At 45.9% G+C, this 195,218-nt stretch carries 186 protein-coding genes and 1 tRNA gene; 42 read left to right on the top strand and 145 right to left on the bottom strand.

What is annotated here, in order from left to right; all coding sequences use genetic code 11:
* Positions 1-23: 23 nt before the first annotated feature.
* The 26 genes from KJS52_RS19395 to KJS52_RS19525 form a co-directional block, all read right to left on the bottom strand.
* Positions 24-617, bottom strand: coding sequence for a TetR/AcrR family transcriptional regulator (locus tag KJS52_RS19395; protein WP_213518502.1), 594 nt, complete (start codon positions 615-617; stop codon positions 24-26).
* 28 nt (positions 618-645) lie between these two features.
* A complete protein-coding gene (locus tag KJS52_RS19400; RefSeq protein ID WP_213518504.1) occupies positions 646-1,431 on the bottom strand; it encodes a DNA alkylation repair protein in 786 nt (261 codons plus the stop codon).
* A gap of 2 nt (positions 1,432-1,433) precedes the next feature.
* Positions 1,434-1,871 carry a VOC family protein gene (locus KJS52_RS19405; RefSeq protein ID WP_213518506.1) on the bottom strand — a complete coding sequence of 146 codons (438 nt, stop codon included), beginning with the start codon at positions 1,869-1,871 and terminating at the stop codon, positions 1,434-1,436.
* 177 nt (positions 1,872-2,048) lie between these two features.
* Complete coding sequence (locus KJS52_RS19410) at positions 2,049-2,915, bottom strand: AraC family transcriptional regulator (protein WP_213518507.1); 867 nt, start codon at positions 2,913-2,915, stop codon at positions 2,049-2,051.
* Positions 2,916-3,129: 214 nt separating this feature from the next.
* Positions 3,130-3,552 (bottom strand): VOC family protein, encoded by a 423-nt coding sequence (locus tag KJS52_RS19420; RefSeq protein WP_213518509.1) that lies wholly within the window; start codon positions 3,550-3,552, stop codon positions 3,130-3,132.
* 84 nt (positions 3,553-3,636) lie between these two features.
* Positions 3,637-4,443 (bottom strand): AraC family transcriptional regulator, encoded by an 807-nt coding sequence (locus KJS52_RS19425; protein ID WP_213518511.1) that lies wholly within the window; start codon positions 4,441-4,443, stop codon positions 3,637-3,639.
* 81 nt (positions 4,444-4,524) lie between these two features.
* The gene (locus tag KJS52_RS19430; RefSeq protein ID WP_246563769.1) at positions 4,525-5,466 is read right to left on the bottom strand and encodes an alpha/beta fold hydrolase; all 942 of its coding nucleotides are present in this window, start codon (positions 5,464-5,466) and stop codon (positions 4,525-4,527) included.
* A gap of 108 nt (positions 5,467-5,574) precedes the next feature.
* Positions 5,575-6,360 (bottom strand): TetR/AcrR family transcriptional regulator, encoded by a 786-nt coding sequence (locus KJS52_RS19435; RefSeq protein ID WP_281425655.1) that lies wholly within the window; start codon positions 6,358-6,360, stop codon positions 5,575-5,577.
* Between the two features lie 180 nt (positions 6,361-6,540).
* A complete protein-coding gene (locus tag KJS52_RS19440) occupies positions 6,541-8,271 on the bottom strand; it encodes a copper amine oxidase N-terminal domain-containing protein (RefSeq protein ID WP_213518517.1) in 1,731 nt (576 codons plus the stop codon).
* A gap of 288 nt (positions 8,272-8,559) precedes the next feature.
* Complete coding sequence (uidA, locus tag KJS52_RS19445) at positions 8,560-10,365, bottom strand: beta-glucuronidase (RefSeq protein ID WP_213518519.1); 1,806 nt, start codon at positions 10,363-10,365, stop codon at positions 8,560-8,562.
* A gap of 49 nt (positions 10,366-10,414) precedes the next feature.
* Positions 10,415-12,022 (bottom strand): response regulator transcription factor, encoded by a 1,608-nt coding sequence (locus KJS52_RS19450; RefSeq protein WP_213518521.1) that lies wholly within the window; start codon positions 12,020-12,022, stop codon positions 10,415-10,417.
* A gap of 3 nt (positions 12,023-12,025) precedes the next feature.
* On the bottom strand, positions 12,026-13,723 hold the full coding sequence (locus KJS52_RS19455; protein ID WP_213518523.1) for a sensor histidine kinase: 1,698 nt from the start codon (positions 13,721-13,723) through the stop codon (positions 12,026-12,028).
* A gap of 185 nt (positions 13,724-13,908) precedes the next feature.
* Positions 13,909-15,237 (bottom strand): ABC transporter substrate-binding protein, encoded by a 1,329-nt coding sequence (locus tag KJS52_RS19460; protein ID WP_213518525.1) that lies wholly within the window; start codon positions 15,235-15,237, stop codon positions 13,909-13,911.
* Between the two features lie 513 nt (positions 15,238-15,750).
* Positions 15,751-16,593, bottom strand: a complete 843-nt coding sequence (locus KJS52_RS19465) for a carbohydrate ABC transporter permease (RefSeq protein WP_246563771.1) — start codon at positions 16,591-16,593, stop codon at positions 15,751-15,753.
* A gap of 15 nt (positions 16,594-16,608) precedes the next feature.
* Complete coding sequence (locus tag KJS52_RS19470; protein WP_213518527.1) at positions 16,609-17,499, bottom strand: carbohydrate ABC transporter permease; 891 nt, start codon at positions 17,497-17,499, stop codon at positions 16,609-16,611.
* Between the two features lie 201 nt (positions 17,500-17,700).
* Positions 17,701-18,537, bottom strand: coding sequence for a sugar phosphate isomerase/epimerase family protein (locus KJS52_RS19475; protein WP_213518529.1), 837 nt, complete (start codon positions 18,535-18,537; stop codon positions 17,701-17,703).
* A 57-nt stretch (positions 18,538-18,594) separates the two neighbouring features.
* Entirely contained in the window at positions 18,595-19,611 is a 1,017-nt protein-coding gene (locus KJS52_RS19480; RefSeq protein WP_213518531.1) for a zinc-dependent alcohol dehydrogenase, read from the bottom strand.
* Positions 19,612-19,655: 44 nt separating this feature from the next.
* Positions 19,656-22,187, bottom strand: coding sequence for a beta-mannosidase (locus KJS52_RS19485; RefSeq protein ID WP_213518533.1), 2,532 nt, complete (start codon positions 22,185-22,187; stop codon positions 19,656-19,658).
* Between the two features lie 17 nt (positions 22,188-22,204).
* Positions 22,205-23,524 carry an ABC transporter substrate-binding protein gene (locus tag KJS52_RS19490; RefSeq protein WP_213518535.1) on the bottom strand — a complete coding sequence of 440 codons (1,320 nt, stop codon included), beginning with the start codon at positions 23,522-23,524 and terminating at the stop codon, positions 22,205-22,207.
* Positions 23,525-23,554: 30 nt separating this feature from the next.
* Positions 23,555-24,388 carry a carbohydrate ABC transporter permease gene (locus KJS52_RS19495; RefSeq protein WP_213518537.1) on the bottom strand — a complete coding sequence of 278 codons (834 nt, stop codon included), beginning with the start codon at positions 24,386-24,388 and terminating at the stop codon, positions 23,555-23,557.
* A gap of 2 nt (positions 24,389-24,390) precedes the next feature.
* Positions 24,391-25,296, bottom strand: a complete 906-nt coding sequence (locus KJS52_RS19500; protein WP_213518539.1) for a carbohydrate ABC transporter permease — start codon at positions 25,294-25,296, stop codon at positions 24,391-24,393.
* Between the two features lie 247 nt (positions 25,297-25,543).
* Entirely contained in the window at positions 25,544-26,620 is a 1,077-nt protein-coding gene (locus KJS52_RS19505) for a substrate-binding domain-containing protein (RefSeq protein ID WP_213518541.1), read from the bottom strand.
* A 147-nt stretch (positions 26,621-26,767) separates the two neighbouring features.
* Positions 26,768-27,859 carry a serine hydrolase domain-containing protein gene (locus tag KJS52_RS19510; protein ID WP_213518543.1) on the bottom strand — a complete coding sequence of 364 codons (1,092 nt, stop codon included), beginning with the start codon at positions 27,857-27,859 and terminating at the stop codon, positions 26,768-26,770.
* 53 nt (positions 27,860-27,912) lie between these two features.
* Entirely contained in the window at positions 27,913-28,497 is a 585-nt protein-coding gene (locus tag KJS52_RS19515; RefSeq protein ID WP_213518545.1) for a TetR/AcrR family transcriptional regulator, read from the bottom strand.
* A 203-nt stretch (positions 28,498-28,700) separates the two neighbouring features.
* Positions 28,701-29,351, bottom strand: coding sequence for a FusB/FusC family EF-G-binding protein (locus tag KJS52_RS19520; protein WP_213518547.1), 651 nt, complete (start codon positions 29,349-29,351; stop codon positions 28,701-28,703).
* Positions 29,352-29,596: 245 nt separating this feature from the next.
* Positions 29,597-31,156, bottom strand: a complete 1,560-nt coding sequence (locus KJS52_RS19525) for an ATP-binding protein (RefSeq protein ID WP_213518549.1) — start codon at positions 31,154-31,156, stop codon at positions 29,597-29,599.
* Between the two features lie 264 nt (positions 31,157-31,420).
* On the opposite strand from KJS52_RS19525, the gene KJS52_RS19530 reads away from it, so the two are divergent.
* Both KJS52_RS19530 and KJS52_RS19535 read left to right on the top strand, forming a co-directional pair.
* A complete protein-coding gene (locus KJS52_RS19530) occupies positions 31,421-31,795 on the top strand; it encodes a PilZ domain-containing protein (RefSeq protein ID WP_246563773.1) in 375 nt (124 codons plus the stop codon).
* Positions 31,796-32,015: 220 nt separating this feature from the next.
* The gene (locus KJS52_RS19535; protein ID WP_213518553.1) at positions 32,016-33,233 is read left to right on the top strand and encodes a copper amine oxidase N-terminal domain-containing protein; all 1,218 of its coding nucleotides are present in this window, start codon (positions 32,016-32,018) and stop codon (positions 33,231-33,233) included.
* A gap of 79 nt (positions 33,234-33,312) precedes the next feature.
* Here the strand turns inward: KJS52_RS19535 and KJS52_RS19540 are convergent, their stop codons facing one another.
* The 10 genes from KJS52_RS19540 to KJS52_RS19585 form a co-directional block, all read right to left on the bottom strand.
* Positions 33,313-33,792, bottom strand: a complete 480-nt coding sequence (locus tag KJS52_RS19540; RefSeq protein WP_213518555.1) for an SRPBCC family protein — start codon at positions 33,790-33,792, stop codon at positions 33,313-33,315.
* A gap of 14 nt (positions 33,793-33,806) precedes the next feature.
* A complete protein-coding gene (locus KJS52_RS19545) occupies positions 33,807-34,232 on the bottom strand; it encodes an SRPBCC family protein (RefSeq protein WP_213518557.1) in 426 nt (141 codons plus the stop codon).
* A 72-nt stretch (positions 34,233-34,304) separates the two neighbouring features.
* Entirely contained in the window at positions 34,305-35,288 is a 984-nt protein-coding gene (locus tag KJS52_RS19550) for a sigma-70 family RNA polymerase sigma factor (protein ID WP_373871374.1), read from the bottom strand.
* Between the two features lie 144 nt (positions 35,289-35,432).
* Positions 35,433-36,191 (bottom strand): hypothetical protein, encoded by a 759-nt coding sequence (locus tag KJS52_RS19555; protein WP_213518561.1) that lies wholly within the window; start codon positions 36,189-36,191, stop codon positions 35,433-35,435.
* A 361-nt stretch (positions 36,192-36,552) separates the two neighbouring features.
* The gene (locus KJS52_RS19560; protein ID WP_213518563.1) at positions 36,553-37,260 is read right to left on the bottom strand and encodes a hypothetical protein; all 708 of its coding nucleotides are present in this window, start codon (positions 37,258-37,260) and stop codon (positions 36,553-36,555) included.
* A gap of 504 nt (positions 37,261-37,764) precedes the next feature.
* Positions 37,765-38,340, bottom strand: coding sequence for a hypothetical protein (locus tag KJS52_RS27805; protein WP_213518926.1), 576 nt, complete (start codon positions 38,338-38,340; stop codon positions 37,765-37,767).
* 127 nt (positions 38,341-38,467) lie between these two features.
* Positions 38,468-39,268 carry a collagen-like protein gene (locus KJS52_RS27535; protein WP_246563804.1) on the bottom strand — a complete coding sequence of 267 codons (801 nt, stop codon included), beginning with the start codon at positions 39,266-39,268 and terminating at the stop codon, positions 38,468-38,470.
* Positions 39,269-39,418: 150 nt separating this feature from the next.
* Positions 39,419-40,429: a Gfo/Idh/MocA family protein gene (locus KJS52_RS19575; RefSeq protein ID WP_213518564.1), complete on the bottom strand. Its 1,011-nt coding sequence runs from the start codon at positions 40,427-40,429 to the stop codon at positions 39,419-39,421.
* 27 nt (positions 40,430-40,456) lie between these two features.
* Positions 40,457-41,305 (bottom strand): sugar phosphate isomerase/epimerase family protein, encoded by an 849-nt coding sequence (locus KJS52_RS19580; protein WP_213518566.1) that lies wholly within the window; start codon positions 41,303-41,305, stop codon positions 40,457-40,459.
* 398 nt (positions 41,306-41,703) lie between these two features.
* Positions 41,704-42,324 carry a carbohydrate-binding family 9-like protein gene (locus KJS52_RS19585; protein WP_246563806.1) on the bottom strand — a complete coding sequence of 207 codons (621 nt, stop codon included), beginning with the start codon at positions 42,322-42,324 and terminating at the stop codon, positions 41,704-41,706.
* 191 nt (positions 42,325-42,515) lie between these two features.
* On the opposite strand from KJS52_RS19585, the gene KJS52_RS19590 reads away from it, so the two are divergent.
* Positions 42,516-43,421 (top strand): helix-turn-helix transcriptional regulator, encoded by a 906-nt coding sequence (locus KJS52_RS19590; RefSeq protein WP_213518570.1) that lies wholly within the window; start codon positions 42,516-42,518, stop codon positions 43,419-43,421.
* A gap of 268 nt (positions 43,422-43,689) precedes the next feature.
* Here the strand turns inward: KJS52_RS19590 and KJS52_RS19595 are convergent, their stop codons facing one another.
* The 7 genes from KJS52_RS19595 to KJS52_RS19625 form a co-directional block, all read right to left on the bottom strand.
* Positions 43,690-45,162 carry an extracellular solute-binding protein gene (locus tag KJS52_RS19595; RefSeq protein ID WP_213518579.1) on the bottom strand — a complete coding sequence of 491 codons (1,473 nt, stop codon included), beginning with the start codon at positions 45,160-45,162 and terminating at the stop codon, positions 43,690-43,692.
* Positions 45,163-45,262: 100 nt separating this feature from the next.
* Positions 45,263-46,156, bottom strand: coding sequence for a carbohydrate ABC transporter permease (locus tag KJS52_RS19600; protein ID WP_213518581.1), 894 nt, complete (start codon positions 46,154-46,156; stop codon positions 45,263-45,265).
* The gene (locus KJS52_RS19605) at positions 46,156-47,118 is read right to left on the bottom strand and encodes an ABC transporter permease (protein WP_213518583.1); all 963 of its coding nucleotides are present in this window, start codon (positions 47,116-47,118) and stop codon (positions 46,156-46,158) included. The genes KJS52_RS19600 and KJS52_RS19605 overlap by 1 nt, the downstream gene beginning before the upstream one ends.
* 15 nt (positions 47,119-47,133) lie before the next feature.
* A complete protein-coding gene (locus tag KJS52_RS19610; protein ID WP_213518585.1) occupies positions 47,134-48,423 on the bottom strand; it encodes a Gfo/Idh/MocA family protein in 1,290 nt (429 codons plus the stop codon).
* A gap of 57 nt (positions 48,424-48,480) precedes the next feature.
* Positions 48,481-49,575, bottom strand: coding sequence for a DUF4832 domain-containing protein (locus tag KJS52_RS19615; RefSeq protein WP_213518587.1), 1,095 nt, complete (start codon positions 49,573-49,575; stop codon positions 48,481-48,483).
* A gap of 15 nt (positions 49,576-49,590) precedes the next feature.
* Positions 49,591-50,877 (bottom strand): acyltransferase domain-containing protein, encoded by a 1,287-nt coding sequence (locus KJS52_RS19620; RefSeq protein WP_213518589.1) that lies wholly within the window; start codon positions 50,875-50,877, stop codon positions 49,591-49,593.
* Positions 50,878-52,218 carry a DUF4832 domain-containing protein gene (locus KJS52_RS19625; protein WP_213518591.1) on the bottom strand — a complete coding sequence of 447 codons (1,341 nt, stop codon included), beginning with the start codon at positions 52,216-52,218 and terminating at the stop codon, positions 50,878-50,880. It abuts the gene before it with no gap.
* A gap of 385 nt (positions 52,219-52,603) precedes the next feature.
* Between KJS52_RS19625 and KJS52_RS19630 the strand changes: the two genes are divergently transcribed.
* Positions 52,604-53,617, top strand: a complete 1,014-nt coding sequence (locus KJS52_RS19630; RefSeq protein ID WP_213518599.1) for a LacI family DNA-binding transcriptional regulator — start codon at positions 52,604-52,606, stop codon at positions 53,615-53,617.
* 247 nt (positions 53,618-53,864) lie between these two features.
* Here the strand turns inward: KJS52_RS19630 and KJS52_RS19635 are convergent, their stop codons facing one another.
* Positions 53,865-54,788, bottom strand: coding sequence for an alpha/beta hydrolase family protein (locus KJS52_RS19635; RefSeq protein ID WP_213518601.1), 924 nt, complete (start codon positions 54,786-54,788; stop codon positions 53,865-53,867).
* Positions 54,789-54,955: 167 nt separating this feature from the next.
* Here KJS52_RS19635 and KJS52_RS19640 point away from each other — a divergent pair, with 167 nt between their 5' ends.
* Positions 54,956-55,369, top strand: coding sequence for a MarR family winged helix-turn-helix transcriptional regulator (locus KJS52_RS19640; protein WP_246563775.1), 414 nt, complete (start codon positions 54,956-54,958; stop codon positions 55,367-55,369).
* A gap of 4 nt (positions 55,370-55,373) precedes the next feature.
* Positions 55,374-56,252, top strand: a complete 879-nt coding sequence (locus tag KJS52_RS19645; RefSeq protein ID WP_213518604.1) for an aminoglycoside phosphotransferase family protein — start codon at positions 55,374-55,376, stop codon at positions 56,250-56,252.
* Positions 56,253-56,967: 715 nt separating this feature from the next.
* Here KJS52_RS19645 and KJS52_RS19650 read toward each other — a convergent pair.
* From KJS52_RS19650 to KJS52_RS19685, 8 genes are all read right to left on the bottom strand, one after another.
* Positions 56,968-58,083 carry a YhgE/Pip domain-containing protein gene (locus tag KJS52_RS19650; protein ID WP_213518606.1) on the bottom strand — a complete coding sequence of 372 codons (1,116 nt, stop codon included), beginning with the start codon at positions 58,081-58,083 and terminating at the stop codon, positions 56,968-56,970.
* 60 nt (positions 58,084-58,143) lie between these two features.
* Positions 58,144-58,719 (bottom strand): TetR/AcrR family transcriptional regulator, encoded by a 576-nt coding sequence (locus KJS52_RS19655; protein WP_213518608.1) that lies wholly within the window; start codon positions 58,717-58,719, stop codon positions 58,144-58,146.
* Positions 58,720-58,813: 94 nt separating this feature from the next.
* Entirely contained in the window at positions 58,814-59,470 is a 657-nt protein-coding gene (locus KJS52_RS19660; RefSeq protein WP_213518610.1) for a CPBP family intramembrane glutamic endopeptidase, read from the bottom strand.
* Positions 59,471-59,491: 21 nt separating this feature from the next.
* Positions 59,492-60,088 carry a TetR/AcrR family transcriptional regulator gene (locus tag KJS52_RS19665; RefSeq protein ID WP_213518612.1) on the bottom strand — a complete coding sequence of 199 codons (597 nt, stop codon included), beginning with the start codon at positions 60,086-60,088 and terminating at the stop codon, positions 59,492-59,494.
* A 184-nt stretch (positions 60,089-60,272) separates the two neighbouring features.
* Positions 60,273-61,049, bottom strand: a complete 777-nt coding sequence (locus tag KJS52_RS27540; RefSeq protein WP_246563777.1) for a collagen-like domain-containing protein — start codon at positions 61,047-61,049, stop codon at positions 60,273-60,275.
* Positions 61,050-61,312: 263 nt separating this feature from the next.
* Positions 61,313-62,734: an L-arabinose isomerase gene (gene araA, locus KJS52_RS19675; RefSeq protein ID WP_213518614.1), complete on the bottom strand. Its 1,422-nt coding sequence runs from the start codon at positions 62,732-62,734 to the stop codon at positions 61,313-61,315.
* A 41-nt stretch (positions 62,735-62,775) separates the two neighbouring features.
* The gene (locus KJS52_RS19680) at positions 62,776-63,471 is read right to left on the bottom strand and encodes an L-ribulose-5-phosphate 4-epimerase (RefSeq protein WP_213518616.1); all 696 of its coding nucleotides are present in this window, start codon (positions 63,469-63,471) and stop codon (positions 62,776-62,778) included.
* A 2-nt stretch (positions 63,472-63,473) separates the two neighbouring features.
* Positions 63,474-65,090, bottom strand: a complete 1,617-nt coding sequence (locus tag KJS52_RS19685; RefSeq protein ID WP_213518618.1) for a xylulokinase — start codon at positions 65,088-65,090, stop codon at positions 63,474-63,476.
* A gap of 309 nt (positions 65,091-65,399) precedes the next feature.
* On the opposite strand from KJS52_RS19685, the gene KJS52_RS19690 reads away from it, so the two are divergent.
* Positions 65,400-66,491, top strand: a complete 1,092-nt coding sequence (locus KJS52_RS19690; protein WP_213518897.1) for a GntR family transcriptional regulator — start codon at positions 65,400-65,402, stop codon at positions 66,489-66,491.
* A gap of 40 nt (positions 66,492-66,531) precedes the next feature.
* Positions 66,532-67,317, top strand: coding sequence for a nucleotidyltransferase domain-containing protein (locus KJS52_RS19695; protein WP_213518620.1), 786 nt, complete (start codon positions 66,532-66,534; stop codon positions 67,315-67,317).
* Positions 67,318-67,338: 21 nt separating this feature from the next.
* Here the strand turns inward: KJS52_RS19695 and KJS52_RS19700 are convergent, their stop codons facing one another.
* The gene (locus tag KJS52_RS19700; protein ID WP_213518621.1) at positions 67,339-67,785 is read right to left on the bottom strand and encodes a MerR family transcriptional regulator; all 447 of its coding nucleotides are present in this window, start codon (positions 67,783-67,785) and stop codon (positions 67,339-67,341) included.
* A 175-nt stretch (positions 67,786-67,960) separates the two neighbouring features.
* On the opposite strand from KJS52_RS19700, the gene KJS52_RS19705 reads away from it, so the two are divergent.
* The gene (locus KJS52_RS19705; RefSeq protein ID WP_213518623.1) at positions 67,961-68,809 is read left to right on the top strand and encodes an SDR family NAD(P)-dependent oxidoreductase; all 849 of its coding nucleotides are present in this window, start codon (positions 67,961-67,963) and stop codon (positions 68,807-68,809) included.
* A gap of 5 nt (positions 68,810-68,814) precedes the next feature.
* On the opposite strand, the gene KJS52_RS19710 is transcribed toward KJS52_RS19705, so the two are convergent.
* Complete coding sequence (locus KJS52_RS19710; RefSeq protein ID WP_246563779.1) at positions 68,815-69,063, bottom strand: hypothetical protein; 249 nt, start codon at positions 69,061-69,063, stop codon at positions 68,815-68,817.
* 88 nt (positions 69,064-69,151) lie between these two features.
* Between KJS52_RS19710 and KJS52_RS19715 the strand changes: the two genes are divergently transcribed.
* The gene (locus KJS52_RS19715; RefSeq protein WP_213518626.1) at positions 69,152-69,757 is read left to right on the top strand and encodes a TetR/AcrR family transcriptional regulator; all 606 of its coding nucleotides are present in this window, start codon (positions 69,152-69,154) and stop codon (positions 69,755-69,757) included.
* A gap of 110 nt (positions 69,758-69,867) precedes the next feature.
* Here the strand turns inward: KJS52_RS19715 and KJS52_RS19720 are convergent, their stop codons facing one another.
* From KJS52_RS19720 to KJS52_RS19730, 3 genes are all read right to left on the bottom strand, one after another.
* On the bottom strand, positions 69,868-73,080 hold the full coding sequence (locus KJS52_RS19720) for an amidase family protein (protein WP_246563781.1): 3,213 nt from the start codon (positions 73,078-73,080) through the stop codon (positions 69,868-69,870).
* 499 nt (positions 73,081-73,579) lie between these two features.
* Complete coding sequence (locus KJS52_RS19725; RefSeq protein WP_213518628.1) at positions 73,580-74,350, bottom strand: TerC family protein; 771 nt, start codon at positions 74,348-74,350, stop codon at positions 73,580-73,582.
* Between the two features lie 816 nt (positions 74,351-75,166).
* Complete coding sequence (locus tag KJS52_RS19730; protein ID WP_213518630.1) at positions 75,167-75,535, bottom strand: VOC family protein; 369 nt, start codon at positions 75,533-75,535, stop codon at positions 75,167-75,169.
* Positions 75,536-75,709: 174 nt separating this feature from the next.
* Between KJS52_RS19730 and KJS52_RS19735 the strand changes: the two genes are divergently transcribed.
* The 5 genes from KJS52_RS19735 to KJS52_RS19755 all read left to right on the top strand — a co-directional run bounded on the left by KJS52_RS19735 (position 75,710) and on the right by KJS52_RS19755 (position 80,441).
* A complete protein-coding gene (locus tag KJS52_RS19735; protein WP_213518632.1) occupies positions 75,710-76,288 on the top strand; it encodes a TetR/AcrR family transcriptional regulator in 579 nt (192 codons plus the stop codon).
* A gap of 76 nt (positions 76,289-76,364) precedes the next feature.
* Positions 76,365-77,075 (top strand): SDR family oxidoreductase, encoded by a 711-nt coding sequence (locus KJS52_RS19740; protein WP_213518634.1) that lies wholly within the window; start codon positions 76,365-76,367, stop codon positions 77,073-77,075.
* Between the two features lie 41 nt (positions 77,076-77,116).
* Entirely contained in the window at positions 77,117-78,151 is a 1,035-nt protein-coding gene (locus KJS52_RS19745) for a zinc-binding alcohol dehydrogenase family protein (RefSeq protein WP_213518636.1), read from the top strand.
* A 152-nt stretch (positions 78,152-78,303) separates the two neighbouring features.
* Positions 78,304-79,923, top strand: a complete 1,620-nt coding sequence (locus tag KJS52_RS19750) for an RNA polymerase sigma factor (RefSeq protein ID WP_213518637.1) — start codon at positions 78,304-78,306, stop codon at positions 79,921-79,923.
* Positions 79,924-80,036: 113 nt separating this feature from the next.
* On the top strand, positions 80,037-80,441 hold the full coding sequence (locus tag KJS52_RS19755) for a VOC family protein (protein ID WP_213518639.1): 405 nt from the start codon (positions 80,037-80,039) through the stop codon (positions 80,439-80,441).
* A 119-nt stretch (positions 80,442-80,560) separates the two neighbouring features.
* On the opposite strand, the gene KJS52_RS19760 is transcribed toward KJS52_RS19755, so the two are convergent.
* The 3 genes from KJS52_RS19760 to KJS52_RS19770 all read right to left on the bottom strand — a co-directional run bounded on the left by KJS52_RS19760 (position 80,561) and on the right by KJS52_RS19770 (position 83,756).
* Positions 80,561-81,016, bottom strand: a complete 456-nt coding sequence (locus KJS52_RS19760) for a DinB family protein (RefSeq protein WP_213518641.1) — start codon at positions 81,014-81,016, stop codon at positions 80,561-80,563.
* A 52-nt stretch (positions 81,017-81,068) separates the two neighbouring features.
* Positions 81,069-81,929: a DUF4261 domain-containing protein gene (locus KJS52_RS19765; protein ID WP_213518648.1), complete on the bottom strand. Its 861-nt coding sequence runs from the start codon at positions 81,927-81,929 to the stop codon at positions 81,069-81,071.
* Between the two features lie 147 nt (positions 81,930-82,076).
* Positions 82,077-83,756, bottom strand: a complete 1,680-nt coding sequence (locus tag KJS52_RS19770) for a DUF6138 family protein (RefSeq protein WP_213518650.1) — start codon at positions 83,754-83,756, stop codon at positions 82,077-82,079.
* Positions 83,757-83,957: 201 nt separating this feature from the next.
* Between KJS52_RS19770 and KJS52_RS19775 the strand changes: the two genes are divergently transcribed.
* Together KJS52_RS19775 and KJS52_RS19780 are read left to right on the top strand one after the other, a co-directional pair.
* Positions 83,958-84,701: an SDR family NAD(P)-dependent oxidoreductase gene (locus KJS52_RS19775; protein ID WP_213518652.1), complete on the top strand. Its 744-nt coding sequence runs from the start codon at positions 83,958-83,960 to the stop codon at positions 84,699-84,701.
* 33 nt (positions 84,702-84,734) lie between these two features.
* Entirely contained in the window at positions 84,735-84,884 is a 150-nt protein-coding gene (locus tag KJS52_RS19780) for a YfhD family protein (protein WP_213518654.1), read from the top strand.
* Positions 84,885-84,967: 83 nt separating this feature from the next.
* Here KJS52_RS19780 and KJS52_RS19785 read toward each other — a convergent pair whose 3' ends face one another.
* On the bottom strand, positions 84,968-85,411 hold the full coding sequence (locus tag KJS52_RS19785; RefSeq protein WP_213518656.1) for a cell wall hydrolase: 444 nt from the start codon (positions 85,409-85,411) through the stop codon (positions 84,968-84,970).
* A 69-nt stretch (positions 85,412-85,480) separates the two neighbouring features.
* Positions 85,481-86,380, bottom strand: a complete 900-nt coding sequence (locus tag KJS52_RS19790) for an AraC family transcriptional regulator (RefSeq protein WP_213518658.1) — start codon at positions 86,378-86,380, stop codon at positions 85,481-85,483.
* Positions 86,381-86,790: 410 nt separating this feature from the next.
* Between KJS52_RS19790 and KJS52_RS19795 the strand changes: the two genes are divergently transcribed.
* Entirely contained in the window at positions 86,791-88,083 is a 1,293-nt protein-coding gene (locus KJS52_RS19795) for a histidine--tRNA ligase (RefSeq protein WP_246563782.1), read from the top strand.
* 63 nt (positions 88,084-88,146) lie between these two features.
* Here KJS52_RS19795 and KJS52_RS19800 read toward each other — a convergent pair whose 3' ends face one another.
* Entirely contained in the window at positions 88,147-88,833 is a 687-nt protein-coding gene (locus tag KJS52_RS19800; protein ID WP_213518660.1) for a TetR/AcrR family transcriptional regulator C-terminal domain-containing protein, read from the bottom strand.
* 139 nt (positions 88,834-88,972) lie between these two features.
* Between KJS52_RS19800 and KJS52_RS19805 the strand changes: the two genes are divergently transcribed.
* Complete coding sequence (locus KJS52_RS19805; RefSeq protein WP_213518662.1) at positions 88,973-90,325, top strand: MATE family efflux transporter; 1,353 nt, start codon at positions 88,973-88,975, stop codon at positions 90,323-90,325.
* 79 nt (positions 90,326-90,404) lie between these two features.
* On the opposite strand, the gene KJS52_RS19810 is transcribed toward KJS52_RS19805, so the two are convergent.
* The 4 genes from KJS52_RS19810 to KJS52_RS19825 all read right to left on the bottom strand — a co-directional run bounded on the left by KJS52_RS19810 (position 90,405) and on the right by KJS52_RS19825 (position 93,496).
* Entirely contained in the window at positions 90,405-90,818 is a 414-nt protein-coding gene (locus KJS52_RS19810; RefSeq protein ID WP_213518664.1) for a hypothetical protein, read from the bottom strand.
* A 221-nt stretch (positions 90,819-91,039) separates the two neighbouring features.
* Positions 91,040-91,903: a S1 family peptidase gene (locus tag KJS52_RS19815; RefSeq protein ID WP_213518666.1), complete on the bottom strand. Its 864-nt coding sequence runs from the start codon at positions 91,901-91,903 to the stop codon at positions 91,040-91,042.
* Positions 91,904-92,015: 112 nt separating this feature from the next.
* Positions 92,016-92,420 (bottom strand): VOC family protein, encoded by a 405-nt coding sequence (locus tag KJS52_RS19820; RefSeq protein ID WP_213518668.1) that lies wholly within the window; start codon positions 92,418-92,420, stop codon positions 92,016-92,018.
* A gap of 128 nt (positions 92,421-92,548) precedes the next feature.
* A complete protein-coding gene (locus KJS52_RS19825) occupies positions 92,549-93,496 on the bottom strand; it encodes a helix-turn-helix transcriptional regulator (RefSeq protein ID WP_213518670.1) in 948 nt (315 codons plus the stop codon).
* Positions 93,497-93,772: 276 nt separating this feature from the next.
* On the opposite strand from KJS52_RS19825, the gene KJS52_RS19830 reads away from it, so the two are divergent.
* On the top strand, positions 93,773-95,218 hold the full coding sequence (locus KJS52_RS19830) for an insecticidal delta-endotoxin domain-containing protein (protein ID WP_213518672.1): 1,446 nt from the start codon (positions 93,773-93,775) through the stop codon (positions 95,216-95,218).
* A gap of 99 nt (positions 95,219-95,317) precedes the next feature.
* On the opposite strand, the gene KJS52_RS19835 is transcribed toward KJS52_RS19830, so the two are convergent.
* From KJS52_RS19835 to KJS52_RS19850, 4 genes are all read right to left on the bottom strand, one after another.
* A complete protein-coding gene (locus tag KJS52_RS19835) occupies positions 95,318-96,007 on the bottom strand; it encodes a hypothetical protein (protein ID WP_213518674.1) in 690 nt (229 codons plus the stop codon).
* Between the two features lie 102 nt (positions 96,008-96,109).
* Positions 96,110-97,435, bottom strand: coding sequence for a sensor histidine kinase (locus tag KJS52_RS19840; RefSeq protein ID WP_246563785.1), 1,326 nt, complete (start codon positions 97,433-97,435; stop codon positions 96,110-96,112).
* A gap of 71 nt (positions 97,436-97,506) precedes the next feature.
* The gene (locus tag KJS52_RS19845) at positions 97,507-98,202 is read right to left on the bottom strand and encodes a response regulator transcription factor (protein WP_213518675.1); all 696 of its coding nucleotides are present in this window, start codon (positions 98,200-98,202) and stop codon (positions 97,507-97,509) included.
* Positions 98,203-98,531: 329 nt separating this feature from the next.
* Complete coding sequence (locus KJS52_RS19850) at positions 98,532-99,104, bottom strand: TetR/AcrR family transcriptional regulator (RefSeq protein WP_213518677.1); 573 nt, start codon at positions 99,102-99,104, stop codon at positions 98,532-98,534.
* Positions 99,105-99,303: 199 nt separating this feature from the next.
* On the opposite strand from KJS52_RS19850, the gene KJS52_RS19855 reads away from it, so the two are divergent.
* Positions 99,304-100,239, top strand: coding sequence for a ketopantoate reductase family protein (locus KJS52_RS19855; protein WP_213518679.1), 936 nt, complete (start codon positions 99,304-99,306; stop codon positions 100,237-100,239).
* 323 nt (positions 100,240-100,562) lie between these two features.
* On the opposite strand, the gene rlmH is transcribed toward KJS52_RS19855, so the two are convergent.
* The 3 genes from rlmH to KJS52_RS19870 all read right to left on the bottom strand — a co-directional run bounded on the left by rlmH (position 100,563) and on the right by KJS52_RS19870 (position 102,745).
* The gene (rlmH, locus tag KJS52_RS19860) at positions 100,563-101,042 is read right to left on the bottom strand and encodes a 23S rRNA (pseudouridine(1915)-N(3))-methyltransferase RlmH (RefSeq protein WP_213518681.1); all 480 of its coding nucleotides are present in this window, start codon (positions 101,040-101,042) and stop codon (positions 100,563-100,565) included.
* A complete protein-coding gene (locus KJS52_RS19865) occupies positions 101,043-101,210 on the bottom strand; it encodes a CxxH/CxxC protein (RefSeq protein WP_213518683.1) in 168 nt (55 codons plus the stop codon).
* Between the two features lie 272 nt (positions 101,211-101,482).
* Positions 101,483-102,745, bottom strand: coding sequence for a S1C family serine protease (locus KJS52_RS19870; RefSeq protein ID WP_213518685.1), 1,263 nt, complete (start codon positions 102,743-102,745; stop codon positions 101,483-101,485).
* Positions 102,746-102,894: 149 nt separating this feature from the next.
* Here KJS52_RS19870 and KJS52_RS19875 point away from each other — a divergent pair, with 149 nt between their 5' ends.
* A complete protein-coding gene (locus tag KJS52_RS19875; RefSeq protein ID WP_213518687.1) occupies positions 102,895-103,128 on the top strand; it encodes a hypothetical protein in 234 nt (77 codons plus the stop codon).
* Here KJS52_RS19875 and KJS52_RS19880 read toward each other — a convergent pair.
* From KJS52_RS19880 to KJS52_RS19905, 6 genes are all read right to left on the bottom strand, one after another.
* Complete coding sequence (locus KJS52_RS19880; protein ID WP_213518907.1) at positions 103,079-103,885, bottom strand: MBL fold metallo-hydrolase; 807 nt, start codon at positions 103,883-103,885, stop codon at positions 103,079-103,081. The genes KJS52_RS19875 and KJS52_RS19880 overlap by 50 nt on opposite strands.
* 38 nt (positions 103,886-103,923) lie before the next feature.
* Positions 103,924-104,661 (bottom strand): two-component system regulatory protein YycI, encoded by a 738-nt coding sequence (gene yycI / locus KJS52_RS19885; RefSeq protein ID WP_213518689.1) that lies wholly within the window; start codon positions 104,659-104,661, stop codon positions 103,924-103,926.
* 101 nt (positions 104,662-104,762) lie between these two features.
* Complete coding sequence (locus KJS52_RS19890; RefSeq protein ID WP_213518692.1) at positions 104,763-106,094, bottom strand: YycH family regulatory protein; 1,332 nt, start codon at positions 106,092-106,094, stop codon at positions 104,763-104,765.
* The gene (walK, locus tag KJS52_RS19895; protein WP_213518693.1) at positions 106,091-107,953 is read right to left on the bottom strand and encodes a cell wall metabolism sensor histidine kinase WalK; all 1,863 of its coding nucleotides are present in this window, start codon (positions 107,951-107,953) and stop codon (positions 106,091-106,093) included. Before walK ends, KJS52_RS19890 begins: the two co-directional genes overlap by 4 nt.
* On the bottom strand, positions 107,950-108,693 hold the full coding sequence (gene yycF / locus KJS52_RS19900) for a response regulator YycF (RefSeq protein ID WP_213518696.1): 744 nt from the start codon (positions 108,691-108,693) through the stop codon (positions 107,950-107,952). Before yycF ends, walK begins: the two co-directional genes overlap by 4 nt.
* Before the next feature lie 183 nt (positions 108,694-108,876).
* Complete coding sequence (locus tag KJS52_RS19905; protein ID WP_213518698.1) at positions 108,877-110,487, bottom strand: M23 family metallopeptidase; 1,611 nt, start codon at positions 110,485-110,487, stop codon at positions 108,877-108,879.
* A gap of 796 nt (positions 110,488-111,283) precedes the next feature.
* Here KJS52_RS19905 and KJS52_RS19910 point away from each other — a divergent pair.
* On the top strand, positions 111,284-112,315 hold the full coding sequence (locus KJS52_RS19910; RefSeq protein ID WP_213518700.1) for a Cfr family 23S rRNA (adenine(2503)-C(8))-methyltransferase: 1,032 nt from the start codon (positions 111,284-111,286) through the stop codon (positions 112,313-112,315).
* 659 nt (positions 112,316-112,974) lie between these two features.
* Here the strand turns inward: KJS52_RS19910 and KJS52_RS19915 are convergent.
* From KJS52_RS19915 to KJS52_RS20015, 21 genes are all read right to left on the bottom strand, one after another.
* Positions 112,975-113,694: an N-acetylmuramoyl-L-alanine amidase gene (locus KJS52_RS19915; RefSeq protein ID WP_213518706.1), complete on the bottom strand. Its 720-nt coding sequence runs from the start codon at positions 113,692-113,694 to the stop codon at positions 112,975-112,977.
* Positions 113,681-113,956: a phage holin family protein gene (locus tag KJS52_RS19920; protein WP_213518708.1), complete on the bottom strand. Its 276-nt coding sequence runs from the start codon at positions 113,954-113,956 to the stop codon at positions 113,681-113,683. Before KJS52_RS19920 ends, KJS52_RS19915 begins: the two co-directional genes overlap by 14 nt.
* Positions 113,957-113,970: 14 nt before the next feature.
* Positions 113,971-114,255, bottom strand: coding sequence for a hypothetical protein (locus KJS52_RS19925; RefSeq protein WP_213518710.1), 285 nt, complete (start codon positions 114,253-114,255; stop codon positions 113,971-113,973).
* A 33-nt stretch (positions 114,256-114,288) separates the two neighbouring features.
* The gene (locus KJS52_RS19930) at positions 114,289-114,558 is read right to left on the bottom strand and encodes a hypothetical protein (protein ID WP_213518712.1); all 270 of its coding nucleotides are present in this window, start codon (positions 114,556-114,558) and stop codon (positions 114,289-114,291) included.
* A 12-nt stretch (positions 114,559-114,570) separates the two neighbouring features.
* On the bottom strand, positions 114,571-115,947 hold the full coding sequence (locus tag KJS52_RS19935) for a hypothetical protein (RefSeq protein WP_213518714.1): 1,377 nt from the start codon (positions 115,945-115,947) through the stop codon (positions 114,571-114,573).
* A 1-nt stretch (position 115,948) separates the two neighbouring features.
* Positions 115,949-116,233, bottom strand: a complete 285-nt coding sequence (locus tag KJS52_RS19940; RefSeq protein ID WP_213518716.1) for a ketopantoate hydroxymethyltransferase — start codon at positions 116,231-116,233, stop codon at positions 115,949-115,951.
* Entirely contained in the window at positions 116,230-116,817 is a 588-nt protein-coding gene (locus KJS52_RS19945) for a putative phage tail protein (RefSeq protein WP_213518718.1), read from the bottom strand. Before KJS52_RS19945 ends, KJS52_RS19940 begins: the two co-directional genes overlap by 4 nt.
* Positions 116,810-117,889, bottom strand: a complete 1,080-nt coding sequence (locus tag KJS52_RS19950; protein WP_213518720.1) for a baseplate J/gp47 family protein — start codon at positions 117,887-117,889, stop codon at positions 116,810-116,812. The genes KJS52_RS19945 and KJS52_RS19950 overlap by 8 nt, the downstream gene beginning before the upstream one ends.
* Positions 117,882-118,283, bottom strand: coding sequence for a DUF2634 domain-containing protein (locus tag KJS52_RS19955; protein ID WP_213518722.1), 402 nt, complete (start codon positions 118,281-118,283; stop codon positions 117,882-117,884). Before KJS52_RS19955 ends, KJS52_RS19950 begins: the two co-directional genes overlap by 8 nt.
* A gap of 4 nt (positions 118,284-118,287) precedes the next feature.
* On the bottom strand, positions 118,288-118,581 hold the full coding sequence (locus tag KJS52_RS19960; RefSeq protein ID WP_213518723.1) for a DUF2577 domain-containing protein: 294 nt from the start codon (positions 118,579-118,581) through the stop codon (positions 118,288-118,290).
* A complete protein-coding gene (locus KJS52_RS19965; RefSeq protein WP_213518725.1) occupies positions 118,581-119,552 on the bottom strand; it encodes an XkdQ/YqbQ family protein in 972 nt (323 codons plus the stop codon). The genes KJS52_RS19960 and KJS52_RS19965 overlap by 1 nt, the downstream gene beginning before the upstream one ends.
* Positions 119,549-120,226 carry a LysM peptidoglycan-binding domain-containing protein gene (locus KJS52_RS19970; RefSeq protein ID WP_246563787.1) on the bottom strand — a complete coding sequence of 226 codons (678 nt, stop codon included), beginning with the start codon at positions 120,224-120,226 and terminating at the stop codon, positions 119,549-119,551. Before KJS52_RS19970 ends, KJS52_RS19965 begins: the two co-directional genes overlap by 4 nt.
* Positions 120,227-120,237: 11 nt before the next feature.
* A complete protein-coding gene (locus KJS52_RS19975) occupies positions 120,238-124,434 on the bottom strand; it encodes a tape measure protein (protein WP_213518727.1) in 4,197 nt (1,398 codons plus the stop codon).
* A gap of 307 nt (positions 124,435-124,741) precedes the next feature.
* A complete protein-coding gene (locus KJS52_RS19980; RefSeq protein ID WP_213518729.1) occupies positions 124,742-125,161 on the bottom strand; it encodes a phage tail assembly chaperone in 420 nt (139 codons plus the stop codon).
* 160 nt (positions 125,162-125,321) lie between these two features.
* Positions 125,322-125,789, bottom strand: a complete 468-nt coding sequence (locus KJS52_RS19985) for a phage tail tube protein (RefSeq protein WP_213518731.1) — start codon at positions 125,787-125,789, stop codon at positions 125,322-125,324.
* A 1-nt stretch (position 125,790) separates the two neighbouring features.
* Complete coding sequence (locus KJS52_RS19990; protein WP_213518739.1) at positions 125,791-127,122, bottom strand: phage tail sheath family protein; 1,332 nt, start codon at positions 127,120-127,122, stop codon at positions 125,791-125,793.
* A gap of 1 nt (position 127,123) precedes the next feature.
* The gene (locus KJS52_RS19995; RefSeq protein WP_246563788.1) at positions 127,124-127,297 is read right to left on the bottom strand and encodes a YqzN/YkzM domain-containing protein; all 174 of its coding nucleotides are present in this window, start codon (positions 127,295-127,297) and stop codon (positions 127,124-127,126) included.
* Entirely contained in the window at positions 127,290-127,715 is a 426-nt protein-coding gene (locus KJS52_RS20000) for a phage tail terminator family protein (RefSeq protein WP_213518743.1), read from the bottom strand. Before KJS52_RS20000 ends, KJS52_RS19995 begins: the two co-directional genes overlap by 8 nt.
* 626 nt (positions 127,716-128,341) lie before the next feature.
* Positions 128,342-128,950: an RNA polymerase subunit sigma-24 gene (locus tag KJS52_RS20005; protein ID WP_213518745.1), complete on the bottom strand. Its 609-nt coding sequence runs from the start codon at positions 128,948-128,950 to the stop codon at positions 128,342-128,344.
* Between the two features lie 58 nt (positions 128,951-129,008).
* On the bottom strand, positions 129,009-129,158 hold the full coding sequence (locus KJS52_RS20010; protein WP_213518747.1) for a hypothetical protein: 150 nt from the start codon (positions 129,156-129,158) through the stop codon (positions 129,009-129,011).
* 26 nt (positions 129,159-129,184) lie between these two features.
* Positions 129,185-129,442, bottom strand: coding sequence for an AbrB/MazE/SpoVT family DNA-binding domain-containing protein (locus KJS52_RS20015; protein ID WP_246563789.1), 258 nt, complete (start codon positions 129,440-129,442; stop codon positions 129,185-129,187).
* Positions 129,443-129,762: 320 nt separating this feature from the next.
* On the opposite strand from KJS52_RS20015, the gene KJS52_RS20020 reads away from it, so the two are divergent.
* Positions 129,763-130,101 carry a helix-turn-helix domain-containing protein gene (locus KJS52_RS20020; protein WP_213518749.1) on the top strand — a complete coding sequence of 113 codons (339 nt, stop codon included), beginning with the start codon at positions 129,763-129,765 and terminating at the stop codon, positions 130,099-130,101.
* A gap of 90 nt (positions 130,102-130,191) precedes the next feature.
* Positions 130,192-130,650: an ImmA/IrrE family metallo-endopeptidase gene (locus KJS52_RS20025; protein WP_246563791.1), complete on the top strand. Its 459-nt coding sequence runs from the start codon at positions 130,192-130,194 to the stop codon at positions 130,648-130,650.
* 111 nt (positions 130,651-130,761) lie between these two features.
* Here KJS52_RS20025 and KJS52_RS20030 read toward each other — a convergent pair whose 3' ends face one another.
* The 8 genes from KJS52_RS20030 to KJS52_RS20065 form a co-directional block, all read right to left on the bottom strand.
* Positions 130,762-132,189 (bottom strand): VanZ family protein, encoded by a 1,428-nt coding sequence (locus KJS52_RS20030; RefSeq protein ID WP_213518751.1) that lies wholly within the window; start codon positions 132,187-132,189, stop codon positions 130,762-130,764.
* A gap of 95 nt (positions 132,190-132,284) precedes the next feature.
* Positions 132,285-133,076, bottom strand: coding sequence for a hypothetical protein (locus KJS52_RS20035; RefSeq protein ID WP_213518753.1), 792 nt, complete (start codon positions 133,074-133,076; stop codon positions 132,285-132,287).
* Between the two features lie 147 nt (positions 133,077-133,223).
* The gene (locus tag KJS52_RS20040) at positions 133,224-133,937 is read right to left on the bottom strand and encodes a hypothetical protein (protein ID WP_213518755.1); all 714 of its coding nucleotides are present in this window, start codon (positions 133,935-133,937) and stop codon (positions 133,224-133,226) included.
* 212 nt (positions 133,938-134,149) lie between these two features.
* Positions 134,150-135,436: an adenylosuccinate synthase gene (locus KJS52_RS20045; RefSeq protein ID WP_213518757.1), complete on the bottom strand. Its 1,287-nt coding sequence runs from the start codon at positions 135,434-135,436 to the stop codon at positions 134,150-134,152.
* A 181-nt stretch (positions 135,437-135,617) separates the two neighbouring features.
* On the bottom strand, positions 135,618-136,979 hold the full coding sequence (gene dnaB / locus KJS52_RS20050; protein WP_213518759.1) for a replicative DNA helicase: 1,362 nt from the start codon (positions 136,977-136,979) through the stop codon (positions 135,618-135,620).
* A gap of 36 nt (positions 136,980-137,015) precedes the next feature.
* Positions 137,016-137,459, bottom strand: coding sequence for a 50S ribosomal protein L9 (rplI, locus tag KJS52_RS20055; protein WP_213518760.1), 444 nt, complete (start codon positions 137,457-137,459; stop codon positions 137,016-137,018).
* Entirely contained in the window at positions 137,456-139,417 is a 1,962-nt protein-coding gene (locus KJS52_RS20060) for a DHH family phosphoesterase (protein ID WP_213518769.1), read from the bottom strand. The genes rplI and KJS52_RS20060 overlap by 4 nt, the downstream gene beginning before the upstream one ends.
* A 25-nt stretch (positions 139,418-139,442) precedes the next feature.
* Complete coding sequence (locus tag KJS52_RS20065) at positions 139,443-140,342, bottom strand: DUF2232 domain-containing protein (RefSeq protein ID WP_213518771.1); 900 nt, start codon at positions 140,340-140,342, stop codon at positions 139,443-139,445.
* 231 nt (positions 140,343-140,573) lie between these two features.
* Here KJS52_RS20065 and KJS52_RS20070 point away from each other — a divergent pair, with 231 nt between their 5' ends.
* From KJS52_RS20070 to KJS52_RS20085, 4 genes are all read left to right on the top strand, one after another.
* Positions 140,574-141,239, top strand: a complete 666-nt coding sequence (locus KJS52_RS20070) for a potassium channel family protein (RefSeq protein WP_213518773.1) — start codon at positions 140,574-140,576, stop codon at positions 141,237-141,239.
* On the top strand, positions 141,223-142,608 hold the full coding sequence (locus KJS52_RS20075; RefSeq protein ID WP_213518775.1) for a TrkH family potassium uptake protein: 1,386 nt from the start codon (positions 141,223-141,225) through the stop codon (positions 142,606-142,608). The genes KJS52_RS20070 and KJS52_RS20075 overlap by 17 nt, the downstream gene beginning before the upstream one ends.
* Positions 142,609-142,799: 191 nt before the next feature.
* The gene (locus KJS52_RS20080; RefSeq protein WP_213518777.1) at positions 142,800-143,285 is read left to right on the top strand and encodes an RrF2 family transcriptional regulator; all 486 of its coding nucleotides are present in this window, start codon (positions 142,800-142,802) and stop codon (positions 143,283-143,285) included.
* A 63-nt stretch (positions 143,286-143,348) separates the two neighbouring features.
* Positions 143,349-144,236 (top strand): class I SAM-dependent methyltransferase, encoded by an 888-nt coding sequence (locus KJS52_RS20085; protein WP_213518779.1) that lies wholly within the window; start codon positions 143,349-143,351, stop codon positions 144,234-144,236.
* A 95-nt stretch (positions 144,237-144,331) separates the two neighbouring features.
* Here KJS52_RS20085 and menC read toward each other — a convergent pair whose 3' ends face one another.
* The 6 genes from menC to KJS52_RS20115 all read right to left on the bottom strand — a co-directional run bounded on the left by menC (position 144,332) and on the right by KJS52_RS20115 (position 151,978).
* Positions 144,332-145,459, bottom strand: coding sequence for an o-succinylbenzoate synthase (gene menC, locus KJS52_RS20090; protein WP_281425657.1), 1,128 nt, complete (start codon positions 145,457-145,459; stop codon positions 144,332-144,334).
* Positions 145,460-145,490: 31 nt separating this feature from the next.
* Positions 145,491-146,963: an o-succinylbenzoate--CoA ligase gene (locus tag KJS52_RS20095; RefSeq protein ID WP_246563793.1), complete on the bottom strand. Its 1,473-nt coding sequence runs from the start codon at positions 146,961-146,963 to the stop codon at positions 145,491-145,493.
* A gap of 73 nt (positions 146,964-147,036) precedes the next feature.
* Positions 147,037-147,858, bottom strand: coding sequence for a 1,4-dihydroxy-2-naphthoyl-CoA synthase (gene menB, locus KJS52_RS20100; protein ID WP_213518788.1), 822 nt, complete (start codon positions 147,856-147,858; stop codon positions 147,037-147,039).
* A 2-nt stretch (positions 147,859-147,860) separates the two neighbouring features.
* Entirely contained in the window at positions 147,861-148,685 is an 825-nt protein-coding gene (gene menH, locus KJS52_RS20105; protein ID WP_213518790.1) for a 2-succinyl-6-hydroxy-2,4-cyclohexadiene-1-carboxylate synthase, read from the bottom strand.
* Positions 148,686-148,697: 12 nt separating this feature from the next.
* Entirely contained in the window at positions 148,698-150,464 is a 1,767-nt protein-coding gene (menD, locus tag KJS52_RS20110) for a 2-succinyl-5-enolpyruvyl-6-hydroxy-3-cyclohexene-1-carboxylic-acid synthase (RefSeq protein ID WP_213518792.1), read from the bottom strand.
* A gap of 110 nt (positions 150,465-150,574) precedes the next feature.
* Entirely contained in the window at positions 150,575-151,978 is a 1,404-nt protein-coding gene (locus tag KJS52_RS20115; protein WP_213518794.1) for an isochorismate synthase, read from the bottom strand.
* 195 nt (positions 151,979-152,173) lie between these two features.
* On the opposite strand from KJS52_RS20115, the gene KJS52_RS20120 reads away from it, so the two are divergent.
* Positions 152,174-153,097, top strand: coding sequence for a 1,4-dihydroxy-2-naphthoate polyprenyltransferase (locus KJS52_RS20120; RefSeq protein WP_213518796.1), 924 nt, complete (start codon positions 152,174-152,176; stop codon positions 153,095-153,097).
* A gap of 24 nt (positions 153,098-153,121) precedes the next feature.
* Complete coding sequence (locus tag KJS52_RS20125; RefSeq protein ID WP_373871375.1) at positions 153,122-153,514, top strand: hotdog fold thioesterase; 393 nt, start codon at positions 153,122-153,124, stop codon at positions 153,512-153,514.
* 100 nt (positions 153,515-153,614) lie between these two features.
* Here KJS52_RS20125 and KJS52_RS20130 read toward each other — a convergent pair whose 3' ends face one another.
* The 4 genes from KJS52_RS20130 to rpsF form a co-directional block, all read right to left on the bottom strand.
* Positions 153,615-154,787, bottom strand: coding sequence for a cation:proton antiporter (locus tag KJS52_RS20130; RefSeq protein WP_213518798.1), 1,173 nt, complete (start codon positions 154,785-154,787; stop codon positions 153,615-153,617).
* A 189-nt stretch (positions 154,788-154,976) separates the two neighbouring features.
* A complete protein-coding gene (gene rpsR, locus KJS52_RS20135) occupies positions 154,977-155,252 on the bottom strand; it encodes a 30S ribosomal protein S18 (protein WP_213518800.1) in 276 nt (91 codons plus the stop codon).
* A gap of 42 nt (positions 155,253-155,294) precedes the next feature.
* Positions 155,295-155,789 (bottom strand): single-stranded DNA-binding protein, encoded by a 495-nt coding sequence (ssb, locus tag KJS52_RS20140; RefSeq protein WP_213518802.1) that lies wholly within the window; start codon positions 155,787-155,789, stop codon positions 155,295-155,297.
* A gap of 33 nt (positions 155,790-155,822) precedes the next feature.
* Positions 155,823-156,107, bottom strand: a complete 285-nt coding sequence (gene rpsF / locus KJS52_RS20145; RefSeq protein ID WP_213518804.1) for a 30S ribosomal protein S6 — start codon at positions 156,105-156,107, stop codon at positions 155,823-155,825.
* A 221-nt stretch (positions 156,108-156,328) separates the two neighbouring features.
* On the opposite strand from rpsF, the gene KJS52_RS20150 reads away from it, so the two are divergent.
* Positions 156,329-157,036 carry a class I SAM-dependent methyltransferase gene (locus KJS52_RS20150; protein WP_213518806.1) on the top strand — a complete coding sequence of 236 codons (708 nt, stop codon included), beginning with the start codon at positions 156,329-156,331 and terminating at the stop codon, positions 157,034-157,036.
* Positions 157,037-157,417: 381 nt separating this feature from the next.
* Here the strand turns inward: KJS52_RS20150 and KJS52_RS20155 are convergent, their stop codons facing one another.
* The 14 genes from KJS52_RS20155 to KJS52_RS20220 form a co-directional block, all read right to left on the bottom strand.
* Positions 157,418-159,058 carry a PucR family transcriptional regulator gene (locus KJS52_RS20155; RefSeq protein WP_213518808.1) on the bottom strand — a complete coding sequence of 547 codons (1,641 nt, stop codon included), beginning with the start codon at positions 159,056-159,058 and terminating at the stop codon, positions 157,418-157,420.
* A 45-nt stretch (positions 159,059-159,103) separates the two neighbouring features.
* A complete protein-coding gene (locus KJS52_RS20160; protein ID WP_246563796.1) occupies positions 159,104-159,796 on the bottom strand; it encodes a cysteine hydrolase family protein in 693 nt (230 codons plus the stop codon).
* 27 nt (positions 159,797-159,823) lie between these two features.
* A complete protein-coding gene (locus KJS52_RS20165) occupies positions 159,824-160,273 on the bottom strand; it encodes a cupin domain-containing protein (protein ID WP_213518810.1) in 450 nt (149 codons plus the stop codon).
* 26 nt (positions 160,274-160,299) lie between these two features.
* On the bottom strand, positions 160,300-161,493 hold the full coding sequence (locus KJS52_RS20170; protein WP_213518812.1) for a BMP family ABC transporter substrate-binding protein: 1,194 nt from the start codon (positions 161,491-161,493) through the stop codon (positions 160,300-160,302).
* Positions 161,494-161,657: 164 nt separating this feature from the next.
* Positions 161,658-162,563, bottom strand: a complete 906-nt coding sequence (locus KJS52_RS20175) for an ABC transporter permease (RefSeq protein WP_213518814.1) — start codon at positions 162,561-162,563, stop codon at positions 161,658-161,660.
* Positions 162,560-163,615, bottom strand: coding sequence for an ABC transporter permease (locus tag KJS52_RS20180; RefSeq protein WP_213518816.1), 1,056 nt, complete (start codon positions 163,613-163,615; stop codon positions 162,560-162,562). The genes KJS52_RS20175 and KJS52_RS20180 overlap by 4 nt, the downstream gene beginning before the upstream one ends.
* Entirely contained in the window at positions 163,612-165,135 is a 1,524-nt protein-coding gene (locus KJS52_RS20185; protein ID WP_213518818.1) for an ABC transporter ATP-binding protein, read from the bottom strand. Before KJS52_RS20185 ends, KJS52_RS20180 begins: the two co-directional genes overlap by 4 nt.
* A gap of 373 nt (positions 165,136-165,508) precedes the next feature.
* Positions 165,509-167,281: an allophanate hydrolase gene (gene atzF / locus KJS52_RS20190; RefSeq protein WP_213518820.1), complete on the bottom strand. Its 1,773-nt coding sequence runs from the start codon at positions 167,279-167,281 to the stop codon at positions 165,509-165,511.
* 20 nt (positions 167,282-167,301) lie between these two features.
* Complete coding sequence (biuH, locus tag KJS52_RS20195) at positions 167,302-167,994, bottom strand: biuret amidohydrolase (protein ID WP_213518822.1); 693 nt, start codon at positions 167,992-167,994, stop codon at positions 167,302-167,304.
* A 509-nt stretch (positions 167,995-168,503) separates the two neighbouring features.
* Positions 168,504-169,289: a class I SAM-dependent methyltransferase gene (locus KJS52_RS20200; RefSeq protein ID WP_213518824.1), complete on the bottom strand. Its 786-nt coding sequence runs from the start codon at positions 169,287-169,289 to the stop codon at positions 168,504-168,506.
* A 109-nt stretch (positions 169,290-169,398) separates the two neighbouring features.
* Positions 169,399-169,489: transfer RNA gene (locus KJS52_RS20205), tRNA-Ser, on the bottom strand.
* Between the two features lie 53 nt (positions 169,490-169,542).
* Positions 169,543-169,761 carry a DUF951 domain-containing protein gene (locus KJS52_RS20210; protein ID WP_213518826.1) on the bottom strand — a complete coding sequence of 73 codons (219 nt, stop codon included), beginning with the start codon at positions 169,759-169,761 and terminating at the stop codon, positions 169,543-169,545.
* Positions 169,762-169,781: 20 nt separating this feature from the next.
* Positions 169,782-170,606: a mechanosensitive ion channel family protein gene (locus KJS52_RS20215; protein WP_213518828.1), complete on the bottom strand. Its 825-nt coding sequence runs from the start codon at positions 170,604-170,606 to the stop codon at positions 169,782-169,784.
* Positions 170,607-170,631: 25 nt separating this feature from the next.
* Positions 170,632-170,880: a putative Se/S carrier protein gene (locus tag KJS52_RS20220; protein ID WP_213518830.1), complete on the bottom strand. Its 249-nt coding sequence runs from the start codon at positions 170,878-170,880 to the stop codon at positions 170,632-170,634.
* Positions 170,881-171,353: 473 nt separating this feature from the next.
* Here KJS52_RS20220 and yyaC point away from each other — a divergent pair, with 473 nt between their 5' ends.
* Positions 171,354-171,953: a spore protease YyaC gene (gene yyaC / locus KJS52_RS20225; protein ID WP_213518832.1), complete on the top strand. Its 600-nt coding sequence runs from the start codon at positions 171,354-171,356 to the stop codon at positions 171,951-171,953.
* A gap of 6 nt (positions 171,954-171,959) precedes the next feature.
* Here yyaC and KJS52_RS20230 read toward each other — a convergent pair whose 3' ends face one another.
* The 12 genes from KJS52_RS20230 to rpmH form a co-directional block, all read right to left on the bottom strand.
* The gene (locus KJS52_RS20230) at positions 171,960-172,439 is read right to left on the bottom strand and encodes a DUF4446 family protein (RefSeq protein ID WP_213518834.1); all 480 of its coding nucleotides are present in this window, start codon (positions 172,437-172,439) and stop codon (positions 171,960-171,962) included.
* A gap of 268 nt (positions 172,440-172,707) precedes the next feature.
* Positions 172,708-173,841 carry an aminotransferase class V-fold PLP-dependent enzyme gene (locus KJS52_RS20235; protein WP_213518920.1) on the bottom strand — a complete coding sequence of 378 codons (1,134 nt, stop codon included), beginning with the start codon at positions 173,839-173,841 and terminating at the stop codon, positions 172,708-172,710.
* Between the two features lie 311 nt (positions 173,842-174,152).
* On the bottom strand, positions 174,153-174,992 hold the full coding sequence (locus KJS52_RS20240) for a ParB/RepB/Spo0J family partition protein (RefSeq protein WP_213518835.1): 840 nt from the start codon (positions 174,990-174,992) through the stop codon (positions 174,153-174,155).
* Positions 174,973-175,746 carry a ParA family protein gene (locus KJS52_RS20245; protein WP_213518842.1) on the bottom strand — a complete coding sequence of 258 codons (774 nt, stop codon included), beginning with the start codon at positions 175,744-175,746 and terminating at the stop codon, positions 174,973-174,975. The genes KJS52_RS20240 and KJS52_RS20245 overlap by 20 nt, the downstream gene beginning before the upstream one ends.
* Positions 175,747-176,092: 346 nt before the next feature.
* A complete protein-coding gene (gene noc / locus KJS52_RS20250) occupies positions 176,093-176,917 on the bottom strand; it encodes a nucleoid occlusion protein (RefSeq protein WP_213518844.1) in 825 nt (274 codons plus the stop codon).
* 420 nt (positions 176,918-177,337) lie between these two features.
* Positions 177,338-178,063 (bottom strand): 16S rRNA (guanine(527)-N(7))-methyltransferase RsmG, encoded by a 726-nt coding sequence (gene rsmG, locus KJS52_RS20255; protein ID WP_213518846.1) that lies wholly within the window; start codon positions 178,061-178,063, stop codon positions 177,338-177,340.
* Complete coding sequence (mnmG, locus tag KJS52_RS20260; protein WP_213518848.1) at positions 178,063-179,952, bottom strand: tRNA uridine-5-carboxymethylaminomethyl(34) synthesis enzyme MnmG; 1,890 nt, start codon at positions 179,950-179,952, stop codon at positions 178,063-178,065. Before mnmG ends, rsmG begins: the two co-directional genes overlap by 1 nt.
* A 13-nt stretch (positions 179,953-179,965) precedes the next feature.
* The gene (gene mnmE / locus KJS52_RS20265; protein ID WP_213518922.1) at positions 179,966-181,345 is read right to left on the bottom strand and encodes a tRNA uridine-5-carboxymethylaminomethyl(34) synthesis GTPase MnmE; all 1,380 of its coding nucleotides are present in this window, start codon (positions 181,343-181,345) and stop codon (positions 179,966-179,968) included.
* 102 nt (positions 181,346-181,447) lie between these two features.
* Positions 181,448-182,068 carry an RNA-binding cell elongation regulator Jag/EloR gene (gene jag, locus KJS52_RS20270; RefSeq protein ID WP_213518850.1) on the bottom strand — a complete coding sequence of 207 codons (621 nt, stop codon included), beginning with the start codon at positions 182,066-182,068 and terminating at the stop codon, positions 181,448-181,450.
* Positions 182,065-182,850: a YidC/Oxa1 family membrane protein insertase gene (locus KJS52_RS20275; RefSeq protein ID WP_213518851.1), complete on the bottom strand. Its 786-nt coding sequence runs from the start codon at positions 182,848-182,850 to the stop codon at positions 182,065-182,067. The genes jag and KJS52_RS20275 overlap by 4 nt, the downstream gene beginning before the upstream one ends.
* Positions 182,851-182,980: 130 nt before the next feature.
* Entirely contained in the window at positions 182,981-183,367 is a 387-nt protein-coding gene (gene rnpA, locus KJS52_RS20280; RefSeq protein WP_213518853.1) for a ribonuclease P protein component, read from the bottom strand.
* A 68-nt stretch (positions 183,368-183,435) separates the two neighbouring features.
* Positions 183,436-183,570, bottom strand: coding sequence for a 50S ribosomal protein L34 (gene rpmH, locus KJS52_RS20285; RefSeq protein WP_213518855.1), 135 nt, complete (start codon positions 183,568-183,570; stop codon positions 183,436-183,438).
* A gap of 670 nt (positions 183,571-184,240) precedes the next feature.
* Between rpmH and dnaA the strand changes: the two genes are divergently transcribed.
* The 9 genes from dnaA (at position 184,241) to KJS52_RS20330 (ending at position 194,930) form a co-directional block, all read left to right on the top strand.
* On the top strand, positions 184,241-185,587 hold the full coding sequence (dnaA, locus tag KJS52_RS20290; protein WP_213518857.1) for a chromosomal replication initiator protein DnaA: 1,347 nt from the start codon (positions 184,241-184,243) through the stop codon (positions 185,585-185,587).
* A gap of 156 nt (positions 185,588-185,743) precedes the next feature.
* Complete coding sequence (gene dnaN / locus KJS52_RS20295) at positions 185,744-186,886, top strand: DNA polymerase III subunit beta (RefSeq protein ID WP_213518859.1); 1,143 nt, start codon at positions 185,744-185,746, stop codon at positions 186,884-186,886.
* An 11-nt stretch (positions 186,887-186,897) separates the two neighbouring features.
* Positions 186,898-187,113 (top strand): S4 domain-containing protein YaaA, encoded by a 216-nt coding sequence (gene yaaA / locus KJS52_RS20300; protein ID WP_213518861.1) that lies wholly within the window; start codon positions 186,898-186,900, stop codon positions 187,111-187,113.
* 27 nt (positions 187,114-187,140) lie between these two features.
* The gene (recF, locus tag KJS52_RS20305) at positions 187,141-188,256 is read left to right on the top strand and encodes a DNA replication/repair protein RecF (protein WP_213518862.1); all 1,116 of its coding nucleotides are present in this window, start codon (positions 187,141-187,143) and stop codon (positions 188,254-188,256) included.
* Between the two features lie 9 nt (positions 188,257-188,265).
* Positions 188,266-188,514, top strand: a complete 249-nt coding sequence (remB, locus tag KJS52_RS20310) for an extracellular matrix regulator RemB (RefSeq protein ID WP_213518864.1) — start codon at positions 188,266-188,268, stop codon at positions 188,512-188,514.
* Between the two features lie 53 nt (positions 188,515-188,567).
* On the top strand, positions 188,568-190,478 hold the full coding sequence (gene gyrB / locus KJS52_RS20315; RefSeq protein WP_213518866.1) for a DNA topoisomerase (ATP-hydrolyzing) subunit B: 1,911 nt from the start codon (positions 188,568-188,570) through the stop codon (positions 190,476-190,478).
* A gap of 305 nt (positions 190,479-190,783) precedes the next feature.
* Positions 190,784-193,270, top strand: coding sequence for a DNA gyrase subunit A (gyrA, locus tag KJS52_RS20320; protein ID WP_213518868.1), 2,487 nt, complete (start codon positions 190,784-190,786; stop codon positions 193,268-193,270).
* Between the two features lie 79 nt (positions 193,271-193,349).
* Positions 193,350-194,420: an HD-GYP domain-containing protein gene (locus tag KJS52_RS20325; protein ID WP_213518869.1), complete on the top strand. Its 1,071-nt coding sequence runs from the start codon at positions 193,350-193,352 to the stop codon at positions 194,418-194,420.
* Between the two features lie 81 nt (positions 194,421-194,501).
* Entirely contained in the window at positions 194,502-194,930 is a 429-nt protein-coding gene (locus tag KJS52_RS20330; RefSeq protein ID WP_246563799.1) for a DUF1284 domain-containing protein, read from the top strand.
* Positions 194,931-195,218 lie beyond the last annotated feature (288 nt).

Here is a 195,218-nt window from a genome sequence, read left to right on the forward strand (position 1 = left end):
CTGCAGGATGCCACTGTTAAGCACTACGCCGAGCTTTGCTTGAAGCCCTCGAGAAACATGCTCAACGCGTTCATCGCTTCGTCCAGCGCATGTTCGTTCAGCGATTCCCTGGCTAGCCAAAGCGCCATTTCATTTAAGCCGCCAGAAATAAAGTAGGTCGTTACCTCAAGTGGAGCTTGGCGCAAGCAGCCCTGCTCCTGCATCGTTTGCAGCTGAGCGCGCAAAAGCCGCATCGAGTGCCGCTGGTCCATTGCTCTCCACTCCTCCCAGCCTAAAATCGCTGGGCCGTCTACGAGCATAATCCGTTTATTGCGCTCCTCAACTGCCGCCATCACAAATGCGCGACAGCCCAAATAGAGCTGCTGCCATACATCTTCGCTAGTCGAGGCCGCTTGCTCAACTTTGTCAGCAACCTCCCTCTGCACGCCCTCCAGCACGCTACGAAACAATTCCTTCTTATTTCGAAAATGATGGTACAGCGCGCCGCGGGTTAGATTCGCTGCTTGCACGATCGACTCCAATGCCGTATCCGCATAACCGTATTCCGTAAAATGTGTTCTGGCGATATCGACTAGCTGGCGAATCGTTTCGGTTGTCTCTTCCTTGCCTCTTCTCATAACCGATATGCTTCTCCATTCGTATTTTCTACTTCATCATTCTGTCTATTAAATCCAGCGCAGCTGGATCATTGGATTTGACCAGCGTCCTTAGCGCTCGTCGCACTAGCCCTGCATCCTGAAGCCTTCCAGACTCCAGCTGCTTGTCCATCCATTCTATTGTGACGTCTTTGAAATCCTTCGTCAAATCGTTCAAATGGTTAGCGACAGACTTGCGCACATAGGCCGACCGATCAGTTAGCAAACGCTCCAGCAAAGCAAGATTGACAAGCGGATCGCCGCAAATGGCATCGATTCGCTTGGCCCATGGCAGGCGCGGACGAGTTCCTTCGCTAACAAGCCGCCGCACATGAGCATTAGCATCGCTGGTCCAAGCATTTAATTGCTCAATGCTTTCTGCTGGATAGCGAAGCAGGTAGGGACGAATCGCATATTCCGAGGTATGGCGCTTCGTAATTTCATACAATGCTGCCATTGAAAGCTCAAAATGCTCCAGCCCATAATGCTCCACGAAATAGGCGATTGGCATTAGGAAATACCCCTCGGTAAACATCCCCTCCTCCTTCTCCATCTCCGGCCCTATGATGCTTAGCAGAATGCGCAGCTGTTCAGGATACTCTTGATGAATCGCCTGACATAAATGCTCAGCTATAAGCTGAACGCGCCCCTTTAGCTCCAGCGGCCGAGCCCTCTCTGCAACTGCTTGTACAAAGCTGTGCGTCGGGAAGTCAGGATAGACTGGCTCAATTAGCTTAGCAAGCCGCTCTGCCAACTCGCCTGCGAAATAATGCTTTAATGGCGTATACGTTCCCATTCTCAGCTCTCCTGCTTCCAAATTTCCTCAGCATACTGATTGCTGTACTCCTGTGACGGCGGAATGACCGTAATTACATCAATAAGTACGCCGTTAGGGTCCGATACAATAAAATGCCGCTGCCCAAAATCCTCACTGCGAATGTCGAGCTGCAAAGGCAGCTTGCTGCGACGAACCAGCCGTTCATACTCGGCATCGACATCCTCCACCTCGAAATTAAGGATTAGCCCCTGCACGTTCCTGTTGTAGCCATTGGGAATTGTAGCGTGTGTGGCATCGAGCACGGCTAGCTCAAACGATTGTTCCGCACCAGCTAATTTAAGACTGACATACCAATCCGCTTCAAATACTTTTTCAAATCTGAAATGCTCCACGTAAAATGCGGCAGTCTCTGCTACTCGCTCCGTTAAAATAACTGGATAAAAACTGGATGGCTTCATGACCAAAACCCCTCTCATTTGAATGACTCAAATTTAACATACATACAGTATGTATGTAAACTGTTTTTTTATTATTCGCCTGGCATGCTGCATCAAATGGCTGAAGTTACAGCAACAGCTTGCTATCATAACGAAAAAAACACGCCTGTTCAGCGTGCTTTTTGAGCTTCTATGCCGTTATTTCTTTTTAACGGGAATCCAGATTTCGGAGTAATAGTTCGGGCTGTACGGATTATCGTTGGGGTAAACCTCCAGCTCTGGCGTTCCTGCATACTCGTAGCCGCTTGAAGGAAACCATTCTGAAAATATTTGCTTCCATACCTTCGGCATCGCATCAGGCATGGCGCCATGCACCTCAAATATCGCCCAGGTTGACGCTGGAATTTCCACGCTGAGCAATCCTTCCGGCACTTCACCTTGATGAGCCGTGGCAATCCAATAATCCATCATTTTCGGCTTAGCTTTCCCGCTGTCAATACAAATGCCTAAAACTCCTTTAAGCTCACCGTCATTCAATGCACATAGTCGATCATTGGTACCATCGGCATGAACATCGCGCCAAAACAGAGCAATTCCTTGATGCTGCTCCTCGTTCTCATAGGAAAATTCCCGCTTTACTCCCACGACCTGAAATGCTTCCTTCTGCATAATACTGTACTTCATCGGTTCGACTCCTTTCAGACTCACCTGAATAGCCAGGCGGTTATAGGATTGCAGCCTGCCTGTGCAGCTTCGCGCTTCGCTAGGCGTAATGCCGTGCTGCTTGCGAAATGCTTTCGTGAAGGCTTCGGGAGTGTCGTAGCCATATTTGAGCGCGATATCGATAATTTTGCAGTCCGAGTGAGACAGCTCTTGAGCAGCCAGCGTCAAGCGCCGATTGCGAATATATTCCCCAACCGTCATATCTGTAAGTATGGCAAACGTTCGCTGGAAATGAAACGGCGATGAATTGGCTTGCTGGGCAATTTGTTCAATCGATATCTCCTCCAGCAAATGCTGCTCAATATAGTCAATCGCCTTCTGTAAAGACTCAACCCATGACATTCTGATCACTCCTCCTATCTGTATTGTAGTCACCGATAACCGTATCTTCCTGTCTTTAAATGCTTAGTGAGGACAGATCACTTTCGCCAATACATGAGGTGCCATAACGACTGCCGAATGATCCTGTCCTGGCAGCAGCTGATGCTCAGCATGAGGCAGCAGATCCACCAGCGCTTTAGCCGCGTCATGGAACAACAGCTCGCACTGCCCAAGCTTAAACCTCGAATTCCCATGCCGGGTTCCAGACGACTTCCCATAAGTGACCATCCGGATCGAGGAAATGACCTGAATAGCCGCCCCAAAACGTATCATGCGGCGGATCCGTAATAACCGCCCCTGCCTTGCGTGCTTGCTCGATGACCTCGTCCACTTCTGCTTTACTTGCTACATTGTGGCCGATTGTCATTTCGGTAGAGCTTGGCGCTACTAACGGAACCTTGGCCTCATGAGCCAAATCCCGACGACTCCAAATCGCCAGCTTTACACCAGCCTGCAAATCGAAAAAAGCAACAGCCCCATGCTCAAACTCTTGACCGATTATTCCTTCGGTTGGCAGCCCCAATCCATCGCGATAAAATGTGAGCGACCGCTGCAAATCATCGACTCCCAATGTGAGTACGGTAATACGTGGCTTCATTGTTCATTCCTCCTGCCGTTTACTAGCGTTACATCTGCATTCTACCGCAAGTCTCATTATCATGATTGTAAAAATCGGACAGCTTTATCCAAACACTTGGCTGGGCGCCAAGCCGTAATAGCGCTTGAAATGCTTATTAAAATGGGATTGATCATAATAACCGTATTGGGCGGCAATGTGAGCAAGCGCAGCTCGCTCGCCTTGCTGCAGCTCTCTTAACAAATATTGAAAGCGAATGATGCTGGAAATTTCCTTCGGGCTTGCACCAATTTCGCTTATAAATACCCTTCGCAAATTTCGTTCACTATAACAAAGCTGCTCCGCAAGCGCGCGAATTGACAGCATGCCGCAACTGTCGTAAATATATTGCATGCCAGTATGCAGGACTGGATTCAAAGCAGCCTCATTGCTGCTTAGTATCGCCATTAATATTGCTTCAATCTGTGCAATTTGTTCAACGATTCCGCTGCAGCCAGCAAGCTGCTCTAAAAAATGTCCAGCTTCCCGCCCCCAAATATGATCAAGCGATACTTGATCCTTAAGCTGAGAAACATGAGACCCCAAAAAGATATGCGCATGCTCCACATAAAGCCGTATCCCTAAAAACGAGCTTTGCCGTGAAACCTGAGTCGTTGCGCAGGAAGTCATTAACCCGGCAGCAAACGCATGATTGGGTGTGCCGTCAGCTTTCCATTCAATAATAATATCTACACAGCCATCCGGTATAATGCGGTTGTCGGATAAAGCTGAATGACAGCTGGATATTGTCCAGTAGCAGGAGACATAGGGTGCAAGCAAGCTGCGGGGCGAATATTCCCGATAGTGAAAGCCGAACTCAAATGGCTTCTGATGTCGAATGACTGGAGGCTGCAAAGGACGGTAATGCTGCATGTTCACCACATCCCAACTTCGTTAAACTTCTGGTACAGGCGTATATTCTTCAATCATTGTAGCACATCAAATTGCAGCATATCACCGTTCAGAAGGTTCTTTCAGCACCAAAGCTTCGATCGCTTGCAAGACCGCTTGCGGATGCAGCTGCGGCAGCATATGGGCGGCATTCTCCAGCTCGATAAGCGTTGAATCCGGTACCTCCTTATGCAAACGATAGCTGTGCTGCTTCGTTTCAAATGGATCATTTACACCTACAACAATAGCTAGCGGCTGCTTAATTGTATGATATTGATCCATCATTTCCTTTGCAGCAGGGACAAAAGCCAGCACATCCTCTCTGTTTGCCTTAAATTGAGAAGGTCGCAGCCAGTAGCTGTGCGTGGCCAGACGGTAAGCCTCCGAAGCCTGTTCAGGCTTGAAGGTTTCGTCTAACGTGCGATCTGCCATTACCGGCCCCACGACGCCAAGCAGCAAATTCATCACAGCATCTCCTACGATTGGCGTTGTGACCAGTGTAGAAATCGGATCGCCTTTTTCCGCAGGATATCCCTCCGGGTACATGCCGCCGCCTAATGTTACAACCCCAGAAATATGCTCGGGATATTCCAGCGCATAGGTAAGCACAAGCAAACCGCTCCAGGAATGGCCGACTAATATCGGCTTTTCAATCTCCAGTGCATGTAACGCTTGATGCAGCAGTCTTGCTTGCGTTTTTGGGGTAACGTCCTCATCTGCAGGCCGTTCGCTGTATCCATAGCCAGGCCGATCAAAAGCAATCGCCTGATAGCCCTCAGCAGCTGCCAGCTCCATCACTTCAGCAAAATCATTTGCGCTTAGTACGCCACCGTGCAGAAATACAACAGGCTGCCCTGTTCCTTTGCTTATATAATGCAGCTTAACCCCTTCCACCGTTACAAACTGTCCAGCAGGCGGATACTTCTTCTCGAACTGCCAAAATTTAAACTGATTGTACCAGAAAAGCATAACTAGCAGTGTGGCAATCCCCATAAAAACGATCATTTTAATATTCCTCCTCAGCAAGCGCTCCATCCCCAATCCTTATACATCAGTTATGCGAATCACATACTAATCAGTATGTTAGAAGCAAATGAAAGCAGCAGTCCTCCTTCACTTGACTGCTACTCCTTTCCACAACGTTCTGGAAACCGTCTCAATCAGCATTCGCAAGGCTTGCGGATCAGGGTCGATCAGCCATTCAATAAGAACTCCCTTTAACAACGAATCAAGCATCGCCGCTAATGCACGCGGACGGATGTCATCCGAGAGAAACCCTCGCTGCTGCAGTTGCTGTAAAAAGCCCCCGACCTTATCTAAAAATGCTGTATGCAGCAGCTGAAGCTTCTGCTGTATTTCAGGCTCCTGCCCAGACACTAAAAATTGCAGAAACAGCTTGGAGCGCTCATCTCCATCCTCGAGGCACAGAAATTGCTGCTCTAGCCATACAACGAGCTCAGCCATTGGATCGGCTGCCGCCAGTATGTGTTCCATCTGTGCCGGCAGCATGCGAATTTGCCGTTCATAGGCTCTTTCCAGCACATTCAAAAATAAATCCTGCTTGCTTGAAAAATGCCAGTAGACAGCGCCTTTGCTTAAACCTGCATGCTCGGCCACCTTATCCAAGGATGAATTGGCATAGCCCTGCACTGCAAAAACAGCTTCGGCAGCCAGGATGACTCGCGATCTTGTATCGGCTTGGTCAAACGCATGCTGATCCGCTTGCTTCTCTTTAAACCATTGCCGCATCGCTTCCTTGCTGCCAAAATGTCTGCGAACAGCAGTCCAATGAACGCCAGCTGCTTGCGCTACCTCAGCAAATGTAATTTGATCAAAAGCTTTCGACATTGCCAGCTGCTCTGCCGCTGCGAAAACTTTCTCCTTAACTGACAACTGCATCACCTCGCTTCAACCTTAATGCTATTTCATCACAAAAACATACCACGTAGTATGTGAATATCATAATCGGTAAATCAACCGCTGTCAATATTGTGCTTGCACAGCTGTTGAGCGGTACAAAAAAGAGAGGCAGATGGATGCCTCCCTCTTCACCTTAAATATTAGCACGATGCTGCAGACTTATTTGGTCGTGATACGTACCGTGCTTGTCGCTGAATCCCACTTCACATCAGCTCCAAGCGCTTCACTAACAAAGCGGATCGGAACCATCGTCGCTTGATTGATCACTTTAGGCGCAGTGTTCAGCTCGGTCTTTTTCCCGCCAATAGTAGCGATTTTGGAATCTATCGTCAATTTGATGACCACACCATTCTTCTCGGAGGTGACGGTGCGCGTGGAGCCATTCCACTTGACCTCACTGCCAAGCGCTTCAAAAATGCCGCGCATCGGGACGAGAACACTGCCGTTCACCATTACTGGCGGCTGTTCATACGACTGCGGCACACCATCGATTTCAACATCAATACCTGATACATTTGGCATGCTGATCACATTGCCGCTCCCATCGTATACGGTCATTTTGGCAGAAGCTGTGCCCGAGTCCAGTGTCAGCTGGAACGAAGCGGTCGAGCCGCTAGCGACATACTGCTGGGACGTCTTTACAGACATCGACTTGCCTGCCGAATTATAAGGAGTAACCTTAACAGTGAACGTTTGTCCTTTGCTGCCGTTCGTAACAGCTCCGGTAATGTAGCTTTTGCCGTTAAGCTGGTACATCCCGTAGCCCCAGCCTTTAGGGTTTTGATAGCCTCCAGCGGCCAGCGCCCTCACCTTTTTGACGCTAGAGCCTGCCTGCAGCGTCGTTTCAAAGGTGCCGACATGTTGATGCGCCGAATATTGACTGCTTGCTCTAACCTCTATTAATTTCCCTCCCGCATCAAAGCCATAAACGACAACTCCAGCAGTTTTGCTTGAGCCGCCGTTCTCAAGCGCAGAGGTAACTAGCCATTTGCCGTCCGTCAAGCGAGAACCAGTAGAAAGCAGCTCCAGATCTGTAGCCTTGCCGGTAGCAAACGCCTTAACGCTTGCAACCTGAGCGCCGGCTTTAAACGTGACATCAAAATTCCCAACATTCTGTCTCGCCAAATAGCCTTGCGCAGTCCTTGTCTCGATCAGCTTCCCATTTTTGTCGTAGCCCTCAAAGACTACTCCGATCGTACGGCTCGAGCCACCGTTTTCAACGCTTGCCGTTGCGGTTACTTTGCCAGCGGCAGATGCGACTCCGTGCCCGAGCAGCGTAATGACTTTGGCTTCTCCTGTCGTCTCCACCTTAACCGAATCAATCAAATCCTTATGCTTCAATTGAATATTGAAGCTGCCGCTTGAATGGTTTGCAAGGTAGGCGTTCGCAGCCTTCACTTCTACCGTGCGACCAGCCTTATCAAGTCCGTAAGCCACCATACCGGCAACCTGACTGGAGCCGCCGTTTTCAACAACGCCCGTCACTTCCAAATAATCACCATTTGCGCGGCTGCCTGATGCCAGCAGTGCAAGGTAGGATTTGTTGCCGATCGGCTGCACCTCAACCGATTTAATGCTTGAACCGCTGTCCAACATAATTTCTAATACTGCGGTTTTGTCGCGCATGATAAATTCCGTCTTGCCTTTTACTTCAATCCTGTTCCCCTGTCCATCCAAACCAATCGCAACGGCGCCGCCGACCTGACTGGCGCCATCATTGCGCACATCGACTGTCACCTTCATTTTCGAGTCGACCAGCTCGTAATTTGAGTTCAAAATTTGAAATTGTCCCGCAGCCTCTGCCTGGCTAACGCCCAGCCCTAGCAGCGGCAGCGCCAACAACGCCAGCATGACGGTGTAAAGCGTCAACCTTTTCACAAAAATTTGCAATTCTAACACTCCTTATCAACATATAAACATCACAGCAATGAAATCTGAACGAGCGACCTGCTTCTCGTTCATCAGTGACCATTATAGTATTGATAGGTAGTTGATAAAATAGGAATAATTTACTGAATTCTGGAAATTCGAGATCGGCTTACGAATTTCTATCGCTCCTGCAACTACAACTGGGCAATGTTTTTATATAATTTAATAGCTACTGCGAAGATGGCGTGGGACTTCCGTATCAGGCTAGAAAGTTCTAGGGTAAAAGCTGACGAGTCCTGTTCCCCTTACCTACTGCAACGGTTTATAGCCGTAATCCGGAATAGCCGTCCAACGCTTCCTTAAGTAGTGAGCTGCAGCCTTCGGTTTGCGATCACGGGTAAACACACCCTTTTTATTGCCATTAACCCGGCGAATATGCTGGCTTGTCGCAAAATCTGCAAAGTTCCAAACATGCTCGCCCACAAAGCTATCAATGCCATCAAATACTTCGTGATTGACGCGCAAATATTCGCTTTGAAATTCCTCAGTAAACAAGACCGGATTCACTTCATGGAAGCCAGCGATCGTATCAGCACCATATTCCGTCATAATCATCGGCTTTCCAGGGCAACGCTTCACCCAAGCGTCCAGCTCGGCCTTAAGCATAACTTTTGCCACTTCCAGATCACCGCTATATTCATACCAGCCATAGTAACGATTTAATCCCAGCACATCTACGATTTCAGCTATTTTATCCTGCTCCGGACTTGAACCGATATAGGTTACAATCATGACCGGCCTTGACTGCGGATCGATTTTCTTCGTCAAATCGACTAGCGGCTTGAAATACTCATACGCGCCTTCCTCTTCCGTTGCAGCTTCGTTGGCTATCGACCACATGACAACGCACGGATGGTTTTTGTCGCGTGCAACCATATCCATTAGCACATCCTGATGATGCTCAAACGTTTTTACTCTTGCCCAGGTGCTATCCTCCTTGGCAATGGCTCCCGTAGCATGGAAATTAAAATGCACGCCTACTGCCGGCGTTTCATTAATGACGACGATACCCTCTCTGTCGGCAAGCCGCATTAACTCTTCCGAATAAGGGTAATGGGATGTGCGGAACGAATTGGCGCCGATCCATTTCATTAGGTTAAAATCGATAATATTTACCGCCTCTGCAAAGCCGCGTCCGTGAATAGGGGAATCCTCATGCTTGCCGAATCCTTTAAAGTAAAATGGCTTTCCGTTAATTAGAAATTTCCCGTCTCTTACCTCTACTGTACGAACGCCAAAAGGCTCCTCATATACATCAACGACTTGTCCATCGCGTAATAGCTCAACCTTCAGCGTATATAAATAAGCATTTAACGGCTCCCATAATTGAACGTTGTCGAACTCAAGTCGGCCCTTGGAACCCGCTCCGCTTACAACCTCATTCCCTGCTTCATCCATTACGGTTACCTTAATCGCAGCAGTGTCACCAGCCGTATCAATCGCGTAATCTACAACAGCGCTTGCTCCTTTATAATCCGCTGTAATAACGACATCCTTAATAAATGTTTTTGGCGTAGTATAAAGCTTGATCGGCCGCTGCAGCCCGGCATAGTTGAAGAAATCAAAGTTCGGCAAATTGCGAACAACTTTTCCTAGACCTGCAACCTCCTCTTCCTGATAAATCCCGATCGGCAAAGTAGAATCATCTAAAATATTGTTCAAGGCAACCGTAATTCTCAGCTTGTTATGTTCAATATAATCATTGACCAGCACTTCAAAGGGTAAAAATCCTCCTTTATGCTCGATCGAAAAAGCGCCATTCAAATACACTTTAGCCAAATGTGTCGCTGAACCAAAACGAAGCACAATTCGTTCGCTTTGCAGCACAGTAGGGATGCTTATCTCCTTCTCGTACCATACCCAACCGACATGACTATGAATTTCCTGTTTAACACCAATATCGTTATAGGAAGCAGGCACAGCCATTGGAATCGTATCGGTTAATCTCGTACGATACCATTGCTCCTCAAAGCCTGTACCGTTATCCAGCTTAAACTCCCAAACCCCGCTCAAATCAATGACACTTCGAGTTGCAGTGTTGATTGGAAATAACATGAAAACCTCTCCCCTTTTCTTCTCATAGCGGCATTAATAATAACCTTGCTTATGGTTCACGGCTCCCGCGCTTATACTCCATTGGCGACGCACCAAAATACTTTTTGAACACCTTTATAAAATAGCCTTTATCCTCGAAGCCGAGCTTGTCCGCAATTTTTTCGATACTCTCATTCGTATTATCGATAAGCTTTTTTGCTTCCTCTATTTTCATCTGGTTGACGTAATCAATGAAATTCATTTGCGCATGCTGTTTAAAGATTCTGCTAAAATAGCTCGGATTTAAATGCAGATGCGCTGCGACATCCCCTAGCGTAATTTTTTTATCCAAATTCAAAAGCACATACTTTTGCGCTTTAATGATTTCCTCTTTTTTCGGCAAATCATGAACGTCCTTTATTTTTGCAACCGCTTTGTGCAGGCTGTCAGCTAGCCATTCCGCCAATTGCTTCACTGTTTTCGCTTCGGCAATTGAACGATGGACTACAGATTCCGTTGATTCCAGCTCGGCATGCTGCAGCGACCGAATCATTTTATCCACCTCGAACAAAAGATCGCGCACCCATTGCTTGACCATATCAGGCTCATACTGATGCTTAGAAATCGTGCTCGTCCAGCTTTGTACCCAGGCATCCAAGCCATGCAAATCCTCCTGCAGAATGAGCCGTTTAAGCGCTTGAATCGAATCCATCGCATGCAAGAGAGGGTATTCTGCTGAAAAGCTTATCTGCTTCTGTTCAAGGATTGACCCGGGCTCCAAATAAAATCTTTGCGCGGAGTATGCGAGCATTGCATTTAATTCACCGGTTAAGCCGTCAGGAAATGTGCAATTGCTTCCTATAATTGAAGTAATCGTTAGTTTTAGAAACTTGCGCAAATTCATATGGATTTCCTTGATCGCTTGCTGGATTTCTCCTTCAGCAATAAAGGCCTCGCGCGCGTAGAAAATAAAAAAGGTATCTTCCTTATAAAATAAACAAAACCCTGTTCCTGATCGGCTCAACGTCTCAGCAATCACATTGTCGATGGCAAATTTTAGAGCATCCTCCGAATATCGCGTCTTTAGAAGCTGCTCGTAATCGTCGATGAACGATAGAATTGGCATGCAATTTTTATAGGTCGAATTTAACTCCAGCTCATGCTCATGCTTTTTTAACCATGCGGAAATCGCCTTGGCATCGCCCGTTATTAGTCGCTCCAGCAGCTTGCTTCTTAGGACGGTTAAATTCTCTTTAATAAAAAACTTCATATTATTTAGAATGTTATGACTGGCTGCTTCCTTATCCAGCTCTTCTTTTAAGCGCAGCATCATTTGCGTAATACTTTCAGGATCAAACGTCTCCTTTAAAATATAGTCAAATGAATTCAAGCGTATCGCTGTCTGGGCGTAGCCGAAATCATCATAGCAGGTTAAAAAAACCGATTTCACCTTTGGATTGATCGCGATTGCCTCTTTAATCAGAGTAATTCCGTCTTTTTTAGGCATTCCGATATCCGTCATAATGACATCTGGATTCGTATCGCTCATCATCGTTAGCGCTTGCTGGCCGTCCTCGCATAGCCCCACTACCTGGAAGCCCAAATCTGCCCACGGAATCATTTTTCTTAAATACTCTAGCACGAGGTAATCATCATCAACGAGCATAATTTTATACATGTGCTATCCCTCCTGATTCCCTGGAATATAAAATGTAATTTGGGTTCCGCCCGATGATAGATTTTCGATATTCATTTGAAATTTATAGCCATAAATCAGATGCATCCGTTGATACACATTGCCAATCCCGATTCCGGTAAAGGAGGATTGATTTCGATTCTCTGCCTCGAAGGAGTCTGTCAGCTGGAGTTCAGCTTGCAATTGCTGCAGCTGATCCGGCGTTAATCCTTTGCCATTATCCGCTACCGAAATCCGCACGCCATCCCCCTCCATTTTTGAGGTGATAGTAATCGTCCCGCTTTTCTCATCAAATCCGTGCAGGATGGAATTTTCAATTAACGGCTGAAGGAAAAAGCACGGCACCTCGAAGTCCAAAGTGCTCGGCTCCAAATCCTCGGCTAATTCAATGCTGGAATTGCTTTTGAAATTCATTAATCTTAAATAGTGCCGGATGACCTCGATTTCCATTTTCAACGGGACAAGCTCATTTTTTCGGTTAAAGGTCATTCTTAGCAATAACGTTAAAGATTGAATCACCTTTGAGCTTGCTTGATCTCCATTCATCGAGATGTTCAGCCTTAAGGAATTAAGCGTATTGAACAGAAAGTGCGGGTTAATTTGCGCCTGCAGCATTTCCAGCTCTGCTTTCCGCTTGCTTTTTTCGACTGCTTTAATTTGCTCGATCATTTGTTCAATCGTATCCATCATCGTATCCAAAGAGTGGCCTAATTGCTCGATGTCCCCTCTTCCCTTTACGCCTGACCGAACATTTAAATTACCCAGCTTTACTTGCTTAATAACCTTATTCAATGACTTGAGCGGCTTTGTCAGCAAACTGACAAGCAGCACTAACAGGATCAAGAACAGCAAGAAAAAGAACAGCAGGATGAACAAGGTATTTCCCATCACCTTCTGAATATTGCCAACCGCCGTTTTCTGGGGAACGAGACTAACCAGGCTCCAATCGCCATAGGCAAATGGATGGCTGACCATCAAGTAGTCCTTCTGATGAGCTTGCACCACATGATAGCCTCCGGCTTGCTGCATGGTTTCATAGTATGGAAAGTCTTGTTCAATCAGCTCCTGCTTATTATGAGACAGCACCTTGCCATTCGCATCAACGAGCATAATTTCTTGCTGCGCATCGAAGGCGCGATCATTGAGCAGTGATCGAATCTTCTCTTCATGAATGCTGATCATCTGCAGCGCCTTGTGCTTTTCAGTAAGCTTCACCACACCGGCAATGGAAATTAGATAAGGAAATTGCTCCTTCTCCGCCTCAATATAATTGGGATGAACGCCAATCCAGTGAATACCGTAATTGGAGCTGTCAATAATATCAGCATAAAGCTCCTGCCAGCTCATGTCTCCGCGTTTAAGATTCGGGTAATTCGTATAGGTATAGCCATGATCAAGTACAATCGCTAAATAGGAGGGGACCAGTAGATTGGTCAGCCCTTCTAAATTTCTCGATATTTCAATGTCATCAAGCGCATTCGACTCTCGCGTCGTTAAGCCTTTCTCTGAGCGTTCAATATTGCGGTTTAAAATCGCTTTAATCGGCTCGTTGAATTGTATATAATTGGACAAATACAGCAGGTTATCGAAATAATCGGACAGCTGAATATCCAGCACTTCCAACGTATCCTCCGACTGTGATACGGATAGCTGCACCAGCTCGTCTTGTACGAGCTTATTCATTAAAATAAACGATAAAATTAAAGGCAAAAGGATACATAGAACGGAGGAAAGAATAAGTCGCGCCCTCAAAGATCGGTTATTCAATGCTTGCATCAATTTTTTCATTGCCTCATCACGTTCTTTCCCTTTCGCCCGCTAAAATGGATAAAGAGAGAGGCTTCGCTCTCTCTGTTATCCTCTATTCATTATTTATTGCGATCAATTACTTTTTGTACGGCATCTGTAGCATTTTTCATGGTTGCATCCAGTTCCTGTTCACCTAACAAATACTTCTCAACCTCTGCTTTATAAGCATTATATACTTCGGTCATATAGCCTGCAGGTAGGAATTGCTTCGCTTCCTCGCCAGTCTCAAGTACATAGGTGAGTGATTCGACATCAACCGCAGCTGGATTCGCAGTTGTCGCTACCAGATTGTTCAGCACTTCTTTCACATCTGTTTGCTTCCAGGCTGGAATCGCTTTATTTTGCACAAGCATGCCTTCCGTTGACATCCATCTCATAAATTTGTAAGCTTCTTCTTTATGCTCGGAATTTTTACCAAGCGCAATCATATCGGCAGATGCGAAACGATATTGTTCATCATCCGCTTTATCCTTGGGCCATGGAGCCCATGCAATTGTAAATTCCGGAGTGAAGCCGCCCCATTCCGTAACCATATAGCTTGGGATCGGAACCATACTTGCCTTTTCAGTGAAAAATTGCTGGCGATAATTCAGCTTTTGCGAAACGATGTTGGCATACGGCTCAGAGGACTGATCGACACGCTCTAACTCATAACGCAATTGCAGCGAAGCTTCTACAGCTGGATCTTCCATATTAGATGAACCGTCTGCTTTAATCAACAAACTTTCGTCGCCCTTGCTAAATAGCTTTAAAGTATCATAAATCGTTGACCATGTATGAAGATAAGAGCCATAGCGCTGATCAGTCGTTAACTGTTTGGCATAGGCTTTGTAGTCATCCCATGTCCAATCCGTCGGTACCGCCAATCCTGCTTCATCCAAATGATCCTTGTTCATCATAATCAAGTACGTATTGTATTTCATCGGAAGCGCATAGTAAGTGCCGTTTTCATCAGCTGGAGTTACACCCATATTATAAATTTCTTCTGCATTAACGCCTTCCTCGTCAAGATAAGCATTTAGCGGATCAACCATCCCAGCGGAAATACGCTTCGCCAAATCCTCTGAGCTGGAAAACATAATCAAGTCTAGTTTATCCCCGGATGCCGCAAGCAAATCAAGCTTTTTCAAGTAGTCGCGCGCATCCATATTTTCAACCAGCGCATTGACATTAATCTTCACGCCTGGATTCGCCTCTTCATAGGCTGCAATCGTTTTTTCCCAGGAGCCGTTTTCTTCATTAATCCAAGTATACAAGTTTAAAGTTACAGTATCCTCAGCTTCTGCATCCTTCCCATTCTCAGAAGCCGTATCCTTGCCGCAAGCAGCCAGTACAAGGCTGCTTACCAGCATAACAGACATTAAAGTGACCAGCCATTTCTTTCTCATAATAATCCCCCTATATATTTTTATCACATACATTCAAAGCCCCTACCAAATCCCGGCTTTCAGGACCAAGAAGATGGCACGATACTAGAAGGCGAGGAGCGCAGCGTAGATAGACCTACGTGAGCACCGGAGCCCTCGGTAGCGTGACATATTCGCCGTCGAATCCGCTACAACGCAACTACATCGTCATCAACCCCCCGCCAAAGCCCGGCTTTCAGGACCAAGAAGCTTGGACGCTAGTAGAAAACGAGGAGCGCAGCGTAGGCAAAAGCTACGTGAGCACCGCAGTTTTCGCTAGCGTTCAAGATTCGCCGTCGAATCCGCTACAGAGAAGCCACATCGTCATCAAACCCCCGCTAAAGCCCGGCTTTCAGGACCAAGAAGATGGCACGATACTAGAGGGCGAGGAGCGCAGCGTAGATACCTACTACGTGAGCACCGGAGCCCTCGGTAGCGTGACATATTCGCCGTCGAATCCGCTACAACGCAACTACATCGTCATCAAAGTCGGGCTTAGCCTTTGACGCCACCTAGCGCTATCCCTTCTATAACCTGCTTCTGACCAATAATAAATACAATGAGCAAAGGAACAATCGCGGATACAGCAGCGGCCATCATTAACGAAAAAATAGACCCGTGCGCATCAGCAAACTGCTTAATGCCAATTTGAATCGTATACAGTGAATCTGAACGCAAGAAGATAAGTGGATTCTGATAATCGTTCCAAGTCCAAATAAATCTTAAAATCGCATAGGTAGCAATCGCCGGTTTAATTAATGGCAGCGCAATGCTGAAAAACGTGCGAATATGGCCAGCGCCATCCATTCTCGCCGACTCAATCACTTCGTCATGGACCGATACAAAAAACTGTCTCAGCATAAACGTACCGAAGGCACTAAAGCTGTTCAGCAAAATTAAGCCCAAATGTGAATCGATTAAGCCGCTTGAAGAATAAATCAAATATTGCGGAATAACAATCGCTTGCGGTGGAATCATATACGTCGATAGTACGACCAGGAAAAGCAAGTCCCTGCCCTTGAAATTAATTTTGGCAAAGGCATATGCAGCAAAGCATGAAAACACAGATGATACAATGGTCGTAAACACCGATATTTTGATCGAATTCCAGTAATACAAGGCAAACGATTTTGCCCCGAACCAAACCTCGTTATAGTTTTCTACAGCGTTCCATGTGGACGGAATCCACTCAATCGGAAACTTGAGTACATCTGATTCTAATTTAAAGGACGCTGAAATCATCCATAAAAATGGCATTATGAAAATGAGGCCGACGATTGCGAACAAAATCGTTGCCAGCAATTTAGGCCAATGTATTCTTTTAAATGCTGACTCCACCTATCCCCCTCCTTTCTAATAATTTACCCATTTCTTCTGCCCCATCCATTGCAAGAACGTAATGACAACTAGAATAAGGAACAGAATTACTGAAATTGCCGAAGCGTAGCCCGTTTTCAATTCCTCGAACGCTTGCTGGTACATATACAGCACCGGTATCGTTGATGAATTTGCCGGCCCGCCTTCTGTTAGCACGATGATTAAATCGAACACCTTGAAGGTCGACACTATTCCTTGAATAAGCAGCAGAAAGGTGGTTGGCGTCACCAGCGGCACGGTAATGTTTTTGAATTTGTACCACATGGACGCTCCATCTACCTCTGCCGCTTCATACAATTGCGGCGGAATATTTTGCAGCGCAGCAATATATAAAATGACCTGAAAACCAATCTGTGTCCAAATGATAATCAACATCACGGAAACGAGTGCCCAATCCGTACTCGCAATCCATCCAGGAACATTTTCTATGCCAAGCGCCATTAAGGTTTGGTTTATTGGCCCTTGCGTAGGATGGAACAGCACCTGAAAAACTAAAGCGATCGCAACCGTACTTGAAATATAAGGCATAAAATAAATGACTTTGAACGTATCCTTAAAATAAACCCCTTTATTGATCACTACCGCAAGAATGAGCGACAGGAACAGCCCAATCGGAACAACTAATAGCAAAATAAAATTGTTGGTAAGCCCTTTCAAAAACACTGAATCACTAAACAGCGCCGCGAAATTGTCCAAGCCTACAAAATTTGCCCCTGCTAGTCCGGTTACAAAATTCCAATCGGTCATGCTTAAAATAAAGGAAGCAACAATCGGGAAAAGAATCAGCACAGCGCTGCCAAGCAGCATCGGTGCGACAAATAAATATCCCGCTACATTATCTCTTAATTGATTTTTACTCAATAACATGTTCACCTCCTTGATATGTACCCATTATAGGTTTTGCGAAATCCCCTCAACAATGGAATATCATTACGGCTTCGGTAATATTTTTACCTCTTTAGCGCATTTAAATATAGAAAAACCACCAGCTAGTACGATAACGTATCGCAACTAACTGGCGGTATCATGTTGTCATCCCTATTGCCAAAGCTTAATCTCAAGCTACAATCAATGCGGCCATACGCGGTCAAATGCCTGGCGGCTTCGTTCCCACAAAGCATAAGACGACTCGCTTGGCTGTGCTGCTGTCAGCACCTCCTGGGCAACTACCCCCATGTAGCCGATGTCCTGCAATGCCAGCAGAAATCCTGTCACATCAATGCTTCCTTCCCCTGGATATAGGCGGTCAAAGTCAAGCAATTCATGTGCAGGAAGCGGCTTGGCGTCGTTAATATGAACATGAACAATTTGCTTGGCTTCCAGCTTCCGAATAAGGCCAAGATCAGCTTCAGTTGTATGCCAATGATAGCAATCAAGCAGCAGTCCGATATTCGGCCGATCCAACAGCTGAATCCAGTCGAGAAAATGGCCTATTTCCCAGAGAAACGGGTAATCGCAAGATTGGCGAAGATGATGAGGGCCAACGAACTCCAACGCCAGCGACATGCCATAAGCATTGAGAATATCAGCACATAGCCTTAGCCTTTTGCTCGCGGCTATTAAAAAATGAGCTGGCAGATCATTGACTGAAGGCAGCACATATGTGCAGCATACTTTGCAGCCTAAAACAGCTGCGGCTTGTGCCTGCTGCTTTAATAGAGGCAGATCAGCTTGAAATCGATCGTCTGATTCCCGCCACTGCACAGGCAAGCCGATCGCTCCAATCTCGATTCCTGAATGACGCAGCATCTCCCCGGCATCGTCCAGGCTAGTTCGCTTGATCCAGTCAACAATCCGACCGCCATCCTCTTCAATAGCTTGAAACTTGAATTGTGAAGCAAGCTGCACAAACTCACTTGTATCCTTAACAACGCCAATTCCTGCTCGACTTATCCCTCGCTTCATGAAGCATCCCTCCAACATTATAAATGTAGCATAGCAATGGCGATATGCCCCGGTCAATTATTCGGACCAGTCGAACAATACGCCATGATAGCGATCCTTATGAAGACGAAGGCCCTCGTATGCGACGGCAGCCTCCTCGGGTTTCATAATATGGCTGATTAATGGCTCAATCACCAGTCTGTTATTACTTATCAGTTCGAGAACCACGTTGGAGTTTCTAACCAGTGAATGCTTGACATAGTTGTCCGGCTCCAGCGGATACCGCCACTCGTGAGCGCCCTTAAAGGTAATTGCCCCTTTGCCAATCAAATGACTATAGTTGAAAACATCGGTAACATTGACTGTATATTCTCCACGAGGACTACCGAGAAAGATTAGTTCTCCAAATTGAGCAATCATCGGCAAACTATCAACCGCTACCTTAGGGACGCCAGTGGCCTCGATCAACGTGGAAACGCCAACTCCGCTAGTAGCCTTGCGAATTTGCGAAACCACATCGCCGTCCGCTGCAGACAATCCAAGATAGAGTCCGCATTGTCCAGCGAGCTTTAGCCTTTCTTCCGACAGATCGATTCCAATTACATTCGCTCCCTGCAGCTTTGCCAATTGCGAGGCCATGTTGCCGACCAAGCCTAGCCCGGTCACGGCTATCGTGTCGCCCAGTTCAATTTGGGACACCCTGATGGCTGTCATCGCTACAGTTGCCAAGCGAGTAAAGGGGATTAATCGCAGGTCCATATTTGCAGGAGCTTTAAGGAACACCCCTGAGGTTGGAACCACTTCATATAAGCAATGCTTGCCATAGTGAAATATAAGATCACCAACAGCAATCCCTGCTGTCTCCTCTCCCAATGCCACAACTTCACTAACAGCGGCATACCCGGGAATTCCCGGCATGCTGAACCAGCCTTCTCCACCAGAAAGACAGGCTAGCTCTGTTCCCGGACTGATCAGCGTATACCGTTTTTTTACAAGCGCTTGCCCTGGTCGGAGCACCGGGGGGTTATAAGACAACTCATCTACCAGAAGTTCTACTTTCCAAGGAGCAGTAAACACAATTTGTTTATTTTTCATTACGCTTATCCCCCATCACTCATGGAATTGTCATTACAAGCTTGCTAGCTTCGAATCACGCTTATTTCGGCTGCATTTAATGCACTGATTCTGATTGAATCAACAGCAAGAGCGAAGCCGTCAGCTTGATGAAGCGCAATGCCCCTGCTCTCACCTGGCAATAAATCAAAGAAATTATCACTCATGCGCACATTGCTCTGTGCAATCTGTATATTTACCATACGCGCTACTGCTCCGCTCGCTCGAATATAAAGCAAGCCCTGCTCTTGCGACCAATAAGCAGCAAGAACTGACTCAGGCAACTTCAGCAATTGATGATCTCGCAAATAATAGTAATTGTCGTAGCAGCTCCATTCCTCAGCCGAAAGCTTGATGACAGCCTCGGTCGCGGCAATGCCGCCAAGCAGCTCTTCTTCCTTCCACTGCTTCAGCTTAACCGAGCGATTGGCTGGAACAGTTGCTGCCACCTCCATCTGCTGAACAAGCGCGCCGCTTACATGATAAGTCTCCAGCCGAATGCTGCCTGTCATGCTTTGCAGCGTATCGTTAACGACCCAGAGATCAGTAGACGCACCGGGCTCATGATCAATCGTCAATAGCAGCGGATGATAAAATTTGCGAGCATAATAGAAGGATGCTTTCGGAAGCAGCTCATAATCAATTAAAGACCAGCTCGTTCCCGGCCAACTGTCATTATGCTGCCAAATCAATGAGCCGCTTGTCCGTTGCTTGTTGCGACGATAATGCTCGATGCCGAACTTCAAGCCCTCCGCCTGCGTCAGCATGGAAAAGCTCATATATTGCTCGATATTGTTCGGAGCACCTGTATAGCCCTCCATCAGCAATATTCCTTTACGATGGTTAGTATCCTTATTGCGATAAGCCATCTCTACACTTCCCCAATAAAATTGTCCATCGGGAATGTATTTTTCTAATGTGTAGCGATTGGCTGAAGCATGCATGCCAAATTCACTGCTGAACAGAGTATGATCTTTCTTGTAATTTTTGAAGCTTACACCTTCAATACTGTAATCCAGCATCGTCTTCTCGCCAAATTTTCTTGGGTAAACCGAGCCGTGCCAAACCTGCCAATTGTGGCGGTCCCCCTGATCGGGATCATTCGCGTCATTGCCGCCGAATGGTGAAGATGGCCAGTATGGACGTGCAGGATCAAGCTCCTCCAGCAATTGCGGCAGCAGCTCATGATAGATGGTCTCGCCGTAGAAAGGACATGTAATATCTCCATCAGCCAGCTTCATATCGTAAAGCCAATCGATTTCATTATTGCCGCACCAAAGTGCTAGCGACGCATAATTTCTTAGCCGCTTAATATTGTAGCTCGCTTCCTGCTTCACATTTTCCATAAAGTCGGCATTATAATCAGGAAATAGGGCATTAGCAAATGTGAAGTCTTGCCATACTAACAAGCCAAGCCGATCGCACTCACGATAGAAAATATCCTTTTCGTAAATCCCTCCTGCCCATACACGCAGCATATTCATGTTGCTGCCAACCGCAAGCTCGATCAAGTCGGTGTACCGCTTATCAGGAGCGGCTCCAATAAAATTGTCTACAGGAATCCAATTGGAGCCTTTGGCAAATAGTTTGACACCGTTCAGTATAAAAGCAAAGGAGTGATTGCCTTGTTCATCCTTAAGCTGCAGCTCAATAGAGCGGATGCCAAAGGGCTGCACGCAGCTGTCAACAGCCATGTCATCAACGAGCAAAGTCATTTCCAATTGATATAAATAAGGACTTCCAAGATCATGCGTCCACCACAGATTTGGACTGGCGATATGAAGCAAGCTTTCGCTGTGCCCGCCTTGAAGCGCCTGCACTTGTTCTGCAACCAGGTGGCCCTGGGCATTCAGCAAGGACACCTTTACAGTCAGCTTAGCAGCTGGATTATACCGTTTAACCTCGGTCTCTATCAGCAGCACTGCCTCTTCGTCTGCGATTGATAATGTTTTAGCATATACGCTTTCAATTCTCGCATGAGCACTTCTGCGCAAATGAACCTTGCCCCATATGCCTGCTGTCACTAATCTTGGACCCCAATCCCAGCCATAATTCATTGCAGCCTTGCGTATCCATGGACGCTCCTTCGTATAGGAGGACCATTGCATCTGCTGCTTGTCCTTATGATGAAGAAACAACGGATCAAATCTAACAGCTATCGTATTTTTGCCCGTTTTAGCTATTCTAGTAATATCGAATGAATACCCTCGATGCATATTAGCCGTCTTTGCAACTTCAAGACCATTGACATAAATCGTAGCAAATGTATCCAGTCCTTCGAAAACAAGTTCGAGCTTCTCATGCTGAGCAGGACGGTTGTCCAGCTGAAATTTTGTGCGATACCACCATTCCTTTTCTTCAATCCAGCGACAGTTTAAATCGTTATGTCCGTAATAGGGATGAGCAATCATGTTCCTCTCAATCAAAGTCGAATGGACATCACCTGGTACTGTAGTTGTTAGCCAAAATCTATCATCCAGCCCTTCATCAGCTATTTGCAAGGGAGGAAACTGCCCGACATCAAAATGCTGTAATCTCCATTCTCCCGTAAGTTCCATGCTCTCCTCCATCATCATTATTGAATCGCGCTCTCAGCTGCTTTTCCTTTTTCTACAAGCGTTTCATAGGCTTGCTCTAATGTCGTCTGGCCGAACATAACCGATTCCATCTCTGATTTGTAGGTTGCTGTAAAGTCTTCAGCTCCGGAAGGGGCCGGATAGAACGGCAATGCATTCGGCTTGGCAACCTCAAGCAAGTCGATGCCAAGTCGTTCGCCCGAAGTAAGGTTTGGCTCAATGCTTGCCAGAACATCACTATTAATTGGAATGCCGCGAGTCGTTGCCAGAAGCTTGCCCGCTTCTTGATCTGAAATAAACCATTTCAAAAATTGCTTGGCTTGCTCGATATTATTGGACTTGGCGCTAACCGAGAAGAAAATCGTCGATTGCGCCCATCCCCCTCCGGCATTTCCGACAGGATAGCTGTTGACTGCAATTTCTCCTCCTTCCGGCAGCAGCGCTTCTACAGCACTTGCAGAGCCAACTGACGACCCTCTCAGTATGACGTGCCCATTGGCAAACGAATCTGTCTGAGGATCATTTTCCTTGGAATATAGCTGCAAGTCAGCGGGTGGAACGATGCCTTGCTTTTGAAAATCGGCATATATTTCATTAAACTCGAACCATGTCTCCTTATCCAAATTGAAGGTCTTACCATCCTTGAAAATAGGACCAAGCCCTTTAGAGGTTTGATAAAACTGATACCACTCCCAAATATTTCTCAGGTCATCAATCGGATAAACATCTTCGGGAAGCTTGGTACGGGCTTCACGAGCATATTCAAAAAACTCTTCCCATGTCCAATTGTTGTGTGGAAGTGTAATGCCATATTGTTCAAAGGCCTTTTTGTTGTATACCATAGCCTGCCCATTGTAACTGAGCGGAACCCCGTACAGCTTTCCATCTATCTTCACATTCTCTATCACTTGCTCATCCACGATTTCTGATAGATCAAGCTCAGACAAGTCGGCCAGCAAGCCGCGCTTGACATAGCTTTGAATATAAGCCGCATCCATCTGCATAATATCGGGCAAGGTGCCTGATGCAGCCAGTGTCGGCAGCTTGCTCCAGTAGCCGTCCCAAGCGGTATACTCAGGAGTGAAGGTTAGACCGGCATGCTGCTCCTCATAAAGCTTTAATGCTTTCGTTGTTGCTTCATGCCGCTGGTCAGAGCCCCACCACATAATCTTTATGTTCGTACTGCCTCCACTCTTTGAAGCGCCTGAGTTTGACTTGTTGGCAGACTCCGTTGAGTTGGAGGAGCAGCCGGAAATGACCAGTGCGGAAACTAGAGTAGCTGTGGTCAACAGCTTAAACCATGGATTGATTGCTTTCATGTTAAATACACTCCCTTTTCATTTTTTGAACTATCCCTTTATTCCTGTCGTAGCAATACCCTCAACAAAATGCTTCTGAGCCAGGAAGAAAATAATCGCGGATGGCAAAACAGATAGCAGCGACATGGCCAGCAATTGCCCCCACTGGACTTCAAATTGGTCAATAAACATTCTCAAGCCAAGACCGACTGTAAACTTTTCGACTGAGCTTAAATAAAGCAATTGAGAAAAGAAATCGTCCCAGCTCCACAGAAACGTAAAAATGGCTACCGTATACAGCGCTGGCTTAATGAGCGGCATAGTAATACGAAAAAATATTCCGTAAACAGATGCTCCGTCTATTTGCGCAGCTTCATCCAGCTCACGCGGAATTCCGCGAATAAACTGTATAACTAGAAATATAAAGAATGCTCCTCCTCCAAAAAAATGCGGCAGGATCAAAGGAATATAGCTGTCGACGAAACCAAGCTTGTTGTACAGAATATATTGCGGAACCACCGTAACCTGTGCCGGCAGCATCAGCGTCATCATTAACACAGCAAACCAGAAATTGCGAAATTTAAAATTAAGCCTGGCAAAGCCATATCCAACCAGCGCAGCAGTCAGCACCCCGCCCAGCACATTCCAAAATTCCATCATCAACGTATTAGCAAAAAATGTTGTAAACGTATATTGCGAAGAGAAGGTCCAGCCTTCTGTATAGTTCTCCCACATCCACTGCTTGGGCCAAATCGTAGGCAATGACAGCTCAGAAGTGCTCTTGAATGAAGCGCCAATCCACCATATAACTGGATAGATCATCAGCAAGGAGAAAGGGATTAGAATGAGATGGCTTTTCCAAGCCTTTTTTGCTTCTGTTGCCATAGTTATCCTCTCCCCTCGGATTCATAATGGACCCAATATTTAGAAACTACAAAGTTGATAATCGTGAATACGGCGATAATGAGCAGCAGGATCCATGCCAGAGCAGAAGCATAACCCATTTGAAATTGCTTAAAGGCTTTTTCATAAAGAAATAAAACATACATGTAGGTTGCATTGGCAGGACCGCCCGCTGTAATGACAAACGCCGAAGTGAACATTTGAAAAGCATTGATGATTCCTAATACGAGGTTGAAAAACATGACAGGCGACAGCATTGGAAGTGTTATATTCCAAAACTTCCTCAGCACTCCTGCCCCGTCTACTGAAGCTGATTCATATAAATCCTTCGGGATTTGCTTCAGCCCAGCCAAAAATATGACCATCGTTGAGCCAAACTGCCAGGCACTCAACAAAACAAGGGTGCCGAGCGCTGTATTGGGATTGGAGATCCAGCCAATGCCTTCAATTCCAAACCAGCCAAGTACATGATTGATATAGCCATCTAGCCCAAACATATTGCGCCATAATGCTGCAACAGCAATACTGCCGCCAATAAGAGAAGGGAAATAAATTAATGTACGATAAAAGCTCATTCCTTTAATATCCCGATTAAGCAGCATTGCAACCATCAATGAAAAAAATAGCTTGATAGGGACAGCAAACAACACAAAAGTAAAGGTGACCGCAAGCGACTTGACAAAAAGTCTGTCCTTTTGAAAAATATTTTCATAATTTTGCGACCCAATCCAGGTTGGGGAATCAAGCAATGAATACTGCGTGAACGATAAATAAAGCGATTGCAAAATGGGCCATAGCGTTAGCAGCAGGAAGCCTATTAACCAAGGGGAAATAAAGACATACCCTGCTATATTATGTTGATGTTTAATTCGCGACTGCTTCGCAAACATAGCATTCCCTCATTTCTGTTAGAATCAGGTTTCACGATAAAATGTATCCGCTTTCTCAGTTTATATTAAAAGATACATAGAGAATTTGTCAACTAAAATAAACTAACTTTTATCTTATATGTAAACCTAACAAGGTTACTTTAATCGCTTTCAAAACAAACAATTATTCATTAGATTTTCTAGAACACAAAAAAAAGCGTCTCTGTCCTTAGACAAAAACGCTTCTTATCGAATAACAAATGTTGATTTAATTGCTGCTTTTGTAAACCGAAGCAGGGTCAGGTGCATCTATGCTCCCGCGAATAATGAGATCGCTTTGCAGTAAAATCTTCTCATAAGGCATATAAATATTGGCCAGGCGCCTGAAAAGCATTTCTACTCCTTTAATACCAAGTACTTCCTTTTCAGCATTTACCGTGCTGAGCTCAGGAAACTGCTCTAAAATCTCCGCATCATTGTCAAAGCCGATTATGGATGTATGATGCGGAACGCGAATACCAAGCTCATTCATGGCATTCAAGCAAAGTGAAGCAATTTTATCGTTAGCGCATACGAACGCAGTAGGAAGGCTTCCCTCCTTCAGTTGCTTAAATCTCCGTGCAATAAGCTCCAGGTTGCTAATGGCCAGCGTTGGTTGGATAGAAAGTAAATCACGATCTGGCTCGTACGGTATTTCATGCTCCTGCAATGCAGATTTGAAGCCGCTCCAGCGATCAGAAAAGCTTCTCGCGAATCTCCAGTCCCCGACAAATTGAATATTGGTATGACCTTTCCCTATCAAATACATCACTTGCTTGCGTACAATATCATAATTGTTCATAAAAATACTGTCTGAGCTAACCAAATCATCTTCATGATCAATCAGTACAAAGGGCACACCAATATTGCGCAGTTCAACCAGCATGGCGGATTGAATCAATCCAATCCCGATAATGCCCAGCAGCCCTTCAGGCCTCATAACCTTATGAAAATTGTCAGGTACATCATCTGTAATAAGAACAGAGGCGACGCCGCTGTTCTCCAGTCCCTTAAAGACACCGTCAAGGATCCTTCCCCAGTAGCCTGACTCTCTGTTCTGACTTCTAATATTGGGAATAAGAATCCCGACTAGCCTGCTTTGCTCTTCATTCAGTTGCTTTATTAGCTGAGTTCGCTTGCCGAGCTTTTGTTCGAGATAGCCAAGCTGGGATGCCACCTCAAATATTTTTTCCCTCGTAGCGGCACTAATGCCTGACTTTCCTGATAACGCTTTAGAAACTGCATATTTCGAAACGCCAACTCGATCGGCAATTTCTTGCATCGTTACCTTCTTATGCTTATCCATCGCAGTCCACTCCGACATTCATTAGTTTACTTGTAAACCAAATATTCTGCATATTATCATAACAAATTATGATATGGCTGTATAGAATACTTAGCTACTTAACGTGACAATAAACGCTTTAGTGGATTATATGAATGGTCGTGCCCACTAGCTAAGCACGGCGGCCAATTTGCGAATAACGTTGAAAAACAATAGGTTTATGCCCTTCGAGCGATAGGCGGTTTGATTGAAGCTCCCTGTCAGATATAGATCGAGCGCTGGTACAACCAGCATAAACGCTCCACTGACGCCAAGATGGCCCCAGGCTGTGTACTTGCGAGTGAATGGGAGAAATTGCAGCTGCATCAGACCGTAGCCATATTTCATGCCGACCCTCATTTTTTTCCAGTCCTGCATCTTGCGTAAGCTGTCATCCTTCAACAGCTGCTGCTTGGTTAGCGCCTTCATGAAAAGCAGCAGATCCTCTGTCGTACTGACCGTTTGACCGCTGGCATAGAAGCTGCTGAAGCTGCGATAGTCGTTAAGCTTTATGTGCAGCTCGTCAAGATGCAGGCTCGCGACCGGGTGTTCACTGGGAACAGCGGGCTCGGAATAATGCGCCAAATAGGAGTGGTTCATGTTGAGCGGCGTGAAAATAGTTTCATGCAGCACTTCTGCATAGCGCTTTGCAGTAATTGACTCAATAATAAGCCCCAGTAAATTGTAGCCTGTATCAGTATAATGAAACCCCTTGCCGGGCGGAAAGCGCGGCTGCAAATGCTGCTTGGACCATTCGATCGTTTCTTCCGGCGTCCAGAAGCGTGCCGGTTCCTCTAATACTTCCTCAAGAAATGGACGATGCCGCTTCGGCTTATCCTCGAAAAAATCAGGCAAGCCTGATGTATTGCTCAATAAATGCTGGAGCTGAATTTCGTGCGAGTAGTCTTCTCCCTTATAGACATGCAGCCCTTCAAGCAAGTCTGAAGGCAAATATTTCGCAATCGGATCATTATAGGCGGCAAGACCTTTCTCAATCAGCATCGCCAATATGACCGAAGTGAATGTCTTCCCAACACTTGCTGTATGAAAGGGCTGATGCGGATTCGCCAGCAGCTCATCTGTGCTGCCCGCTGCCATTGGCCAATGTATATGCCTTGCATCCGAGTGCACGAGTATATATATGTTATGCAGCTTAGAGTCCTGGCTTACTTTGCTAGCTAGCGTCTGCTCGATTTCCCCTTTAATCGCTTCAACATCCATCCCGCTTCCCCCTTGCGCTTATTTACTTAATCCTCTTCACCTGGTCGAATGCATCATTGCTGCGCATCCGGCTGCTTGCGCAATCGTGCTGCCAGCATGACATCCTCGGCGGCACTGTCCAGCAGTTCCTTCATGCTTTTCAGATCAGCTGCAATCGGCAATTGTCCATTGATCGCCATCACCGCCAAGCCTGTTTGAAATACCCTCATCTTAAGCAAAATGATCCGCAGCTCCTCATCAGTAAAGCCTGCCAGCTCAGGGTCTTTTTTCATATGGGTTACTAGCTCATTGCCCATATCCTGATCATAATGCTGCAAATAATCGTTTGGCTTTAAGACCAGATCCCGAAACAACAGCGGAAATTCCATCGCAAACTGTAAGCTTGCCATGCCAATATCGTCAAATGGGCTGCCCGTATTCTGTTTATCAATCATTTGCTGTCCGATTTGGCTAATCCTTTGAACGACTGCACGCTTCAGCTCCTCCACATCGCTAAAGTTAACGTAGATTGGTGCAATTGAGCTGCCCAGCTGCTCCGCTACTTTCCGTATTGAAATGCTGTCCATTCCTTCTGATTTGGCAATGCTGAACGCAGCTTCGACAATTTGCTCGGCTGAAAACCTCTTCTTCGGTGCCATACTTGATTCTCCTCACACTAGGGCGTGTCTGACAGTGGTCCTCGGAGTTCTCAGGCACGCCCTAAATAAATAACGATTGTTATATATCATATGATATATAACAATCGTTATGCTGTAAAGCTCTAACTTTTTTTAGTAGCCAAGCGTTGCAAATAAAAAAGGCGACCCGGGCGGGCCGCCTTTAACTAGCTTACGGTGTGGTTCTATGACAGAACCGAGCTAATGAACTTTTCCAGAGAAGCAACATCAGTAATATTTTTGTTGCACTCATGGCCGTTCATACAAATATAATTGCCAACTGATTTATAATTATCAGGCGAGCTTTCTGGTCTCTTTTTCGAAATGGCCGAAAATAACGCGAGCTTTTCAAACTTATTGCAAACGAAGCAATAGTTTTTCTTATTCGTCTCTGTAAATCTGCCTTCAATACCAACAAATTGTCCGTCCGCATCGTACACAATAAACATTTTATTGGTCGCAATATCGGTCCAGCTCAAATAAGACACATAACGGAAATCAATTTGCGAAAGGTCCGGCAGCTTCAGCTTTTTGTTTTTCTTGAACAGCTTGCGCAGCTGACCTTCAGTAATACGCGGAAACTCGATCAGATATGGCTCGAGCTCCTGCAAATATTGCTGCAAATCGGTGACAGACTTCAACTCTGAAACAGGCTCCAGCATCGACTTCATGCTTGCCGTAGCGTTAGGAAACAGCTCAAGCACCCTGGATTGCGCACTAAAGCGTACAGATTCCAATACCTTTGGATCGCTAATGGTTCGAAAGCCTTGAAGCGCTGCATTCGCTTGACTCTTGATGACATTATATTGATAGTTTCTAATAAATGGTTCGCACATGGACAACAGCCCCTTATTTTAAATTTGAATATAAAATAAGCTGCAAAGCCAAATATTAGAAAACGATAATTTGTAAACGGGCGACATCGTAAGATTGGCCCCCCACGCAAAGTATCGCCTCTAAATCAGGCTTTGCATGAGGCTTTGCCAATCCGGCAATCTCTGATTGCCATCAGTATCACCCTCCTTTTTCGCTAGAATGTAAACATTATAGCGTAAAAGCGCTATAAAATAAAGTAAGAGCGTTATGCCGGCTTAAATGCATTTGCCAAATGGTCAACCAATGCTTGCTGCAGCGTTCCTTTCGTAATCGCCTTCTTCTCAAAGGACAGCCCTGAACGAATCATCATCTTTACAACCTCCGGCCTTAGCCCTGTTACGATCGGCTGACCTCCCATCATATTCACTCCGTCAAAGACGTTAATCAGCTTTTGCACGACATTCGCATCCATTTCCATTACACCTGACAAATCAATGATCAGCGTTTCAATTTTGTCATTGCCAATTTGCGTTATGATCTTGTCCTCAATCGTTTCGGCGCGAAGCTCGTCGATCGCACCAACGAGTGGAAGAATAGAAGTTGTGCGGGTCAACGGAATAATCGGCACAGAAAGATCTTCGACCATTGCACGCTGTGCTCGAATCAGATCATCCTTAAATTGTGAATAGCTAATAAACAGCTGATTTAGAAATTGATCCATCAGCTGGTTAATATTTTTCTCCAGACTGTAATAATGCTCTCGCGATTCGCATTGATTGTTCAGCCGATCGAAATTGTACAGAAAATCCCACATTACGCGCCGTACAGCCTGAATCCATTCCAGTTTAAAGGCAAGCGTCAAGGAATGCTTTGCCCACATAACACCTTCTTGCTTGGCGAAAGCAATTACTTCATACTCCTTTCCATCAATAATGTACAGCACCAGCTTATGTGCATTCTCAAGCAGGTTAATATTGCCGATTGTGAGAATTTCGTCAATTTTATCTCGTACATTGACAGCTTCCATTAGCAGCCGTTGTTCAAACGCTTCCCGATTTACAATAAAAAATTCATTTAAGTGTGTTGTAGCTTCCAGCTCCAGCGTAACCACCTCTTTTAATTTCATATTGTTCATTTCCTTTGGAAACGAGATGGTAAATTTCGTCCCGACACCTTCCTCGCTTTGCACTTCAATCGTGCCCCCATGCTGATAAATGACAGAAAAAACAAGAGTAAGCCCCATCCCCGTTCCGTTCGCCTTCGTCGAAAAAAATGGCGTGCCAAGCATACTCAGTTTTTCCTGTGGAATGCCTAAACCATTGTCCTGAATGCAAACGATTACCTCATCGTCCGTAACGGTGTGTTCAATATAGATGGAGCCCTGATCAGGAATCGCCTCAAAGGCATTTTTCAATAAATTAAAAAAAACTTTTTTTAGTTGATTTTTTTTGCCGAATATGTATGTATCTGGGGCTTGCAAATCTTTGTGGATCGTTACCCGATAAAACTGATCCTGGAACAGCTGGGTCAATGCATCGAGCTCTACCGCCAAATTAACCGAAACATATGTCTCGTCCTCCATCTCGGGTTTGGACACTTGCAGTAAATTTTGCAAAATATCAATCGCGTTTTCCAGTTCTGATTCGGCAATTTCTACGTAATTGCGATCATGCCGTTCTCTTAGCAGCTGCAAAAATCCTTTAACAGCAGTTAACGGATTTTTAACCTCATGGGCTATACCTGCGGCAATTTGACCAACGGAAGCCAAATGGCTCATGTGAATGTCTTTTCTTTTACGCTCTACAGTATTTTCTACCTTCTGCATTCTGAACCTCCGATCTTCAATTGTCCTTCATGCTCACATAAATGTGAGATTAAATTTCCATTAAATGACGTTATGCTCACTCTATATAGTATCACAGCCTTTGACGAAATAGAGTGAAAATTTCGACGTCTGCGATTATTTAGCTCGAAGGTACTACTGAGTTGTTTCTGCATGCCACGAACAGTACAATACGACTTCATCTTCATCGTGCTTCTGTCGATGAATAGAGTATAGACAAAATTGTAACTAACGGAGGCCACTATGATGAACAATCGCAGAAAAACTCCTTTTCGCTACGTATTGAAAGAGCCTGTCGCTTTTGATCTGCAATTTTTAAGTATTAATGGCATTGTTCCACCCGAAAAGCCTGTGCTTGCCATTTTATATAATTTGAATCGCAATGGCTGCCGCATATGGATGCCGGTTTCCTTGCCTGTTGAGAACAATCATATTGAGGTAAGCATGGAAATATTATTAAATGATGTGCCTTTAACATTAAAGGGATCGCTGCGCTGGAGCCTTCCACATGAAGGCGGCTACTACTATGGAGTCGAGCTGGATGAATCAGATGAAGAACGTGACCGGCTGCCCGCTGAATTAAGGGAGCTGGCAGGACAAAATCGTATCCTGGCACAATAAAGCTGCCTTGCTCTATATGCGTTATGACCATTCCGTTGAGCACCTGAATCCTTCGAAAAAACATGTAGCTTTCCTGTGTTTTACTGGATTCAGGTGACCATCAGCATCATAAAAACTTCTAATATATTTGCATACTGTTCTGTGTTAAAATGCATATTGAGGAAATTAGATGTACTTTCCTACTTATTTCCATTATTGGAATGAAGGAGTATGATGCTAATTGAAAAAGCTAGGCATGATGGTTTTATCTTTAGTTTTAATGTCTACATTAGTGTCCAGTCTATTGAATCCAACTGCTTCAGCGAACCCCAATTTAACGGAAACAGAGAAAAACGACAGCTTTGAAACAGCAACCTCTATTGAATTGAACCGCAAATATACCGGTGTAATTGAAGGCTACTCTTCTGATGCAGGCTCCAGTGTCGATTATTACAAATTTACACTTCCTGTTGACGGTAATGTAATTGTAACGATTCATAATCAGGAAGGTAAAAACTGGTACCTTGACATTCTTACTCCAGAACACACCTTCAACACGCTATTCTCCAACAATTTGACCGAGCCACTAGACAAGTCTAAAAAGAGCAGCAGAATCGAGGTTGGTTTGCCGGCCGGAACCTACTATATGAAAGTGACCGGCTCGCCCGAAACGGTTAGTGTGCCTTATTCCTTTGAAACGACTTACTTGCAAGGGGCGAATTTTGAGAAAGAACCTAATGATACATTGCAGGAAGCGACAGCTGTACAATTGAATAAAGCTTATTCCGGGGTAATTGAGGAATACTATGATACTTGGACTTATTCAGGAACGAGTAATGACTATTTCGTTTTTACATTAGATAAAAAGACAGAAATCGCTGCTGGGATCAAGAATAAGGCAGGCTCTACATGGTATATGGAGCTTACTGATGCAAAGGGAGCTCAACTATTAAAGCATTATTCGAACCCAAACAGCAGCTCCTATTCCTCGACCGTAAAAACACTCGAAGCCGGTAAATATTATATTCGAATGAGCGGCTACAATGATGCAGCAGACAAAGTTTACAAGTTTATGCTTTCAGATAAAGGCGTAAAAGAGCTCCGTGCTTTGAACGACATTTCCGTCTATATAGACGGTGAGCATCAAGCCTACACTCAGCCACCTGTGCTGGAAAACGGGACTACACTTGTTCCAATGCGTGCCATTTTTGAGAAGTTAGGAGCTACCGTCGTTTGGAACAGTAAAAACAAAGTGGTCACTGCGAAAAAAGGCGAGACAGAAATCAAATTAACGATCGATTCCAAGGTTGCAACGGTGAACAACAAAAGCATACCTCTTGCCCAACCAGCAAAAGTAATGAACGGGTCAACAATGGTACCTTTGCGCTTTGTTAGCGAGGCGTTGGGCGCCAACATCATTTGGTTCCAGGACACCTCCACAATCTATATCGGTTCGTAACCATCAAAAATTTCTATAATCGAGGAAGCTTCCAGACATGATGGCCTGGAAGCTTCTTGGTGTATCATAATCCATTCTGCTAAGAAAAGCTCTTCAGATGCTCCGCTAGACGATCCATCGTCTGTTCTGCACCCGGGACGGCGTAGGCTTTCACCTTTTCGAATGTTTCGTCCGTTTCTTCGAAAACGGTACGATAAGTAACTTTGGTTTTCCCATCTACTTCTTCAAAGCAAGCTGTCGCCAAAAAATGGGGAAACGCATCATGCTTGAAAACGATTCGTTCGGGTTTTACAAGCTCAATAAATATATGGATGTTTGGAAAATCAACGCCATCAGGACTGTGCATAACAAACTCCCATGTACCCCCCGGTTTCAGATCAAACGTCTGAAAAGTCGATGTAAAGCCTTGAGGTCCCCACCATTTCACCAAATGCTCCTCTTTCGTCCAGGCATCAAATACAAGCTCGCGCGACGCATCAAATACGCGGGAGATTACGATCTCACGATCACCTACTTGCGCTGCAGTAATGTTATTGTTTATTCCATTGTTTTGGTTCATATCCGTTCCTCTAATTAGGCTTGTTCTACATATTTTTTGAAATTATCCATAATCGCTTGCCAGCCGGCCTGCTGGAACTCAACAGGGTGGGTGCTTTCAGGGTCAAAGGTTTCCACGACCTTCGTTTCATTTCCTTGATTATTGAACGAAATATCAACCTTCCTCCCGTCACCCATTGTATATGAAATCAACTCATGCTGCTTTACAGCATCATAAGTGCCAACAAAATCAAAGCCCGCACTGCCATCTTTCGCTTCCATTCTCGTAAGAAACTTGCCGCCGACTTGCAAATCATTTTCCGCTTTTGGCGCATGCCAATCCTCTGAAGCCTGGTTCCACTTCATAATATGGTCCGGCTCCGTCCAACAATTCCAAACTTTTTCAATTGGTGCTTGAATGACTGCCTCTACCGTTACTCTCGCTTGATTACTTGTTTCCATTTAATGGACACCTCTCTCAATTTATCATTATTTTTGCGTCTCACTATTTTAGACGTAATCCAATTGCGAAATTCATCGGTTTATTTGCTCAGGCAGTCCAAATCGCGAAAATAATTTTGCATTTATGAAATTTTGCACATGGAAGATTTTATTATCCTTGATTTCTACGACGTGAATTCCCCATGGAACAAGGATGGATGGCTCTTTACTTGGCATATATTGCGCAAACGCAGGGTAACCGCCATTTACTGTAACTGGTATAAAGCGAGAGCCTTCACAATGCCATCTTGTAAGCTCGAAAAATTGGGACAAATCGTCCTTGCCATGTATCCACATAACGAAAGGCGGCATCGACATACTGCCTTCCTCATGAAACAACGCTACTAGCGCTTGAATATCAAATTGCTCAAAGGCTTTTACGTATCGTGAAAGCAGCTCCTGATCAGGCTCGACATCCATCATATTGAACTCGTCGGAACGAAGCTGCGCTTTGTTCAATGTTTCTCTTGCTCTTTGCAGGGCGCTGTTTACCGCTGCTGGCGACATTTCTAACGTTTCTGCGATCTCTTTGGAGGACCATTCGAATACATCCTTCAAAATAAGTACCGCGCGCTGACGAAGAGGCAATGTTTGCAGAAGTGCAATAAAGCAGAGCTGAAGCGTATCTTTACGCATGAGAATCTCTTCCGGATTATCGGAAAAATCTGGAGCAGGCCAGACCCATGATGAGTCGGGCAGCATTTCACGAGGTTCGACGATAGAAACTGCCGGGTCTGACAAGTCTACTGGGAGAGTCCGACGTTTGGCTTGGCGAAGCTTGTCCAGGCATATGTTTGAAGCAATCCGATAAACCCATGTTTTAAATGAAGCTTCTTGCCTGAAAGAGCTCCAGCTTTTCCATACGCGAATGTACGTTTCCTGGACAGCATCGTCCGCATCAATGATGGAGCCCAGCATTCTGTAACAGTACGAGGTTAACTCCGGCTTTAAATTCTCAAATAATTGAAGCTCTAATGCTGTGTCGTTCATCGCTGCCTCCTTGTCATTACGGGTAATCCAATCTTTCTTCTTAAATTATACCATATTGTCGTCGCTTACTATATGGGGGCTGTCATCTATTAAGAAGCACCAAAGAACCAGACGTGTTCTTTGATGCTTCTTGTCATAATGTGGAAGGATCAACTCTTGACTAGGACATATTTATGAAGATACTGGCGCAGGAATTGGCGTTAAGGTTAGCATAATATCTCTAACTTTCAGTGAAGTTAAAGTATTTGCAATTGATGGATCAACGCCAATACCTAAGCCTACAAATGAGCCAGTTGTCGTACCTGAATAGTAAAAAATATAATTAAATTCACTAAAAGGGAAGCTACTATCAACATAACCCGTTATAACCGTATAACTTTCATAATAACTCCCCTCCCGGATAAACGTAGGAATTACATTAGCCTGAAAATATCCTTTCGAGTTGGTGAGGGCTTCTAAATATGCATAAATTTCGAATTTATAATATTGACCTGACAAAGAATGGTTAAATATCGTCTGATACCCAACATCATTCAAATTTACAGGGTAATCCTTATAGAGATATACGCTCCCTGCTCCAGCTGGACCCGTTGGGCCAGTTTGCCCTGTTGGACCAGTGTCACCTTTCGGACCAGCGTCTCCCTTCGGGCCTGGATCTCCAGTCTGACCTGGGTCGCCCTTCGGACCCGGATCTCCCTTTTGGCCTGGTGTTCCTGTTGGACCGGTAGGGCCAGTAGGACCAGTTCCTGATGGACCTGTTGGCCCTGGTGCTCCTGTTGGGCCCGGCGCTCCTGTTCCTGACGGTCCGGTCGGACCGGTCGCGCCGTTAAAGCCGTTTTGCCCCTGTAATCCTCTCGGGCCAGTCGGGCCCGTTGGGCCGGTTGGACCGATATCCTGCTGGCTCTGCAAATTTTCATTTTCAATTGCCATTTCACAAAACTCCTTTAGATTAGATTGCCTTTCAGCTTTGGCCAAGGCGGATAGCACCCAATCTTCTACCTATACCCGCTGCACTTAGGGGCATGTCCAATTGAAACCATGAGAATGAGCATGAAAAGGATGCTACATGTTATTGTTATGTACGATAACTTGATTTCGCTTGGGGAAAAGCACCATAAAAATATAAATGTGCGCATTATCCCTCCGAAATTTTCGTTGTATATAAAAGAAAATGGACATTCGCTCTGCAAGTAAGAAGTCGCTTTACTGCGAATCTTCACATTACGAGGATGTCCATTTTCTTAACACACAGATACCACTTCTGGATTAAACTGTGTTCGTGTGGATAAGGTTAAGTTATAGCTACGAAATTTATACTTGCTGTAGGGTAGACGAAGGAACCAATAGACGCCAAGCCACTACCAACGGTAAACTGCAAGTACAAGCCTCCATCAACAATAGCGGAGCCGCTCAACATAAGCGTCGAGGGATTTACTAATGAACTCCCAGTTCCCCCAGGGTAAAATGCCTGGAAATTGTCCCCACTTTCAGAAGTTGAAAGATAAGCAAATACTCCTGTTGATTGAGTGGCACTGAAAAAAACTTGAAAATTTACTAGATACATATGATTCGGAGCCAACTGGAAAGTAGTTCCAGTACCGTCAACACTAATTAAATTCCCAGCTTGCTTATCAAGTGTGAACCCATTAACTGGTGTTTCAAGATTAGGTACGCCAATTCCAGTGTAAGTTGTATATTGGGCGAACCCTGGTGACAAACCTGCTGGTCCCGTTGGACCAGCCTGCCCCGGGTTCCCTTGCGGGCCCGTATCTCCCTTTTGGCCTGGAGTTCCTGTTGGACCAGTCACTCCTATTCCCGTTGGACCCGTTGGCCCTGGCGTTCCCGTCGGCCCTGTAGGCCCTGCTCCTGACGGCCCGGTCGGACCTGTCGCTCCGTTAAACCCATTTTGTCCCGCTAATCCTCTCGGGCCAGTCGGACCGGTCGGACCCGTTGGGCCGACATCCTGCTGGGCCTGCAAATTTTCATTTTCATTTGCCATTTCACAAAACTCCTTTAGATTAGATTGCCTTTCAGCTTTCGCCAAGGCGGATAGCGCCCAATCTTCTACCTCTACCCGCTGCACTTAGGTGCATGTCCAATTGAAGCGCATGAGAATGAGCATGAAAAGGATGCTACATGTTATTGGTATGTGTAGCAACTTGATTTTGCTTGGGGAGAATACCTTGGAAATATAAATGTGCGCATTATCCTTTCAAATTTTCCTTGTATATACAAGAAAAATCCGCTAAGCCCCTACAGTAGTAGGAACTTCGCGGTTTTATTATTCTCTATACTATTTATTGTACGTCTTTAGCTTCGCAACCCCGTAGATAGCTGAATCGATATCTTGCTCGATATCACGCCTTACTGAAGTATCGCCTTGACCAAGCCAAAGAAAAAATTCCTTTGGTCCTATGTTCCTGGTCAATGGGCTGTGTGTAGAAATTAGCACCAATATTGATGTTTTCCAATAAAGGTAGAGCTCTTATAGGCTATTAATTATTTATGAACCTTGCGAAACTGGAGTGATCGTCAGAAGCATATCCAGGAATTGGATGTTTGGCGATACGTTCCCACTGAGTTCCAATTTAACATAAGAATTTTCGGACGCGGTAAAAATATGTGAGGTGTTCAAGAAATAATTGTAAGAATTATCAGAAACCAGACCCTCAACTACAACTGGAGAATAGTAGTTCCCATTCTCCCATGTTACAGTAAACGGGACAGTATATGGACCACCAAAATAGGCTAATCGTACATATATTTCGAACCTATAAAGCCCTGATTCAAGTTGCCCCAATTGTTGCTGGAACAGGGTTGTATTTCCTCCAGTAAAACTCACATCAGGGAAAGTATAGACGCTAATCTTTCCGCCCGTACCACCTGATCCTGTTGGACCCGTGGGACCTGTTGGTCCCGTACCTCCTGCTCCCGTCGGGCCCGTCGGACCCGTTCCTGACGGACCGGTCGCTCCGTTAAACCCGTTTTGTCCCTGTAATCCCCTTGGGCCAGTCGGGCCAGTCGGCCCCGTTGGACCGATATCCTGCTGAGCCTGCAAATTTTCATTTTCATTTGCCATTTCACAAAACTCCTTTCGAGCGGTATCCTAATGATATGTGGGGTAAAGCTTCTAACAATGCGCATTTACATCATTACGCTTCTCGTTTTTTTGGAACATACGTTCTTATCTTGGTCTTTTCAGACCATCAAGCTATTGCCACAAAGTTCATACTAGCTGATGGGACCCCCGAACTATAAGTGAGATTTACCTCACCACTTGCAACTTTAAGCTGCAAGTACACTCCACCGTTGACAATAGCAGAGCCATTTAACATAGTTTGTCCGGGCATAGCATTTTGCGAGCCACCTGCGGTATACTGTGAGAAATCATTATTTGGATTATTCGCTGTTGCAAGAAAAGCAATTATTCCACCTGGCTGAGGGTTAAAACAAATTTGATAGTTGACCAAATATACGTGATTGGGAGACAAATAAAACATTGAATCGTTGTGAAGACTAACTAAATTCCCTGTTTGAAAATCTAGTCCAAAACCATTAACCGGTACCCCACTCCACTGGCCAACGAACATAGTAGTTGACGTTGTATATTGAGCGAAACCCAGCGACAATCCAGTAGGACCGGTTGGACCCATATCCCCTTTCGGTCCCGCGTTTCCTTGTGGTCCTGGATCCCCCTTCGGCCCCGCTTCTCCCTGCGGTCCTGGATCCCCCTTCGGCCCCGCTTCTCCCTGCGGTCCTATATCTCCTTTCGGTCCCTGCTCTCCTGTTGGACCTTGCTCTCCTGTTGACCCCGTTGGACCTTGTGCTCCTGTTGGACCCGTACCTCCTGCTCCCGTCGGGCCGGTTGGACCCGTTCCTGACGGCCCGGTCGGACCAGTCGGACCGTTAAACCCGTTTTGTCCCTGTAATCCCCTTGGGCCAGTCGGTCCAGTCGGCCCCGTTGGACCGACCTCCTGTTCAGCTTGCAACCGATCATCATCTTCCATTGACACAATGCATCACGCTCCCTTTTTTAAATTATATGATTATGAGTAGGATGATATGCGGTGAAGCAACTGCGTGTTTGCCCGAAAGTTAAACAACGCAAAAAAGCCGAGAATACTTTAACAGTAATCCCAGCTTTATATCTATTGTTTTTATAGCTCAACCCATACACCGCGTTGATCAGCTGAACGGATTTCCGCTTCCACAATTTCTAACGACTCAACTGCGCTTTCAGGCAAGCAGGCTTCTACACGCTCACCTTTATTCACTGCTTCAACAAACGCTTTAATTTCACGGTAATAGCCCATATCACCAGGCAACTCAGGTACAAAGCCTGCTACATCGTTAGGATTTACCTTTACGACATCCTTTTCAAAAATGATATTGCCTTTTTCGAAATTAACGCGGTAGCCCATCGCGAAGCCAAAATCACCCTGCAATGTCCAGTCTGCCTGTGCATTGACCACCTTGCCGTCTGGATAAGCGTAGTGAGTGGAAACCATATCGTAAGCGCTGCCGGCAATAACATTGCGCGCGAGTGAGCTAACCGCTGTTGGCTTGCCAAACAGCCAGTTCACCATATCCGTATCGTGAATATGCATATCCAGCATGCAGCCGCCAGACAATTCCCCGTTCAGGAACCAGCCTTGCGGAGAGGCGCTGCCACGGAAAAAGCTTGCACTTGTTACCGCACCAAAGCGGCCATCCTCAATACATGCTTTCAAATATTCATACGCAGGCCAGAAACGCAAGCATTGCCCAATCATCAGCGTTTTGCCGGTGCGGCGTGCTGCTTCAGCCATTTTATGGCCTTCTTCTGCTGTTCTGGCTACAGGCTTTTCGCATAGTACGTGGATGCCACGTTCCAGCAGTGGAATTACTAGCTCAGCATGCAGCGGAGTCGGCAGCGTAAGGTCGATAATATCGAACTGCTCTTGCTCGAGCATTTGCTCCAAATTGTCATACAGCTTATATTTCGATAAATCATAAACCTCTTGCTCTGTCGCAATATTTCCCCAGGTACCGCCATTTTTTAATTCCTCGATGCGAATGTCACAAATCGCCGTCAGTTCAATGTCCGCTCCTTCACGCATTAAGCGCTCGTAGTTGTCAAAATGCATGCGGCCCATAAATCCGAATCCTACCAGTCCAATTTTCAACATAATAAAAGCTCCTCTCCGATTGTTGTATTACTTGCTTGATCTACCCAAAATAGCATCCATTGCCGCTGATGTGTTATAAATAATTTGCTCGCTGTGGTGTTTATATGGCGGAATCATTTCAGCCGAAACATAATTGTCGTAGCCAATATCTTGCAGCGCCTTCATGACCGCCGGATAATCCACGTCGCCTGCCAGCAAATCAACAAAGCCATGCAAGCCGCCCGCTTCTCTACGGTAATCCTTAAAGTGCACCTTTTTAATACGGTGACCCAAAATACGAACCCATTGCTCAGGATAGCCGCTGTGCACGACATTGCCGACGTCAAAGTATGAACCAACGAATTCAGAGTTAAAGGAATCGATAAAGCCTCTTAGCTCTAATGGAGATAGCAAAAATTTATTCCACACGTTTTCGATGGCAATCGCCACGCCTGCGCTTTTAGCGAAAGGCACCAGCTTGGCAATCGCTTCCTGAGCACGATCATAGGCTTTATCATAATCTACCACCTCAGACCCCGGAATAAAGTCAACTCCAACTGCCCCTGGAATAACGAGAATCGCATCAACGCCAAATGCGGCTGCTGCCTCTAACTGTTTTTTACAGATATCGATTGCCTTGCTGCGGTTTTCTTCCTTTTCACTGGTCATCGCATAATCCCAATACAATCCTGTTGCCAATCCGGCAATTTCCAGCTGGGCGTCCTCCAAATATGCCTGGATCTGACGAATGTCCTTGTCACTTGATTCCAGGCCTAGCTCGCCACTAGCATTCAAGCTCAGCTCAATACCATCAAAGCCTGCTTTTTTGGCAATCGCAATACTATCCTTAATAGAAGTTCCTTCTGCAAAAGACCAAATATTAATTCCTTTTTTCATCTTGCTCACTCCTCATATATTTTTAAACAGCTTGTCAGCGCTTCGGAGCCTTTTCTCGTGCTAAGACCAAGAAGCTTGGACGCTAGTAGAAAATGAGGAGCGCAGCGTAGGCACAAGCTACGTGAGCACCGGAATTTTCGCTAGCGTTCAAGATTCGCCGTCGAATAGGCTACAACGCAGAGCATCCTCATCAAAATCGTGTTTTTGAACTTCCCCTTCCAATAAAGGTTCAAAAACTCGGCTTTCAGGACCAAGAAGATGGCACGATACTAGAAGGCGAGGAGCGCAGCGTAGGCAAAAAGCTACGTGAGCACCGCAGCCTTCGGTAGCGTGACATATTCGCCGTCGACTACGCTACAACGCAGAGCATCGTCATCAAAGTCGTGTTTTTGAAATTCCTATCTAAAGAGTAGTGTTCCGAATAGGTTCGGCTTATGATAATTAACTTCCCCAGTTGGACTCCATGCCTGAAACTGTCTCTGTCCAGATTCATCCTGATCAATGCGATAAAAATTGATTCGCCATGCATCACCTGCTCGAGCAGTCTTCCCCAGTGCTGCTGTTGGCAGCTTTAGCAAATAAATATTTCCCGGCTGCTGCGAATGCTCAAACGGCTTCACTGCTGTGTATAGACCTTCGATATCCCAGGCAGTGTCAACAACAATATGTGACTTGCCCTGCGCTCCTGTAATTTTTGCATCGAAGACTACATTATGCGGACTTACTTCAAGCTCGATATATTGCTTGCCATCGCCAGCAAGATCAATGAATACTTCAATTACATCCTGCTCGTATAAAGGATCATCTCGCTTGGTATAGTCAGACTTTACATAATGATCGGTGCACTCGAAGCGGATGTACAATGCTTCTGAGCTCCAGCATGCCTTTACTTCTGTTTGTTCCTTTGGTGCCAGGCCCGTCACTGTATCAACCAGCTGTACAGATGGACAGTGCTCCCATTGAATATGGTCAATGAGCTGCTGTTCATCTGAAAACAATACGTGAGGGCACTCATACATTGGGGGCAAAGCATCGCCTCCTTTCAAATCCGCTGCTAAATTTGTAAATTTCCTTTGTTGAACTTGTTTTTTAGAAATGTAATAATACCTATATATTAAAAGAGTTTCTCTTTTAATTCTTTAGCTAGAAAAGATATTATTTGCACATTTCCGTTATAGATTCGATCACATGTTGGCAGGAGGCAGTTATCATGTCTGAAATTGAGCAAACGTTCCCTGTAAGGAAGAAAATTCCCTTTTCGAGCTGGTCTCCTTCCATTCATTATGCGCAGCATCAATTGTTGAATACTGGTGCTCTGCCAGCCAGAAGAATCTATGATTTTGAATTGCTTTATGTCTATCGCGGAACAGCAGCGACCACGATAAATGGCCAGCGTCATCTCGCACAGCAAGGTCAGTTGTTGTTCATCCCTGCTGGTGTACTGCATCAAAATGAAGCTGTATCAGAGCCAAGCACACATTTTTTAGGGATCCATTTTGATTTTCTTAATGATATAGAGGTGCAAAAGGAAGATGATATTGTCGTAGATCAGCCCAGCCCTGCTGCGGAAGCCTTTGCCGTTGAGCCTATATGGGAGCCTTTTCCCGCTCTGTCCCAGCAGGTTGTCTATACCCCGCCAGCAGCCTGCGTGCAATTCATGGAACAGCTGACCGAGGAATTTGCTGCGCGTCCTGCTGGCTATGAATTGATGTGCAGGTCCCTTATGCTCCATATTTTAGTGATGCTGCTGCGCCAATCTCGGCTTCGCTATGAGGATGCTCCTTCGCAGCATCATCGCAAGCTGCTAAAGCTGATTGCGCAAATGGAAACAGAATACGCATTGGATTGGACCAATAAATACGTAGCGAAGCAGTTAGGCTTAAGCATTGACCATGCTGCCAAGCTGTTCCGCGAGTTGACAGGACTACCGCCTCACGCTTATGTGCAAACGATTCGTCATCGAGAAGCAAGACGCTTGCTGCGGGAAACGGATCTTTCCATTGAGAGAATCGGAGAACAGCTCGGCTATGCAGGCATCCACTACTTCAGTCGATTGTTCAAAAAGTACGAAGGGATAGCGCCGACGGAGTACCGCAAGCTATCCAGGGTCCTGTAGGCTCCAGACTTTGATGACGATGTGTTGCTTCGTAGTTAACTCGACGTCGAATCTTGAACGCTAGCGAAAGATTATGCTTCCGGAGTATGTTTCCTGCGGAAACATTGGAGGTGCTCACGTAGCTTCTGCTCTACGCTGCGCTCCTCGTTTTCTACTAGCGTCCAAGCTTCTTGGTCCTGAAAGCCTGGGTTGCAAGAAGTATAAAAAACTCGGATGTTGTATAGCAGGATGTTTTTGTCTGCTTTACATTTCATCCGAGTCTTTTTAATTATTTTTTGCTTGCTAAAAACTCATCCAGTTGCCTTTGAACCTCTGCTACGTATTCGTCAATGCCTGCAGCTTTCAAATTTTCGATCGCCTTTGGATATGAGGTTTCAAAGTCAACAAAGCCGTCGCGAATTGGTGCGAGCTGCTTGCCTACTACTTCCTTCAGTGCCGTTTCAATCATTTTCACTTTTTCGTTATTGAAGCGGAAGCCAAGCGCATCTGAGACAATGGCATCGTTGTCCCATGATTTATAGTTGTCAATGTCTTCTTGCAAAGCTTCTGGAGCGAATAATTGATAGTTTTGATTGCGGAACATCCACTCATAGAAGAATTCGGTATTCGCCAGCTTTTTGATGCGTCCGTCAACTAGCTCGTAATCTTTGCCTTCTACGCCATAAAGAGCAAATAAGTAGTTTTCCTGGCTTTTATACAGCCAGTTTACAAATTTGATGGCTCCTTCCGGGTTAGGTGCAGTTACAGGCACACTAAGCACCTCGCCGCCCGTTGACGTAATATAGCGCGGCTTATCATCTGCCAGCAGGTATGATTTCAATACAGCATCTGGCGCATTAGCTTTTACTGCTGAAGCGATTTCCATCTCTTTGCCCAGTGAGCCTTCTACCCAAAGGTACAATCCGGTCTGCATGCGTGAGTCGCGTTCATTGTATTTGATCGTTAAATCCTCTGTATATAAGCCTGCATCATACATGCTTCGGTTAAATTTGGCTACTTCCTGGAATGCTTCGGTCTCAAAGTAGCTAATTGCTTTTTTGCTATCCGGTCCATATACAACTAGATCCTCTGCGGCAATCCAGAAATATTGCTCATCTGCAAAATAACGTGTAAGAGGCTTGAAAATAACGTCCGCAGGGCCTTTGTATTCAGGAAACTGTTCCGAAACCTTGGTCGCAAATTCCTTTAAATCCTCTGGTGTATTAAGGTCTGTCATGCCAACCTTATCCATTAAATCCTGACGTACCGTAACGAGCTGATACATCGCTGAGGATGGCGCATAAGCAGACGGGATACCATAAATTTGTCCGTCAATGACTGCACCTTGAAGCTGTTCCTTAGGCAATACCTTCAACATATCTTGACCGTACGTTTCGATTAGCTCATCAAGCGGCTGCGCTTGCTTTTTATTGACCATTGTGGATAGATCAGGCAAGCCATCCCAGTACAAATCAATTGGTTCGTTTGCTGCGAGCATAATATCCTTCTGCTCCCAATATTGAGCCCACGGTACAAAAACAACTTCAACCTCCAGGCTCAAATCGTCTGCCATTCGTTGTTTAAACTCATTGTTCAAAAATTCAGAAAAGCGTTCAGTTTCCTCACCCGGGTACAAAATCGTTATTTTTTCTAATTTCTGCTTTTCCCCCTCAGCATTACCCCCTGAATTACTGGAACTACAAGCGGACAATACGAGCAATAAAACGAGTGCTAACAAGACCATTGCATTCTTTTTTCTCATTTCCAAGTATCCTCCTACACGATTAGATTGTTTATGTGATGCCTGTAAGCGGGCGAGACCATCATCTTTCGGACAGCCCCTCCTCTTACAGGCTATAAACCTACTCCTTAACAGCCCCTGCCATTATCCCTTGAACAAAATACCGTTGAATGAACGGATATAAGAACATGATTGGACCGATCGTAATAATCGTAACGGCCATTTTAACGGTTTCGGCAGGAAGCGTAATGCTGCCGGACGCGCCCGAAGGTATGCGGCCAGAGCTTATCGCATTCACATTGGACAAGATGTTGTATAAGTAGTATTGCAAAGGAAACAGATCCTTTTTATTAACGAAGATTAGCGCATGCCACCAGTCGTTCCAATACGCTAATGCATACATAAGGCCAACTGTTAACAGCGGGGTTTTGCTAAGCGGCATGGCGATGCTCCAAAAAATTTTGAAGTAGTTGGCGCCGTCAATTTCTGCAGCTTCATATAATGAAGGAGAAATAGCCGAGAAGTATGTTCTCATTAAAAACATGTTCCACACATTAAGCATAGCCGGCAAAATCATTGCCCAAATCGTATTTTTCAAGCCGTAATAATTGACACTGACCATGTACCATGGAATCAAGCCTGCAGAAAAGATGATCGTGAAGTTTGAGATAAACGCCAATACATTGCGGTATCTCAGCTTCTTGATCGAAATGGCAAATGCCAGCATGCTCGTTATGAGCAGCGCTCCTGCAGTCCCGACTGTGGTAATGAAGAACGTCACCCCGTACGAACGCAAAATCGAAGCACCGCTATTTACAAAAATGTATCGATATGTGTCTAAGGTAGGAAGCTGTGGCAAAAGTGCATATCCATTTCTTGCAATCGCGCTTTCCGAAGAGAATGAAACACTGATGGTCAGCAAAAATGGATATAAGCATATCAAAGCAAATATTGCGATAAAGCAATAAGCAAACACAACGACCCATCTATCCCCTAACGAACTTTTTAGTTTCATTAAAAAAGACCCTCTCCGTCGTTGATTTTTTTAGCAAAATAGTTTGCCGCGGTTACAAGAATGAGTCCCATAACCGATTGCATTAAGCCAACTGCAGTCGAATAAGAAAATCCAAGCGTGCGCATCGACTGATACACGTAGGTATCAATGACGGATACCTCTCCGCTCAACACTGGATTATCACCGACAATACCGTAGATCATACCGAAATCGCCGTAAAAAATTCGTCCTACGCTGAGCAGCGTCAATACGACAATGGTTGGCTTCAGCATTGGAATGGTCAGATAGAAAATTTGCTGCAGCTTGCTTGCTCCATCAACCTTTGCAGATTCATATAAGCTTTGATCAAAGTTGGACATAGCCGCCATATATACAATGGAGCTGTAGCCACTAAATTTCCAAACGCTTGCCAGTATAATAATAGGCTTCCAATATTGCGGCTCGGAGTACCAGCGAATCGGCTCAAAGCCAAAAAACTGCAAAACCTTATTCGCTACCCCTACATCTGTTGAAAATACACCGTAAACAATCGCGCCTACGACAACCCAGGAAATAAAATACGGGAAAAACATCATGCTTTGCGTCAGCTTTTTAAAGGTCATGCTGCGAATTTCGTTAAGCAGGACGGCAATCGCAACGGGAACTACCGTGCCCAAAATAATCGTGTAAAAGTTTATAACTAGCGTATTGTAGGTAACCTGCCAGCCCATGCTGTGCTCGGAAAAAAAGTATTCAAAGTTAGTTAACCCGACAAAAGGACTGCCAAATATGCCATCGACAACATTAAATTCTGTAAATGCCATCCACACTCCGGCAAACGGAATATAGCTGAACATAAGCAGCAATATCACTGCTGGCACGCTCATTAAATACAAAACTCGATGCCGCTTTATTTCATATAAAAACCCTTTTTTGATCGGCTTCAGCTCCTGGATACGTGTACCGTCGATTCCGGAGTTCATAACCTCTCTACCTCCCTACACCAGCATTGAATTTGCTGGAAGCTTGCTCAGCAATTCCTGCTTAAGTTGATTGATATCAACGATCTCGCCGCTCAATCTCGCTTGCTCTGCAGCGTAGGCCATGATGTGACTTTCTACTGAATGGTCGATCGACGAGCGACTGTCTTCCTTCTTCTGCTTGCCATCGACAGGGTCCATACGATCGAGGAAGTCAGCCATCAAGCCGGCATCTCCGCCATTATGCCCTCCTGAAACAATAGCTGGGCGAATCACCTCTTGCTGAATGCCATCAACCATGTTGGAAGCAAATCTTGTAATTTCAATAACGTTCGCACTATCATCTGCGCGAATTTCACCATGCTCGCACATAATTTTGAGCGTGCGATACATTTTGTTCGTAAAGCCGCTTAAATTAAAGGTTACCGTTACACCATTTTCAAATTCGATAATGGAAACCTGGTGGTCGCACACATCATTGTCTGTGCGGAAAACACAGCGACCATACTGGCTCGTTTCCAATGCCTTCAACAGTCCTTCCTCGGTTTGATCGTGTCCGATAACCGTTGCCGGCCATTGACCGCGAATTGGCAAATACGCCTTGCGCGCATCGAATCTGCAGTCTGCTGCAACCGGACAGTCTATGCAGCGCTCTGTACTGCCTTTAGGCGCATTTTCCTCTTTAAAGAAGGTGAGATCGCCGTAGGAAGAAATACGCTTCGCATTGCTGCCGACCAGCCAGGACAAAATATCCATGTCGTGGCAGGACTTTTGCATAATGATCGGGCTGGCAAGGTCCGCTCTGCGCCAATTTCCGCGCACAAAGGAATGCGCCATATGGAAATTGCCAATGTTTTCATTATGTTGAATCGTAATAACCTTGCCCAGCGTGCCGCTGTCGATAATTTTTTTAATTTCCGAGAAAAACTGCGTGTAGCGCAGCACGTGACATACAATAACCTCGCGCCCTAGTGCATTGGCCTTCTGCTGAATCGCTACACATTCCTCAGGGCTTGGAGAAATTGGCTTCTCAAGCAGAATGTCATAGCCTAAATCAAGGGCGAGCATCGACGCCTCATAGTGGTCAAGGTCCATCGAAGCAATGATGACCGCGTCCGCCATCTTCTCCAGCCCTGCCCATTGCTTTACCGACTCGAACTGACGCTCAGGCGGAATATTGAACTGCTCCGCTGCTACCTTTCTCCGCTGCTCATGCGGCTCTACAACAGCGACAATCTCCACTCTAGGATCTGAATAGCCTGCATAAATCATTCCTCTTTGTCCTGCACCGATTAATACTAGCTTCAAAATATTCCCTCCAACCTTCTCCAAGATGAATTATTTGCTGTGAAACAAGTCGGAGTGTTACTCCGGAACCTGCGGATCTTCTAACGGGTAATATCCTTCCGGATAATAGGACTTCCATATGTCTCGATATGGATCATCCTCCGAATATGCAATCGTTATTTGTCCTGCATGATAAAAGCCGTCCTCATCCTGTTCTTGAATGTACATGTTCACGGCAGCGCCGTCGTCGTATGTCACGCCAATCGCAACCTCATATGTTCCTGAAGGCAGATCAGGCAGACATAGCAGTTCATTGTGCACCAAATCTCCCGTTAGCCATGAGGACGTATCAGCTTGCAGCGCCATAACAACGTTTTCCTGCTCATTATGCAATCGAAGCCATAGTTTGAATGGCCGATAAAACTTAGCGCTTCCGTCATTTACAAACCAAAGTCGTAATGGAAAGTGGCCGCCGGCATAAGCGATTGCCGGAAATGTAACGCGCCGCAAAGCTAATCGAGCTCCCAAGGAAGCATCGGCATCGCCGCAAAGCGCAACATGCCATCTTTTCGCTTCATTACGCAATTCTTCGCCCCATTTTTGCTCGGGCACTGCAAGCAGCACAGGCTGCTCCTTCCAAATTGAACCCAAGCGCTGCTTGGCAATCTGCTCGCTGCACGCCAGCCAGTTGTCCTCTGTTGCAGTCAGCCATAAGCCAAAGGAACGCTTTTGCGCGCGCATTTGTTGGATAAACGCGCTGTCTTGCACATTTGCCAGTAGATAAGGCGCTTGAAAGGAGTCAGCATAAGCTTCCCATTCATCAGTCGTGCTCCCAAGCATCGTTGCAACCACTGCAAATAGGCGAGCATCCTCCCCATAGGCACTGCCAACTTTGCGAATAAATGCAGCGAAATGGGCGCTGTTATGATCCTGCTCTACCCAGTCTGGTTGACCCGGCTCAAGCCATAGCACGAGATAGGGATGCTGGGCCGCCGCCGCGAGCTGCTGCTCGATGACGTCCAGCTGATAGCTGCTGCGCTCTGGCTCAACATCCTTCCACTTTAGCTTGATAAGCTGGTAGCTTTGTGGGTAGATATTGCCCTTTATTAGCTGTGGACGCGCAACAATCGTCTCATATGCCTCATATTGATCCAATGCAAAGCAATTGTGCATCGCATTCTCCCCTCCTTAAAACGTAATCGTCATTATTTTCAGAAAGTCCGCTATATCCTTGCCGTTCAGATATGGGTCATTGCCGATTCGCTCGAGCTCCTCAGACAGCACGAACATGCCTGTTGTATGGAAGCGCGCTCCTGCCTTGTACTGCTCAATGACTGCACGCTGTAGCGAGGTTTTGGGCTCAAAGGTTAACGGATCAGCATTGCGATCACCAAAAAGCTCATGATGGAGCATGCTGTCTCCTCCAGCAACTGGATAGTTGTAAAACTGACGCTGTACGCTTACGATATTACTTTTCTTTTCATCCAGACAAAGGCTTAAGCGGCCATCATACAGCCAGCTTTCACTCCAAAATCCGCGAAGCTGTTGCTCTGGAAAATACGTAGTGTAAAACGATAACGCCAGCTTCATCGAGCTTTGCAGTCGTTCAGTCGTATATCCGGGACCAGATGGAATATGCAGCGCCAGCATCCGATCGCCAGGCTGCAGCACAAGCTCCCATTCATCGACCTTGATCGTGGTTGGCTTGCTCTCAATAAAACCGAGCGGATTAATGCGGTTAGCGGTAATTTCTCCGTTATGCTCGACCCATTGTGTTGTAAAGCTGCCAGTTGGATCAAACACTCCATTGACCCCGTCAAACTGACCGTCCTTGCGCACGTTGGCGCCTTCATGATGCAGTGCCAGCACCTCGCCTGACTGACGGTGGCGATACACGTTAATCTCGCTGCTAAAGATGTGCGGAATAAAGTAAAACCGATCAAGCAAGAAAATCGACTGCGTATAAAAATTAAGCTCCCACGGAAAATCCTTCACCGTGGCATCTCCATAGCGCACAAATCGATCAAGCTGTGGCGAAAGAAAGTTGCCCGGAATATCCGCAAAGTAGGAAGAAGGGATGCCGCGAGCAGCCATGCGTCGCTGTGAAGGCTCAATACAGGCCAGCAGCAACAAAAATGTATAGCGCTCCCCCTTTTCCATGCATTGCGGCTGCATCGGCCTGTAGTCGATTTCGTCGCAGTTTTCTCTTGCTGTGCACATTTGCTCAATTAGAAACTGACTAAACAACAACAGAATGTCATCCTTTTCAATTTCCTCGATGCTTTGCAGTAATTCGCGTCTTGCAAACTCCGGCACGGCATACTTGGTAAAAACACTTTCCAAAAAGCTTCTTGAAATGAATTGTCTGTCTGAACCTGGTTCATAAGACTGATATCTTTGCTCCAGCCCTTCTGGAACATAATCAAATTGACAATGTGCGATACAGTGCTCGTAATCAGGTTTTCTGCTGATCATTTAATCCAATCCTCTCTCGATAACAATGTGTCCCATTGGATAGTAGCCGTCTTTCCAACCCTCTATAGCAAGCCTTACATTTCCAACCTCTTCTATTTCCGTTTCAATACCAATTTGAATTTCGTAGGTTCCTGGCTCAAGGTGATCAGGAAGCGCGAAGCTTTCCTCCCACCACACGTCCTCCTCGGGCAGCCACTGACGAATATCCTGCTGACTGCGGAATACATATTGCGCGTTTTCTCCAACTAATCGCACAACGAGTGGATAGCGGTTGTAGATCGGAGCCACTCCTACATTGGCCCATAGCCCCATCACCTTTAAGGCTTCTCCAGCGGTCACCAACGAATCGAATACAAATTTGCGAAGCTCAAAACGATAGCCCATTCGTTTTAACCAGTTTTCTACTGCTGGCTGCCACGGCTTTGGCACAACTGTTGCCTTGCTGTTAAAAGAAGAAATATGCCACTTTAACGATTCCTCAATAATGTACTCAATATCCCAGCCCTGGTCGTACCAGTCCTGCATGTGCCAGCAAGCCTCGAATACGATTGGGGCCTTCTTCCACGCTTCACTCATGCCGAAATTTTGAATGTTTTGCGGATAGAAGTCCGTCATATGCGACCAGCGCTTTCCGTGAAAGCCTCCCATGTCGCCGAGGCAATCGACGCGGAATCCAACATTCCTTTTCTTTGACAGCAGGATTTGACTGGACATTGGATCATGCAGCAAGGATTGCAGTGGCGTCAGCTTGAATCCATCCATATACGCATCGACGATTTTCGAAATCGCATCCGGATTCATAAACTCCGTTCCGCCGCCTTCTCCCCACGCGCCAACTATTGTAAGGTCGATCGAGCTAATAACGGGATGGCCATCAAATTTCTCGGCAAATGCTCGAATAAATTCAGCCCAGTAATCTGCATATGGCGTCGTATTCGGATCAATCCGCCAAAACGGAAAGGATGGCTCCTCTGGATACATGTCGCGCAGCCACTGAGGGATATCATCCTCAAGCTGCAGCGCATAAGGCGAGCATCGTACGATTGCAGTACAGCCTTGGCTGCGTGCTGCCGAAAGCTTCTGCTCAATCAATTCCCACCTGTAGTCCCCTTTGATCGGCTCGATATCTCGCCAGCGCACACTGAAAAAAACAAGCTTGCTGTCAGGATGATTCCATGTTTTGCTGATTGGGGTGAAGCGATACGGCTCTACAAGCCGGCCCTTCGTGTCGCGAATTTCCGCTGGTGCGTCCATTAAGGCTTGAGCAGCAGTAAATCCAATGCCTGGATTGGTAAACCATTGATCAATGCGTGGAGGAAATACTGTGACGGCTTTTTTCAAAATACATACTCCTTTCGACCAACACCCTCAATTATGTTTCGTTATTTTATTTCGTTTGTTTACTAAACCTTATTTCGTAATTATATCACTTTTATGGCATATTTCAATACATTTTTAGTGAGAAAAAAATTGTGAAGCGTTGTCATTTTTTAAAATGACGCATTGATGTAACTATATATGACATATACATTGCTTTTTTCTATATTTTTGCTTGCTGACTCCGTGTTTTTTCTGTGCGAATTGACTTTGTTTTTAGTTGCATTTCAATTTCACGAAACAAGTTGCACGTTTGTTTCTTTTATTGTTTATCGTTTCGTAAACTCGTGATTCATGGTATACTATAAGTAATAGCCGCTCATAGTGGGAAAGGAAGAAATGAAAATTCATGAGTACAATTAGAGATGTAGCCAAGCTCGCTAATGTTTCAGCTGCTACGGTTTCGAGAGTTTTAAATAATGACTCTACCTACAAAATAACCGATGAAACACGAGCTAAGGTTTGGGAGGCTGTTACGAAGCTAAACTACAAGCTTAGCTCCAACGCCAAACGACAAAGCCCAGCTGCAGCTGTTAATAGTGATATAAAAATTGGTTGTGTGCTTAGTGTAACGAAGGATAAATATAATGATCCTTACTTTATGGCCATCCTGTCGGGAGCAGAGGAACAGCTTCTGAGCAAAGGGCATGATATTGCATTTATTAAGACGGGACATGAGTTAGGAGATCAAAAAGTGTTGTTTAACACGTTCAATGAGCCAATATCAGGCTTGATTCTTATGGAATCTCTGCATACGGAAACGTATGATTACTTAAGACAGCGTGTGCCGCATATTGTGGGAATTGATACCGGGCGCTTGGAAATTGATAATATCGGGTACGATCACCATCACGTATCTGCGATCGCCGTTGAGCATCTTATTGGGAAGGGGCATAAAAAGATTGGCTTTATTGGCGGAAGCGGCTTACAGGGGAATATTCGTTACAGCGAGCGCTATCGCGGCTATTACGCCGCCATGCATGCAGCAAATCTTGAGGTTGACCCGCAATGGGTGATTGATTGCATGTGGGATGAAAGCATAGTCATCGAGCGGATTAATCAGCTCATTGATGCGCAGCATTATCCTACGGCCTTCTTTGTTGCAAGTGACCTGATGGCTATGGCTGCACTTAGCGCGCTTTACAATAAAGGAATCTCTGTGCCTGATGAGGTTGCCATTATCGGCTTGTCCAATATTGAAATGTCCAGATACTGCTCGCCACCGCTATCCACCATTCATATTCCGGCAAAGGAAATTGGAAAAGTAGCGGTCGAGCTTCTGCTTGCCCGCATTAACGGCGATGAGCTTCCGCCGAGACGCGTGCTGCTGCCAACCGAATTAATTGCAAGAAGCTCCACCTAATTGTTCTGGCTCCTCGGGCGTTTTTCAGCGCTCCGGAGCAAAGCATCCTCCAGTCGCTTTTTAAATCGTAATGCTCTTATTTGAATTTTTTATGGTAGCATTACGATGTTAAAGGCGACTCACTGCGTTTTTCGGATGCTTTGCTCCTCCGCTGGTGCTTTTTTTGAGGTCAGGACTAAGAAGCTAGCGCGCAAGCTTCGACGTCGAGAATCCACCTACGCAATTCCATCGTCATCAAAGTCGGGCATTATTTGGATTCGATGCGGCCTGGCGGATTGGCACTCTCTTTTAGAGCAGCTTGTGCTGACGGCCAGCTGGAAGCGTCGAGGCCTAGCGCGGTGCGTAAATAAGCTGCGGTCAGCTTCTGCAGCAGCTTGACCCGTTCAGGGTTTTCATCGGTTGTTTCCTTGACCTCATAGCCGGAAATTCCTCCAAGCGAGTGCTCTGCCCCAAACAGAGTCAATAGACTTTTTTCTCCCGGACTTAGAACGTACGGATCGGTAAACCAGTCCGGTCCCCGGGTGGACAGCAGAGACTGGTCATGGTCTCCTGCAACTACGAGAGCTGGCGTGCTCATATTTGCAAAGCTTGGGTTCATGAACGGAAAATGCTCGGCCGCGAACGGTGTTAGATCAGCTCCGCCGCTTCCGGTTGTGGCAAGCAATACTCCCGCTTTAATCCGCGGATCGGACATGTCTTGTCCTGGTTCGCCATAGGCGTCAAGAACCCGCGCTCCCAGCAGCATGCTTGCTGTCTGGCCGCCCCAAGAGTGTCCGGCTACAGCAATGCGTTCCCGATCGAGACGCCCGCGAAGGCCGGGAACGGAAGCTTCAATGAGCTCCAACTGGTCGAGGATAAGCTTCAAATCGTCGACTCGCATGCGCCAGATCAACGGCGTGCGAGGGTCTTCAGATGGAATGTTCAACGTTCTTGAATCGAGATGGGTCGGTTGAATAACTACGAAGCCGTGAGCGGCCCAGAAGTCAACCAACGGAGCATAACCATCCATCGACCAGCCAAAACCATGCGAAAACACAATGATAGGCAAATCCTGCCCGATCACCGGCGCAGTCACTCGCACTTGCAACTCCTCACCACGTTCTTTCTCCGCTGGCAATCCTATTGGCTTCACTGAAATGATTGAAGCAGGCACATTCATTTTTATATCCATCATATAAGTTCCTCTCTTCCTTTTTACTTTAATTTGGTCTCGTAAAACTTTTGGTTGATATATCAACCTTGAACTACTGTAACTTATTGTGGTTGATATGTCAACTATGATATGATTGGCCTATGGATAAAAACGAGTTAACTAAAGAGGAAATGCAAATATGGCATATGTGGAAAGGCTCTTTTCAGAGCATCTTTGGTCGCGTAATTAAAGAAATGACTGAGCAAACAGGGCTATCAGAGGGTGACTATGGAGTATTGGATCGGCTAGCCCTTTTAGGAAATGGCAGCTTGCGGCAGCAGGAGCTGGCGGATTCAATGGACTGGGATAAAAGCCGCTTGTCGCATCATCTGACACGGATGGAAAAACGCGGCCTTGTAATGAGGAAGCCTTTACAGTCAGATCGCGGTATTCAAGTCGTGATCACTTCCGCTGGACAATCAATACTTGATGAAGCACGCCCTGTCGTCTCCCAGGCAATACGCAAACATTTTCTTGATCAATTAACCGCGCAGGACATTGAATCAATTACTAAGCTGGCGGAAAGAACAAGAACAGCACATTCATCAGAAGGAAGTTGAGTCAATGATCGAAATTACGGATGAACTGGTACGCCGATTAATTGATAGCCAATTCCCGGAATGGAGAAATCTGGACATAAGACCTGTAGAAAAAAACGGCCATGATAACCGCACCTATCGGTTGGGCAACGAGATGACCGTCCGCCTGCCGAGTCATGAAAGGTATGCCTCAGCTATCGAGAAGGAGTTAACTTGGCTTCCTATTTTCAAGCCTTTACTCTCCCTGCCAATTCCGTTCCCCGTCGCAAAAGGGAAGCCGGCGGACGACTATCCTCTTCCATGGTCCGTCAACCAATGGATCGAGGGCACCACTGTTACACGTGACAACATACGCGACTTAAACGAATTTGCTGAAGATCTTGCGAAATTTTTAAAGGAGTTGCAGGCAATCGACGCAAGCTGCGGCATACCAGCAGGGGTTCAGAACTTTCATCGCGGAGGAAATCTTGCTGTTTATGACCAGGAAACAAGGTCGATCATCGAAAAGCTTTCCAACGCAAACGATCAAAAGCTGCTTACTGAAATATGGGAGCTTGCTCTTGCGACAAAATACCAGGCGGAGCCGCTGTGGTTGCATGGTGATGTTGCAGTAGGCAATCTGCTTGTGAGAGAGGGACGTTTGTGCGGTGTCATTGATTTCGGAACTATGGGCGTAGGCGATCCTGCGTGCGATCTTGTTATGGCTTGGAATTTTTTTGACGACACAAGCCGTAAAATCTTCTTGAAACTTATGAATTTTGATAAAGATACTATTAATCGTGCACGAGGCTGGGCCTTGTGGAAGGCACTTATTACTTATGATCGGAACGAGAAGGACACAGAACCTTCAATCTGGGGGGAAAATGTAATTGAAACGATCGTCCGAGATTACAAACAGCTATAGTATTCAATAAAAACGGGCTGTTCAGTCGTCAGTTTTCACTGATTCTGAACAGCCCGTAGCATGTTTTAAGGCAAAAAAGTCCTTCGGTTTCGCCCTACCTCTCGAAACAGTCACCACTCTATAGTGGCTCCACTTACAAATCTGTACACGGCAAATTGTTCATTCATCTCTAAAGTGAGAGCGTATCAGTCACCAAAAAGAGATTCAACAATTCTTTCATGCCTTGATCTGTTAGATACATCCGGTTTCCCTTGTTCGCCGCTTGTGCACACTCGACAAACATCATTAACATAATATTTCATAAGCTTATATCGTAATACTACACACCATCGTACTACATGTATATTCATATTCCACTTAAATTGAACAGCCCTTCATTAGGTATGCATCCCTAACAGGAGCATAGTTCAATTTACAATTCTATCTGAGTTTCACAGCCGCATTATTATATTTCAGATAATCAATTTTCATGTTAATCTTCAGTTTATGTAAGCTTAAGCCCTAATAAACGTAACAGATATATATAACAGTAAAATACTATTATAGCATAGAATGTTTTTCTGTGCAATGGAATGCTATCAACTTGAAGCAGCCAACTACATTTATACACCTATCAAAAAACTACCGATTGATTCCGCAGAATAAGCAATGTGATTGACGATGGCTAAGAGCCCTTGAGACTCAGGTTCTCTCAGGCTCTTCGTTTTTGTGCGGTTTAGCTCACTGTCATTTTCTCTTTGCTTTTGGATAGCGCTGCTCTAAGTACAGTCACACTAAATGTAATAAGGATAATTGCCGCTAACATTTTCATTTCTCCAGTTACGTTCGTGCCGCCATAAATAATGGAAAAATAACCGCTGGCGCCGTAGGTTGCCGGGAAAATATTGCTTAAGGATTGATAAAAATCCGATAATAGCGCTCGAGGAACGATAACACCTGCCGTTACAAGCTGAATGGAAAGACTAACAATATTGAAGAGCATACCAGCCAAGCCGAATACGACAGTGAACATTTGAGTTAAACATAAAAACGCCAAGTATACTAAAACTTGGAACATAAAGCCTTCCCATACACTTACATGCAGCTCAAACTTAAAAAGCAACAGCAAGCTGATCGTTAGTGCGGAAAGAAGCACAGAAACGATGAATTGAATCAAAAAGCGGGAAAATAATATCGACCATTTGTTATGGAACGGCGCGAGCTTTTGACTTGCTTGAAATAAATTCATACTCATAAGCATGCTTCCTACAAACGATGCGAGCACCACCAGAAGCGGTATCATCGAGGCAGCGAAGCCTTCTGTTTGATTTAGCTTGATGATTTCCGGCTGCACGCCTTGCATCGATAGCGATTGTACGCCATCCTTTATATACGCCTCTGGAGCATTGATGACTTGCTCTTTTTTCATAGCAAACACTTGCTCATTAATCTTTGCTGTAGCCTCCTTCGCTGCATTCTCCATTATTTGTTTGGATAACGAAGGGCTCGCTTGATTGATATAGTATGTCATCACAGCTGTATTTGCTGCAATGTCTTCTGTAAAGCTTTGTGGAACGACAATCAGCATATCAAGCTCTCGTTTATTTAGCTGTTCGGTTCCATCGCTTTGTTGAGCAATTGTTGTTGTTGTGAAGGGCAAGCTCTCTGTAAGCAGGCTGGAATTAAACGAAGCGTCATCATTTACAACTCCTACCTTCAAATTATTCATGCGATCGGTAACGCCATCATAAGCAGTTAACCATACTGTGAAAAAAATGAGCAAAAAAGTAAATGCAACGCCAATTCCGACAAAGGTTAGATTGGACTTAAAAAATGATTTAAATGTGTTCATGCTAATTTCCTCCTTTTTATTAAAGCAAGTACTTGCTTGCATTTAGTATAAAATTTTTTGCTAGGGCTTTAAGCCTCTAGCAAAAAGAAACGTGCTTTGCTGTAAAAATTCATCCTGGTCAACTGCTATGAGCTGCTGACCAAACCTTGCCTTTGAAATGAAGTAGCCAAAGTTAAGCCATACAAAATTCATCGCTTGCAGCTCAATATTGACATCGACAATTTTATTTTTCTGTCTCATTTCTGCCAAGTAATTATAAACGACGCTTTTGAAGGATTGCGGAAACTTGGATATAAGCTCATTCAGCTCTGGATAATTGCCAGCCTCACGAAAGCCGATCAACACGATGTCGCGAATGGAATCAAGCCTTTCTTGATACGTTTTAGCGATTAAACATAAATCCTTCTCCAAATCCCATGAAAGCTCACTCAAAAAACGTTCGTCATATACGGTTTGAAACGTCATGCTGTCCACAACCGCTTCAAATAATCCTTGTTTGCTGCCGAAATGTCTAAAGATCGTTACTTCATTAACTCCTGATGCAATTGCGATCTCTTTTGTCGTTGTACCTTTAAAGCCTTTTGAAACAAATAAAGAGACAGTCGCCTCGATTATTTTTTTCCTGGTATCATCCATTGTCTTCATCCTTTGCATGCAAGTGGATACTTACATTTTAGTGAATGAGCTTGACAATTGCAACCATTTCTTTTTTGATCCAGCGCAAGCTTTGCTACATTGCAGGCGGCACGTAAATATTCAAAAACGTTAAAACCGTCAAATTGCCGATATCGACAATAAAATGCGACAGCACAACATAACGCAAGCTTTTCGTTTTTAAATAAGTGATTGCCCAGACGATCCCCGCCACAAATAAAAAGATATACAAATGATAGGATCTGTTGGCTGCTGAAAAAACGCCCCACATTAGCGGATGGCTGATCATAAAAAGTATTGTTGTAAACAAAACAGCAGCCCATTGAGGAAATTTAAGGAGCAGCCTATCCAATAAAATGCCGCGCCAGTAATACTCCTCAAGCAAGGGATTAATGAGTGCGAATAAAAGCCAAAATACTACTAACCAAACGGAGTCAAACAAATGATAGTTCATCACTAGAATCGTTAAAGGAAACATGCCAAGCAGCAATGTGATCGTTATCCACACAGGGGCTTTCCTTGATTTTTTCAACCAATGAGCTAGAGGCTTGTCACCCTTAAACCTCCAAATACAATAGCCCATCGAGCTCCAGTATACGATTGCAAGCGGCACCCAAGCCCAGCCTTCAATCAAAGCGTTAAAGGCTGTAGCGGTTAAAAAGCCTAGCCCTATAATGACAAATGGCGAAGCGAGCACGCTCCAAAATGCTTTATCTCGAGTTTGTATCCTCATCCCATTCCTCTTCCCTGATCATTATTTGAACATTTTTATTATCAGCTCTGCATCTGGCACCGGAGCTTGAGGCCATTGCAATTTATTAATGGCAAGACCTTGAATGAAGGCATAATAAGCAACCGCTAATTGAACCGGGTCCTGTTGAATAATTTCCTGGCGTTGCTGTCCTTCCACAATTAGAGGAACGAGACAGCTTACGGGTGATTTGAACTCCGGTGAGCTTAGCAGCTGCTTCACTTCGTCTGGCACAGCATCAGAGGTGCTAGCTTGAATCATAATTAAAAACAATAAGATATACTGCCCTTCAGAAAAGCTTTGGAAAATTTGCTCTGTCATCCATTTAATTTTTGCAAGTGGCGTTCCGGCTTGCAGCTGCGACTGTTCTATAATTTGCACCGAGCTGTCTGCCGCTCTGCGAACTAAACGCGTAAATATTTCTTCCTTCGATGCAAAATAATGATAGACGAGTCCGTGGCTTAAATGAGCTTCCTTGGCAATATCACTTATCTTTGTCGCCACCATTCCCCGTCTTGAAAACACATTTAAGGCAGCATGTAAAATATCCTCGCTTCTTTGATTCCGGATTTCTAAATTTTGCTCCCTAGACCTTGGCATTAGCGCGCAGCTCCTTTTGATTGAATAACCAGTCAATTAAAAATAAAATAAATTCCCGACATTGTCAATTCATCTGCCCACACTTTACATTAATTTAATGTTCAAGCACAAGCAATGAAAAAGCTCTCCACCCAAATGTAATCGAGTGAAGAGCTATACCAACTGCAAGCGACGACGAGTGCCTTTATGATGATGCAGGAACAAAATTAATCGGAGTCACAACTATCAGAACATTTTCGATATCCATGGCAGTCACAGCACCATACGCATTATTATCCCAGTACAAACTAAGACTAACTTTGATTTGGGTTGCAGATTGTGTACTATAATAGCTCGTAAAATAGAAAGGAATCGTAACTGGATTGGTGTAATTAGGTATTGAAGCAAAATAGGAGTTGATATATGTGGTTGAGTTATATACGCTGAAATATCCACTGTACTGATTTCCATTGCCTGTTATCGTCACATTACTGAACATTTCATACCTGTAGCTACCTGGAGATAGATTTAAAATTTGACTCGAAATGACGATGTCCTCGATATTCGATCCCCAGGTTTGTCCAGTAGTTTCATAATAGGTTCCCATTCCAAATGTACCCGTTGGACCAGTAGCACCCTGCGGACCTGTCGCACCAGTTTGTCCCGTATCCCCTGTTGGACCTGCCGGGCCCGTATCTCCTGTCGGGCCTGTTTCTCCCGTTGGGCCCGTTGGACCCGTATCTCCTGTCGGGCCCACCGAACCACTTCCTGAAGGACCAGTTGCTCCTGCCGGGCCTGTTGGACCAGTTGCTCCTGCTGATCCTGTTGAGCCCGTTGCTCCTGCTGATCCTGTTGGGCCGGTTGCTCCCGGCTCGCCATTAAAGCCATTTTGTCCATTTAAGCCTCTTGGTCCTGTTGGGCCCGTCGGACCAGTAGGGCCGCTATCCTGTAGAGCCTGCGAATCATCGTTTTCTGTCGTCATATCCCATTCTCCCTTACATCAAAATAGCTCTCGGAACTGCGATGCGGCTAAAGCGTTCATTTTCACTCGCCCCAATTGACATCAAGCTGTTCCAAGAAACTTGCTCTTACATAAGGCAATCATAAAATGTCACATTTTATGGATATGATGCAGACTCCATATTTACGACTGAAGTTAAAAAAGTAGAGGGTGTAAATTCGATCAAAGATCGAGCTCACACCCTCTTTAAGGCTCATATATTGCTGACAAACTATCAGCGAGTATTATTTAATAACGACATATTCCAGGTTAACGAGCTTCGCGTACGTCACGATTTGGTCTGTTGTCAAGTTCAAGGAAACGACCGTATGGTGACCGCCGCCATTCTCGATCCAGGCTTTCACTCCATCCTGGAAGTTCGGCTTCACTTTCCAAAGCACGCGTGCAACAGGAAGCTTAGGAGCCGGAACGGTTGGCTCAAACGCAGAGACCTCGTTAATAAGTAATTTGTAATGAGTGCCGAAGTCAGCCATCGATACAACTACACCTTCGCCAGCTTTGCCGTCGAACACAAGACGCGCCGGATCTTCACGATCACCAATGCCAAGCGGAGATACAACAATTTTCGGCTTATTGCTTGCCAGGGACGGATCTACCTCAAGCATATGAGATTGCAGAATCGCTTCCTGACCAGCCGCCATTTCGTAGGTGTAATCCTCCATAAAGCCAGTGTTTTGATTGCGGCTCATCACCTTCAGCAAGCGATCAAGCGCCGCTGTTTTCCAGTCGCCTTCGCCTGCAAAGCCGTAGCCTTGTGCCATTAGACGCTGTACAGCAAGGCCCGGAAGCTGCTTCATGCCATGCAAATCTTCAAAGTTTGTCGTGAAGGCATTATAGCCCTTCTCATCCAGGAAACGTTTTAGCGCAATTTCATAGCTAGCTTGAATTCTGACGCTGGCTTCCCAAGCTTCCTTGCTGTTCGCGCCGTATTCGAAATCGTAAAGCTCCGCATACTGGGCCATCAACTGATCGATTTCCTGCTCTGTAACAGCATTCACATATTGTACAAGATCGCCAATGCCGTAATAATCAACGGTCCAGCCAAATTGAATTTGCGCTTCAACCTTATCGCCTTCGGTTACGCCAACATTGCGCATATTGTCGCCAAAGCGCGCTACTTTAATATTGAAGCTTTCATTGTAAGCAACCGCAACGTCCATCCAATCCGCAATTTGCTGCTGTACCTCTGGGCGCTCCCAGTAGCCTACCACGATTTTGTTTTGTTTGTTCAAGCGAGCATTAATGAAGCCGTATTCGCGGTCACCGTGAGCGGCCTGATTCAAATTCATGAAATCCATGTCAATCGTTGCCCAAGGAATGCTTTCATTGTATTGAGTAGCCAGGTGCAGCAACGGCTTCTGCAGCAATTTAGTGCCGCGAATCCACATTTTCGCAGGAGAGAATGTGTGCATCCAAGTGATGACGCCTGCTACCTCGTCGCGATAGTTGACCTCTTTCATAATGCTCGTAATTTTATCCGCGCTGACAGCCAAATCCTGAAGAACAAGCGGATATGGCAGCACACCGCTGTTATTCAAGGCATCCGTCATCGTCTGTGCGTGAGCCTTTACTTCTGCTAGCGCTTCTTCCCCGTACAAATGCTGCGAACCTACAACGAACCAAAACTGTTTAGTAGCTGTTGACATATGAATCCTCCTCATTTTGAATGGATATGGGTTGATGACAATTACTTTTGCCCGTAATAAGCATCTTTTCCGTGCTTGCGAAGATAATGTTTATCCAGAATGCCCTGCGGCAGTTCTTTGGCAAAATGGTTTAGCTGACGCGCATACAAATTCATTTTGCATACCTCTTCCAGCACAACGCTGTTAACGACCGCTGACTTCACATCTTTTCCCCATGTGAAAGGCGCATGTCCCTGCAGCAGAACTGCCGGAATCGCCATCACATCAAGACCTCGTTTCTCGAACGTTTCAATGATGACATGCCCTGTTTCGACCTCATACCCCCGGTCGATCTCCTCCTGGGTAAGAAAGCGAGCGCATGGAACAGCACCATAGAAGGTATCAGCATGCGTCGTTCCCATTACCGGAACATCAAGTCCTGCTTGCGCCCAGATCGTTGCCCAGGTCGAGTGCGTATGCACGATGCCGCCAATCTCTGGATAATGCTTGTACAGTACAGCATGCGTTGCCGTGTCGGAGGACGGTCGCAAATCTCCCTCTACAACATTGCCATCGAGATCGACTACTACCATATCGCTTGGCTTCATCGTCTCATAGCTTACACCGCTCGGTTTAATCACGAAAAGTCCGCTGTCCCGATCGATGCCGCTTGCATTGCCCCATGTGAATTTAACAAGTCCGTGCTTTGGCAGCTCCAGATTCGCTTCATAAACTTCTTCCTTCAGTTGTTCCAACATTGTTAAGCCCTCCCGTTCTCAAGCAAATGGTCTACAGCAGCCTGTTCAATGGCCAGCCCTGCCCGATACCGTTCAATAAATGCTTCAAAGCCGTTAACATCTACTGGATCCGGGGTAATTTCTTCACCCGCAACATCCTGGAATACCTTCTGCGCAAGGAAATCGTCCAGGCTTTCTGCTTGATCCTTGTTGATCATATAAGATGCGAGCAGCGCCATTCCCCATGCTCCGCCTTCTCCGGCTGTAGTCATCACCGACACAGGCACGTTCAGCGCAGCAGCCAGCATTTTCTGTCCGACAACTGGCGTTTTGAACAGTCCCCCGTGAGCTAGTATGCTATCAATCGCCACATGCTCATTCTCGGTCAAGATGTCCATCCCGATCTTCAGCGCGCCGAATGCTGTGAACAGATGCGTCCGCATAAAGTTGGCAAGGTTAAATCTGCTTTCAGGTGAGCGAACGAACAACGGACGGCCTTGCTCAAGTCCCGTAATATTCTCGCCCGACAAATAACCGTAGCTCAGCAGTCCTCCGCCATCAGGATCGGCCTCAAGCGCCTTGTTCAACAGTACGCTGAACAGCTTGCCAGAATCGGCTCCTAAGCCCATTGCCTCGGAAAACTCACGGAATAAATCCATCCATGCGTTAAGGTCGCTTGAGCAGTTGTTCGCATGCACCATAGCGACTGGACTGCCGCTTGGAGTTGTAACCATGTCGATCTCTGGATACACCTTGGACAATTCCTTCTCCAATACAATCATCGCAAAAACAGAAGTCCCGACGGAGATGTTGCCCGTGCGCTTTCTGACGCTGTTCGTCGCCACCATGCCCGTACCCGCATCACCTTCAGGCGGGCAGAGCGGAATGCCAGCAGCAAGATCCTGCTGCGGGTCCAATATACCAGCTCCCGCTTCCGTCAGCTCGCCGGCATGCTGGCCGGAAAGATATACTTTAGGAAGAAGCTCCTCAAGCTTCCACGGGTAGCCTTTCTCGGCAATCAGCTCGTCGAATTGCTTGACCATCGCAGGATGGTAGTTATGCGTCGTTTCATCAATCGGGAATATGCCGGATGCATCTCCGATGCCAATCGCTTTATTGCCGGTCAATAGCCAATGGATGTATCCGGCTAGCGTGGTCACATAATCGATGCGCGGCACATGCTCCTCTTCATTCAAAATTGCCTGATACAAATGAGCGATGCTCCAGCGCTCCGGTATATTGAATTGAAATAAGTCCGTTAATTTCCTTGCTGCTGCACCAGTCGTCGCATTGCGCCAGGTGCGGAATGGCACCAGCAATTTACCCTGGCTGTCAAAAGCCATATATCCGTGCATCATCGCAGAGAATCCGATCGAGCCGATTGTGCGGAGGATGACACCGTATTTGCTTTCCACTTCCTGCTTCATTTCTCGATAAGCAGCTTGAAGGCCGGCTATAATCGTCTCCTGATCGTAGGTCCAATATCCATCCTTCAATTGGTTTTCCCATTCGAAGCTTCCAGATGCAATCGTATTGAAATGACGATCAATCAGCACTGCCTTAATCCGCGTAGATCCAAACTCGATGCCTAGCGATGTTTCTCCTCTAGTTATCGCATCTTTCAAGTCAGTATGATTCATAATGATACATGTCCCCTTTCTGTTCGCTGTTTTAACTCGGAAACCTATCATTTTCATCTAAAGAAGGCGCTTCCCTTCATAACAATTTCAGTATAATTTTTTGTACGTACATTTGTCAATATCATATAGTAGTTATACTTACATATATAATTGCTGCAATTTAGCTTGAAACCCGGGCTCCCTTACGGTTAAACGTACCGTACAACTTGCTGCTTTCGACAATAATTGACGCTATGTTTTTCAAATTTTGAAATTAATGCTAGAATATATACGTACAACTTTATGAACATGATGAAAGAAGTGGACGATGTGAAGCCAAAATACCAGGTCATCATTGATGAAATAAAAAGCAATATTTTATCGGGAGCGTATAAGGCAGGCGAGCAGATTCCATCGGAGTTTGCGCTGCAGGAAATTTACAATGTAAGCCGTCAAACCGTTCGCAAAGCGATTCTGGAGCTATCGAATGAGGGGTTTTTAAGAAGCGAGAAGGGCTCCGGCACGTACGTCAGCAGCCAGTACAGAAGCAGATCGACTGGAAAAACAACGAATAAAACGATCGGCGTGATCACGACCTATATTTCCGACTATATCTTCCCTTCGATCATTCGCGGCATTGAAAGTCGGTTAAACGAAGACAACTATTCCTTGCTGCTGGCAAGCACCAATAATGATGTCGTACAAGAAAAGAAGGCGCTGGAAATGATGCTGTCCTACGGCTTGGATGGAATGATAGTCGAGCCTACCAGAAGCAATGTTTACAATCCCAATATTGCGTACTATTTAGCGTTTCAAGAGCAGGATGTCCCGTTCGTCATGATCAATGCCTATTACGAGGAGCTGGAGGTTCCATTCTTCTGTCTCGATGATGTGCAGTCCAGCTATTTGGCAACGAGTGAGCTAATCGCGAAAGGACATACTCAGATCGGAATTATCGCAAAAATGGATGATTTGCAAGGGAAGTATCGCATGAAAGGATTCATCAAAGCACTTGGGGAAGCCAGATTAAAGTTCCAGCCAGAGCATGTGCTTTCGTTCGATACCGCGACGAAGCCTGATTTGTCCGTTAACCTGGAAGCATATCTTAGTGATCATCTTGACGGATTAACCGCATTAGTATGCTACAACGACGAGGTTGGCCTAGAGGTCGTGCAGGTATGCAGGAAGCTGGGAATCTCGGTACCTGAGCAGCTGTCGATCATCGGTCAGGACAATTCGTATATCGCCAAAAACGCGAACATTAAGCTAACTACTCTTACACACCCGCAAGAACAGATGGGTCGCGATGCAGCGGACTGGATCATTAAGCGGCTGCAGGGCAAAAAGGATCTGCCTGCAAGCACCATCTATCAGCCTGAATTCATTGAAGGGGAAACTGTTAAAGCAATCGAAGGAAAATAAATTAAGGAACGAATTGAAATCCATTTATGGAGTTGGTCAAATGTATCCACATCATCAAATTGCCATTAACGCTATTACCGACAAGTTGAAGATCAGACCAGAAGTTCAAGGAGTTATTATTGGAGGTTCTGTGGCGCATGGCTTCGCCAATGAATCGTCAGACATCGATATTATGATCGTCTACTCCGACGAGGACTATGCACGCTCCCGATCAACCTATAATTTGGGCTACTTTGAAACGGAAGCCTGCGCTTATGAGGGTGGGTATGTGGATGGCAAAATTATATCGCCCTCCTTCATTAAGCAAGTTGCAGAGTTCGGGAGTGAGCCGGCGAAATTTGCTTTTCAGGATGCATTTCTTACCTACTCCAACATTGACGGGCTGCAGCAGTTAGTCACTGCCGCAGCAAAATATCCGGTAGATAAAAAAGAGGAGAACATGCAAAAGTTCTATGCTCAATTTGAAACCTGGAAATGGTACTACTACGAAGGGTTGAAACGCGACAATCGTTTATTGATTGACCATAGTCTAACCCAGTATCTATTTTTCGCAGGAAGGCTGATATTGGCATACAATGAAATACTGTTCCCATCCTACAAGTGGTTCCTGAAGGCTTTGCAGGAGGTTCCGAGCAAGCCGAAAGACTTAATGACCGACATCGATCTGGTACTTGAGAAACGAACGCCGGAAGCCGTTGAGAAGCTGTACAAGAGCATAGTAGAATTCCATAACTGGTACGCTGCGGAGCATCATTGGACGGTTCAATTCATGGTGGATAGCCAATTGAACTGGCTGGACGGGCCAGTGCCCGTGCTTGATTTGTAATCCATCCCGCAAACCGCCTGCTTAAAAATAATTGTTCTGCGCAGTCGAGGCAGGCGGCTTTTCTTGCGACTCTTTCTTCGTGCTGCACGAATCATCCGGACGACGGTACCTTCCCGCTTCCAGCTTCATATCGATAAAGTCAACGACCTGCTGCAGCGAGTCAATTTGGCTGACGATATTTTCCCGGTGCTTCTTTAGACGCTCCACCAATTCAGGATATTCTGCGGGATCAGCATCGGCGGTAACCGTCAAAAACGGCCGCATTTCCTCCAGCGGCATCCCCGTCTTTTTCAGGCAGGAAATCAATTGGAGTGTTTGGATGTCCTCCTGTCGATAAATGCGATGGCCGTTTTCCTTGCGCTCCGCTCGGGGCAGCAACGCGATCTTTTCATAGTAACGAATCGTGTCCTCGGAAATGCCGCTTTGCTCTGCTGCTTGCTTGATCGTAAAGGTTTGCTCCGCCTTCATTCTCGTCCCCCCAAACATATTTTATTATGCATTATACATCTTGGAGCTGGCTCCAAGTCAAACTGTTCTCCAATAAGCCAAGCCTCATTCTCCACTCCTTGACTTGGAGTCGACTCCAAGTTTTACAATGAGCGCATCCAGGGAAATATCCCTGTTTCAGAAGGAGTGAGAGACAATGAACAGATCACAACCTAAATATACCGCATTAATTACTGGTGCAAACGCCGGGATCGGCCTGGAGTTAGCACGGAAACTGCTGGCGGAAGGCTGGCAGGTAGTTGCTTTGAATCGTTCGGAGTTTCCGGCAGACGATGCAAGCATCGAAAAAGCGCGCAAAAGCAGTCAGCTGCGCATTTATAAAGTGACCGACCTCGCGGATTACGGGGGCTTGAGAAGAGCGCTGCAGCAGATCAAATCCAACGAGCATCAGATTGATATTTTGTTTAACAACGCTGGCGGCAGCTTTCCAGAGCTAAGTTATTCAAAGCAAGGGCGAGAGAAGCATTACGAGGTAATGACGGTAGTGCCGTATATTGTATTGATGGAATTAAAGGAGCTCCTTAAAAACGGCAGCTTAAAAACGGTAATTAACACCTCAACCTCAGCCATCAAATTTACGAAGGAATTGAGCATTGAAATTTTGGAGCGGCCTAAAACGTTCCGCAAGCTGATTGGCCCGTATGCCACCTCCAAGCTGGCGCTGTCGCTATGGTCTCAGGCCATCGCACCGCAGCTTGCCAAGGATGACATCAAAATCCGCAGTGTAGATCCAGGCGGCAACAATACGCTAAGAAAAGGGAAAAATTCCGGTCTGCCTTTATTGGTCAAGCCATTGATGAAGCTGTTCTTCCCCCCGCCAACTAAAGGGGCGAGTCTGCTGTATGAAGGTGCTCTTGGAAAACAGCGAACTAAGAGCGGCGTATTTTTATTAAAGGGTCAGGTTGCGGAATTAAAGTTTCAGAATCAGGCACAGCATGTACTGGATAGGGTAAAGGCGATTTACGAGCATGAATTTTTACAATAGCTTTTTTAAGTCAGCAAGCGTCGACCGAGCTGCAGGCGTGCTTCAAGCTCAATTCTATACTTGCAATCCTCGCAGCAATGCATGCCTTGCCGGTCCCGCTTTACATAGTCGTATGCCTGAGTTCCTTCGAACACTATAAACTCGTTTTTGCAAATGTAACAGGTCGCATGAAAGCGAAATCCATCGGAGTAGCTTTGCACGAAAATCCCTCCCGTTGTCGCAATAAGATGCAGCGCCATTGACGTGGCAGCCACGATACGTTATAACAATATAAAAATCAAAATAACACACTGTGCTATTTATTTTAATACAGTGTACTAAATAAAACAAGAGGTGTGTACCTTGCCTAAAATCGTGGACCACGAACAAAAAAGGAGACTGATTGCCGAATCGGCTTGGCATATTATCGAAACAAAAGGGATTGAGCATGCTTCTATTCGTGCCGTTGCCGCTGCAGCAAAATTGTCGCCGGGCGCGTTGCGCCATTATTTTTCGACGCAGGATGAGCTGCTGCTGTTTATCGTGGATTACTACCTGACAAGAGCAGCACAGAATGCAGAAGGACTGGAAATTAGCCATATCCCGTTGAAAGCCGCAAAGGAAGTGCTGTTAGAGCTGCTGCCTATGAATTCGGAAAAACGAACGGCAATCAGCGTCTGGTGGGTATTTGCCATTCGTTCGCTCACAAGCTCAGCCCTGCAGGCAAAAATGAACGAGCTTACGGACGGACTTCACCACCTGACTAAAACGGTTCTCGGCCTGCTCGCTGATGCGGAGCTGCTTCTCCCGTCAATAGATATCGAGCTTGAAAAGCTTAGATTAGCCGCAGTCGTCGAAGGCTTGAACATCCTTGCATTGCTTCGCCCGGAGCAGTATACACCTGAAACGATTGAGCGGATCATCAGCTCGCATCTGCGCGAGCTTTGTCGGCCGCGCGCAGGACAATAAAAATTGAGCGGCGGCAAGCAAGAAGAAGGGTGTAGAGATTGTCAGTTTTCGCTGACCACCTGTACACCCTTCGTATGACTTAAGCTAATAGCTGTAACATCGAATGCATCCTATTGCAAAGCTTGCAGCAGTCGAGTCATAATTGTAGCAAACTCTGCCCTAGTAATTGCTTGGTTAGGCTTGAACGTTCCATCCGCATAGCCTGTTACAATTTCATGCGCAGCCAGTGCATCAATATACGCATATGACCATGCGCTTGTACTTACATCTTTGAAGGAAGCTGCGCCATTCCCCTCCAATTTAAATGCTCTAGTCATGAGAGCAGCCAGCTCTGCACGGCTAATCATATCGTTTGGTCGGAATGAGCCGTCGCTATAGCCTTGCATTAAACCGGATTGGAAAGCCGCGCCGATATATGAGCTTGCCCAGTGGCTTGCAGGAACATCAGTAAAGCTGCTTGCCTGGCCCTCCAAGCCCAGATAGGTTGCAATCACTTTAATCGATTCTGCACGAGTCAGGCTATGGTCTGGACGGAAGCTTCCATCTGGATAGCCGCTTAATAAGCCTTTTGAGATCAGCAGATCAATGTTGGCTTTAGCCCAGTGTCCTTCTGTATCGGTAAAGCTAATCTCTTCTGTTGGGTCCTGCTCATCTTGAGGTGTTTCCGTTGCATCGTCCCCCGGTGGAGTGGTAGGTCCACCATTGTTATCGCCGCCACTTGGCGGTGGTGTAGAACCGCCTCCATTGTTGCCGCCGCTTGGTGGAGGTGTCGTGCCGCCTCCATTGCCGCCGCCCGGATTAGTAGGCGCAGAACCGTCTACATAGGTTAGTGCAGGCGCAAATTGTGTAAGCAATCTTGCCTTTGTTTGTTGTTCTAGCGCATACCCCATGCCTAAAATATTGGCATCATCCCATGCTCGCCCTACTAGCTGCATAGCGATTGAATAGCCGCTTGGACTAACACCGACAGGAACAACTACAGTTGGCAATCCTACATTAGAGGTCAAGACGCCAGTCGCACGATCAGAGCTTAGTTGGCTTGTTGCGCCATCATTATTGTACACATCGCTTATGAAGCCAGCATAGACGACGCTATCTACGTCATACTCGTCCATCCATTGCTTAATCACCTCTTTGTATGCTGTTCTGTATTCAATATAGGCTTGTACCTCGCTTTCCGTCATGCGTGGACGCTCAGTGTAGTTTCTTTGGTTATATGAAAGTACCTTATCAGAAGCCAGAAGCCGATCGCCATTTTCATAAGGGAAATCATCATGTAGCTCAATATAACGAGCCCAGCCTTCCGTTGAACCATTTATACCGCTAGGTCGCTGAGGCGCACTTGGCGGGGCGCTCATTTCGACCATAGTTGCTCCAGCAGCCTCTAGCTCAGAGAATTTATCCATTACAGCTTGTCCTGTACCGTCATCAGCAAATGAAGATACAAAGGAAGAAGGAATATAACCAATTCGCTTGCCTTGCAGGGCATCAAGCTGTAGCGCCTCGGTCCAATCAGCAGGACGTTTCGCATCTGCATCGACTGTTAGCATATCAAGCGGATCAGTGCCGGTAGTTGCATTTAATAGATAGGCCAGGTCAGTTACAGTACGGGCGATTGGGCCCGCATAGTCTTGTCCCCATGTTAAAGGCATGACGCCGCGTGTACTAGCCATGCCATCTGTGCCGCGGAACGTTGTAAGGCTCGCTCCTACGCTTGGTGCATAAAGAGATACCCCTGTTTGCGAACCCATAGCCGCTGCTGCAAAGTTTGCCGAAACAGATACTGCAGATCCGCCGCTTGAACCAAATGATGTTTTAGACGGATATAGCGCATTCCATGTTTGCATCCATCCGCTTTCACTGAAGCTTCCGCTATTCGCAAACTCAGACGTGTTGACCTTGCCAATAATAACTGCGCCGGCTTCTCTCAGCTTCTCTACTTGGTAAGCATCGGATTTGGGCTGCCAGCCTTCAAGAGCTCTACTGCCGCCAGTCGTTGGCATGTCCTTCGTGTCATAAATATCTTTAATGGCAATTGGGATGCCTAGCAGCTCGCCAGTACGGCCTTCTCGACGAGCGAGATCGGCTGCTTTAGCTTGCTCGATGGCAGATTCGGACACATGGAGAAAGGAATGAAAGCCTAATTGCCCTAAATCATAGGCTGTAATTCGATCTAAATAAGCACGTGTAATTTGTTCAGAGGTCGTAATGCCCTTCTCCATATCTGCTTGCATTTCAGCAATCGATTTATTGATCACATCATATGGAGAAGAGGTTACAAGTTTAGGCAATGCAGGTGCTGCCGGAATATCAAGACGTGTTACTGCTTCACATGCGTCCACATCCACGCCTGCAATGGCAGACAAATCCCAGTTGCTGATCGTACAAATTTGCGCCTCGCTCAAATTGGTTACATCTGGCTGAGTCGTTAATTCACCCAGAGCAGTAACGGTGCTGGCTACTCCTGCTTCACCTGTTTGCCCAACAAGGACATAGCGAGCAAGCGATTTCGTTTCACCCGGCTCAATCGTCAAGCTGTGAATGAAGCCATAAAAGTTTGCATCATTGCCGGAAGTCGCTAAAGGCGTCGTGAACGGATTTTTTTGCTGGTTGCCGGTACCGGTTAGGGCGCCTTCAAATGGAGCAGATGAGCCTAAAACAATTCCTACAGGCAAATCACCCTCTCGGTTATTGCCTATCAGCACCCAGGAATCCTCGGGTGTAATCGTTAAATCCTCTGAGGAGGTGGCCTTGACTTGGCTTGCATATTCTCCTGTACCATAGCCTAAAGAGCCGCCAAATGATACGTCTACCGTTACAGCAGCGCCGGTTGTGTTGGTGAAGCTATCAAAAAATCTCGTTTTGTTATGCGTACTATCGAAATAAATATTACGTGTAATGAGTACTTCGCCTAAATTTACAGATTGCGTTGTATTAAAGGAATTCACATTATCAAATTCCAGGCCAAAGCCTCGCATCATTTGCCCATTCATTATTGGTTCTGGGGTAGAGGATACCTGGACAAAAATATTACCGAAACCTTGTGCTTGCGTTGATACAATTCTGCGCAAGCTGCCTGTATCCAGATTCGGAGCAAAGGAGTCGTGAAACTCCCATACTGTTCCGCTTTCAGAGGTGAGATTGGTTAACGCATTGGCAGACTGAAACGGAAGCACTCCGGTCATTACAACTGATAATGCCAGCGTTGCAGCTAGTGCTTTCTTTTTGCTCCAGTTTAATTTTGTGTGTGATCGTTCAGAGGGAGAGGAAGAAGAGGTGACATTGCGCGTGGTAGACTTAAATGCATCCTTTAGATTAATCAAAATGGCTCAGCTCCTTCATATTATGCATAGAAACTTATATACTATAAATTAATGTAATGAAATATAATACCAATCTATCAAATTGGTCAATAGTCTTTAAATTTTTAGTAGATTAATTCACATGAATAATGATAAATTTTGTGATTCGCTAACATAAATTTTAATTAACTGAATTTTACTAGTATTTTATGTAATGTTTATTAACACGAAATATAAGATGTACTACTCAAGAGCGATATATAACTAAGCGATACTTCTATAAAAAAACAGCAGCCCCGGTTCTCATCTATTGAGAACCAGGGCTGCTGTTTCAACTTTACATTTCTATCTGTTAAAGGTCTTTCCCGTATCACGTAAAAATACACCTGGATTAGAATACAAATGATTCGAAAGTAAATCTATTAATCCTGTTAAATTCACATCATTTTATGATTTCACAGCCACTTATGTAAAACAGCCCTCGCCGTCTGAGGCAAGAGCTGTTTTAGCCAGATATATTTCAGGTCTTTTCAACCTGTTTTTTATTCGATGGCGCGAACCAGCCAAGCAGAGCAATCGCAACCAGTACCCCATAGAATATTAGTGTCCAGGCTGTGCTATGTGGAAAATGATGCTCCAGCACACCGATGTCTTCGTGAGCCAATGTAATGACGGCCAGCTTTACGCCGACCCACGCTACGATTGCATAAGCAGTCGTCTCAAGAGCAGGACGCTGTGAAAGCAGCTTAACGAACCAAGTAGCCGCGAATTTGATTAGCACAAGACCGGCGATGCCTCCAATTAGAACAACGAGGAATTTGCCTCCGTCCATTCCGCCAAAATTGCCAAGCGGCGAATCCGGCAGACCAAGCGCCAAGGCTACTGCTGCAAGAATGGAATCAATCGCAAAGGCAAGGTCCGCAATCGCGATTTTCCCAACAGTTGGCCAGAACCCTTTCCCTGCAGCTTCCTTTTTCGTTTCCTCTTGATTTTTCTCATTTTTCTTACCGAAACGAGCTTTTACGATATGGTTTATCCCGAGATAAAGCAGGTAAGCCGCTCCAATCGCCTGAATTTGCCATACATTTGCAATAAATGAGATTGCAAACAGCGCGGCAAAGCGAAAAACAAAAGCCATAATAATCCCGTAGTTAATGGCTCTCTTCTTCTGATCATCCGGCAAGTGCTTTGCGATGACCGCCAACACAAGCGCATTATCCGCAGACAGCAAACCTTCCAAACCGATAAGAATCAGTAACGCCCATGCGTACTCCAACCAAATTGAATCCATCTTGAATTCTCACCTCATTAATTAGTGCGATACTAGGCTTGCAGCATTATGTAGATAATCTTTTCTTTACTGCCAAAGGTTATACGTTAAAAGTGGTCGAAGGAGTTCATTTTTTTATCCCGATAATTCGGTATTTTTCGTAAATCGCTCAGCTTATCGAGGTTCACCTGCCTATAATATTTCTCATGCAGCGCAAACTCATCCATTATTTCGAGATAAAGCCAATAATGTTCCGATTTCGTTCCGCATTACTATAACAAATCTATTTTAATGGGGCTTTTTCCTTTGTACAAGTGCCCCCCGCCATATTTATTTTGGTATCGTTACAGTAAAAGCTTTTGCAAAACATACCATGCTGCGTACAATACAAAAGCAATTATGGAAAAAAACACTGCAAGCAGCAATCCCCTTACAAACCTTATACATCCAATTCTGATCAATCCGTAACATCCGCCGTATACAATAAGTCCGACAGCAGCTCCAGCCAAAAATGCGTGAGGTGCACGCAACAGAATAATATAAAATATAAAGCTTAGCCCTAACAAAAAATAATTGATCCACAAAAACATAGCCGTTACTCGCCTTTGCATCAAGCTTCCCCCTATTAGCTTTTTGATGATCCTGCCTATACATTGATTAATAATACGAATTATGCCTAGACTTACCATCAATGTAAAGAAAAAACGTGTCCTTTTTCTATTTAAAGCTTAAAAAACCCGAATGCTTACATTTCGTAATGCATTCGGGACTTTTTTGCTCGGGCTTCAGTGATAATTGTATTTATTCGATCGCTTGAAACAAATCAAATTGATTGTTTTATAAATGCTGAAGGCCGATGCGGTTCCCTTCGCTGTCTATAAACATGCCTACATACCCAGCGTGATCGCCTAAGTAGGTTTTAGCCATAACCACTTGACCACCCGCTTCAGAAACCTTCGAAAGAATAATATCCAGATCAGGCCTTCCGTCGATATAGACCGTAACTCCATCTGGAGAAGGTGTATGATTTGGCCCCTTGACCAAAAGTCCTCCGTTCTGCTCCTCCTTAGCCGGGAAAAAAGCGTACTCCTCATCCCCCATCTGCATCGATTGCATCTCCATTGCTAAAATATGCTCATAAAATGCTTTCGCTCGCCCCATGTCCGATACAGGAATTTCCACCCAAATAAATACTCGATCTCTCATTGCTCATTCTCCATTCGCTTTAAAATTTGCTTGCTATTCTATTAGACGAATGAACGCTCGCAAAATCATCGGCCCTCCCTTATATGAAGAAGTCAATATATTTTGTTTAACCCGTTCCTTATTCTTTACTGATCGTTCTCAATATGCTATATTGAACTACAGGAGGGAAATAGCATGGCGAGAAGCAAGGAGTTTGATGAGAACGCAGTTCTAGATAAAGCGATGAGACTTTTCTGGGAACAAGGCTACGAGAAGACATCCATGACCGATCTGGTCGAGTTCATGGGAATTCATCGAAGAAGTTTGTATGACACATTTGGCGATAAACATACATTGTATTTAAAAGCAATGGATCGCTTTAATGAGAAAATCAACGCCGCTCTTGCAGCTGGAGTGAAACGTTCCAAAACAGCGAAGGAAGCGCTGCTGTTTATTTTTAACTTCATGATTGATGGGCAAGCAGACTCACCCCCCGGCTGTTTGATGGTAAATTCAGCAGTGGAGCTGGCGGCGCGCGATGCTGACGTTGATTTGAAATTCACTAAGATGTTTACAGTAGCAGAACAGCAACTCAAGGAAATTATACTTTGGGGCCAGCGAGACGGTGAATTCTCCAGCGATTACGACGCCGATGAATTGGCGGAATACGTGCACAATGTTTGGGTCGGATTAAGGGTAATGACAAGAACCTCGGTAGCCAAAGAAAAGCTTCATCGAATAGCAAATACATCGATAAAATTTTTAGAAGGGTGATTAATTTTTTTTCACTTAATTAGAACGATCGTTCTCAAATTGTGGATGGAAGTATATAACAAGGAGGATCATGTCTATGTCAATCAAGGTCGCGCTTGTAACAGGAGCAAATAAAGGAATCGGTTTCGAGGTCGCTAGACAGCTTGGACAGCAAGGGATCACGGTATTACTTGGCGCACGCACGAAGGCAGCCGCAGATGAATCAGCGAGCAAGCTGCATAACGAAGGTATTCAAGCCATTGGTGTGCAGTTGGAGGTCACGAATGCCGCTCATATTGCAGAATTGGCCAGTTTTATTAATGAGGAGTATGGTCGATTGGATATTCTGGTGAACAACGCTGGAATTCTGGTTGGCGCTCACGGCTATGACGGGGGTTTTTTACGGGACTCATTTGAAGTAAACACCTTCGCGCCATTCTTCATCACAGAAGCGTTGCTGCCGCTACTGCTTAAAAGTGATGCTGGAAGAATCGTAAACCAAAGCAGCGCTTTAGGGTCCATCGGTTTTATGGAAACGAATGAACAGGTGCAGAAATTAGCTACACCAGCATACTCTGCTTCCAAAGCCGCTCTGAACATGCTGACCGTATATTGGGCGCAAAAATGGAAGGATACCCATTTAAAGATAAATGCAGCCCATCCTGGCCTGGTCAGAACGCAAATGGGTGGTGAAAACGCAGAGCTGTCGGTGGAAGAGGGCGCGAAAACAGCAGTACGACTCGCTACCCTGCCTAATGACGGCCCGACAGGCGGATTCTTCTATATGGACAATCAGCTCCCATGGTAATAAAGCTTATATTGAAATGAATATGAAAGGATGAAAAGAAAATGACAAAGCAAGCGATGATGAAAGCGATTGGGTACTATAAACCAAAGGATGGAGTACCAGCATTTGAAGAGGTTAAAGTTGAGAGACCTCAAGCGTCGGGCAGAGATCTGCTCGTGGAAGTGAAGGCAGTATCTGTCAATCCAACGGATTGGCGCTCGCATATGGCTAAAAATCCTGAAGATTCTTCTTTAACGATAGCAGGTCGAGACGTAGCAGGTGTCGTGGTTGCGACCGGACCCGATTGCAACCTGTTTAAGGTTGGCGATCAAGTTTATTATTCTGGCAGCAACATTCGACCAGGCGGGTTCAGCGAGTTTCATTTGGTCGATGAACGAATTGTCGGCAGAAAGCCGCAAACACTTAATTACGCAGAAGCAGCTGCGCTACCGTTAACAACGATCACAGCATGGGAAGGCTTATATGACCGCTTGGGAATATCCAATAATCCGTCCGATAACAAAGGTAAAAGTATTTTGATCATTGGTGCTGCCGGAGGTGTTGGATCGATTGCTACTCAGCTGGCCAAGCTTGCCGGACTACAGGTCATCGCGACAGCATCACGCCCAGAATCAATTGAATGGACCAAGGAAAATGGTGCGGATCATGTTATCGATCATCGACAACCGCTAGAACCTCAACTTAAAAAGCTTGGCCTGCATGGCGTCAATTATATTTTCGTATTAAATAGTCCGGATCAGCATTTGGATGAGATGAAGAAAGTAATTTTGCCGCAAGGTAAAATCTGCTCGATCCTGCCATTCGAACAACCGGTTGATCTTGGCGCTTTCTTTGCAAAAAGCGTGACGTATGTTTGGGAACTAATGTTCACTCGCTCGCTGTTTCAGACGGATGATATGATTGAGCAGCACCGATTGCTTAATGAGGTGTCTCATTTGGTGGACTCCGGGAAAATACGAACAACATTAAAGGAGCGTTTGGCACCCATTAATCCAGATAATATGAAGGAAGCATTTCGCAAAAGTTTGTCCGGTAGTATGCTCGGTAAGATCGTATTAGAAGGCTTTGAAGAATGACTGTTCAAAGAAGGGTCCTGGCCTTGGCTCAAGAATATGATATATAGTTTTAAAAGTGGATTCTTAGCAAAAATTTTTTCCTTATCTGCCCAACCTTTTTCGTTTTCGTTGCAGTATTTAGGTGAGTGCCATTGAAAAGAAGGAGTTACGTCATGGATAAACAACAAGCCGACCGTGTAATTCAGGATTACATTAAGCCATTGTACGGATTTGCTTTGAACAGAACGGGCAATATCGCCGAAGCCGAGGAACTGGCGGGGAGAATTACGCTGGAGGTTTACCAAACGCTTCTCAAAAAGACGGAGTTTCTTGATCTGAATAGCTACGTCTTTAAGATTGCGCATTATGTGTGGGCGAAGTATGTCGATGAAAAAGTGAAAGCATCCAGCCAGCTGCGGATAGATGACAACGAGCTGATTTCCAAGGAAGAGGACTTCGACGAGATCATCCGTCAAGAAACAGCTGGTGCGCTGCGCAGGGAAATCGCTTTTTTATCTCACCAGCAACGGGAAATCGTAATCAAGTACTATTACGACGGCATGAAAATTAGCGAAATTGCGGCTGTAATGAGGCTTTCCGGCGGCACGGTCAAATGGCACTTATTCGAAGCGAAAAAGGAGCTGAAACACAAGATGAATACAATCCGATCGATTGGCAATCTTGGCATCAATCCGATCCGCATGTCAAGCTTAGGGCATAGTGGATCCCCGGGCAGCAAAGGAGATACTTCCGACTTTCTGGCGACGGCCATCAGACAAAACATCGCTTATTCTGCTTATCACAAGCCGCTTACGGTTAAGCAAATCGGCGAAGAACTCGGTATTTCGCCTGTATATGCTGAAGATGAGGTTGAAGTGCTTGAGGAATACGGTTTTTTGGATCAACTACCGGGCGGTAAATATCGTACCAATATGTATATCGAAGATCCATCCCAAACAAAAAGTGAGGCGCTTCACCGTTTGTTCGAAGAGTATGCCGAGATTGCGGTTGAGCATTATTTCAAGAGCTTTTTCTTGATGGATGATGCATTCAAAGGAACTGGAGTTTATATCCCGGACGGAGATATCCACCTGCTTCTGTGGAGCCTCATCCCCTATGCAAGCAAGCATCTGGCCTTTACTGAACTGGATAAGGTGAAGCATGAAGAGGTGTCGATTAGCCGCAAAGATGGCGGCCATTACGCAGCCTATGCTACGATCGACAGAGAGTTTGACGTTAGCTTTGATCGCAATTTATATCATGTTTGCGGCTTTATGAACCGAAATATCGATGAACTGTCACTAAAGGCATGGCAAGTCGATACGTGGTGGTGTGGCAGGGAAGGCGGTTGGAGAGACAATCTAGGCTCAGATTACGTCAGCCTGATGCATGTAATCAATGGAGATTTACCACAAAACCATACGAACCTCGATGCCTATCGACGTCTTTTTGACAAGCAGTATTTACTGCACACGGAAGCTGGCCCTGAAGTCAATATTGTTTATTGTAAAGATAAGCAAACTGGAGAACGTCTGCATGCGTTGCTTCCGCAACCTTCTGAACGAATTAAAGAAGCCGCATCGAAATTAGATCAGGCTGTCTATCTATTGAATCTTGACGGCCAGCCAGAGCATGCGCATAAATATGTACGTTATTGGTCGCAGAACAGCATGGCTTCCGGAACGATGAGTAGCTACGTGCTTAAACATTTAGTCGACATCGGTATGTTAAAGGTACCTGCGCCACAGCGCCAAAAAGGCATTTCAACGATGATGTTCATGAATCAAAGCTAGCGAAAAAGCAGTCAAAATAGCATGCACGACAGCAATCTTTATAACATTCGCTTTTGCTGCATGGAGTAGAGTATAGTAAAGGTAGTTGAAAATAAATTCCAGGAGGCATAGTTATGTCCCAAGAGATTTGGATTAATTTGCCGGTCAAAGATGTAGTGCGGTCAACTGCCTTTTTCAATGAAGTTGGACTCCATGCGGCGAGCGTTGGAAATGAGCGAGCCAGACTTGTCATAGGCGAGACAGCCATTTTGCTGTTCCCTGTGGCGGCATTTGAGAAATTTACAGGGTCAAAAGCTACAGATACTTCCCTAGATGCAGAAGTTATATTTTCCATAGGTGCTGAAAGCAGAGAAGAAGTAGATGCCTTTATTCAAAAAGTAGAGCTTGCCGGAGGCAGCATCTTTAGCAGGCCAAGTGAAATTGACGGTTGGATGTACGGCGCAGGATTTGCCGATCTGGACGGCCATCGTTGGAATCTGCTGTACATGGATCAAAGCAAAATGCCGAAACAGAGCTAATAGGGAACTCCGTGTCACCTGCTTATAGTTATTGTATTTTACGCCCCAATAATTCGAAATGCCCCGTTTAGGGGCATTTCGAACGGAGCAGGCCCTGATTCAACCAAGTCAAGGCCCTATTAAAGTCTCGCAAATGTAATGTAATCGACTTGGACGGGCTCCGCCGATTCAGCCCGAAGTGCCCGGTTGATCTGTCCTCGGTGATATTGCCCATGCAAGAGGACCTGCAGCAGGATGTCGCGGACAGACGTCTGGAACGGAACTCCGCTCTGGTTTGCATAGTCGATTATCTCGTCCAGCTTGGATTCCTCTAGCTCTTCGATATAAACGCGATATTGCTCGGCGTTTTCCTTGAACATTATCCGAACCTCTGACAGGTCTTCTGCTTCCTCCCACAACGAATATTGCGTGCTGCCTTTGCCTTGTAATCGGGACAGCCAGACTTGTTCCGCGACTGCAATGTGCCGAACCAGCTTCAAAAGGTCCTTGTTCTTCGTCCCACTCTCCTCGAGTGCGTCCAGAATGCGTTCGTCCGCCCAGTACATGTGCTCCGCCATGCGCTTGATCGTCTCCATTTTGGTTTCCCCCTTTTCGTCTTATCGTAATCCATTCATACATCGGTGGGATTTATTCTCGTTCTCCCGCTGCATATTCGCCCGGACAGATATCCATTACTTCTCTTGAAGGCTGGATTAAAGCCATTTCGAATCTGCAAGGCCAATGCACGTCCGGTGCCATTTCCCCGTCAAGCAAGCCGGCAATTGTTTCGCCGTCTCTTACTGGCACCTCCGCTTCAAACAAGTAGGCCGCGACACTAAATGCATGCCGTGACACGTCGTTCGGGTCCAATGTATGAAAATGATACTGGACATCTGGAAGCCCGAGCGCAAAAAGTCCAAGCGAGTCGATCAAGCTGTCATCCGTCCCATGAATAGTAAAGAAGCGGATATTCAAGCCAAACTGCAAGAAGCGAGCAGCTCCTTCATAAGGATTCTCGATAATTTCAGCTGTATGCATCAGCTTCCCGCTCGATGGAATCCAGATTGCGCAGCAGCTCGGAAACAGGCTTACAGCAGTCTCAAGCCAATCCGCCAACAAGTCGCAGCGCGATTTATAGTCCAGTCCCGCAGCCATGAAGTCGCTGATCATCAGCTTATAGCGGCATCTTTGCAAAACGTTCTCTGCATCCGGCATCGTCCAGAACTGAGTACGCTCCAGGTCCGTAATCGTATCCGATTGAAATGGAGTAACGTCCGCCATCATCACCTGGGCAGGCATCTCCCCGTCCTGATAGGTTACTTTATAGGCCTCGATCGCAAAGGAAGACAATGCATCGGCTGCCGAAACAGTGTCCGTTTTCCCGCAACGGGCTTCTAACGCAGTACGGATGACCTCCGCATTTGGCCGCTCCACTTGCTCCTCAAACAGCAGATACATTTGAAATAATCGTTGAAATTCACTTTTTTCGTCTAAATTTTGTTGCAGCACGCGTTCGCTCTCCATTCTCCCTTACCACTCCATTTCGCTGAATTGATGCATATGTCACTAACTAATAATACGTATTTCTCAATTATATTGGTTCTTGTTTCCATTATAGTGCTCGCTTGTGATGAAACAACCTACTTTTTACCTGTATTATGGAAACTCCATACCGACCGCCTTAAGTAAACGAAGCAGCAGCTCCTTGCGCGGCTGCTGTGCTTTGCGCGCTAATGAGGCCAGCTTCTCAGTATTACCCCAGATCGGGTACAATACGCGCTCGGTCTCATCATCAGAAAGCGTCTCTATTTGCTGCACCAGCAGCAACAGCTTGTCCTCGCTTTCCAGCTCCGTCTGAAGCTTCAGCTTCAGCGAATCGTGGGAGCGGAGCAGACAGGCGATTAAGGTGGGGATCGAGCTCGCTGTTATGCCATAGGTTTCGGCAAAAACAGCTGTGAATTTATCATGAACAAGCTGATGCTCATCGTCCACAAGATTCATATAATCTTCAACAAGCGGAAAATACCGCTCAGACGCTAGCCCCAGCCCGAACACCGCATAGCTGCCCGGCATTACACTTTTTTCATCATCCCCATCCTCGTACCACTCAAACTCTACCATTGCCTCACGTGCGTATTCCTCCAATAATGGGTGCAGCTCGGAATAAGCCAACGCATTTGCAAAGAAACGATGCGTATCTGATCTGGCAAGTCCCTTAATAGGCAAATACTCTCTACTACTCGATTTCAGCTTGATTTTATAGCTTTTTGGGAAGTCCTTGCGAAGCAAGGAAAGAATAAACGAAATCGACAGCTCGTACGCTGCTGCTGCTTCCTTGCGAATATGGATCGTAAAGAGAGAAAAAACATCGTTAGCCTTGCATTCAACCAGCTCACGGCGCATATGGACTTCGTCATTCGAGAAGCTGTCGCTGCCCTTCTTCAGCATGCGTGCGGCTTTATCGCTGCCAAGCTGCTTCGCCAGCTGCAAAAAAGTTTGCCCTTTAGATTTGCTGTAGTTCGGCTCGAAGCGAATAATCATGACCGCGCAGTAAAGTAGAAGATCGACAGGCTGGCTTGGCTCATCCTTGTTTTCCAGTACAGCACCCGGCTTGATCGTATATTCATCTGCCCTGTAGTCGTTACGGGTGATAACACAATACTGCGGCAAAAATTCATTCTCGACCCACTGAGTCAAAGCCCAAATCATATCTCTTCGATGCTCCGCAAGAGCCTCGACTGCTCCTTTATTCAACTCCTGAATTCGGTCAAAACTAGCGATAACCTTTGCAGCTTCGATTTCTGGGAACAAATGTGGATCGAGCAGATGACGCGACAAAAAGAAGGTTTCCAGCCTTTTTGTCGCGTTAGAGCCCTTCTCCAGCTTGTTCTCAATATAGAGCTGTATCTGCTCCAAAAGCCGCCGCTTCTTCTCCTCATACACCAATTCAAGCACGGTTAATTCTACAGGCCCGTCCATCGTTGCGAACCTTCCCTGAAAGGTAAGCCTGTAGTCGATCAGCGGTGAAGCTTCCAGCTTGTCCAGCCTTTCCTTTATAATATCCGCCAGCAGCGGCTGAACCTCCTGCAATATTTGCTCCTTGGTAAAGGGTGAGACCTTCATCGACTTTTTACCTGAGGCACTGCCCATAGCTTTCGAACCATCAACCGTAGTCCTTCCCGGTCGATAATCGAGCAGAATAAAGCTAAAGATCCCTATTTGCAGTGGTGTGCGCTTGCCCAGTCCATCTCTCTCAACTCGTTCTTCCTGCTCGTCAAACCATTTGTAAATGGCTGTTTTCATCTCTTCTATTGCTTCTTTTTGTTGTTCGTTCATTGTGTCCCGCCTTCCGCATGTTCCCCTCAGCTGGTTTCGTTAGCTCGTTAAAACGTATCTATTTCAACAATGGCTTACTTCTATTATTTTACATACGAAGCTACTTTTTGGGCAATGAGACTAATGTCCAATTCTCAGCAATTGAATAATAAGAGGGAACAAAAGCATACTAACCATTGAAATAAAGAAAGGAGCTTGAGCATGTTTAATTTAACAGATAAAGTCGCAATTGTTACTGGCGGGGCTTCAGGTATTGGCTTAGCGACAGTTAAAGCTTTTTTAGATAAGGGTGCAAAAGTTGTAATCGCTGATTATAATGAACAAGCTGGAAAAGCAGTCGAACAGGACCTGAGCAAAGGCAGTTCCAATCCGACATTCATCTACGTGAATGCGGCTGAAGAAAAGTCTGTTGAAAACCTTGTCAGTGAAACCGTTAAACGTTTCGGTCGCGTAGATATTATGGTCAACAACGCAGGAATTGGTGTACTTGCCAAAACCCATGAGCTCACGTTCGAGGAGTATAATAAAGTTATTTCGATCAACCAAAACGGTGTCTTTTTTGGTGCAAAATATGCCATTCGTGAAATGCTGAAAACTGGTGGAGGTTCGATTGTTAATACTGCGTCGATTTTAGGGCATGTAGGTGAGGCAGGTGCTTTCGCATATAATGCGAGTAAAGGTGCGGTTAACATTTTAACGAAATCACTAGCTCTAGAATATGCCGATCAAAATATTCGAGTAAACGCGGTATGTCCTGGATATGTGGAATCTGGTATGGTCAACAAGGAAGCGCTAGGAGATTTCTATGACGGGCTAGTTGCCAGACACCCGATCGGCCGCCTTGGTCAACCAGAGGAAATCGCTCATGGCATCGTATTTTTATGTGAAAATGAGTTCGTAACTGGCTGCTCCCTTTTAATTGACGGCGGCTATACGGCACAATAAGCTAATCCTTTATGTAAGAATGGAGTGTTCAATATGGGAAGAAACAATAACCAAGGCCACAGTAAAAACAAAAGCTCCTTGCCTCAAACGCCAAAAAATCAAAAAATTGCTCCTAATGAGGTTCAAGCAGAGTTTGCTCAAGAGATTGCAGATCTAACAAAATCATCTCCCAAGAAAAAATAAATTCCCCGACGGACAACGATCCAAATGCGAATAAGAGCACTCCTCCTCAAAGGCGTGCTCTTGTTTATTTACCTGGCAATTCGCTAGAACGTATTGTATACATTTTCACATTCTTCCGCAGTCGGTTCATAAAAACAATGCTTCTTCCAGCGTCCCACAAACGGCTGACCGTACCAAGTTGGCGGACATGGACCTGGACTTTCGTAAGAACCTGGACGGAAATACCAGAGGGAGAATTTGGCTGGCCAGTTACGTTCGCCATTCACTGCCCGTCGCGCTAAACGGCGTTCCCTCTCTCTTGCATTTTGATAATACATTCCATGCTGCAGTGCTTCGAATGCATGGGGCTGGTTGATCATTTGGGGAATGGTCCGAATGCCTTTAAAGTCAGAGCAATTCGCTCGTATTCGATTAATGCCGACATTTCCAACAAGGAGCATCCCCATTTCTCCCTCAGCCTCAGCTTCAGCTCGAAGCAGCCTCGCCAACATATTGATATCTTGATTCCTGGCTTTTACGACTGCCATAGGTTCACCTCTTTAGGTTTCTAGACCATTATATTGTCTGGGAGACGTATGTGTTACTATGGCAGGTTGCTATTGCATTTTACGAACCGCAAACCATAGTTCGATATAATTGAGGCCATCCTTCTCACCGTTCATTTCGAACTCCAAACCGTCCGCCTGCTCATAGCCGGACGTCGGCAGCCATTCGGTGTAAAAGCGTTTGTACAGCAAGTCGATCGTCCTATCGAACTGGTCCCACGGATGCGGCTCCGACGAGAAAATCGCCCATGTATGCGCGGGAATACAGATTGAGGTGTACCCATCAGTATTGCTGCCATCGCCTTTGAAGGCGCACAGCATGTAAGGAAACGTGTCTGGTTCGGTTTTCCGGTAGCTGCATACCGCTTGTACTGGATATAAATCGTGGCTAACGAACGAAGGCAGAGCACCTGCACATGCTTCAAGTCGCTTCACATCTCCGTTCGCATGGCTCTGCTCCCATAGCTTCGCCGGCGTTTGCGGCGGCTCCCCGCCTCCATCGACACGAAATATCCCTTCTATGCCAAACACTTCAAAGCATTCCTTCGTTTCAATTCGATAGTTCATCGCCTCTGCCCCTTTAATCGTGTTAAGGAAGGACAGACGAGGGTAGGCTTTGAGCGCAATCCCTTCCTGACGGGCCATGGCTGGCGTGATCCCGTGCAGCGCATGGAACGCCCGAGCGAACGAAATCGGTGATTCATAGCCGTATTTTAGCGCTACATCAATCACCTTCTCCGTCCCGCCACGCTGTAGCTCCAGCGCAGCAAGCGTTAGTCGTCTCCGCCTAATGTACTCTGCCAGTGTCACGTCCGTAATGAATGAGAACATCCGTTGGAACTGATACGACGAACAGCAGGCCATGCGAGCCACCTCCCTCAATTCGATCTCCCCAGTCAGGTTTGCTTCAATGTAGTCTATTGCTCGGTTCATCCGCTCCAGCCACTCCATCTTAGTCCCTCCTCTCGCATTTAAGTATAGGTGAGGCTATAATTAGCTTCGCAACAATTTGTGCCCAATGAAGTTGCTTAAGAGTTATTTTAGTATAACGAATCTTGCTGTTACTTCAATGAAAAGAGAGGTATTCCCAGAACTTTCGCTTGGCTCGCACAGAATTTTTGGGAAACATCTCTTGTGTGAGCTAAGGTGATTCGTTATAATCATGGTAATCAAGTGTTGAAGGTGAATAAAACCATGAAAAGAAACAAGCTGAGTCAACTTCATCATCACAAACGGCGTTAGCACACCTGTAAAAATTCAGGGTGGGCTAACGCTTTTCGCGTTGGCCTCCCTGCGGCATATGAAACGCGCAGGACCAAGAGGTCCGGCGCGTTTTTTTATTTTAGCAAAAAAAGAAGGGAATGATTGTTGTGCAAAATGTAAAAGGTACCTATGATTTCTTTGGAAGGCAACAAGTGCTTAGAAGGAAAGTTCAAACCACACTTCAAACAATCTTTGAGCTGTATGATTTTGATTCAATGGACTCCACAATATTGAACGAACTCGACCTTTTGACATCTAAATATGCAGGTGGCGACGAAATTTTAAAGGAAATGTATCAATTAACGGATCAAGGCTCACGGAAACTTGGACTGCGATACGATCTCACTATTCCTTTTGCAAAGGTGATTGCATTAAATCCTGGTATTGAATTTCCTTACAAGAGATATGAAATTGGCAAGGTTTTTCGAGATGGACCTGTTAAACGAGGCCGTTTACGCGAGTTTTTACAGTGTGATGTCGATGTAGTTGGAATTGCAGGGCCTGAAGCAGAAGCTGAATTAATGCAGCTAGCCGTTGAGGTTTTCCAAAGGCTGGAGATTCCGATTCTACTAAAGTGGAACAATAGACGCTTTTTAAGTGAAGTTCTTGAGTCAATTGGCGTACCAACGACTGAATTGCTATCCGTCATGTTGACTCTAGACAAAATTGAGAAAATTGGAAATGACGCGGCAATAAAAGAACTCGTTAGTAAAGGGTTGGATTCTCAAGTAACCAATGCCATAAATGATCTAATTCAATTGGAAAATCCAACATTTGAAAATGTATCTAGTAAATATGCAATCGAGGAAAGCCGCGGCGCACAAGAAGTTCAGTCCCTGCAGAATATCATTCAAAAATTAGGTTTGGAGCAGAGTTGTAAGTTTGACCCTTTTCTGTCGCGTGGGTTATCGTTCTACACAGGAACAGTTTATGAGATCTTTGATGCTTCCAAAACATTTACTTCTAGCTTAGGTGGCGGTGGAAGATACGATGCCATAATTGGACAGTTAGTCGGTAGAGATGACTTTCAATATCCAACAGTGGGAATTTCTTTTGGAATGGAATCAATAATAGAGATGCTTGAGAATCGCTCTGTTCAACAACAAGGCGCTTTAGTTACGGTCATCCCTATTGGAAATACTATTGCAGAAGCTCTCAAATTAGCAGCAAAGCTAAGGACTAGCGGCATTCGTACAAGTGTAGACACAAGTAAACGGAAATTAAAAAAATCACTTGCAACAGCCTCTTCTAAAGGAATTCGGTACGTCATGTTAATAGGAGAACATGAAGAAAGCCTTGGAAAAGTACGGTTGAAAGATATGATCGAGATGACTGAGATGGTGTTAACCATTCAGGAAGCTATTAGCGTAATCTCTTCCTCAAGACCGTAATTCCCATTTTTAACTATAGACTATAATGATGATGATCTAATTGAGGGCCCCTCTTTCGAGGGGTCACTTTGACTGCTCCTTTATCACTTGCTCAATCCCAAGCAGAATTAGCCTCAAGCCAAACTCAAACGCCTTATCAGTCCCCATCAGTTCAAACAGTCCGCTTGTGAACATTCTCCGAAATAATCCCGCATCCGCCTCACTCATAGAATCCAGAAGGCGAATTACTTTATCACCTGGAAGCGCTTCCTCTCCCTGGTCCTTAATAATCGCGGAAACATTGCGCTGGTGCTCATAATCGTCCAGAACGAAGTTGAACACATAATTCATAAGTGTGAGCACAACTTGCATTTTCTGCTCTTGCTCAAGCGGCGTCGATTCCACGCAGAGCAGCATACGGTTGTTGAACCGGATAATATCCGTTTCGTGAGGCAGCGTTGACATCATAAGCTGCGTAGAGCAAGGATAGCGGCCGAGCACGCTTCGAACGGTTATTGCAAGTCCCTTTAATTGCTCCTTCCAATCTCCCGCGGGTTGGTGCTCCTCCAAAATAATTTTCGACACCTGGTTGGCCAGACGTTGATAGATATCTTGTTTGCTCTTGAAGTGCCAGTACAGCGAGGGAGCCTGAATCCCCAGCCGGCTAGCCAATCTTCTCATACTGAATTTCTCGATCCCTTCCTCGCCCAGAAGCTCCCAGGAAGTTTGCAAAATCTTATCCTCCGAAATCTGAGGCAATTGTTTTTTCATCGATACCCACCCTTTTAACCTAACGGTGTAAGTTTATACTTTACACGTTTATAAGTTCATGATATCATCTAACACTGTAAGGTTCAAACTAACACTGTTAGATTGGCTCTAAAATAAACAATCGAAAGCGGTGATCCACATGAATGCAGAAAACCTCTATTTTTTTGAAAAAGCACCTGTCGCCAAAGCTGTCGCTCACTTCGCAGTACCGATGATGCTAGGCACGTCAATGAGCGTCATCTATTCCATTTTGAACGCCTATTTCCTTGGTACACTTCATAATACCGCCATGCTCACCGCACTCGCGCTGACCTTGCCATTATTCGCAATCATTATGGCACTCGGCAATTTGATCGGTATAGGCAGCGGTACATTCATCTCCCGTTTACTGGGAGAGAAAAAATTTGATGATGTAAAGCATCTTTCTTCATTCGCTTTTTACAGCAGTTTGATGCTCGGTCTAATTGTGATTGCTGTTGGCCTCCCGTTGATCGATCCTATCGTTCACGGTCTAGGTGCAACGCCAGAATCCTTTGGATTTACGCGAGACTATGTCCTGATTATGCTTATAGGTTCACCATTCGTCGTATTATTTTTCACACTGGAGAATATCGTACGCTCAGAGGGTGCTGCCATTACATCGATGATCGGTATGATACTTAGTGTTGTTGTAAATATTATTCTTGATGCGCTTGTTATCTTCGTATTCCATTGGGACGTGATGGGCGTTGCATCTGCTACGGTCATTTCCAATTTGATTGCGAGTGTATTTTACGCCTTCCATATGGGATATAAGAGCCAATTTTTAACCATCTCCATAAAATGGTTCAAGGCTACCAAAGATATTGTGAGCAATGTATTAAAAATTGGAGTTCCCGTTTTTATTATGAGCATTTTTTTAGGAGCGATGTCGCTCATCTTTAACCATTTTCTTATTGAATATGGGGATTCAGCCGTAGCGGCTTACGGAATATCATCACGTCTATTACAATTTCCCGAGTTTATTCTGATGGGGTTATGCGAAGGAGTCGTACCGCTTATTGCCTTCTCATTTACAGCAAATAAAGTACGCATGAAGCATACCATTGGATTTACGATCAAAGCGATTATGGGATTGGCTGTCGTATTCGGCATCATCGTATATCTAATATCCGATCACTTGATAGGCTTATTTACAAATGACCCGCAATTAATCGAAATGGGCAGCTACATTCTGCATGTGACATTCTTGTCCTTATTCATTTCAGGAATGACCACATTGTTCATAGGGATCTTCCAGGCAACAGCGCAAGGAACGGCCGCGTTGATTATGTCAGTTATTCAAGGAGTTGCTCTGATTCCTGTATTGTTTATCGCCAAGCAAATGAACGGCTTCCACGGGGTAGTCTGGTCACTCGTCATTGCAGATGCCATCGCGTTCCTTACAGGGGCCATCATGATGTATGCTTTGCGGAAAAAATTGCAGCCGGATTTGGATAGTTTAGTGCAGTAGAAACATATAACATGCGGAAGGAAGGTCGAGGAATAGATCTATCCTTCCTACTTAGCGCTCTGAAGCGGTTTAATCAGCTTTATTTCATAAATAGGATTACAAACAGAACCACTAGCATGATTGCTGCGCCTGTAAAATATGCTATTAAACCTGCCTTGCTTTGAGCTACTTTTGCATTAAGCGAATCGACTTGTTCTTTTAGCTCCGCCAAATACACTGCTTCAGTAACCGGTGAGGTTTCATCATTATCTTTATTCGTACTCTGGATAAATTCTATCGCCTCATCTAAAGTACAGCCTGATTGCACAGAAAAAAATTTGGTCGCGTCATCAACTCGCCGATCATTCAATAGATATGCAACACCTTGTAAAATTTGAAAATTATCCAACCGCGTTTCTTCATGATTGATTAAATCAAGCTCACGAACATTTTCTTTTTTCGGTCCATAGTATAGCTTGAAATCTTCTTCGAAAAAAATATTTTTATTGTTCATCTTCACTTCACATCCTTTTTCAAGCAATATCCTTGATTACAGCGTCATCCTCGCAAATATATCCCACAAAATGATTGATTGAAACCTATTTTAGAATGTACCTTGCTGGAAAAGAATCCGCTCTAAGAACCAAATCGGAGGGTCCATATGCCCTAATTTTTCCAGAACCATGTTGGCCAATTCTTGATGAGTCAGGGGAATATCGATTTTCTGGTAAAAGCCTACTCTGCTTCCGACGGCAGCAATGCTTGCAGCAAGCCCTCCAAGTCGGCGATCGGCACAGCCAAACCGGCCTCTATCATTTGCTCTTGATGCAGGATATTCGCAGTGGCGTATACAACGGCGATGGCTTTGCCATGCTCATTGATGACGGGAGAGCCACTATTGCCGCTATAAACCGGCGCATTAAGGGCCATGACCGGCTTTTGACGGCCTTGGATCGGGATCAAGCCGATTATAGCGCCTTCAGTAGCGATTTGGGTGAAATAAAGCGGATTGCCAATCACGTAGATATGCTCGTCAGGCTCCCATTGCTTGCTGTTCCGTTCAATTTCAATGAACGGCAGCTGTTGATCGCCAATGTCCGCCTTCAGTATGGCGATATCCAAATTAGGGTCACTGTCCGACAGCTCCGCTTTATAGCTCTGACGATGCTCCGGGAACTTCACTATGATATAGTCGTTATCTTCGATAACGTGATAATTCGTCACAATGTAGCCGCCGTTAATATGGAAACCGGTACCCTTGCCCTTGTCCGTGCTGACTAAGACAACTGCTTCTTTGTAGCCTTGAATTTCAGCCTGGCTGGATAATTCCTGCGACTTGAACAAGAAGGGTAGCGTCTTCATGTTATAGATTTGCGGCCAGAATGCCAATATATTTCCGACTAGAGCGGCCACGAGCAGGAATATGATCGTATTTCTAATCCATTTTCGTCGAGTGACAGATGAACCCCCATCTTCATCATCATCCTCCGTCTCAAAGTCCCACTCCTCGTCTTCATACGATTTGTGAGTCTCATTTTCTTGCTTTTCATCGGAATTAGATAGAGCGTTCTCGTTGTTTCGATTCGGATTATTTTCCATGCGCATCCTCCCGTACTCGCTGGTATCTTATCCCGCTATTGTATCATTAATCTGCCTATAAATCCTACTTATAGTATGGTTCAGCGCGCTGAAGACCTTCCTTTATTGCCGGTCAATGTCTCCCTTTAAATCGTTTAATCGCATCCTCGGTCACCGGCTCGAAGAAGTTAATAAGGTTGCCATCAGGATCACGGAACAGCATAGAGCGGTTCCCCCACGGCATCGTAGTCGGTTCCTTTACCCAATTATCAACAAATGGCTTCAAGCGCACATATTCAGCCTCGACATCGTCGACCCGGAACTCAATAATGACAGTGCGATTATTAGCACCCATAACGGAATCGGTGCCGAAAAGATGCGTCGTCTGGGAGTGGCCGATTGCAAGCGTGCATGATGGCACAACGAGTTCGGCAAATACGGGCGCAGGTCGCTCTGCCGTTACCCTCAACACTTTCTCATAGAACTCGACGAGACGATCCACGTCGTCAGTAATGATGCGTACAGAAACGAAATTCATAAAATATCATCCTTCCTAATAGTAGGTTTGGCTGTGTCTTACAGCCTTGTAAAAGCGTACTTTTTACTTATCCATCTTCCTTACCGTTACATGTCCAATTATAAAAAACCGCTACTGACAACGTTATGTCAGTAACGGTTTAGAATTCTTTCGGCTTCCTCACGAATTCGACTTCGAAATGATTCAGGTTCCAACACTGTTACGCTCGCTCCCCAGCCAAGCACCCATTGCAGTATTTCATCCAGCTGACGGACACGTAATATCACATCCAATCCATTCTGATGCTCTTTCATATCCTCTACGTAATGATAGCTCGATTCCTTCACCTTATCTGCGATATCATGGTTAAAACGAAGGCTTACCCGCAAGTGACGATCATCTAATGGTGTATACTCCCTTAAGTCAAAATGCTCCGGGAGTTCAAATCGTTCGTCTAGCTCGATAAGTTCAGTCATTCGGGACAAGCGAAAATGGCGGATGTCTTGACGTAGATCACACCAGGCCACAAGCATCCAAGACCCTTCTACTAGTACAAGGCCATAGGGAGCGACGGTACGTACGCTATGTCGGCTCCCCGTGGAATCCGTATTTCTTTTCGAATAATGAAAACTGATCTTTCGCCCATTTAATAGAGCTCGGCGGATTTGATCGAGATTTTCCCTTTCGTTTGACGAAGCTGCCTGTTTGCCAGGAGCGAGCAAGCGCAACGACTTGCGTATACGGGAGGTCTCACTGCGGACACTATCTGATAAAGTGGCTTCGATCTTCCTCCTAGCAGCATGAGCTCTAACACGATAGTCATCATCAAATCGTTGCTCGATAAATTCTAATCCTATAAGCAAGGCCACAGCTTCCTCTATTGTAAAACTGATCGGCGGCAGAAAATATCCCTCCATTAAGGAATATCCAGTGCCAGTAGTGCCTATAATCGGAACGCCCGCTTCGCTGAGCGCTTGAATGTCGCGATAAATGGTCCTCACACTGGTTTCAAATCGTGCCGCCAAATCTTCGGCACGTACCACCTGCCTGCCTTGCAGCTCCAGCACGATGGCTAACAAACGATCTGTTTTGTTCATTGACTGCTCCTTTGGAACGTAATACTGGATAACATAAACTTGCCGCTATCTCATCATATGAGATATTGTCCGCCAAATTCGCTTCGATATAATCCATTGCGCTTTTCAGCCTCTCCAACCAATCCATCATTCGTATTTTCGTAGATTGCCAATTTAATATGGTACTACGAGAGGGTTTACACAATCTCGTAAACAATGATAAAGTAAACTTGGGCACACTGGAATAATATAGACTTATTTCTAGTTAATTTCAAACTGTGAGGAGAGGTATGAATGATGTCATCCAATCAACCAGCAGTAAATCAGGGTAAGTTAGTAAACGAGGCTCCCGAACAAATCATTTCCGCGCAACTGAAGTATGAGATTGATTATAATAATGCCACTTTGGTCATTATTTCTACTGGGCTCGGCCAGGTTCCTGCTGTAGGATTTGTATTAAGTGCTCTTGTCGAAATATTTTGGCCTTCCTCGCAACAAGATGTTTGGGCGGAGATTGAAAGTAAAGTAGAACAACTGGTGGATCAGAAAATTAGCGATCTGGTATACAGGCAAGTTGAAGAAAGCCTGACAGGATTGCATAACAATTTAAATGAGTACTTGTGGGCCGTGCAAAATACGCGTGACAAGAACCTCATTACTCAAAAATTTAACATTGCCCATGGACACTTTATTCAAGAACTTCCCCATTTTCAATCAAAAGGGTACGAACTACTTCTTCTCCCACTATTTACTCAATTCGCCAATCTACATCTAAGCCTCCTGCGTGACGGGGTACTATACGGCGCCGACTGGGGCTGGAGCGAAGATATTCAACTTCATCAGCGCGAGCAAATCACTCAAACAATCGAGCAATATACAACATATACAAATCAAGTCTACACGAATGCTTTAAATGATACGAAATCCAAAGCTCCAAGCAACAAATATTTTACCGAGCCGTTTAATACGATTAACAGGTTTACCAGAGAAATGACCTTAACTGTTCTCGACTTTAAAACGTTGTGGTCGTATTATGATCCCACCTTATACCCCGCCCCCGTCAAAATTTACTTGGATCGAGAAATATATTCCGATGCTGTCGGAACAGCAGATGACAGCGGGCCCATTCAACTCCCTTCTCCTCCTACAAAACCGATCACGAAAATTGAAGTATGGTCATGGGACCGCATCGACGCCTGTCAGGTTACATATGAGCAAGGTGGTGGTCCTGATGGTGTGACACAAACCCCTCGCATGGGAAATAAGGACGGCGGAGCCGCAAACGTATTTGACCTAACAAAGCTCGGACCTGTTACCGGGGTTAAGACGCAATCAGGTACAATCCTGGATGCTTGGTGGTTCACCTTTAGCGATGGCTCAACCAGTATTCGACTGGGAGGAGATTCTGGCAGCTACAAGAACTACTTCAGTTACCCCGATGAGATCTTGTCCAGCATTAAAATAATGGGAGTCAGCAATTACTTCAAAAGTGCGGATTGCGCCGTCTTTGGATTTAAGTTCAAGCAAGAAACAACGATACCGGAATTTGCTGTATTGCGTACAATGTATGTGGCATCGCCTGCAAAAATAAGTGCACAAGAACTGGCACGTTATGTCGGAGCTGAGGAAGTCGATAAATTGGGAGCACGCATTCAGGAATGGTCCGAACTGTATCAGTGGGATGCGATGCGCCAAACCCGTTGGGAAAAGATACGCACGGAGATTGAATTGAGACATCCATAGTATGCAGCCTGCTCGCTGACAGAGAATGAGGCCCGCGGATTCTAACAATGAATCCCGAGCCCCATTTTCTTAACAAATGAGAAGCAAATTGCGTTAAACTCAATCTAGAAGCGTGTACATTTGAATGCTCTCGACTTTGGCGTCTTTGATATGAAATGTCATAACATCCACGTAATTTGCCGGTTCATATCGAAAATCATCCTCTTCGTCAGGTGCTCCATTGCCGATCAGATTTCCTTCGGGATAAGCTTCTTTCAGCTTTTCGACGCTGTCCCCAACTTTGATATTTCTGACTGTGGCATATTTGGGATCGGTAATTTTAATATTGAAGATGTAGAACTTCTTCCCTTCAGCCGCATCAATGGTTTTGATTTCAACTCCCGAAAATTTGTATTGCTTCTCGGTAAAGCCGATCAGTGTATCCATATTCAAACCATCATCCTCGGAATAGGTGTGGGATTTTTTCTCTTCCGCCTCCCCCAGCATGCTTTCGAGCTTTTCATCGTCTACAATGTCAGAAATGGCAATGGTATGGTCATTATAGACAAAGGCCAATTCTTTCAGAATAACATTCCCTTCCTTTTGAATTGTGCCTTCCTTAATGACTTGGGAATCCGGGTTATTGCTTGCTGGATTGCCTCCAGGCGGTTCGGTCGCAGCCTCCTCCTCTTCATTGACATTGGGTGGTGCCGTCGGCGTATTCGCCTGATTTTCCTGACATCCCGCCAAAAGTATGCATAAAAATGCCGCAAGTAACATCAGGATTGCTGATCTTCTCCATGTTTTCATCCTTACCCCTCCAAAAATTGAATTGATTTATCTTATGAGGTTAGTATAGGAAAACAATTTATTATTGTAATAACAGACTTGTATCAATCTTGTAACATCACCTTACAACCGCTGAAGAACGATGGAAACGGTGGTTCCTTCACCAATTTTGCTATCTATTTCCAAATGTCCGTTAAATTTCTCGACGATTTCTTTGCAAATGGACAATCCTAATCCCGATCCCTTGGCGACAGTCGAATTTTTCGCTCGGTAAAATCTTTCCTGAACCCTTGCAAGTTCATCCTCCCCGATCCCAATACCTTGATCCCTAATTTGGATTATCGCTTCATTCTGTCTTATAAACGTTTCAATTTTGATCGATGTCTCGGCATGGGAATACTTTATGGCGTTATCCAAAATATTCACGATGGCGTGCGACATCAAGATTTTGTTCACATCAACGTAAACCGCACTTCCCGCCTTTACTTCCAGTGATATCCCTTTGCTCTCTGCTTTGTCTTTCATATCCGCTACTACAAGCTTGGTTAATTCAGATAAATCCGTCTTTTCCGTGCCGATCTCTTCCAGACCTGCTTTGTCAAACCGGGATAACATCAATAACTCATTAATGAGCTGAGTGAGCCGTTCCGATTCATGTACAAGATGATAATATATCTTTTGCAGTTCCTTATCTTCACTTTCCTTCTCATATAAATATTGGGAAAATCCACTAATAGCGGCGAGCGGGGTTTTCAGTTCATGAGATACATTGGAGACAAACTGCTTCTGATACTGAATGTAGTCATTCAATTGAATGCCCATCCGGTTTAAGCCCGCCGCAAGCATCCCCAGCTCATCCTTCCTGTTCAAATGAACCCGCTGGAACTGCTGTTTGGAGAAATTCTCGGTGGCCGCAAGCAAATATTTGATCGGTTTTGTCGTAGTACGAGCAATAAATAAACTGGAAATCGTAATCAGAACCAGGAATCCTGCCGCGCCGGCAATGAGAATATAGCGGATTTGATCCATCATATCGTAAAAGTAAGAAATGTCATCGACAAACTCGAACACATAAATATTTTGATAGTACTTATCTTGAATAGGAACGGCGAAATACAGCAATTTATTGTCAGTGATGGTGTAAGCGTAGTTCCCCTTGAGGGCCCTTTCAATGTTCCCTTTAAAAATCAAAGGACTCCCGTCAGCAATGATGATTCCGTCCACCGCTAAGCCCAGCAGTTGCTGGCTACTATCGTAGATCCGCACTTCCTTCCCTGAAGCTTTCAATGCTTCCAGAGCGCTTCTCGGCACATCTGAGGCTTGCCCATCGGCGGTAGCTTTGTCATGCTTTGCGAGCACTTCCCTAAAGGATAACTCACCCAAATCCGCCTTTTTCATCATTTGCTTCTCGATGGTTACAAAACTGAAATAATCAATCGCTTTATCCACCGAAAAAATAATGACTGTAAAGGAAAGCACCGAAAAAAATAAATAATTCAACAACAGCCGGGTTGCATATTTCAGACGGAGTCACCTCCAAGCTGATAGCCAAATCCGTAAATGGTTTTGACGTACCTTGGATTCTCGGCATCCTCTTCCAGCTTCTTTCTTAACCGCATGATCGTCATATCTACGCTGCGGCTATCACCCAAAAAATCATACCCCCACGCGATTTCCAGCAGTTCGTCCCTCGTAAATATTTTCCCAGGCCTTCTCAGCAGCGTTTCGAGAATTTTAAATTCCTTTGCCGTCAGCGAAATCGGGATGCCATTTTTCAGCACCACTTTTGTATCCAGATCAAACACAAGTTCTCCATGGACTATCCGCTCTTCCTCGCCATTATTCGGCTCCTTATTCTCATATCTTCTAAGTACAACCTTAATTCTGGCAATGAGTTCACGGTTATCGAAAGGCTTGGTCATGTAATCCTCTGCGCCCAGCTCGAGCCCCAATACCTTATCTACAATTTCATTCTTCGCCGACAGCATAATAACGGGAATCGCCTGTTTCTTGGTAATTTCCTTGCAAAGGTCATAACCGGAGTAGTCAGGCAGCATCAAATCCAGCAACACCAGGTCCGGTTGAAAGGCTTCCAGTTCCTTAAGTCCCTCACCGCCATTCTCTGCTGTTCGCACCTGGAAGCTTTCTCTCCTGAGTACCAGCTCGATCAAGTCTCTTAGAGCCTCTTCATCATCAATCACGAGAATCTTTTTCACTTGACTCCTCCTCTTGAAAGTTTTACCGTTGAAAGGGATGCTCATGCACCTTGATCGAGCAATTCGGATTAATGGTTGTTTATTTAATACTCCCTATAGTCTTAAAGGAAGAAGATCGAAATTATACTCTCCGGTTTAAACATTCTAACTCATAAGGCGTTTTTTCACTAATATTTCGCCGTTACTTATGGTATGGTTCACCGTAACATCCATAGAGCGAAATTGAAAAGGACTCCGTCTTTTCCGTGACGTTGTTCTCGGCGATTCCGCCAAGCGAGAAGTGTCTACATCTCTAGAGATCTAATATAATCCCACTCCCACACAAAACATTAACCATTGCCAATCAACCCGAATAACAACAGACGGTTCATCTCAGCCATCTTTACTTTATAGTTTCCTGATTTTGCCCAAGATAATTGAATGGTTCCAATCGCATTTAACAATTCAAGAACAGTCTCCAGAGAAACCGAAGAGTGAATAGCTCCTTCCTTTTTCGCAAGTTCAATAAGCTCTTGAAGCATTTGAATTCTAATTTTATTCGTATTTTCACTATAGAGACTCGATAACACATGGTCCTCTACGGCGCCAGGCGAACCAAGCAATTGATAGTCCTGATCGGCACAAATATCCATGATTTGAATGATTTTATCCTTGAAATCGATGTCTTGCTTCATGATTTCTTCGGCCATATGAAGGGTAGTTTGCATCAGAACGTTTGCGCATTCCTTGACAATCCCTTCTTTGCTTTCGAAATAGTTATACAGCGATACGGATGATACGCCGGACTCAGCGGCAATATCCTTTATGCTGACATGAACGAAACCTTTTTCTTTAAAGAGCTTTAATGCCGCATTAACAACTGCCGTCTTCTTTTTCTGAGTCCTTATTTCGAATTTATTCATTACACATTCCTCCATCCCACATCCCAATCTAAAATCAATGTAGCACAATTCGAAAGGTTTTTAAATTTAATGGTCATAAATTTAAAAAAATATTGACTTACCATTCTGATCGGAGATAAAATCAAATAGAATATTTTTAAATATTACACCTTGATATTTAAAAACTTTTATTTCGAAACAACCAAAATGGAGGAATAATATGAGAATACTGGTCTACGGGGCAGGGGTTTTGGGAAGTTATTTAGCTCACGAATTAGTGCACGGGGGCAACGAAGTCACAATGTTAGCCAGAGGACGGCGGGCGGATGAGTTACAGCAGAACGGTAATGTGATCCGCCATTATTTACAGCTCCGAACAACGGTCGATAAAGTAAACGTTATTTTTGAATTACAGCCGGAGGATGTTTATGATCTCATCTTCGTAGTGATGAAATATCCGGATTTCGAGGCAGTCCTTCCTGCCCTTGCAGCGAATCAAAGCAAACATATTGTTATTATGGGCAATAATGCAAGTCCCATTGAAATGCGGCACTATTTGCAATCCAATAGCCCTGTAGAGAAAAAGGTTGCCTTTGCTTTTCAGACGCTTGCCGGATGGAGAGAGAACGGTCGGGTTAACTGCTTACGCGGTCCAAAGGTGACCTTGGTTTTCGGCGGCTTGGGCGAGCAGCTACATTGGAGCTTGGTCATTGACCAAGCTCTAAAGAACACAAGGTATAAAACGATCACCTTTACAAATATGGATGAATGGCTGAAAAGTCACTTCGTTATGATCTTGCCTTTGAATCGCATAGCCGTCTCGTATAATGGAAATCTGCGCAAAGCGGCCAGGGACAAAAGGTTGCTTAACTACGTCATTGACGCAATAGATGAAGGCCATCAAGTGTTGATAAAAAATGGTTACACAATTACGCCTGCGAATCAACAACAGTTAGTCCGAAAATATCGCAAGATGTTTTTTACCGTGTTGAAGATTATATTATCAACCCCCATCGGCAGAATCATACTAAGCGATAAGGCGGTATCTGCCAGCGAAATGATTGCGTTGTACCAAGCTTTTTCTGACTTAAAGAAAAGAGGTAACATGGCCACACCAAATTGGGACAAGCTTTACAATTACACCCCTTTGCAATAATGGCAATAATCACATGTTCTTGTCTCTAATCGATAGAAATCTGCCTATTCTAAGTCAGATATGGGATGAGCATTGAATTCAGCAGACCGTAATCCTGCGCGAATATAATGACCCACTCGCGGGAGCCGACGTCCATGTTACTCACGCTTACGGCAGCTCATGATGCTGTACCTCAACAAAATAGACCCTTGTAGTTATACAGGTGGTTCGAGAACTATAAGTTTAATAAAGCAACCCTTATCTAGGGTGTCTGCGTAACTTCCAAATCATCCACCAGCGAGCACTATTATTATGCTTCGCAAAGCTTCTCGAAAAAATTTCGCCTACTTGTGATACGGCTCACCCCGATTAATCTTCACCGCACGATACACCTGCTCGACCAGCACTAGTCGCATCAGCTGATGCGGGAACGTGATGCGACCGAAGCTTAGCTTATGATTCGCCCGCTTCAGCACTTCAGCAGATAAGCCGTTGCTGCCGCCTATGACGAACACGATGTGGCTTTTGCCGTAGGTGGCGAGCTTGTCGAGCTGCTCGGCGAGCTCCTCGCTTGACCATAGCTGCCCATCTATCGCCATTGCGATAACATGCGCCTCCTGCTTAATATGCGCAAGGATTTTCTCGCCCTCACGCACGCGCACCTGCTCTTCTTCTGCCGCACTCATCGTCTCAGGCGCTTTTTCGTCTGACACCTCGGTAATCGTCAGCTTAAGGTAAGGGCCGAGACGTTTGGCGTACTCGGCTATCCCCATAGTTAGATATTTTTCCTTCAGCTTGCCGACCGCTATAATTTGGATATGCATCTATACCACCAATACCTCAGCCGCTTGCTCGCATAGATCGCATTTGCGCGGCGGGTCCCAATCTGCAAATTCGGTTTCCTTCAAATCGACCATATCTGGCGCATCCTCAAACTCGTCCACAAAACGCTCTAATGCATGCTCTATACATGCTTTACATACACAATACATGATGTCTCTTCCTTTTTCTTAGCATATTTATTTTTAGCATACCATATTTCGCTATACATTGTCCTAGCCTCGGTGGCAAGCTCCAGCCAAAAAAAGCCGCAGCAAGACAGGCTTAACGCACATGTACTACTACGTGCTCAACCTGGCTGTTGCGACTTTTCTTTATTGCGCTATTTACTTACTTATCCTGACTGCTGCGGCTCTCCCTATTGCACTGTCTACGCTCTATCGCCCCTCCAACTCCTGCTAGAGCTCTGCTCGTTGCACCAGGATTAGCTCTCGGGCTTGTTCTCGCCGAGCGTGACCGTTGCCTTCATCAGTTGCTTGCCTCGATAGAAATGAACGACGATTTCATCGCCGATTTTTTTGTTGCTGTACAAATATTTGCGCAGATCGCGCGTGCTTGTTATTTTCGTATCGTCGAGCTTGACGATGACGTCATTGTAGGTTAGCCCCGCTTCCTTGGCTGGCCCTGACGCCTCAAGCACAATAATGCCCTCGTACACTTCCTTCGGCAGATTCAAGGTCGAGTCCTCGCCGCTCTCGGCATCCGCCTCAAGCTGCTGGCGGCTCCAATATTGCTGCAAATCGATCATGCTAACGCCAAGAAATGCACGTGACACATAGCCCTTCTCCATCAGCTCTTCAACAACCGGCACTACGTTGTTGATCGGAATCGCATATCCGATGCTTTCAACGCCAAAATTGCTAATTTTCATGCTGTTGATGCCGACCACGCGTCCATTCAAATCGACCAGCGGCCCGCCACTATTGCCTTGGTTGATCGCGGCATCAACGCGAATGACCTCCTGCTCCCAGTCGAGCACTCCGTTCTGGCCAAGCGACACTGGCACTGTCTCACGCGTCACGCTAACGACACCAAATGTGATCGCTTCCCCCATGCCGAGCGGATTGCCCATTGCCATGACAAATTCCGCAGCGCGCAGCTTGGAGGAATCGCCAATTTCCGCAACATAGTCAATTCCTTTGGCATCAACCTTCAACACAGCCAAATCGGTGATCTGATCCATTCCGACAATTTCTGCCTCAAGCCGTTTGCCTGTCGTCAGTACAGCCTTCACCCGATGCGCAGTTGAAACGACATGAAAGTTGGTGACGATGTACGCATACTGCTCATCCTTTTGAATAATGACGCCAGAGCCTACGCCTGCTTCTTTGTATACTCCGTTTTCCTCGCTATCCTTTTCCAGCGCGCCGCCATTCAGATCGAGCGAAAACTTCTGCTCATTTATAATGCTGACGACCGCAGGGCGAATCGTGTCGCTGGCGTGCACGGCGCGGGCAGATAAATCGAGATTGGATAGTTTCTTCGTTGGAGAGAAGCCGAACAGGATGCCATACAGGGCGGTTATGACTACTGCCGTTGCGATGACAGACATGAGCACCAGCTGCAGGCTTTTGCGATTTTTCAGGCGAAATCGCCGCCAGCCTCCCTGCTTTCTTGCGCCAAGATGCTCCTTCAGCGCCTTGCGCGATACCTTCGGGGAATAAAAATCATCGTCGAACAAGCCCATATTCCGCACTCCTCTCCATTATTTGTAGCTATCTTTATTTATTTAAATTGAAAAATTAGGAATGTTTTTGCAACATTAGACTACACTAGTAATATCGTACATTATTCAATGTAAGTTTATCATAAATTAATAGAGGAGGCTGAAATTTTATGTCCACTTCCCGCTCCCTTGAGCATATGCAGCTTGCAGCCCAGCTCGCTGACCTGAAACAAGAGCATTATCAAACACTGCTAACGCTCAATGGATTGCTCGCCATTTTAACGAATAAAGGTATTATTAATGATGGAGAGCTGACGCGCATGATGCAGCGCATTGATCATACACTAGAGCAGCTTATTGCCGACCTAGCTCATCCCAAGGCGTTGGTCGATCAGCAAAAGTAGGCCGCAGCGGAAATTCCTCTCGCTTATAAAATATTCCGTTGTTTTCAAATATAGAATTGACCGTAAGCATCGCCAAATCCATTTGATTATGATCCTGACTTAAATGAGCGAGATAAACCCGCTTCGTTCGGTCGGTCATCAGCTCAATTAACGCTTCTCCAGCCGCAACATTCGACAAATGCCCGATATCGCTCAAAATGCGACGCTTAATGTTCCACGGATAGCGGCCCATGCGCAGCATTTCCGTATCGTGATTGGATTCCAGCACCAGCGCATCGCAATCTATAATTTTCGCTTTTACCTTTTCGCTTACATAACCTAGATCCGTTGCCACACCCAGCCTATAGCCATCTTCTTCAAATGTGTAGCCAACCGGCTCAGCCGCATCATGTGAAATATGATAGGTATGTACGCGCATACTGCCAAAGTGCAGCTCTTCCCCACTTTGGAATATCATACGCTTGTCCTGGCTAATCGAGCCGACATGGCGCTCCAATGCGTCCCATGTTGGCTGATTGGCGTAGATCGGCACATTGTATTTGCGGGCAAAGGCGCCAAGCCCTTTAATATGATCAGAGTGCTCATGTGTAACAAGCAAAGCGTCTAAATCATGCCCGGATATCCCCTGCTGCTTCATCAGCTCGTCGAGCTTTTTGGCGCTTAAGCCCGCATCAACCATAACGGTGCGCTCATTGCCTTGAATAATTGTTGCATTCCCCGTTGAACCACTAGCTAGTACTGTAAAGCGTAATCCCATTTTTCTGTTCAATTCCCTTCCCCAGGCTGACAGGAGCCTTAAAGCTTGTCCTCCATATTGTCCGTCAACACCTCTCCACTTATGGCATCGACATAATACACCTTGCTGTCATCAAGCATGACGCGCCAGGCTGGTGTTGCTACCTGCACCTCAGAATCAAAAATTTGGCCATAATAGCCCAGTTGAATATCGACAATGACAGAGCCGGGCTCCAAATACGTCTCGATCAAGCTCGAGACGACCTTAGATGCGGCCAGCACCTGCTGTTTATCGCCAGTGCGCGTAATTTCTACACGATCCTGCAAATAAGCCGTTATCTTCAAGTTGCTGTTGTACAGCTCCAGCTTCGTATGAAACATCGGCCGCCCATCGACCATGCGATGCATAACAAACACGCCATCGCGACTGCTGTGCAAATCATAGGCATATTCCGACAAATCGGGAATCAGCTCGCCCAACGTGCGGTCAAGCTGATTCTCATTGAACACTACCGCACTATCCACTGCAGGGATGATTAGCGTCGGCTCCCGCTTGTCCATGCTGTCTGATTGCAGCAAATAGGTGAGATCCCCCATCATAGGCGTTTCAGACGGCAAAGTGGTCGACAATGTAATCTTTTTTTGCTGCATAAGCTGCAGCTTGTCGGCAGGCAGCTCGGCTGAGTTGGGATTGGCGTTGAGCTGCGCCTGCACATCCAGCCAAAGCTGATACCCTAACAAAATATTGAGCAGCAGAAATGATACGATCATGACCGTTTTCGCTCTACTCCAATCCAACTCGCTTCACCTCAACCTTCCTGATTTGATCATTGCAGCTTCACGCCCGCTCCAATCGTAATCCTTACTACCGTTATCTAACTGAATACGCTCATTTCCTGCTACGGCTGCGCGTCATTCGCTTCTTCCGGATTATAGCCGGCAGGCATAGCATCCATCAGCACTTCCTCGCTGCCATCGCTCAGCAGCACCGCCCATACCGGTATAAATTCAATGCTCGCTTCCTGCTGCGGCACTGCCTTGAGCGCAGGATAAATCGACACAATTTCCTCTGCTCTTGCATAAAGCTCAAGCTGCTGCATGAGCGGCTCGCCGCCATACAGCCAGCGAATGTCCTTAGACTCGGCAGCGGCAGGCAGCTTAATTAACGAGCGCTCATACTCAACGACGACGCCCTGCTGCAGGCCGACCTGAATATATCCATAATTGAACGGGCTAATATCAATAACCGGAAACTGCTCAATATATTTGCGAAAACGAACATAGCGCTCGTCGCGAATTGGAATTTCCACAAGCTGGTATTTAGTATCCCAGCCTCCATGCTGATTGACAAAATCAACAGCCAAGTACACATTTTCACTAATCGGCACACTGTTCGTCTGTGAAGCAACTGAGTTGGTATAGCTGATCCAAAGCCCGTTTTGTTCAACCTTCAAGCCGCGCTTGCCGTCCGTATAAATTTGCGAGCCTGAGCGATTGACAATGGCACGTGTTGTGCTGGAGTCAAAAAACAGACTGCGCTGCATTTGCTCAGAGGTGAAAACATCATAGCTGTACCTATACTGCGTCGCTTGAATCGGCTCCTTGGCTACATAAAGCTGGTCGGAAATAAATTGATAGCGCGGCAAAAATTCGCCAAAGCCGATGTAGTCGCCAATATCCTTCACCGTTAAATCGACATGAATCGCCTGGTATACGGTAGAGCCGTTCTGATCGAAGAAATACGCCAGCACTTCCTCCGACTCCTCCAGCGCATAAATATACACACCATCTAGCTGAACGCTATCCTGCACTCCTTCTGTATCCAGTTTGAGCAGCTTTTTCAGCAGCTCGAACGAAATGCCTTCTGTAAAGCTCAGCTCGATGCCTTTATGCTGCCGCCGCAGCTCATCCCAATCGACAGCAGCCCCTGTTAGCACCTGAAATCCTTTAAACTCGCGGCTAGCCAGACGCTGACGGAGGATCAGCTCGTAAAACTGCGTGTGTGGATAAACAATCGCATGCTCATCATCGCCAAGATGCAAAATAAGCTCTTCTGGAAAAATCACTTGCTCCACATTGCTCGTTTGCCCAAGCAGCTCGGTATTGACATAATCCTGATCTGACCGCGTTGGCGGGCTAAGCCATGGCATGCGGTAAGCAAGAAAGTAAGTTTGGACGAGGCTCAGCGCCACCAAAAAGATCAGCAGCCCAGTTTTTATACGCTCGATCATTTGGCATCGCCCCCTTCCTGCAGCAATGGCAAGCTGAAGGTCACGGTTGTTCCGACATTAAGCTCAGACTCCAGCATAATTTTTCCGCCATGATGCTTGACGATTTCCCGGGCAATAGACAAGCCCAGTCCTGTGCCGCCCATATTGCGCGAGCGCGCCTTATCTACACGATAGAAGCGATCGAAAATGCGCGACAAATCCTTGGCCGGAATGCCGATCCCCGTATCCTGCACACTAATTTCCACGTATGCTTTATCCTTCGATTTCATAGCCGTAATGCTAATGCTGCCGCCATCGCTCGTATATTTGACCGCATTGGACACCAAATTATCCAGCACCTGATCGATTTGATCGCGATCGAGCCAAACCTGCTTAATGCTGCGATCCACCTTCACTTTAGCTGTAATTGATTTTTGTCTAAGCTGGAAGGAGAAGCGGTCTGCCACTTCATCCAGCATGTCCTGAATATTCGTCTGCTGACGGCGCAGCGGAGCCTGATTAGAGTCAAGCCGCGACAAATGCAGCAGATCGCTGACAAGCCGAATCATCCGCTCAGTCTCATTGCGAATTACTCCGACAAAGCGCTCCGACAGCTCGCGCTCCTCTAATGCTCCGTCATTTAATGCCTCAGCATAGCTTTTAATCGTTGTAAGCGGCGTGCGCAGCTCATGTGATACGTTGGCGACAAACTGGCGGCGAGAATGCTCCAGCTTCTCCTGATCGGTTACATCCTGCAGTACGGCAATCGCTCCTGTCATGCCGCGGTCGCGCCGATGAACAGGCGAAAGCGTCACCTTCAAAATGGTCTCCTCTGCATCATCCTTGCTTGGCTGCTCGTAGCGTTCCTTGCTCAAAATAAATATTTGCGTGCGGCCCCGCTTCAGCTCAGCAAGCTGCTCCTCCGTCAAGCCGAGCGCTGCCGGAAGCTGAACATCCTGCAGCGTGCCAACCTCCATCAGCTCAAGCGCCCGCTTGTTCCAGACGATGACATTGTTATTCTCGTCGGCTGCCAATACGCCATCGCTCATGTTGGACAGCACGGAGCTAAGCTTCTCGTTCTCCTCCTCGTTGGCCGACAACGCTTCCTTCAAGCGAATCGTCATGTCGTTGAACGCCATGCTCAAGCGCCCAATCTCGTCGTTGCCCAGTACAGGAGCCTTCATGTCAAAATGCCCCTCCGCCACCAGCTCAGCCTGACGCGTCAAGCCTTGAATCGGATGGGTAATCGTATGAGCCAGCACAACACCGAGTACGCCGGTTAAGCATAGCGCGATAATCGTGCCGGAGAAAAATATTTGATTGACGCGGTTCATCGTATCGTATACCTCAGTCATTGAAGCTACAATATGAACGGCGCCAACCACCTTTTCGTTATGCGTAACAGGCACGGCGATCATTTTTTTGCGTGTGCCGTCCTCATCAATAAACTCCTCTTCGTTGTCAGAGATGTTTTGCAGCGCACGGCTGACCGCCAACGATTTATTTTTTTGTCCGATATACGATTGATGCAGCTGCAGCGAGGTAGCCACGATTTTACCGTTGCCATCGAGCACCTGCACCTCCGCCCCGCTAATGCTGAACAAATTGCGCACCACCAGGTTAAGATCCTCGGTCGTATTTTCCGTGACATCAGTATCGCTATCAATTGCCGGCGACAAGCTCGGTGCTGCAAATTTGGCCAAAATGTCGGCCTGCTCCTTCAAATTGTTCGTAAAATTGTTGACGAGCGACGCTTTGACCGTGCTTATAAAATAAACCCCGATCAGCTGCATCGCCACCAAAATGAGCAGCACATAAATGATGACCAGCTTCACCTGCACCGTTTGAAAAAACGATTTGAGCTTTGCTTTCACGTTCATCCTAAACTCCCGAATTTCGGATTGCGCATCATATAGCCTAAGCCGCGACGCGTCAATATATATTCTGGTCGGCTTGGATCATTCTCAATTTTTTCGCGCAAGCGCCTGATCGTCACATCGACTGTGCGCACATCGCCGAAATATTCAAAGCCCCATACCGCCTGTAGCAAATGCTCGCGTGTCATTACCTTGCCGCTGTTGCGCGCCATATAATGAACCAGCTCAAATTCACGATGCGTCAGCTCGACAGGCTCGCCATCCTTGTACAGCACATACATGTCGGTGTCGATAAACAGGTTGAACAGCTTGAAGCCCTGCGGCTCCTGCTCAGGCTCGCTTCCTCCAACCTCGGCCTCCTGCTCCTGCTGCAGTGTTTTTTTCTGCCGCCGCAAATGCGCCTTCACGCGCGCCAGCAGCTCGCGTGTGCTGAACGGCTTTGTCACGTAGTCGTCTGCACCAAGCTCAAGCCCGAGCACCTTGTCGATTTCCGTGTCCTTCGCGGTCAGCATAATAATTGGCATATTAAGCCTGGTTCGCACCTCGCGGCACACATCCATGCCGTCCTTTACCGGCAGCATCAAATCAAGCAAAATAAGATCCGGTTGCTCGGAAAAAGCTAACGTCACCGCCTCCTGCCCGTCGAAAGCGCAAATGACCTCATAGCCTTCCTTCTCAAGGCTGAACTTCAATATATCTGCAATCGGCTGCTCATCATCTACAACTAAAACCTTTCCGTACATGTGCCAACACCGCCTTCATTCATCCTCATTGCCTTCTATTTTACCATAGCTCAGCGGCTTGTACCTTATTGCATGACCGCTCCTGCATATAAATTTCATAAGATATACCCGCATATATGTTAAAAAAGCTGAATCCGACAGCAGCGACGCTTTAATTCGGATTCAGCTTATGTTCTTTATCTATTATAAGTAGCTTAGCGGATTGACCGTGCTACCATTCTTCTGAATTTCAAAATGCAGATGGACACCAGTGGATCGTCCCGTGTTGCCCATAATGCCGATCTTATCGCCCTTAGCCAGCTTGTCACCCTCGCTTACACTGTAGGAGCTCAAATGCCCGTAAAGCGTTTTGTAGCCATTTTTGTGGTCGATAATAACGGTTTTGCCATAGCCGTTTTTCGTACCTACAAATTCCACGACACCGGCATCAGCGGCTTTAATTGTTTTGTCGCCTGTGAAGTCTACACCGGAATGCATGCGGCCCCAACGCTTGCCGTATTTGCTCGATACCCGATGATTCGAGACCGGATAAGCAAACGAGCCTGTACCTGTACCCGCTATAATCATCGTGCCTTTTTCGATAATAGTTGGCACTGCTTCCTTAATGACTTCCTTCGTCACTAGCTCCTCGGAAAGAATGTAGCCATTTTCCTTCGTAATCTCGTAGACTAGACGCTGGCTTCCTGGAGCGCCAGTTTGGATCGTTTTCGTTTCGCCTTCACGCATTTCCTTATTTTCAACATATTCAATCGGAACTGCGATCTCTTCAATTTCAACAAGCTGCTCAACCGAGCGAACGGTAATCTCAGGCATGCGAACTGTCAAATCCAGCTCATCGCCTGCCGTAATTTTATCGCCTTCGATTTGCGGGTTGTTTTCATAAATAACCTGTTCAGAGATGCCGAACTTCTGCGCAATGCAGCCGATGCAATCTCCTTTTTGCACGACATATTTCGTTGGCTTCGTGCTGCCATCCACGATTTTTTTGTAGAGGTCCTCTTCGTCCATAATAGACGTTGGCTCTACCTGATCAACCGTAATATCGACGGATTCTACAAATTTAACATCTTTAACCGTCAGCGATGAATCGCCAATCTCGGTAGCTTCTTCTGCTTCCTTAGCCGATGATGTGCTCTCAGCTTGAGCTTCATCCGCGTTATAGGATAGCGATTGAATTTGCATCGTATCTTCAGCAGCAGCGACCTGAGGCGCATATTGCTTTTGGAGACGATTCAAAACATTCGTTGCCGCAATTTCATCCTTCACATAACCTAATGTTTTGCCATCGACAACGATAGCAATACCAACTGCATTTGACGTAAAGGATTGCTCAAGCTTGTTAAGCGTTGCATCTGTATCGGCAGTAAGCTTAAAGCCTACCTCGCTTTCATATGTAAGCTCGCCTGTGTTAAGCTCCATCGAAATGCCCGGGTTATTGTTTGCCAGCTCCAGCTGCTCTTCCTCAATCATTTGCTGAACCGTATCTACTTGATCAACTGTTCCTACGTATTGCCCATTTTGATAGACATGAAAGATTTCAAATGTATTAGTATGAATATATTGCTTATATTGTTGTATGCCTATAATCGTTGCTGCAGCTACAGCTATAATAGCTCCACTTATCAGTACTGATTTCTTGCGCCAAAGTGGAGTCGATTCTATCACTGTGTCGGTGCTATCATTTAGCTGATCTAGCTCATCCTGCGAGTCTTTTGACGAACGGTTACCTTTAAGTCTACTAACTATATTTGTAACATATTCCTTCATACGACTCATGTCCCCGAATCTGGCCATGATAATCTCCTTTTCTCACTTTTGCAATGAATAGTCGTGTCGAAACAGGAAAAAAGACCTATCTTCCTGTCGGATCACCTGCCTTTTACTTTAACATATCGTAAAGAACACGAGCAACCTTTGCCCAAACTATGACACATTAATATTTTTTTAGAATTGAGAGCGCTCTTATAATTTTTCTCATAAATGCCTCGGTTGAATGAAACGAAAAAGCGTCATCATTCGTCGTAAATCGACACGATTCTGCTAGCTTTATGTGGTGTGAAGGGAGATCAGTGACCTGCCATTAACTGTAAAGTTGTTGCGCTGTAAAAATTAGCATGTTAAAATCAAGCTGACAAATAACGATTGGAGTTGAAGAGGATAATGTAAATTTTCTTGCTGCGTTTTAAAGAGTAGAGCACATTGGGCTTTATTCTTTGCGTGCATGAAAGTTGCCTTATTCTTTTCACTTGGGAAATAGATCCGCTGTATAACCTGATGCAGGTTAGAGGTGGGCATTTTTTGAGCTACAAGAAGGGTAACTTTCTTGTAGCTCTTTTTTTCGACTTATTTCTAGGAGGATGAAAACGATGGAAATTGAGGTTGTAGATGATTATGTGAGCCAGTTCTTGTTAGGTGAAGTGGTTCACGACAAAATTAATCGGTTGCCGGAGGTTTACCAAACTATCGACAGGTGCACCTAGCGGATCTTCGGAAAAGGTGCGCGTGCATTTCAGTATAGTTGGTCATAACGTATCAAGGATTTAACTTACGGTTGGCTTTTATACGGTTTCTCCGGCAGTAAGGAGAAAACATGAAACACATTTCAAAATATGAAACCATTCGGCGCATATTGTCCGCCTTCAAGCAGCCAAAATATCGCTATGCTCAAATTATGGATGCGATTTTCAAGCAAAACATCGGCCACTACGAACAAATGACGATACTGCCCAAATTTTTACGTGACGAGTTGACGCGAGAGCTTGGTCTGAGCGTATGCAGCATCGTTCCAGTAAAGGAGCTCATGTCAAAGCAGGTAAGCAAGGTGCTGTTTTCTATTGCTGGAGGCGAACATATTGAGGCTGTGCAGCTGAAATATGAGCAGGGTTGGAAATCGTACTGTATCTCCACGCAGTGCGGCTGCGGCTTCAAATGCAGGTTTTGCGCCACCGGTACCATCGGCCTGAAACGAAATTTGGCAGCCGAAGAAATTACTGACCAACTGCTGTACTTCCGCTTGAATGGTCATGCCCTCGACAGCGTCTCCTTTATGGGTATGGGGGAAGCACTTGCTAATCCGCATCTATTTGATGCGCTCTCGATTTTGACTGACCCGCTTCTCTTTGGTCTGGGACATCGACGAATTACGGTTTCCACCATCGGCTTGCTGCCGGGAATAGACAGGCTGACCCGGGAGTATCCGCAGGTCAATCTAACCTTCTCGCTGCATTCGCCATTCGACGAGCAACGAAGCGAGCTAATGCCAATCAATGACCACTTCCCGCTTCGTGACGTACTGGAGGCGCTCGATCGTCATATCCAGCTTACAGGGAGAAAGGTATATATTGCGTATATTCTGCTTCGAGGAGTAAACGATTCAGCGGCACATGCAGAAGCAGTTGCCAATTTACTAAGGGGAAGAGGACCTGTAGAACATCTCTATCACGTTAATCTGATTCCATTCAATTCGACTGAAGTTACGCCGGAAAATTACGAGCAATCTGATACGGAGCAAATTAAAGCGTTTGTTCGGATTTTGAAATCAAAAGGGATCAGCACCACAGTCCGCACTCAGTTCGGGTCGGACATCAACGCAGCATGCGGCCAGTTGTACCGTTCCAGGTAAATGGTTAGAGATGTACGTACAGTGCAGGAGGTTTGACCTTGGTCACTGAGGGAGAGCATGGAGTTTGACTTTGGAAGTGAGATGAATTCTCCTTAGAGGGTATTCATTTGCGGAGTATAAGGACATCGTTTCCTTAAGGACAAAGTGAGGAGCAGAAAGGCTGCGTTATTTTAAGCAGCCTTTCTGTTTTTCCGGCATATTTTTGTATGGCAATGTGCTGAAATGTGTTGATTCATTTTTTTATTAAGCTACTATATTAATGAAAAGAAAATTTTATTTTGTGTCTGTTATTTATTAGTCGATCTTGCAGGGATAAGAGCTTTGTTGCTAGGAAAGAGTGGATACAAATATTTTTACTATTGATCGCTAGAACACCAAGTGTTACATCCTGTTTTTACTGTTTTTACTGTTTTTACTGTTTTTACTGTTTTTACTGTTTTTACTGTCATTATTAATTGATTTTTATTTTATTACCTTTATCATTTCTATAATTTTTATAATATTTTTTATTAAACTAAATTAGTGAGTTTCTATATGACATAATAATATTTTAATAGTTGGATTATAAATGCTCGTTTTTAGTACTTATATCTTCTTACAATTAGTGCACTATTTTATATATACATAGAGTATATAACTAAGTATATACCCTATGTATGCTAATCGTTCTTCTCTATTTTTACCGTTTGCGTTTGACTATCCCATTTTACAGTTGCGCCTAATGCCTCGGCGATTGCTCTAATCGGCACATACGTAACCCCGTTTTTCACTTCACCTTTATGCTCGAGCTTTTTGCCATTCACAATGAGTGCAGCTTCGGTGCTGTTACGCTTTATTTGATTTGTGCTCGCTTTGAGCTCCTTTAGTCGAGTATCAATTTGCTGTACAAACTGATGCCAGCCCGTCCATTTTCCATCCTTGTTCATGAGCCGCGGGCAGTTTTTCCCGCTCCAATCATAATGCCGCCGCAAGCGATCCACACCCCAATTGCGTTCCAAGAGCATATTGGCTATTAGCTCTACCGCATTTGTCAGAGCTTGGGCGTATTCGCCTGCAGCTACATCTCGCTCGCAAATTTCAATGCCGATTGATGTCCGGTTGCCGCTTGCGGCGCCGCTGCCATCGCCTGCATGCCAAGCGACCTCATTTAGCGGCAAAACCTCAATTGCCTCCTTGGCATCAATAACGATGTGATAAGAGGCCGTTCTCGTATTGTTTGGATTGGTTAGCCAGCCGCGTTCATTAGCAGCGGTACTGGATGGGTTGCCCGTGTTGTGAACGGTGATTGATGAAGCTGTCATCGACAGCCCTGGACGGCGGTTGCAGGCGGTGGTTTGAGGGATGTAGTCCTTGCGGTAGATGTAGCTAGCTTGGGTCATCGTTGTCACCTTTAAGCGATTGCTTAAGAACTTGATGCCCATAGACAGCAAATGCGCCTGTAAGCACCCCTTGAATAAGCGTCTCTACACTCCAACCCAGCAGACCAACCGATAAAGCAACAGCAGCGACTGTAACGAGATATACAATTGTCCAGTCTGCCACCTTCGGCGTTTGCTTGAGAACATAGCCAAACACCCAGCAAGCGGCAACCACGATTAGTAGTTTGGGGTCAATAAGATTAAAAGCAGTAGTCCAGTCCATTGTTTACTCTCCTCCTACGTCTCACTTTCAATGCGATCAATTCTCGTATGAGCGTGCTTTGTAGATTCTTCTACTCTAGTAACGCGTTCGGACAGCGCATCAAAGCGCTGTCCCTGAAGCTTTTGTTCTACTCTCACATCGTCTACGCCACGTTTGATGTACTCCACATCGATTCGCATAGACGCATCCCGCTCACCACTTGAGCGGGCATCCTGCTTAGCTTGTCTAGCTTTGCCGATCCATCCCAAGGCAATGCCGCTCAGCGTGCCTAAAATCGCTAGCAGTCCTGTATAGTCCATCCGCACACCTCCATTTAGGCAATAAAAAAAGACCTACTCTGTAGCGGTCTCGTCATCCTCTGTATTTTGTTCTGGACTTTGCTCTGTAATGGTCGGGCTATCTCCCCATACGGCAAATATCGCATTCTGCTGAGCTATTGGCAGCTCTGCCTGCACCTCTGCCCTACCAGCAACACTGTTTAAGTAGGCTTTGCGGTGCGGCTCGCCAAGCAGATGCTCTACTCCGTCCACCTCAATGACTTTTTGCGTTTTTACGCTAACGCCGCTCTCGTTTAGCATGTCCACTGTGTATCTAGTGATCATGGCTGTTCCTCCTTAGATAAAATATGAAAATTCAAAACCAAACCTTGTAGTATTTGTTAGTCTTATTGCGCCAAGGTTAGTATAAATTGAACTGAAGTTCGATTTATACACGATATTAATCACTGTAGCTCTAAGATTTATTGATCCCATAACATATAATACACCTTCTGGGAGTTCAAGCGAGCTAACATTGCTTATTAGGAACGAAGGGTATATTGCTAAAAGTCCTTGCACAGGGAAGGGTAAACCCTCAATTCTGACACTACCCGACAAACTGCCTTTAGAACTAAGAACTATATAGCCAAAAATAGTTACTAAATTGCCCGTTTTAAAATATTTCCCTGCTTGTATATTATAAGTTATACCATCACTAGCACCGTCAACTGTCAGTGTAGGCGTCCATATGCCTTCTTCTTGATTTTTGGAAATAGCCTGTTTAACCCTAAGTGGTGTCATATCCGTTGTGTTGTCTGTACCTGCTTCGGCTTGGGCTTGGGTTGCAATAGCACGGTTTACTTGTGCTCTTGCTGCTATGCCATCTAATTTAACTTTATCCGCCGCAGACATAGCCCCCTGAACCAATGTTGTGGCTGCTGGGAGCCTTGCCGCTGGCACAGTACCGGCGTTTAGGTTGCTGGCATTTTGATAGTAGCTGCCGTGCTGTCCATCCACCATGTCAGCATTAAGGTTAGTTTGGAGAGTAGCATCATTTAATGATATAAGAACCCAACCACTCCACTTTGTTGTGCCTTCTGAGGCATAAATACTTTGATAGAATCTAGGTTGGTCAGGTACACCACGTGTAAACGAACCATACATTCTAGTTGCAGACGCTTTTTCAAAGCGAATAATAGAACCTGTAAATGGATATAACGGCGCAGATTGTGTCGGGCTTATATATTCCAGAATGCTATTAATGGGCAGTGCATTAAAAATATCATCTATTGTACTAGTATTGGTTAATCCAAGTTCTGATAAAGAGCTATACCTTTTCCATCCGCCGTGCATATCGGCATTCAGATTAGTTTGGAGTGTTCCATTCTTATCTGCCTTACCATTCCAAGCAGTGCGCTCGGCTGCTGTTATATGCTTTACGTTGTCATTAATGTGAGTGGTCAAATTTGACTGTACCGCGTTAGCCTTTGTCGTTGCGTCACTTGCTGCTGTGGTAATAGCTGCATCCACCTCAGCCTTGCGCGCAATATCGTCAGGTTCCACAGGTGCTGCCACTTTAGCGCGTCCGCTGGAATCGCGTTTGATAATCGTATTTGCTGTTGCTGTGTTGGTTGCCGCTTCTACTGATTCATTCAGATCATTAATCTCCTGCCCTAATTGATTCATATCATCGGGCATAACCGTATCGTCCATTTTCCAATCCGTTTTCGCCATTCTATTCAGCCTCCTTTACTACGATCGTCTGCAGCATTAAGTGATCTGCAACGATCGGGATATTAACTTGATTAGACGTAAGCACGTTGTTCCTCGCATCCTTGAGCTCAATGCTTGTAATTAAAGAGACATCGGCAACCGGCACAATGTAGTTCAGCGCCAGAACATTGTCCGTAACCTCTTTCACTTTGAAGCTTGAAATCTCATAAGAACCGTTAATTACAACTTTGGCTATACGTCCATCTACATACTCTGCTAACTCATTTAACAAAGCTGATACTATCATTTCACAACCACCTCTGTTCCATAGCTTACAAACGGCTTGCTGCCGAGCTTCCAGCTGCCGTCGAGCTTATAGTTCCACGTCATCTCTTGCATGCTGATCTGCTCCTGAAGCTCGATTACATTTTCAAGCGACGTGTTTTGCTGATAGACCAAGTTTGCTGGCTTAATCGTCTCTACTGTATAATGAACCTCGCGAAATACGCTGGCGTTATCAATATTGGCTGTAACGGTCAGCACGAATTCCTGCGGATCGACCGAGACAATGGTCATTCCTGGACCGACGAGCATGTCGAGCTGCCGCTGCAGATAACGTATTGTAAATGGCGGTTTCGTTTGGTAGCGATTCAGAATGCGACGACGACGGAAGTCCAATGTTTCCGTGCTAGGGTCGGCTAATATGCCCAGCATCTGTTCACGGCGCTTGATTGCCTGCACGCTCGAGGTCATAACGAACTGATCATTAAAAAGCTGGTCTACCGCGCCTTGCAGCAGATCCAGCTCAATTGTTTCCGTATAGTCCAGTGCTCTAAAATCTTCGATTAGTCTGTAATACTCGGGCAGGTACTTCATAATACGTTCAGCCATGGATGACCACCGTCCCAAGTACCGGAATCTCATCTGTGCTTAATGTCAAGTTAACAGCCGCTCCGTTTATTTTCGTGCCTGTAACATCCTCAACGCTTGCTACAGTCAGTAAGCGTGCATCGATCTGCGCTGTTCGAACAACAAGCTGCTGTTGATTGGACCATTCTTTGCGTAGCTCTAGCAAATAGGATTCAATTGCCTCCTCCACATCCGTTTGCACCTGCGAGGGAACAACACCGCTTGACAAGGTTAACGTCGTTTCAATATTAATCGTCTGACTTGTAACGCCAGCAATCGTTACCTCATGTCCAATTGGTGCAACACCAAGACCTTGTCCGCTATTTACAGTAGGATCTATAATCGTTTGCACCTCTTCAACCAGCGCAGATGACGGAACAGACCAATCGGACGTAATAACCGTACATTTTACAGTGCCGCCTCCATTCCAGGCAGGGTATACTTTGGTAGCACCAACGCCTGGAATAGCATTCAGTTTATTTTTATAATCCGAGATATTTCCGCCAAATGCAGGCTCATTCACAGTGTTATAAAGACGTTGTCTTAAAGCGTCATCGGTTTCTTCGTCCTCGCCCGGTACAAGAACATCGCTAAGCTCAGCTCGTGCCAGCCCTGCAACATAATCTATTGGGAGAATCGTACCAAACTGCTCATTTCCAATTGTGCCCGGAGTTTCACAGGTTAGCCTGTATACGCCAGTGCTGATGCGCTGTCGGACTGTATAAGTTAAATCCGAAATCGCAAACCGTGAGCCTATTGGAACATCTATAAGCGCATTAGAGCCATTGTAAAATAGACCTTTGCGTGTTGACGGAGTAGCTAAGTTGCGATTGACGCCAAACTCAGCTGCCTTTCGCGTCAAGTATTCTCCGCTTGATGTGTCTGCAAACGACAGCCTATAGTTAATGTCCAGCTCGATATACATTTTAGTTAGTTCAGCTGCGGCAGGTGCTAATGCATCGTAAATAACACTGCCTTCCCGTTTGTCGATATGATTGCTTATTCGATCGAGCATGCGCTGCAAAATGGCATCATAAGTCATGTGCTCATACATTTGTACTCACCTCCTCATCAAAGCTGCCAAATAAGCTGTTAACCCTAAAAGAAAACACCAGTTGATCACCATTAGTGGTTATGTCCAGCACATCTACACTTTGAATTCTTTCATCGACCATTAACGCCTCTTCTACCATCCGTTTGAGCTCAGATTGCATAAAGGCTGGTTGATCACCAATAAGAGTTGACAGCTCATGGCCATAATCATCTGAATAAATCACATACCAGTACCGATCTGTTTGCAGTGCCTTATACACAGCCTGCTTAACAGCTTCCAACTGATCGATCTTGCCACTTACTCTTCCTTTATCAAAATCAAGCTTCCATGTTAAGGAGGGCTGATCGGCATTAAGGTTGTCGTCAGTTGCCGGCACATTGATTTCAGGGATCATCGGATCACCACCTGTCTAATAGAATATACTTCTGTCCACCTTGCACACGGAGTAATAGAACGTTGTCGTTTACTTGCACACCATCAGATATGACATATACTGTCCCATCTATAATGATCTCTTTGCGCTGCATAGATTGTGGCAAAATTAAAAAAGCCGCTGTGAGCGTAAAGCGTTGATCAACCTTTACCTCTAGCGGACTATCTTTTATAACCGTACCTGTCATCAATGCAACCGGATTACTTGCCTTAACTGCATCTACTGCAGCTTGTTTTACAAGATTGAGTAGATCTGCCATTATATCACCTTCAAATCTAACGTCATGGTATGGTCGCCATCACCAAATGAATGTGAGCACTCATCAACCAACAAAGGCTGGTCTACACCATATTCATCAATTTTAATGTGTACTCTCATGCCAGCCCGTACCCGGATATCACCTAATGCCTGGACCTGCAATGATTTTCTTTCTCTATTTTTCAACTTGGCGAGATTGTCCAGCAATTCAGTAATTTGTGGCTCATTCATATCCTCATCTACGCTTTGATATAGCTGAAGCACTCCCCAGCGCTTCATATTAACGCTATCCTGCGCCATATATATTTCCCGCTTGCCTGTCTTGCTGTTATCTCGATAAAGCTTAATCCGATTATACGTATCATCATCAATTGATGTTTTCACAGAGTAGTCATATAGCAGACTTTTTTCCCCGATATAAATATCCAACTGTGTATCCTCTACATTACGCAGGCACAGCTTGCCAAAATCATCATACAGGCAATAATCATTGCCTGTATGATGATAGGTTAGCGTGATGGCCTTGCATATGATGTCCAGCAGCTTTTGCCCATCCTCGCTCATGGTCGGAATTTTATAGCCTGTTTCAGCAACATGACCCAGCTGCAGTTGAAAATCGTTCGCGATGCGCTTAACGATATCGGTAGCGGTTTGGCCCTCAAATACATACGTATCTGTATTCATAAGATACCTGATCTGGTCATAGGCTGTGATCGATACCGATTCGTCTCGTCCAGCATCAATGCTGAAAATATAGCCATGAAATACTTCGATATCCCCTACACGAACTCGTACCCGATCACCGTTGCTATAGGTAAAGTCTTTGGACTGATATAGTCCTCCTTTTATCAGGTTAAAGCTGATGCTTCCTGCCTTGCCTATGCGCGATGTTTTCCAAGTCAGACTATCTACGATATCACTAATATCCCATTCGGTACCGTTATGGTGAAGCAGTTTAATCTCATATATCATGGCAGCTTCAGCACCCTTCCGATTTGCAGACGATTAACCTCAGCGTCCGTGATGCCGTTAAGCTTCTGGATTTCCGGCCATTTCGATCCATTACCCAAATGCTTCTGTGCCAGATCCCATAACGTATCACCCTTAACAATCTTATGCGTTTTAGGCTGCTTCTTCTCATTAGGTCTCGCAGGCCCACTGTTTGAAGCAGTTGCACTTGATGAAAGCTTTCTCGCCCGGTAAAAGATATACTGCTTTAACTTAATGCTGTATTCAATATCCCCTATGCCTCCTGCCATTTCATTCCATGTAAAGGATTCGATACTGGCCGGCGTATTAATCTCGTACGTATCACTGGAAAGGATAAAGCGTACTGGATGCTTGGTTCTCATCCATTTATTAATGAGTTTGATATACTCTACTGGTTGTAGCAGCTCATCTACAGTTACAAATGGGTAACGAGTTGCAGGAAATAATCCACTAAAGCTAATTTCTGAAAGGGATTTGCTGCCAATGACATTTATTTCTCCAATTCCCGGCACATTATACGTCTTACCTTGACCCGCTTCACTCACTTCTACTGAAGCAGGATTTACAGGGAATTGAAAAGACTCCTCATTATTATTGAAGCTCATTTTGACATAATAGGTTTCTTTCTGTGATTCCGTTTTCGAAGTAACTGCCAATTCAATCCCTCCTAACCGCCATAGGCCGCATCTACGGATGTAGCAATATCTTGATTAAGTCGATCCGAGATTTTAGCAACGATAATGTCAATATCGCTATCCCTGCGAACATGCATATCACCAAAGTTAATAGAAGGAGTAAGCGACACGAAGTTTTGAATATTGTTCATCTCCGCCAGCTCGCGCATCATTTTCAGATCCTCGCTGCTAATATCTACCGTATTGTTAATGCTGCCAACCTCGCCGACACGATCGACGTTTGCAATATTATCAGGTGTCCCGCCATCATTTCCTCCTCCTGGAGGGAAACCGCCAAATAGATCACCTTTCGCCGAGCCTCCTCCGAATAAATCGGTCAGAGAACCAATGCCATCTCCAAGCGAAGAACCGCCTTCAAAACCTTTGTTGAACGCTGCTATAGGGTCTTTTTCCTCCATTTTGTACTTATCAAGGCTGAATGGATCCTTGTCAGTCGTGGGCTCCTCTATTGCATCTAACTTTTTCCTAAATGCATCGCTCATTGCATGAGGATTGCCCTCATCCTCGAATGGATTAATTTGCCCTAAGTCTATGCCAAACATGTCTTTCAAGCCATTTAGCAATCCATTAATACCGCCAATGATTCCATTAATTGCACCAAGAATCATCGACTTAAAGCCGCTAGCAAAGTTTTCTGCTCCAACAAGCATGTCATACATAGCTTCGCCAAAATACATCGTTAAATCATAAATCAATTTTTGCACCGTGTAGATTGGATCAATAAATAAATTTACAAGAAATTCAACAAACGAAAGCAATGCATTCCAAACAGCGGCTACTATATTCCAGATCACAGCAAACAGCATCATAAACAATCCTGCAACAAATCCAAGTACTTCCCCTGTGCTTATACCAAACATATTTAGAATGGTAATGATTAAATAGATGATGCCGATAATAAGCAGAAGCGGCAGCAGTGGTTGAAGCCAGGCAAAAAACATGGCCATTCCGGCTACGAGCGCAGCGATTCCGATTGCAGCAAGTACATTTTTAACAATATCAAGATTGTTAATAATCAAATCAAAAGCCCACATTCCAATACTGGCAATAAGGTTAAAGCCTGCAGCCACCATATTGATAAATGTATTCAAGCTTCCGGATTTAAATGCTTCATCCAACTTGCTGCTAATGCCAGCTAAGGCTGGCCCGATAGCTTCGAAGATAGTATTTTTAGCAACCTCCCCTATGCTGGAGAAGGTTACTGGCAGGTCACTAAATTTTTCATTAATGGAGTCCGTAGCATTTAGCATACTGTTTTTAAGAATCATGCTTGTCAACTGACCTTCTGCAGCTAGCTTCTGCAAATCTGCGATGCTTGTTCCCGTATAGCTGGAAATCGCTTCGGCAATATCTGGTGCGGTTGTCATAATTGCAGTGAAATCATCCTTTGACATGACGCCTTTTTTCATAATGTTGCCTACAGTATTCATACCTGCCTGCTGATCAGACTCGGACTTACCACCTAGCTTGACTGCTTTCTGTGCAGCCTCTGCAAACTGGATGCTCTCGTCATTGCTTGCAAATGCTCCTGGTGAAGCCAAGGAGATATCCGAAATAAAACCAGCCATTTGTTGATAGTTTGCTCTGCTTCGATTGGAGGCAGCGAAGATTTTATTTTGCAGATCCTCAGTTGTTTGCATGCTATCATTTATTGTTTGTAATCTGGCATGTAGATTGGTATATTGATCAGTTGCCGATATACCGGAGCTTATAAGTGATTTAAATTGATCAGCATTAAAAACATGTTTGCCTAATATATCTTTCAATTTGCCGAAGCCCGAGGCTAGCGTATTTTTCATTTTGCCAGCAAAACCAATACTGCCACTGTTACCATCGCTGGCAGCATCATCTCCACCTGCTGAGCTTGAACTACCTGAACCTGAACCTTTGCCTGAGCCCGGGCCCTTATTAGGACCACATTCACAGCACTTAAAGCAATCGGTAGCTTTGTTCATATTTTGCTTTGCTTGATTTGTCTTCGAGCCCTTCAATATATCTTTTGAGCCTGGCGCAAGTTTTACTGGAATTTGCCCGATATGTTTAGTTAGCAAATTGCGTATTCGTGTTGCGGTTCTTATAACCTGGTTAATATCATAGCCAATTTTAATTTTTACCGCCTGCGCCCGTTTCACAGCTTGTGATAAGGATTGCTTGAACTTTGTTAAATCCAAAGTAAGCTTAATTGGTTTCAATGCACTTGTTCTTAACGATTTGAACTCTTGGTTTAGCGCCTTGATTTGCTGGCTGGCTTTGGTCGCTGCTTGCGACATACTGCTGAACATTTTGCTTGCATTAGTTCGCTCTGCGCTAGGAAGCTTGAGTGTGATTTTGGCTGTTATTTTACCAATCGACTTCTCAAGTAAATTCCGCATTTTCACTGCTGTCTGTTTTACCTGTTCAGCGCTATAGCTTATTTTTGCTTTAACTGATTTTAAGCTCTTCTCAGCTTGTGACAACGCTTGTTTGAACTTTACCAGATCAAGTAGCAGCTTTATCGGTTTTGATAAGGTAGTTCGAAGCTGATTAATTGTAGTTAACAGCGTCTTAATTTGTCGATTGGTCTGTTCTGCTGCTTTCGCAAGGCCATTAAACATGCCAAGCAAATTCGTTTTCGCTGTATTGGGCAGCTTAAGCTCAATTTTTGCTGTTACAGCTTCAATTGTTTTTTCCAGCAATTTGCGCATTTCGTTTGCTGTTCTCTTAATTTGGCTATCACTAAAGCTAATTTTAGGTTTAATTGCTTTAGCGCTTTTTTCAGCTTGCGACAAGGCTTGCTTGAATTTCGCCACATCTAAGGTTAGCTTGATTGGTTTCATTGCATTCGTTTTAAATGTGTTAAACATTTGATTCAACGTCTTGATTTGCTCGCTTCCTTTTATATCGGCTTGCGGCATCTTAGTAGACATTTTGCTGCCTGCTTTAGGAACCTTGGGACAAATCGAGGTCTTTATTTTTCCAATTGAATCTTCAAGCAGCTTCCGCATATTTTTCGCGGTTTGCTTAACTTGAGCAGCATCATAACTTACCTTAAGCTTAGTGGCCTGAGCACTTTTTGAAGCTCGTGATAGTGATTGCTTAAACTTCGCCAGATCCAGAGTTAACTTGATTGGTCTTATTGCATTCGTTCTTAGTGAGTTAATCGATTGGTTAAGAGTTTTTATTTGCTGATTGCCTTTTGTTGCTGACTGTGACAGGCTGCTGAACAGCTTATTGGCATTAGTTCGCTCTGTACTTGGTAGTTTTAATGTGATTTTGGCTGTTATTTTACCAATCGTTTTTTCGATTAAAACTCGCATATTGACCGCTGTTTGCTTAACCTGTGCGGCGTTATAGCTAAGTTTAGGCTTGATTGCTTTAACACTTTTTTCAGCTTGTGATAGAGCCTGCTTAAACTTCACCAGGTCAAGATTAAGCTTGATCGATTTTGATACAGTAGTACGAAGTTGATTTACTGTAGTTAAGACCGTCTTTATTCGCCGATTTGATTGCTCTGCAGCTTTAACAAGACTATTAAATAAGCCTAGTAAATTAGCCTTTATCGCATTTGGCAGCTTGAGCTGAACTTTCCCCGTTACGGTCCCAATTGTCTTTTCCAACAACTTACGTATTTCGTTTGCTGTTCTCTTCACTTGACCAACCTTGTAGCCAACCACAAGCTTTATTGCTTTAGCGCTTTTCTCTGCCTGTGACAAGGATTGCTTAAACTTTGCCACATCTAGTGCAAGTTTAATCGGCTTTAATAAGTTAGTACGAAGTTGATTCGCTGTAGTGATCAACGTTTTTATTTGCCGGTTTGATTGCTCTGCCGATTTAAAGAGTCCGTTTAGCATACCAAGCAAATTAGCTTTCTCGGTACTTGGCAGCTTAAGCTCAATTTTACTTGTAATAGTTCCTATCGTGTTTTCCAACAGCTTTCGCATCTCATTCGCTGTCTTTGTTACCTGACCGGAATTGTAGCCAATCTCAGGCTTAATTGAGTTGGCGTTTTTCTCCACTTGCGTCATCGTTTTATTGAACTTTGCCACATCAAGCTTCATCTTGATCGGTTTCTCCGCAATGGTTCGGACTTGTTTCATTGAGCTTGTAAACGTTTTTAGCTGGCGGTTAATGCCATCCATTGCTTTTGATATGCTATCAAACATCTTTAAAGTATCGGATGTCGTTGCCATATACTCCCTCCTTCCATCATAATCATTGCACCAGTCGAATTTTTGTGTATTCAAGCAGCATCCCTTCGCATTGCAAAGGGATGCTGTTGATATACAGTGAGTCAGATTATAGATCAGTTCATATACTTGTCCAGCTATCTTCTTCTCATTTTTGCCCGCTGCTTGCGTTCGGCTTCTACTCTTACTTTAATACAGCCAATTAATGCAGCTTTACTGGCTGGATTAAGGGCGGCAAATTCCCACGGCATAATGTGATACTCGTTGAGGGCAAAATAGGCATAGACTGCTTCAGGATCGCCCTCATCAATTAGTTTTTTACCTCATCCGCCATTTGGTCTACATCCTGGTCAAAGCCGTTCAGCTCTTGCACTTTAATCAACAGGTTGGCATATTCCCCAGATAGTAGCATTGACTTGATCAGATTGTCTGCGCCCATCACTTTATAGGAAGCCTGCAGATCTGAATTTTGCAGATCAGGATAGACAATGCTTGCCACGACTAGCTTGGCTGCATATTCCTCTTGATTAATTTCTTGCTGACGAGCACCATTTTTCCCTTTCGTGTAACGCGTTGCAGATTTGCGAATTGTTTCATTTTCCTGCTCAGTCAACGTTTTCAGCTTCCATTTGATTGGTTTGCCCTGCTCATCCTTAAAACGCTCAGAAACAATAACCTCCTCAACGACCTCAGCTTGAACATTTTGTGCGAAAAAAGCTTTTAAACTCATAAATAATCCCTCCTGTATAATATAAAAACTATCGTTTTATTTTCGAATGAACAATCTAGATAATAGTAAGCTCAACTGTTAAATTCTTAAGGCTATATATTCCAATAGCAATTTATTAGCGAAAGTGCGTATAAATTGCTATTGGTAAAAAGGCGCCTAATTAGGCGCCTGTAATTGTATTAAATTGCTCTTTAATTTCATAGTCATTGAAGGTGAATGGCAATTCTTCCTCCAGCATATCGTCACTAGTTGCGTCAAAGCGAGCCGCGATGACACTATCCAGGTTACAGCCTCTCAAATATACGGTTTGCTTGCCAGTAGCACTGCCTGGCTGCTCATTTGTCACCATCAGCTCAAACCAAAAGTCTTGGCCAGTTTGGATATAGTTTCGCATTAGTTGACGGAACATGGATGAAACATAATACACGGTCATAGTTCCAGTACCGTTCCAGCCTGCTGAACGCTGTGGAGTATTTGTTTTGCCTAGTACAGGAACATCTACTTTATTTTTTTCGATCGTTGCCTCCAGGCTTTTGGCATAAAACAACTCTTCCACGCGACCATTTACTGTAGCATAAGCTTTTGCGTGTTTTCCGCTAATTGCATCTTTCTCCAAAAAATATGGCATATTAAGCCACCTCCACTGTCATATAAATTTTTTCGATACTGTCGACCGGTTGTACATTAAGCTCAATAACAACGGAATCAACGCTATTGCCTTGTGCAACTCTAATGTCTGTTTGACTGTCGAAGTTTTGAATCGCCTCAAGTGATTGGAGAGACAACAAGTAATTAATAACCTCAGCTTCAAGCAGCGCACGACCATCTGCGTTATTGCTTACTTTACCGATATAATATGAATCAAAAATACGCTTTACATCGTTACCGATCGCATCCAGCACGCGGACAACCCGGTTTTTACTGAACGATTTGCTGCGCTCAGGTGTAAAGCTTTTCAGCGTGTTAATATCCTGCTCGATAACCGCTGTATTATTTAGCGCAGTAATAACCAGCTCGCCGTTTTGCAGTGCCGCGATTGTTTCGCTATTCGTTAAACGCGGATAAGCATCAACGGCGTTAGGGATAGCAGTGTATGTCAAAGATTCATTCACATCCGCTGCTGCCTGCATACCCGCAATTTCCCATACTAAAGATGTAGGCGGCACCTGCAAGCCATCAGACGTCACTACGCCGTTGCGCAAGCTAATGATGCCTTCATAATCAGCAGAAGGGTAGTTGACAAGCACTGCTTGAATCTTCTTCCCTTCTTCATCGCGCTGACGTTTCACGTAAGCAACTGCAAGCTGCTTGCTCGCCGCATCATCAAGCGGTACGACTAAAGTGTTAAAGGAATAGGCTTCGAATGCCGATAGTGCAGCCGAGAAATCTGCTCCTGAAGAAGAGCCATCTGTTCCACCAGCCAGTGGAATACCCGCTGTCGCTGCAAGCGCACCAGTTCCTGACCAATCGATAAATGCATTCGCTGCAAGAGCTTCAATGTCTGCTACCGTTTGACGATCAACCTCATTGTTATCAAGCAGTGTAATGACATCAAACAGCTCAGGCTGGTCAATGTTCTCCTGAACGACAATCTTCAGGTCATTGCCACGCGTGCCGCCCCATTTGGCAGTTGCCGTTAATCCTTCATGTGATACAGAGGCCTTTGCCGCTCCTGTTCCACCTAAACGATAAAGCAGTACCTTTTGTGCTTGGCTGACCGCTGAAGCAATATGCCGAATACGTGCATCTGTTGCATTAAAGCCGATCAACTCTAGTGATTGATTGCCAAATTCAGCCGCCTCCAGCACAATAACATTTGCAGGATCGCCCCAAGGCAGCGCCGCAGGGGCAGCTACAACACCACGATCTCCAATTGATCCCAATGTTTGCGGTTTTGCTTTGAAATTAATGTAAACTCCTGGTCTTACTTTATTTTGTGATACCCATGTTCCTCCAGCCATATTACTTCACGCCTCTCTTTAAATAGTTTTGAATTGCTTTGTCTGCCTCTGCGATGGTGTAGGCTTTGTTATCCTCCAGCACCGCGGCTAAAATGTCCTTTTCTTGTCCCGAACGCTGGTGGGACTGTAAAAACTGCTCCTTCGTAAATTTCGGAGACGTTCGTTTCTTAACCAACGGTCGTTCCCTCCTCGAGCTTCTGCATTTTCGGACTGTCCAGCTGCTGCTCTCGAACGAGCATGGCATACGTAACAAAGAGATGCAGCTCTCCATCAATCATTTCAATGCTTAAGCTTTGTCCTGGCAGCTGGTAGCCGCCTACTGTAACATACTTTAGTGCTGCCATCATCACTTCTGCGATCGCATACTTGTCATCGATACTTTGCTGTGCAGCAACGTATTGAACCACAAAAGGAAGGCTGCGGCGGTAGCGATTGCCTAGCTCCTGAGTTTGCGTAAACTCCAGCAAACGCACGAGAAAGTACGGAGATTCAAGCGGCGGATTTGGCGCTACGCTTGATACGGTTACAGTGGGAAAGGCAGCAGCTAGTGCATCATGCACCGCGTAACGAACATCATTAATTGTGACTTGCATATCCTCACCCTCCCGATCATTATTGGTTTGGCATACGTGCCTGCAGCAGCTCGATCAATAGCTTGAACGCGCTCTGCTTGTCCTGCAGTTAATTTTGACCTGCCGCTAATACTCTCTCTTAACCTGTTAAAGCATGTCACTCACCTCCTTGCATCATGCTCATTCGAAGTAAGTCATAAAAAATGCACCTGCATGCGAAAAGTTTTGAGCTGTCTGCCAATTGGCTGACAAGACCAAGCTTTTCGTTATGAGGTGCATCGTACGATTTAGCAACAGTATGCTTTGAACATTGACTAGCTGCAATCACCTGCGCTAGTTGTTGTTGCTTCTCTATGATTTTTCTTCGATGATATCATAATAACACGGTAAAAACGGAAAAAACGGCCTTAATGCGGACAACAGGCGGACATGATGCGGACAGCTTATTTTAAGCTTGAACGATCACCGTCTTCTAGCGCTATTATCAGCTATCGGTAATGTTCCTTACGCCTTTCCCTCGTTCAAAGCCTTCTATATAAAAACAAATGCACCCGCTAATGAAAAGGGCCGGCGCCATCATTGCGGGCACGCCTTTCATTAACAGGTGCATTTGACTGCTAAGTATTTCTTTCATGGGCTAGAAGAAATTAAGCGGAAAGCTTAATATATTCCTGTACGGCAACGGTATTCCAGCGACGCAAGGTGCGCTCGGTAACGTTTAAGCGGAACGAGGTTTCCCTTGCTGACAAAGCTTCGATATAGCGCCAACGCAGCAGCTTTTCATAGTCTGGCTTGTATTGCTCCAACGCCTCCATCACCCCGTCGATCCGCTTCACTTCAGCCTGCAGGTCCTGCAGCTCGGATACGCGCTCCAGCACCTCGTCCATGTCGCTTCTAATTGTATAGCCTCTAGCGGCGATCACTTTATCAATTTTGCGCTTCAATTCCTGCAGCAGCTTCGTGTCCTCCTCATCCTGCCCAACTGAAGCGATGGCTCGCTGCTGACTTTTAATGCCGGTAGGGTACTTTCCTTGCAAATACGTATGAGCTACCGTTTCCAGCTGCTGTTCGCGCTTCGATAGATACATATAGGATGGCATGCCGCGCAAGCGCTGGTGCAGCTCCTGCAAATGATCATCTTCATTTAATCGGCTTACGGTAATTCCCGCTCCTACAGAGTAGTTGGACAACACCTTAATGCGTGCCACCAGTCTCTTATAGCTCGTCAATTGCTCAATTGCTTCCCGTTCCGTCATATAGCCTCGCTCCTTCTATGAATATTCTGAAATTAATACGGTCGCATACGATTACAACCTACAACGGCTGGATAGTAGTTATCTTTTTAACCCTCTGCTTGCGCCGCTTCGTTGTTACGCTTACTCGCAAACAAGCCATGTATAGGCAAACCAGCATATATTCCAGCGCATACTGCTCAGCGTTAGCAGCTTGACTGCTTTCTTTCATTTTTACCTCCAACATGTTAGACCTGGCTAAAGCTTAACAGAACGTGCAATTTTTACGCCGCAAGGCTTGCAAAGCTGCTTGTCCAATGCAGGCTGAAGCTGATCAACACTGCCGCAAATGACGCAGCCCGGCACATATTTGCTCATCATAATGCGCTGCTCGCTATCTGAGAAAATTTCAATCGAGTCGCCTTCCTTAATGCCAAATACACGACGCATTTCAACTGGAATAACAATCCTGCCCAATCCATCAACTTTTCTGACAATACCTTTTGATCTAATCATTTAACCTATCTCCTTTCGTCAGCCCTGCTGACTTCACTGTATAAGGCTCACCAGAATCGGTGGCAAATAAATAATTTAGCGATAATTCCGGAAAGAAGCATTTTCTTAATCCGAAAAGCCTCTGCGATTGAAAACGATGAACGAAGTTTCGTTTGTCATATTTATAATATAAACGATTATGAGTTCAAAATCAACTGTTTTTCTAAAAATATGAACTCATCTTCGTTCAAATATTGATTTACAAACGGTTTTTAGTCGTGTATGATAGTAATGTATACGTTATTACGTACACCATTGTATGTTGAGGAGTGTTAGTTTCCATGCGCAATACGACAAGAATGACCGAGATTCTAGCAGAAATGATTGATCAGAGAGGCAGTAGAAGAGCGTTCGCTGAAAAAATCGGGATGCCGCCTACTACGCTGCAGTCAATGCTTACCCGTGATTTAAGCAGAGCCTCGGTAACAAATGTAGTAGATGTTTGCAGGGAGCTTGGCATTACGGTAGAGGAGCTGGAAGCTATGGCTAGCGGGCTTCACTATGAGCCTGACACGATCGCAGCGCACCACGATAGCGAGGAATGGACTGAGGAAGAGCTTGAGGAAATCGAGCGCTTCAAACAATTCGTACGCTTGAAGCGCAAAGAGAAGGAAATATAAACGCCGCCGCTTCACGAACTAGCATTCACAGCCATCCTAACAAAAGGTGTCATTCGATATAGGAATAAATAGCAGCCGAGGTGAGGTCATTTGCAGCTATATGAGCGACTTCTTGCTATTGCAGAAGAGCAATCTGTCTATGTATATGAAAAGCCAATGTCCAGAAGAAACAAAGGCTTGTACGCAGATCAAGTCATATGGATCAACAAAAATTTAAATACGAAGCAGGAAAAGGCGTGTATTTTGTCCGAGGAGCTGGGACATTACTTTACTTCTAGCGGCAATATTCTTGATCAGTCCTCCATTTCGAACCGCAAGCAGGAATACCGCGCCAGAGCATGGGGCTATGAGCAGCTTATTCCGCTGCACAGGTTTGTTGAAGCATGGCAGCAGGATATTGAGGGCAGACACGCCATTGCGGAATATTTGGAGGTAACGGAGGACTTTTTACAGCATACGATCGATCATTACCAACGCAAATTTGGTCTGTACGCCACCTATGAAAACTATCTCATTTACTTTGAACCACTAAATATTATTAAAATGTAATCGTTCATATTGCAATGCAGCTTCAGTGCTTTTTTTTAGCAGCAAAAACAGAACATATGTTCTGTTTTTGCTGCTAAAGCGAAATAATAGTGTTGCATCATGATTTATAAATTATTTCAAGGCAGAGATTGCGATAGTCAGCTCATACTTTTCAACTTCATTTGCAAATACACATTCAAAGCGATAGACAGGCTGGTAAAAACCTTTGGAATCCAGCTCATAAATGAGACTCACATCCCTGACTGTAATTGATTTCGTTTGTCTCTGGCGGTTGTGATGAAAGAACTTGCCCGCTGACAATCTATCATAAGCTTCAAATTCGCTAATTATTTCGCCGCTTCTGTAATAATCTGCAATGACAATGTTGTTATCGATTTCTTTAATTGTACCGTCGCTATAATAACTGCATCTCAATACTCCATCCCAAATTTGATTGCCAACTTGCAGCATGTTAGCGGTAAATATGTAGGAGCCGTCCTCCATCACAGAAAACGATATGTTTGCTGGCAATTCAAGCTCGAGTTCAGCGAGTGCTCCTCGTATAGTCAGCTCATCGGCATCTTTAACCTTCACCAGATGATCATCAAATTGCGAAAAATCAGTTAAGCGATAGGTCAGTCCTTTATAGTTAACCCACATATGTATCGAAGCTTCATGATTGTCCGGTTTATAGGCAATGTAGCGAACTGATTCATCATAGGCCCTAGTCTCATCTTCGTCCATAGTTGCCCCTATTGCTGAAAAAACAGAGCTGGCCAGCGCTTTTGCAGCTTGTTCGTCGCCGAATGCAGCTTGATAGATGCCAGCAGTATTGCTGTCTCTGGAAAGCTCCACCTCTGACGTCAGCTCTACTCCCTTCATGTTCATTTTGTAAATATAATCGCTGCGCAAATTTCCCAGCTCTTTCATGGAATATACGGTAAATATGCTGCCGAATGCCAAAATCATTACTAGCATCGGTGCAGCATAACCAAACAGCTTTGCAGCTGACCGTTTCTGCCTATGGAAAAGCATCAACGCCAGCATTACTGCGCCGTAACCAAGCCATGCGCCAAATGTATTATTAATTAGGTCATCTATTTCAAAAACGCCTAGCGAACCGACGAGCTGAATAAGCTCAATAATTAATGAGAAAAGAAATCCGCATAAAACGGTAAGCCAAGCTTTTTGAAGCCCTTTATGCCATAAAGGCAATAAGAATCCAAACGGAACAAACATCAAAATATTTAATATAATGTTTCTCCAACCACAGAACGACCATTGATTCCATGCTTCAATATAAGAATAAAAGGGCTGTAAGCTGTACGATGAGAAGAAGCTTCCTCTACTAAAAAATACTGCTCCAAACACTATGAAGAGATAACATATGCTGATTAATGTCAAAGCTGCGGTTCGTTTGCTAAATTTTTTGGAGCCTTTCATCAGCCTCTTGTACACGAAAAAGTATCCGACACTGAGTAAAACCGTCAGTATAATAGCAGCTGCAATTCCAAGCGTCAAATACTCCTTGGCAAGTCTAACAACGTCGCTAAATCTCATTACATTTTCCTTCCTAATATTTTAATTTTTTCCTTTAGTTTATATATGCCTTCCCAAGCCCCAGTCGAACCGAATTATCAGGAAAATTGCTACATTTATTTCACTAAATCACTGAATCTTTCGGGAATCGGCAACTCGTCAAGCTTTATCCCTTCCGGGGCAATCTTCCCGCCAAACATCCAAGTTGAGTAGCGCTGCATTACATCACGCGCCTTCATAAATCGTGTATCTCCATCCAATTGACGAGTGTCCCAATATTCAGCTTCCTCGTCAATTCCTGTCGGGTCTGGCGATTCTGTATTGCTCCAAGAAAGATTATCTACCGCACCTGTGAACGCTTTGTCAATCTCCAATACCATTCGAACTAATGTCGAATCTTTATGTTTAGCCCAAGGAGAACTCCCGTCAGCATCGGTATTCAAAACAATTGCAGCTCCGCGTTCCAGTTCTTCCGCATACAAAGTTTTGAATATATTGTGGTTCTCGGTGAGCATGCTCGCTACTTCTTCGGCCGAAAGCTGGAAATCCCCTAAGCCTTGTACCTCTGCAACTCCAAGAATATACGCATCAATCACTTGGTAGGAATGTTCAAGTAGCGCTTTAGTAGCTTCGCTACGGTCATCAACATATTCCAAAATTTCATTATCAACAAACTTTGTCGCCCCGGAACCATCCGTTTTGTACATAATGCCTTTCTTTGTTTCTTCTGCGTTTGTTTGCGGGTTCCATTCCTTGTATTCAGTTTCAACGACTGTTTTTCCATTCTGATTTGTACGTTCATTTTCAATATTGTTTCCTTCTGCATTAGCAAATACGATTGTTGCCCCTATCAGTACCAGTAAGATGACAGCCGAAGATATACCTAACCAAATAGGCTTGTTTTTCATACACATCCCCCTAACTAAATCAGCTTAATATTTCCAACAATTGATAGTATTGACGACAATTTTGCTAGAAGGGTTTCATTTTCCACAAAAAAACGGATGCTGTTCCGCAATAAGGAACAGATCCGTTTTTCTACACGCTGCTATGCTTTAATATTTTTCAAGTATGGCCATCAGCTCGTCGTATTCTTCCCTGCTTAGATGCTGAGCCATCATTTGCTGAATGTCCAGCAGCTCCTGCTCGGTCAGCCCATCCTCAAGATAAGTTGAAAACATTTGCCACGACTCGGGAGGAAGCTTGTTCATCATTAGCTCAAACATCCGCTCTTTATCCTCCATCGCTATGCTTTCTTTGGATGCATCGATTTCTTCTGGCGTAATCGTTGGCGTGCCGCCGCCTTCAATCGGAGCTAACGCCTCCTGCGCCGGCTCCAGGCTATCGTCGAACTCGGCAGCATTTGATGAAGTGTCACCTTCTTCATTGACTTCTTCATTGACTTCTTCATTGACGCCTTCGCCACTGCCTGGCTCAGCAGCATCCTCATCGTCAGCTTGCGTCCCGGCTTCCTGATCAGGCGAGTCCAACGGCTCCTCTTCCGACTCCTTGCCGCCCTGCGCTTCAGTGGATGCATCAGCTACTTCTTTTTCTACCACTTCATCCTGTACTGTTCTCTGCTTGCCCCACAGCATGCCCCAAACGTCAGCAAAGGCAACAGGCTCCACCTCCAGCGGAAGCTCAAACTGCTTAACCAAGGATTGTACATAACTGGTTACGACGTATCCTGTCGTCCAAATTGATAATATACAAGCAATAAGTACAGTTGCTACAATTCTCGCTATCCACAATCCAATCTTCCAGGCCATTTCTCCCAACTCCTCAAACTTTCCATTTGATATGTGCCTATGCCCGTCCAAAAATAGAGGACAATTACTTCAAAAAGCATAGACGTTTCTATCATTATTGACAGTTTGAGAGTTGATCATTCTAGCAAATCGCATTTTCGCCAAATAAAAAGCTTTGCCAACAGTGTGAAACTCACATCGTCGACAAAGCTATGATTATGCCTATAGTAATCTTATTCGTAAATTGGCAATACTTGATTCGTTTGCTCACGATTACGGCCAACCGAGAAAATTGCAATTGGAATGCCTGTTAGCTCCGAAATACGGTTAACGAAATTCAAGGTGTTCTGCGGAAGATCCTCCAAGCGCTTCACATTGGAAATGTCCTCGCTCCAGCCCGGCAGCTCTTCATAAATCGCTTCGCATTCGCTTACTGCCTTCAAGCTCGCAGGATAGTTATAAATGACTTCGCCGCGATATTTATAGCCCGTGCAAATTTTCACCGTCTCAAGTCCTGTCAGTACGTCAAGCGAGTTCAAGGACAAGCCGGTAATACCGCTAACACGACGCGCATGACGGACAACAACCGTGTCGAACCAGCCGACGCGGCGCGGACGGCCTGTAACTGTTCCATACTCATTGCCCTTGTCGCGAATAAGCTGACCGATCTCATTGTCCTGCTCGGTCGGGAACGGACCATCGCCAACGCGAGTCGTATACGCTTTGGCTACACCGATAACCTGCTTAATGCGGGAAGGTCCTACGCCAGAGCCGATGCATACGCCGCCTGCCGACGGGTTGGAGGATGTCACGTATGGATAGGTGCCTTGGTCGATATCAAGCATTACGCCTTGCGCGCCCTCGAACAATACCTTCTTATTGGCATCAATCGCATCATTCAGCACAACAGATGTGTCAGTCACATACGGACGCAGCACCCCTGCAAAGCCAAGATAATCCTTAATAATTTGCTCAGCGTCAACAGGCTCTGCGCCATAGACTTGCTGAATCAATTGATTTTTCTCTTTCACAATTGCGCGCACGCGAGCCGTAAACTCTTCCGGATCCATAAGATCAGCAATACGAATACCGCTGCGTGAAGCTTTATCCATATAGCAAGGGCCAATTCCCTTGCGAGTCGTACCAATTTTGTTGTCGCCTTTACGATCCTCTTCAAGCGCATCAAGAATAAGATGATATGGCATAATAACATGTGCGCGATCACTAATAACGAGATTATCGGTTGAGAAGCCGTTTTCATGAATATACTCAATTTCAGCAATAAGTGCCTCAGGATTAATAACCATACCGTTACCAATGACACATGTTTTATTCGTATTGAAGATACCAGAAGGAATCATCGTCAGCTTATATTTTTTATTATCAATTAAAATCGTGTGACCGGCATTGTTACCGCCTTGGTAGCGTGCAACGACATCTGCACCTTCCGCAAGAAAATCGGTAATTTTACCTTTCCCTTCATCTCCCCACTGCGTACCAACAACTACAACTGTTGACATAACCATACCTCCACTCGATGTCTTCCATCGATTAATTTAAGACATGAAAGTTCATATTATCTATATGCTGCAAATACTTCGCCGTTACAGAAACAGCATTTATATTTTATCAATGAGACCATTAAAAGTCAAACAAAAAAGCGAACAAATCATATTGCTCGCTAAATAAATGTTCGGATATTTATGATGCCTGAGACGGATCCTGATGATTTCGATCAAGGTTCACAAATTTATTGAAATTTTTAAGAAATACAAGCTCTACCGTTCCTACTGGGCCGTTCCGCTGCTTGGCGATAATAATCTCGATAATATTTTTCTTTTCCGACTCTTTATCATAGTAATCGTCGCGGTATAAGAACGAAACAATATCAGCATCCTGCTCGATCGAGCCCGATTCCCGCAGGTCGGACATCATCGGCCGCTTATCCTGACGCTGCTCAACGCCGCGGCTGAGCTGTGACAGTGCAATCACCGGCACTTCCAATTCACGGGCAATCTGCTTTAATGTACGGGAAATTTCCGATACCTCCTGCTGCCGGTTTTCACCAGCCTTGCCGCGTCCGGAAATAAGCTGCAAGTAATCGATCAAAATCATGCCGAGCCCTTTTTCCTTCTTTAGACGGCGGCATTTGGCGCGAATATCGGCTACCGTAATCCCCGGCGTATCATCAATGTAAATTTGCGCCTCGGACAAAGCACCAATTGCCATCGTCAGCTTCTCCCAATCGTCCGGCTCCAAGTTACCTGTGCGCAAGCGGGTCGCATCCACATTCGCCTCTGCGCAAATCATACGATTCACAAGCTGTGCCGCCGACATCTCGAGTGAAAAGATTGCGACGGTTTCCTTCGCACGCACGCCTACATTTTGCGCAATATTTAAGGCGAACGCAGTTTTACCAACGGAGGGACGAGCCGCTACAATAATCAAGTCACTGCGCTGGAAGCCCGCTGTCATCCGATCCAGATCGACGAAGCCCGAAGGGATCCCCGTCGTGCCGCCCCGATTGGCATATAAAAACTCGACCTTCTCAAAAACCTCCATCAGCACATCGCGAATCGAAATAAATCCGCTGCTGGAGCGCCGATTGGATATTTCCAATATTTTTTTCTCGGCATCGCTCAGCAAACTGCTAACATCATCAGCGCTGGCATAGCCGTCTGAGACGATGTTGGTCGCCGTACGAATAAGACGGCGCAGCATCGACTTTTCCTCTACAATTTGTGCATAATACTCCACATTGGCCGCAGTAGGCACCGAGTTGGCCAGCTTCGCCAAATAACTGACGCCGCCAATCTCCTCCAGCGTCCCCATATCCTGCAGATGAGCTGTCAATGTAACGAGGTCAATTGGCTGATTGTTCTCTCCTAGCTCAATCATGGCCTCAAAGATCAATTGATGGGCAGTGCTGTAAAAATCCTCACTTTTGACGCGCTCCATCGCAGCAATCAATGCCTCTGGCTGCAGCAGCGCAGCGCCGATAACAGCCTGCTCGGCCTCCATATTTTGCGGCGGCACACGATCAAATATTGCCTCTGAATTCATAGCCCTTTACCTCTCTTCTCGTTACATCATTGCACGTTATTCTTCAACAGCCTGTACTTTAAGGTTGATCTTCACATCATGGTGCAGCTTCACAGGCACTTGTGTTGTGCCTAGCGAGCGAATTGGATCGTCCAGCTCAATTTTGCGCTTATCGATTTTGTAGCCTTGCTTGGCTAGCGCCTCAGCGATTTGCTTGCTTGTAATCGCGCCAAACAAGCGGCCGCCCTCGCCTGCCTTCGCTTTTACTTGAACGGTAATTTGCTCGAGCTTCTCGCCCAGCTTGATTGCATCCTCTTTTTCCTTTTGCTTGCGCTTTTCTTCAGCTGCTTTTTGCATATCCAACGTCTTCACATTGCCGTCCGAAGCAATTTTCACTAAATTTTTTGGCAATAGGAAGTTGCGAACATAGCCTTCCGACAAATCTTTAATTTCCCCTTTTTTGCCTTGACCCTTTACATCCTGCAAAAAAATGACCTTCATTCAAATAACCCCTCTTCTTCATCAATTTGTTTCAGTACAGCCTTTAATTGGGCTGCTACCTCATCAACCGATCCTTCGAGCTGCGCGGCAGCATTCGTTAAATGACCGCCGCCTCCCATTCGCTCCATAATGACCTGCACATTGATTTGGCCAAACGATCTTGCGCTAATGCCGATCAAGCCATCTGGACGCTCGGCGATAACGAACGAGGCATAAATATTGGACATATTAAGCAGCGTGTCAGCTGATTGAGCAATGAGTAGCTGCGGCTTCACTTCGCCTTCGGCAACAACTGCAATCGCAATATGCTCATAGTGAATCGTTGCATGCTTAATAATTTCCGATTTTGAAATATAACCGTGCAGATCCTCCTGCAGCATCCGCTGAATCATCGAGGAATCTGCGCCATTGCGCCGCAAAAAGGAAGCCGCTTCAAATGTTCTGGCACCTGTGCGCAGCGCAAAGCTCTTCGTATCGACCGTAATGCCGGCAAGCAGCGAGGTCGCCTCACGAACATCGAGCGAGATGCGGTCATGAATATATTGCAGCAGCTCCGTTACGAGCTCACAGGTAGAGGAAGCGTACGGCTCCAAATAAACAAGCGTAGCATTGCTAAGAAACTCCTCGCTGCGGCGATGGTGGTCAATAACCGCAATGCGCTCCGTCATCGACAGCAGCTTCGGCTCCGCTACCATCGAAGCCTTGTGCGTATCCACGACAACAGCAAGCGTATTGCTGTTCATAAGGCCAAACGCCTGCTCTGGCGTAACAAAGCGCTGCGCGATTTTTTCATCCTCGCGCAACAGCTCCATCATACGGTCTATCGAAGGATTGACGCCCTCCAGCACAATATAGCTTTCCTTGCCCAGCATGCGCGCTGCCTTCAACACACCAACAGCTGCTCCAATCGCATCCGTATCCGGAATGCGATGACCCATAATAACTACATTGTAGCTTTCCTTAATCAAATCGCGCAATGTATGCGCCACGACGCGTGCGCGAACTCTCGTCCGCTTTTCTACAGCGTTTGTTTTGCCTCCGTAAAAGGTTTGACGCGTGCCAAACTTAACAGTTGCCTGGTCGCCGCCGCGGCCAAGTGCAATATCAAGGCTGCGGTGCACCCACTGTCCTAGCTCGGTAATATACTCGGCACCCGCTGCAAAGCCGATGCTTAGCGTGATCGGAATTTTCTGATCGCTGGTCTGCTCGCGCACCTCGTCCAAAATATCGAAGCGGGTTTGCTCCAATATTCTTAACGTGCGCTGATCCGTAATGAGCAAGAAGCGGTCTGACGTTAGCCGCTTCAAAAAGATCTCATAGCGCTGCGCCCAATCGGTAATCATGCTCGTCACTTTCGACAGCAGTGTAGTGCGCTGGTTATCATCCAGCCCTTGCGCTACTTCCTCCAAATTATCGATCATGACAATGCCCAAAGCCAGCCGCTCCTCATCATACTTCTTCTGAATCGCCCATGACTCGGTAATGTCGTTCACATAGACGACGCGCGCTTTATCGCGTACTGTCAAGCGGTACATTCTTTGATTGAGCGTCAGCTCGATTGGCGCCTGCGAATCCTTGGTCGATGACAAGCCAGGAAACAGCTTGTTGAGCGGCTCGCCTACCAGATTTTCATGCTGAAACAAGTTGGCGATATACGGGTTATGCCATTCAACCGTATACTCCTCATTAAAGATAACAATACCGAATGGCAGCTGCTGAAAAATATCGGTGCCGCTCGTTTTCAATCGATAGGACAGTGTTTGCACATACTGCTTGAATTCGCGGCGAAACGCGCGCTCGGCTATGTACATATAAACTGCGGCTGCAATCGTCAGCAGTAGCCCGATTAATCCCGGAACCCAATGATAATAGCTCAAGCCAACCGATAGCAAAAACATAATAACCAAAGACAATACATGATGCAGTCCATGCCAGCGCTTTGACAAAAAATTTGGCATATGAAAATCGCTCCTGTGCCTATTGTTACTTAGAAATCATCTTTCTAAGCGGAAAAGCTGTGTCCAAAACACCAATAATGCTTGCTGGCGGCAGCAGCAGTACTGGAAATGCAATAAGGAATGGAACCACTTTCGACCAGCCGCGATTGTCAGCGATATAATAGAAAAAGCCCACTGCCTGAATCGCAAACACGATGCTCAAGGCTGGAACAAGATTCATAATCGCAAGCGTCATAAACGAGCCATCTGTCGGATCGATCGTAAGCTCTAACAAATAGGCAATAAAGTAAATAAAAACTAACGAGCGCGGCAATTTCCAATCCTTAGCCCGAGGGTAAGCAGCAACGTCGATTCCCTCTGCATTAACAAGTCTACGCGCAACATAATGAGAGCATACCACGATAAGCAATGCCATAACGAAAAACACTAACGGGATCATGTTAATCATCATTTTAACAAAGCTGTCGATCATATCGGTATTCCACACGAGCACCGGAAAGCCTTCGTTTGCCGTATTCATCATCGTCGTAAGGGTTTTGCCCATATCAGACAATAAGGAAATTTTCAGCACATTTTCCATGACGAACAGACCGATCATCAGCATTAAAATGACTAACGCAATCATCTTCGGAATGATTTTATTGGATGCCAAGCCTTTTTTGTAATATTCTCCAAGAGCAATGCCTGGAATAATCGCAAATACACTAAAGCCAATAAATACAACAGGGTCCACGATCAAACAACCAATGATCAGCACAACAAGCGAATGCACAATAAATGCATTTCGGCTTAGCAGAGAATAAAGGACCGTATATGGAACCAACATAAGCAATAACGCGATGAAGTTTAACCCAGGCACAACCATCAGAAAGGTGCTTGCCAGGGCGATGGCGCTCCATAATATCGGCTTCTTACCAGTTTTCAAATCATTCACCTCAAGACGTCAAAATCACAACATTTACACTAACCATTATTATATCATAAATTATGCCCCGCCGTGTGGTCACTCATTAGGTTAGGGCAATGGTACATATTCGTTAAATATTCAAGCAAAATTTAATTGTATTTTACAGCACAGATGATTATGATTCATTGTAGAGTTCATCGTATTGTATGAACATTTTCATGTAGGAAATTAAGGAAGTGACAATCAATAATGAAAAAGCAATTTTTAGTGGTAGGGCTAGGGAGATTCGGCAGCAGCATGACGCGCACCCTGGTGCAAAATGGTCATGAGGTGCTTGCAGTAGACAAGGATCCCGAGCTGGTGCAGGATATAGCGCCGTATGCCACACATGCCTTGCAGGCTGATTGTACAGATGAATTAGTATTGAAGGAAATTGGCGTAAGCAATTTTACACACGCGATTGTAGCAATTGGCGATGATCTTCAGGCGAGCATTCTTGCCACCTTGATGCTCAAGGAAATGAATTTGCCAAATGTTATTGCCAAAGCGCGTGATGAAATGCACGGCAATGTGCTGCGCAAAATTGGCGCTGACAAAATCATTTACCCTGAGCGGGATATGGCGGTTCGTCTAGCGAATCAGCTCAGCTCCAACAGCATCATTGATTATATTGAGCTTTCCGAGGAATATAATATTGTGGAAATGCTGGCTCCTCCGGCGATGAGCGGCTTGTCCTTGCAAAAGCTGGATATCCGTGCTCGCTTCGGTTGTACGATTCTTGCGATTAAAACCGAGCATCGCATGAACGTATCTCCGCGGGCGGAGGACATCATTCAAGCTGGCAATGCCCTGCTCATTATCGGCAGCCATGAGCAAATTTCACAGCTGGAGAAGTATTATGAGCGAAAGAAATAAAGCTTGGAGCAGCTCCGACTACTCTAAAAACCCGTTTAAATTTCGTAATCATTTAAGTCCGCCGCAATTTATTATTGTGACCTTCGCGATTTTGATCGCGATCGGAACGCTGCTGCTTATGATGCCTTTTTCATCGGCAGATGGAAGCTCGATGGGATTTATCAATGCGTTCTTTATGGCTGTATCGGCAGTATGTGTGAATGGTCTTAGTGTTATTGATCTCGGTGGGGACTTTTCCTTGTTTGGACAAATAGTCGTGATGATGCTGGTTCAAATCGGGGGACTTGGCTTTATGACCATCAGCGTCATTATAGCGATTGTATTGGGAAAGCGAATTGGTCTAAAGGAGCGTCTGCTTATCCAGCAAACGACTCAAGCTTCAACCGCACAGGGGCTTGTTCGGCTTTGCATTTATATTTTTATCATCGTATTCGCCTTCGAATCAATCGCGACACTAATATTGACGCTGCATTGGCAGCCAAGCATGGGCTGGGGCACCGCTTTCTTCTACGGCATGTTTCACTCGATCTCTGCCTTCAACAACGCTGGCTTTGCACTATGGCCTGAAGGACTTGTCGCTTATGTAGGCGATCCTGTCGTCAACTTTGTCATTATAGCGCTGTTCGTTGCTGGCGGTCTTGGCTATATCGTAATCGTAGAGCTTGTTCAGAAGAGAAGATGGAGCAAGTTTTCGCTTCATACGAAAATCGTGCTTTCCGGATCTCTAGTTATTTCAATCATTGGCTTCTGCCTGATCTTGTTGCTGGAATCTATGAATCCTGCCACCTTTACCGGGCTAACCTGGTTTGAGCGGATTCAAGCTGCCTGGTTCCAAACTCTTGTGCCGCGCAGCTCCGGCTTTAATACGATCGATATTACAAGCATGCTCGCTGCCTCACAGTTTTTGCTTATCATTTATATGTTTATCGGTGCTGCTTCTGGCGGTACTGGCGGTGGCGTTAAAATAAATACGATCGTCGTGCTCATTTTGGTAACAATTACAACCTTTAAAGGTGGCGGACAAGTACATGCCTTCGGTCGTCGCATTCCGCAAGGCTCGCTAATGCGCGCGCTCGCGGTCGTTATGAGCTCGCTAACTGCTGTGCTGATCGTTGCGCTTGCTTTAACGATTACTGAGGATATGCTGGAGAATCATTTTTTAGAGGTGCTGTTTGAGGCGACCTCGGCCTTCAGTACAACAGGCTTGTCGATGGGACTAACTAAGGAATTAACACTGCCAGGCAAAATAATCGTATGTATCACGATGTTTGTAGGGCGACTCGGTCCATTAACACTTGCCTATGCGCTTGCCAATCGCAAGCAGCAATCGCGTGTGGGTTACCCGGAGGATAATATTTTGATCGGTTAAACCATGCACTAAAAGCTACATGATGGCAAGCATTCTCACCTGTGTTGTTCTCGGAGTGCTCAGAAACGCCCTAGTGAGAATGCTTGCCTTTTTAGTTTTCAGATCAACAGCATTGCAATTTCGAATAAAATCACTTATTATGGACACCATAGGTCTATATTTATTCAATCTTAGTGAAGGAGGATAATCCGTTGCAATTTTCCAAAAGCACCGATTATGCGCTGCATGCATTAATTCATTTGGGTCAGTCTGAGCGCAGCAACAACATTGGGATTAAGGAGCTATCCGGCACACTTGGCGTTTCCGAAAGCTATCTATCGAAAATTATGTCCAAGCTGAGACAAGACGGGATTGTTCGTGCTGTTCCCGGGGTGAATGGCGGTTATGAGCTGGCAAGGCCGGCTGATCAGATTACATTTCTTGATGTCATTCAAGTGATTGAAGGAAGACAGCAGCTATTTACATGCTCGAATTCGCGTTCGCGTCAGCATAGCATATTAGCAGATGAGGCAGCATCAGAGCAGGATCCGAAGCATGCAGAGCGAAGTGGATGCCTGGTTGAGAAAGTAATGTTCGGCGCGGAGCAGCAGCTGTATCAATACTTGCGAGAGCATACCATTCAGACGGTATTGGACGAAGCATTTAAACGATGCAGCCATCATACAACCAAGAAGTGACTCACTTCTTGCACACTAATTATGGATAATATAGGTCTATAAAAACAAAAAGGAGTAATGACTATGAACGATTTTTTTAATTCAGCCGTATGGGAGCAAGCATGGAAGAACGATTTTGATTCTGCTGCAAGGAAGATGAGAAGGGCTGGAATCGAACCCTCCAGAGCGTTCGATCATAAGGCCGAAGCATTTAACGAGCAATCGTTTAACGAAGAAGGAAGAAAGAGAAGCAAACGAATTATAAACTGGATTGAAGGACAAGGAGTTCAATTCGAAAATGCTTCGATTTTGGATATTGGCGCTGCCTCAGGCGTATTTTCAGTGCCATTTGCAGAGCGAGGGGCGCAAGTAACGGCCGTTGAAACCTCTCCCCCGCTAATTGAGCTGCTAGAGAATAACCTATCAGCATTCCCCGAGGGCCAAGTCAAAATTGTATCTGAAAGGTTTGAGGATATTGATGTGCAGGCTAGAGGCTGGAGCCAGGCCTTCGATCTTGTTTTTGTTTCGATGTGCCCAGTCGTTCACGATTGGGATAGCGTGGAGAAAATCCTTCATTGCGCGAGGAAGTACTGTTATATTAGTATGCCTGCAGGTCCAGCGGAGCACAGTATCGTAAATGAAATTTGGCCGCTTATCACTGACCAGCCCTTCCCGTCGAAACCTACAGAAATGATCTATTTGCTGCATCTGCTATATCTCAAGGGCTATGCTTATGAATCGCTAATTACGAAGGAAGCCAAAACGAAGGAAGTTTCCAGAGAAGCCACCTTAGAGGATGTGCTGACACGGCTTAGCCATCACCGTCAGTCGATCGATGAGCGGAAACGAAGCATCATTGCCGACTACCTGGAGCAAGCCTATCCATCCGGCAAAGTAACCATTACAGAGGGCGGGCGGTTTGGCAAAGTATTGATTCGTTTGCAGGATCAAAATATGTATTCGAGAGCTTGAGGCCATATAATAAATAAATATGGATAGGTAGACAAGGGCTGTCCAGCAAAACCAAAGTCCTGCACCTTTCGACAGCCCTTCTAGGCATGTTCACATTACATCGGCTGAGCATCAGCCGCTTGTACAACCAGCTTATCGAGCGTTAAGCTGTGCAAAAACCGTTGATCAACCGCAAAGCCTATGCCTGGCAGGTCAGGCAAGGTCACTCTGCCACCAGCTACCGTAACCTCCGGGGCAATGATATCGCGCTCCCAGTAGCGGGAGGAAGCAGAAATATCGCCAGGAAGCGTAAACCCAGGCAAGGAAGCAAGCGCCATATTATGAGCGCGGCCAATTCCAGTTTCCAGCATGCCGCCACACCATAATCGGACATTTTTTTCCTGACAAAGCTGATGAATTCGAAGCGCTTCGTTCCAGCCGCCTACCCGTCCAAGCTTCACATTAATGACACGACAGCTTTCCAGCTCAAGCGCATGCCTTGCATCGTCATAGCTGACAATGCTTTCATCTAGGCAAATCGGGGTTTGCAGCTCTCTTTGCAGCTTGGCATGATCGATAATATCGTCTACTGCCAACGGCTGCTCGATCATAAGCAAACCAAACGCATCCAGCTTCTGCAAATGCTCCGCATCCGCCAGCGTATAAGCAGAGTTGGCATCAGCCATTAGCGCAAGCTGCGGATAGCGTGCGCGCAGGGCGGAGATTAACGATAGGTCGCTGCCCGGCTTAATCTTTACTTTGATCCGCTCATAGCCCTGCTCAACATATTGATCAATTAGTTGAAAATAGTCGGGAATTTCCCGCTGCAAGCCAATCGCTACGCCTACCTTGGGCTGCCTGTTGACTCCGCCTACAAGCTGGTACAACGGCTTGTGCTGCTGCTTGGCGAATAAATCCCATACTGCCATCTCCAATCCTGCTTTCGCCATCGGATTGCGTCTAACACCCTTCCAGCGCCCGCTGAGCTGCTGCGGATCGTCTAATGGCTGCTGCAGTAGAAGCGGGATAAGAAATTGCTGCAGCATATGCCATGCTCCTTGTACCGTTTCTTCGGTATACCATGGCGTTTCAAAGGCAACGCATTCCCCCCAGCCCGACAAGCCCTGCTCATCCTGTACCTGAACAATAATGGTCTCGCGATCATGGTACGTTCCGTACGATGTAGCAAAAGGCATAACAAGCTGCATGCGAATGCGATGCAATGTAACGGCTTCAATCTTCACATGCCCCACATCCCTTGCGATTTTTGCAAATTCATTGAGGAAGCAGCGCCAACAGCTCGCGGCGCAGCAGCTTGCCCGCAGCGTTGCGCGGCAGCTCGGCGACAGCATAAATCTCAGCTGGCAGCTTGTACTTCGCAAGCCTTGCCCGACAATAATCAAGCAGCTCTCCTTCAGCAAATGCCTCGCCTGCTCGCAGCACTACAAATGCGACAGGCCGTTGTCCCCAGGCTTGATCGGCAATAGCGGCAACACCTGCCTCCAAAACAGCAGGATGCCCTGCCAAAACCGCCTCGATTTCCGCCGGATATACATTTTCGCCGCCTGAAATAATTAAATCCTTGCGACGATCAAGCACATAAAGAAAGCCTTCCTGATCGACATACCCAATGTCGCCAGTATGAAGCCAGCCGTCGATAAAGCTATCTTTAGCATCCCGATTAAAGTAACCGCTTGTAACATTGGGTCCGCGCACGACAATTTCGCCCGCTTGTCCAGTTGGAAGCTCGACTCCGCTGCTCACAATGCGCAGCTCCGACTGAAACAGCGGCTTACCCGCTGAACCAAGCTTGCTAAGCATATATTGCGGCGACAAAGTAGCAAACTGCGAGCAGGTTTCAGTCATACCATAGGTTTGCATCACAGGTATGCCTCGCTCCACGCAAGCTTGCAGCAACGCAAGCGGGGCTGGTCCACCACCAAGCAGCATGCAGCGAAAGCTCTGCGGATAACGCGCCTCGCCCATTGCCTCCAGCATGCGTGCCAGCATATTGCTGACCACGGACATAATCGTCACGCCCTGCTCCATAATGGCGGCGTTAGCCTGCTCAGGAGCGAATTTGGGCTGCAAAACGATCGGTATGCCGTAGATTACGCTGCGCAGCAATATAGACAGACCGCTTATATGAAAAAGCGGTACGGTGACGAGCCATTTGTCTTGCTCCGTCAAGCCAAGATTAAGCATGGAGCCTATAGCCGAGCTCCAATGGTTGGAGTAGCTTTGCAGCACGCCCTTCGGCGCTCCAGTAGTGCCTGACGTATACATAATCGTATAGACTGCATCGGCTGCAACGTCATGCAGCAGTCGCGTATCCACGACTGCTGCAGTATTTGATAATTCATGTATGGACAAGATTTGCAGCATGCTGTTTGCCTGCTTCAGCTCGGCTGCTATATGTGCAAAGCTGTCGCTGTAAATAAGCACGCGGCTTTGGCTGTCCTGCAGCTGATACAACAGCTCAGGCGCGGTAAGACGGGTATTGAGCGGCATAAGCATTGCGCCCGTATACGGAATGCTATGAACAAGCGCAATCAGCTCAAGGCTGCTGTCGCATAAGCAAGCAACCGTCTCCTCTGGCTGCACGCCCATGTTCAACAGCTCTGCAGCCATGCTGCGGGAGCGCTGACGTAGCTCGGCAAAGGTAATCCGACGATTCTGCTCGCTCTCCACTGCCACTGCATCCGGCGTTAACGATGCCCGCTTCTCAAGCCATATTGGCATTCGCATAGTAAAGCCTCCTTAATTATGACTGGCTTTGATGACGATGAAATGCCGTTTTAGTGTTACCATCGTATATTTATTAAGGGAAGCGAGGGAATTGGTTGAAGTCCGGCGTTCTTTTTTCCTTGAACGCATCGCGGCCTTCCTTCGCCTCGTCAGTTGTGTAATAGAGCAATGTAGCATCGCCAGCCAGCTGCTGAATGCCTGCAAGGCCATCTGTATCCGCGTTGAACGCGGCCTTTAGGAAGCGCAGCGCGGTTGGGCTTTTCGATAAAATTTCCTGGCACCATTTCACCGTTTCAGCTTCTAGCTGATCAAGCGGCACCACTGTATTGACAAGTCCCATTTCCAGCGCTTCCTGCGCATTGTATTGACGGCACAAGTACCAAATTTCACGAGCTTTTTTATGACCTACGATGCGAGCCAGATAGCCTGCGCCGTAGCCGCCATCAAAGCTGCCGACAACTGGACCAGTTTGTCCGAAGCGCGCGTTGTCCGCGGCAATCGTCAAGTCGCATACAATGTGCAGCACATGCCCGCCGCCGATTGCGTAACCTGCAACCATCGCGATAACCGGTTTTGGAATTGTACGAATCAAGCGCTGCAAATCAAGCACATTAAGACGAGGAATTTGATCTTCGCCAACATATCCGCCATGACCGCGAACCTTTTGGTCGCCGCCAGAGCAGAACGCCAAATCTCCTGCACCCGTCAAAATGATAACGCCAATGCTCGCATCATCACGAGCCCAAGCAAATGCATCAATTAGCTCTGAAACCGTTTTTGGACGGAAAGCGTTGCGAACCTCTGGACGATTAATCGTAATCTTGGCCATTCCTTCATAGGTTTCATAAATAATATCTTCGTATTCTCCTTGCTTCACCCAAGGTACTACTGACATGCTTACACCTTCCTTATCTGATCTAAAAATCTCATTACTATTGTATCAAATAATTGCGGCTGTTCCATATGTACATTATGTCCAGCTTCTGAAACAAGCTCTAGCTCCGCACAAGGCAGCCGCTGCTGCATGGCTTGCGCAATATCACAGTATTTGCTGTCTAGTCTGCCGGCGATCAGCTGCACAGGTATCGTTAACTGGTGCAGCTGCTCCCACCAGGAAGGCTGCTGGCCAGTTCCTATGCCGCGCAAGCTTTGCGCCAAGCCAAACGGGTTATTGCCCAGCCTGGCTTCATGCAGCTGCTGACGAGCGGCTGCGGGCAGCTTTTGCAGCGAGGCAAACAATGGCAAGCTGCCCCAATATTCGGCAAACCATGCAATGCCCTGCTGCTCGATCCGCGCTGCCAATGCATCATCACTCGCTCTGCGCGCCGCTCGCTCTTCTTCCGACGCTAACCCGGGCGAGCTGCTTTCCAGGATGAGCGAGCATGCTTTGCCTCCTGCCAGCATCGCGAACGACAGCGCAATCCGTCCGCCCATTGAGTAACCAAGCACATGGGCCGACTCTATTCTGAAATGCTCAAGCACCTGCTCTATATCCTTTACGGTTTGCTGCGTGCTGTAGCGTTCTGCTTGCTCTGGCGCAGAAGTACCGCCATGACCAAGCATATCAAGCAAAATGAGCTGGTAACGGCTCGCCCAGCGCTCAATAAAAGGCTGCCACTGCCGCTGAGAGCCTGAAAATCCATGAATAAGCAGCAGCGGCTCCCCCGCCCCTGCACCGGCTATATTGACCTCATACTGTACGTCTCGAATATCCAGCTTCATGCTTGTTCACCTTCAGCTTTCCGCTGCCAAGCGCTCAGCCAGCTTTGGCCAAATGCTGCGATGCAGCTCCACATTAACTGCGCGATCAGTAGGCAGCTCAATCATTTGCAGCCCACCGCTCGCTTGAGCCTGCTGGAAGGCTTGCTGAAACTGTGCCCAGCTGTAGACGCGCTGAAATTGACCGCCGTAAAGCTTGGCGGCATGCTCATAATCAAGCCCGATCGGCGTGCCGAACAGCGTCTCGAAATGATTCGGCAGCTGCGCCTGCGGCAGAAAGGAAAAAATCCCGCCGCCATCGTTATTTACGATAACTATTGTAAGATCGAGCCCATGCAGCTTCGCCCCCAGCAAGCCATTCAAATCATGATAAAAGGACAAATCGCCAAGCAGCAGCACCGTTCCGCGCTGCATAGCGCTCACGCCCATCGCTGTCGATACAAGACCGTCAATGCCATTAGCGCCGCGATTAGCCATCATCCGAATTCCTTTATCGTCCGTTCGCCAGAAGCTGTCCACATCGCGAATCGGCATTGAATTGCCGACAAACAGCGTGCTATGGCGATTCATCAGCTGCTGCAATTGATAAACAACCGAGCCTTCGAACAGCCCGCCAGCCGCTTCAGCTGCTGCCGCTTCTGTCAGCACCTCTTGCGAGCTGAGCTGCAGCTGCTGCCAGCGCTTCAGCCATGCTGAATCCGCATTGGCATCTCCCTTTCTTTCTTGTCCAAGCTTGGCGGCAAGCTGCTCGCAAAATATAGCCGGCTCAGCCATCACGCGGGCTGCCACCAGCAAGGTCGGATCACGCCAGCCCGCTTCATCAACTACAATATGCTTCGCTTGCTCATGCTTGCTCATATAAAGCAGAAGCGGCTTGGAAACCGGCATCGCGCCAAACCTGAGCAGCACATCAGGCTGCAGCTCCTCCACAATGGAATCAATCCGCAAAAAAGCGTCGTAGCTATCAATAATTAGCCGTTTGCTATGCGCTCCGCTACGCAGCTGCGACAGCGGATCAGCAATAATCGGATATTGCAGCAGCTCGGCAAGCTGGATTACCCTTTCCGCGAAGCGTGGATCATCATGCGGCCCGCAAACAATAAGCCCTTTGCGCGTCGCTGACAGCTCAGCAGCCAGCTGCTGCAGCACTGCTTCCGATAAGCCAGCCTGAGCCTCGGCAACGGCGGTATAGGCCTGACTATTGTCGCGCCGCGCATCAGCAAACAGCTGCGGATGATCAAGATTCGGCAGCAAAGGCTCGCGCAGCGGGAAGTTCAAGTGCACCACTCCAGCCGGTGCTGTCCCTGCTGTCATCATCGCCCTTGACGCCGTAACGCGCGCATGACGCAGCATAGCTGGCGCAGCCTCTGGCAGCGGCATCTCCATAAACCATTTGGCATGGCTGCCGTACATGCCAAGCTGATCTATCGTTTGCGGCGCTCCAACCCCTCTCAGCTCATGCGGTCGATCTGCCGTCAACACAACAAGCGGCACGCGCGACAAATTCGCTTCAGCAATCGCAGGATAGTAATTGGCTGCCGCCGTGCCGGATGTACACAGCAGCGCTACAGGCTGGCGACTGCTTTTGGCAAGGCCTAATGCAAAAAAAGCAGCAGAGCGCTCGTCGATTTGAATCCATATTTTCAAGTCCGGATGCTCCGCCGCAAGCACTGCAATTGGAGTAGAGCGAGAGCCAGGGCTGACAACCATATGCTTGAGTCCTGATCGCACCAATTCATCAACAAATGCACCTAAATATAACGTTGTCCCTTCGTTGCTCATCTAATTCCCTCCTGGAAAGCATTACCTACTATGTTTTTTGCTTTTTTTTCCGATACTTGCAGAAAAAAGGCAGCTTACTAAGCCTGCCTTATCCGATCCATTTATTCTAGTTATTCAAGCGCCCTTAGCGCCTGCAGCATCGGCCTGAACTTCAGCGCTGTCTCCTTATACTCGCTAAGCGGATCGGAGTCGCCAACAATGCCGCAGCCTGCAAATAAATAGGCTTTAGCCTCAAGCAGCAAAGCAGACCGAATCGCCACCGCAAATTCGCCCTCCAGCTCCGTATTCATCCAGCCGATCGGCGCCGCATACCAGCCTCGATCCATATGCTCAAGACGCCGTATCGCCTCAATTGCTTCCTCGCGCGGCATGCCTCCAAGCGCAGGTGTCGGATGCAGCGCTTCAACCGCCTGCAGCAGCGTTACCCCTTGCTTAATTACGCCCGAAATAGGAGTAGCCAAATGCTGAATATCCTTCAGCTTGCGAATAATCGGGGCATTAGGCGCGTCCACCTGCAGACACAGCTCCTGCATCGCCGACTTAATCATATCGACAGCTAGCTTATGCTCATGCAAATTTTTAACATCATTGCTCAAAAAGCTAGCCAGCTCTTCATCCTCCGTCGGCGAGCCGCCTCGTCCAATCGTACCAGCTAACGACAGCGTCAGCAATTGCTGCTGCTGATGCTTGATCAAACGCTCTGGCGTAGCGCCAATAAAGCAGCTGTTCTCCTTATCGATGGCAAACACATACGTGTTCAGCTGCTCCTCAAGCAGGCTGAGCAAGACAGATTCGCTGCTGAAAGCTTCCTTGCCTTGAAGCATTAAAGAGCGCGCAAGTACGACCTTTTCCAGTTGCCCCTCACGAATCGACAAAGCCGCTTCGCGTACTGCCTCCATCCAATCAGATGGTACAATTTCCTCCTTCATAGCAGGGCAGTCTGTATCTTGCTCGGCTTGAAGAGGCGCAAGCTGCTGCAAATCACTAAGCATTTGAGCCAGCTCTTCATCATCAAGCACGGCATCATCAGCCTGCACCAAGCGATTGCTGGTCAAATAAAATTTGCCGTCATGAGCTGTAACCATATATTTAGGCACAGCAAAGCTAGTATGAGCAAAATCGCTCCACTTCTCGGACTGTGCACGATACGGGTCAAAAGAAAAGCCGCCAAATAGGATCGGTCCTGTATATGGCGAGCTTTTGCCTTCAACAACAGCAGATGCAGCCAGCTCCTGCCATATTGAATCAACATACTGAAAACGGTTTTCCGGATCATTTGCCTCAAGCGTAAATACGCTCCCCAAGCCGACATATGTCAACGCTCGTCCAGGCTCAGACCAAAAAAAACGATTGCCACGATACATACGCTTTTTATATGAAAAAAAGGCTGGCAAATCCGTTTTGTCAATTTCAAAAACGGAGCTGACCAACACTTGCTTACCGAAAAGACGGGCTTGTCGCTGACCTTTTTCCATTATGCTGTACATATTCGTGCTTAACTTACTATAAGCCACGTTATTCACCCTTGTCATAAACCTTGCCGTTTTATCTTTTTCAAGAATACACTCATGCCCGCATATCGTCAACTTCCTGCCAAGTTTAGAGCGTTGACACAACAGAATCCTTCCCCTAAACTTATAATGCGTGTTTAAAACTTCCACTAACCATAAATTTGAACAACTATACTTTAATAGTAAGGATGCGTTGATATGCAAACTGAACTGCAAACTGTTAGCAGTAACGTATGGTGGAGATTAATGCGACCACATACACTTACAGCATCGTTTGTGCCTGTTTTCACAGGTACTGCCATGGCTTTGGCGGACGGCAGCATGGATATTCCTTTATTCATTTTGATGATGCTGGCCTCGCTGCTTATTCAAGCTGCTACCAATATGTTTAACGAATATTATGATTATGTTCGCGGACTCGACAACAAAGATTCAGTCGGCATCGGCGGTACAATTGTACGCGATGGCGTAGCGCCAAAATTTGTACGCAATCTGGCCTTTATCTTTTACTTTATTGCCTTATTAATCGGCATTTATATTTGCAACGCCAGCTCCTGGTGGATCGCCGCGATTGGTCTGCTGTCGATGGCAGTCGGCTATTTTTATACCGCCGGGCCATTGCCAATCGCTTACACACCGCTCGGCGAGCTGTTTTCCGGCTTCTTTATGGGTCCGGTTATTATTATGATAACGTACTTTATCCAGTCCGGAAGCTTTAGCTGGAGCCATTTTTTCGTTTCTATTAGTGTAGGCTTTTTAATCGGCGCAATCAATATGGCTAACAATATTAGAGATCTTGAAGGCGACAAGGAGCATGGACGCCGCACGATAGCGATATTGTTAGGGCAAACTCGCGCCATTCAATTTCTTGGCGCCATGTTCGCGATTGCATTTATATGGATCGTTGCCCTTGTATTTCTTGAGCATACGACGCCTTGGGCCTTGCTTGTCTGGCTCAGCGTGCCGCAGGCAGTGAAAGCCTATAAGCAGTTCCAGGGAAAAACCGCTGCATTTGAAATGATGCCGGCCATGAAATCAACTGGCAAGCTAAACACGATTTTCGGCTTTTTGCTAACAATCAGCTACTTGATCCAATTCGCAATCAACCAATTTCAAGCATAAGGCAGGTGCATGCTCATGGAAATGATGGATATTAAAGGAACAATTATTGAAGCGTTAGGCATCGAAACCTTGCTGCTTACACCGGAAAAAGTGATCTGCACAATGCCGGTCAATGAACGGACGAAGCAGCCATTTGGCTATTTGCACGGAGGCGCTTCTGTCGTTTTGGCGGAAACCGTAGCCAGTATTGGCGCATGGGCTTGCATCGATCAGGAGCGAGAGGTTGCAATGGGCATGGAAATTAACGCTAACCATTTGCGCAGTGTAAGCCAGGGCATTGTCACAGCTACCGGCATGCCGCTGCACAGGGGTCGCCGCAGCATGGTTTGGGAAATCAAGCTTACCGATGAGCAGGATCGCCTGATCTGCATTTCCCGCTGCACGGTTGCAATTTCTCCCAAGCGTCCGGAGCAGTAAACAGCCACCATATAGCATCATGCAGAAAAAGCGAGTGCTCGCCATTCATTCACGGCGAGCACTCGCTTTCTAGTTATAGATCAATGATTCCTTTGCCGACTTAGCTGTCGAGCGTAACCCCTTGCTGCTCCGCTTTTTTCGGAGAAAACATCAGTTTAAGCATTGGCGGTGTTACCAATGTCGTTACAATAACGACTAGCACGACTGCTGTGAAGTGGCTTTGCGGCAACAAACCTGAAGCGAGTCCAGAAGCTGCGATAATGAGGGCAACCTCGCCTCGCGAAATCATTCCCGCTCCTATAATGAGTGACGATCTCGTATTGAAGCCCGTCAAGCGAGCGCCAAGCCCGCCGCCCAGCAGCTTTGTAATAATTGCAATTACGCTTAACAGCACTAAAAACACAATTTGATCGCCTAGCCCTGTAAATGTAATATTAAGGCCGATGCTTACAAAAAATACAGGTACGAACAGCGTATACGTAATCGGCTCTACGCGATGCTCCACCTCTTTGCGAAATTTCGTTTGACCGATGGCAATACCTGCTGCAAATGAACCGATAATTCCTGCAACTCCCAGCCATTCCGCAAAGTAAGCAAAGCCAAAGCAAACAATAATCGCTCCACTCATAACTGCTTCTGTCACCTTAAGCTTGACTGCAAATTTCATAATGAACGGCACTAGCCAAATGCTTGCTACTGCAATAACTGCGAAGAAAATAACTTTTTTGCCAATTAGCAACGGGATCGAGACATCGCCTCCGCCAACCCCTAAAAAGCTCGTCATAATCGCCAGCAAAATAACGACCACGATATCGTCAACGACCGCTGCCCCCAGGATGGTCGTTCCTTCCCGCGAGTTCAATTGATTCATTTCCTTTAAAGCCTGAACTGAAATGCTGACGCTCGTAGCGCAAAGCAGCAGCCCTATAAACATAGATTCAGCCTGGGACAGACCAAGCGCCGCTGCCAAGCTATAACCTCCAATAAGCGGCAGAATAATGCCCCCAAGCGCAACAGCTACTGCAGACTTCCAATTTTCCTTCAGCTGCTGCAAATCGGTTTCAAGCCCGGCAATAAACATAAGCAGCAGCACGCCGATCTCGGCAAAAAGATCAACAAATTCACTTGGCTGCACCCAGTTTAGCACCGCTGGTCCCAATAAAATACCGGCAAGCAGCTTGCCCAATACCGATGGCTGCCCAAGCATTACCGATAAGTGACCCGCAATCTTTGTAAACAATAATATAACGACGATAGTCAAAATGTATTCCATCGACTTCCTCCTCACCCATTAAAATAAAATAAGGCCCGTTAACAACGGGCTCCATAAATAACCGACGCCTGAATGAGGCATAGGGATAGTTTTATCTGCGACAACCACTTTTAAACAGTGAAGTCGGCAAAAAAACAGGAGGAGCCCTTGGTGACAGGCTCCTCCTAATGTTTCTTACATATTTAACTACTATTCAGTAGTGTAAGGTAGCAATGCGATTTGACGAGAACGCTTGATTGCAATCGTCAATAGACGTTGATACTTTGCGCTTGTTCCAGTTACACGACGAGGTAAAATTTTACCGCGCTCGCTGATAAACTTTTTAAGCAATTCAGTATCTTTATAATCAATGTGCGTAATTTTGTTCACTGTGAAGTAACAAACTTTACGGCGCTTGTTGCGTCCGCCTTTACGAACGAATTTACGCTCGCCGCGATCTTCTCCGCCTTCTTTTTTGAAGCTCATTCGAACCCTTCCTTTCGTTAAAAATTCAATTCATGTTTTCTCTTAGAACGGCAAATCATCTTCAGAGATATCAATTGGGCGCCCATCATCTTTGAATGGATCGACATTGCTGTTTCGTGACGGCTGTTGTTGTGACGGCCGGTTATAGCCTCCACCACCACCACCTGCAGCGTACCCTTCACCGCCGCTATAGCTTTCATCACGCTGACTGCCTTCACGATTCGATTCCAGAAAGCGAACATTATCGGCAATGACTTCCGTAACATAGACACGCTTGCCTTCGTTATTCTCATAATTTCTTACTTGAATACGACCTTCAACAGCTGTCAGACGACCTTTGCGCAAATAATTTGCACAGGTTTCCGCCAGTTGACGCCATGTCACAACTGGAATAAAATCTGCTTCACGCTCGCCGTTGCTTCCGGAAAACGGACGATCAACAGCAATTGTAAATTGAGTTACGGCAACACCAGCGGGTGTATAGCGAAGCTCTGGATCTCTTGTCAATCTACCGATCAAAATGACACGGTTTAACATCTACATGACCTCCCAATCGAAACCTACCACTTCTTAAGCAACATCTCTTACGATCAACACACGAATTACCTCATCGGCAATTTTCATGACACGGTCTAGCTCAGTAACAACTTCAGCCGGAGCTGTGAATTGTACTAACACGTACTGACCTTCACGAAGCTTGTTGATTTCATACGCAAGACGACGTTTACCAAGAATATCGGTTTTAATAACCTCACCGCCGTTAGAGATGACATTATTGAACTTCTCAACTAGAGCTTGAACAGCTTCCTGTTCAACATCTGGACGAATGATGTACATCACTTCATATTTGCGCATTTCATTTCACCTCCTTTTGGACTTACGGCCCCATTTGATGGAGCAAGGAAAAGCGAGTTTAACTCGCACCCAAAGATTATAGCAAACTATTAAACAGATAGCAAGGAAAGCAAGAGCTTGTCGCGATCATTTTAAATGGAAATGTAGCGGGAAATGGGCATGGTGATTGCCATGCAAATACTATACAATATGATGTACGATCATTTAAGGAGGCGAGTTTTATGAATTCTATTTCGTATGAGGCTTATGAACAATTGGCTGAGTCGTATTTTAATGATTTTGACACAAAGCCATATAACGCCTATTATGAGCGGCCAGCAACGATTTCCTTACTGCCGAATGTGGCGGGAAAGCAAGTGCTGGATGCGGCATGTGCCGCAGGCTGGTATACCCAATGGCTGCTGGATCACGGCGCCAGGGTGACGGCTATTGATTTTAGCCCCAACATGGTTGAGATGACGCGCAAGCGAGTAGGAGAGCAAGCAGACATTTATCAGGCCGATTTAAGTAAACCGCTAGATTTTATCAACGACGCCTCCCATCATATCGTAATCTCCTCGCTTACCTTGCATTATTTGCAGGACTGGACAGTTGTGCTAAACGAATTTCACCGCATCTTAACAAGCGGCGGCACGCTGGTTATGTCTGTGCATCACCCATTTATGGACTTCACGCTGTTTAACCGCGATAATTACTTTTTAACCGAGCTGCTGGACGATGAATGGAATACGCCACATGGCAAAGTTGCTATGCAGTTTTACCGCAGACCGCTTAACGCCATACTTTCTTATGTGCTGGAAAGTGGATTCATTATTGAAAAGGTGGACGAGCCGATGCCGACAGAAGCTTTTAAGCAAGTGCTGCCTGAAACGTATGAACGGCTTACAAAAAGACCGCAGTTTTTATTTATTCGCGCGAGAAAAGATTAACAAATTACTTTGAAAAATGTTATCCGTGCGTGCATAAAGCTGGGCCAAGCGTGGCACTATATAATCGACGGTGAAGAGAGGTGTGGTTCCGTTGTACTTCGATAAGAGTTCAACAGATTTGCTCGTTCATTGCAGTTAAATGCAGCAAAGAAACACCATTGCAAACCTTTGTGAATGCTGATGGATACGAATGTATGACTTAGCCTACGCTGAGATGTTTTTCGTAACAAATTCTTTGCAATAAATGAACCTTTGCGCAACTAATCAAACACCGTCTTAAAAGCCTCATCCACAATCGTGAGATTGCGGGTGGGGCTATTGCGCATTTAAGAACGGTTTTACTCCTGCTCCTGCTCGTGCATGAATAAACATAGATAGATGCTATTCCTGCAAATGATACGTTTTAATCGCCAGCTGCAGCAAAAGCTTAGTTTCGGGATCGTCAAGCCGCAATTGCAGCTCGCTGCGAATTCGTTCAAGTCTGTAATTGACAGTATTATAATGAACATACAGCTTTTCCGCTGTTTCCTTGGCGTTGCAGTTGCAGGCAAAATAGGTGGATAACGTCGTAAGCAGCGCTCCCTGCTGCTTGCGCTCCATAGCCAGCAGCGGATACAAATAAAGCTGCTTGAATTCCTCCAGCTCCTCGCTTCCCTGCATGCGGTACAGCAGCAGGTATACGCCTAGCTGATTGTAATGCAGCACCTCCTCTTGCGTGCGATACACTTTGCGGATTTCCATAACACGGCGCGCCTCGCGATAAGCATTAGCTACATCCGTTGCTTGCGCGACAGCGCGACTTAAGCAAAGCGTCGCTTTACGCTCTCCCAGCTCGCTAGCCAAGCTTTGACGGATTTTATGGGCCAGCTGCTTATACTGCTCCTCGCTCCACCGCTTGCCCTGATGGGAAATAAGGCAGACGAGCTCACCTTCAAGCAGCGTCCACATTAGCTGTACCTCTGGCACCAGCTCTGAATTCCAGCGCAATTGCTTTACAATTTGCTGCAGCTCCTTGACATTGGGCTGCTCCTCCCAAAATGAAACCGAGCCGACCATATACGCACTTGTAGGTTCCATCGGCCATCCGCAAGCCTCGGCGCGCAACTGCAAATCCATGCTGGATACCATGCGGCCTGATAGCCAATCCTGAACAAATTGCTCCAAATACTTGGTCTCAATATTTTGCCGCACCTGCATATTGCTAATTTCAAAGCCAAGCAAACGGGTCGCCCAATTCAAGGTAAGCGCATCAACCGTGCGATAATGATTGTATTGCTCAATGACGACCAGGCGGTAGTTGTACATGGTATCTCCCGGTACAGTTACACTATGCGCATGAAAGCTTTCATTTCCGACAGCAATTACATTGCTGTCCAGCCGCTCTGTGCCAAGCAGCTTCGACCATTCGCTGTCTTTGACTGTCTTGCTCCAGCCTTCCAGCCCTGGCGGAACGATTAATTTGCGATCCTTGTCAATGAGCAGCAACGGATTGTTGATCATCACATAAAGATGCTTTAAAAATGAGACTAGACCATCACCATGTAGCAACAATTGGGATAGTCTTTGAACTCTGCTTTGCAAGATCATTAAATCCTTCGCCTCTGACACAAGCACGCGCTCCATAATTTCCCGCACAAGATCGGAAAAGGTGGCACTTGGCGGCAGCTCAATTAAAGGCAGGCCATAGCGATTGGCCGCTTCCACGACCTCCTGCGGAATTTCATCAAAAAATCGCTTCGGCTTCAGGCCAAGCGCAGCAATGCCTTTGCCTGCCAGCTGCTCAACGAGCACAGCCAGCTTTTCCGGCTGATCCTTGAACGGATAACCGGTCGTCATCAGCAGCTCGCCAGCGCGAACCCATTCTACGACATCAGGTACTTCCATCACATTGACGCGTGTTATGACATTACTTAAGCCTGTGCTCCCTCCAAGCAAAACGGCGTCCTGCAGGCCAGGCACCTCAAACAAGGAGCTTACTGTAAATGCATCTGCATGCATCGCTTCCACCTTCCCCTCATTCACTGCTGTTTCCTTGCAATGTTGATTATGCGATTGAAGGCCAGGAGCCTACAAGCGAAGTGATTGCATAAACGCTTCGCTTGTCGCAACCCAGCCGAATATTCCACCCTGTTGATGAATCATATTTAACGCTGCTTCATGGTCTGCCGCGTCAAATGCAGCTGTCCCATCCGACAGCACCACGCATTGGTAATCCCGATCATTCGCCTCGCGGACTGTTGTTGAAACACATACATGAGTTGTAACGCCGCAAACGATCAGATGCGTTATTCCGCGCGCCTGCAGCAGCTCATCCAGCTCCGTGCGGTAGAAGGCGCCTTTACCGGGCTTATCCACCACTATTTCCCCGGAAATAGGAGTAAGGTCGGGCACAATATCATGCCCTCGCTCGCCTCGAATTAGAATTCTCCCCATTGGCCCGGGATCGCCGATTCCCGCTCCTTGCTTGCGGCTGCGTGCTAATTTGGAGGGCGGACAATCCGATAAATCAGGCAAATGCCCTTCTCTCGTATGAATAACTAGCATCCCTTGCGAGCGAGCCGCTGCAAGCACCTTCTGCACCGTTGGAATGATCGCTCTCGTTGCTGAAATATCGTTGCCAAGCAGCTCGCCAAAGCCTCCCGACGAGCAAAAATCATTTTGCATATCAATAATGAGCAGTGCTGCTGTCGCTGGGCTGTACGAATACACATAGGGCTTTGCAGGCGTTATCGTGTTCGTCATCATGTTCGTCTGCGTCATCGTGCAAGCCTCCCTCCACAATCGTTGTTAGTTGTCGTGCTGAGCTGCAGCTGCTTGCGGCAGCGTTATATCGACCAGCGTCGTTTCAAAAAAACGATTGGCCGGCACTGCTGCCTCAACGGGCAGGAAGATGCTAAGCTGCTCGGTTGGCTCACTATCATCGTTGGCAACAGAATGCACAACCTGAGCCGGCACTAAAAACGTATCGCCAGCCTGGTAGCTTTGCCACTCACCATTGCAAAGCAGCTTCACCTTGCCTTTCGTTATATGAATAATTTCCGCTACATTATGGTAGTGAGGAAGAACGGCGCCACCAACGCCGATCTTCTCCCACAAAATTGAATTGGCTCGTATGCCTAAGGAATCCGCCTCCGCTGCAGACAACAGCTCGCGATGGTACAGCTCAACATGATTAGGCATAAGCTGCCAATGCTGCTCCTTTGCTTCCTTTACGACCGTTACCTCTTGCCTGCTCATGGACATAGCCTTCCTTTCTTGTGCCGTTATTGTGGAATCGTACCAATAACCCCTTCAACCAAATAATCTGTAGATTCAAGCTCCTCAACGGTTAGCTCCTGACCTTCCTCAATTTTTACGTTTCCGCTCTGATCCTTGATCGGTCCGGCAAATGGGTTAAGCTCACCCGACAGCAGCGCTGCCTTCTGCTGCTCAACGTAGCTGACAACATCGCTTGGCACGTTGGCCCCAAATGGGCTAAGCTTTACAACATCGTCGGCCAGTGTTCCGCGATATTTGCCGTCATACTGGCTTCCTTTAAACTCGCCTGCCGTGCCAACCTTAACCATATCGACAAACAGCTCACCCCAGTTCCATTCCGAGCCGGTAACCCAGCCATTTGGCGCCAGCTCGGAGGCATCCGCATGATAGCCGACAGTCATTACACCGCTGCGTTCCGCTGTTTCAACGACCGTTTTCATACAATCCTGATGCAAGCTCAGCAAGTCTACGCCTGAATCAATAAGCGAGTTGGCTGCATTGGCCTGCTGGCCAGGATCGCACCAGCTGCCTGTAAATACAACATTGGTCGTAGCCTCAGGATTAACGGAACGAGCACCAAGCGTAAAGGCATTAATATTAAGCAAAACCTGTGGAATCGGCACGGATACGATAAAGCCAAGCTTGCCGCTTTGCGACATTTTGCCGGCAGCTACACCAGCCAAATAAACAGGCTCCCAAATCGTTCCGAAATACGTACCGAGGTTTTCTGCTGTTTTCAAGCCGCCTTGATGGTAGAACAGTACATCAGGATGACGCTTCGCCACATTCAACGCAGGCTCCAAATGCCCATAGGAGGTAGGGAAAATAATTTTTGCCCCTTCTTGAATCATTTGCTCCATAACACGCTCTGCTTCCGCGCTTTCCGGCACGTTCTCAGCACGCAGCACCTTCAAATCGGGATACGCTTCTTCAACTGCTACGCTGCCCAGATAAGCTGCCTGATTGTAGCCGTAGTCATCCTTCGTGCCGACGAAGATAAAGCCGACAGCTGAGCCGCCAACGCCTGGCACAGCATCGCTTGACTGCGCATTGCCGCCGCCAGTCCCTTCACTATTGCTATTCGTCCCTGTATTAGCAGGGTTGCTTGGCTGACTGCAGCCTGCAAGCAGCAGCATCACGGCCACAAGCAGTAAAATAATCGATTGGCTTGATTTCTTCCATGTTGACGTTGATTTCATGTTGTTTCCCTCCAGTGTGATATGATGTTCTCTATCTATTGCGTAAAGCTTAGCTTCTATTGCCGGATTAACGGCTAATGCTCGCCTGCCCCAGTCTCGTCTCTTTCGTTGCTGTGAATGCTTGCCGAGCCGAGCAATTGGTGAACCTGCTTCGTCTTAGCCCGTCAGCCCGAGCCGGCGAGCACCTTGCCGAGCGCCTCCGGCGTTTGACTTTGCTTGCGTCGTTCAACAATGAGCAAAGCTACCAGCGTCAGCACGTACGGCACCATAAACAGAAAGTAAGGCGAGATCGCCAACCCCTGCTGCTGCACAGTAAGCTGCAGCGCTTGAGCCGCCCCGAACAAGTAGGCGCCCAGCATTGCCTGAACCGGCTTCCAGGATGCAAAAATAACGAGTGCTACTGCTACAACTCCGCGACCAGCGACCATATTTTCCACCCAGCTGTGCGTATAAGCGATCGATAGCTGTGCGCCGCCGATCCCTGCCAAAAAGCCTCCTGCCAATACAGCCAAATAGCGAACAAGCCGCGGATTAATGCCGCTTGCGAACAACACTTCCTCACGCTCGCCTGCCGCCCGCAAAATAATGCCAAGTCTCGTACGGAAGATCAGGTACCAAAGCATTGGTACAAGCAGCATTGACAAATAGGTAAGCGGGTCATGATTGAACAAAATTTTGCCGAGATAAGGAATATCGGACAATAGCGGGATCGGTACAGGATTAAAGCCGACAATTTGCTGACTGACAAAGCCTTTGCCAAAAAACGCCGTTACCCCCATGCCAAAGAACATGATCGTTAAGCCAGTCGCCAGCTGATTGGCGCCGCAGCTTATGACGAGAAAGGCGTGAATCAATGAGATCAGCAAACCGCATAACCCACCTGCAACTGTGCCGAGCCAAGGATTGCCGCTCCAGACTGTAACCGCAAAGCCGCCGAGTGCGCCGCACAGCATCGAGCCTTCCGTTCCCAAATTGATTACTCCTGCCCGCTCCGATACAAGCTCTCCTTGACTGGCAAGCATCACTGACGTGCCTGATCGAATCGCGCCTGTTAAAATATCTGCAATCATCGCTTCACCAACTTTCCGCTGCCAAGAATAAAGAACAGTACAAGTGCCATCAAAATATTAACCGAGGAAGACGGCAGTCCTGAGAAAATTTCCAGCTTATTGCCCGCCACGCTAATCATGCCGAGCAAAAATGCGGTAGCCATCAGGCGAAGCGGGTTATTCCACGCCATCATTGCTGCCAAAAAGCCAAGGTAGCCAAAGTTCGTACCAACCGTGGCCCGCAGTCTGCCTTCAATGCCAGCGATTTCGATCATCCCGGCAATACCCGCGATCGCGCCAGCAGCAAGCAGCACCCAAAAGTACATGCGGTTAATGTTCATACCGGCACGCTCTGCCGCCAGCCGATTGCTGCCAAGCACGCGTATGCGGTAGCCCAATCTCGTTTTGCTTAAAATAAACCAAACAGCGACTGCCAAAACGATGGCGATGACAAAGCCGATATGCAGGCGGGTTCCATTAATGACCGGCAGCCGCAAGCTATAGGAAATTTCGGGGGAGAATGGCCAGTTGAAGGAATTAGGGTCCTTCAGCATGCCATGAACAAAAAAGCCGACAATAAATACCGCCACATAGTTTAGGAGCACACTCGTAATCGTTTCGTTCAGCTTGCCTTTAACCTTCAATACTGCTACTACTGAAGCCCAGGCAGCTCCGCCCAGCGCGCCTGCCAGCAGCATAATCGGGATGCCGATCAGCGCAGGCATTTGATCCAAATAAAAGATTGCAAACCAGGTTGCAAACAAGGCGCCAATCGCCAGCTGGCCTTCCCCGCCGACATTGACAAGACCTGCCTTGGCGGGCAAAGCAGCGGCCAAGCCGGTTAAAATAAATGGAGTAGCCTTCAGCAGCACCTCGCCAAAGCCATATAAATCTCCAAATGTAGTAGCAACCATTGAGCTGTACAGCTCGATTGGATTAACCTCGTAAAAGGTTAGAAAAATACCGAACAAAATAAATGGCGCAATAATGGCTGCTGTTTGAATCATCCACGAGGAATGACGCTGCAGAAAGGTAGATTTGCTCTCGAATGCGATTGATGTTGGTTGACTCATGCTGACTCTCCTTTCAGCATTAATTGGCCGATCTGGGCTGCATTGGTTGACGCTGTTTCATATGGCGACGTAAGCCGCTTCCCGGCAAGCACGACCAGTTGGTCCGACAGCTTGAACAGCTCATCCAAATCCTCGGAGAACAGCACGATCGCTGTGCCTTGCTTCGCTAGCTCTAGCAAATGCTGCTGAATCGTACGTGTCGTACCGATATCAAGCCCGCGGCTTGGGTAGCTGATGATCAGCACCTCTGGCTTGCGAATTAGCGCTCTTGTCAGCACCATTCGCTGCACATTGCCGCCTGACAGCGTGTCGGCCCTTCGACTGCTGGCTGCCAGCGCCAGTGCTTGCGCTTGCTCGCTTTGCTCCAGCTCTTGCGCCAACGCTTTCCAGTCGATGCCCAGCCCTTTTTTCTTAAGCTCCATACCGTCCAGCACCATATGCTGCAAAATGCTGAAGCCCGGAATAACCGACTCCTTAATCGGGTCCTCGGATACAAAGCTGACACCCGCTTCAAGAAAAGCGCGCACATCAGGCTTTAAAGGCTTGCCAGCCACCTCAATGCTTCCTTTAAGCAGGCCGCGCAGACCAAACAAAACCTCTGCCAGCTCCTTCTGTCCGCTGCCGGATATGCCAGCTACGCCAACGATCTGCCCTTTCCTTACCTGCAGGTTTAAATCCTGAATGATCACTTCGCCATAATCACCCTTGATCATTCCGTCCTTGATTACTAACGCCAGCTCGCTCGAGGTCTGTATGCCGCTTTGCTTTTCAACGGTCTTCAGTTCCTTGTCACCCATCATCGCGCCAATAAGCTGATCTGCCGTTAAGCCGTCCTCCTTGCTTGCCGTATACGTGAGAACGCCGCTGCGCAGCACGCTAACCTGATCGGCACAAGCCAGCACCTCATTAATTTTGTGTGTAATTAGCAATATGCCATAGCCATCGGCACGCAGCATGCGCAGCATATTCAAAAAGGCTTCAACCTCCTGCGGCACCAGCACGCTCGTCGGCTCATCGAATATAATGATGCGCGTATTTTCAGCCAGCAGCACCTTGACGATTTCCAGCCGCTGACGTTGTCCAAGATCGAGCTCCCATACATAGGCGTCCGGATTGACTGCCAGACCGTATTTAGAGGAAATTTCAATAATGCGCTGCTTCAGCTTTTTCCGGTTGAAGGTGAAGCCCTTCTCGACTGATAGCGCAATATTGTCCAAAATAGTCAAGGCCGGAACAACGCGAAAATCCTGGAACACCATGCCTATTCCTTTGGCCCGCGCCTTCGTTGGTGGATGAAGCTCCACTTCCTCGCCGTCCATCATAATGGAACCGCCATCTGGCGCGTATACGCCATAGAGCATTTTCATCAGCGTGCTTTTGCCCGCTCCATTTTCACCTAATATGGCATGAATGGAGCCTGGCTTGACGACCAAATCAATTTCGCTATTTGCAACCAGCGGTCCAAATACTTTGGTCAAGCCTTTTGTTTTCAGGAGATAGCGCTCATCATGCTTTTCCATTGTCCATCCCCTCCTGTTGTGAATTATTGTCAGTTTATATGACATGTTGCGTTGTTTTTCTTTATAGGTAGATTATATAACATGAATATGTAATAATCTTTATACTATACCTATAAATATATGTACTTTTATTTAGTTTTCGCTCATAAACCTAACGCGTATATAACGTTAAATCCTTCGTTTTTTTGAAGCTAGCTATGAGAGCTCCACATTGCATGTCGCTGGCTTTTGTATGCATGCAAAAAGACGCAGCTGCCAGATTGCGAGCAATCAGCAGCTGCGTCTACTCTATAGAGGATTTTATGTTATTAATCTTTACATTGTTAACAAGAAATGAACCTGCTTCTGCTTATACGCCAAAAACCCAATGCACTTAGCTGCCAACAGCGGCTCTCCAGCTGCCGAGCACAGAGATATCCTGCGCATTTTTAACCGCATACCCCTCACAAACAAAGCCGCTAACCTCCGTGCCATCAATTAGCTCGATTTTTCCGATGCCAAGCGGAGCGGGAATAGCAGCTGCAAATGAGCCAAAGCTGTGCAGCGGCATCCGCCATAGCTCTACCACAATTTCGCAGCCTTCCTCCTGTGGCACTTTAATAAGTCCAGGCTTGCTAGGCTCGGTATCCAGCTTAAAAAGTCGGTATGCGCGTGCTGTTTTCGTTTCCTTGACAAAGGCTGCGCCGCATTGCTGCATTTGCGGCTCCAGCGGCATGCCTCGCATATGCAAGCCGCAGACAGCTACTAGCACGCTCGGAACAGTCAGCTCCTCCTGCGACATTTGCTGCTGCTGCAATATTAGCCGCTGCAGTCGAGCAGCCAGCTCCACGTTAGCGCCTTCCAGCTCCGGCAAGGAAAATAAGCTTATACCAAACGGCAAGTCCTCTCCCGCTGCTGCACCTGGAACCGAAAGTGCAGCCAAATCAAGTAAATTGCAATGGTTGGTATACAGCCCCAGCTGGCTATTGTAGAGCACTGGCTGCTCCTGCAGCTGCTGGCGAGTGTAGGTGCCGCCTACTGTCGGCAGAATCATTACGGCGTGGGCCAGCTTGCGATGGGCTTCCAGCTTCATGCGCTGAATTTGGTGCTGGGCTTGAAACACTGCCGCGCCTGTATACTGCTTTACTTTGCCTGATTGTAAAATATCGCGCGTGACCGGCAACGTGCTGCCTTCATGCGCTTCAACAAAGCTGCCCAGTGCTGCCCAGCGTTCCTCGACAAATGGCCCTTCATACAGCAGCTTGGCCGCTTCCTGAAAGAGCTGTAAATCAACATATTCTACAGGAAGCTGCAGCTTATGCACCGCCGCAACTGTACGCTGCCACGCTTCTCTGTACTGCTCGGCATAATCGCCGAAAAACGTCAGCTGGCTAGCGGGAAGAAGCACCTTGGCAGGCAGCGCTGGAATGACCTTGGGACGCTGCAGCGACCACGGATCGGTGTGATCGACACCGCGCACACATTGATCCACCTGCATCGCGTCCTCAATCGTATTGGCAAATACAGTGACACAATCAATGCTTTGGCAGGCGGGCACAACGCCTTTCACAGGCCATGCGCCTACGCTCGGCTTATAGCCGATAATGCCGTTAAGCGCGGCGGGCACGCGTCCAGAGCCGGCCGTATCCGTGCCAAGTGCAAACATAACCTGGCCGCGCGCTACTGCTACGGCCGAGCCAGAGCTTGAGCCGCCGCTTATGAGCTCGGGGCGCAGCGCATTATGCACCTCGCCATAAGGGCTGCGCACGCCAACAAGGCCAGTTGCAAATTGATCGAGATTCGTTTTGCCAACCGGAATTGCACCAGCCGCAATTAAACGCTCGACCACCGTTGCATGCTGCTTCGGAATATACTCGTAGTCCGGGCAAGCAGCTGTAGTCGGCACTCCCGCCAAATCAATATTGTCCTTGATCGCAAATGGTATGCCCCACAGCGGAAGCTGCTCCGGAGAGCTGGCTGCCAGACGATCAAGATAAGGGCGAATTCGCTCCATGCGCGGCGGAGTAATCCATATATTCAGCGCCTGCTCGGCTTCAGCCTTGGCAATGATTGCTTCGATTACTTCACGCGGAGTAATCGCGCCATCCGCATAGAGCTGCTTTAAGTGACTGATGCTTTTCATATCATAACGTTCTGTTTGAATCATCGCTGCACACTCCTTCTCTTCTACTTGCCCGCCAGCGCTTTCAACGCCTCAATTACATTCGTTGAGTTGGATACACTGCCGAATACGCCGCCCTGCATCGTCACCATCTTTAATGCAGCTAAATGATTGCCGTAATCCGTCGCGCCCGTACAATCCTCCAAAATCAAGCATTCGTAGCCGCGGTCATTGGCCTCGCGCATCGTCGTATGCACGCAAACATCCGTCGTAATGCCTGTCAAAATAATGTTTTCAATTCGGCGATTGCGCAAAATCAGATCAAGATCTGTCGCATAGAAGCTTCCCTTGCCAGGCTTATCGATAATAAATTCGCCTGCTACAGGGTACAGCTCCTCAATAATGTCCCAGCCCTTTTCTCCTCGTACTAAAATTTTACCTGCCGGTCCTTGCGAGCCAATTTCCGCACCGATTTGCGCACTGCGCCAGCGTTTATTTTCTGGCAGATCAGACAAGTCCGGCTTATGCCCTTCGCGCGTATGAATTACTGTAAAGTCGGGAATTTGCCGCACAACCTCAAGCAAAGCTTTAATCGGCTCAATAGCTCGCCGTGTAAGCGATAGATCATAGCCCATTTGATCGACATAGCCGCCAGGCCCGCAAAAATCAGTTTGCATATCAATAATCATTAACGCAGTGTTGTCAGCGCGTAGATTTCCATTATAAGGATAATGATAAGGATTTGCTTGAATATACATTCATAACACCTCTTTCGTGCAATATATGTTTCTTTGTTACATTATATAACATCGTCAGTAACGATTCATTGTAGTTATTCCACAAATATTTGTGAGAAATGTTGGTTTTTCATCATAAGAAAAGAGGGAGAATGCAAGAATTGTGTCACATTATGTATCATTGACTCGGATAGTGCAGAAAAATGAGATTTGAAGAGAGTGAAGCAACACAAAGGGATGTAAAAGTATTGAGGTATTGAGGTATTGAAGTATAGGGATATAGAAGTATTTACAGAGATACGAAGAATGGGAACAGTGAAATGAAGATGAATGAGGTTACTAGCATAAAAGATTAGAATAAATAAATTGTCCACATGTGGATATTTTTTTCTTGTAGTTATCCTCAAGTCTATTGAACATTATGCAGTGACATATCGGAGTTATGTTTAGTGCTTTAGCTAAAATAGTAACGTTGCTTTGACAAAAAATAAGCCAGGCGTGCACAAAACACTCCTGGCTTAAAGCTTGTTTCAAGGCTTCCTGGCTAAATATAAATCAATCGTGTCATATACGTGCAGAACATTACCGAAGTCAACAATAGCCTGCTGAATCTCTTGCATAAAGGCTTGTCTGATCTCAGGCGGCAATGCTCGATGATCGGAATAAGTATGCAGTAAGGCGATATAGCCTGGCGCATCAAATGTTCTAACTTGCTTGTAAAGCTTATGCTCAAGCTGATTAAATCCATAAGATAAAATGATTTCTTTTCTTGCTTGATAGAGCTTACTGTCTTGCTCGATCATTGGAGCTGTATAGTTCCAGCTGCCAGCAGCGCTATAGCGCTTATAGATGTCTTGAATTTCTTGATGCAGCGGATCATCACTCCGGTTTACAAATGGTCTGTTCCAAAATAGCGCCAGTGCGGCTCCGGGCTTCAGCATACGGAATACTTTAGGATAACCGATCTCCGCTTTAATCCAATGAAAGGCTGTAGCGGAATAGATGAGATCAACCGCAGCCTCCTCTTCTGCAAACTGCTCAAATTCACAATGCAGCACTTGCAGATGGCGATATTGCTTGAACTTCTCGCGCGTAAAAGCGGCTAGCTGCTCGCCGAACTCCACAGCCGTCACCTGACAGCCTCTGTCCAGTATCGGCTTTGTAGCTTGTCCAGTACCACAGCCTATCTCAACGGCCTTCATACCCCGTTCCAGCCCCGCATAAGCGGCAATATCCGTAAACAGCTCAGCATTGTAATGCGGCCGCCAGCGATCGTAGTTGATGACATCCTCATTAAAGGTAAGACGTTTATCCATGCCCATTCCCTCCTCTGCCAAATTGACACTTCAAGTATTAATTTGCCCGTTAAATGCAAAAAAACTTCTTTGTAAGTCAAAGAAGCCTTTTGCAATCAAATATGACGAATGGCGGAGAAGGTGGGATTCGAACCCACGCACGCCTGACGACGCCTAGCTGATTTCGAGTCAGCCCCCTTGGACCTCTTGGGTACTTCTCCGTTTGCACAAACATTAATATAACATAAAAGCTAATCGAGATTCAACTGTAAATTCAATCCTCTTTCCAACCATCTGTCAGCTCCGATTTGCCGATTACCTTTTTCATATTTTTTTCGAATTTTGCACGAGGCAGCAGAATGCTATGTCCACAGCCTGCGCATTTCATACGTATATCCATCCCCATGCGAATAACGATCATTTCATTGGATCCACAAGGATGAACTTTTTTCATCTGAACGATATCCCCAAGCTCAAATTGCTTACGCTCCATTATGCTATACCTCCTGAACGTTATGATTGCTCATTCATTTGCAAGGAATGCTCTTCCAGCGTTAGTTTAAAGCGTTCATTCATATACCGTTTTACTGTATCCTCATAGGTTGCTTCACACTGAACCTCGATCCGCATCACAATTTCGTCCTTATCGAATTGCTGGATGCCCAGCACTGTAGGCTGACCGATTATTTTTTCATGCTCAAGCGTCTCTGCACATTGCTTGACGATTTGCATAATATAGCGCAAATTGCTTTGATAAGCAATCGCAATATCCAGCGAAACGGTAGCTGCATGCAAGGAGAAATTCGTAACCTCCGTAATGAGACTGTTGGGCACGATGTGAACCTCTCCCTTTTCATTAACAATTCTCGTTGTACGCAGACCAATTACTTCTACCTTGCCTTTGAATTTGCCAGTAGAAATCATATCGCCAACCGCAAATTGATCCTCCAGCACAATGAAAAAGCCGGTAATGACGTCTTTCACAAGGCTTTGTGCCCCAAAGCCGATCGCTATGCCGGCAATACCTGCGCCTGCAATGAGCGGCCCAAGCGAGATGCCGAGCTCCGAAAGCACCAGCAGACCAATAATAAAGTAGATCGTATATGAGACCATATTGTTGAGCAGCTTGCCAATCGTCGTAATTCTCCGCTTTTGGCTGGCATGTCGCACATTAAGCTGCTCTAATACGATTTTATTGATTGATTTATGAAGAATCCATGCAAGCAGCCTGCCAATGACGATCAGCAGCAAAATTCGCAAAACAGAAATGCTAAACTGACTCCAAAATTCATCGATTACGATATTGCTCGTTACGTTGTTTATCCACTCTTTCCACATCGCCGAAAAACCCTTCCTGAGCCAATTATACTAGCTGCTTATAGCCCTGCTCCAGCTTTTCAAAAATGCCGCGAATTTCAACCTGCTCTGAGCGAATGATTTCCTGCACCTTCTCCACCTCCTCTGCAGGAAAATGAATCGATAGCGCACAGCCTGCTGTAATTTCCTTTGGTGTTGGGCATATATCAATCTCGATTTCTGCATATTCTAATAACATCTCTGCTCGCAGCGCCTGCTGCGTAGAATCGAAAGCAATTAACATCTGCTCGCTCATGAAGCTGCAGCCCCTCTCTTATCGGCGTATTAAGTATAATCTGCACTATTTCGCTACATACTAGTAGTAGAGGTCGTTCAAAAACTCGACTTTGATGACGATGTCTTGCGTTGCAGGCTTAGTCGACGGCGAATATGTCACGCTACCGAAGGCTCCGGTGCTCACGTAGCTTTTGCCTACGCTGCGCTCCTCGCCTTCTAGTATCGTCCCATATTCTTGGTCCTGAAAGCCAAGTTTTTGAACCTTTATTGGAGATGGTCGTTCAAAAACTCGACTTTGATGACGATGCCTTGCGTTGTAGCTTTGTCGACGGCGAATATGTCACGCTTCCGAAGGCTCCGGTGCTCACGTAGCTTTTGCCTACGCTGCGCTCCTCGCCTTCTAGTATCGTGCCATCTTCTTGGTCCTGAAAGCGATGCTTTTGAACAGATAGTATTATATTTTGTTTCAAGAAAGGAAACTTACAAGAAACGATGGATAATAATCAATCGATTAAGGTTCCCTATAATTCTCCGATGATTCGCACCATTTTGCAACAGGAGCTGACTAACTTGCTGCAAACTGCTATGCCGCATCAGCCGATCATCGTCATTTGCATTGGCACGGATCGCTCTACAGGAGATTCGCTTGGCCCGCTTGTTGGCTCTTCCTTGGAAAAGTATCGCTCTCGCTTTATGCATGTATACGGGACCATTGCTGAGCCTGTGCATGCGTTAAATCTGTCTGATACTTTAGCTCTAATAGAAGAGCAATTTGCCGAGCCGTTCATTATCGGGATTGATGCCTGCTTAGGGCAAGCTACTAGTGTTGGCTGCATTCAAGCCGGATGTGGTCCAGTTCGCCCTGGCGCAGGCGTTAACAAGGAGCTTCCGCCTGTCGGACATATGCATATAACTGGAATCGTTAATGTCGGCGGGTTTATGGAATATTTTGTGCTGCAAAATACTCGACTTCATCTCGTTATGTCCATGTCCGAAGTAATTGCGCAATGCCTTTATCATGCTATTTCCCGTCATATTCGCAGAGCTCAGCTTGACGAGCCCACAACCTCTCTGTCGCGAATTAATTTATAGCCAAACTTAATTTGCTTCCTCAATAACTTTGCGCTCTTCTGGCGTGAGCGTATAATTGGACTGACCCTTTTGAACCGGTTTGCCATACAGATACATGCCTTCTCTGCTGTGAATGCTTGTTAATACGACACCGTCCTTATGATCATTCAATATTGCAAGCGAGAAGCTTAAATCGCTGCCTGCATCTGCAAACGCATTATAGCGATGCAGCGCGACTTTGCTTTTTTGCAATGGCACGCGTTGTTCCAGCGCATCAATTTTCGCCGCTGAGCTGTCTATCGAATCTTGATGCGACTTTTGCTCTTGCTTAATTCCGATAATGACTTGCTCCAAATTTTCTACTCCCGTGCCCTCCATCATGGCATGATACGAGCGTCCAAGTTTTTTTAATCTACGACTCAACGACATGACAGCTGCAGCTTGAATAATGATAATTGCAGAAAGCGCAATAACAATAATTTCAATATTCTCATTGATTACGTGCAACGCGTTTCTCTCCTTTAAGCTTAAATATAGCCTAATATTCTTTTACTTTCTTTAGAGGTGGTTTAAAAATTGGACTTTGATGACGATGATTTTGCTCCGCAGCTTAGTCGACGGCGAAGATGACACGCTACCGAAAGGTTATGCTTCCGAGGCATGTTTCCTGCGGAAACATTGGAGGTGCTCACGTAGTTTTTTCCTACGCTGCGCTCCTCGCCTTTCTAGTATCGGGTCATCTTCTTGGTCCTGAAAGCCGAGCTTTTAACACGCCCTAGTATTGTTCGATAATTTCCTTTACTGCTGCGATAAAACGATCTACTTCCTCTACAGTTGAGCTGTACCCTACACTGGCCCGTACTGCGCCGCGCTCGCTGGTGCCTGCCGCATTATGAGCAGTCGGCGTGCAGTGAAAGCCTGAGCGGACTGCAATATGATAATGCTGATCAAGTATAAAGGCCATCTCGGAAGGATCAATATGAGGTACGTAAAATGAAACAATGCCTGTTCTCGGCTCGCCTAACGCTGGACCTAGACATACTACGCCCTCAATCTCACTGAGACCGCCTAGAAGCCTCTGAGAGAGCTCCCATTCATGCTGATAGATATTCTCTACCCCAACTCGCGCAACGTATTGTACGCCCGCTGCAAGCCCTGCTATGCCCGCTGTGTTTTGCGTGCCTGCTTCATAGCGATCAGGACGGACCAGCGGTTGATGTGGCGCTTCGGATTGACTGCCTGTTCCACCTTGCAGCAACGGCTCAAGCTCAATATGCGGAGCTATGTAAAGCCCGCCTGTCCCCTGTGGACCTAGCAGCCCTTTATGCCCTGGAAATGCCAGCATGTCGATCCCCAGCTGCTCAACATCTATTGGAATAATCCCTACACTTTGCGCGCCATCGACCAGCAGCTTGGCGCCATGCTCATGCACAATCGTGCTAATTTCAGCAATTGGCATAATTGTACCGAGCAAGTTAGAGCTATGGTTAACGATCACAAGCGATGTATTGTGCTGCATGCTGCGCTGCAATTGATCAAGCTTGAATCTGCCGCGCTCATCAGCATCAATGTAAGTCACTTGTACTCCTGTTTGCTCAAGCGCATGTAATGGCCTTCTCACGGAATTATGCTCGACTGAGCTGGCAATGACATGATCCCCTTGCTTGACAAAGCCCTTGATCGCCATATTTAAAGCCATCGTCGTATTGTAAGTAAAGGCAATATCATTAGGATTTTTTATATTCAGCAGCTTGGCGAGCTGCTTTCTTCCGTTGAATAATATTCGACTTGCTCGTACTGCCATTGCATGGCTACCGCGGCCAGGATTGGCGCTGTCATGCTTCATCGCTTCCGTTACCGCTTCAATGACTTCATTTGGCTTGGGCCACGATGTTGCGGCGTGATCCATATAAATATACGTTTCTCTCTCAGACAATTATATCCCCCCTAAACAAAACAATGGCACATCTAAGTTTAATCCTTTCGTAAAAAGATTACAACTTAGATGTGCCATTATTAAAGTCAGTGTTCAAAAAGCTCAGCTTTCAGGACCAAGAAGATGACACGATACTAGAAAGCGAGGAGCGCAGCGTAGGCCATTAGCTACGTGAGCACCGCAACTTTCGGTAGCGTGACATATTCGATGTCGACTACGCTACAACGAATAACATCGTCATCAAAGTTGAACTTTTTGAACTTCCTCTTAAATGGATTTTTTAGTTAACGTTGAAGTAATTCTAATATGCGCTCCAAATCCTGTTTATTGTAATATTCCAGCTCAATTTTCCCTTTATGCTTGGCCTGTTTAATTTTAACTCCCGTCTGAAACTTCTCCCGCAACGTAGTCTCAACACTTTCAATAAATGGATCTCGCTTCTTAGTCGTTTCCTTCTTCTTTTGCACCGTTTTACGCGTTGATAGATTAGTAATTTCATCCTCAAGCTCGCGTACACTCCACTGGCCATCTATACATTGCTGCGCCAGCTCAAGCTGAAGCTTTTCTTCTTTAACTCCAACAATGGCACGTGCATGCCCCATCGACAATGTTCCACGTGAAACATTATCCTTTATCGTTTCAGGCAGGCTTAGTAAGCGCACAAAATTGGCTATATGAGAACGAGACTTTCCTACCTTTAATGACAACTCTTCCTGTGTCAATTTAAACTTGTTGATGAGTGCTTCATAGGCCTGCGCCGTTTCGATCGCATTCAGATCCTCGCGCTGCAGGTTTTCAATCAATGCCATCTCCATAACTTGTGCATCAGACAGCTCTCGCACGACAGCAGGAATGACATCATTGCCGCATAGCTGTGAAGCGCGGAACCGACGTTCGCCTGCTACGATTTCAAAGCCGCGCAGCACTTTGCGCACTATGATCGGCTGAATAACTCCCTGTTGCTTAATTGATTCTGCCAGCTCGCGAATCGTATCATCGTCAAACGTTTTTCTGGGCTGATATGGATTCGGACGTATATCAGAAAGGGGAATGCGGATAACCTCTTCCTCTTTGGTTTCAACTGGAAACAGCGCATCAAGCCCTTTACCTAGAGACCTTTTCAAAAGAAATCACTTCCTTAGCTAGTTCAAGATACACTTCTGCCCCTTTAGACTTGGGATCATACGAGATAATAGCTTGACCGTGTGAAGGAGCTTCACTTAGCCGCACGTTTCGAGGAATAATCGTTTGGTACACCTTCTGCTGAAAGTATTTCTTCACTTCCTCGATGACTTGCAATCCAAGATTCGTTCTTGCATCCAGCATCGTAAGCAGTACACCTTCTATTTGCAATGAGGTATTCAGATGCTTTTGCACCAAGCGAACCGTATTCAGCAATTGACTAAGTCCTTCCAACGCGTAATATTCGCACTGGATCGGAATTAACACGGAGTCAGCAGCAGTAAGCGAGTTAATGGTCAATATGCCTAGGGACGGTGGACAATCGATCATGACATAGTCGTATTGATCCCTCACCAGTGAGATCGCCTTTTTAAGACGCTGCTCACGAGATATCGTAGGTACTAGCTCAATTTCTGCACCTGCAAGCTGAATCGTGGCCGGTATAATATGCAGCCCAGGAATCGCTGTTTCTAATATTGTATCCTTCGGATGCACTTCGTTAATAAGCACATCATAAATACAATTTGAAACATCTCCCTTATTTATGCCAAGGCCGCTTGTCGTATTGCCCTGCGGGTCAATATCAATCAGCAGCACTTTTTTTCCTAACGATGCCAAACAGGCAGACAGATTGACAGAAGTCGTCGTTTTCCCTACACCGCCCTTTTGATTCGCAATCGCAATTACTTTAGACATCTTTCTCACCTCATGTTTACAACTATTGAAGAAATGGCATCGTTGCTCTATATAATGAGACGCATATTAGCCGCTCTTGTTTTGCTAGCCGCAATAGTTTGGACAAATGTACCAAATAAAAACCCGCATATCTTGTCTATTGGGCCAAAAGAGCTTCTTATAGCTCCGCTTATGTAGCGAGTTTCCCAGCAGGATGGCAGCTTGCTTGTCTCTAAGCATTTCGCTCGACGCATTGCTCACCACACAAAAATTTCATGATGCATATATGTTCATAGCTGCTCATTTTTGCAGGCACTGACACGATAATTCCCGTGCTTGCCTCGAACTACTTCAATAAACGTTACGCTTATTTTTTGTTTTTAGGAATTTGAATCACGATCTCGTAATGATCATCATGATCCTCTTCCTTTGTTTGAATTGCCAAGCCAGAGCCAGATACCATTTCAATCGATTGACGAATCGTATTAAGGGCAAGTCGAACATCCTTTGTGAAAGAAATTCTTTTTGCTTTTTTAGGCTTCGTCGCTTCTTTCAAAAAGGCAATGCGCGCTTCTGTCTGTTTCACATTCCATTCGTTCTTTAATATGTCCTCAAGCACCTTGACCTGCTGCTCTTCCTTATCCAGGGACAGCAAAGCACGAGCATGACGCTCCGTAATGCTGCGCTCCATAAGTGCCTGCTTTACTGGCTCTGGCAGCGCCAACAATCTTAATTTATTAGCAATGGTAGATTGGCTTTTGCCTAATCGTTGCGCCAGACTTTCTTGTGTTAGCTGGTGCAGCTCGATAAGACGCTGATAAGCTACCGCTTCCTCCACTGCTGTTAAATTTTCACGCTGCAAGTTTTCGATCAAGGCAATTGAAGCTGTCTGTGCATCATTAAATTCACGTACAATTGCAGGAATCGTTTCGTGTCCAAGCTTGGTAACAGCCCTCCATCTTCGTTCTCCAGCAATAATTTCATATTTGTTGTTGCGCATTCGAACGACTATTGGCTGAATAACGCCATGTGTTCGAATTGTTTGACACAACTCCTCAATACGATCATCATCGAATATGGTTCTAGGTTGAAACGGGCTTGTTACAATTTCACTAAGCGGAATTTGCTTAACTTCCTCATGATTTGTTTTCTGCTCAGCGAATCCGAACAACTTTGAAATATGATCCTTCATATTGACTATAACCACCTAAATGTTGTGATGAATTTAAATTACCAATGTTCAAATGAAATAACCAGGTCTTGCCACAATACTAACTCCGATAAACAACGATCATAGTATAATTCGACTTAGTTTCACGAATATCCTGCTCTTTCAGCAAAATCATATAAGAGGATGTTCAAAAAGCCCAACTTTGATCACAATGTATTCACTAGTTGCTTTGTCGGCGTCGAATATGAGGTTCAGTCAAGCTTTTTGAACACTCACTATAAGAAAACCTCAAACAAGAACTTTACGAAAAAAGAGTGCGTAGCTATATATAGATATATTTTATTGTCGCAGCAAACAAAAAAGCAACTAACTGGTGTTAGTTGCTATTATACCTTGTAAACAACTATAAAGCATAGACTATTCATGTTCCACGTGAAACATTTATTTAACAAGCGGCTGCTTCAATGGCGTTCCAGCCTTGCGCGGATACTTTTTAGGAGTAGCAGCCAGTTTTTCTATACAGACGATATGACGTTCAGACTGCTCATTAGGCAATCGCAGCTCATACTGCTTGCTTACCCTTCCTTTAAGCTCCTTCAAGCTGTAATCGGCCTCCTGCAGCTCCTCAGCAAGGCTGGCGCCCTTCATCCCGGCGAATAGTCCTCCAGGCTTGACAAACGGCAAACAAAATTCGTTCAAAACCGCTAATCGTGCAACTGCACGAGCAGTAACCAACTCGTATGTATCACGATATTGTGCCATGCGCGCTACATCCTCGGCACGGCCGTGCACAGCTTCAACCTGCTCCAGCCCTAGCTCCTCCACCACATGCTTTAGAAAACCAATTCGTTTGTTCAAGGAATCGACAATTAGCACCTGCAGATGCGGAAAAACAATTTTCAACGGAAGGCTGGGGAAGCCAGCCCCCGAGCCAATATCCGCCAAATTGCGCTTTTCCTTCATGTCGACAAAGAACGCTAGTGAAATGGAATCAAAAAAATGCTTCTCATATACCGCATCACGCTCAGTAATACCGGTTAAGTTCATCTTTTCATTCCACTCCACCAGCAGCTCATAATAGCGCTCAAGCTGCGCCAGCTGTTGCTCATTCAAGGCAATTTGATGAACAGCCAGCTGCTCTGTAAACCATTGAATTGTCTGGTCCATCATGATCCTTTCGCAGCCGTTACTCGGTTGTAATGCTCCAAGTAAATAAGCAAAACGGAAATGTCTGCCGGCGTAACGCCGCCAATGCGGCTCGCCTGCCCAATCGAAAGCGGACGAATAAGCTCCAGCTTCTGTCTTGCTTCATTGGCTAATCCTTTAATGTCTTGATAATCAATATCTTCAGGAATACGCTTGCGCTCCATTTTGTTCAAGCGCTCTACCTGCTGCAGCTGCTTTTCAATATAGCCTGCATATTTGATCTGGATTTCTACCTGCTCCTTCATCTCCTCTGTCAGCTCATAAGGCGATGGGAAGTGCTTCTCCAGCATTTCATAGGTTACCTCTGGACGACGCAGCAATAGAATAACGCTGCCGCCTTGGGTCAGCTCAGCAGAGCCCGCTTCATCAAGCAGAGCTTTTACATCAGAAGGCTTGATTTTTGTTTCCTGCAAACGCTGAATTTCCAGCTCGACCAGCTCTTTTTTGCGAAGAAACGCTTGATAGCGCTCCTCAGTAATAAGCCCGATTTCATAGCCTAGCGGCGTTAAACGAAGATCCGCATTGTCATGGCGCAACAGCAAACGATACTCGGCACGAGAGGTCAGCAGGCGGTACGGGTCATTGGTGCCTTTTGTTACCAAATCATCGATCATTACGCCAATATAACCATCCGCGCGACCAATAATGACAGGCTCCTTGCCTTGTACTTTGCGTGCTGCATTAATACCGGCAATGATCCCTTGTCCAGCAGCTTCCTCATAGCCGGATGTTCCATTAATTTGTCCTGCTGTGAACAAGCCTTCGATTTTTTTCGTTTCCAGCGTCGGCCATAGCTGAGTTGGCACGACGGCATCATACTCAATTGCATAGCCGTTCCGCATCATTTGCGCATTTTCCAATCCAGGCACCGAACGAATCATGTCCAGCTGAACATCCTCCGGCATACTGGTAGAAAAGCCTTGCACATAGTACTCTAGCGTATTGCGACCTTCTGGCTCCAGGAAAATTTGGTGCTTTGGCTTGTCGGCAAAGCGAACAATTTTGTCCTCGATCGATGGGCAATAGCGTGGACCAGTTCCCTCAATTGCTCCTGAGAACATCGGTGCGCGATGCAAATTGTCATTAATAATTTTATGGGTAGACTCGGACGTGTAAGTTAACCAGCATGGGATTTGCTCCACGTTCGATTCCTTTGTTTCGTAGGAGAAAAACTTTGGATTTTCATCTCCTGGCTGAATTTCCGTTTTGGAGAAATCAATCGTTTCTCCATTTACCCGCGGCGGCGTGCCTGTTTTAAAGCGAATCAGCTCCAGGCCATTCTCCTTCAAGCAAGCCGCAAGCTTGATCGAAGGCTGCTGATTGTTTGGCCCGCTTTCATACATCAGCTCGCCCATAATAATTTTACCGCGCAAATAGGTGCCCGTTGTAACAACGACCGCTTTAGCATGGTAGCGAGCACCCGTTTGAGAAACCACTCCTACACAGCGTCCATCCTCCATAATTAGCTCATCGACCATTCCTTGACGCAACGTTAAATTAGGCGTAGATTCGATTGTTTTTTTCATTTCGTGCTGATACATAAATTTGTCAGCTTGCGCGCGCAACGCATGCACCGCAGGACCTTTGCCCGTATTCAGCATACGCATTTGAATAAAGGTTTTGTCGATGTTTCGCCCCATTTCTCCGCCAAGCGCATCGATTTCACGCACGACATGACCTTTGGCTGGTCCGCCAATCGACGGATTGCACGGCATAAACGCGACCATATCAAGATTAATCGTCAACAGCAGCGTATCACAGCCCATGCGAGCGGCTGCAAGCGCCGCTTCACAGCCTGCATGACCAGCGCCAACAACGATCACATCATATTGCTTTGCTGTATATCCCATTATTCTTACCTCCTTACTTACCTAAGCAGAATTGCGAGAAAATTTGATCGATCAAGGAGTCTCCCGCTTCGTCTCCTAAAATTTCGCCCAGCGCTTCCCACGCCAGTCGAGCATCAATTTGAATCACATCTATCGGAATGCCCGCATACGTAGCCTCGATGGCATCATGCATCGACTGTTTCGCACGCTTTAACAACGATATATGACGCACATTGCTAACATAGGTCAAATCATTAGCCTCCAGCTTGCCCTCGAAAAACATATCGCTAATTGCCGCTTCCAGCTGATCAAGACCTTCTTGCTGCAACATAGACATTTTAACAATAGATCCGCCATTAAGGAAGGGGATAACTTCATCCAGCTCAAGCTTCGTTGGCAAATCCATCTTATTAACAATGACGATGACAGATCGGCCCTGCAAAGACTTCAGCAGCTCGCGATCCTCCTCCTGCAGCGGCTCATTGTTGTTAAGCACGAACAGGATCAAATCCGCTTCCGTAATCGCATCACGCGAGCGCTCTACACCGATCCGTTCAACAACGTCGCTTGTTTCGCGTATGCCGGCTGTATCAAGCAAGCGCAGCGGAATACCATTCAGCGTTACATACTGTTCAATTACGTCACGCGTCGTCCCTGGAATATCAGTCACGATCGCACGATTTTCCTGGGTCAGCGTATTCATTAACGACGATTTGCCGACATTGGGCCTGCCGACAATTGCTGTTAAAATCCCTTCACGCAATATTTTGCCTTCACTTGCTGTTTTCAGCAAATGATCAATTTCCACGATGGTTTTCTCACACTGCTCGCGGATATATTGACTGGTCATTTCTTCGACATCATGCTCTGGATAATCAATATTGACTTCTATATGCGCCAGCAGCTCGATCACATTTTGCCGCAGTGCTTTAATTTTATTCGATAATACACCTTCGGCCTGCTTGCGGGCAACGGCAAATGCGCGATCCGATTTAGAACGAATAAGGTCAATTACCGCCTCTGCCTGCATCAAATCGATACGTCCATTCAAAAATGCCCGCTTCGTAAATTCTCCGGGCTCGGCTATCCGCACATCCTCCTGCTGCAGCAATATATCCATGACGCGTGCTACTGCAATAACGCCGCCATGCGCATTAATTTCTACAACATCCTCGGCGGTAAAGGAACGCGGTCCCCGCATAAGCGAGACGAGTACCTCTTCCTCTCGCTCATTCGTGTCAGGATTGACAATATGACCGTAGTGTATCGTATGTGAAGCTGCATCACACAGCGACTGCTTCGTTTGGAAAATGCGATCGACTGCCTGGATCGCTTGAGGACCACTGACGCGAATAATCGCGATGCCGCCCTCTCCGACCGCAGTTGCAATAGCCGCGATCGTATCATGCTCTATCATAATTATATTCACCTCTCAAAACGGAAAACAGCAATGACCTCAACTAGTCATTGCTGTACCGCTATTCTATCTACATGTATGGCATTTACAGCTCATTCTCTACTTCAAAGCAATGACAACACGACGATTCGGCTCGTCCCCTTGACTAAAGGTTCGCACCTTCGGATGACTTTGCAATTGAGAATGAATCACTTTGCGCTCATGCGGCATCATCGGCTCCAGCACAATTTCTTTCCTTGTGCGAATTACGCGACCAGCCAAGCGCTCTGATAGCTCCTCCAAGGTCTTGCGTCGACGTTCTCGAAAATTTTCAGCATCTAAAACAATACGGATATGACTGTCCGAATAACGGTTAGCTACAATTGTAACTAAATATTGCAGCGCATCAAGCGTTTGACCACGTCGTCCAATAAGCATGCCCAGATCTCCACTGCATGAAATCGAAAGCTGAAAACCATCTTTCGTTTCCGACCATGCCAATTGAACATCCAGCCCCATCGCTTTAGCGACGTCAATAATAAATCGCTCTGCTTCCTCTTTCGGATCAGGAATCAATTCCAATTCAACCTTGGCATCCTTCGAACCGATCAAGCCTAAAAAACCTTTTGCAGGCTGTTCCACTACGACAACCTTTACGCGATCTTCTGTCACTTGCAATTGCGCTAAACCATTTCGAACCGCATCCTCGATTGTCTTACCTGATGCAACAATTTTCGTCATTTCGCAAGAACCTCCTTCTTATCTTTCCCTTTACGGGCTGGTAGTACATATAGGAAGTAATTTTGAACAATGGTGTAAATGTTACTGAATACCCAATACAATGGAAGTGCCATTGGGAATGACAGTGACATTACAAAAATCATAACAGGGAAAATCGTTAGCAAAATTGACATCATCGGCATTTGCTGCTGCTGAGTAACCTGCATCATTTTCGTTTGAACAAACGTTGTGATAGCAGCCAATAACGGCAAGAAATACCATGGGCTTGTCTCATTTAAAGTCCAGCCAAACAACTCGCTGGAACGCAAATTTTCGTTCCAATAAATCGCATTATACAGCGCAATGAAAATCGGCATCTGCACAATCATTGGCAAACAGCCCGCCAATGGGTTAATATTGTGCACCTGATAAATCTTCATCATTTCTTCCTGCAATTTTTGCGGATTATCCTTGTACTTATTTCTAAGCTCGGTAAGCTGAGGCTGCAGCGCCTGCATTGCCTTGGAGCTGCGATATTGCTTCAACGTCAAAGGCAATATCAACGTACGAACGACAATCGTAAGCAATAAAATGGCAAGGACATAAATGCCACCGAACCAATTTGCAAACGTATCCAATGTTAGAGCGAAATAATACACAACATTACGCTCCCAGAAATTACCTTCCAATAAGTTTTCGGTTGTTTTGGTATGATCCACCTCTGGCATACAACCAGACAGCAAGCTGATCGATAACAGCAGACCAACCACTAGTATCCATTTTCGATTGTTACGAAACAACATGCAATCTCCTCTCTGAGACTAGTACACTTATCTCAAAATAGACTATACCATAAATTATTCCACAAATAAACATCAGCTAACCGCATTGAGATGCGCTCATGCGGCAAGTTTGTGTCCAACACAAAAAGCCCTAGCTTCTGCTTTTCATTGTAGCTGATCTAGGACTCTTAACCTTGCTATCCTTAAGCAAGCCCGCCTTGCGCAGCACATGCTTAATGGAACGCTCCAATTCAGCATAGCTCATCGTGACCGCAGGCTTTCTTACTATTAATATGAAGTCAACGTACGGTACAATTTGTCCCTCCATGTGGCGGACGATTTCCTTCACCAAACGGCGCATACGATTGCGAACGACAGCGTTGCCAATTTTTTTGCTGGCAGAAATGCCGACACGGAATGGCTGTGCACTGGGCTGCTTCGACCAATAGACAACGAATTGACCGTTTGCAAACGATCTTCCCCCTCGATATACACGACTATAATCCTCTCGATTTCGTAGACGTAGCTTTCTGCGCACCGATTCAGTCCCCATTCCATTTCAAAATCACTCTAATAAAAAAAGACCACCGAGTGTGGTCTTTTCAACTATGCGCTAAGCACTTTTCTTCCTTTACGGCGACGAGCTGCCAAAACCTTACGTCCATTTTTACTGCTCATACGTTTACGGAAACCGTGTACTTTAGCACGTTTGCTTACATTCGGCTTAAATGTAGGACCCATTATGCTGCACCTCCTATATGATTCTTATCCAAACGCCAAAATCCATGCTCTTCAATTGCTTATCCCCATCCTCCAGCGGATCAGGGCTGCGATAAGCGAAGCGAATTGCTTTACTTCTATATAAGTCAGGATGCGAGCGCTCAATAGACAAATCAAAAAAACACGCTTTTTTCATTAAACCATGCTGAGGGCAAAAAGTCAATCTAGCGCAGCAGGTAAAAGCTGTACATTTTCCTTCTCTTTATTGCCATATTAGCTGTTGTGGATAACCGGCAAGAGCCAGCCTGCAGCACAGTGGGAATGAAATGTGGATATTTTTATTCACAGCTTAGCGAGTGCTGTCGAAATTTGCACACAATATAAACAATATCTTGTGTTGTAGATAACTTATATGCACAACCTATTGAAATTGTGGATAAAATCATCAATTTCATTGAAATACAAGGGATCTTTTGCTATGATAGAAATGTTTTCGTTGTGGATTATTTGAAATTGCATCCATGTTATTAACACCCTGTGGATAATATTGTGTACAACATCTTGCATATATGAATAACTTTATTTGAGCATATCTGTGTAATGTGGACAACTTCTTCAATAAACGATTATATTTCGACATAACGACACGCAATCATTGCAAATGCATTTTTATGATAAGGAGTGACAGTCTGTGGATAGCCATACTCAAGACTTATGGCAGCAAGTATTGTCCATTATTCAAACCAAGCTTAGCAAGCCAAGCTATGACACCTGGTTCAAAGCGACCAAAGCAAAATTTATTGACGATTCTTTATTGGAAATCATAGCGCCGACAACATTTGCTGCCGAATGGCTAGAAAATAAATATACGAATCTCATTAAATCGACGCTTTATGATTATTTAGGTCGCAATATTAACATTAAGTATTCCATTGGTGAAGCGAAATCAGCTGAACAGTCTGTGGTTTTTCCATCCAAACAGCCTGCCAGTCCAGTGATTGCAGAAGAAGCTCCTTCCAATATGCTCAATCCCAAATATACGTTTGATACGTTTGTCATTGGCACGAACAATCGCTTTGCTCACGCCGCCTCGCTTGCTGTCGCAGAAGCGCCTGCCAAAGCATACAATCCTTTGTTTTTGTACGGTGGTGTAGGGTTAGGAAAAACGCATCTGATGCATGCAATCGGGCACTATATTATCGAGCATAATCCCAATATGCGCGTGCTGTACATTTCATCTGAAAAGTTTACCAATGAATTCATCAATGCGATTCGCGACAGTCAAGGGGAAAGCTTCCGCACCAAATACCGCAACATCGATGTGCTGCTGATCGACGATATTCAATTTATCGCCGGCAAAGAGCAGACCCAGGAGGAATTTTTCCATACCTTCAATGCCCTGCACGAAGAGCGCAAGCAAATCATTATTTCCAGCGATCGCCCGCCAAAGGAAATCCCAACCTTGGAGGAGCGGCTTAGATCCCGCTTTGAATGGGGATTGATTACCGATATTCAGCCACCGGATTTGGAAACAAGGATCGCGATTTTGCGCAAAAAAGCAAAAGCCGAAAATCTTGATATTCCAAACGAGGCCATGAACTATATCGCGAATCAAATCGATACCAACATTCGAGAGCTGGAAGGCGCATTGATTCGAGTTGTCGCCTATTCATCATTAATTAACGCGGACATTACGTCACATTTGGCCGCAGAAGCGCTTAAGGACATCATTCCTTCATCGCGACCGCGCATGATTACGATTAATGACATCCAGATGAAGGTTGGCGAGTTTTATGGCTTGAAGATTGAGGACTTCAAGGCGCGCAAGCGTACAAAGGCCGTAGCCTTTCCGAGGCAAATCGCGATGTATTTGTCACGCGAGCTGACTGATTTTTCATTGCCTAAAATCGGCGAAGCTTTTGGCGGCCGCGACCATACAACCGTTATTCATGCCCATGAAAAAATATCGCAGCTGATCCAAACCGATCAGGAGCTGTACAAAATCATCAACAATATTACGGAAAAAATCAAAAATTAAATGTGAACAACTAAACAAGCCTATGCACACGCTATGCACATGTGGATAGGCTTGTTTTATCCGCTACAACAGGGGTTATCCACATATTCAGTGCCCCTACTGCTACTACTACTAATTTTTTTAAACATCATCTTCATTAAAAGCGAGGAGATCCCGTTGAAATTAACGATAGCGAAAAATGAGCTCAATCAAGCGATTCAAAACGTAGCCAAAGCAATTTCTGCCCGTCCAACGATTCCAATTTTGGGTGGTATAAAGATTGATGTAACCCATCAAAATGTTACGCTAACAGCTAGTGATACTGATATATCTATTCAAAGCTTTATCCCCGTAGAACAAAATGGACAAATTATTGCTGAAATTGATAAGCCAGGCAGTGTCGTGCTTCCTGCCAAATTTGTCGTTGAAATTGTTAAAAAGCTGCCTTCGGATCAGGTCTCTATTGAAGTAAGCCAGCATTTCCAAACACTTATTCAATCAGGTTCTACCGAAATTCAGATGGTCGGACTAGATCCGGAGGATTTCCCTGTGCTGCCAAGCATTGAGCAGGATCAAGTGCTGCAGGTTCCGGGAGAACTAATCAAATCGATGATTCGCCAAACGGTGCTAGCCGCTTCAACAAGTGAGCAAACACCAATTTTGACCGGGGTGCTGTGGAATTTGCAGCAAGGCGAGCTGAAATTTACGGCAACTGACCGTCACAGATTGGCAAGCCGCGTCACCAAAGTCGACACAGACGAGCAATTTCGTTTTAGCAACATCGTAATTGCAGCAAAAACTTTAAATGAGCTGTACAAGCTTATTCCAGATCAGCATGCGCCAATCGACATCGTCGTCACGGATAATCAAGTGCTATTCAAGCTCGATCATATTTTGTTCTATACGCGCATTCTTGATGGCACCTATCCGGATACGTCAAAAATAATTCCGTCCGTTTTCGAAACAGAAATTGTGCTTGATACGAAAAATTTGATGGATGCGATGGATCGCGCTTATTTGATGTCGCGTGAGGAAAAAACTAATATCGTTCGATTGTCGACCATTGACAATGGCTTGATCGAGGTTTCCTCAAGCTCAACTGAGCTGGGCCGAGTAACCGAACAAATCGAGGCGATCGACTATAAAGGTGAGCAGCTGCGCATCGCCTTCAACTCCAAATATATGCTGGACGTGCTCAAGGTCATCGACAGCGAAAAAATTGTCGCCTGCTTTACTGGCGCGATGCGCCCGATTATTATTCGCCCGCTTGACCATGATTATTGCGTCTATGTCATTTTGCCGTACCGGACAACGGGCTAGGAGGAGTCAGCATGAAGCAGATTGAAATATCCACAGCATATATTACGCTCGGCGCTTTTCTGAAGCTGTCCGATTGCGTATCCACAGGTGGACAAGCTAAATTCTTTTTGCAGGAAAATCAGGTGTTGATAAATAATGAGCCTGACCAGCGTCGCGGTCGAAAGCTCTATCCTGGGGATAAAGTTGAGGTAGAAGGATTTGGAGCTTTTACGATCGTCGCTTCATAATGAGACAGTCGTCCAGGAGGGCAAAAGGTGCTACTCAATAGTATAAAGCTGAAAAATTATCGCAATTACGAATCGCTGGAGCTTGAAACGCCGCATATGGTCAATGTGTTTCTTGGCGCCAATGCACAGGGCAAAACCAATTTGCTGGAAGCGATCCTGGTGCTTGCCCTGACCAAATCGCACCGTACCTCCAAGGACAAGGAACTGATTGGCTGGCATAGTGACCAAGCTTTTATAAGCGGCAACGTCGATAAAAAGTATGGCAGGCTCTCGCTCGAGCTGATGTACAGCCATAAAGGTAAAAAAGCAAAGCTGAACGGTCTGGAGCAGCGCAAGCTTAGCGACTATGTAGGTGGCTTGAATGTCGTAATGTTTGCGCCCGAGGATCTTGAAATTGTTAAAGGAACGCCAGGGGTACGACGCCGATTTCTTGATATGGAAATCGGCCAAGTGCAGCCTGGCTATCTTCATTGGCTGCAGCAATATCATAAGGTGCTGCAGCAGCGCAATAATGTGCTGAAGCATGGATATCAGGCAACAGATAAGGCGATGCTTGAAGTATGGAATATGCAATTAGCCCAATTCGGTGTTAAAATAATGATGAAAAGGAAACACTTCATAGATAAGCTGCAAATTTATGCCAAGCAAATTCATGCCGGCATAACGAACGGAGCTGAAGAGCTGCGGCTTGCTTACCGTCCATCGTTTGAATGCGAGGCTTTGCAAGATGAAGCTATGTTATTTGATCAATTTATGGTAAAGTTAACACAGGTAAGCGATCAGGAATTCCGCCGCGGGATAAGCCTTGTCGGGCCTCATCGTGACGATATTTTGTTTTATATTAACGATAAGGAAGCGCAAGTGTTTGGCTCGCAGGGGCAGCAGCGCACAACTGCGCTGTCTATTAAGCTTGCCGAGCTGGAGCTGATTCATGAGGAGATTGGCGAATATCCTATTCTATTACTGGATGATGTGCTGTCTGAGCTTGACCGCAACCGTCAAACTCAACTGATTGAAACCTTCCAGAGCAAGGTTCAAACCTTCATTACGACGACTGGGCTTGAAAGTGTTGATATGGAACGGCTCGATCATGCAGGCATCTACTATGTCAAGGAAGGTAAGGTCAGCTTATCTCCGGATTGAGGTGAACATATGTATATCCATGTTGGTGGCGAGAAAATAGTACGAACATCGGAGATCGTTGCGATTTTTGACATCACGATAGAAAGCTCTTCTAAGCTATCAAAGTCATTTATGACGGGCGCGCAAAAGCGCAAGCAAATTGAGGATATCGGCGAGGAAGAAGCAAAAAGTATAGTTGTCACAACAAATAAAGTCATTTACTCACCTATTTCATCGTCTACGTTGAAGAAAAGAGCTCATCATTTTGCAGCTTTGTAGCAGATGAACTATATTTGAGATGGATAAGCAGTTGAGAGGAGCAGTGAACGTGCATGTCTTTGGAACAACACACGTATGATGAGAGCCAGATACAGGTACTGGAGGGACTCGAAGCGGTCCGCAAACGCCCAGGTATGTATATCGGTTCAACGAGCGGAAAGGGGTTGCATCATCTTGTATGGGAGGTCGTCGATAACAGTATCGATGAGGCGTTGGCAGGCTTCTGCACGAAAATTGACGTTATCATTCACCAGGACAATAGTATAACTGTTGTTGACAATGGACGCGGTATTCCTGTAGGGATGAATGCCAAGCTGCAAAAATCCACGCTTGAAGTCGTACTAACGGTGCTGCACGCAGGCGGGAAATTCGGTGGTGAAGGCTATAAGGTGTCTGGCGGTCTTCATGGTGTCGGGATTTCTGTTGTAAACGCGCTGTCGGAGCATGTAAAAGTTCAAGTCAAACTTCACGGTCAGCTTCATCAACAAGAATATTCGCGCGGTGTGCCGCAATATGACGTTAAAGTTGTAGGTGAAACGGAAGAGACCGGTACAACGGTTACCTTTAAGCCGGATCCTGAAATTTTTACCGAAACTACCGAGTTTGACTATGAAACGCTGCAAACTCGCATTCGCGAGCTGGCGTTTTTGAATAAAGGCATTATGCTGACGCTTAAGGACGAGCGCAGCGACCAATATGAGGAGTTTCACTATGAAGGCGGGATTAACGAGTTTGTTAAATATTTAAGCCGCCATCGTGAAGTATTGCATGAGGAGCCGATCTATGTAGAGGGGATTCGCGACAATATTCAGGTTGAAATTTCATTGCAATACAACTCAAGTTACTCCGAATATATTTACTCTTTCGCCAACAATATTCATACGCATGAAGGTGGTACGCATGAATCAGGCTTTAAGTCTGCTTTAACACGCATTATTAACGACTATGCGCGAAAAATGAATATGCTGAAAGAGAATGATTCCAACTTTACGGGAGATGATGTGCGGGAAGGCTTGACCGCCATTATTTCCGTTAAAATACCAGAGCCGCAATTCGAAGGCCAGACGAAAACGAAGCTTGGCAACAGCGAAGTGCGCGGTATAGTAGAATCGCTGTTTTCAGAGAAATTCCAGGAATTTCTCAATGAAAATCCAAGCGTATCGAAAAAAATTATCGATAAAGGCTTGCAGGCTGCCAGAGCGCGCGAGGCTGCGAAAAAAGCACGTGAGCTGACACGCCGCAAGAGCGTGCTCGAGGTCGGCTCACTACCGGGCAAGCTGGCTGACTGCTCGTCCAAGGATGCATCGATAAGCGAGCTGTATATCGTTGAGGGTGACTCTGCCGGCGGTTCTGCCAAGCAAGGCCGCGATCGTCATTTCCAGGCGATTTTGCCGCTGCGCGGTAAAATTTTGAACGTAGAGAAAGCTCGTCTTGACCGGATTCTTGGCAACGCTGAAATTCGCGCCATTATTACGGCGCTGGGCACGGGAATCGGCGATGATTTTGAGATAGAAAAAGCAAGGTATCACAAAATTATTATTATGACCGATGCCGACGTCGACGGAGCGCATATTCGTACGCTGCTGCTTACATTCTTCTATCGCTATATGCGCCAAATTATTGAAGCGGGCTTTGTTTATATCGCTCAGCCGCCTCTTTTCAAAATCGAGCGCAACAAGGTTGTGCGCTATGCGCTGACTGAAAAAGAGCGAGATGCGATTATTGAAGAGATGGGCGAAGGCTCGAAAATCAACATTCAGCGCTATAAAGGCTTGGGAGAAATGGACGCTACGCAGCTTTGGGAAACAACAATGGATCCTGATAGCCGCACGATGCTGCAGGTTACGATTGAAGATGCGATGGAAGCCGATACGATTTTTGATACGCTAATGGGCGATAGTGTTGAGCCGCGTAGAGACTTTATTCAGAAGTATGCCAAGTATGTAACCAATCTTGATTTCTAAAATGATAGACTGTAAAAGGATGTTCAAAAATTCCAGCTTTTATGAACATTCACTGTATAAAGATGCTAACTTCGTATGGTAGAAAATACGAAATTAGCATCTTTTTTATCGGATATCGGAATTTTACAGCAAGACACTTCAACCAATGAATGGTATAATAAAGCTTGGTATTCGAAATCACGAATGCCTTGATTTATGTGATCATAGTCGAAAGTATGCGTCATCCTTATGTCAGCTTCGGTTTGCCCAAGGGCATAATTGGAGATTATAAAGCTATAGGGAATATGACGTCAGGGAGGTAAAGCATGGCCGAGGAACAAAGAATGTCAATTGTGAATCGTGATATAGGGACGGAGATGCGCGATTCGTTTATGGATTATGCGATGAGTATAATCGTAAGCCGCGCGTTACCAGATGTTCGAGATGGGCTTAAGCCCGTTCATCGCCGTATTCTATATGCGATGTCAGACTTAGGCATGTCGCCGGATAAACCTTATAAGAAATCAGCAAGAATCGTAGGTGAAGTTATCGGTAAGTATCACCCTCATGGTGACTCTGCCGTATATGAATCTATGGTTCGTATGGCGCAAGATTTTTCAATGCGCTATATGCTCGTTGATGGACATGGTAACTTTGGATCTGTTGATGGTGACATGGCAGCGGCCATGCGTTATACAGAAGCAAGATTATCGAAGATCGCAATGGAATTGTTGCGCGACATCAATAAAGAAACAATTGACTTTACAGATAACTACGATGGTGAAGAAAAGGAACCTGTTGTTCTTCCTTCCAGATTCCCTAACCTGCTCGTTAACGGAGTAACGGGAATTGCAGTAGGGATGGCAACGAATATTCCGCCGCATAATTTATGCGAGGTCGTTGAAGGGGCGCAGGCGCTCATCCGCAATCCGGAATTAACTTCACTTGAATTGATGGATTATATTAAAGGGCCTGACTTCCCGACAGCAGGCTATCTTATGGGCAGAGCTGGCATTAAGCAGGCTTATTTGACGGGGCGCGGCTCTGTAACGATGCGAGCGCGTGCCGAAATCGAAGAGCACAACGGCAAGGCGCGCATTATCGTAACAGAATTGCCGTATCAAGTTATTAAAGCTCGCTTGATTGAAAAGATTGCCGAGCTTGTGCGCGAGAAAAAGCTCGAGGGCATTACAGATTTGCGCGATGAGTCCGACCGTACAGGAATGCGGATCGTGATCGAGCTGCGCCGCGATGTAAATCCTAGCGTTGTGCTTAACAATTTGTACAAGCATACGCAGCTGCAGTCGAATTTTGGCATCAATATGCTGGCGCTTGTTAATGGCGAACCGAAAACGTTGAATCTGCATGACATGCTTTATCATTATTTGCAGCATCAGATCGAAGTTATTCGCCGTCGTACGCAATTTGAATTGAAAAAAGCAGAGGCGCGCGCTCATATTTTGGAAGGCTTGCGCATAGCATTAGATCATTTAGACGAAGTAATTACACTCATTCGCTCCTCGCAAACAGCGGACGAAGCGCGCGAAGGCTTGATCAATCGCTTTAAGCTGTCGTATGAACAAGCACAAGCGATTCTCGATATGCGCTTGCAGCGTCTGACTGGCTTGGAACGCGACAAGATCGAAGCTGAATACGAAGAGCTTCAGCGTAAAATTGCTGAGTATAAAGCGATTTTGGCAGATGAGCAGCTAGTGCTGGAAATCATCCATGAAGAGCTGGAGGAGATTAAGCAGCGCTTCGGCGATGAACGACGCACTGAGATTACAGCAAGCGATGAGGAAATTCTTGATGAGGATTTGATACCGCGCGAGGACGTATTAATTTCGATTACGCATTCTGGTTACATTAAGCGTCTCCCGGTAACGACTTATCGCAGCCAGAAGCGGGGCGGACGCGGCGTAGTTGGTATGGATACGAAGGAAAACGACTTTGTTGAGCATCTGTTCGTGACTAACTCTCACCACTTCCTTCTGTTCTTTACGAACAAAGGCAAGGTGTATAAGCTCAAAGCGTATGAAATTCCTGAGCTAAGCCGTACTGCTCGCGGTACACCGATTATTAACCTGATTCAAATTGAACAAGGCGAAACCATCAATGCCGTTATTCCGGTTGAGGAATTCAACGACGAGCAATTTTTGTTCTTTGCCACCAAGCAAGGCGTTGTCAAGAAAACGCCGCTTAGCGAATATGTCAATATCCGCAAGGTCGGCTTGATCGCCATTTCATTGCGTGAGGATGATGATTTGGTTGGCGTTAAGCTAACGGATGGCAATCAGGAAATTATGCTTGGTACCAGCTACGGTATGTCGATTCGTTTCTCTGAGCATGATGTGCGTTCAATGGGCCGCTCGGCAACAGGGGTAAAAGGCATCCAGCTTGTCAACGAGGACAAAGTTATAGATATGGACGTCGTCGTGCCGGATCGCGAGGTGCTTGTTGTAACGGCTAATGGCTACGGAAAACGTACGCCTGAAAGCGAATATCGACCGCAAAACCGCGGTGGGATAGGCATTAAAACCATTAATCAGACCGAGGAGCGGGGATTGGTTGTAGCGCTTAAGCTTGTTGATGCCCAAGAGGATTTGATGATTATGACGGCATCAGGCACATTGATCCGCATGAGCATGGAAGACATTAAATCAATGAAACGCGATACAATGGGCGTGAAGCTAATTAATACGCGTGATGATGATATTGTATCGACTGTTACACGCGTCGATAAAAATGAAGAGGAAGCTTCATCGGAAGAAAGCCTGGATGAAGCGGAGTCTGCAGACCAAGAACAAGAATAACTATTGTCAGGCAGTATCGTTGGCGGGCGCCTTCGATACTGCCTTGCCATGCATACTAAACTAGAAGGGAAGAGGACTTATGGTTTTTGTCAAAGTTGATCAGCTTAAGCCAGGTGAAAAATTACTTGATGACGTCCTCACTCCACTAGGAAACACGCTGTTATTGAAGGATAAAGTGATAACAGAACGTGATTTAGACATTCTGGCTGCCTTTATGGTTCAAAAAGTAGAGATCGTAGGCACTGCTGAGCAAAAAGCGAAAAAAGATGATGATCACGCTAAGCCGATTGCCAAACAAGAGCAACCTGTTGTCACCTTTAACAGCGAATATGAGAAAATGGTGGAGATGCTGAGACAGCTATCCCATCTCGTGCTTGCCAGTCAGCCACTGCCGCTAATGGATATTCGCAAGCAGCTTGGCAATATTTTTAATCATATTGGCGAATATAATCTTATTACGTTTGCCCCTTCATTTCAGAGCAATCAGGATTATTTGTTTCATAAAAGCGTCGTTACGTCGTTAACCTCGTATTTGTTGGCACAATGGGTCGGTTTGCCGCAGAAGGACTGGATGCAGGTCGCGTTAGCCGGCTTGCTGATGGATGTTGGCAATTTTAAAATAGATCCTGTCATTTTAAATAAGCCGGACAAATTGTCGGAAGAAGAACTTCAACTAATGAAAAGACATACATACTACGGCTACCAAATTCTGCGTCCTATTACGGCTTTAAATGAAGGAGTCAAGCTGGCTGCACTGCAGCATCATGAGCGAGTTGATGGATCAGGCTATCCAAGCCATCTGGATGGAAACAGCCTTCACCCCTATTCCAAAATTGTTGCGATTGCCGACATTTATCATGCGATGACCTTAAATAAGGTGTATCGCAAGCCGATCTCTCCTTATTTAGTTCTCGAGCAAATCCAAAGTGATGCGTTCGGCAAGCTGGAACCGATGTATGTCAGAATATTTATTGAGAAAGTTGCCAACTTTAATACAGGAACAAAGGTTAAACTGAGCGACGGCAGAATTGGTGAAATTGTATTTTTTGAACGGGACCATCCAACACGGCCATGGATCTCCATTCACAATACAATTGTCAATTTGACCGTTGAGCGCAGCTTGCACATTATAGAAGTTATCCAATCTTAAATAAGAACCTCATCATTAGGTAGAGCGGAGCAGCGCGGCTAAATGATGAGGTTTATTCATTGATTATCGGGAGGTGCTTGTGTGAGCGTTCAGTTGCGAGGACATCATCTACTATGCTTATTGGGCTTTCGTGGCATGGGGTACTCTCCTGCTTTCGCCGAAAATATGGCGCAGGTATATGAGCGGCTTCGCGCCGAGCCCGCCACCAAGGTTCGTATCGTACGCGGTCCTGATGCGCTATGTGTGTGCTATCCCGAAAATGATACAAGCCACTGCGATGCGCCGAATGTACATGAGCGTGACGATGAAGTGCTGCAACGTCTTGGTCTTCAGCATGGAGATGAAGCCGCGTGGCAAGACATACTGACGAGAATTGGCGTGGAGATGCGAAAAAAAGACATTCGGAAACTGTGTGCCACTTGCCCCTGGCTGCCATATGGCTTATGCGAGGCTGGTGTCGCCCGGATCAAAGCAGGTGAAGAGATGCCTCCGCTGCCCGTGAACGCATAGCCTGCCTATCTGGGCTCGTTAGAGCTTCGTTTATACAAAATGTACCTTATTATACTGGTATACTGGTGACTATGGAGATAAATATTAGCACAACGGGCAGCAGCTAAAAAAAATCGACATATTTTTTTATAAAAGCCTTGCAATCTACCTATCGAATATGTTATATTATTTCTTGTCGCCGCGAGAGATTGCTGGTGACGAGGGAAAAGAAATTGATCCTTGAAAACTGAACAACGAGTAAGAACTGCCATCAATGTTGCCGCCCCGTCGGTCAACATTGATAAAAGC

It is taken from the genome of Paenibacillus montaniterrae (genome assembly GCF_018403185.1).
Classification (GTDB): Bacteria; Bacillota; Bacilli; order Paenibacillales; family Paenibacillaceae; genus Pristimantibacillus; species Pristimantibacillus montaniterrae.

Bases quoted from the DNA above. Each gene is read 5' to 3' on its own strand.
- KJS52_RS19395 (WP_213518502.1), bottom strand. From the start codon at position 617: ATGAGAAGAGGCAAGGAAGAGACAACCGAAACGATTCGCCAGCTAGTC.
- KJS52_RS19400 (WP_213518504.1), bottom strand. From the start codon at position 1,431: ATGGGAACGTATACGCCATTAAAGCATTATTTCGCAGGCGAGTTGGCA.
- KJS52_RS19405 (WP_213518506.1), bottom strand. From the start codon at position 1,871: ATGAAGCCATCCAGTTTTTATCCAGTTATTTTAACGGAGCGAGTAGCA.
- KJS52_RS19410 (WP_213518507.1), bottom strand. From the start codon at position 2,915: ATGTCATGGGTTGAGTCTTTACAGAAGGCGATTGACTATATTGAGCAG.
- KJS52_RS19420 (WP_213518509.1), bottom strand. From the start codon at position 3,552: ATGAAGCCACGTATTACCGTACTCACATTGGGAGTCGATGATTTGCAG.
- KJS52_RS19425 (WP_213518511.1), bottom strand. From the start codon at position 4,443: ATGCAGCATTACCGTCCTTTGCAGCCTCCAGTCATTCGACATCAGAAG.
- KJS52_RS19430 (WP_246563769.1), bottom strand. From the start codon at position 5,466: ATGATCGTTTTTATGGGGATTGCCACACTGCTAGTTATGCTTTTCTGG.
- KJS52_RS19435 (WP_281425655.1), bottom strand. From the start codon at position 6,360: ATGCAGTTGTCAGTTAAGGAGAAAGTTTTCGCAGCGGCAGAGCAGCTG.
- uidA (WP_213518519.1), bottom strand. From the start codon at position 10,365: ATGTTATTTCCAATCAACACTGCAACTCGAAGTGTCATTGATTTGAGC.
- KJS52_RS19450 (WP_213518521.1), bottom strand. From the start codon at position 12,022: ATGTATAAAATTATGCTCGTTGATGATGATTACCTCGTGCTAGAGTAT.
- KJS52_RS19455 (WP_213518523.1), bottom strand. From the start codon at position 13,723: ATGAATAAGCTCGTACAAGACGAGCTGGTGCAGCTATCCGTATCACAG.
- KJS52_RS19460 (WP_213518525.1), bottom strand. From the start codon at position 15,237: ATGAGAAAGAAATGGCTGGTCACTTTAATGTCTGTTATGCTGGTAAGC.
- KJS52_RS19470 (WP_213518527.1), bottom strand. From the start codon at position 17,499: ATGTTATTGAGTAAAAATCAATTAAGAGATAATGTAGCGGGATATTTA.
- KJS52_RS19475 (WP_213518529.1), bottom strand. From the start codon at position 18,537: ATGAAGCGAGGGATAAGTCGAGCAGGAATTGGCGTTGTTAAGGATACA.
- KJS52_RS19480 (WP_213518531.1), bottom strand. From the start codon at position 19,611: ATGAAAAATAAACAAATTGTGTTTACTGCTCCTTGGAAAGTAGAACTT.
- KJS52_RS19485 (WP_213518533.1), bottom strand. From the start codon at position 22,187: ATGGAACTTACGGGAGAATGGAGATTACAGCATTTTGATGTCGGGCAG.
- KJS52_RS19490 (WP_213518535.1), bottom strand. From the start codon at position 23,524: ATGAAAGCAATCAATCCATGGTTTAAGCTGTTGACCACAGCTACTCTA.
- KJS52_RS19495 (WP_213518537.1), bottom strand. From the start codon at position 24,388: ATGGCAACAGAAGCAAAAAAGGCTTGGAAAAGCCATCTCATTCTAATC.
- KJS52_RS19500 (WP_213518539.1), bottom strand. From the start codon at position 25,296: ATGTTTGCGAAGCAGTCGCGAATTAAACATCAACATAATATAGCAGGG.
- KJS52_RS19505 (WP_213518541.1), bottom strand. From the start codon at position 26,620: ATGGATAAGCATAAGAAGGTAACGATGCAAGAAATTGCCGATCGAGTT.
- KJS52_RS19510 (WP_213518543.1), bottom strand. From the start codon at position 27,859: ATGGATGTTGAAGCGATTAAAGGGGAAATCGAGCAGACGCTAGCTAGC.
- KJS52_RS19515 (WP_213518545.1), bottom strand. From the start codon at position 28,497: ATGGCACCGAAGAAGAGGTTTTCAGCCGAGCAAATTGTCGAAGCTGCG.
- KJS52_RS19520 (WP_213518547.1), bottom strand. From the start codon at position 29,351: ATGTGCGAACCATTTATTAGAAACTATCAATATAATGTCATCAAGAGT.
- KJS52_RS19525 (WP_213518549.1), bottom strand. From the start codon at position 31,156: ATGCAGAAGGTAGAAAATACTGTAGAGCGTAAAAGAAAAGACATTCAC.
- KJS52_RS19530 (WP_246563773.1), top strand. From the start codon at position 31,421: ATGAACAATCGCAGAAAAACTCCTTTTCGCTACGTATTGAAAGAGCCT.
- KJS52_RS19540 (WP_213518555.1), bottom strand. From the start codon at position 33,792: ATGAACCAAAACAATGGAATAAACAATAACATTACTGCAGCGCAAGTA.
- KJS52_RS19545 (WP_213518557.1), bottom strand. From the start codon at position 34,232: ATGGAAACAAGTAATCAAGCGAGAGTAACGGTAGAGGCAGTCATTCAA.
- KJS52_RS19555 (WP_213518561.1), bottom strand. From the start codon at position 36,191: ATGGCAATTGAAAATGAAAATTTGCAGAGCCAGCAGGATATCGGTCCA.
- KJS52_RS19560 (WP_213518563.1), bottom strand. From the start codon at position 37,260: ATGGCAAATGAAAATGAAAATTTGCAGGCCCAGCAGGATGTCGGCCCA.
- KJS52_RS27805 (WP_213518926.1), bottom strand. From the start codon at position 38,340: ATGGCAAATGAAAATGAAAATTTGCAGGCTCAGCAGGATATCGGTCCA.
- KJS52_RS27535 (WP_246563804.1), bottom strand. From the start codon at position 39,268: ATGGAAGATGATGATCGGTTGCAAGCTGAACAGGAGGTCGGTCCAACG.
- KJS52_RS19575 (WP_213518564.1), bottom strand. From the start codon at position 40,429: ATGTTGAAAATTGGACTGGTAGGATTCGGATTTATGGGCCGCATGCAT.
- KJS52_RS19580 (WP_213518566.1), bottom strand. From the start codon at position 41,305: ATGAAAAAAGGAATTAATATTTGGTCTTTTGCAGAAGGAACTTCTATT.
- KJS52_RS19585 (WP_246563806.1), bottom strand. From the start codon at position 42,324: ATGTATGAGTGCCCTCACGTATTGTTTTCAGATGAACAGCAGCTCATT.
- KJS52_RS19590 (WP_213518570.1), top strand. From the start codon at position 42,516: ATGTCTGAAATTGAGCAAACGTTCCCTGTAAGGAAGAAAATTCCCTTT.
- KJS52_RS19595 (WP_213518579.1), bottom strand. From the start codon at position 45,162: ATGAGAAAAAAGAATGCAATGGTCTTGTTAGCACTCGTTTTATTGCTC.
- KJS52_RS19600 (WP_213518581.1), bottom strand. From the start codon at position 46,156: ATGAAACTAAAAAGTTCGTTAGGGGATAGATGGGTCGTTGTGTTTGCT.
- KJS52_RS19605 (WP_213518583.1), bottom strand. From the start codon at position 47,118: ATGAACTCCGGAATCGACGGTACACGTATCCAGGAGCTGAAGCCGATC.
- KJS52_RS19615 (WP_213518587.1), bottom strand. From the start codon at position 49,575: ATGCACAATTGCTTTGCATTGGATCAATATGAGGCATATGAGACGATT.
- KJS52_RS19620 (WP_213518589.1), bottom strand. From the start codon at position 50,877: ATGATCAGCAGAAAACCTGATTACGAGCACTGTATCGCACATTGTCAA.
- KJS52_RS19630 (WP_213518599.1), top strand. From the start codon at position 52,604: ATGAGTACAATTAGAGATGTAGCCAAGCTCGCTAATGTTTCAGCTGCT.
- KJS52_RS19635 (WP_213518601.1), bottom strand. From the start codon at position 54,788: ATGGATATAAAAATGAATGTGCCTGCTTCAATCATTTCAGTGAAGCCA.
- KJS52_RS19640 (WP_246563775.1), top strand. From the start codon at position 54,956: ATGTGGAAAGGCTCTTTTCAGAGCATCTTTGGTCGCGTAATTAAAGAA.
- KJS52_RS19645 (WP_213518604.1), top strand. From the start codon at position 55,374: ATGATCGAAATTACGGATGAACTGGTACGCCGATTAATTGATAGCCAA.
- KJS52_RS19650 (WP_213518606.1), bottom strand. From the start codon at position 58,083: ATGAACACATTTAAATCATTTTTTAAGTCCAATCTAACCTTTGTCGGA.
- KJS52_RS19655 (WP_213518608.1), bottom strand. From the start codon at position 58,719: ATGGATGATACCAGGAAAAAAATAATCGAGGCGACTGTCTCTTTATTT.
- KJS52_RS19660 (WP_213518610.1), bottom strand. From the start codon at position 59,470: ATGAGGATACAAACTCGAGATAAAGCATTTTGGAGCGTGCTCGCTTCG.
- KJS52_RS19665 (WP_213518612.1), bottom strand. From the start codon at position 60,088: ATGCCAAGGTCTAGGGAGCAAAATTTAGAAATCCGGAATCAAAGAAGC.
- KJS52_RS27540 (WP_246563777.1), bottom strand. From the start codon at position 61,049: ATGACGACAGAAAACGATGATTCGCAGGCTCTACAGGATAGCGGCCCT.
- araA (WP_213518614.1), bottom strand. From the start codon at position 62,734: ATGTCAACAGCTACTAAACAGTTTTGGTTCGTTGTAGGTTCGCAGCAT.
- KJS52_RS19680 (WP_213518616.1), bottom strand. From the start codon at position 63,471: ATGTTGGAACAACTGAAGGAAGAAGTTTATGAAGCGAATCTGGAGCTG.
- KJS52_RS19685 (WP_213518618.1), bottom strand. From the start codon at position 65,090: ATGAATCATACTGACTTGAAAGATGCGATAACTAGAGGAGAAACATCG.
- KJS52_RS19695 (WP_213518620.1), top strand. From the start codon at position 66,532: ATGTATCCACATCATCAAATTGCCATTAACGCTATTACCGACAAGTTG.
- KJS52_RS19700 (WP_213518621.1), bottom strand. From the start codon at position 67,785: ATGAAGGCGGAGCAAACCTTTACGATCAAGCAAGCAGCAGAGCAAAGC.
- KJS52_RS19705 (WP_213518623.1), top strand. From the start codon at position 67,961: ATGAACAGATCACAACCTAAATATACCGCATTAATTACTGGTGCAAAC.
- KJS52_RS19725 (WP_213518628.1), bottom strand. From the start codon at position 74,350: ATGGATTCAATTTGGTTGGAGTACGCATGGGCGTTACTGATTCTTATC.
- KJS52_RS19730 (WP_213518630.1), bottom strand. From the start codon at position 75,535: ATGAGAGATCGAGTATTTATTTGGGTGGAAATTCCTGTATCGGACATG.
- KJS52_RS19735 (WP_213518632.1), top strand. From the start codon at position 75,710: ATGGCGAGAAGCAAGGAGTTTGATGAGAACGCAGTTCTAGATAAAGCG.
- KJS52_RS19740 (WP_213518634.1), top strand. From the start codon at position 76,365: ATGTCAATCAAGGTCGCGCTTGTAACAGGAGCAAATAAAGGAATCGGT.
- KJS52_RS19745 (WP_213518636.1), top strand. From the start codon at position 77,117: ATGACAAAGCAAGCGATGATGAAAGCGATTGGGTACTATAAACCAAAG.
- KJS52_RS19750 (WP_213518637.1), top strand. From the start codon at position 78,304: ATGGATAAACAACAAGCCGACCGTGTAATTCAGGATTACATTAAGCCA.
- KJS52_RS19755 (WP_213518639.1), top strand. From the start codon at position 80,037: ATGTCCCAAGAGATTTGGATTAATTTGCCGGTCAAAGATGTAGTGCGG.
- KJS52_RS19760 (WP_213518641.1), bottom strand. From the start codon at position 81,016: ATGGAGACGATCAAGCGCATGGCGGAGCACATGTACTGGGCGGACGAA.
- KJS52_RS19770 (WP_213518650.1), bottom strand. From the start codon at position 83,756: ATGAACGAACAACAAAAAGAAGCAATAGAAGAGATGAAAACAGCCATT.
- KJS52_RS19775 (WP_213518652.1), top strand. From the start codon at position 83,958: ATGTTTAATTTAACAGATAAAGTCGCAATTGTTACTGGCGGGGCTTCA.
- KJS52_RS19780 (WP_213518654.1), top strand. From the start codon at position 84,735: ATGGGAAGAAACAATAACCAAGGCCACAGTAAAAACAAAAGCTCCTTG.
- KJS52_RS19785 (WP_213518656.1), bottom strand. From the start codon at position 85,411: ATGGCAGTCGTAAAAGCCAGGAATCAAGATATCAATATGTTGGCGAGG.
- KJS52_RS19790 (WP_213518658.1), bottom strand. From the start codon at position 86,380: ATGGAGTGGCTGGAGCGGATGAACCGAGCAATAGACTACATTGAAGCA.
- KJS52_RS19795 (WP_246563782.1), top strand. From the start codon at position 86,791: ATGATTGTTGTGCAAAATGTAAAAGGTACCTATGATTTCTTTGGAAGG.
- KJS52_RS19800 (WP_213518660.1), bottom strand. From the start codon at position 88,833: ATGAAAAAACAATTGCCTCAGATTTCGGAGGATAAGATTTTGCAAACT.
- KJS52_RS19805 (WP_213518662.1), top strand. From the start codon at position 88,973: ATGAATGCAGAAAACCTCTATTTTTTTGAAAAAGCACCTGTCGCCAAA.
- KJS52_RS19810 (WP_213518664.1), bottom strand. From the start codon at position 90,818: ATGAACAATAAAAATATTTTTTTCGAAGAAGATTTCAAGCTATACTAT.
- KJS52_RS19815 (WP_213518666.1), bottom strand. From the start codon at position 91,903: ATGGAAAATAATCCGAATCGAAACAACGAGAACGCTCTATCTAATTCC.
- KJS52_RS19820 (WP_213518668.1), bottom strand. From the start codon at position 92,420: ATGAATTTCGTTTCTGTACGCATCATTACTGACGACGTGGATCGTCTC.
- KJS52_RS19825 (WP_213518670.1), bottom strand. From the start codon at position 93,496: ATGAACAAAACAGATCGTTTGTTAGCCATCGTGCTGGAGCTGCAAGGC.
- KJS52_RS19830 (WP_213518672.1), top strand. From the start codon at position 93,773: ATGTCATCCAATCAACCAGCAGTAAATCAGGGTAAGTTAGTAAACGAG.
- KJS52_RS19835 (WP_213518674.1), bottom strand. From the start codon at position 96,007: ATGAAAACATGGAGAAGATCAGCAATCCTGATGTTACTTGCGGCATTT.
- KJS52_RS19850 (WP_213518677.1), bottom strand. From the start codon at position 99,104: ATGAATAAATTCGAAATAAGGACTCAGAAAAAGAAGACGGCAGTTGTT.
- KJS52_RS19855 (WP_213518679.1), top strand. From the start codon at position 99,304: ATGAGAATACTGGTCTACGGGGCAGGGGTTTTGGGAAGTTATTTAGCT.
- rlmH (WP_213518681.1), bottom strand. From the start codon at position 101,042: ATGCATATCCAAATTATAGCGGTCGGCAAGCTGAAGGAAAAATATCTA.
- KJS52_RS19865 (WP_213518683.1), bottom strand. From the start codon at position 101,210: ATGTATTGTGTATGTAAAGCATGTATAGAGCATGCATTAGAGCGTTTT.
- KJS52_RS19870 (WP_213518685.1), bottom strand. From the start codon at position 102,745: ATGGGCTTGTTCGACGATGATTTTTATTCCCCGAAGGTATCGCGCAAG.
- KJS52_RS19875 (WP_213518687.1), top strand. From the start codon at position 102,895: ATGTCCACTTCCCGCTCCCTTGAGCATATGCAGCTTGCAGCCCAGCTC.
- KJS52_RS19880 (WP_213518907.1), bottom strand. From the start codon at position 103,885: ATGGGATTACGCTTTACAGTACTAGCTAGTGGTTCAACGGGGAATGCA.
- KJS52_RS19890 (WP_213518692.1), bottom strand. From the start codon at position 106,094: ATGATCGAGCGTATAAAAACTGGGCTGCTGATCTTTTTGGTGGCGCTG.
- walK (WP_213518693.1), bottom strand. From the start codon at position 107,953: ATGAACGTGAAAGCAAAGCTCAAATCGTTTTTTCAAACGGTGCAGGTG.
- yycF (WP_213518696.1), bottom strand. From the start codon at position 108,693: ATGTACGGAAAGGTTTTAGTTGTAGATGATGAGCAGCCGATTGCAGAT.
- KJS52_RS19905 (WP_213518698.1), bottom strand. From the start codon at position 110,487: ATGGCCAGATTCGGGGACATGAGTCGTATGAAGGAATATGTTACAAAT.
- KJS52_RS19910 (WP_213518700.1), top strand. From the start codon at position 111,284: ATGAAACACATTTCAAAATATGAAACCATTCGGCGCATATTGTCCGCC.
- KJS52_RS19915 (WP_213518706.1), bottom strand. From the start codon at position 113,694: ATGACCCAAGCTAGCTACATCTACCGCAAGGACTACATCCCTCAAACC.
- KJS52_RS19920 (WP_213518708.1), bottom strand. From the start codon at position 113,956: ATGGACTGGACTACTGCTTTTAATCTTATTGACCCCAAACTACTAATC.
- KJS52_RS19925 (WP_213518710.1), bottom strand. From the start codon at position 114,255: ATGGACTATACAGGACTGCTAGCGATTTTAGGCACGCTGAGCGGCATT.
- KJS52_RS19930 (WP_213518712.1), bottom strand. From the start codon at position 114,558: ATGATCACTAGATACACAGTGGACATGCTAAACGAGAGCGGCGTTAGC.
- KJS52_RS19935 (WP_213518714.1), bottom strand. From the start codon at position 115,947: ATGGCGAAAACGGATTGGAAAATGGACGATACGGTTATGCCCGATGAT.
- KJS52_RS19940 (WP_213518716.1), bottom strand. From the start codon at position 116,233: ATGATAGTATCAGCTTTGTTAAATGAGTTAGCAGAGTATGTAGATGGA.
- KJS52_RS19945 (WP_213518718.1), bottom strand. From the start codon at position 116,817: ATGGCTGAACGTATTATGAAGTACCTGCCCGAGTATTACAGACTAATC.
- KJS52_RS19950 (WP_213518720.1), bottom strand. From the start codon at position 117,889: ATGTATGAGCACATGACTTATGATGCCATTTTGCAGCGCATGCTCGAT.
- KJS52_RS19955 (WP_213518722.1), bottom strand. From the start codon at position 118,283: ATGATCCCTGAAATCAATGTGCCGGCAACTGACGACAACCTTAATGCC.
- KJS52_RS19960 (WP_213518723.1), bottom strand. From the start codon at position 118,581: ATGGCAGATCTACTCAATCTTGTAAAACAAGCTGCAGTAGATGCAGTT.
- KJS52_RS19965 (WP_213518725.1), bottom strand. From the start codon at position 119,552: ATGATATATGAGATTAAACTGCTTCACCATAACGGTACCGAATGGGAT.
- KJS52_RS19975 (WP_213518727.1), bottom strand. From the start codon at position 124,434: ATGGCAACGACATCCGATACTTTAAAGATGTTTGATAGCATATCAAAA.
- KJS52_RS19980 (WP_213518729.1), bottom strand. From the start codon at position 125,161: ATGAGTTTAAAAGCTTTTTTCGCACAAAATGTTCAAGCTGAGGTCGTT.
- KJS52_RS19985 (WP_213518731.1), bottom strand. From the start codon at position 125,789: ATGCCATATTTTTTGGAGAAAGATGCAATTAGCGGAAAACACGCAAAA.
- KJS52_RS19990 (WP_213518739.1), bottom strand. From the start codon at position 127,122: ATGGCTGGAGGAACATGGGTATCACAAAATAAAGTAAGACCAGGAGTT.
- KJS52_RS20000 (WP_213518743.1), bottom strand. From the start codon at position 127,715: ATGCAAGTCACAATTAATGATGTTCGTTACGCGGTGCATGATGCACTA.
- KJS52_RS20005 (WP_213518745.1), bottom strand. From the start codon at position 128,950: ATGACGGAACGGGAAGCAATTGAGCAATTGACGAGCTATAAGAGACTG.
- KJS52_RS20010 (WP_213518747.1), bottom strand. From the start codon at position 129,158: ATGAAAGAAAGCAGTCAAGCTGCTAACGCTGAGCAGTATGCGCTGGAA.
- KJS52_RS20015 (WP_246563789.1), bottom strand. From the start codon at position 129,442: ATGATTAGATCAAAAGGTATTGTCAGAAAAGTTGATGGATTGGGCAGG.
- KJS52_RS20020 (WP_213518749.1), top strand. From the start codon at position 129,763: ATGCGCAATACGACAAGAATGACCGAGATTCTAGCAGAAATGATTGAT.
- KJS52_RS20030 (WP_213518751.1), bottom strand. From the start codon at position 132,189: ATGAGATTTAGCGACGTTGTTAGACTTGCCAAGGAGTATTTGACGCTT.
- KJS52_RS20035 (WP_213518753.1), bottom strand. From the start codon at position 133,076: ATGAAAAACAAGCCTATTTGGTTAGGTATATCTTCGGCTGTCATCTTA.
- KJS52_RS20040 (WP_213518755.1), bottom strand. From the start codon at position 133,937: ATGGCCTGGAAGATTGGATTGTGGATAGCGAGAATTGTAGCAACTGTA.
- KJS52_RS20045 (WP_213518757.1), bottom strand. From the start codon at position 135,436: ATGTCAACAGTTGTAGTTGTTGGTACGCAGTGGGGAGATGAAGGGAAA.
- dnaB (WP_213518759.1), bottom strand. From the start codon at position 136,979: ATGAATTCAGAGGCAATATTTGATCGTGTGCCGCCGCAAAATATGGAG.
- rplI (WP_213518760.1), bottom strand. From the start codon at position 137,459: ATGAAGGTCATTTTTTTGCAGGATGTAAAGGGTCAAGGCAAAAAAGGG.
- KJS52_RS20060 (WP_213518769.1), bottom strand. From the start codon at position 139,417: ATGCCAAATTTTTTGTCAAAGCGCTGGCATGGACTGCATCATGTATTG.
- KJS52_RS20070 (WP_213518773.1), top strand. From the start codon at position 140,574: ATGAAAAAGCAATTTTTAGTGGTAGGGCTAGGGAGATTCGGCAGCAGC.
- KJS52_RS20075 (WP_213518775.1), top strand. From the start codon at position 141,223: ATGAGCGAAAGAAATAAAGCTTGGAGCAGCTCCGACTACTCTAAAAAC.
- KJS52_RS20085 (WP_213518779.1), top strand. From the start codon at position 143,349: ATGAACGATTTTTTTAATTCAGCCGTATGGGAGCAAGCATGGAAGAAC.
- KJS52_RS20095 (WP_246563793.1), bottom strand. From the start codon at position 146,963: ATGCGAATGCCAATATGGCTTGAGAAGCGGGCATCGTTAACGCCGGAT.
- menB (WP_213518788.1), bottom strand. From the start codon at position 147,858: ATGTCAGTAGTACCTTGGGTGAAGCAAGGAGAATACGAAGATATTATT.
- menH (WP_213518790.1), bottom strand. From the start codon at position 148,685: ATGAAGCTGGATATTCGAGACGTACAGTATGAGGTCAATATAGCCGGT.
- menD (WP_213518792.1), bottom strand. From the start codon at position 150,464: ATGAGCAACGAAGGGACAACGTTATATTTAGGTGCATTTGTTGATGAA.
- KJS52_RS20120 (WP_213518796.1), top strand. From the start codon at position 152,174: ATGCAAACTGAACTGCAAACTGTTAGCAGTAACGTATGGTGGAGATTA.
- KJS52_RS20125 (WP_373871375.1), top strand. From the start codon at position 153,122: ATGGATATTAAAGGAACAATTATTGAAGCGTTAGGCATCGAAACCTTG.
- KJS52_RS20130 (WP_213518798.1), bottom strand. From the start codon at position 154,787: ATGGAATACATTTTGACTATCGTCGTTATATTATTGTTTACAAAGATT.
- rpsR (WP_213518800.1), bottom strand. From the start codon at position 155,252: ATGAGCTTCAAAAAAGAAGGCGGAGAAGATCGCGGCGAGCGTAAATTC.
- ssb (WP_213518802.1), bottom strand. From the start codon at position 155,789: ATGTTAAACCGTGTCATTTTGATCGGTAGATTGACAAGAGATCCAGAG.
- rpsF (WP_213518804.1), bottom strand. From the start codon at position 156,107: ATGCGCAAATATGAAGTGATGTACATCATTCGTCCAGATGTTGAACAG.
- KJS52_RS20150 (WP_213518806.1), top strand. From the start codon at position 156,329: ATGAATTCTATTTCGTATGAGGCTTATGAACAATTGGCTGAGTCGTAT.
- KJS52_RS20160 (WP_246563796.1), bottom strand. From the start codon at position 159,796: ATGACGCAGACGAACATGATGACGAACACGATAACGCCTGCAAAGCCC.
- KJS52_RS20165 (WP_213518810.1), bottom strand. From the start codon at position 160,273: ATGAGCAGGCAAGAGGTAACGGTCGTAAAGGAAGCAAAGGAGCAGCAT.
- KJS52_RS20170 (WP_213518812.1), bottom strand. From the start codon at position 161,493: ATGAAATCAACGTCAACATGGAAGAAATCAAGCCAATCGATTATTTTA.
- KJS52_RS20175 (WP_213518814.1), bottom strand. From the start codon at position 162,563: ATGATTGCAGATATTTTAACAGGCGCGATTCGATCAGGCACGTCAGTG.
- KJS52_RS20180 (WP_213518816.1), bottom strand. From the start codon at position 163,615: ATGAGTCAACCAACATCAATCGCATTCGAGAGCAAATCTACCTTTCTG.
- KJS52_RS20185 (WP_213518818.1), bottom strand. From the start codon at position 165,135: ATGGAAAAGCATGATGAGCGCTATCTCCTGAAAACAAAAGGCTTGACC.
- atzF (WP_213518820.1), bottom strand. From the start codon at position 167,281: ATGATTCAAACAGAACGTTATGATATGAAAAGCATCAGTCACTTAAAG.
- biuH (WP_213518822.1), bottom strand. From the start codon at position 167,994: ATGTATATTCAAGCAAATCCTTATCATTATCCTTATAATGGAAATCTA.
- KJS52_RS20200 (WP_213518824.1), bottom strand. From the start codon at position 169,289: ATGGATAAACGTCTTACCTTTAATGAGGATGTCATCAACTACGATCGC.
- KJS52_RS20210 (WP_213518826.1), bottom strand. From the start codon at position 169,761: ATGGAGCGTAAGCAATTTGAGCTTGGGGATATCGTTCAGATGAAAAAA.
- KJS52_RS20215 (WP_213518828.1), bottom strand. From the start codon at position 170,606: ATGTGGAAAGAGTGGATAAACAACGTAACGAGCAATATCGTAATCGAT.
- KJS52_RS20220 (WP_213518830.1), bottom strand. From the start codon at position 170,880: ATGAGCGAGCAGATGTTAATTGCTTTCGATTCTACGCAGCAGGCGCTG.
- yyaC (WP_213518832.1), top strand. From the start codon at position 171,354: ATGGATAATAATCAATCGATTAAGGTTCCCTATAATTCTCCGATGATT.
- KJS52_RS20235 (WP_213518920.1), bottom strand. From the start codon at position 173,841: ATGGATCACGCCGCAACATCGTGGCCCAAGCCAAATGAAGTCATTGAA.
- KJS52_RS20245 (WP_213518842.1), bottom strand. From the start codon at position 175,746: ATGTCTAAAGTAATTGCGATTGCGAATCAAAAGGGCGGTGTAGGGAAA.
- noc (WP_213518844.1), bottom strand. From the start codon at position 176,917: ATGAAGGATCATATTTCAAAGTTGTTCGGATTCGCTGAGCAGAAAACA.
- rsmG (WP_213518846.1), bottom strand. From the start codon at position 178,063: ATGGACCAGACAATTCAATGGTTTACAGAGCAGCTGGCTGTTCATCAA.
- mnmG (WP_213518848.1), bottom strand. From the start codon at position 179,952: ATGGGATATACAGCAAAGCAATATGATGTGATCGTTGTTGGCGCTGGT.
- jag (WP_213518850.1), bottom strand. From the start codon at position 182,068: ATGACGAAAATTGTTGCATCAGGTAAGACAATCGAGGATGCGGTTCGA.
- KJS52_RS20275 (WP_213518851.1), bottom strand. From the start codon at position 182,850: ATGTTGTTTCGTAACAATCGAAAATGGATACTAGTGGTTGGTCTGCTG.
- rpmH (WP_213518855.1), bottom strand. From the start codon at position 183,570: ATGGGTCCTACATTTAAGCCGAATGTAAGCAAACGTGCTAAAGTACAC.
- yaaA (WP_213518861.1), top strand. From the start codon at position 186,898: ATGAAGCAGATTGAAATATCCACAGCATATATTACGCTCGGCGCTTTT.
- remB (WP_213518864.1), top strand. From the start codon at position 188,266: ATGTATATCCATGTTGGTGGCGAGAAAATAGTACGAACATCGGAGATC.
- gyrB (WP_213518866.1), top strand. From the start codon at position 188,568: ATGTCTTTGGAACAACACACGTATGATGAGAGCCAGATACAGGTACTG.
- gyrA (WP_213518868.1), top strand. From the start codon at position 190,784: ATGGCCGAGGAACAAAGAATGTCAATTGTGAATCGTGATATAGGGACG.
- KJS52_RS20325 (WP_213518869.1), top strand. From the start codon at position 193,350: ATGGTTTTTGTCAAAGTTGATCAGCTTAAGCCAGGTGAAAAATTACTT.